Genomic DNA, 230,686 nt, shown 5'->3' with positions numbered 1-230,686 from the left:
TATTGAATTCTAATGAAGCTAACCGCAAGAGCTCCGAGTCACTGGCTGCCATGCAGGAGTATGCGAAAGGACAAGGGTACAACTGGTATTATGCAGAAGATAAAAACAATGAGCTGGCCGATGCATTTGGAGCCACCCGTACACCTGAGTGTTTTCTGTTCGATAAAAATGGAAAGCTGGTATATCATGGCGCTATTGATGACAGTCCATCCGATGCAGCCGGAGTTACCCGGGTACATTTAAAAGAAGCAATGAATGAAGTAGTGAGCGGAAAAGAAGTATCTGTTAAACAATCCAGATCGGTTGGTTGTAGTATTAAGAGAATTTCATAACACCAATAAGTCCCGTTTTTAAAATCTGTACAATCCCGCCACTGGCGGGATTTTTTATGCAGAACGCAAAACGCTGAACGCTTAACGCAAAACGCAAATGCAAAATGCAAAACGCTCCAACCTAAGACCTCCACTTCAGACCTCCGACTTCAGACTTCAGACTTCCGACCTCCGGCTTCAGGCCTCCGACTTCAGTCTTCCATTATCAATGTTGTACTCGCTTAAGCACCACAATTTACCTGTTGAATTTACTCCCCAGTGCTGGCAATGTGTTCACTTCACCCCTTCATATTATGACGTTTACAATGCTACAATGTGGCAAGGCATAAAATATGCTGCTCATACATCAACCTCTACAATCCGCTGCCGCTAAACTTTTAAAAACACCAAAAAATAGTTCAAATGAAAACAACAATTTTTTATTCTTTCGCAGTGTGCGCGATGACCACGATGTTTGCCTGCCAAAGTCCGACAAATAACGATGGTACAAACGCAGATTCAACAGGCGCTATAAGATCAGCGCCAACTAACACCGGTGTAGACCGGGATATGGACCGCGATATGGCTGGTGATTCTGCGCGGGCAGGAGTTGGCACCACAGGAGAAACTGGAGTGGGTACTACTGGAGAAGCAAACCGCGGAGCGCTAGATGATCGCACGCAGAAATTCATGAATGAAGCTGCCATGGGCGGGATGGCTGAAGTTCAGTTAGGTAAACTCGCCCAGGAAAGAGCAACCAATGCACGCGTAAAGAACTTTGCTGAAATGATGGTGCGTGAACATTCAGAAGCTAACAATGAGCTACAGTCGATCGCACAACGGAAAAATTTAAATTTACGTAAAGAACTGGAGGGAGAACATAAAGACCATTACGAAGACCTGAGCAAAAAGAAAGGTGCAGATTTTGACCGGGCTTATATGAAGATGATGGTTGATGACCACCAGGATGATATCAATGCATTTGAAAAAGCAGCTGAAAATGGTACTGACCCTGACATAAAAACTTTTGCATCGCAAAAGCTGCCTACACTCAGGAAACACCTTGATTCAGCAAAAGCTATTCAGAAAAGTCTGAAACAGTAGGGTTTATTTTTCGTACTAAACATGCACATTGAGTAACAAACGCCGAACGCTTAACGCAAAACGCTTAACGCCGAACGCAAAACGCTCAATGTGCATTTTTTTATCCTGCGTATGCCCTCTTCCCTTACGTTTCTGCACATCGAGGCACATTGCATCATCACAACCTGTCCCGGATTTTAGTCGGGATTATCACATCATCACATTATCACATTATTTTTTCACTCCCGTAAGTTTACTTACCTCCAATTCAATCTGCCTGTCGGTCATAGGCCGCCCATAAAATTGCCGGTAAACGGTTTTGTTATTTATGAATACAGTTGAAGGCAATGTACCATCCCATTTGGGATCTATCTTCGGACAAAAATAATCGGCATTGGTTTCGTTAAGCCAGAAGAAAGTAGCATCGAATTGCTTCTTATTTATCAACTCCTGTATCTTGGATGGATATGATGTAGCAAAGTCGATACTGATCAGCAACAGCTCTACTTTCTGATCGCTGTACTTTTTTACGGTCTCCATAAAATAAGGAATTTCCTCCACACAGGGAGCGCACCAGGTAGCCCAGCAATTAACCACCAGCGGATGGTCGCTGTTCTTTATGTACTCTTCCACTTCAGTGATCTTTACCTTTTTAATGGTTTGGGAAAACACTGTTACCGTAATCAGTAACAAACAAATTGATATCATTAAACCTTTCATCCAATAAGTTTTAAGTTTTAAGTTTAAGTATTAAGCTAACTCGAACCAATTAGCCTAACAACTTAATAACTGAACAACTGAATAACTAAAGAACTAAAGAACTATGAACTATGAATTTTGAACTGTGAACTTTGAACTTTGAACTGTGAACTGTGAACTTTGAACTATGGTTCTTCAAATCCCCATTTATCGAGCAGCTCATTCAACTGAGGTTGTGGTAAACGGCAGCTATCGTAATGTCCTGCCAGTTTCTTTTGCCGTTGCGCTTCATACAGCGTAACCGCACACGCCACAGAGATGTTCAGCGATTTTATAATGCCTACCTGCGGAATAATGAAATTACCATCAGCCAGGGCCCTGATCTCATCACTAACACCCGAATGCTCATTACCAAACACCAGCGCAATACGCCCGGTAAAATCAATATCGTATAAATTAACGGCATCACTGCTAAGGTGGGTAGTTAAAATCCTGTCATATTTCTGCCGCAAGGCAGCAAAGCATTCTTCGGCATTGGTGAACTGATGAACGGAAAGCCATTTGGCGGCACTGCTGCTGCTTTTCGCCCCCCATTTTTTATGGCGTGGGATCCTGGTGTTCAGCACATATACTTCCTGCACGCCTACTGCATCACAGGTACGCATTACAGCTGAAATATTATGCGGGTCAAATACATTCTCAAGCACTACTGTTAAATCACTTTGCCGCTTATTCAGTACTGCCAGCAGGCGGGCACGTCTTTCGGGAGTCATGTTCTAATTAATTGATATATTTAAACAGTGAACGTATCATGATCTATTAAATTGACCTCTAATTAAATAATAATTAAACTCTAATTAGAGAATTGAATTACTTAAACTATCTTCACATAACAGATAATTGCAAGTAAACCAATTACCTATGCTTAAAAAAATCGCCAAGATCACCGGCATTTCACTGGCCGTCCTGATCGTTATCCTGTTCGTGGCCCCTTTCATTTTCAAAGGCAAGATCATTGCCATCGCCAAAGAGCAGATCAACAGGAATATAAACGCCAATGTTAATTTCAGCGACCTTAACCTCTCCTTCTTCCGCCACTTTCCCCGGGTATCCGTAGCGCTTGAAGACCTGCAGGTAGTTGGCACCGATGTTTTTGCCAAGGACACGCTCATCAGCGCCAAAGAAATTGATGTAGCTGTTAACCTGTTCAGCGTAATCGGCGGCAAGAATATGAAAATTTATTCGGTTAATATAGACGAACCGCGGATTCATGCCATTGTTACCAAAGAAGGCAAAGCCAACTGGGACATAGCCAAACCCGACACCGCCACCACCACGCCAACAGATACCAGTTCATCGGCCTTCCAGATGAACCTGCAGCATTATGCCATCAATAATGCATACATCAAATACGATGATGCCAGTACCGGCATGCATACAGAGCTGGTTAACCTTACCCACGAGGGCAGCGGCGATTTCACCAGCGACCTGTTTACGCTTAAAACCAACACGAAGGCCGACGGGGTTACCTTTGTTTATGGTGGTATTCCCTACCTCAGGCATACCAAAACCGGCATTGACCTGGATATTGAGGTAGATGCCAAAAACAGCAAATACACCTGGAATACAGACGAAATAGCGCTGAACGATCTGAAACTGGCGACAGCAGGCTTTTTTCAGCTGGTGAACGACAGCACTTACAATATGGATCTAAGCTTTAAAGCGCCTTCAACCGACTTTAAAAGCATTCTGTCATTGATCCCGGCCGTTTACCAGACAGACTTCGAAAAGATTAAAACAAGCGGGAAAGCCCTTTTTAACGGTACGGTAAAAGGTACCTACAGCGGCAACCAGCTGCCTGCCTTCAATGTTACACTGGATATACAGAATGGCTTCTTCCAGTACCCCGATCTGCCCAAGCCGGTTAAAAATGTAAACATCCAGCTGAACGCATTTAATAAAGACGGCGCAATTGATAACACCGTTATAAACATACTGAAAGGCCATATTGAATTTGGCAACGATCCTTTCGATTTTCATGTACTGTTCCAAAAGCCTATGACGACCCAGTATATCGATGCGGCTGCGAAAGGCCACCTCGACCTGGCCGGCATTACCCAGTTCATAAAGCTGCCCGGCACAAAACTGGCGGGCACCGTTGACGCGGATGTCCAGGCTAAGGGCAGCCTGGCCGTTGTACAAAAACAACAACCGGGAGAATTCACTGCCAAAGGCTTTGTTAACATCAACAAGCTGTATTATGCATCGAAGGATTTTCCGCAACCGATCCAGAATACCAGCGCCCGGATCAATTTTGAAAGTCCCGATGGTGTGGCAGACCATGCGGTAATACAAATTCCCGCCGCACACGCAGAGATCGGAAAAGATGTGATCGATCTTACGCTGTTGCTCAGGACATTGGCTTCTGACCCTTATTTTGATGGTACCGTCAAAGGAAGTTTTAACCTGGCCAACGTTGCGCAGTTCTATACATTTGAACCGGGCACCTCGCTGGCAGGTAACCTGCAGGCCAATGTAGCGGTTAAAGGCAAAAAATCATTTATCGATAAGAGCCAGTATGATGCCATACAAACAGCAGGCACCGTACAGGTTACCAACGTAAGTTACAGATCAAAGGACTATCCCGACGGTGTTAACCTCAAAAACACCCTGCTCACATTTAATCCAAAGAATGTAACGGTGAACGATGTAACCGGCAGCTTTCAGGGAACCAATTTTAACGCCAACGGCAGCTTTGATAACCTCATCGGGTATGCGTTGAAAGACGAAACGCTGGCCGGTGTATTGAATGTTTCCGCCGATAAAGTAGACCTGAACAAATTAATGGGTACCACCAGCGCTTCAACTACAGCGCCTGCCCCCGCAGCAAAGGATACCGCAGCAACCACGCCAACGGCGGCTGCGGGCGAACCGTTTGCTGTTCCCAAAAACATTAACCTTACGCTCAATGCGAAAGCAGGCAGCGTAAAATACGACAAGGTAGATTACAACAATATTGCGGGTACGCTGGCGATAAAAGATGAGACCGTGAGCATGAAAGATGTGAAAATGCAGGCGCTCGACGGAAACATTGCCCTTGGCGGCACCTACTCTACCAAACTAAGCAAAAAGAAGCCAGCCATTTCGCTTACCTATGACATTCAGAACCTGGACATTCAAAAATCCTTTTTTGCCTTCAACACATTCCAGAAACTGATGCCGATCGGACAGTTCATTTCGGGCAAATTATCTTCCAAGCTCACCATGAACGGCAAACTGGGCGAAACCATGATGCCCGACCTTACGACGCTTACCGGCAATGGCTCGCTCCTGTTGCTGGAAGGTATGCTGAATAAATTTCCACCGCTCGAAAAACTGGCCAATACCTTTGACATCAACAGCCTGAAAGCAATTAACTTAAAGGATGTGAAAAGCTATTTTGATATAGCCGACGGAAAAGTGTTTGTAAAACCTTTCCACGTAAAAGTGCAGGATATGGATATGGAGATCGGCGGTAAACATGGGCTCGATCAGTCGATCGATTATGTGATCAACATGAAAGTACCGCGGGAAAAGCTGGGCAGCAAGGCCAATGCCCTGGCCAATAGCCTGGCAACACAGGCCAGCAACAAAGGCATTCCCATTAAGCTCAGCGAGATGATCAGTTTTAAAGTAAACGTGGGCGGTTCCATCAATAACCCCAGCATCAAAACCGACCTGGCCGGTTCGGGTAACAGCCTGGCCGACGAAATGAAAGACCAGGCCCAGGAACTGTTGGCGGCAAAAAAAGCTGCTGCCGACAGCGCCATGGCCGCCGCCAAAAGCGCCGCTAAGGACACCATGCAATCGGTAAAGAACGAGGCCAAGCAGGCGGCGAAGGATTATATCGCCAAACAGGTATTTGGCCAGAAGGATACAGCCGCCACCAAAGACAGTGCAAAGAAAGACATTAAACAAAGCGCGGAAGACAAAGTGAAAGGTTTGTTGAAAGGACTGAAGAAGAAAAATTAGCTAATGTGATAATTTGATAATGTGATAATTGGAATACAATAATTTAGTCTGCTTTTCTTATACAGAGCTCGCGCAAGGGACCAGTTAAATTGGTAAAACCAGCGCGAGTTTTTACTTTTTTGTGGTCATGTAATGGGGAAGGCATTATCACATTTGCTAATTATCATATTATCACATTGAGCGGAATTCGCTGAAAGCCAGAACTGTTTTCGTTTTTAGGGCGTTTTCCCCTATTTTTGTTTACTTCAAAAAAATCTAGCGATTACGAAATCAAAACTATGGACAAACTGTTCTATCTAGTGCCCATCATGGGTATCATCGGCTTGCTGTATACTTTCATCAAATTTAACTGGGTTTCCAAACAAGAAGCGGGCTCCGACCGCATGAAAGAAATCAGCACATACATAGCACAAGGCGCAATGGCCTTTTTACGGGCAGAATGGAAAATTCTGGGCTACTTCGTTGTAATTGTAGCCCTGTTGCTTGGCGTTATGGCCAGCGCAAATCCCAATTCACACTGGGCAATAGCCATCGCTTTTGTCATTGGGGCGGTATTCAGCGCTACTGCCGGTTATATCGGTATGCGCGTTGCCACCAAAGCCAATGTTCGCACGGCACATGCAGCCCGCACCAGCTTAAGCAAAGCCCTGGCCGTATCCTTTACCGGCGGCTCTGTTATGGGTTTGGGTGTTGCCGGTTTGGCCGTGTTGGGTTTAAGCGGTTTGTTTATCATCCTGAAAGTACTCTTTGCTCCCGAAGCAGCCGTGAACTCAGAGGAGATGATCAGAACCATTGAAGTGCTTACCGGCTTTTCACTGGGAGCTGAATCAATAGCCCTGTTTGCCCGTGTAGGCGGCGGTATTTATACCAAAGCTGCCGACGTGGGTGCTGACCTGGTAGGTAAAGTGGAAGCAGGTATTCCTGAAGATGATCCCCGTAACCCGGCTACCATTGCCGATAACGTGGGCGATAACGTTGGTGACGTGGCCGGTATGGGCGCCGACCTGTTCGGTTCTTATGTGGCCACTGTCTTAGCCACCATGGTACTGGGCCAGGAAGCAGTAGTGGAGGACCAGTTCGGTGGTTACTCGCTAATCTTACTGCCTATGCTCATCGCCGGTGTAGGTATCTTATTTTCCATTGTAGGAACCCTGTTTGTACGCATCAGCGAATCTGCCGGCGTTAATACCAACACCGTGCAAAAAGCGCTGAACATGGGTAACTGGGGCTCCATCATCCTTACTGCCATTGCCTCCATCGCGCTGGTGTTCTGGATCCTGCCTGCCGGTGAATTTCACCTGGTACGTGACACCGTTAACGGTTCACTTATAGAAGGCGCCAAAACATTCACCCGCGAAGGCATCCTAGGCGCCATTGTAGTGGGCCTGGTAGTAGGAACATTAATGAGCATTATTACCGAATATTATACAGCCATGGGTAAACGCCCGGTGTTAAGCATCGTGCGGCAATCAGGTACCGGTCATGCTACCAACGTGATCGGTGGTCTGGCGGTAGGTATGGAATCTACCCTCTTACCTATCCTGGTACTGGCGGGCGGCATCTGGGGTTCTTACCAATGCGCCGGTTTATACGGCGTTGGCATCGCTGCCGCTGGTATGATGGCCACCACAGCCATGCAATTGGCGATCGATGCGTTTGGACCTATTGCCGATAACGCCGGTGGTATTGCGGAAATGAGCGAATTACCCGGTGAAGTGCGAGAGAAGACCGACGTACTGGATGCGGTTGGTAACACAACGGCAGCTACCGGTAAAGGTTTTGCGATCGCTTCTGCAGCCCTCACGGCGCTGGCCCTGTTTGCCGCATTTGTTGGTGTTGCCAGGATCCCGGGCATCAATATCTATAAAGCCGATGTACTGGCTGCCCTGTTTGTAGGGGGCATGATACCGTTTATCTTCTCAGCCCTGGCTATTCGCGCTGTTGGACAGGCAGCCATGGCGATGGTAGAAGAAGTACGCCGCCAGTTCAAAACCATTCCTGGTATCATGGAAGGAAAAGGCAAACCGGAGTATGATAAATGCGTTGCGATCTCTACCGACGCTTCTATCAAAAAAATGATGTTGCCGGGCGCTATCGCTATTGTGTCTCCGCTCATCATAGGTTTCTTACTGGGCCCCGAAGCATTGGGTGGATTCCTGGCCGGTGCTACCGTTAGTGGCGTACTGATGGGTATGTTCCAGAACAATGCCGGTGGCGCATGGGATAACGCCAAGAAATCTTTTGAGAAAGGTGTTGATATCAATGGCCAGATCTACTACAAAAAAAGTGAGCCGCATAAAGCATCTGTAACCGGTGATACCGTTGGTGATCCTTTTAAAGATACATCAGGTCCATCAATGAATATCCTGATCAAACTGATGTCTATTGTTTCGCTGGTTATCGCGCCCAGCCTGGCTCAGATCTATAGTAACGGTGATACGCATACTGTACATACAGAAAAGAAAACCGTAATACCTGACCATAACCGTGATATAACAAACACTTATACAATAGAAAAAAAGATTAATTGAGAATTCCAAAAAAAATTCTCAAAATATTCAAACAACGCCATTATCTTTGTTAGTAACAACTTAAGGCACTATATCATACCAAATACCAACGTCCCCATGTTTCTACATCGGGGACCCTTTTTTTTACCCCAATACTACCCCCTAAAGGGGGAATGCTCCTTACCCACACCATTCATTGTATTTCCATTATCAAATTATCACATCATCACATTATCACATCATCACAACTTGTCCCGCTCTGCGGGATCATCACATTTGTCATTACCGTAACAATGCAAACCACGGCGGTTGAACAAACGATCCTGTAAAGCGAACACGCAGGTTACTGTGAACCGTAACCGTTATATTATTTACATCGTATAAAGTACGGGGGAACCAGGTAAACCGCGCTTCGATCGTACCAAAGATCAGGTTCTCGTTCCGGGTACGAATACCGCCACCAACAGCCGGGAAAAAGCCACCTCTGAATACGCCGGTTTCTTTAGGCGTCATTAACGCAGCCCTGCCAAAAGCAAAAAATCCTATTCTGAAACCCAGCACACGCCACCGCGTATACAAACTGGTTTCCGTACCTGCCGACACCCGCTGGGTAGCGCGTACACTGTCGGTACTGAATCGGTTAAGACCAAACTCATTGTTTATATACAATGGTTCATATACCTTATGATTATAGATCGCTGAATAACTTATATTGGAAAATTGCCTGAGCTTGAACTTACCAAAATCAAATAGGCGGCTGTACCAGGAAAAATTCAAAAAGGCACTGTTGTCCTGCCATTCTTTTTTATACAAATTAGTGCCAAGCGCCAGCGTATAGCTCCAGTAATTCTGCCGCTTATCAACCAGCCAGTGATCGTACTCCCACCCTATATATAATCGATGCAGGCTGTCGACCCGGGCCGGACCAACAGTTACCTTACGCATCATCCCAACCGGAATATCTTCCGTTCTTCCAAACCCGTATATATAATTCGTACGGTAGAAATTTATCTTATACCAGGTGAATTGTCCCAACACGTAACGTTTGTCAACATAACGGGTGTCGAACGAATCCAGCTTCGGTGGTTGAATAAATCGCTGATCGAAATACCGCGCTGACACAAAACGGCGCCGACGGCTGTCCTCCCCGCTTTTCTTTTGCTTATATATGCCGATGTTGTAACCCAGCCACGCATCACCTAACTGGTATTTATATTCGCTGAATTGATCGGTAGTTTTTTGATACACGTTGGTACTCTGGTTCCAGCTTAATTCAAGTCCCCCGGCAAAACGGGCGTTGGGGGTATATAAAGGCCGGTCGAGCTTAATGTAATATGCCCTTTCATTTTCGAAACCTAATGAAGCACCCCTGTCGATCGTTGTGTACGCAGCATCTACATTAATAAAAGAACCGAAGATGCTGGTTTTCCGGTACATGATCTGCGGACCGATCACCGGCTTGCGTGTTCGGTCATACAGACCGGTCAGTTCAAGCCGTTGGGCCATACCCAGGAAATTGGCGTCATATAGAGAAAGCTGAAAATCTTTTATACCTGACGCTCGTACTTCTGCACCCCAACTAAACACATCGCGCAACCGGACGTGCACATCCACTGAATCTTCGTGGCTTGTTCGCCGAAGAATGATGCGGGCGTCCTTGATAAAATTCTGATCGCGCAAAAAACGTTCATTATCGGCCAGCCGGTAAGGATCTACCAGTTGTCCCTTTTTGATAAACAGCAATTCCCTGATCACCCAATCCTGGGTATTGGTTTGCAGCCGGTCGGCCGTTCTTGTGAGCGCGCTGATAATGGAATGAGCCGTATCGTTCACATTTTCGCCAAATGACAAATTGCGGATGACGATCCGCCGGATGACCTTACCAGTGAATGGCCGGAAGCTTTCTTCACTTTTTTGAAAGAAAGTGGAATCCTGGCTTGTATTGTCTGTTACCAGAAAGTTGCGGTAAACTTCTCGGGCCAGCGAGCCAACCGACCTCTTCCGCTTTGTACTGTCCTGCCCATACACCCCCGACATAATACCGGTGAAACAACAACAATATATAATATATCTGAGCGATACAGGCATAATTCAAATTGGCTGGTAAAGGGACTGTAATGACTATTAACACTTTATAGGCACTCAGTGTTTATTTACCGCATTTATACCAGCAATGTACCAAAGTACAGCCCATTACCGTTCGGTTCATGTAGAAAAAATCTACTTTTGTTTCTGAATTGCTCCATTAAACTGCTTGCCTATGGCCCCGGAGATCCTGTATTTTGCAATACCCGGCTTTGTGGTTCTGTTGCTGCTGGAAGCATGGTATTCCTGGAAGGAACAAAAGGAATATTATGAGATTAAAGATACGTTCAGCAGTCTGGCCATGGGCATCGGCAATGTTGTTTCGGGCCTGCTGGCAAAACTGGTGGTTCTGGCCGCCTTTATGCTGGTGTATAAGGTCCGCCTGTTTACCCTGCCTTTCACGTGGTGGATGTGGGTGCTGGCCTTTTTTGCCGACGATCTCTCCTACTACTGGTTTCATTATACGTCTCACAACATGCGCTGGTTCTGGGCTTCCCATGTAGTACACCATTCTTCCCAACGATATAACCTGTCGACCGCGCTGCGGCAAACCTGGACGGGCAACCTCACGGGCAGTTTTATTTTCTGGATGTGGATGCCCCTGGTAGGCTTTCATCCTTTTGTCGTGCTGTTGATGCAGCAGGTCAGCCTGATCTACCAGTTCTGGATCCATACCGAGGCGATCAATCTGTTGCCCCGGCCCATTGAATTTATTTTCAATACCCCCTCCCACCACCGTGTGCACCATGGCAGTAACCTCAAATACCTCGATAAGAATCACGGCGGTGTGCTCATTATCTGGGACCGGCTATTCGGCACTTTTCAGCAGGAAGAAGAACGGCCCGTTTATGGGCTCACCAAAAACATCAATACGTTCAATCCCGTACAGATCGCCTTCAGGGAATGGAGCGATATGTTCTGCCAGGCCCGGCGATCGGGGTCTTTGCGGAACGCGATCAATTACCTGCTGCGCCCACCCGGCTGGAGCCATAACGGAACCAGTAAAACAGCCAGGCAAATGAAGGAAGAGCTTAAAAGAAAATGAATTGACACGACGCCCATCTGACACAGTTTATTCTATAGAAACCGCTTTTACTTTGAAAGTCATAGTCTTATAACTTTCGCCCGCTTTTTCACCGACCTCAACGAAATTCTGCGCCGGTCAGCAGTCATTACTCATCATTCCCTGCAACCACCCATCGGAATTAGCATCCACGAAAAAATTCGTTTATTTAAATTGTCTTAACAAAACCTTACGAAATTTGTCGTATTTTTAGTCAAATGTTGTTCTAATATGGCTACTACAAAAACTATAAAACCCACAGAAAGCGAGTTGGAGATCCTGCAGATCCTATGGAAAAAAGGGAACGCCAGTGTACGGGAAGTGCATGAAGAATTGTTGCAAACCAAAGAGGCTGGATACACCACGACCCTGAAACTAATGCAGATCATGCATGAAAAAGGACTGGTAAAACGTGATGATTCCATCAAGACGCACATTTACCAGGCCGCAGTAACCAAAGAAAAAACCCAAAAGCATCTTTTAAACAAGATGATCGATACCCTGTTTGGCGGTTCGCCCGGAGAACTGGTTATGCAGGCCCTGGGTAATCACAAAGCATCGGCCGAAGAGCTGGAGGAGATCCAGAAAGTTCTTGACAATCTTAAAAAACAATAACCGTGGGGCTGACCTGTAAGGTGCATCTTTTCAGCTTGTGTTTGCCAGCCAGGCCAATTGCACCTGACAGGTCTGATAAACGGATGACCTGCCAGGAGGACCTTACAGGTCATCGCCTCCCGTCTTGCCCCTTTGACCGGGGCGGGCATCTTGCCAAAAATGATAAAATATTTACAGATGAATCTGTTGTACCAATCGGCTTTCCTTAAAGCATTGGGATGGGCATTACTGAACAGCTTATGGCAAATGGCTTTGTTATGGCTGGTGTACATGGCGCTTACCAGGAATGGTAGAAAATTGCTATCCCGTCAGCGACATACACTTGCACTTTTAACCCTGGCCGGCGGTTCGCTCTGGTTCCTGATCACGCTGGTGATGAACCTTTACGAAGCTGCCAACGGTCCGCAGGTGATCACCTTGTATGTAACAGAAAACGATCCGGCCACGGCAGGCAATACCTTGCCCGGCGTGATCTCTCATTGGTTCGAACCGGCCCTGCCCTTTTTATCACTGGCCTATCTGCTGGCAGCGGCGTTCCTTTTCATTCGATTTTATTTCCAATACCGCCACACACAGCGACTGTTTACCACGGGTTTGCAAAAAGCACATCCTGAATGGCGAACCTTCCTGCAACAGGCGGTACAACAAATAGGTATCAAAAAGAAAGTGCAGATCTGGCTGTCGAACCTGGTGGATACGCCGGTAACCCTCGGTATTTTCAAGCCGGTGATCTTACTGCCTGTGGCGGCCGTAAATCACCTTACGCTGAAACAGGCGGAAGCCATCATTCTGCATGAGTTGAATCATATCCGCCGCAACGACTACCTTGTAAACCTGCTCATTGCCTGCGTGGATGTGATCCTTTTCTTTAACCCGTTTGCCCGCCTGCTTACCGGTATCATTCGCAAAGAGCGGGAAAACTGCTGCGATGATCTCGTTTTGCAATTCTGCTATGAACCGCAGAGTTATGCCCGTGCCCTGCTGACCCTGGAACAAAACCGGATTGATACCAATGCCCTGGCCCTGGCAGCAACCGGTAAAGACAAATTCTTTTTACTGAACCGGGTAAAACGCATCCTGGGTAATGAACCGGTAATCAATCCATTTAATCAGAAACTGGTAGCCTACCTCCTTTCGACCCTGCTGATCGCCTTTATCGGCTGGTATAATCCAGGCAACGTGATCGTAAAAAAATTGAAACCGGCGCCCGCACAGCCAATGGCATTTGAAGCGGTGCAGGTGTTTACAACACCGCCCGTTCGGGCCGATCAGCCACAAAAAGACGAACCGGTTGTTGTGGCCGTTGAACCTGCGCCCGCTGATGAGGCAGAGAAAAGCAAAAAAGAAACGTGTACCGAACAAAAGGATCCTTATAAAAAGCTGGAGCAACTCATCGAGCTCACCGCCGAAGCGAAACTGGCCGCCCTTTCAAAACAACTGGAAGAGCTGCCCGAAGAGCTGGACGGAATGGCGGCATTTGTAAACAATGCTGAGATCATTGCCTATTCCCTGCCGGAGAATATGCCGGTTCCCCAGCCGCCCGTGCCACAACAGGTGTTTCCCTATGTTCCGGGAAGCAGTTTTTATTTTCAGGCAGTAGAAGATACCTCGCTGCCCAAGAAATACATTATGACCGCTGATGACGTCAGGGCTAAAGTAGCCATGGAAAGATCCATGCAGGCATTACAGCAGGTTGACTGGAAAAAGCTGGAACAGGTGTTTGAAGCGCAGGGCATGACCATCAATATTGCCCAGATCCAACAGGAAATTCAAAAAGCCGTGCAACAGATTGACTGGAAACAGTTGAATACGGCTACTGAAAATGCCCTGGCGGAAGCCAATACTCAGATTCAACAAATGCAGAATGCCTACATCGTTCGGTTGAAGAACTATCAGCACGAACGGGCACTGCAACAGGAAAAAATAAAACAGGCGCAGCAACAGATCTTAATGGACCGGCTGATGCAGCATGAGCAGCTCAGGAAAATGGAACAGCAAAAGAAAAAGGAATGCTCCAAAGCCTGTAAGAAAAAAAGGATTGTCCAGATCTAAAAACATACTATACACGCAATCCCCCGACCAGTCGGGGGATTTTTTTGTCCCATCTTCATCGAGATCAGCCACATATACACATTATCTAAATGTTTAAAAATGCGGCCAGGAAATCCTTTTTAGGATGTCGATTTAATAAATAACTGAAAAATATTCAGTCGAACTTAAATTCAGAAAAAACCTCCGGGGCAGCATATTAAGAATGCTTGAAGAAAAATCGCGGGTCACTACTTGCAAAATCTGCGGGCATCTAGGCTAATTGTTTGCAAAAAACAGACAAACATCCTGCAAGGCCGACCAAAAATATTTGATCATGATCGGCCTATACGAGGCAGGATATGCGGGAATGAATCATGTGCATCGGATAAAGTTGATCGGAGGCGACTGGCTGGAAAGCCACCTTCCAGCTTCCAATCGGATCGGATTAAAGACAACAAAATCACGGGCTAAAGCTACGAACGGAAAACTACTAAGCAAGCCATAAACGCGAATACTTATCCATATTTCGCAAAGGAATTACGAACGAAGCATTTGAAATAAATCGCATATAAAGCCTGCCGCGGAACAATGAATCAACAAGATATATGTAACTGTTGACTGACTAACTGACAGCATTAAAATAAATGCAGTGGGCAAAGAAAGCAGTATCCCGAGGTAAAAATCAGATAGGAGTTTTAAAAACAAAATCCCGCCTTTGGCGGGATTTGTTGTTCGCAGTTGGTATTGGTTACGCAGACATTACCAAAATAGATCGAGGTCTTGTCCTTTTAAACTCTTTATTAAAGCACCCTCCCGGATCATTTCGGGAAGGTTCATCTTCGTCTTTCAATCGGCACGCCAGTGAAAATTAATGGGCTTGTCCACCAGCCGGTCCTGTAAAAACTATAAACAAAGTACAATTGAGAGTACCATTTCAAACGCTGCAGCTAACTATCAATATATATGGTACTATGTGATATTTGCTAGACATCGAAACATCTAAAGTTGCTGCAACAAAATTTTAAAAGAGTAAAACAAAATGGAAAGATGTAAAGAGTAGCCCGCCTTTTATCTGATTATCCCTCTTCGAGCAGGCAATCCATAAACTTGTTTCCCATTTCCTAATTTGGGAAAACCAACTATAAAATACAGCTCACTGGGTTCCGCTCATCAACAGTCGCCCTGCATTTCTGCCTTCACAAAACAACAGATCCAGAATAGACAAATGAGGAATAAACCCTATACGTTCCTCGAAAACCTGGTGGTATTTTACCGCGTTTGGGAAGTCCGTTTGAATCGTTTTGGGGGTCAGTTTATTCCGCCAATCTACCACCTCTATGGCCGGTTGATCACCCGAAACACATTTCAAATAATCTACATGGATGGTCAAACCCAGTTTTCCGGTCACCCACTCAAAACAGGTCTTGTTCCAGTCGCTCAACCGCTCAACCGGCTGCCGGTATAACCTGCTCAACTCTGGTTCAAAGAAATCGAACCAGGGCGACCGGTTATAACACGAGGTAATGGTTTTCCAATGCTGCGATTGCCAGGGCTTCCGGTTATCGACCATCACCTCAACCATTGGTTTCTTTTGTTCTCGGCCCTCCAGCACCGGAATGCTCAAATTAATAGGTCCATTCGAACCAACCACCACACACCGGTTCCGGAAACTCATTTTACGCCAGGGTTCATATAGGTCAAAATTTATATTGGTCAATTCTATCGACTTTTTAAATAAGGTAATTGGCGGAAAATATTGACTTTCAATGATTAACGTCATACACATTGAATTATCCGGATTTTTGTTTAATAATGGTTGAATAAAGATCAAAAACAATCAATTTTTCGAGTTAAAATTTGCAATTTAAATTTTACTTGACACTCGTAAAATGCCTATAACTAATATGTTAATTAAAGTATTCGTTACTAAATGTACTGGCAGCTCCAAAGCAATGATTTAGACAAGCCTAAAATTTGTTGATTCTAAACTTATTAGCAAAGAAAATTTCTAAAAATACAATCCTTTTTTGGCCGGAAAAATTTATCTGGTACATTGTGGCCCAAAAACATTGACATGCGAAAAACCATAGGATGGGTGCTCCTACCCCTGCTGGCAATTGCCTGTGCCAAGCCAACCGGTTTCGATTACCTGGGGGTCAAAAATTTCAAGGTGCTGAAGTTTGGATTGAAAGAGTCGACGGTGGGAGCAGATGTAGAATATTATAATCCGAATAAGTACCCGGTGACCATGAAAGGGGCCGCCGTCGATGTATATGTCAACAACAATTTTTTTGGAAAAACCACCCTTGATTCCACGATTCATATTCCGAGAAAAGACACCTTTTTGTTGCCGGTTGTTTTAAAAGTGAACATGAATAATACCGCCATGGGTGTTATTCAATCGCTGGCAACGGGTACAGATAGTGTGTTTATCAAACTGGACGGAAGTGCAAAAATTGGCCGGAGCGGCATCTTTATTAACTACCCAATCCGGTATGAAGGCATGCAGAAAATCAAATTTTAGCAGCTGATCTTTCCTTTCAAAATACTAAAAGCCGGGTTTCCATTTTTTGGAAACCCGGCTTTTTTTTGCCCGGTTCACAAGCCCGATTCCAGCAACCGGAAAAACCCGAAGCGCTAAAAATCAATGAAAAAAATTTTCGCCCACAGCCCTTTTTTTGGCAGACACACAAAACTTTTGTCGAACCGATGGGGAAATTCCGATGTGTGTCTTCACGACTTCAATCACACCCCACTTGCTGACCTCGTTTTTAAAAAGTGCAACCAACCATCAAAAAATGCCGGTGCCCAACTGCCTGTATCGCTCAGTAATCGACAGCAATTCCCGATAAAGAAATTACCGTCTGCCAGCCGGTGAAAAATGCTAAATGACCATTCAAGCAGGCCGGCGTCTTTTCACCTGGACTTACTTTGTGATCACAAACCGGAATCCCCATCCACAAAACTGCGGCGCCAAGTGTCACGGTTTGAACCAAAACGTATTTTTTCAGGCATCAACTGGCGAAAGCCGGTCCACGAAAGTTCCACTGTTCATGCCAGTTTGTCTTAAAATTTAATAGTTGCGAGATTGTAAAGTCTGGCTGGCGCTGCGCCGTTCCCGGCTGTTTTTATGTATACCGGCGTGTTCTTTATGCCGGCCGGCTGCAATTTCAGGTTCTACATTTATTAATTTTTCAGCCGCAGGCAGTGGTAAAAAATTAACGAAAATGATCCTCCGAAATAATTACATTTGAGAAAACAAGTGGTATGAAGAAAATCGTTTTACTCGTAATTGCCGTTATGGGAATTACCACCTTTGCTTCCTCACAGGTTAAAAAAGGGGTTCAAACAGTAACCATTCAGACCCCCACCGTACAATGCGAAAGTTGCAAAAAACGCATTGAAGATTACCTGAAACGCGAAGAAGGTGTTCAGAAGGCAACTGTTGATTTCAAGAAACATGTTACAAAAGTTACATATGTAACCGAGCGTACTAATGTAGAAAATATCAAGACTGCGATCGCCAATGCCGGTTACGATGCAGATGATGTAAAAGCTGAAGAAGAAGCCTATAAAAAACTGCCCAAATGTTGTAAAAAACCAGAGGACGGCGGGGGTATGTAGCAGTTCAAAAAAACATTTTGTAATAAAAAATCCGCCTCATGGCGGATTTTTTATTGATATGAATAGCTTCCAGTTAACTCCATTGACTGGTTAATTTTTCAAATTATTTACCCGTCCAGTTGGCAGGGTCTTTACGCCAGTTCATCAAAATTTCCTGTTGATCGGCCGACACTATACCCCTTTCAACAGCCAGCTCAATCAGGGAGGAATAGTTGGTAAGGGAAATATATGGAACTCCGGCCTTCTCGAAATTTTCAGCAGCCACCGGGAAACCATAGGTAAAGATCGACACCATACCCATCACTTCCAGTCCGGCCGCTTTTAACACATCAACCACCTGTAAACTGCTTTTACCGGTTGAGATCAGGTCCTCGATAACCACCACTTTCTGTCCGGCGGTATAGTATCCCTCGATCTGGTTGCCCAACCCGTGCTCCTTGGGTTTCGGCCGCACATATATATAAGGCAATTTCAACTGGTCGGCAGCCATTGCCCCCCAGGCAATACCTGCGGTAGCTACCCCCGCCAGCAATTCGGCATCAGGAAAATCCTGGAATACCACATTACACATTTCTGATTTTATGAAATCGCGGATAAAAGGAAATGATAATACCCGCCGGTTATCGCAATAAATGGGACTTTTCCAGCCTGATGCCCAGGTAAAGGGTTGCGTGGCATTTAATTTAATAGCATTACTTTGTAATAACTTTTCGGCTACCGCCTTTTCGTTCGAAGACATATAATTGATTAAGTTATTTGCGGCGAAATTGGTCTTTGCTACCTGAAAACTGAAAATAAGTTATGCACATAAAGATATACTTTAACGAGAAACCATTGTTCCTTACTGATTCCATTACTCCCGAAATTGAGCCTTATGCTCATCACGATGATGCCGTTTTGATAGATGAATTTTCCCATGGGGGCATAAATTCCATGATCCATGAAATGCGCCAGGAGAAAATTCATGCCGGAATTTACCTGCATAACAATCTCGAGGAGCTCAAAAAAGCTTTCTGGAAAAAGTTCATGCTGGTAAAAGCAGCCGGTGGCCTGGTTAAAAACGAAGCCGATGAACTATTGTTCATATTCCGGCGCGGTAAATGGGATCTGCCCAAAGGAAAACTGGATGATGGGGAAACACTGGCGGAATGTGCCGTGCGGGAAACCCAGGAAGAAACCGGTTTACAGGAAATAGAGCTGAAAAAACACCTTGTAACCACCTGGCATACTTATGATGAAAGCGGTCATCATATTTTGAAAGAAACTGCCTGGTATTTACTGGGCGCCTCCAAAGCGCAGCCGCTGACCCCGCAAACCATCGAACAGATCACCCAGATCGAATGGGTACCTGCTGAAAATCTTGAAAAATATATTTCGAACACCTTCCCGGCTATTGTAGATGTGTTGAATGCCGGCGGATATCCGCCAGTTGCGGGTTTGTAGTTTATGGTTTAGAGCTTGTAGTTCCGCTTCCTGTCAAAGGCTGTTTAGTTTCTTTATGCCTTTATGTCTTTTTTAATATGGCGACGGTCAACCGGCTAATACATACCAACTTCTCGCGTTCATCGTGAATTTTGATATCCCACACATGGGTTGAACCACCGATATGTAATGGCCGCGTAATTCCGGTAACCAGTCCTTCCCGTACGCCGCGAACGTGGTTGGCATTGATCTCAAGCCCCACGCAAATGAAGCGCCCCGGGTCGATGACCATGGCGGAAGCCACGCTGCCCAGGGTTTCGGCCAGTACACAGGAAGCGCCGCCATGTAATAATCCATAGGGCTGCCTGGTGCGGGCATCTACCGGCATTTGGGCTTTAAGATAATCGGCGCCCAGTTCGGTGAACGCCAGGCCGATATGTTCCGACATCGTTCCCTTTCCCAATTCGGCTATTTCGTGTATTTGCAGGTCTTTTTTGAACCAGATCATATGGTCAATGTGATAATGGTGATAATTTGCTAATGTGCTAATGGAATACAATCTGTAATGGGTGCTTACGCGTGAGCTTCGCTTTTACAGGACTACGGCCGTTAAAGCATTATCAAATTATCACATTAGCAAATTAGCCAATTGGTATTAAAGGCTTTTCGATACGGCCTCGGGTAAAAATTGCCGGGCATCGCCGCCATTGCGGATCACATCTCTTACCAGGGTAGATGCCACCGACGTAAACTGGGGCAAACAGGTGAGAAAAACAGTTTCAATATCTCTATCGAGACTTCGGTTCATGTCGGCAATAGCCTTTTCATACTCAAAATCATTAACGTACCGGATACCCCGAACAATAAAGTTGGCGCCTACTTTACGGCAACATTCTACGGTCAGCCCTTCATACACCACTACGCCCACAGCCGGGTTATCGCCAAAGATCTCTTTTATCCATTTCATCCGCTGATCTTCGGAGAACATAGCTGTTTTATTTACATTCCGTCCAATCCCGATCACCAGTTTATCAAATAAAGGGAGTGCGCGGTGAATGATATCCAGGTGACCAATGGTAATAGGATCAAAGGTCCCGGGGAATAGGGCGATACGTTCCATGTGTATGAATTGAGTACAAAATAAAAAGTTCGCGTTTTAGAAACGAGTTATGTTTCGGTCGCCAGTTACCAGTCTCCTGTTGCCGGGCAAAAACTTCAGACGCCCGGTTACAGGCAGGCAGTTCGATGTTCGAGACCTGGTAACCGGTAACAGGTAACCGGCAACTAATTCATTTCCCTGCCGCCACTCAACAGGTATAATACAGCCATCCGCACCGCTACCCCATTTTCTACCTGTTGCAGAATAATGCTCTGGTTGCTGTCGGCCGCATCGCTATCCAACTCTACGCCCCTGTTAATGGGTCCTGGGTGCATGATCACAATTTTCTTGTTCAGGCTGTCGAGCAGGCGCTTATTGATACCATACGCCAGGCTGTATTCGCGCAGTGAAGAGAACAGCACCTGGTTCTGGCGTTCTAACTGTATGCGCAACACGTTGGCTACGTCACACCATTCGAGCGCTTTTTTCAGGTTGTATTCTACCCTTATATCAAATGCTTCCTGAATATATTTTGGAATAAGTGTTGGGGGACCGGCCACTGTAACTTCTGCCCCCATCTTCTTCAGCAGGTAAATATTGCTCATGGCCACGCGCGAGTGCATGATATCGCCAATGATGGCTACTTTCAATCCTTCCAGCCTGCCGAGTTTCTCCCGCATGGAGAAAGCATCGAGCAAGCCCTGGGTCGGATGTTCGTTAATGCCATCACCTGCGTTTACGATAGCTGCGGGAATATGTTTTGCCAGAAAATGGGGCGCGCCGCTGGCACTGTGCCGCATAACCACCATATCCACTTTCATCGACAAAATATTATTCACGGTGTCGAGCAAAGTTTCGCCTTTGGCTACTGAAGAAGCGCTTGCCGTAAAATTGATCGTGTCTGCACTCAGGCGTTTTTCAGCCAGTTCGAATGAGATCCTGGTACGGGTTGAATTTTCAAAAAACAAATTCACAATGGTTACATCCCGCAACGATGGAACTTTTTTGATAGGCCGTTGTAAAACTTCCTTGAACTGAGTAGCAGTATCTAAAATAATCTGGATGTCCTGACGGGAGAGATCCCGTATACCGAGCAGATGTTTAACTGAAAGTTGCATTCTAAAACGCGAATTTAGGGGAATCAGGGTTACGAACCAAGATTAAGGTTTGGCGAGTAACAGAAGGCAAAAAGTTACAGGTTCCAGGCTACAAGTTACAGGGGATTCATCGCCCTTTTGTACTTGAAACCTGAAACCTGCAACTTATACTGTTATACAGCAGCCGGTAACCAGTAAACCGCAGCCTTATAATAATACTACTTCTTCCTTTCCATCGCGTTCCTTCCAGAAAACCTTTACTTTCTGCGACACAATGGAATCGATGGAACGGCCGGTATAATCGGGTTGTATAGGTAATTGCCGGCTGAAACGACGGTCGATGAGCACGCACAGCTCCACTTTGGCCGGACGGCCAAAATCGAGCAATGCATCCAGGGCAGCCCTGATGGTGCGGCCAGTATATAATACATCGTCGATCAACACCACATTTTTATCTTCTATACTAAATGGTATATCGGTTTGATTGGGCATATGGATCTGGTTGCGCACATCATCCCGGTAAAAAGTAATATCGAGCTTACCGTACTGCACTTTTCCGGGCGACACCAACTGCCTGATCACCTGTATCATTTGGTCAGATACAAAAATCCCCCTTGGCTGAATACCAATAAAAACTGTATTCTCCAGATCTATATTATTCTCCAGTACCTGGTGACTGAGCCGCCGGATTATAATGGCCAGTTGCTGTTCATTTAAAATCGTCTTCAAGGAAAATATTTTGATAAAAATAAATGCAAACCGGCAAATTAGAAAATTAAGCTGCTCCCCTGCCAAAAACCGCGTATAAGACCGATAAATATAAAATTGCTAAACCAGCATTCCCGCTCTCTTATTATGTAATGCTTTAAATATCTTGTATTCTTTCAAAGCCCATTGCAGCCAAACAATGCCAACCATTGGCAACGCCAAAAACGACATCATATTAAAAGCATAGGCTTCCTCCCAGTTAAAATGAATAAGGTGCATACAGGCCCTGGTTAAACCACAGGCTGGACAATCGCGATCAAGTAATAATTTCGACAGGCAAACAGATTCGCCGCCATCAAAAAAATGTGCAGGTAATAACAACAATAGCACAGGTGTAACTGTAATGATGATCAGTTTGCCAATTGTATAATAGTACCGGAAATTCATGTTATATATATTTAAAAGGTTCCGATGCCAGCATCGAAACCCTGTGATCAATTTAATTAGTTAGAATGTAACATCGTACTCGGCATCTTTTGGCTTCAGGTCGCCGAGTAAGATGCGAATGAAATCGATCAACGCCCAGATGCCACAACCGCCCAGGGTAACGATCTGAACAATTCCCTGCCAGGTATAACCCAGGTAAAAACGGTGAATACCAATTCCACCTAAAAAGAAACAAAGAATGGCAGCAACAATTTGCGACTTCTCACCGGCAGCAGCTGGGTTTGCACTGGCTTTGGATGAGATCTTTTTACCGAATACTTTCAACGCGATCTTTTCTTTCAAGGTAAGTTTACTTCCTTTAAGATCTTCTGCGATCGCTTTTAGTTCATGATAAGATACTTTACCATCAGCAGCAGCTTTGTTGAATGCCTGTTGTGCCTGTTGCGCCTTTATTGGTTTTTCTGCATGGGTACCTGCAGGAATAGCAGCAGTGAACATCACAAAAGAAAAAGCAAGCACAGTAAGAACAGTCAATGTTTTTAAAAAATTTTTCATGATTAACTTTTCAACAAAATAAATTCTGTTGAAGTGCTCAATCGCTGGCAAGTGACATGAATTGAACTTTTTGCCGGATGAAGTGATGGAATAACAATAACAAGATGATATAATCGTTACATTTTACCCAAATACCATCAATAATATAAAGTACAATTGTAGATTCTTAGGAGAGTAATATCGTATCCGGATGATACATGATGTATATATACACCGGAATGTAAGCTTATATTGAAAGCAAACAAGTCATTATGTACGAATAACGCTTATCTTAAAATGTTATTGAGTGCAATCAACAAAAAAAATTTCATGTTTACCACAATAATAAATTAGTGCGTATTACTTAATTTTTAATTTTTTGACATTACTTTTGGGCCCGTTAAAAATCACTATAACACCTGGTAAAAACTAAAACAATGAAAAAGGTTTTATTTGCTGCTTTCTTACTTGTTAGTTCCAACGCAATCTTTGCCCAAGTAAACAAAGGCCAATGGCTGGCTGGGGGCAATATCTCTTTCACTTCAAGTAAACATGGTGACAACGATGACAGCAAGAACACACATTTCGAGATTCGTCCAAACGCAGGTTATTTCTTTATCGACAAACTGGCTGGTGGTTTACGCCTGAGCTATATCAGCGATAAAGACAAAGGAGATGATGAAGCAACAACAGCCTTCACTCTTGCTCCATTTGCCCGCTATTACTTCCTGGACGCAGCTCAAAAAGTAAATGTATTCGCTGATGCGAGCTATGGTTTCGGAAGCGCCGGCGCTGGTGAAAAAGAAAGCCTGAACTATTGGGAAATAATGGCAGGTCCTGCTGTATTCCTGTCTCCCAACACTGCATTGGAATTGGCAGTAGGCTATAAATCTTGGGGTGGCGATATTTATGGCGATGACAGAATGAACCAATTCGGTGTTAACATCGGCTTCCAGGTTCACCTGGGCGGAAAAAAATAATCAATTGGCAATAGCCAATAGACAAAAAAAAAGGCTGTCTTCATGAAGGCAGCCTCTTTTTTTATTATGATATCTTATGTTTCAAATCACGAATAACAGAAGTCGAAATCAAATATCAACCATTATATTGCGAGAAGCAACTACTTGCCTCCAGGGGATGGGGGTAATTATTCTTCCGCCATAAACGGATAACGATAGTCAACCGGTGCATTAAAAGTTTCCTTGATCGTTCTGGCACTCAACCAGCGATACAAATTTAAAATTGAACCGGCTTTATCATTGGTTCCGCTGGCACGGGCTCCACCAAAAGGTTGTTGTCCAACAACAGCGCCGGTAGGTTTGTCATTAATATAAAAATTACCCGCTGCATGCCGCAGTTTGACGGTAGCCTGTGCAACAGCCGCCCTGTCCTGTGCAATAATGGAACCGGTCAGGGCATAGGGTGATGTTTTATTCACCAGCTCCAAAGTGTCTTCAAACTTATCGGCATTGTATACATACACCGTTAATACCGGTCCAAAGATCTCTTCACACATAGTAACATACAAAGGATCTTTGGCCTCGATCACAGTAGGTTGAATAAAATATCCGTTCGTTTTATCGCATTTACCACCCGCCCAGATCACTGCTTTGGGATCGTTCTTTGCTTTTTCGATATACGATTCAATTTTATTGAAACTCTTTTCATCGATCACCGCATTAATGAAGTTGCTGAAATTCTCTACCGTACCCATGCTAAAACTTTCAATACCGGCGATCAGTTTCTTTTTTACCTCTTCTGCCAGGTTGCTGGGGATATAAGCGCGTGATGCGGCTGAACATTTCTGTCCCTGGTATTCAAAAGCGCCGCGTAACAGGGCGGTGACCAGCAGGTCAACATCAGCGCTCTTATGCGCCAGTACAAAATCCTTTCCACCGGTTTCGCCGACAATACGTGGATACGACCTGTAGATATGCATATTCTTACCAATGGTTTCCCACATGGTATTGAATACGCCGGTAGAACCGGTAAAATGCACGCCGGCAAAATCGGGGTGATTGAAACATACATTACCTAACGTAGGTCCGTCAACGTAAATGAGGTTGATAACACCATCTGGTAAACCGGCCTCTTTCAATATCCGCATGAACATCTGGGCCGAATACACCTGGGTATGTGCCGGTTTCCAAACCACTACATTGCCGCACATGGCAGCCGATGTGGGCAGGTTGCCGCCGATAGCGGTAAAGTTGAAAGGGGTAACCGCCAATACGAAACCTTCCAGCGGACGGTACTCCATGCGGTTATGTACGCCGGCAGCGCTTACCGGTTGCTGGCGGTATATTTCACTGAGAAAATGCACGTTGAAGCGTAAGAAATCGATCAATTCGCAGGCGCTGTCTATTTCAGCCTGGTAAGCATTCTTACTCTGGCCCAGCATGGTAGTACCATTCATATAAGGCCGGTACTTGGTGGCAATGAGGTCGGCCGCTTTCAGGAAAATGTGTGCGCGATTTTCCCAGCTCATGTTAGCCCAGCTTTCCCGGGCGGCCAGGGCGGCTTCAATAGCCTGTTTTACGTGTTTTTCTTCGCCGGTATGATAATGTCCCAGCACATGTTTGATCTCATGCGGGGGATGCATTTTTTCCTTTTTGTTGGTGCGCACTTCCAGCCCGCCGATATACATTGGTACATCCGCTTTCTCCTGTTTTAATTGCGCCAGTACTTCCTTGAGCCGCTTCCTCTCGGGCGACCCGGGCGCATATGACAAAACGGGTTCATTGGCCGGCAGTGGATAATGAAAATAGCCGAATTCCATAATACATGTGTTTTTGAGGTTGCGAAGTTACTTAGCTGGTTTATATTAAACAAAACGGGACCTGGGGGTCAAAACCCTGAATAACAAAATATTATAAATTCGGCTGAAAATCAGGCCTGGCTTTTATCCACAGGGTGTGCACATGCCGATTTTTGAATGGACCATTAAGTTAAATTTGAACACATTTACCCTCAAAACGCAACCGTTAATCAGTGATCATTTCCGGAAAATCAAAACTAGCTGATAGTAACAGGTATCATATGCCTGATCTATCGAACATTGTCGTTAAAGACATGCGCGCATACGGCGTTGAGCAGGCCGGTACTTATAAAGGTGGTATAGAAGCCTATAAAGGACTGCTGAACAAAGTGCGCAGTGGCTCCATCCTCAGTGAGCAGGACGCCATGAAATTGCTGCCTAAATCGGAAGAGAACCGCTCCCGCATCCAGAAGCAGATAGACACATTACTCGAAAAATATTATGAGGTCAAGGGCAAGGCCGATGAGATCCATAACAGCCGCGACATCACGAAAGGCCTGGTACCGGTGAAACAGGCCGAGATCAATCTGCTTAAGAATCAATTAGATGAGATCAGTTCTCCGCGTTCGTATGGGCAACAGGTTCAGTATAACAGCTTCAGCTGGGGTACTTTTTTATTTTTATTGTTTCTTTTAGTTGCACTTTCGTTTTACTTGTTATACTTTTACATGAGTGTAGCAGATTTTGCGTTGAACGGTGTAGATCCAATGACCCTTTTCCAGGAAGGAAGGCTAAACATACAATTGTTACCCAGCCTTCGAAGACTGGTCTTTCTTATCATCAATTACCCCCCCCTGATCGTATTCCCCACTATTTTCTTTGCCCTGGGAACATCCATTCACCTGTTCTCGGAAAGAGGCATGAAATACAGAAAAGTTGTGTGGGGATTGCTAAGCCTGGTTTTTATCGGCGACATTTTGCTTGCTCTTCAGGTTCATACCGCTGTGAATGAGATCCTGATCAAGCTTAACCGGGATGAATTTAAAACGCTGATAGTACCGGTATTCGCAGATTCGCGGTTTTACCTGGTATTGTTCCTTGGTTTTGGCGTATTCGCCATCTGGAGCTCTGTATACTACCTTATGCAGATGGAATGGGGCAAACGCAACCAGTTGAAATTACGTTACAAACGTATTCATCGTTTACAGGATGAAATCTTTCAGCTGGAAGAAAAGCGAATGCTTTACGAAACTGAGTTACAGCAAATCACCCAAAGAGCGGACGACCTGAGCAAGGAAAAAGACAGACTGGTTCTGCCCATTGATGCGATTGAAAAGAACATCAATTATTTCAGAGACGGCTGGAACGGTTACCTGGCGACTTTATACGGGCGCGAGAAAGGCGAAGAGCAGATCAAGCTCATCAACGAAAAAACAGATGCCTATATAAAGGAGCTGAAAGAATTTCAGGAATCTTATTTCAAGTAATTTTTTAATAGGTTTCTTTATCCTTGAGTTATGGCACGTTACCTCATCATCACCATCATGTGCGCCTGGATACTTGCAGGCTGCAACGAAATCGAAGAGGCTGTAAAGGATGCAAAAAAAGATGGATCCGCACCGCCTAAAGACAATTATATTGTATTGCTTGATTTGAGCGACCGGATACTGCATAATAACCAGCAGCAGGTTCCGAAAGATATACAGGTCATTCAATCGATCTACGCCGCGTTCAAATCCAGGCTCAATGCAAAAGATCCCACCAGGTTGTATTTTACTGTGAATGATAAACTGAAACTGATGGTAGCGCCCCAACGCACTACCGCAAGCGAAGTTTATGACATGGCCGGCAACCTTCGGCTTACACTGGCCTCAGCACAGCCTGAAGAAAAGGCAAAATTGCTGGAACAAACAGAAAAGAACTTCAACACCTATCTGCCGCAGATCTATAAAAAAGCAGTGATCAGTAATAACAGCACTGCTTACGCCGGCGCCGACATCTGGAAATATTTCAATGAAGACCTGCAGGACGACCTGGAGAAAGATGCACAGAATACCCTCTTCATCATCACCGACGGCTATATGGATTTTGAAAGCCTGCAGGGCCGCACTTCCCGCAATAACCGTTATGCCTCCTGCGCACAGATCATCAATAACCTGAAAAAAGCACCCGACTGGAACAGCCGGTTCAAAGAAGGCGATTATGGTTTGCTGCCCGTTAACAAAAGATTCCCCAACTTAAAAGTGGTAGTACTGGAATTAAATCCAAAGGACGACTGGACCGGTGAGTACAATCTGCTCACTACGATCTGGAGTAAATGGTTTACCGAAATGGGAATAAAGTCGTATGCTTTTATCAAAGACGACAACATTAATGAGATCAATGAGTCGATAGAAAAACTACTAAAAGTAAAATTACCTTCATCTGCGAATATTACGTCGGTTTCATGGACACCTGTAACCGATGTAGACCCGGAAATTACGAAGGCTGCAAGAAGCAAACCGAAAGCAGAAATACAAGTATCTGATCCTGCAACTGTTACTGAAATCGCAAAAGAAACAACACAGAAAAAAGAGAATAGTAAATCTTACACATCGTATAGTTCGTACGCATATTCTGAGCCGGCAGCGACACAAAAAAAGAAAGAAAATGTTAATAAAAGAGAATATATTCGCGAATCTGCCGTTAGAAGTCAGATAGATACTTCAAAAAGTATCCAATTAAGAACCAATCCGAAAAAGCCAATTAGTAAACCAAAAGAGCAGGTCACTTTTGGTCCTGCTTATTAAAAAACCTTTACTCTTATGCTTCGTAGCCTATTAATCATGGTTATTACAGGACTGGCAATGGGATTTGCATCTTGCGGCCCCAGTAAACAAGTCCAAAGCCTGACGAAAACCACACAAGAAACTCTTGAGTTAGTCAAGAAAGAAGCTCAGCGCGCCATCGCGTTGACAGTTGAAAAAGTAAAAAATTATGAGGTGGATCCTGACATTGGTAAGGAGATCATCCGGAACCTTAAAGACGCCGAGAGAAAGATCGATACCCAGCTCGCCGTTGCGGTTCAACTGGAAAAAACCGGTACCAAAGAAGAGATCCTCCAGTTTGCTGAACGTACTAACGTGATCATTCAAAGTGCGTTAACCGATCTGAAATCGTTGAACGATCTTTATGACATTTCAACATTCTCTTCATTCGAAACAGCAACGTTCTTCCCCGCAGGTGGCTATGGTATTCCTCCTGAAAAACAGGATGAGGCCAAGAAATCAATCGAGCCGATCGTACAACGTATCATCAAGTTCTTTGGTGATCACCCAAGACAAAGGTTCGTGGCGGTAATCGTATGTTATGGTTTCTCTGACGAAACGCCGATTGCGAAGGAATCTCCTTTGTATTCTCCGCTGCTCGCCAAGATGAAAACAAACAACCCTACCCGTCAGGAGTTGAACGTGAAATTATCAGAACTTAGAGCAAAATCTATTGCCAACCTTCTGGTTGACCTTATCAAAATAAATGAGGCGCTTATCCCTAATCCGAAACTCATCAACTACGACATCAAGTGGATGGGTAAAGGGGAAGAGTTACCTTACCCTGACAGAGTGAAAGACTATAAGGCTGATGACAAACGTCGCCGTATGGTGTCTTTGATTTGGAACGTATTACCCGGTTCTTTATATGCACAAGGCCTCAGCAACGACACTGCAATGAGGTAATATATATAGAAGTATAAAAACGAGTAATGCCGGATTGGTTTAATTACTCTGGCAATATTAATTGGTGTATTCATTATTTTGCCTGCAGACCATAGTTAACTCTATGAAACTGCAGGCAAAATTACTTGACTGAGTGCTCAGTGAATGAGTTTCTGGGTTCTCAGCGCTGAAGTACACTCAAAAAAAATGCGCCCCCGGGGGCGCATTTTTTTATCAACTCTATCAACATTATCAACTTTGTCAACTCCCCTTCAGGGGCTGAGAGGTATCAACTACTCTCCGCTTCCTTTTCCATCATCAGATAAGCTTTAATAAAACCATCGAGCTCACCATCCATTACGGGCTGCACATTCCCTACTTCAAAATCGGTACGATGATCCTTGATCATTTTATAAGGATGGAAAACATAACTGCGGATCTGGCTTCCCCACTCTATCTTTTTCTTCGACGCATTGGTTGCATTCTTCAATGCTTCGCGCCTGCGCAGCTCTTCTTCGTATAAGCGGCTCTTAAGCATCTGGAGCGCCATTTCGCGGTTTTCTCCCTGCGTACGGGCTTTCTGGCATTCCACCACAATACCGCTGGGATGGTGCTTTAAGCGCACAGCCGTTTCCACTTTGTTTACGTTTTGTCCGCCCTTACCACCGCTGCGGTAGAATTCCCATTCGAGGTCGGCGGGATTTACATCTACCTCAATACTGTCATCAACCAATGGATACACGAAAATGGAAGCAAAGGACGTGTGACGGCGGGCATTGCTGTCGAATGGCGAAATACGAACCAGGCGGTGAACGCCGCTCTCGGCCTTTAAAAAGCCATAGGCGAACGGACCGTCAAACTGCAGGGTAGCGCTTTTAATACCGGCGCCATCTCCTTCCTGCCAGTCGAGCTCGGTTACCTGCCAGCCCTGTTTTTCACCATACATGCGGTACATTCGCGCCAGCATCTCGGCCCAGTCCTGGCTTTCAGTACCACCGGCGCCGCTGTTTATCTGCAATACGCCCGGCAGTTCATCTTCCGGCTGATTGAGGGTGCTTTTAAATTCGGCTTCATCCAGTTGCTGCAGGGCTTTTTCATAAGCCTCTTTCGTTTCCTCTTCGCTGGCTTCGCCTGCTTTCCAGAAATCAAATAATACAACAAAATCCTCTACGGCCGCTTTTGACTGGTCGTACAGTTTGATCCAGAATTCGTTCAGCTTAATGCTTTTGAGTATCTCTGTGGCTCGTTTGTTATCGTCCCAGAAGCCGGGGGAAAGGGAAAGTTGTTTCTCTTCATTGACTTTGTACTGACGGTTGTCTACGTCAAAGAAACCTCCTCAGTCCACCAAGGCGGGACCTCATATCATTTATTTTTTCTTGTGTCATGGAGCAAATATAGTTTAAAAGTTAACAAGGGTACCTAATTTTAGGTCTGAAGTCAGAAGTCAGAAGTTTATCCATAATAACTCTCAATGCGCCAAAACCGTCAACTGACCAACGCCTCTCTTTCGTGTAAGATCAGTTTCTTCAAAGCCTCCAGTTTCTTGCGAACAAGATCGAGCGAAGTGGAATCGGTTAAATTGCCCTTGTCATCGAATTTATTGCCTGCCTGTGCTATTAATACTTCCGGTTTATACACCGGCTTCATATTAAGGTATAAAAAGATGTTTTGAAAAACCAATTGCATGCGAACCGTTCCCCACAAACTGATGGTAGCCCCCATCACAGCAACGGGTTTGCCGATCAGGGGAGAATCTTCACCACGCGAAGCCCAATCGATGGCATTTTTCAACAATCCGGGTATACCGTAATTATATTCGGGCGAACAGATCACCAGTCCATCAGCTTTTGTCATCATATCCCTGAACTCCTGCACCACCGGAGGCCGTTGCGATGCACTGGGCTTGTCAAGATCAGCATTATATAATGGGATATCGCCTAAATAAAAAGTATCCATGGAAACGTCCTGCGGCAACAATTGCGATGCAGCCTTCAACAACGACGTGTTATACGATCCCTTCCTGAGGCTGCCGGATATACCGAGCAATTTGATCTGTGTATTCATTGTATATTGGTTTGTAGTAGAAATGCAATTCTTATTCCGGTCAGTGACCCATTACCCCGTTAACTTTTTAACTGTTCAACTTTATTAACTTTATCAACGCTGTGAACTCATAACCCGGATACTGCATGACTACCGAAAAAGCAATAGCAAATCACTACGCTTGCCCGCATCTCTATGAGTCCATCATGGAAGCCCTGGGCAACGCAGGTATAAAACCGCACCAGGTAACGCGACAAGACCTGTCGCCCATTGATGAGTTCCATGTGCGCGGACAGGAAGTATCGCGGGAACTGGCAGCAGCAGCCGGACTGCAGCCGGGTATGCGCATTTTAGATGCAGGTTGTGGTTTGGGCGGCGCCTGCCGTTTACTGGCAGCCGAATATAATTGTGAAGTTACAGGCATCGATATAACCGGCGACTATATACGTACGGCCCAACAGTTATCAGCGCTGACCGGCCTGCAACACCTGACCCGCTTTGTGGAAGGCAGTGTACTGTCGCTTCCCTTCAATAACAACAGCTTTGACGTCGTATGGACACAGCACGTACAAATGAATATTGCCGATAAACAGGCATTTTATGCAGAAATAGCACGCGTTTTGGTGCCCGGTGGACGGTTCATTTATTATGATATCCTGGGTCGCGATCAGATGCCGGTACTGTTCCCCGTTCCCTGGGCCAGCAATGCCGCCCTGAGTTTCCTGGTAAGCCCGCAACAACTGCAACACCTGCTGCAGCAGGCAGGCCTGCAGCGCATACAGGTTCGGGATGAAACTGCCAAAGGGATCGCTTTTTTCAATACCCTGATGAACCGTATTACCGAAAAAGGCTTACCGGCATTGGGATTGCATTTACTGATGGGACCAACGGCGCCGGATAAATTAAATAATCTCAGAACCAACCTTATCCAGGGAAACATCGTTTTGGAAAGCGGTGTTTATCAGAAGTTAACAAGTTGACCAGTTGATAAGGTTATCCTAATTTCGGGACTTGCGTACATTCCATGAACGCTCCTTGTCAACGATCAGTTTAAACCAAATATCATGAAACACAAATTGCACTTAGTGTATTTATTTATTACAATGGCAACAGTAGCTATTGTATCGTGCAGCGACCAGCCATCTAAACAAACCGAAGAATCAACCGAGACCAAACAACCCGGGGTAAAAGAATTAAACATCAACTATGCGGGTGACAGCATTACCATGAACGGATTTGTTGCCTATGATACCAGCCTCGATACCAAACGCCCGGCCATCCTGATCATTCCCGAATGGTGGGGACTGAACGACTACCCTAAAATGCGTGCCCGTGAACTGGCCAGATTAGGCTACATCGCGATGGCGATGGATATGTACGGGAATGGCCTTACTACCGACTCTCCTTCCACTGCCGGTAAACTGGCAACGCCTTTTTATGCCAATCCGCAAAAGGCAAAAGCACGCATAGATGCGGCCCTGGTAGCGCTGAAAAGTTTTATGCAAACTGATACCGGTAAAATAGCTGCTATCGGTTATTGTTTTGGGGGTGCTATGGTATTGAACGCCGCCAGGCTGGGTGAAGACTTTAAAGGTGTGGTTAGCTTTCATGGCAGCCTTATAGGCACTCCTGCCAACAAAGACCTGTTGAAAGCGAAAATACTGGTATGCCATGGCGCTGATGATCCTTTTGTTCCGCAAAAAGAAGTTGATCAGTTCAAAAAACAAATGGATTCTATAAAGGCCGATTACACATTCAAAGCATATCCCGGCGCCGTACATGCATTTACCAACCCACAGGCCACTGAAGTGGGTAAGAAGTGGAATATTCCCATTGCCTATAATGCCGCTGCAGACAGCGCGTCGTGGAATGACATGAAATCATTCTTTGATAGCATATTTAAATAAAACGGCAATGTGATAATTAGCTGATTCGATAATTTGATAATAGAATACAATTCGCTTAAGCGTGGGCGACGATAGTGTTGAGGTCTGATAAACCCCGTGCAATTATCACATTAGCTAATTATCACATTATCACATTAGCAAATTAGTCTTTCGGTCTTGGTAATGTAACAGTGAAGGTGCTGCCTTTACCTGGCTGGCTTTTTACCGCAATACGGCCGCCATTCTTTTCCAGGAAATCCTTACACAATTTCAGGCCCAGGCCGGTACCTGTTTCTTCATTGGTTCCTTTTGTGCTATAGAACATATCGCCAAACAATTGTTGCTGGCGTTCGGCGCTGATGCCAACACCGTCGTCCTGCACATAGATCTCCACGCTCGAAGCGCTTTCCCGGGCCCCTACCCGCACATGGCCATTCTCCCGGGTGAATTTGATCGCATTCGACAACAGGTTACGCAACACCAGGTTCACCATTTCTTTATCGGCATAACAGTACAACGGCTCCTCGATCTGCGATTCCAGGTGAATGCGTTTATTACTGGCCTGCCAGTGCAATAACAGCAGCACCCGGCTGATCATATTTTCTATATCCAGCACCTCAGGCTGCAGCTCGGCGTTCTCCATTTGCGACTTGGCCCATTGCAACAGGTTTTCCATGAGGTTGGTGGTATAGTTCATTTCATTCACAATACCAGGCAGCAGGGCCTTCATTTCCTTCACGGGCATTTCGTTCAGATGCATATGATTGAACAGGTTGCGCAAAGCATACATGGGTGTTTTCAGGTCATGCGCGATTACAGAGAATAACTTATTTTTCAGCTGGTTCAACTCCGTAAGTTTGGCCGTTTGTTCTTCCAGCAAACTGGCTTTTTGCGCAATTTCCTGCTTCTGCAGTTCTACTTCCATATTACGGCGGCGCAATTCATCCGACTTGCTCAATAAACTGAAATGATATCCTGTATTTTCCTGTTTAATAAAATAAATAGCGTAGAAAATAAAAGAAATGGCCGTAAGGTGATTAAATACGTAAAAATAATAGTTGACCGTTACCAGCCTGAAATAAAAATCATGCGGTATTATACAGGCGATAAAATAACAGGCAACCGATAAGCTGAAAGCAAACAGGATATGGGTGATCTGTTGTAAAAAGAAAACCGACAATACACCATACAATACGAAGAACAGTTCAACGCCTATATCTACTTTACCCAGGTACACCAGGCAGGTAGCTATAGGATATAAGCTGAAGTATACAAGCCGGGCATGTTCGTAATATTTTTCATAATTCAGCCATAGAACAATAACGCTGATGGCCAGTGGAGAGCCGGCAACGAACCAGCCCAGCGGAGGCAGGTGGTCGTTAAAGAAGATACCAATGATAGGGACAACGATGCCTGTAACGATCCCGAGGAAATTAAGCTGGTTAAAAATGCTCATTTTCCTCTTTTCGTACTCTTCCATTTCGGGGGTGACCCCAATGGATTTTATTAATACCCAATAACGCATTAAATCCAGGCGTAAGGCGACCATAGAGCTCTATCGTGTTGTTTCTAAGGAAATTGAATATATCATAACGCAAAAAAGCGTTATTTATTTCTTGATTTCCGGTAAGGTGTTCGTTATTCAAGCATAAAATCAATGTTATCAACTTTTTAACTTACTAACGGACATATACCGGTCACCAGCACGCCTCAAAATTAACCGGTTTACGCTTACAAACCATTTTTATTAACATAATTGGAATTGAATGCGGTTCAATCTTCGATTGGTAAATTAAAATACTGCTCCATCGTTCGCCAGTATTTATCCCGCCTGATGAAGAAAAGGATCTCATACACTGTTTCCTTGCTTTCAACATACCGGTTCAATAAAGCAGCCGTGGTCTTGTATTCGCTGACGTAAAAATATATTATCCGGCAATTGTCGTAGGTTTTGTTGCCGGCCAGTATCGTGCGATCGCCCGGCAGTAATGAAAAGATCTCTTCCTCCAGGGTTTGCAATTCTATCAGTTGTTCCGTAAATGGGAAACCGTTTTCATCACCGGAATAGTTGATGTTCACCTGTAATAACCAGGAATAAGCTGGCTTCTTATCCCAGTACCGGCATTCCATATTAACCGTTAGTAACATTCTTTTCCCGTCCTTGTCTTCTGCTTCCAGCAAATGATAGGTATCCGGCCGTTCAGCGGGAACAGATTCATATTTCTCCACGAATTCCTTTTCGCGCCAGTTCAAGTATTCGTTCAGTTTTGAAATGGGTATTATCTCAATCTGCTCACCGGGGGCGGGTACCGGGCCCGTTTCATAGTTATCGATCTTGGTGGCTGTATTCACTTCCCCCAGCCCATTCTCCAGGTAGATCATACCACCGGCCTGAAACTGATCATCCAGCTCTTTGCTGTATTCGGTATGTGTGATCACGATACTTACTTCATCGGGATAATCTTCCTGAACGATGGGATAAAAGCTGGTAGTGGCAGTGGTGAACTGTAGTCCATAAAGGTCGATGCTGATGCCTTCAAAACCCAGGGCGGGTTTATGCGCTGTGAACACCCAGTTGGGCACTGCCGGTGCTGCGTTTACCAGTTCTTCTACCTTGCTGAATAAGGCAATATCGCCATCGGAAGTAATGATCAGTTCATAATTACCATTGTTATCCGGGCCGGCTAATGCCTTAAGATAAGGATTAAATGGTTGCATCTGCTGGATCAACTCCTCCAAAAACGACAAAGCCTGATCAGAATCATTCTTTTCAAGCTCCCTGAACCGGTATTCATTGTCAATAAACCATTGCCAGAACGTTCTGGCCGCCTGTTCAACAGCTCCTTCCTTTCTATAATATTTGCTTATGCCAGCCATGGTAAATAATTTCTACATTCACAATATAATCATTTCTTAGCCGTGTTCGCCATTTTGCCCTAACTGTGATAGACAACTGCAACCCCACTGTGGCAGCCTTCCTTTCAACCCAATGCCAATCGCTTTTTCATCTTTCCGTATTACAACATTGCCATCAAAACAAACAGGCCGGCCAGCAGTATAACGGGCTTGAATGGACATTGACGGCTATAGCCGAAGCGTGTCCTGACAGCTGCTGATGTATTATCTGGTCTTTTAATTGCATGTAATGCATGAATCTGAATATTTCCTCAGTATATTTGTTTACCAAATTAGATAATATGAAAAAGATCACTACCCGAATTCTGACCTTACTGGTAATGGTATCTGTTTGCACATCACCTGCACTGGCTGCATCTTTACCTTCAGCCGACAATACTGCTAAAACCGAACCAGCTACGGCGACAGTGAATACTGCCGTTGAAGAATTTAAGAGCCTGTCGAAACATGAACGCAAAACACGTATTAAAGAGGCTAAGAAAGTATTGAAGGATTACAAGGCAGACAAACGGGCTGGTCGTGCTGCTGAGACCGATCAGGTGTTACTTGCCATCCTGGCTATTTTGTTGCCGCCACTGGCTGTTTATCTGAAAGAAGAAGAGATCACTGCTAAGTTCTGGATCAGCATTCTCCTTACGCTGCTTTTCTGGATCCCTGGTGTAATATTTGCATTACTGGTGGTTTTTGATGCCATCTAATCCAGAATATAACGTTATTGAAAGAGGCCTCCGACGGAACTGTCGGGGGCTTTTTATTACCGGGCCCCCTGTTAATATTATAAGTAATAAGAACAAAAAGACTGATTTTTGTTCCCTGTATAGCTGAAGTATAACGTTTACATTTATTATGGTACAGGCATATAATTTTTTAGCAAGCTGGCAATTGTTTCCCGAAAAAGGCACCTATGAGTATGGCGACCGGCCACGGTCGGGCATATATAAAATTGAAGCGCTGGACAATGACCGGCTGCTTTCGATTTCCATGAACTGGGTAACGCTCGAAAACCAGGCTTTTGAAAGCCGGTACACGGTTTTACCTGACGCCCGCGAGCACCCGTTCGATAACCCCGAAGTGGCAGAAACGCTAAAAGCGACATTTATCGACGGCATTACATTTGAAGCCGTGTTTTACCGGAACCACGAACAGGTATTGCATATTCTGCATGAAATAATGCCGAATGGCTATTTGAAGATCACTCAAAAAGGGATTACCCGGCAATTACAACCCTACACCAATATTGAGTTCTATCATAAACAACTGAGCGTATTACCCTACTCTGCTTCCGTATCAGGGGCTGTTATAAAGCCAACGGAAGAGGGCGTTATCAGGCACAAGGCGCTTACGGCTATGGAAGAGCAAACCAATATGCAGCTGGAACAGATAAGAAAACAAATAGAGCTGCTGGCATTACAGGCGCAGGAGATACAAAAGCGCAAAGACCTTTCCCTGCTTATTTATGGGGCCAAACTGAATTTTACCCCCGTTATAGGCCATACCTATTATGTATATGAAAAAGGGGATGGCAGTCATTTATTGTCGATGGTAAGTCCGAAAGAATGGGGCGGCGGCGCAGGCCCTTACAAACGGTTTGTAGCCACGGTTAAGCTGCTGGCCGACCATACCTGGATGGAAGTGCAGTAGGAGTATTTTATGAAGTTGGGAATAAAGTAATTGTCCACGCAAAATGCCAGTAAGGTGGATATCTTTTCTTATAACGCTTTTCACAGGCCCCAAAGTATGTGTAAGCGCTATAAAAGAAGACAATATATACAATGCTATGCTAATCATGCGCATACTGGCTCATTAAAGGGTCAACCTGACAATAAGGTAACCGGCTGCCAGACCCCCGATCGTAAAATTCATAAGGTTATATAACAACCATACACAATGGCCGGCCGCATATTTACGTTTACAGCCACGCTATAAATTAGCGTAAGACTTGCAAATGCTAAAAATTATTTACATTTTTAACTCTTATATTCCTAATTAAAAACCAACTAAACTATGACAGTTCTTGTGCTCTTCATTGTTGCCCTCGTTGTTCTCATGGTCGCCAGCATGTGGACCATCTTCACCAAAGCTGGCCAGCCAGGCTGGGCCGCTATCATTCCCATTTACAATATGGTAGTGTTATTAAAGATCGTGGGCAAACCAGTATGGTGGATCCTGTTGTTCCTGATCCCCTTCGTAAACTATGTTTTCATCATCTGGACATACAATATGTTGTCTAAGAGCTTTGGAAAATCAGAAGGTTATACTGTAGGTCTTATCTTATTAGGTGTGGTATTCTTCCCAATGCTTGCCTTTGGCGATGCTAAATACCTGGGACCCTACGGCGATCAGGCTGCATTCCAGGCTGCACAGCAACCGCATTTCGATTTCGATGCGCCCAAACCTGCGTAATTGAAATATACTTTATAAAAAAAGAGTCCCGTTATGCAACGGGACTCTTTTTTTATAAAACTGCTGAAGGCGGAAGGCTAAAGGCGGAATGCTAAAAGCCGAAGGCAAATACAAAACCCATGGCGCGAAGCACCTACACGATAACAAACCTTAAGCGTTCGGCGTTAAGCGTTTTTACGTTAAGCGTATTACGTTATAATTTGATCTCCACTTGACCCTTCGCCCATATTAACAATGCCTTGTTATCACAGGAACCACCGGTGCCAAAATCAACCTGCAGCACGCGGTCGATGATGGTGATGGTCAAACTACCGCTGGTGATCCAGAAACAGGCTACGGGTTTGATCAGCGGTGAATCCGTCTCCTTGGTTACGGTAACGCCATTAGCGTATTTGATCTGCGTACTGCCTTCTATCGAGTACACATCATCTTTACAGGCAAGCGTAGCAGCACCTTCAATCTGGGCTACGGTCTTAGTGCCATCATAGGTGAATCCTCTTCCGTTAGGCCAGGTTATCTTCCCACCTTCGATGTTAACCGAGTACTTAACGGCGCCATCAGCGCTAAGGTTGGTAATGGTTTTCACGCCTTCAATATGAGCGCGGTTCACATAATAATCCTGCAGGGTAATGGTAAGCACAGAGCCGGCTTTGCGCAGTGGGCCTGAAAAGTATAATACTACTTTACCCTTTCTGATCTTTCCATCGCGGCAAAGGCAACCGTCGCCATAATTTATAGTAACTGTTTTAGGGAATGTGGTGTCATTCGGCGTAGCAGTAATAGTAACGCAAGGGCCTAATTTCAATTGCAGGTTAACGAACAGTTCGATGCGGATACGGGCATTCACATCTGTTGTCAACCGGCCGTTCTCTATAGCGCCTGCTTCCAGGTCGGCGCCGGCTGCCAGTCCGAACTCGGTGATATCATCATATTCACTTTCGGCAGCAGCATCTTCCATACTCATGGTTCGTGCTTCTTCATCGCTCACCTGTGCTTGTGAGCTGTTATCCTTTTTACAGCCAACCATTGAGAAAGTCATAAGAAAAAGCAAAGCAATAGCAGCTGAAATTCTACATTTCATGATGATACTTTTAAAGTGTAAAAATTGATTGATTATTGTAAAGTGCGTGTTTTTGAATGACGGTTTTCCTATAAGTTTAATGTCATGTTAAAAAAAAATGTAACGACGTAACAAGTGTTACCGGTTAACCATTGCCCTTGGTTGCGCGTGCAATTCAAGGACTGCCGATTAACGAATATCGATTGACGACTGACGATTCAGGATTGCCGATTGCCGCCCAACAGCGCATTTTTTTCGGTATTTGCTCATTGGTATTTACATTTATAACTCAATAATGAATGAAACTCCATGATAGTTGATCTGAGATCCGATACAGTAACCCAACCAACGTCAGAAATGCTGGACGCCATGTTAAGGGCCCATGCAGGTGATGATGTATTTGGTGAAGACCCAACCGTAAATTTGCTTGAGGCCATGGCTGCAGAACTATTCGGGATGGAAGCCGCTTTGTATTGCCCTACGGGAACCATGAGCAACCAGATTGCCATCAAAGTACATACCCAACCTGGCGATGAAGTCATCTGTGATCAGTCGGCGCACGTGTATCAATACGAAGGAGGTGGTATGGCGTTTAATTCGGGCGTACAATCGCGGCTGTTACCAGGTAACCGGGGTCGTATTACTGCCGAGCAGGTAGCAGCAGCTATCAATCCCGATGATGTACATAAAGCACATACTTCGCTGGTTTGCCTTGAAAATACATCGAACCGGGGCGGCGGCAGCTGTTACGATCTGCAGGAGATACAACATATCCGTACGGTTTGTGACAACAATCAGCTGTCACTTCACCTCGATGGCGCACGCTTGTTCAACGCCATAGTAGCGCGCAATGAATCGCCCAAACAATACGGTGAATTATTCCATAGCATTTCTGTTTGTTTGAATAAAGGATTGGGTTGCCCTATAGGAAGTATCCTTATAGGCAGCCAGGCATTTATCAAAAAAGCCCGCCGGGTTCGTAAGGTATTTGGTGGCGGCATGCGCCAGGCCGGTTTTATGGCCGCCTGCGGCGTATATGCCCTGAAGAATAACATTATCAGGTTGCAGCAGGACCATGACAATGCCAGGGAAATTGCCTCCAATCTTATTAAAACAACTTTTACCGCAGGCATACTACCTGTGGAAACAAACATCATCATCTTTGAGATCCAGGCCCCTTATCATGCTGTACAGGTAGCCGCTGCATTGAAGGAAAAGAACATTTTGACCATCCCCATCTCTCCCACGCACGTAAGGATGGTGCTGCACCTCGATATTACAGCAAACATGGTGGACTATGTTATTGATACGATCCTTAATTTGCAGATCTGATCAACCGATAACCGGCAATCGACAATGACAAACTAATAATTTAAGAATTTAATGACCCAGGAACCAAGAACTGCAAGCTTTGAACTAGGAACTTTGAACTATGAAACAATTACTGATAACAAATTTTTTCCTGATCTTTTCCCTGATCGTATTTTCTCAAAATGATTCTTCCGTATTCGTGGCTGCAAAATGGGAAACACAAACTGTAGCGCCGGGGACTACCTGGAAGCATTATCATTTCAACAACAAGAACCTGTTCAACGCCAATCAAAATATCAATATCCTTGATATTACCCTGAAAAAGAAAAAAGCGATAGCCCTGGCTGGTGAAGCAAAGGACCTGAAACCGGTAAGTGAATTCGGCCGGCAAACCGGTGCTATTGCCGCCATTAACGGCAATTTTTTCGACGTAAAGAATGGCGGTTCTGTCGACTATACCAAAGTGCACGATACTGTGCTTAACCAAAACCGTTTGGGGGCTAAAAGAACGCGGGCTAGGCATCAGCAGTTGGCCCTGGTGATCAAAAAAGGAAAATTGCGTTTTGAAAAATGGGATGGCTCGCCCGATTGGGAATCGAAAATAAAAGCAGGCGATGTAATGCTTACAGGCCCCTTGTTGTTGTGGCAGGGCGAACGGCAGGCCCTCGATACCGGCGTCTTCAACCATGTTCGCCATCCGCGTTCAGCGATTGCCTTGCTGGGCAAAAAACGGGTACTGTTCATTACTGTAGACGGCCGTAATGAACAGGCTGCGGGCATGACACTTCCCGAGCTCGCCAATATCATAAAATGGCTGCAGGCAAAACATGGTGTTAACCTCGACGGCGGCGGCTCCACTACCCTTTGGATCAATAACCAGCCTGGAAACGGCGTAGTGAACTATCCTTCTGACAATAAGAAATGGGACCATGAAGGTGAACGAAAAGTGGCTAATGTTATCTTAGTAAAATAGGGTGGAAGCACGTATGGCCCCATTGAACAACATGCAATTTGATAATGTGATAATGTGATAATGTGATAATGGAATACAATATACAGTTACAAGTTCCAGGTTACAGTTTATTTCCAAGTAACCGGTAACTGGTAACTGGTACCTGAAACCTGTAACCATAGAACCAGGAACCTGGCAGTTAGTACCAAGAATCCTTTAATTTTGAATCTAATTCAAGAAGTATGTTACCAAAGATCAAGCCTCATCAAACCGATGCATGGGATAAACTCGAACGCCATTATAAGAAGATCTCAGAGACACATTTGCGCGAATTGTTTGCCGACAATCCCGACAGGTTCAGGGATTTTTCCATCCAGTTCGAAGACATATTATTCGACTATTCCAAGAACCGCATTTCTGCCAAAACCCTTTCATTGCTGTTCGATCTGGCCAATGAATGTAAGTTGCCCGAAGCCATTGAAGCAATGTTCACCGGCGATGCCATCAACGAAACAGAAGGAAGATCAGTATTACATACGGCACTGCGCAATATGAGCAATGAGCCTGTATTTGCACAAGGCAAGAACGTAATGCCCCAGGTACAGCAGGTTTTGCAGCAAATGAAACATTTCTGCGAACGCATTCACAGCGGCGAGTGGACGGGCTACACCGGTCATAAGATAAAATACATCGTGAACATCGGCATAGGCGGTAGCGATCTTGGTCCGTATATGGTTACTGAGGCATTGAAACCTTACTGGAAAAAAGACATCCAGGTTTTCTTTGTATCGAATATAGACGCCACGCATATTATTGAGACCCTGCGTAAGGTTAATCCGCAGGAGACCCTTTTCCTCATAGCTTCCAAAACATTCACTACCCAGGAAACCATGACCAATGCCCATACGGCGCGGCAATGGTTCCTGGATGCAGCTGGTGATGAAAGCGCTGTTGCCAAACATTTTGTAGCGCTTAGCACCAATGAAAAAGAGGTAGTGAAATTTGGGATCGATAAAGCCAATATGTTCGAGTTCTGGGACTGGGTAGGCGGCCGCTATTCCTTATGGAGCGCCATTGGCTTATCTATAGCGTTGACCGTAGGCTTCGAACATTTTGAATCGCTGTTAAAAGGCGCTCATTCCACCGACCGGCATTTCCGCACTACGCCTTTCGAAAAGAATATCCCGGTTATCATGGCGCTCATAGGCCTGTGGTACACCAATTTCTTCGATAGCCAAACAGAAGCTATTTTACCTTACGATCAATACCTGCACCGCTTTGCAGCCTATTTTCAACAGGGAAATATGGAAAGCAATGGTAAAAGTGTTGACCGCAGAGGAAAAGAGGTACGTTACAACACCGGTCCGGTTATCTGGGGCGAACCAGGCACTAATGGCCAGCATGCATTTTACCAGCTGATCCACCAGGGCACGCTGCTGATCCCCTGCGATTTTATTGCGCCGGCCAACAGCCACAACCCTGTAGGCGATCATCATGCCAAACTGTTGTCAAACTTCTTTGCACAAACGGAAGCATTGATGAATGGTAAAACGGAGGTAGAAGCAGAAGCTGAACTCATTAAAGCAGGTAAATCTGCAGAAGAAATAAAAGCGCTGCTGCCTTTTAAAGTATTTACCGGCAACCGGCCTACCAATTCATTCCTGGTAAAAAAGATCACACCGTATACATTGGGTCAGCTGATCGCCTTATACGAACACAAGATCTTTGTACAGGGTGTGATCTGGAATATCTTCAGCTTTGATCAATGGGGTGTTGAGCTGGGTAAACAGCTTGCCAATAATATTCTGCCCGAACTGCAGGACGATAAGCCTGTGAGCAACCATGATTCTTCTACCAATGGACTTATCAATGCGTGGAAGAGGATGAAGGCTTAATGCCGAGATTTGAAGTCTAAGGTCTGAAGTCCGAGGTCAGAAATTTAAACCCTAATTTCAGACTTCCGACTTCAGACCTCACTATAACAAAAAAGCTCTGCAGGTAACCACAGAGCTTTTTTTATGTAGGGAAGTTACGTCTATAAGATCCTTGTACCGAGATACACCTGGAAGCCCTGGTTCTTCCATTTTTCCCGGTCATCGATGTCGTTGATGTTTGCCAGGCCAACTGTGTAACGGCCGCCTAATTTAAGAGCGCCGAGATTCAATTGTACACCGCCCAGCATGGAGAAATCACCGCTTTTAAAAGCTTCTCTTCCATTCTCAAACAGGCTTTCATCCTGGTTCAGCAAAATTCCAAATTGAGGACCTGCCTGAAAAGAAATGATCTTGGCAGGGCTGAAACTTAAAAGCACAGGAATGCTTAAATAATTCAATTTACCCTCCAGGTCATTTTTACCACCCGGATAAATATCATTAAAGTTATTACCAGTCCTGAAGTTGGTTTGATTCCACATTACTTCAGGTTGGATACCCCATTTTTCAGAGAAATTCAATTCGGCAAATGCACCCAGGTTGTAGCCGAACTTAAATTCATCTTTCATTGATGTACCATCTACTTTGAAAATATTAGCACCGGCTTTCGCACCAATATGAAATCCTTGAGCAAAAGAAAACGTAGTAATTGTAAAAGCAATTGTTAATAACGCCAGGGATTTGAGTTTCATATTTTGTTTTTTATGGTTCACCTATAGAATTTCAACTTATATGCCAAGGTTCAACCATGGCTGTTAATTTCCCTTAACAGCTGCGTGAAGAAATGCTTAAAAATCAATTATTAAAAACTCAATCCTGCTGTGATGCTGTAAACAGAATTCAGCTTTGAACCGCTGTCAAGGTCCTGCAGATAATAGTCGAACAACACCTGTGACTGCAACAGGAACCTGCCCTTTAAATAGCTGCCTCTAACCGCCAGGCAGGCCGATTGTAACGCAAATTGCGTATTGTCCGATACATCATTATTGCTGGGCAGTGAGTTGATGCGCACCGGTGAAAAGTTATAAGAGTAAGAGGTGTTGAATCCGTAGGTTTGCGTACCGGCATTCAACATGGCGATAGGCGTTAACGTTAGGTTGTCAGATTTACTTAATACGTTATACCAGTCAATATCCTTACGTAAAGAAAAAGTAGCAGAAAGATCACTTACCGATTCTACGCTCTTTATGATCACATAATAGCGGTTCTCGCGTTGAAGCAATTGTGCAAGGCGGAAGGCTTCTCTTTTCCGGTATTCTTCATTACTGCCCCAGCCGTAGCTCAGGCTGATCGTTGGCCGCAGCCACCACTTTTTATAAGAAAAATAGGCAAACAGTTCATTTTGGATGGGTGTGGTGTAAAAGTCCAGGGAATCTTTGGTAAAGTACCTGGTATATGCGATGCCGGCCGAAAAACGCTTTTTTATATAATCGAAGGACGGGCTGATAGAGAACTGGTAAAAATTCACGCCCTTATTCATGAGGGCGTATCCTGAGGCAGATATACCCAGGCCCGACCTGTGAAAATACCCGGCCGATGGTGAAAATATGAGCTTCCTTTCGGTATTTACGGTAACCGTATTCTTGTCGTTAAAGCTAAAGAATCCGGTACCAACAGCCGTGTTCACCATAAAAAAGCTTTTACGGCCTGCCAGGCTGTCTAAATAGGTATCAAAATCTTTTAATAATGAATCCAGAATGGCGGTGGTATCGCCTGTGGCAAATAAAGAATCGAGTTTTCCCCCGTTCTGGGAAAAAGCAGGTTGCATAGCAACCGTGAAAACGATCAGAACGAGCAATTTCTTCATACGTTTGCTAATTATCCGGCAAGCGGCATACCCGGTGCATATTGCACAGGATACAGTAGTTGAGATTAAAAAAATAGCGGCCGGTTTAATCATTACTAATTTTTTGCTAACTTATATTACCTTAACTATTACGACCATTACACTATGATAACCTGTTTGATCGTGGACGACAACGACTTGTCGAGGCTTACCTTACATCAACTGGCGCTGCAAACCGGAAGGTTACAGGTCACTGGCGAATGTAAAGATGCTATAGAGGCACACCGCAATATTACGGCCAATCCGCCTGATTTGGTTCTTTTGGATATAGAAATGCCTGGAATGACCGGCCTGGAATTGTTGAAAATATTGCCCAAACAAACTTTGGCCATTCTCACCACCTCCAAGAAGCAGTACGCAGCCGAAGCCTTCGACCTGAATGTGGTGGATTACCTCATAAAACCAGTTAACCTGCCGCGCCTGATGCAGGCCCTTGATAAAGTGCGGGACATTATGATGCGAAGCGATTCCGAAGTGACTTCCGCCGCTGACGACTATCTTTTTATCAGGGATAATAATATTCTTAAAAAATTAAGGCTGGAAGAAATATTATGGATAGAAGCCATGGGTGATTATGTTAAGATCCGTACCGAAACACAATGGCATATCGTACATTCTACGCTTAAGGCGGTCGAAGAAAAGATCAATTCAGGCCGGCTTATGCGCGTTCATCGCAGTTATATCATCTCTCTCGACAAGATCGACTCCATTGAAGATGGCGCCGTCAATATTACCAATACCCCCATACCCGTAGCCGAAAGTTATCGCAGCAAACTTATTCAGAAAATCAAGTTATTGTAAGATTATAATTAAATTGCAGTATCGGAATTTCCGTTCCCAGGTTAAGGTTAGGTTGCTGTGAGGTAGCAGCAGTTACCATGAAGAGACAAATCAAACCTAACAGGCTTATATTTTATAGCATTGCCTTTTCGGTGGCTTTTATAGCAGCAGGCATTATTCTTCAACTCAACACCGAGCGGATCATTAGTAAATCCCGCTCAGCCAGCCGCGATGCCATCGAATCTTTCCATTTACATAACAAGCTCCAGAACATTGTAAAAAACGTCATTCTTACCGAAAGCCTGGTGAGGGGTTTTGTAATTACGGGCGACAGCAACTTTATAGCCGGTGTTGCAGACACACTTAATTTATTGAAACAGGAACTGGCTAGCTTGCAGCAGGCTTCCATGAACCAGTACAACCAGGCCTCCTTTACCCGCCTGGCATCGCTTATTGAAAAAAGGATCCTGATCAATAATGAGATCATCGATGTTTATACGCGCTTTGGAAAAGCCGAAGCAGAAAAAAGGATCTCCAGTAAAGCAGGCACCATTTTGCGCGACAGCATTACCGATCTGTCGATGCAGCTGGAAAAAGAATTGTATGAACAGCTGCAGGCCGGTATAGCACAGAACAGAAAACGCACGGTCATTGTACTGGCCATCAGCCGCCTGCTCACTATACTCGGCCTGTCGGGCATTGTGATCCTAAGTATGCTGGTGATACGTCATTTAATGCGACAGCATCAACTGATCAAAAAGCTGAAACAGGCGAACGACAATGAAACAGAAGCCAGGCAGAACATTGAAAGGATCTCTGCCGAAATCCAGGACCTGTATAACAATGCCCCCTGCGGTTACCATTCACTCGATGGTGACGCACGCATAATCGCCATCAATGATACCGAACTAAAATGGCTTGGTTATACCCGCGACGAAGTGGTAGGTAAGCTGTATATATACGATATCCTTGATGAAGCCACAGCGAGGAGCGTGCGGGAGAACTTCAGCAACTTCAAGCGAACCGGTTCTGTACGGGAACGCCGGTTGACGATGCGCACGAAATCGGGCACCACCTTTCCCGTTGTGTTGAACAGTGTTGCAGTATATGACAGTGAAGGGAATTATGTCTCCAGCCGCTCTACTATTTTTGATATCACCGAACAACAAAAAGCAGAAACGGCTTTAAAAGAAGCCCGGCGGCAGGCCATTGAATCGGCCAATGTGAAGGAGCAGTTTTTGGCCAACATGAGCCATGAAATACGAACGCCTATCAACTCCGTCATCGGATTTACCAACCTGTTACAGAAGACCAGGTTGTCAGAGGAGCAGCAACAATTCGTTAACCTCATCCAATCTGCCAGTGAAAACCTGCTGGCCATTATCAATGATATACTCGATATATCCAAAATAGAAGCCGGCATGTTGCGGATTGAAAAAAATCCGTTCAGTATCCGCGGACTTTGCAGCTCTGTTGAAACGATGTTCTATCATAAAGCCCGGGAAAAGAACCTGTCCTTTTCATTATACATCCAGGAAAATATTCCCGACACCCTTAATGGCGACGCCGTACGGCTTACCCAGATCCTGGTGAACCTCATCAGCAATGCCATCAAGTTTACCCAGAAAGGCGGCATCTTCATCAATATCACTGCCCTTTCGCAGCAGGATGATCTGGTGCGCTTGCAGTTTTCCGTTAAGGACAGCGGCATTGGAATTCCTGCCGATAAACTGGAAACCGTTTTCGAACGGTTTCAGCAGGGGGAAACAGATACCACCCGCAAATATGGCGGCACCGGGCTCGGCCTCTCTATTGTAAAGAACCTCGTGCAGCTCCAGGGAGGACACATAAGGGTGAATAGCGAACCCGGCAAAGGCACAGAATTTATATTTGATATTGAATATTCACTGGTAACCATGGGAGAATCCATACCCCCTGCTGTGACCGAAAGAACGGAGATCAGCAGCGGCGCTTTTCCCGACGCCCGTGTACTGGTAGTAGAGGATAATGCCATGAACCAGCTATTGATAAAATTCACTTTTCAAAGCTGGAAGGTGAATTATGAGCTGGCCGATAACGGCACCAAGGCCATTGAATGGTTGCAGCGCGCTACATTTCACCTGGTGCTGCTGGATATTCAGATGCCGCTGATGGATGGTTATGCCACTGCACAGGCTATACGCAAGGAATTAAAAAGTGATATTCCCATTATTGCCATGACGGCCCATGCGCTGGCAGGGGAACGTGAAAAATGTTTGAGCTATGGTATGAACGATTACATTTCCAAACCGATTCATGAAAAAGAATTGTACTCGCTGCTGACTAAATACCTGGCCAACGACCGAAATACCAATATTGAAATGCTTAAAAACGATCTGCATTATATTGATCTCGACTTTCTGCAGGACATGGTGATGGGCAATGGCGACTTCTTAAAAACCATCATCAAACAATTCCTGAAACAATTCCCCGGCGAAATGGAGGCCCTTAAAAATGCGATCGATCACAAAGATGCGCAACAGGTGGCCGCACTCTCCCATCATATTCAATCAACCGTTTCTATCCTGGGTAAAAACACGCCTTTTTTTCAGCAACTGGAAAAATTGGAAAAACTGGCCAAAAAGAATACGGCGGCCACCCAGCTGTCGACCGAGTACGACAAGCTGAATGATTATAAGCACTTGTTGATACAGGAAGTAAACCAGCTGCTGAACGCCCGGGTATTTTAAAAAACGCTCACCGGACGATTTTAGGCATTCGGCTACATATTTACCCGATTCACCGAATGAACCCGCAGAAGGGGGTTTTCACAACGTATTTTTGTGTGGTCAATACGAAGAAAACCCACTGAAACTAACTGTATAAATACCCCTGATCCCTGACATCGTAGAGCATCCTTGTCCCTTTACCGTAGAAATGCCCCTGGCATAACAAATAACCCTAATGAGTTCGTGGTTAAGGTCTGATTAGTAATCTGAACAAGGAGACTGGCTAAAATGGTTTATGGTGGCCCGTTGCACGTAAACGACTTTTCATGTATAACAACCCAAACTGTAGTAGCAAATAGTATTTTAGCTGGTCTTCCTTTACGCTAACGCAAAAGGCTGACGGCTGAAGGCTTAACGCTTGTTTTGTGCAGGCGCTTTCGCGCCAGGGGTTTTGTATTTGCCTTCGGCCTTGCGCCTTTAGCCTTCGGCCTTGTGCCTTCAGCTTTGTGCCTTGCGCCTTAATTAATTCCGATCCGTAACCTGTACAGCCGTCCGTACCCGGCCTATGTAAGGCCTGACACAGACATACCGTTCGTACTACTTCTGAAGCCCTTCGAAACCTGCTTTTACGTAAAAAGGAGCATCTCCGGTTGGAGATACTCCTTTTTTTTATACAGGTCCGCAATCAGCGTCTGGTTTTTAAATAAGCGGTTGGATCTTTCAATGAACAGGAACTGTTTGTTGAAAGATCGGTTCAATTCGTTTAAAAAATCGTTCTGTTTATGCAACAAACAATATCTGTTCGTGCCATAAAGTGCTCTTTTTTTCAATGTCCTATACCTGTTTGTTCAATAAACTGTTCTTGTTTTGCAACAAACTATTATTGTTTGTTCAATAAATTTGGAGCAAGTAACTCATAATCATTGATAGTTGTATAGGACTTGTCCGCTCTTTTCAGCCAGATACCCCTAACTAAGCTCTATTACAGTGATCTCAGGCAGTATGCCTACCCTTCCCGGATAGCCGATAAAACCATAACCCCGGTTCACATATAATTTCTGGTTGCCTGATTCATACAATCCGGCCCATTGCTTATACATATACTGCACGGGACTCCATCTGAAACCCGGCAGTTCCACCCCAAACTGCATACCATGGGTGTGGCCCGAAAACGTGAGATCGATATCGGAATATTTGGTTCGCACTTCCGCATCCCAATGACTGGGATCGTGGCTCAAAAGGATCTTGAACGGATATTGTTCAGCGCCAGGATAAGCATCTTCCATTTTACCATAGCGGCCGAAATTGCCTTTAGCGCTCCAGTTCTCGATGCCCAGCAGCGCAATACGGTCGGCACCTTTTTCCAATACTACATGCTCATTCATCAGCAGGCGCCAGCCCATTTGTTTATGCACCTGTTTCAGCTGCTCAAGGTTCTGCTTTTTAGCATCATGGCTGTCCCATTTTACATAGTCGCCATAGTCGTGATTGCCCAGCGTTGAGTATACGCCCAACGGCGCATGCAGCTTACTGAACACTTCCATATAATCGTGCATTTCGCTGGCCCGGTCATTCACCAGGTCGCCGGTGAACAGGATCATGTCGGGCTGTTCTTTCAGTATTTTTTTAATGCCTTTTTCAACGGCTTCTTTGTCTGTAAAGCTGCCCGAATGAATGTCGGAAATATGCACAATGCGCATTCCCCTGAAAGCTTCCGGCAGGTTTTTAAAGCTCATCCTCAGGCGGTTCACCTGGTAGCGGTATTTATTGCCGAACCCATATACGAGGGTGCCGAAAACGGTGCCGCCAACAGCCAGTCCGAGCCAGCTTAAGAAAACGGAGCGGGTAATTCCGTCCCCACCCTGGGTACCAGCAGTAGGCCGCTGGCTTATTTTACTGATCACCCAGGTAGCACCCCGCCGGAGGTCGTCTACTGCAAAAAACAGGGCTGCAATAACTTTTGAGATGAAAAGACCAATGATGACGGCGCGGCCATAGGTAACGAGCCATCGCGGCCAGTTATCAAAATTTATATACGGTATTAAAAAGAAGGTCACCAGTGCCGAGATCGAGATCACCCAGTAGCCGATAATGATGGCCAGGCGGGCTCTGGAAGAAGCAGGCAGCACCACCTGCAGGGCCTGGAAAATATAAAAATCCAGTAAAGCCATTAATCCAAGGATAAAAAAGAAAAAACCTGAATTGCGCATTGTTATTATGTTGAATATGTTCGTTTTTTAAGTAAACATGTACCAACCGGAAGGTAATCCGAAACGTAGGTGAGAATTTCTGATTTGAGATTTTGAGATTTCCTGATTCCTCCAGATCATCTTCAAGACAACTCAAATCTCCAAATCCTACATCTCGAAATCCCAAAATCGGAAGTGCATTTTTTCCGGTAGACGAACGAGGTACCTTAAAATTGTAAGAATTCTGAAATTTGCATCTCGATGGCGCGTAAAGTACCGGTGTCGTGAATGTCGCCGGAGCCATGCATCATCTTATCAACCAGGGAAATAGGTAGTTTATTGGGATGCACCACCACGCGCAGGTAATGCAAAATACTTGTTAAATGCTCAAGCCCCCGCAAATTGCCGCCGCGGCCAACGGCTACACCGGTAAGCAGGGCTTTCTTGCCCCACCATACTTTTTTATAGTCCGAGATATCGAACATGAGCTTCAATACACCGGGTATGCTGCCATTGTATTCGGGAGAAATGAAGATGAATTTAGTAGTAGGTATCAGGATTTCCTTCTCCAACTGGGTGAACTCGGGTGTTTTGTCGATGTACTTCCAACCTTCCAACGAAATAAAATGCGGGGTAATATTTTTTGATTTTAAAATCTGTTGGTAATGTCTGGCTACTTTTTCAGTATTACTTCCCGGCCTGTTGGTGCCGGAAACGATGGTATAAATTTCACTCATTGTGTTTATAATAACGTTGAAAACAGTTCACGGTTTACCTTTTATCCGAATTTTTGGTCTTCAGTTAGTTTGTATGTTTGTACCCGGTGCCAGAACCGTAAACACTTATAACTTAGAACTTAAAACTTAGAACTTATAACTTAATAATATGAATTTCACTTATTATGGACATTCCTGTTTTTCAGTTGAGATCAAAGGTACAAAACTGTTGTTCGATCCATTTATTACGCCCAATGAATTGGCTAATAAAGTAGTGAATGCCGATACCATTGAAGCCGACTACATCCTGGTGTCGCATGGCCATGCCGATCATACGGCCGACCTGGTATCCATTGCCAAACGTACCGGCGCCAAAGTGATCTGCAGCTGGGAAATTTACGAATGGCTGGGCAGGCAACAAATAACCAATGTACATCCCATGAATACCGGCGGTAAATGGAATTTTGGCGATTTTACCGTGAAGGTAGTGGTGGCCCATCACTCATCGGGTTTACCGGATGGATCCTACGGTGGTAACCCACTGGGCTTTATCGTAAGCGCTGAAGAAGGCAATTTCTATTACAGCGGTGATACGGCGCTCACACTCGATATGCAGCTCATTCCTACCTGGGCGGAACTGAATTTCGCTGTATTGCCCATTGGCTCCAATTTTACGATGGATGTTGAGGATGCGGTACGATGTGCAGCCATGATCAAGTGCCAGCAGATCATCGGCGTGCATTACGACACGTTTGGCTTTATCAAGATCGATCATGACCAGGCTAAAAAGGCCTTTGCCGATACCAGCTGTGTACTGCATTTGCCGAAGATCGGCGAAACCATTGAAGTGAAATAAGCGCCGGAGAATACATTAGGAAATTAACTAATTGATGCCCGGAATTTTCCGGGTCTTTTTACTAAAACCGGCCAGTATAGCGGGTTTTAAAATATTAAAACATTAAATGCTGATAATAAACCTAATGTAATAATTTTGCGGTGCAATTGGGGCATCCTCCTTTTTTTGGGGGATGCTTTTTATTGTTGAGTTAATACAATTTTATTCACTATCGGGCTGATGAAGGGTAATAAATGCGGTAAATAAGTATATTGTCACCGAATTTTGCCCTTTCTACGGTTTAACCGCCGGAAAAGACGAATTCAATGTGTTGATTTTTCGTGTTTTTACGAAGGCATTGGAACCGATTTAAGTGAACCAAATAAAAAAGATCCAAGGACCTGCCGGGCTGATCATGTAACGTGAAGGCAATGCAGGCAGGAATGTAACTAATCACTATGAGCCGAGTAATTGGAGTAGCCAATCAAAAAGGGGGAGTCGGAAAAACAACTTCCGCCATCAACCTGGCGGCCAGTCTGGCCGTTCTGGAATTCAGAACATTATTGGTAGATGCCGATCCGCAGGCCAATAGTACCAGCGGTGTGGGGTTTGATCTGCACAATATTCAAACGAGCTTGTACGACTGTATGGTTAACAGTACGCCGGGAAGGGATGTGATATTGAAGTCGGAGATCCCCAACCTGGATATCATTCCTTCGCACATTGACCTCGTAGGTGCTGAAATTGAAATGATCAACTATCCCAACCGGGAAAGTGTATTAAAAAGCATACTGGAACCCGTTAAAGAGCAGTATGATTTTATCATCATTGACTGTTCCCCTTCACTGGGTTTGATCACTGTAAATGCCCTTACCGCCGCCGATTCGGTAATGGTGCCGGTACAGGCAGAATTTTTTGCATTGGAAGGTCTTGGCAAATTATTGAACACAATTAAGATTGTGCAAAGCCGTTTAAATCCTGATCTGGTCATCGAAGGCATATTAATGACCATGTACGACGGCCGTTTGCGCCTGTGTAACCAGGTGGTAAATGAGGTGCGCAAACATTTTGATGAAATGGTGTTTGATACAATTATTCACCGCAATGCCCGCATCAGCGAGGCGCCCAGCGTTGGTAAACCGGTGATTTTGTATGATGGTCAAAGTAAAGGGGCTGTCAATTATCTGAACCTGGCCAAGGAGATCCTGCAAAAGAACGATATGACGAAGATCAAGCAGGAAGAGCGGATATTAGAATAATGCGGTGGCGTTTGTCCCGCCATGGCGGGATTGACATGATCCAAAACAATAAACCATATACAATCAATGACCAACCCCAAACAAAATAAAGACGCGCTGGGTAAGGGAATCCGTTCCCTGTTGCAGAATATCGACTCAGATCTGAAAAATGCAGCCGGCAACCTCAAAAAAGATGTTGCTGAAACAGTTGTTTCCATTTCACGTATTCCCATCGATCAAATTGAGCCTAACCCCCGCCAGCCCCGTCATGATTTTGACGAACAGGCTTTGCAGGAACTGGCTGATTCTATAAAACTGCACGACATTGTGCAGCCTGTCACGGTTTCTCAACTAACCGCTGGCAAGTACCGGCTTATTTCTGGTGAACGCCGTTGGCGCGCTTCCAAAATAGCCGGACTGAAAGATGTTCCGGCCTATATTCGCCAGGCCAACGACCAGGAACTGCTGGAGCTGGCCCTGCTCGAAAACCTGCAACGCGAAGATCTGAACGCCGTTGAAATTGCGCTCAGCTACAAACGCATGATGGAAGAATTGAACTACACGCAGGAGCAGGTAGCCGAACGCATGGGTAAGGAAAGAAGTACTGTGGCCAACTATATCCGATTGCTGAAACTGCCGCCGGATATCCAGGTGGCCGTACGTAAGAATGAGATCAGCATGGGTCATGCCCGCGCTTTAATCAACGTAGATACCGTTGACAAGCAGTTATTCATCTATAACGAGATCAGAAGCCGCAGTTTGTCTGTTCGGCAAACAGAAGACCTGGTTCGTAAGATGTATAAGAGCGGAGAAGCCGGTGTTAAAGAATCGGTAAAACCCACCCTGCCCCCAGCCTATAAGAAAATTGAAGATAACTTAGCAACACATTTCAGTACCAAGGTCAGATTAAATCATAATAAAAACGGGCACGGAAATATTTCGATCGAGTATTACTCCATCCAGGAGCTGAATAAGATCCTGGATCAGATCGGTGTCTCGGCATAAGTTCGCCTGCATGAAACAATTGTTTTTTGTTATTGCAATTATCCTTACAGTACCCGTGCTGGCATGGTCTCAGCAAAAAGACAGCCTCGTTGTAACTGATACCAGTGGCAAAGTGGTTGCCAGCACGAAGGTAAAAAAAGGACTATGGCGCGATTCTGCGGGTAACCGGGTATACAGTCCGCGCAAGGCTGCCATCTACTCAGCCGTTTTCCCTGGCCTTGGCCAGATCTACAACAGGAAATACTGGAAAGTTCCCATCGTATATGCCGCCATCGGCATTCCTATTTATACTTTTTTCGACAACCGAACCTGGTATAACCGTACGCGCTATGCGCTCGCCGTAGCAGAAGCCGACCCTAACAGCGCTACGTATCCCGACAGCCTGGCAAATGTGCATTCTTCGTTATCTACATTGGTAAGGCAAAAGCAGACAAACTCCCTCTTGAACTACCGCAATGACTTCCGCAAGAATATGGATTACTCCATTCTGTTCACCCTGCTCTTTTGGGGCCTGAATGTAGTGGATGCCACGGTAGACGCGCACCTGAAAGGTTTCAATGTAAACGAAAACCTCAGCATGCAGGTAAAGCCGGCTGTATTAAGCAACAGGGCCATTGGCCTCAGTCTGGTGTTTAAGTTTGATGATAAGCCGTCAAAATAATACCTTAGCTTTTTTTATTTAATCAGCCTGCCGCAGGCAGCAGGTTATTGAGTTATTAAGTTACAGCATACAGCAACTTATGAACCAAATAACGCAATAACTAATGAACTTAATATTTTAAAAAAGATGAAAATTGCTTTAATCGGATACGGGAAAATGGGTCATGCTATTGAAGAAATTGCGCTGCAACGTGGCCACGAAATAGTTTTGAAAATAGGCATCGAGAACATCCAGGATAATACGATAGAAAATATTCAAAAGGCCGATGTAACCATTGAATTTACCGGTCCGGAGATCGCCTTCGACAATGTGATCAAATGCCTGGAAGCCGGCGTACCTGTGGTAAGTGGCTCTACCGGCTGGTTACAACGGTTTGAAGAAGCAACTATTTACTGTAATAAAAAGAACGGCGCCCTGTTATATGCCAGCAATTTCAGCGTAGGCGTGAACATTTTCTTTGCCATCAATAAAAAGCTGGCCGAGCTGATGGCCCCCCATACTGAATACAATGTATCTATAACAGAACTTCATCATACGCAAAAAAAAGATGCACCCAGCGGCACGGCCATTACCCTGGCTGAGGGCATCCTGCATTCCTTAAGACACAAGAAAAAATGGGTGAACGAGGCTACCAAAAATCCGGAAGAACTGCAGATCATCAGCGAGCGTATCGATCCGGCGCCTGGTACACATACGATCACCTATAGTTCCGAAATTGATGATATTGAAATAAAGCACACAGCTCATAACCGCAAAGGGTTCGCTACCGGCGCTGTACTGGCCGCCGAATTCCTGACCGGCAAAAAAGGCATTTACAGTATGAGCGACGTACTTGGCCTGTAACAAATAAGTAAAATGAATATATCAGTAAATAACCCCGGCACGAGCGGGGTTATTTAGTTTTTACCCGGAAAACTGGCATTTAATCAGGTAATAAGCCCGGAGAATCGCATTTCGCCGCAAATACCATAAAATGTTCATGGTAAAATTTTCCTCCTGCACCCGGCATTTACCGCAGCCTGCCTTATTAACGATTTGATATTACTCAATTTTTATTTGAACTGTAGGTTCCTGTCGCTTAATTCAGTAAATTTTAGAAAGAATTACCAAACTACTGCTACATGAACTGTCTCAAACCGGATCATCCTTGTTACACTTATTCCTTTCCTTCATCCTTGCAAATCGGATTTGGAAAAACGTCATCTGGCCCACCATATATACGTTCTGTTTTAGCCTCTTTTATTCCGTTTTCTTTCTTTTATGGCTTTATTTCCGGCAGATCTGTTCCGGCAGGCCATAAGGGAGAGTATTTTGCGCCATCTGTAACAGGCACTGGCAGAAGTTTTGATACATATAATACTGGCCTCGGCTAACAAGTCTGCGTGTTGGTTTCAAGCTTTAGAATTCAAACTATTATCGGTTGAATGCTTAACCTGCCGAACATGAAACGAAAAAAGATACGCATGGCTATTGCAGAAGATCACCAGACGGTAATCGATGGGTTGCTGTCGCTGTTACACAAACATGAATATTTCAAAGCTGTTATCATTACAACGAACCCACAGGAACTGCTTCGGCAGATGGCCTGCACGCCCGTTGATATTCTATTTGCAGATATCACCATGTTATACAGGAATGGCCATGAGCTGGCGAATAACGTAAAAGAGCTGTTTCCCCGGGTAAAAATGGTGGCCCTGTTCGAAAAAGGGCAGAACAATATTGTGAATACAATGATCGAAGAAGGTACAATAGCAGGCTATGTATTGAAAAGCACGGATAAACAAACCATCACCAAAGCACTGGAAAACATGATTGAGCATATTTACACTAACGATAAAACTCTAAAGGAAATGCCTAATCCTACTGTCCGCCTCAGAAAAGTAGCTCCCGAAACCACCCACCTGACCGACCGGGAGCTGGAGGTAATACGCCTTATCGAGCAGGAATTCAGTAATAAACAGATTGCCGAAAGGCTTTTTATCAGCGAACGTACGGTTGAAACGCACCGTAAGAACATATTCCGCAAAACAAAAACAAACAGTGTCATCGGGCTTATCAAGTATGCCTACGTAAACAAGCTGGTGGCTATACGGTAAAAATGCTGAACGCTAAAGGCTTAACGCCTAACGCTGGTTTCTGCGTTTTGCACCTGCCGCCAGTAGGCAGGCAGGTTTTAATTTCGGACTATTGCGTTTAACGTTCCGCCTTGCGCGTTCGGCGTTCTATCCATCCATTTAAGATGGCGGATGATAAATAAATTATTTTATCTTACGGCCTTATAGCCCTGCATGCTAAGGCGGGGTACTTTTCGCGTTTTAAACTGAAAATACATGCTATCCAAGAAAGCTCAGTATGCCTTTAAGGCTTTGATGTATATGGCTGATAAGAAAGAGAACGAACCTATCCTCATTGCTGAAATCTCCAAAAAGAAAAGGATCCCCCTGAAGTTTCTGGAAAACATATTACTGGAACTGAAAAAAGCCGGGATCCTTGACAGTAAAAAGGGAAAAGGCGGAGGCTATTTCTTCAAGACATCGCCGAAGGACATTCCGCTGGCCAAGATCGTACGCCTCATCGACGGTCCCATCGCCATGCTGCCGTGCGTAAGCCTGTACTTTTATGAACGCTGCAAGAACTGTGATGAAAAGCAGTGTGGCCTGCACGACATGATGGTACTGGTACGGGATGCCAACCTGCGCATCCTCGAAAAGAAAACAGTGGCCGACCTTACGAAGAAAATGATATAATTTAATAAGATACAAAGCTATAAGCTTCCCGGCCGGGAAGCTTTTTTATTAAGTGCACCCCTGTCATATTTTACGGGAGTTTCACACTTAAATTGTAGCTTTGCGACCGAAATAAACATTCAAAAAGATATGTCTACTATCACTAAAAACATTGATTTTTCACTTCCCTATAAGGTTAAAGATATCAGCCTTGCTGAATGGGGTCGTAAGGAGATCCGTCTTGCAGAAGCGGAAATGCCCGGTTTGATGGCGTTACGTGCAGAATATGGCCCGTCAAAACCATTAAAAGGCGCCCGCATTGCCGGCTGCTTGCATATGACCATTCAAACAGCAGTGCTTATTGAAACCCTGGTAGCTTTAGGCGCTGAGGTTAAATGGAGCTCATGCAACATCTTCTCTACCCAGGATCAGGCTGCCGCTGCTATCGCTGCTGCCGGTATCGGGGTATATGCCTGGAAAGGCCAGACCCTGGAAGAAGCCGACTGGTGTATTGAACAAACATTGTTCTTTGGTGGTGCCGACCGCCCGCTGAACATGATCCTCGATGACGGTGGCGACCTTACCAACATGGTATTCGACAAATACCCTGAGCTGGTACAACATATCCGCGGTTTGAGCGAAGAAACTACTACCGGTGTTCACCGCCTGTACGAAAGAATGGCTAAAGGCACTTTGCCCATTCCCGCCATCAACGTAAACGACTCAGTTACCAAATCAAAATTCGATAACAAATACGGTTGTAAAGAGAGCCTCGTGGATGCTATCCGCCGCGCTACCGATGTAATGCTGGCTGGTAAAGTAGCTGTCGTGGGCGGTTATGGCGACGTAGGTAAAGGTTCTGCAGCTTCCCTGGCTGGCTCAGGCTGCCGGGTAATTGTTACAGAAGTAGACCCGATCTGCGCTTTACAGGCTGCTATGGACGGCTTTGAAGTTAAAAAGATGATCGACGCCGTAAAAGAGGCCGATATCATCGTTACCGCTTCCGGTTGCCGCGACCTGATCACTGAGAAGCACTTCCGTGCTATGAAAGATAAAGCTATCGTTTGTAACATTGGCCACTTCGATATTGAAATTGATGTTGCCTGGCTGAACAATAACTTCGGAAATACCAAAGACACCATTAAACCTCAGGTAGACCTGTATAACATCGACGGAAAAGAGATCATCCTGCTGGCTGAAGGCCGCCTGGTGAACCTCGGATGCGCTACAGGCCACCCCAGTTTTGTAATGAGTAATTCATTTACCAACCAAACACTGGCCCAATTAGAATTGTGGACTAACAGTAAGAGCTACGAGAACAAGGTATATGTACTGCCTAAACACCTCGATGAAAAAGTAGCCCGCCTGCACCTGAAGAAAATAGGCGTTGAACTGGATGAGCTCACCGATGAGCAGGCTTCTTACCTGGGCATACCCAAAGAAGGGCCTTTCAAACCAGAGCATTACCGTTATTAATACAGGCGCATGTGATCTTTAACGCACAAGCCTGTGTTTTATAAACTTATAAGGCCCCGCCTCCCTTCAGGCGGGGTCTTATTTTTTTTCATGGTGAACCAAAACGAAAAGCGCCTATATAGGCCTGTCAACTTATAAACCCCATAATAGGCCCATAGACCTATAATGCCTAAATATAGGCCTACAGACCTATAATTTGGAAATATAGGCCTATAGACCTATATTTGAATAAAAGAAAGTATGGCAGTTAACCATCTTGCGGCGGTCATCAGCGGAGATATCGTAGGCTCTTCGCAGCTAAAACCTGCAGCAAGAAAAAAATTGCAGCAGTTGTTCGATAACTTTTTTACCAACGCTGCCGTACAATGGCCTGATATGCAGGCACAACAATATCGCGGCGACAGCCTGCAGGCCATACTTACCGTTAACCGGTTGGCCGCATTACGTATTGTATTGATGTTTCAAAGCTATTTACTGAAGGAAAAATATAAAATACGAATGGCTATCGGCGTAGGTACCATTAACTTCAAAAGCGGGCAGGTGATCACTTCCGACGGATCGGCTTTTCAGGCTTCTGGCCCTTACCTCGATGCGCTGGCTAAAAGTGGCGACCTGATCAGTATTGCCGGCAACAATGACGAATTCACCAGTGAATGGCAGGTGCACAGCGCGTCACTCAATTATTTCATTGAGCACTGGTCGCCCCAACAGGCCGAAGCCATATACCTGCAGTTACAGGATCATACGCAGGCTGCAATAGCCACCATGTTAAATATTAAACAGCCCTCAGTACACCAGCGGCTTCAGGGCGCAGGCTGGCCCGTTGTTAATAAAATTCTCACCCGTTTCGAATCGGTTATACCAATGGTTTAATTTATATTTAAACGCGGAACCTGCCTGCCGGCAGGCAGGCGCGGAACGCAAAACGCAGAACGGAGATGCCCTGGAGAAAGGAACGGATTTTCGGAGAATAGCGTTACGCATTAATCATTAAGCGTTGCGCGCTTAACGTTAAGCATCAAGCATAAAAGTATGGTAACCTTATTTCAATGGATCTTCGCCCATCTGCTGGGAGACTTTATATTGCAATCCCGTGCGATGGTGCGCCACAAACAACGATTGAAGGCCCGGTCGTGGATGCTTTACCTGCATTGCGCCATACATGGCATTCTCGTTTACCTGTTTGCTCCCGGCTGGAATTTATGGATCGCTCCCCTGCTGGTAATGTTGACCCACTACGTTATCGATCTCTGGAAATTGAATCAATCAGACAAGGCCGTATACTTCATCATCGACCAGTGCTTACATATTTTCACCCTCATCCTGTTATGGTGCGTATTTATAGCGCCTGCAGGCTGGCTGCCGAAGAACTGGGTATCTTTAATGCACAGCCAGTCGGCCTGGGCCATCGCCTCAGGTTATTTGCTGGTAACATTTCCATTATCCCTGTTGCTGGCCAGTGCTACCCAACGCTGGCGGCGCGAAGCAGAAGAACAAAATGTACGCACGTCTGTAAGCCTCAGCGAAGCCGGTAAATGGATCGGCATATTTGAACGCCTGCTGGTGTTTACGTTCGTTATAAGCGGTCATTTTGAAGGGATAGGCTTTTTGATCGCCGCGAAATCGATCCTCCGGTTTAACGATATTAAAGGCACTGAGGCACGCAAGGAAGCCGAATACATCCTGATTGGCACCCTGATCAGCTTTTCGTTATCCATTATGGTCGGACTTATTGTTAGAAACTTTATCTGATGGTGGTGAATGGACAGCTTTTAACAAACATTTTGTAGCACCCGGCCGTTCTTTATATAGAACAAAAACGGCGTGTTATATGAATAACATACTCAAATACAGCTTATTTATATGGGTGTTTTTAGCGTTGGCCCTTCCTCAAACAATATCAGCGCAAAAGAAAAAAGATAAAAAAGCTGCTATCACCCAGGCTGTACAAGCCCAGAATTATATCTTTAAAGCACAAACCGCCCTGCCACAGGCTGGCAGCACCAGGCAACTAACAACGGATTTCGACCTGCGGATCTCAAAAGATACCATCGTCAGCGACCTGCCCTATTTCGGCCGTGCTTATACGGCGCCCATGAATCCATCACAGGGCCCGCTGCGGTTTACTTCAACCGATTTCGATTATTCCATAACCGATAGAAAGAAAGGCGGCTGGGATGTGGTGATAACACCGAAAGACACGCAGGATCCCCGGCAATTGACGCTCACCATTTTTGATAATGGCAGCGCCTCGGTTGTCGTCACCAGTTACAACCGGCAACCTATTTCCTTCAACGGGTATGTGATAGCAAAAAGATAATCAGCACCAGCATAACGTAGACATAAAACAATGAAAGCTCCTCCGGGGGCTTTTGTTGTTTGTTGCGGGATGTCATGAAAAGACTGCAAAACTTAATCTTGATCAATTATAAATACGATCTCTGTCATTACCATTGCGTTGTGCGACAATCAACGACAATTGCGTACAGGCAAACCCTTAGCCTCACATACAATTACCCGCAAACAAACGCTGCGTTCTTCTTATAACCGTTCACCGGCCGCTCACAGCTGATCTTATGAGTTAGTTGATCCGGAACAACTTCTTGATGTAATCATCCAGGTACATGATAGAAGTCATAACATTATACAGCATTCCTGCGTTTACTTTACGTGTTCATACTTACCTCGTCCTAAAAGTAATCTTGTTTAAAATCTCAATTTCCCTATGTGTAAACCTAACCGATTTGCTATGGACGTCTACTACAAAAAACCCAATACAACCGTACAATTCCGCCCACCCAAAGTCAGTGCTGATAACAACCGGTTCCTGCTTCAACATGATGTATTGCTCAATCATATCAGCGATGCGGTGATCTTTACCGACATGGACCTGCACATTCTTTTCATAAACAAAAAGGCGGAAGAATTATACGGCATAAACGCCGAAGAAGTGAAAGGCCGTCTTTTCAAAGATATTATTCAATACGACTACATGACCGATTCGCGCGAAGCGGCTTTGCAGATCCTCCAGCAAACCGGTAGCTGGCAGGGAAAAGTGGTATTCACCAGGAAGGATAATCAAAAATTCCATCTCATAGCTACTGTTACTTTTGCGCGCGATGAGAATAAGAAACCTGTGGGATTAGTAGCTACGCTGAAAGATATCACGGCGGAAGAACTGACGATGGAGGCCATGCGGCAAACCAAATTAGCCCAGCAGAAAGTGATCAGCCGGCTGATGATCAAAACACAGGAGAATGAACGGAACGAACTTGGCCGGGAATTGCACGACAACATAAACCAGATACTCGCAGCGGTAAAACTGCAGCTGGAATACAGCCTGGAAAATTATGATAAAGAAAAGAACACTGTAGAGCGCTGTAAGAACAATATTGAAGAGGTGATCCGGGAGATCCGGAACCTGTCGCACCGGCTCGTACTACCCCGGTTTGCAGAAACCAGCCTGCTCTCGGAAATTCAAAAAACCGTCGATAACATTCTGCAACAGCAACCGGTTTGCCTCGACCTGCATGGCATGAACGAAGCCCTCATTCCTGACCATATCAAGGAAACCATTTACCGCATTTTGCAGGAACAGCTGGCGAATATCATCCGCCACGCCAAAGCCAGGAAAGTAATGATAAAACTATCTAACACGGCATCAGAAGTGTTCCTTCAAATTGAAGACGACGGCATCGGTTTTAACACCAGTCAGTGCCGCAACGGCGTAGGCATCACCAATATTCTTAACCGTGTTGAAACCTGTAATGGAACAGCAACCATCATCTCCAAACCGGGTGAAGGGTGCAGACTGGAAGTCACTGTTCCGTTGCTGCTGAAAGCTGAAGGCTAAAAGCCAAAGGCCAAAGGCAAAACGCTGAAGGCTAAAGGCAAAACGCTAAACGCCAAAGGCTGAAGGCAGAAGGCGCAAGGCTGAAAGCTAAAAACAAAATACAAAACCCCTGGCGCGAAGCGCCTACGTGGAAACAGGCGTTAAGCCTTAAGCCTTAAGCACTAAGCGTTAAGCGTTAAGCGTTAAGCGTTAAGCGTTAAGCGTTAAGCGTTAAGCGTTAAGCGTTATTTAAGCCAGGTTGCTTTATAACCTTTATTCGCTTTTTCTTTGATCAGTTTGTCTTTTTCCAGTTGCGCGGTGGTTTCTTTGGCAAACGTTTTCACATGCACCTGCCCTTTCGTTCCTACTCTTCCATAACGCACGATCAGTTTACAGCCGTCCAGGGCCGCTTCCCAGAACCGGCTGGTCTCCCCTTCGGAATTAATAAGCCGGTGAAACGTTAAATGATCATAGGGTGTGGCAGGCGCTTCCGGTTTAGCAGGTGTAATGGCCTCCTCTTCTACCGGCTCTGCTGGTACGGCCTGTTCATCGGTCACTTCCGCTTCCACCACTTTTTCTTCTTCCTGCGCTTCCTGGTGCAGGCGTTTGATGATCTGCTCCAGCACTTTATCGGGCTGGCTCAACCAGTCCTTGGCAAATACGTTGATCGTACGCCAGTTGAAGGTTTGCAGAATGGCCGGCCGCTGATAATACTGCTCCAGCAGATTTTCATTTTTATAATGCCGGTCGTCGTCGAGCAAGATACTCAGGCTATAGGTAGTATCCGTTGGTTTGGCTTTTACGGCCAGCGAACACTTGAAGTCTGACTGCCCTACCTGCTCGGCTACTTCATACCCCTTCTTCTCCAGCTGTTCCTTTATCTGTTGCAGGATGATGCTGTCAGCTTTTAATTTGGATCTGTCTTTTTTATGCAGCACCAGGCTGTCTAATATGGCGCGGGCCGACCGCATATCGCCACAGCTAACCAGCTCGGAATACTGTAAAAAGCGTTTAAAATAGTTGGCGCCTTCATTGTATTCATTGGTGATATGGTGATGGCGGATACTGCTTACGACCGCCATATGCTTTTTAGCGCGGCTGAAGATCACATTCAATCTTTTTTCACCGCCTTTCTTATTGATGGGCCCGAAATTCATGATCATCTTTTTGCGGGAATCGAAGCCATAACATACGCTCATGATGATGATATCCCGTTCATCGCCCTGGACATTCTCGAGGTTCTTTACAAACAGGCCGGTGAACTGGTCTTCTTCCGTGCGGCTCCAGGCATCTTCCAGCGCCTGTTCAAAATCCTTGTCTTTGGCTGCCAGGGTGGTCAAAGCATTTTCAATGGCCTCCTGTTGTTCCTGGCTGAAGGCGACAATACCGATACTCTCCTTAATTTTCCGCTGCAGCAGGGTTTTCACCATAAAGGCGATATAATCTGCCTCATCGGTATTGATACGTTTTTCATATACACTATTGGGCAGGAAGTGGAAACTGATGCTGCGGTCGAACAAGGCATCGGCATGTTTGGCCGCTTCCTGCGGTTTGGTTACCTCGATGGATCTTTTCTCGGTATGATGAATGGTCTTATCGGGAATGGTGAGCAGGTTCGCTTCGTAGAACGCATGGTTACTGAAACTGATCAGCGTTTCAAAGCGGCTTCTATAATGCCAACCCAGCATAACGTTGTTCAGCTTTCTGGCACCCTGCACCAACAGGCTGTCTGCATCACTGCTCAATAATTCATCATCATCATTATCGTTATAAACTTCGAGGTCGTCAGGATCCTCTGTTCGAACGGCAAAGAAATTGGTCGGCGGCATTTGCTTATCATCGCCTACAATAATGGTTTGTTTGGCGCGGTACAGGGCAGGTATCCCTTCTTCCAACGTGATCTGACTGGCTTCATCGAAGATCACCACATCAAAAAAACCAATATCCACCGGTAAGCTGTCGCTCACACTTAACGGGCTCATCAGCCATACCGATTTCAGGTCTTTCAGTACCAGTCCGCTTTCCTTGGCCGACAGCTCGCGGATACTTTTAAACCGGATGCTTTTATTGAATTCATTCTCCAGGATCTTCCGGCCCTCGAGGTAATTCTTTTTAAACTCCCTTTGTTCGGGGCTCAGCTGACTGCTGGCGATATTGCTTAATTCAACATTGTTGAGGAAGCGTTGCCGCACGGCCGCCCTGATATAATCAGCATTTACTTTCAGCAATTGTTTGTAGCAATGTTGTATCTGCCGTACCGCTTTTTCGATCGCATGCATATCGGTATTGGCAAAGGTCTTGTTCTGGTGGTAGATATGCGAAAGGGTTTTATTGGCCATCCCGGCTTCTGCCTGCAGCGGAGTAACCGGCATTTTCCTCAGCACTTCTTTCACTGATCCAGGTAACTCTGAATATTCACGCAAAGCCGGCAACAGGTCGCGGAGGCTCTCGGCATTCATGCTGATGCTTTCCAGCTCATCATAAATATCGCTTACCGGTTTGGTATCATATTCATACAAACATTGCTGTAGCTGGGTCTGCAGTTTTTGCATGCTTTGATTGAGCTTGCTCAGGCGGGTTACCAACTGGTTGGCTTCGGCATGATGCAATAAGTAATCGATCTCCTTATCGCCCTTCCTGGCCCTGATGCGCTCTATGCTCAAAGCGGTAAGATCAACATTGTCTACTTTGTATTGTTGTTCCAGGAAATGCCTTTCCATGGCCACCATATTGGCCGCATCATATTCTTCTTTCAGTTGTTGCAATACCGTTCCATAACCTGGATGCACGGCATGCTGTGAGAAATCATAACATTCATCGATCTTGTTCTTGAGCCGGTTCCATTTACTGTTCAGGAATTTAAAGAATGATTCTTCATACTTCGCCGCCAGGGGGATCGCAGCCAGCATATCCTGTTCACTCAGCTTAACCTTCCAGTTCTTGTTGCGCTCTTTGATCTGTTCATAATGCTGTTGCTGTTGTTTATATAAATGAACGCCTTTGTCGAATTTCCGGGCCGATTCATTTCCTTCATCAACCAGCGACAGGTTATCCGATTCTGCCAGCGGATTCAACACGATGGCTACCTGCACCAGATTCCTGATCTGCTCTAACCGCGTGGTATGTTCGGGCGGAATATTGTTTTCTTTTACAACCGAGGTAATATCGGTCAACAGGCTGCGGCTATGCTGCAACAGGTTTTCCAATACGACCTGCGGATTCTCATTGCTGAACAGCTGCTCGTTTATCTTGCTGAACGGATGTTCTGCAAATGTGGGTTCTGCGCCTGTTTCTTCAAGGGCATTGCTGAGCTGCTGTATAACATTGCCGAACTCCAGCCATTCTTTATAATGAGGTAATGCATCTACATCTTTGACGCTGCGGGTAACCAGGTGATCCTTTAATTCAACCACCCGTTCCAATAATTTCCTGAATTCAATGCCTGCCTGCTCTGGTACGGCCGTATGCGTAGCATGAAACTGTTTTAACAGCTCCAATTGTTCATTGGTTTGCTTCAACAGCGCTTCACGGCTCAACTGGATCCTTTCCAGGTCCATTTTATTTTTGGTGAAGTCTTCATACGTTTCCTTCAGGTTGCGGATAAATTCTTTTTTGTCGCCGAGGCTGTCATGGATATAGCAGCACAATTCATCCAGGCCCTGCTGTTTCAGCCGATGATACACCACATCCAGGGCCGCGCGTTTTTCACAAACGAACAGAATGCTGAGGCCACGGGCCGCAAAGTCGGCAATGAGGTTGGTGATCGTTTGGCTCTTACCGGTTCCCGGAGGTCCCTGGATGATATAACTTTCTTTTTCCCGGCTTTTCAGGATAGCCCTTGTTTGTGTTGGGTCTGCTGTTATAACATGATACCAGTCATCGGTACTGTTCCAGTTCTGTGTAGTTTCACTTGTGGGTTTGGGCTTGCTGCTGAACAGCTGCTCAAACACTTCGTTGGGCACCTGGTTGTCGATAACGTAATTATAATCGCGTACCAGGCTCATCTTCTTATAATTGAAATTGCCCAGCACAATATTGCACATATCAAAATCCCAGCTGTAAGGGTTGCCCTCGCTCTCAGTCAGCTCAAATTGCGGGCGGCGTTTGTCTGCTACGCTTTCTGTTAATTTGGAAGGTACGATACGAGCTTCTTCATCGCTTAACGACTCCAGGAAACCGCGTTTCGGCTCCACGCGTTGTCTGAAGATCTCCAGGCCCAGTGGCTTGTATTGTTCCTGCTGGTAACTGTAACCAACATCTTTGTAGCTGCTCAACTGTTTGCCTGTGCGCTGTAGCCGCTTTTTGAAATTGGTCACCGTTTGTTTGGCTACAGAATGCACCAGCCTGATCCGCGGTTTTTGAATATAATTCAATACGATCCCCTGGTTGGCTGCATCTATCTGGCCTTTCAGCAATTGATAGAACTGTTCGGGCGTCATTTCATCCAGATCAACATAATCGGGCAGCTCGATGCCATACAGCTCTTTCAGGTAGCTTGCCAGCACCGGGTTCACCTCAGCCACATTATCGGTGATCTTTAAGATAAAATGGTCCTCTTTTAATTTCTTGTTCTTTTTCAGTTCGGCCGGAACCAGTAACAGTGGGCTTTGGATACGTTCTTCCGGATCTTCCTTGAGGTTATGCCAGTTCAGGTATACGATAACCAGCTTCAGCTGGCTGAAGCCATACTCCTGGATATCGCGCTGTGCTTCTATGCGTATTTTATCCAGTGAAGAAGGCAGATACAAATGATCTTCAAACCGGAGGTATTTGTTCAGGACGATCTCCTTCATACCGGTAACCCGGTCGGCAATGTCCTTGTTCCAGGTGAACAACAATTCCGGCCGGATGCTTTGGTAATGCAGCACCATCGGCACGCTGCTTACCGTAAGGTTTACAAACCGCATATTCGGTTTGTAATACAATAAACGGTTACGTCTGCTGGTGTCGAATAAACGGTTACGCAGCTTGTTTAAGATAAGCTGGTTCCGGTTGGTTAACGATTTATTGATCCAGCCGGCAATATTGCTCAGGTCGGTTTGCTTTTCCGGATCATAATCCCTGTAATGTTGCAGGCGATTAACGATATCGTACAGGTCCTGTACCCGCTTTTGCCTGCTCAGCTCCGTCATTTCTGCAATGAGCGCGCTGATGGTTGGGTGAATGCGGTGATTATATAAAATAGGATTGCTGCGGTATTTTGCAAACAATGCCAGGTCTTTCTCTTCATACAGGTTCAGGCCCAATGCCATGCTGCCTAATACCAATCCCAGGCAAAATATATCGGTGAGCTCGTCATGGTGACCCAGGTTCATTTCAAAACAACGGTAACCGGGGATATAAGCGGGATAGGTCAGGGTTTCATTTCCATTCAAATGCACCTGGATATTTTCTACCGATACGGCGCTGTCATCTACTTCCAGTTCCTGTTTGGCATTCCCTAACACATCGTAATGCCGGGCTTTATGCCGTTCAAACAGGGAGATCACTTTTCCGATCGCATTCATGGGTTTGTGTGCGGCCCGCTCATCAATATCGAGCCGGTTTTCGGTAATGAACAACGCCTGCTCATTTTCAAATGGCGCTACCAGTCCGGCTTCATGAAAGCCGATCACTTCTTTACACAAAGGCAGCACAAATGCAATTACATCATCTGTTGCATAATCCCCATTATCAAATGCTGTTTTAAGAAACTGACGGAATGCTTGAACCTGTATTGACATAATCAATTAATTGAGATCAGTATGGTATTAATGGTATAAAGTAGCTAACTGCAAGATCTAAAGCGAGGCATCACCTTCGTACACCTGCTCTTTTTCGCCTTCTTTTATTTTATACCAGGCGGCCATTGTCTTTTGTTTGTGTTGCTGCAATTTTTTATCACTCAACTGTAATTCCTTTTTAACAATGGCGTCAAAAGCGCCTGACAGTTGAATGGTTTCGGCAAACTGAAAAAGCCAGCCGAAGGGCACTTGTTCCAGCTCCCCGTCTACCAGTGCAAAATCGAGCATAACATACCCCAGGAAATCTTTGATACTCGCATGCGACTCACTGATGGTTTCCACCAGTTCTTCATTGAGCGTGATGTCATCGTCATAGGAGAAATCGGCAAAATACTGTTTGGCTAAACTGGTTACCAGTGTGCTCCTGAACCAGTTTGGTTTCAGCATCAACTGCATGAATTGCCGGGTTAACTGCAGGAGGTCTTTTTGTTTGAACACATCCAGCTGATCGAGATCGGTCATGCCTTCGATCATAGGGATGATCTCCGCTTCCGCAGCCTCCTTTTTCTCATGCCAGAGCTGAATAGCGCGGGCCCTGATGAAATTCTCAGGATGTGAAACCGTAGCGGCTTTAACTTCGGTAGTAGCGCTGAATATTTCTTCAGCCTGTTTAATATAACTGTCCGCACTTACCTTATCCAAGCCGGTGGCAACTTTAACCAGTGAAGTAATTACCGGTCTTATATCCCCAACCACAGTATAAGCACCGCGGTCGCAAAATATTTCAGTATATAACCTGTATAAACGCGCCGTTTCATAATAGGCCGCTTCACTGTTATAGTTACCTGCAATTGCCATAATGATACGCTCGGCCGTTTCCAGTTCGCCCTGCAACATACCGTACAGTTTTACATGAGTAAGTTCATGAGCGAGTATGGCCAGCAGTTCATCTTCATCCAATAACTGCGTAATGCGGCCACTGAAAACAATATGCGCTTCATTGTTCAGGAAAACAATGCTCGCATTCATCTCATCGGTATATTGCGCCTGGTATACGGTAACGGGCAATTGTTCCAGCCCTAACTTTTCTTTCGCTTTAACAACTTTTTCATAAATCGCTGCATCGGCCGTTTCATCAAATTTGTAAGTATTCTTTAACAATTCTGTTTTGTATTGGGCCAGTTGTTCCTCTTTGGTTTTTACTGCGGCAAAGAAATTCCAGGTGTTTGTTTGCTGCGCAAAATGATCCCGTACTTTCAAATGATATGGAAGCGCTTGTAACATATATTGATATATATAGTATAAAAGAATAAATATCTTGGGAACGACAACTGACGGTTCAGGATATCAGAAAGCGAGGTGGGAACTAATTACTTCTTATTACTTACAACAACTTTCCCGGATTATTCTGCAAAGGCGAACTTGTAATAATTTCAAATACTATGCCCTTTTTACGTAACGCCTCGTTGCCGGATTTAATTGCGCCTGATTATGATTATGAATAAAATGTGGAAAACCGTATTTCATTTGAAGATAAAAACCGGTCTTTCCCCGATAGATTTTCGCATTTCATCTATTTGTCAATTTCAAAACAGCATTCAGCACATACCTTCAGGTTATAAACAACAACATTAAAGCGAAATTAAAGCGGTATTAGGGGGAGCTGCAACTTTTACCAGCAAGTGTGGTCTTTAACGATAATCCATTGGCGGCCCCCCGAATACCGCTGCAAAAAGCCAATAAAGAATGCGTTGAATGTATTTCAACCACCTGTCAGCGTAATAGAAGGCAGGAAATAGTAAAAGTTTAAAACGGGGTAGTTTGTTTCATTTTTTGCAGGCTGGTCTGCAATTCAAGAATAGAACCTGATTTTGATACAAAAGCATGCGCGCCGAGCAGCAGCGCCCTTTCTTCTTCCCGCCTGTTACCCGTAATAGAAAATGCGATCACTTTTATCGCGGGCCATTTTTCGCGAAGCATTTTTATGGTCTCAAAACCGTCCATTACCGGCATATTGAGGTCGGTAATACAAATATCCGGTGCATTGGCTGTTGTTAGGCGGCTGAAAAAGTCTTCTCCATTCACAGCTTCCAGTATAACATCATATCCCCATATTGTAATGATCTCATGAATACTATTCCTGATGACCGAAGAATCATCGATCAATGCTACCTTAATACCTAAACGGCTCATAACTACAAAAATTAAATTGCCAGATTGCAGGCGGCTGTACGCTACTTTAAACCAACAACCAGAGCAATAAAAGAACAATGTTTTTTCAGGCCCGGTTTTAACAGGACGATGGAGGCGAGGATGGGGCAACGGCTAAAGGAAAAAGAACTTTCTACAACAAAGGTAATTTAGTTATCAGGCCAACAAAATATAACGTCATCATAAACCGGCAAACCAATGTTATCACGTTATAAAAATAAAGGTTTTCATTTACCCCATGCGAATAATGTCATACCGACACTTTTTATTGTTCAGTAACAATACACGAGTTACCCACATCTGTTTATTAAAATATGGTTAATTGGAAATTATGGTCTAAACTTGTTGCTGAATCGTTTTCTATGAAAGTGTAATCATGATGTATGGTCAATTGGCCATCATCAGCCCTTTTATGCAAATGGAGAACGAGTACTACAACCAACCGATCGGTCAATTGCTTATAGAGTTAATCAGTGAAGCTGCGATAATCACTGATACCAGTTTCATTATTACTGCCTGTAATAAAGCCGCCACTGAATTATTCCGTTACACACAACAGGAACTTACCGGTTCAAACATATCCATCCTGCCTTTAAACGCTGATGTAACCACCATTGAATGCACAGAAGGCATTACCGCCTGTATTAAACACACCGACGAAACAGTAGCTGTTCATATTGTCAGGCACGGAATTGCCCCTTCTTTTGATAACGGTAATTACTTATTTATTTACAAACGGGTTGATGCAGATCAGGAATTTGCCAAAACCACCGCACATTTGCGCGAACTTTCAGATCACCTGCTGAATATCCGGGAAGCAGAACGCACTAACATTGCCCGCGAGATCCATGATGAGCTCGGGCAGCAGCTCACCATTCTTAAAATGGATGTTTCCTGGCTTCATCAGAAACTGCAGAAGTATGAGGATGCCGCTTTGACCCAAAGAACCGGCGATACGCTTCAACTGCTGAATGAAACCATCAAAACCGTGCGACGTATAGCCACTGAACTACGGCCGAGTATGCTCGATGATCTGGGACTTGTTGAAGCCCTTGAATGGCAGAGCAAGGAATTTGAGAAAAGATCTGGCATTACCATATCTTTTAAATCAACCGTTTCACATTTGCCTGTTTCCAATTCAGTAGCTACTTCGCTATTCAGGATTTATCAGGAAGCATTGACCAATATTGCCCGGCATGCACAGGCAAAAAATGTCTTTAGCCAATTAAAACTGGAGCAGGATAAAATTATCTTAAGCATCAGAGATGATGGCACCGGTTTCGACATGAAGACATTGGGAATAAAAAAGACTTTGGGATTGCTGGGTATGAAAGAACGTGCGTTGATGATGGGCGGCGGCTTTGAAGTAAACAGTAAACCGGGAGAAGGCACTTCTATTAAAGTGACCATCACCCTGGAACCGGACGATGGTCCGAAATCGCAAAACGATCAATAAAACAGCTGATAATCCGTTAAGATATATTCTAAACAGATTCCCGAACAGTAAAAATTATTTAACCGCCTGAAAATGAACGGGCGGGCCAATAAATATAGAAAAATCAGACCCCAACCATGAAAGTACTGGTGGCCGACGATCATGCCATAGTTCGCAAAGGACTAAAACAGATCTTACTGGATGAATATCCATTTGGCGTAATAGAAGAATGCGCCAATGCTGAAGAGTTGTTACAAAAAGCCAATAATGGCCAATGGGATGTTGTTATAAGTGATATTTCAATGCCCGGACGCAGCGGCCTGGAGGCATTACACCAGATCCGCCTCTCGCACCCCCGCCTGCCAGTGCTTATATTGAGCATGCACCCTGAAGAACAATATGCCATCCGCGCATTAAAAGCAGGTGCTTCGGGTTATTGCAGTAAAGACCTCGCCCATGAAGAACTGGTTAATGCCGTGCGCAGAGTATTGACCGGTAAAAAATATATTACCCCATCTCTTGCAGAAACACTGGCCACCCAACTCGATGAAGAAAGCCAGCCGGAACCGTATAAGCGTCTTTCCGACAGGGAATTTGACGTGTTCAAGTTACTGGCTACAGGAAAGTCGGTTTCGGAAATAGCTGAAATCCTTTCTTTAAGTGCTACCACCATCAGTACCTACCGGGCCCGTGTTCTTGCCAAAATGAGTTTAAAAACAAATGCAGATCTGACGCGATATGCGCTTGAAAAAAAACTTATTTAGTGCATGGCCTGGATGAAGTTCAATAAATCGATGATAATCATTGAATATAACAGTACAAACAACGCTTAACATAGACAATCGTTTGCACAATTGTCGAATTAATACTACAAAACGGCAAGTGTAATAATTACAAAATAAACATATCCTGCACTATCATTAGAGGCAACTTCATATGTTAAATTTGACGTAAAGTAGAGTACATGGTTGGTAGAAGATTCACCGTACTTGTTGTAGACGATTCTGCCTTGTTCAGACAACGGGTCACCCGCATACTCCATGATCGAAACCTTCATCCTGTTCTACAAGCATGCAATTATGAAGAAGCTGTCAACTGGCTTCTGCAAACAAGGATCGATCTGACATTACTCGATATCAGTATGCCAGGCAAAAGCGGTATTGAATTATTGAAACTGATAAAGAACCGCTATCCCGGCACCAAAGTTTGGATCATCAGTAATCACGCCGATGAACATTATAAAGAATATTGTTTGTCAACCGGCGCCGATTGCTTTTTTGATAAATCACTTGATTTTGAGGAAATGGAAAACAGGACAGCAATGTTTTGTAATGACTTTCAAAAATCTGAACCAGCTGAATAACCATTTATTGGTTATCAGAAGAAAAATTTAACCCGACGCCCGTATGATTGAAGAAGCCAGGACTACGATTGCCAATTCCTATGAAACCCAATATTTCGCCGTGATCGATGAGCATGGCGTAATTCAATATGCCAACGATCATCTGACCAGCTGCATTCATATTGAAAACAGCGTTACTGCCAGAAACCTTTTCTATAATTATATATCGCCTTTAGGTACGCAACAATTAAAAGAGGCCCTGCAAACTGCCGGCTTTGCCGCCAATCCGTCCTATTTAAAGATGAACCTTTTAAATAGTTCCATACATAAAGCGGCCTGGCATATTACGCGGTTGAAAACTACCGGTAACAAGGCTGGATTATTTGTTTGCATTGGCTACAAAACGGATCTTGAAAAACCAACACATACACTTACCCAGGGCATGCTGGTGCTCGATAGCCACGGTTTGGTGATCGATGCGAACGACAGAGCTGCCACCCTATTGGATACAAACATTGAAAGCCTGTTGAACAAGGCTCTGTTGACAGACCTCTGTGCCCCATTGAAACTATTCGCAGATCCGGTATCATCTGATGATGATCCGCCCATGAAGACCTTACTGGCAGGCAAAGCATATGAACAGGTAATTGAACTGAATACAGGCAGCCACACCAGTAAATGGTTACACTTTACATGCTATCCACTCTTTGATGACACCCGTTCCGTACCCTTTTCTTTTGTTACCCTTATCAATGAACTGCCCTGGCAGAAAGCATCCAGACAAGCCGAAAAAAATTTGTTCCAGCAGGAATTCCTGAACATTACGTCGGCCATGACCTGGCTCATCGACGACCAGGAGCAACTGATATTTGCCAACCCGGCTTTTCTCCGCTTTCTGGGCATGCATGAAAGTGACCTGCATAAAAAAGCGGTTGAGGTAATACCCCCCTACTTTACAGACATCTTCGAAAAAGTACACCGCAACGTACTGGCCACCGGTATTCCGCACAAAAAGATCTATAAGCATCCACTGGCCGATGGCACCACCAGTTACTTTCTGGTACATATTTTCCCGGTGCCGCATCCTTCCAACAAACGCCTGCTCGGCGGTGAGGCGATGGACATTACCTTCGGTTACAATGTTCATGAAGAAATTGCCCGGGCCAATGAAAGGCTCATCAGGTTAACCCAGGTTTCTTCAGATGCCATCTGGGAATGGGACCTGCAAACCAACCAGGTATTCCGCAGCAAACCGTTGCTGGAGCTCATTGGTTCTACTGAAAAGGAAACAGTAAGCCATGCCTGGTGGTATAACCGCATTCACCCGGATGATAAAACCCGCGTAGAATTTGATGTAAATAATCTGTTGCATAACAAATTACCCGGCTGGCAATGGGAATACCGCTTCCGGCACGTCGATGGTTCCTATAGAACGATGCGCGACCGGGGCATCGTGGTGTTTGAAAATGACAAACCGGTAAAACTCATCGGTTCACTGCTTGACCTTACGGAAGTAAAAGAACTGGAAAACCAGTTGCTGCAGGAGAAGATCAAACACCAGAAAGAAATTGCCAAGAGCATTATCGATACCCAGGAAAAAGAGCGTACACGTATTGGGCAGGAGCTGCACGACAACATCAACCAGCTTTTACTGGTGGCCAAGCTGTACATGGGTCTGTTAAAACCAACAGAAGCAAGCAACCGGGAAATTGCCCGGAAAGTAGTTGAGTCGCTTGACATGGCCATTAGCGATATTCAAACGATATCCAGGGAAATGGTGTTGCCAAAGCTCAAAGAGAAAACCCTGGTCGAAAGCATTCATGAACTGGTAAAAGATGTGAAGGTCACCTGCCGCTTCCGCATCAGATTCGTGTACGACAAACAACAGAAAGAAAACATTTCTGAAGGCAAGAAAATTGCCCTGTATCGCATTGTGCAGGAACAATTAAAAAATACCATTCAATACAGCAAGGCTGCCAATGTAATTATCCGGTTAAGATACTGTGAGCATACAGTTTGCCTCATAGTGGAAGATGATGGCGTTGGCTTTGATCCCCTGAAAAAAACAAAAGGCATTGGCCTGCGCAATATTTACGACAGAACCGTATTGTACAATGGCACGGTAGACCTGCAATCATCGCCTGGCAATGGTTGTCGGTTAATGGTAAATATTCCTGTATGTAAATAGCTGCAGCAGGTAATGGACAGTGGGCAGAAGCGGAATCAGCCATCCACCTCCGCCCGCTGAACCATATACCATTGCGTAACTTTTTATGAAACTGGTTGCTTCTCCACGAATTCTTTGAGGAAAGTACCAATGAGGTCTGTCCAGCCCGCCATAAAATTCTTTTTGGCAAAATCTGCGTTATTCGCCGGGAATGTCTCCAGGCCTTCATGTGTTAGTTTAACCCTTGTCTTATTGCCTTCGGCGAACAATTCAAACGTTACAAAAGAGTTTCCCTCATAACCTTCATACCGCCAGCTGTACTGTAATTTTTTACCGGCCACCACTTCGGTTACACGGCATTTGTGCAGGTATTTTCTGTCATCCGGGCCACCTTCAAACTCGAATTCGAAACCAGGTTCTGCCCTGAAATCGGCCAGATCGAAATACCATTTGCGCATCTGGTCTTTGTTGGTAATGGCCTCCCATACCCTGTCGGCCGGCGCATCGTAAGTGCGCTCTATGATCAATGGTTCGTTATTCATCTGTAATTAATTTAATGTTTAATCAGATGGATCCTTCAATAACCGGTTATGTAACCATCCGGTTGCAAATATATGTAACCCGGCGGTTACACAAAACTATTTTTTGAACGATCCCGGCTATCTGTCGGTTATAGTGAAAAAACAGGCAATCAAAGAATGCCTGCCCATTTTCGATGGGAAGCGTTGTAGATTTGCACACCTGAAATCCGGCATGTATGGACCTCTTTCTTCCTTCTCCAGTTCTGCAACCATATATTAAACATTTCCTGTTCATTGAATATGAACAGGGCATGATAAACCGGATCTTACCTGATACATCCATTGTCATTGCGTTCAGGCTTCGGGGACATGTCAGCTATTCCGACAATGGCATCATGCACGAATTTCCGTCATCAGTGATCAGCGGCATCCGGGAGGCAAGCCGCCTCGTAGATTATGCACAACATTCTGCCAACCTGCTGGTAATATTCAAAGAAGGCGGCGCTGCTGCTTTTTTTAAACAACCCATGCATGAGATCGGCAGTATCAGTGTATCGCTCGATAATTTAATTCACCGTTCGAAAGTGAATGCCCTGGAAGAAACGCTGGCGGCAGCTGAAAATAACCAGCAACGTATTGAACTGGTTGAACGGTTCTTATTGTCCGAATTAAAAAAAACAGCACCTGATGTACTGGTGAGCGAAGCCATTCACCAGATCAAATTATCGAAGGGAAATATTAAAATAAAAGAGCTTTTGTTGGCGCTGCCCATCAGCCGCGATCCCTTCGAAAAAAGGTTCAGAAAGATCACGGGCACTTCCCCTAAACATTTTGCCGCTATCATCCGGTTAAAGAACCTGATCGAAAATTATTCTTCTAACGTAAACCTTACCGATGCTGCCTATTCGGCAGGTTATTACGACCAGGCGCATTTTATAAAGGATTTCAGGTCATTTACCGGACAAACACCGCATGATTTTTTTAAAACACCCCCACTGTGGTAAGCCCGAAACCGTAATCATATTTATTGATCGGTGAAGTGTCAAATTTCATGCTGCTGCAACGTTACCTTGTTTTTTGTAGTCAATGACCTATGCATATGAGATTTTTCTGGCTGCTGATACTGATGTTCATGTGTAGCCGCCTTTTGGCCCAGAACTGCACAACCCTTGGTCAAACGCCATCCACTGCTTTTCCTGTATGCGGTCTGAATACTTTCGCGCAATCAAATGTGCCCATTTGTTCTTCCCACAATCTTACTGTTCCCGGTTGTACCGGCGATGGCGCTGCATATGCTGATAAAAATCCTTTCTGGTATCGCTTTACCTGTTACCAGACCGGCACCCTGGGTTTCCTGGTAACACCCAACAACGCCAACGACGATTACGACTGGATGTTATATGACATTACCGGCCGCAATGCGAACGATGTATTTACCGATCCCTCATTAATAATCACTGGCAACTGGGCCGGTACCTATGGTGTTACCGGCGCTTCGGGATCGGGTGTGAATTTCATACAATGTGCTTCCAATCCCGCGGATAATCTCAATTCGTTCAGCACCATGCCCACGATCATCCAGGGCCACACCTACCTGTTACTGGTGAGTCATTTTTCGGATAACCAGTTCGGCTATAAACTTTCGTTTGGCGGTGGAACTGCCGTGATCAACGACCCACAAGTGCCGAAGATGGCCAAAAGCATAGCAGGTTGCGGAGGCGTAACGGTCACCGTCATCATGAACAAAAAGATCAAGTGCAGCAGCCTGGCCACCAACGGCAGCGATTTTGTATTATCGCCGGCCGCTGCCACTATTGTATCGGCCCGGGGCCTTGGCTGCAGCAACAGTTTTGATATGGATACAGTGGTGCTTACCATGAGCAATGCATTGCCGCCCGGGAATTACACTGTCAGCATTAAGAACGGATCCGATGGCAACACCCTGCTCGACAATTGCGACAACAGCGTACCGGTAGGTGATCACTTTGCAGTGACGGTTGATCCTGTACAGCCTACTCCCATGGATAATATTAAACCGGTGGCCTGTGCTCCCGACAAGCTGGAACTTGTTTTCCGCCGGCCCATTAACTGCAATTCCATTGCTGCGAATGGCAGTGATTTTCGGGTTACCGGTTCAACGCCGGTCAGTGTTACCGGCGCTTCCGGTAATTGCGTAAATGGCGTTACCACTTCCATATTCGTACAATTATCGGCCCCCATACTAACCGCCGGCAATTATCAGGTGCATTTACAACCTGGCAACGATGGCAATACCATCATCGACGAATGTGGCCAGCAAACCCCTGCAGGGGCTGCCGTGCCTTTCACTACCAGCGATACGGTGAATGCCGATTTCACTTATGAGATCCTGTATGGTTGTAAAGCAGACACCGTGAATTTTCAGCACAACACCAACAATGGAGTTAACGAATGGAAATGGAATTTTAATAATGAAGGCAGCAGTACTTTACAGGATCCCCAGCATATCTTCAACAGGTTTGGCCCCAAACAGGTTACTCTTGCTGTATCCAACGGCGTATGTAAAGACACGACGGTATCAACCGTAATGCTCGATAATTTCCTCGATGCCCATTTTTTGTTCCCGGAAATTTTGTGTCCACAGGAAAAAGCCGTCTTTACCGATAGCAGCATCGGCAATATTATTTCCTGGAACTGGGATTTCGGTAACGGCAACGGCAGTTCATTGCAAAATCCGTTTCCAGAAAGCTACCCGACGGTTGCCATTGGCTCGAAGATCTATAACATCCGCCTTATTGTAGAGAATAATATCCATTGCTTCGATACGGCTGTGCATCAGATGAAAGTGGTGAACAGTTGTATTATCGATGTACCTAATGCGTTTACCCCCAATGGCGATGGCAAGAACGACTACCTGTACCCGCTTAATGCCTGGAAGGCCAGGGATCTGAAATTTAATATCTATAACCGCTACGGCCAGCTGGTGTTCAGCACCAATAACTGGACGAAAAAATGGGATGGCCGCATTAATGGGGCGCTGCAATCGACTGGCGTCTTTGTCTGGATGCTTCAATATACGTTGATCGATACCGGTGAAAAGATTAACAAACGGGGAACTACGGTACTTCTGCGGTAAAAGAAATTCACATTTTCCATGTTAGGGAAAAATGATGCGCATCTCTTAAAAAAACGACTTGAAATTTATTGTGTTGCCGCATAAAAAAAATTTTCACAGGGCTGTTTGGTGCAGAATTGCAAATGGCAACGCATTCTGATCGCATAAAAACAAAAGGTTGGTGCAGGTTCTTGCACGTATGCTGTCAAGTTATTATCTTCATTGGCAAAATTTAGTTAATAAGTGCAATTACCCGGCTCTGTTGAGCGTTATCCTAATTATCCTATGACAGATAAGCGCCAGGAACCGTACAAACCAAAATCATGAACAAAATTAGATTCCTATTCCTATTTCCTATTGGTTTATCGCTATCCGTACAAGCCCAAAAAACTGACTCGCTGGTTGGTAAGTGGAAATATTACGACATCTACAACAAACAGATCTACGATACAAACACCTTAAAATTAGCTAAAGAATATTTCAGTGGAATGACATTTTACTTCAAAGCCAACAATCATTATAAGGCTTTGGTGATGAATAACCCTGACGAAGGTGTATGGAGCCTGAACGAATCTACCAGCAAAGTGCGGTTGACTTCTTACAAAGGCAGTTCGAATGAATCAAAGATCCTGGCCCTGAACAATGACAAGCTGATCCTGTCAATAGGCGAAGGTGCTTTCATCATGACCCGCACCAATCCCACTGAATCCGACAATATTGAACAACCCCTTCCGCAGATCAAGACCGTGGCTGCCACTAAAAGCCAGATCAGCAAAAAATGGTTTTTACAACGCCGCGAAGTACCCGGAAGATCAGAAGCACAGTTAAAAATGGCCAGTAAGCTCATCAAAGGTGCTTATGCGCATTTTAAACAGAACGGTGAATATGAGGCGCAGTCATTAAAAGTTACAGAAAGCGGCAGATGGGTATTCGGCCCCGATAACAAATCGATCATTGTGACCATTGAGAACCAGCAACGTATCTGGAATATCAAATCCATCAGCGCCACGCAGCTGGTGCTGATCAGTGGATATACAGAAGAACTCTGGAAATTCACCACCAAGTTATTATAAACCCCAAACAAACCGGCAACGGATTAAAAAGGTCCTGCTTTCACCAGCAGGACCTTTTTTTGCCCGCGCCAATAGCGGTGTAATCTTACTATCTTAGCCGCGCATCAACAATCACATCATGAACAGCCAAAACGCCGAAAATGCAGCTATCATAAGTAATTGTGTAGCTTTCTTACACAGGATTGGCATCCCTACCCTTTTCAAAAAAATTGAAACGGATAGTTTTTTGCCCGGCTTAAGCATTGAAAACGGACATGTTGTTATCGATACAGATGCGTTGCTGTATCCCGGAGATATCCTGCATGAAGCCGGACATATAGCTGTGGTTGCACCTGCCAGCCGTTTAACCCTTAACCAGCACGATATTAACAACAGCCCTATGCGCGAAGCAGAAGAAATGATGGCCATCGCCTGGTCATATGCCGCCTGTTTACACCTGCAGTTCGATCCGCACCTGGTATTCCATGATGCCGGTTATCAGGCAGGCGGAAGTAATATCGTAGAAAACTTCAGGGAAGGCCGCTATTTTGGCACTCCTATGCTACAATATTATAAAATGACCATTGAACCAGCCCATGCCCAGCCCGGCGACCCGGTTTACCCGCATATGCTGCAATGGCTTAGAGAAGCCTAGGGTGATTCCACTTAACGCCATCATGGGCGCGACTTATTGGGTAAAAAGCGCCTACCATATTTTGATCGGACATTCAACCTTCTCTAAACTTTCGGCCAGCCGCTTCCATAAACCAGTATAGGATAACGACAACTCAAAACCGCCCCTGAACTGCGAAGCAGTGGTAAGCTTACTGATGTTAACATCATAACTAAGCCCGATGCCTAATTGATGCGTATATAGTTTAATAATTGGCACAAAAGCATCTTTCCAGCGCAAAGTGCCTCCTACCCCCACCGACAGGGCCGCTTCATCCCCATTCTCATCAAAGCAATGGGTGAACAAACCGCCGCCCTGGATCAAACGGTTGCCGCCCTGCGCAAAACAATCGGCATACACAACGATCTTATCCATCTTGTTGATCCATGCCGACAATCCCGCATTAACGCCATATTTCCGGTTCAACCGCACGTCGTATTCTTTCGTAAAAGCCGCGTGTGGCTCTGCCAGATGGAAAACACTGCCTCCTACGTACAGGTTGGTATTGTTGCCAAGACTTGTTTTAAAACTTATACCTGCAGAAACATCCCAGTATGTAAACCTTGTGGACCCAATTTGCTGCCGGGTTGGGTTTGAAACACTATAGGCGCCGTTCATATACTGATCGTCGAACCGGAGTTTGGAAGCATCGAAATGTTCATTAACAGCACCTCCCATAAAAGCCAGGGAAATAAAAGTGGTTCTGTCTTCATTCAACAACTTGTGGTAATTGATCACCGGCAGCACCTGGATACGCTGCAGCTTTGAATCACCGGCCACATCATTGGTAAGCTGAAAGCCGGTCGTTATAAAATCACCGGTTGTAAAGCCGCGTAATAATTTACATTCACCGCTGATGGCCATGGTTCTGTAAGGTACGGTAACACTTTGCCATTGGTTGCGGTAAGCGCCGGTTAACCGGAAATTACCGGAGAAAATGCCTGCGAGCGCCGGGTTACGCAATAAGGGAAATTCATAGAATTGCGAAAAATGAATATCCTGGCCTTGTAACTGCCGTGCAGGAAAAAGAGAACAGAATAGTATATAGAGTAAACATTGGCGCATGATGATAACTTTAAGATCACAAACCAAATCACAAGACCAAACTCCAAGAACCAAAAAAAGACAACTAAAATCCCAATACCAAAAGAACCATTTCTGATTTGAGATTTATTGGGATGTTGCGATTTGAAATTTCTGTTATTATTATTTGGTTCTTGCGATTTGAGGTTTGTGATTTTTTATTTGGTTCTTGCGATTTGAGGTTTGTGATTTCTTATTTGGTTCTTGCGATTTGAAATTTGTGATTTCTTATTTGGTTCTTGCGATTTGAAATTTGTTATTTCTTATTTGGTTCTTGCGATTTGAGGTTTGTGATTTCTTATTTGGTTCTTGCGATTTGAGGTTTGTGATTTATTCCAGCTATTTTAACAATGTTACGTTTCCCTTATACGTATTAATGAGATCATTCTCACAAACCACATCGGCCGTATACACATATACTTCCGGCGGACCTGCTTTTCCTCTTACCCTTCCGTCCCAGCCGAAGGCCGGATCATTCGGCAGGAAATTCGTTCTCTCAAAAACCAGTTCGCCCCAGCGCGAAAAGATACGGAACGAACGTACCTGTCCGATACCTTTGCCGCGTACCATAAATACGTCATTCACCCCATCCCCATCAGGTGAAAATGCATTGGGTATAAATACCTGGGTGTTCAAACAAAAAGTTCTTATCTGCATGGAATCAGTGGCTACACAACCGTGTTCATTGGTCACCGTAGCATAATAGGTCACATTCTTTTTAACAGCGGCTACCGGCGTTGCACAATTGGTGCAGCTGAGGTCATTCCCAGGCGACCACTGCCAGTTGACAATAGGCCCATTTGCGGTCACAGGTGAAAACGTGTAGCTAGTGCCGGTAGCCTGCACAATATCGGGACCTACATTTACCCTTGGTTTCTGATTCACCAGCACTTTAATGAACCCGGTATCGGTAAAACACTGGTGGCCATCGAAGCCCACCACGCGGTAAGTAGTGGTTTGTTGCGGTATTGCTATTGGATCGCGGATATTGGCGTTACTTAAACCCTGGGCCGGCGACCACAGATATTCCACCGCGGTTCCTGTTACATGCAGGTTTACCGACTGGCCTTCACAAATTGTTTCATCAGGTGAAACACCAATAGCGATCGGTTGAAAAACAGTAATGTTCATCGTGTCTTTATCAATACAACCGCTTTCTGCATTGGTGACTGTTAGCTCATAGGCGACCGGACCGGGCGGCGTACCAACCGGCTGGGCAACGAGCGGATCGGATAAGTTGATGGCTGGTGACCACGCGTAGGTAAACCCGCTGGCACCCGGCGTTCCCAATGACACCGGTTTGCCCGGACAAATAAGCGTATCCGGCCCGGCATCGGCCAGCGGCAGCATGGGATAGATTGAAGCCTGCAACGTATCGCTGCAGCCAAAGCCATTAAAGGGTATGACCACTACATTCACATTATTGATCTTCGGCGCAGGATTAAGCACCAACGTTTCGCCGGTACCCAGCACCGTGCTGAAATTGTTATCGTACCATTTATATTCCTGAAATCCGGGCGGGCCTGTAAAGCTGGCAATGTTGGGATTACATTCATACAGTGCCGATGCGGTAACGTTACAATCCCCCACATCAACATAAGCGTAACCCCAGTGCGCACCACGCGTGCAGTCGGCTGTAGTGAACTCCAGCTGCAGGCGTTTACCGGCGTACGCCCCCAGGTTCAGGAATACCGATGACCATGATTTATATTTCACAGACTTATCAACCGGTGATGTTTGAAAGCCAGGCAATGCAGCTGTAGCAATATATTCGTTGGAGGCGCAGGGCAGGTAGGCGTTGGTGGCCACATCGAGCATGCGGGCAATGAACCTGGGTTGTTCATTTGGGTTATGGCCGGGATCCTGGAATACGACTGCATAGCGGTATGTGAAAGAAGCATCATTGGCATTGGTGGGAACGGTGAACTCGTAGGAGATGCGCTCTGCTTCTGACCCATTGATATTATTGCCTAACCGAACCGCATATCCGCTGCCATCGGGTGCATTCACCGGAAACCTGCCATAGGGATCGAGGTCGGTAGCTGCACCTTTGGTATATAGGGTATGCCTGCCTGTAATGGGCATGGAAGTACTGACAGTAATGGCGTTGTCATTATTCGCAACGCTGGTTTTCCCGGTAAAACATTTCCAATGTAAAAGTGAGCCTGCCTCAAAGTCAATATTGGCGGGACATTGGCTGCCTGGTGAGGACTGCCCCCCAGCGTAATAACTAAGTACAATAAATAGAATGAGTGTACAGTTCCCCTTCATAGGTCATAGGTTAACGAATTAGCGGATACCAGGGCTATCAGACCGGTAGGTGGGGTCCTTTAACTGCGCTCAGCATGTTATAATATAATAAGGAGAAGGGTTGGCGGGTTGAGCAGTGTTATAAAATCTGGTCCTGGTTGTCCTAATTGGTGTTTTTCATAAATATCTTATAAGGACTGCTTCGTTATACTTTACAAATACTGTGCAATAATTATAGAGCGCACCAAACCTTTATTAACATCAATTTAATTTTTCATACATCGATAACCGTAATGGTTTAATCCATTACTTTTATCTGCTATAAACACCATACAAATAATTATGGACACCCGCAGAGAATTCCTCAAAAAAGCAACGGTGCTCACCGGCGGCGCAGGGCTGATGCAAATGCTTCCTGCTTCCATTGCCAAAGCACTTGCCATTAACCCCGATGCAGGCACCACCTGGAAAGATGCAGAACATATTGTTTTTCTGATGCAGGAGAACCGTTCCTTCGATCACGCCTACGGTACGCTGCAAGGCGTACGGGGCTTCAATGATCCGCGGGCGATCCGGTTACCGAACAAGAACCTCGTGTGGCTGCAAACCAATAAACAAGGTGAAACCTATGCGCCCTTCCGCCTTGACATTCACAATACCAAAGCCACCTGGATGAGCTCCCTCCCCCATGGCTGGACGGACCAGGTAGATGCCCGCAACAATGGACGCTATGACAAATGGCTCGAAGCCAAACAGAGTGGCCACAAGGAATACAGCGGCATGCCACTGACCATGGGTTATCATACCCGGGAGGACATTCCTTTTTATTACGGAATGGCCGATGCCTTCACCGTGTGCGATCACAACTTCTGTTCTTCCCTTACGGGCACCACGCCCAACCGCCTGTATTTCTGGACCGGCACCATTCGCGAAAAACCCGATGCCAATGCACAGGCCAATGTATGGAATGGCGATGCCGATCATGACAGCAACGTTGCCTGGACCACCTTCCCTGAAAGGTTGGAAGAAAATGGGATATCGTGGAAAGTGTACCAGAACGAATTGAGTGTAGGGGTTGGTTTTACCGGTGAAGAAGACGCCTGGCTGGGCAATTTCGGCGATAATCCGCTCGAATATTTTAAGCAATACCAGGTGAAATTTCATCCGGCGTATATCGCCAACCTGCCAAAAGCAATAGCGGCTACAGAAGAAGCCATCAAAAAGCACGAACAGGCTTTGCATACAATGGCAACAGGCTCATCAGGCGGGGAACAAGCCGCCAGGCAACTGACATCGCTGAAAAAACAACTGGAAGTGCTGCGGGCCGATCAGCAAAAATATACTCCTGACAACTACGAACGCCTTTCTGCCCGGGAAAAAGCCCTGCATGAGAAAGCGTTCAGCACCAATAGTAAAGCCGCCGACTATCATGACCTCACGGATCTGACCTATAAAGATGGGGATACAGAGCGGCAAATGAAAGCGCCTAAAGGCGATGTATTGCATACATTCCGGGAAGATGTAAAGAACGGGAAACTACCCACTGTATCATGGCTGGTGGCGCCGGAAAATTTTTCAGATCATCCCACCACGGCCTGGTTCGGCATCTGGTACATCAGCGAAGTGCTGGATATCCTTACACAAAACCCCGAGGTATGGAAGAAAACGATCTTCATCCTGACCTATGATGAAAATGATGGCTATTATGATCATATGCCGCCCTTTGTGGCGCCGGAGCCGCAAAAAGCGTCTACCGGATCGGTCTCGGCCGGCATCGATACCAGTCTGGAATTTGTGGCCAATGAACAGCAACAGTCCGGCAAGGGAGAAAATGCTCGGGCAAGCACCATCGGACTGGGATATCGGGTGCCCATGGTAGTGGCATCGCCCTGGAGCCGCGGAGGGTGGGTGAATTCAGAAGTGTTTGACCACACTTCTTCCCTGCAATTCCTTGAAGCATTCTTATCACATAAAACCGGTAAGAAGATTGAAGAACCCAATATCTCGCAATGGCGGCGTACAGTGTGCGGTGATCTCACCAGTGTGTTCAGACCCTACAACGGCGAAAAGATCACCCTGCCTTCATTCCTGGAAAGAGATGAGTATATTGAAGGCATACACAAAGCCAGGTTCAAACAACTGCCATCCAACTTTAAACAGTTAACAGCAGCAGAAATAGCAGCTATCAATAAAGCGCCCCGCACATCGCCCCTCATGGCACACCAGGAAAAAGGCATCCGCAATGCCTGTGCCCTGCCCTATGAGTTGTATGCCGATTGCACCCTTACTGCTGATAAAAAAATGGTAGAGATAACGCTGAAAGCAGGCAACATCTTTAAAGAAAAGGCGGCCGGTTCACCCTTCCATATTTATCTGCCCGGTAAATACCAGCAAGAGGAATTGCATAACCGGTCCTATGCGGTTAAAGCCGGACAGGGTTTAAAAGATAAATGGTTATTGAGCGATTTCGAGAACAATACGTATCATTTGCAGGTATATGGGCCAAATGGATTCTTCCGGGCATTTACCGGCAACATTGATGATCCGCAGGTAGAAATAGAATATCTGTATGAAACAGATGCAAAGCGGCAGGATGTGCTCACCGGAAATCTTTATATCAATTTCACCAACCATGGTTCGCAACCGCTTGTGTTTGAGATCACTGACAATGCGTATAGATCACCGGTAAAAAGCATTGCTGTACCGGCATCACAAGTAACGAAGTCAATCATCATTAACACCAGTAAGAGCTTTGGCTGGTACGACGTTTCAGTAAAACTCAAAGGCAATCAGGTATTTGAAAAAAGATATGCAGGCCACGTAGAGACCGGCCAGCCCAGCAAAACCGATCCATTTATGGGCAACATATTGTAGGCGGCCACATCAATTACTGGCTGGCCCTGACGTTTTAAGCACGCCATCTGCCTTTTAGGGCAGATGGCTTTTTATTTATTAATGCCCCTATGACGACCGTCATCCTTCCACACAAAAATATGTTGGTTGATTTATCATGGTTAATATTAACTTTATAGTCTGCCAATAATTTTACTCACTTCTAAATACTGCTATTTATGGAAGAAACGATTGCTCCTGCCATGGGATCTGCGAACCATGTGAATATAGTGGCGGCAGACAGCGAAAAGTTGAATAACAGCATTACTATCGATAGCAAGATCTCCTTCCGGCCATTCGTCAATTATTTAAAAGAAAAACTACAGGGCGGTTCTGATACAAGGACAAGAATATACAGCTACCTGATAGAAAGATTCGAGGAAGTCCCGGCCCTGCTGGAGCCGGTGACAGATGCACATGTTCTGGAAGAACACCAGGACCTGCTCGATATGCTGGGTACTACCCTTTTTCCTGTTGTAAGCGAACAGGAAAAAAATATGTTCACGATGAGTGTTCCCTATGAGTTTTCCGTTTTTAACTATTCAACACCTTTCAGGAAATTATTTATCGATGAAACGGAAGAACATTTTCTGTTACCCGACGGCACTACTGCCGAAAGCCTGAAAATGGCGCAATGTGCGCTTATCTATGAACACATCCTGGAAAAATTTTACAACATAAAACTCAATGAAGATCCACACCTGGTTTATCCGGTAGAAGATAAAAAAACCGGGATGAAACGTTATTACAAATTAAGGTACGACCGGCGCTTTATTGATATTATGCCTAAAGGCTCATTACCGCAAATACAGGATTGCGGAGTTTGCTTAAATTCTTTGCGCATCCTCGACCTTGACCGGCAACTGGAAAAAATGCCGCTCGATCTGTTTGAGGCCGAAGGATTCGGCGTATGGATCGCAGAGGACTTCACCATTCAGGAATCACTGGATGCCATCAAGAAAGTATTGCTGCACCAGGAGGCTTGTGATACCAGCATCATCAATGATCTGAAAAAGAATATCCAGGCACTGGTAGGGTATAATGAAGTGGAAGTAGGGTTAACGCCGTTCGTAAAACTCAATAACCGGTTTGTACTGGATGAAACCTGCGCGAAACATGGTCTTGTCAGCAAGAACTGGAAATCAGGTGATGCAGAAAGCGTGGCCACCTATAATATGTGTGTGGGATTTTTCAGTGAGCATCCCGAACCAATGCCGCTCTCTATACTGGACGAAAAAGTGGTGGAAGTGGCGCCATTCACCAAAGTGCTGTTGGACCAGGGTTTCAGAAGCTATATCATTTATCCCATTCAAAATAACGATGGCTTACTGGGCTTGCTGGAACTGGCATCGCCCGTTTCGAACCAATTAGACCAGGAAGTAATGAACCGGGTTGAAAAAGCCATGCCGTTGTTGTCATTAGCCCTGTTGAAGAACCGGGATACCTTTGGCAACCGCATTGAAAAGATCATCAAGGAAAAATTTACGCCCCTGCAACCGGCTGTTGAATGGAAGTTTGCCGAAGTGGCCTGGGAATACATGCACAAACAACATACAGAGGAAGCGGCCGTAATTACAGGCAACGTTGTTTTCGATAATGTATATCCGTTATATGGCGCCATTGATATCAGGAACTCTTCTGTTGAGCGCAGCCGCTCGATCCAGAAAGACCTGAAGACCCATATTCAGCTGGTAGATGATACGCTCGACAAACTGCAAACCAGCCTGCACCTGCCTTTGCTGGAAGGTTTAAAGTTCAAGAACTTTACCTTCAGCCAGGCCATCGATAACGGACTGCCCGCTGAAGATGAAGTGCGCATCAATGAATTTTTTGAAAAGGAAGTTGACCCTGTGCTGGAGCATTTGCGCAGCAGCCATCCGCAAACGCAGGAGCTCATCGATAATTATTTCAACCTGAAGAATGATTACGAAGGGTATTTATACCGGCACCGGAATGCTTATGAAACATCGCTGGCCACCATTAACAACACGGTGCTCCAGAACTTCGAAAAGCAGGAAGAGATCATGCAGCAATCGTACCCCCATTATTTTGAGAAGTACAAGACCGATGGCGTTGAATATACCATTTACATAGGACAGTCCATTGCGCCCAATAACCCGTTCAACATGTTGTTCTTAAAGAACATCAGGTTGTGGCAATTAAGCACCATGGCCGATATTGCGCGCATTACCCATGCCCTGATACCTACCCTTCCGGTACCATTACAAACCACCCAGTTAATTTTAATACACAGTCAGCCTCTCAGCATCAGCTTCCGTAAAGATGAGCGGCGTTTTGATGTGGAAGGTTCTTATAATATCAGGTATGAGATCATGAAGAAACGGCTCGATAAGGTAAATATTCGCGACACCAATGAACGGCTCACACAACCGGGCAAGATCGCGATGGTATATAGTAATCCGAAAGAAGCGCAGGAATACCAGGAATACATTTTATTCCTGCAAAGCAAGAATATGCTGAAGCCGGGCATGGAAATGCTGGAACTCGAAGAATTGCAGGGTGTAAGCGGATTGAAGGCGATACGAGTGGACATAAACCTCGACAACCAATAAAACATAATAACTATAATGGACAATTCTCATGGTAGTTCACCAGTTCTATGGGTGTTCTTTCCATGGCAAAGCCCTCATAACGTTTGGCAATATCATCGAGCACGGCATAAATAGCTTCCGGCTCGGTGAGTGTTACCAGTTGTGCCCGGAAATCTTTAATGCCCGGTAAACCTTTGAGGTACTGAAAATATTGTTTGCGCATACTATAAACACCCGCCTGCGGACCTTTCCATTGCAATGACTTGCTGAGTTGCTGCTTGCATGCATCGATCCTTTCAACTACTGTTGGTGCAGGCAGCAGCTCACCTGTTTGCAGGTAATGCCGCACTTCGCGGAAGATCCATGGATAACCAATGGCTGCCCGGCCGATCATAATACCATCGACACCATAGCGATTTTTATACTCTAAAGCCTTTTGCGGACTATTAATATCACCATTCCCGAATACAGGAATATGTATCCGTGGGTTGTTCTTTACTTTGGCAATAAGGCTCCAGTCTGCTTCGCCTTTGTACAACTGGCACCGGGTGCGGCCATGAATGGTAAGCGCTTTCACGCCTACATCCTGTAAACGCTCAGCCACTTCTTCAATATTTTTGCTCGCATCATCCCAACCCAGGCGCGTTTTCACCGTTACAGGCAAATTGGTTGACCTAACGCAGGCTTCGGTAAGTTTTACCATCAACGGCACATCGCGTAACACTCCCGCCCCGGCGCCCCGCGCCACGATCCCCTTTACCGGGCAACCAAAATTAATATCCAGCAGTTCGGGCCGGGTAACATCTACAATTCTGGCGGCCAGCGCAAGTCTTCCTTCGTCGCCGCCAAACAACTGAATGCCTGTGGGGCGTTCCTCCTCAAAAATGTCGAGCTTTCTGCGGCAACGGATGGCGTCGCGTATAAGTCCTTCACTGGAAATGAATTCGGTAAAAACCAGGTCGGCGCCATTGGCTTTGCACACCACGCGGAAAGGCGGGTCGCTCACGTCTTCCATAGGCGCCAGTAATAATGGGAAATCGGGCAGTTGTATGTTATCTATCCGCAACATCGGGGTGCAAAATTGCGATAAAAAGGCGGGGTGACCAAGTTCTGTATTTCCAGGGCTATTTTATGCATAAAAACAGGTGTGACTGACGCTGATGCCCGCTGTTGACAATGACAGGCAATAAAAAAACAGCCGGCGGCACCGGTACAATAACGTTAGCGTTTATTTTTGCAGGCGTAATTGACGCTATACGTTCACCAACAGGGCAAATTATGGAATACACGAGACTTGGCAATACCGGCCTGATCGTTTCGAAACCTGCTTTTGTCGCCATGACCTTTGGCGATGATTGTAATAGCCAACAATCCGGCACTGCCGGGCGATAACCCGGCTCTTTGCCGGTTTGTGGAAATCAGTTAATTTACATGGCCCAGGAAAGATGCCAGAGTGGTTGAATGGGACGGTCTCGAAAACCGTTTACCGGCTTGTTCGGTACGAGGGTTCGAATCCCTCTCTTTCCGCAAAACAAAACAAGTGCCCCCAATAGGGGGCATTTTTTATTTGGCAGCGTACCGGGCTTGCCCGGTAAAGCGAACAAATGAAAAATGTCAGGGCGCTAAAGCGCCGGCACTTGTTTTGTTTTAAGCCTCCGCCTAAGGGATCAGCGTAGCTAATCCCTCTCTTTCCGCAAAACAAAACAAGTGTCCCTACAGGGGCATTTTTTATTTGGAAGCGTACCGGGCACAACGCATACATATCACTGTTTCATCATTCATGCACTCCCATCATTGCGTACATCTACGCATACACATGTCAGGTAATTTAGATAACTTTAAACAAAGGCGTACACTTCATTCCGGAATTATCCATCCTTTTAATCCGGCTCTCTATTAATTATTCCATATTGATCTCATTATTCCTTACAGGGAATAAAGGGAGGCACCCGAAAATCCTTAACAGAGTAGGGCGCAAAGCCTGCATGCGTGAATAAAGGCAATTAAACTTTATTTATGAACCGATTAAACCTTATAACAATTGTCTTCGGACTATTAACCATTGCTGCCTGTAACAAAAGTATTTCTACAGATGAAGCATCAACAACATTAACTGAAAGTACAACCAACAACGCCGTGGAAGAATGTCAGCCCCTCATGTATAACCTCGCTGTTGATTCCGCTTCAGGCTTTTCTTATTTGTATAAAGTGGCCGGATCGCCCGGCGCAGGCCCCATCTCGGTAACGCCCTATGTGGTAACAGGCACCAACCAGTTGAGAACCTGCAGCGGCATTCCCATTCTGAACGCCAGTGGGTTGGCTTATGATCCTGCAACCGGTGTCTTCTATGGCACCACCGGCATTAATGGGTCGCCTGTGCCCAATGCCATTTTGAAATTTACCGATCCTAATTGCGTAAGCATAACGGCCGCCTCCAGCGCCTGCGCCATTTCACTCAACCTGAGCGATTTGGAAAGGGATCAAACTACAGGCGCCTATTATGCCATCAACCGGGGTACGGTAGCTCCCAATAACCGTATCGTAAAACTGGGGCTGCCCGCTTCACCAACCGTTAGCTGTCTGCCCAACCCATTGCCCGTGGGGTTGAACGCACGTGGTTTAACCTTTAACTGCAACGGACAGCTATATGTGATGCATACCGCCGGCACATCCGGCACGCTTGTATTCGTGAATAAAACAACAGGTTTGAATGGCGCCACTTACCCGTATCCCGGTGCTATTACGTCGTTTGCAGTAGTTCCTACACCCGAACTGGGATTACACTTCGATTGCGGCTGTATAGGTCGTTTTATCACCGGCAGCTTTAACCCTACTGTTGTTCCGCTCATGACAGATGGGCTGCCTACAGGGCTGGGAGGCCCCATTTACAACGCAGCCCGTGGTGTTTTAAAACCCACTGTGGATTTTGCCAGGCCTTAACAGGCGTGAACGATGGACTGATGATCCCGGATGAACTGCCTTTTAATTTTTGCCCCGTTGCGCATTTTGCGGCGGGGCTTTTTGCTAAACCGAGCCAGCCTGCCGCCGGCCATCCAGGAAGCCATATTAAAAGCATCAAAATTTGTGTTCTTCACAATAAAGCAATAAAAAACAAGGTGTTTTTCCCATAAAATGCAATACTGACCTTGTTTTTCCCTGTCTTTTTTGTAATTTACTCTAAATGATTGTTCACCAAAACATTGCTGTATGAATAAAAAAGTGGCCGATATTCTCCTTCGTAAAGGAAGCCATATTACTACCGTTTCCCCCAACACTACCGTACTGGAAGCCCTGAAGATCATGGCCGGACAAAATATCGGTTCCGTGATGGTATTAGAAGATGGCCACTACCTGGGCATTGTTACTGAACGTGATTATTCACGCAAAGTGGTGCTGAACGGAAAATCATCTACCGATACCATGGTATCGGAGATCATGTCTGCCGACCTGCCACGCGTTACCGCACACGATTCAGTTGACTATTGCATGCAGTTAATGTCCGACAAAAACATTCGCTACCTCCCTGTTTTCAACGAAGCAGAGGTAACCGGTATCATTTCCATTAATGATGTGGTAAAAGAAACGATCCTGTCGCAACAGGAAACAATCACCCAGCTAAAAGACTACCTGCACTCCAGCTTATAAAGCAGGCGAATTCAACAAAAAGCCCCCAACAGTGACTAACTCTTGGGGGCACCTTGTATGTGAACTATAAACTTAAAACTATGAACTTAAAACTTTGAACTTTGAACTATGAACTTTGAACTTTGAACTATGAACTTACTCTTCATTCTGCTTTTCAGTAACAACCACCAGATCGTCGACATTAACGGTAATCGGCATCAACCCCAACTGGACTACCGCTTTCTTACCACGTAATTCTCTAACCTCCCCTACCTGGTGATTCTTTTTCATCAACACCTTATCGCCTACCTGCACTTCGCCACCAACTTCATCATATTTTGAATTGATCTTTTTCTTCACCTTCTCTGTTGCCTGCTTCTGGTGCTGCTTGAACAACAAAGCATGCATCTGCCTGATAAGGTCTTTTTTATCTTCCTGTTCTTCCGCTTTCTTCCAGTCGAACACCAGCTGCTTCAGTTTACGCTCCATGTCTTTCAGGTATGCAATACGGTCTTCCGTGATCTTGTTCTGGTGTTTCAACAACTCAACCTGCTGCTGGTGCCTTTCCTTGTTTATTACCTGCTGCATTTCTTTGTTCAGCTTTTCATTTTCCCTGATCAGCCGCGACAGCTCCTTTTCCTTCTTTTCAATCTCGCGCACATCCTGCTCGGCGCGGTTCAGCAGTTTATCTAGCCGGAAATGACCTTCATCTACCAGGCTGCGCGCCCTGTTGATCAATTTCGCATCGAGCCCGATTCGTTCTGCAATGGAGAACGTATAAGAGCTACCGGGTTTACCTATAGTAAGTTTATATAAAGGCAACAGGCTTTTTTCATCAAAAGCCATGGCGCCGTTAATGATTCCGGGTGTTTTGTTGGCCATTACCTTCAGGTTCAGGTAATGGGTGGTAACAATACCCATGGCATGTTTATGGCCCAGCTCTTCCATGATCACCTCGGCAAAAGCACCCCCTAAATTGGGATCGCTACCGCTTCCCAGCTCATCGATGAAGAACAGGGTTTTGCCATTGGCATTTTCAATAAAATGCTTCATATGCAACAGGTGCGAACTGTAAGTACTTAACTCAAACTCGATGCTTTGCGTATCGCCAATATGTATCATTATTTGTTTGAAGATACCAAACACCGAATTCGGATGTACCGGTACGAGCAAACCGCTTTGGATCATCAGTTGGGTGAGCCCTACCGTTTTCATGGTAACGGTTTTACCACCGGCGTTTGGACCAGAGATCACCAGGATGCGGTTCTTTTCATCCAGCGTTACATCAACCGGAATAGTGGCTTTTTTCGATTTCTGGTTGTACAGGTATAGCAGGGGATGATAGGCCTGCACCAGATGCACATGCGCTTTGTCGTTCAACTGGGGAAAACTGCCGTTCATATCCAGTCCCAACTTTGCCTTGGCCTGAATAAAGTCATATTCACCCAACACCCGGTGCCAGGTCTTCAGCAAAGGAGCGTACATGGCCAGGCGGGCTGTCAGTTGCTGCAGGATGCGGTACACTTCCCGCCGCTCTTCATTTTCCAGGGAAAATATTTCGTTGTTCAGCTCGATGGTCTCTTCCGGCTCAATAAAGGAAGTACGGCGGGTATCGCTTTCGCCGTGTAAAATCCCTTTTACCTGCCGCTTTTGCTCTGCCACAATAGCCACTACCCGGCGGCCATTGAGGAACGCTTCGTCAATATCAGCTGTATAACCGGCTTTGCTGAGCTTTTGTACGATCTTATCGAACAGGCGGCGCAATTCGGTACGGCGCCTGTACAGGGTGCTGCGAATGCGGGCCAGCTCTTCTGATGCATTGTCTTTAACCTCGCCATTTTCAAGCAATACATCATCGATCAGTTCCATGATCACCTTTTCATAATAGGTGTCTTCAATCACTTTTACCAGCGCAGGATAGGCCAGCCGTCGGTCACTATCGAACCAGCGGAAAATATTCTGCATGCTTTCGGCCAGTTTACGCACCTGTATAAACTGTTCACCGGTCAATACGCCGCCGGGAATGCCGAGCAATCGCAACTCTTTGGCCAGGTTCAGCACGTAATCATTGGGGAAATACATGCTGTGCTCTATCAGTAATTTGTATTCGTGGCTTTGTTGTAACTCCAGTTCAATAAATTCCTTACGGGTATGAATGCGCAACTCCTGCGACCTGGTTTTCGCATACTCTGTCTTACAATGCTCTTCCAGCAAGGTCTTTACTTTATCAAACTCCAGTTGTGATAACGCCGATTCAGGAAAAAACTTCATATAAATAACTCCTCTCGAACCGGCAAAGGTAGGATAGTTTTTTGGTAGTGGGTAATGTGCTGCCCCGGAACATAGTCATACATTGCACACTAGCGTTGGACCGCCCGCTTTTTCAAAAGTTGAACAGCAAAATATGTCAGAAAAATAACCTGAACTGCCAGCAGGCACCAGGCGGCCACCACTCTCAACTTATTACGGAAGATCAACGCATCGAGGTCAGCGTTGGAAAACCCTGCTCCATTGGAGGCGCCATTTACCAGCCCAAGCAGCAGGAATACGCAAAAAAACAACAATGTGAGTGTAGTATAAGTAAGCGTAATCAATGGAGATACATAATGGTGCCTCCGCCTTACTACCTTAAACAGCAAAAAAATAATGAGCAGCCATACAGCAAACCAGCCTCCTATATATGCACTGTTGATCACATAAAAAGTATCATGAAAATGCACATCTATTGAAGCATCACCATACTTCGATGCACTATAGAACAATATTATCAGCACAATGATGATCAGTAAATTCTCGAGCTTCCTCATAGTAAAACCATATAGCAGGTCGTAATAATACAACAGGTAATTCGAACCTGCAATTCCATTCCAATATATTTTAGAAATTAATATGCATTTTTTACCCTTTTACCCCGGTTAAACCTTTCTTTTAATATTCCGTCTGATCTCGCAAATCAATTGCACATGAAGCATCTTTTACCCGGAGTGCTTATTTTCCTCACTGCAAGCACTTTACAAGCCCAAACCCAACACCCGGTAGCAGATTCGGCCCGTGTACCCGGCGATAACTTCAGCCTCCAGGGCGCCCTCGAACTGTTTAAAAAAGCGGGTTCACCTGAAGATTTTGAAAAACTCCTCAATACTGAAGATAGCAAAGTAAATAACCTCGACCTTAACGAAGATGGCAACACCGATTATATCCGCGTCGTGAACAAACGTGAAAATGACGTGCAGATCTTTGTGTTACAAGCCCTGATCGCTGACAATGAAAGCCAGGACATTGCCGTGATAGAGCTGGAAAAAACCGGTTCGGAAAATGCCGTGATCGACATCGTTGGCGATGAGGACATTTTTGGCGAAGAAACCATTGTTGAGCCGGATGACAGTCGCGCCAATGCTTATAGCGACGGCTATTCCGGGCTGACTGGCGGTCCCAATACAGAAAATGCCAACCTCGGTATCGTGGTGAATGTATGGGCATGGCCCTGTGTTCGGTTTGTGTACGCCCCTTCTTATGTAGTTTGGGTTTCGCCCTTTACCTGGCGGGCCCGGCCGGTTTGGTACCGCCCCTGGCGTCCGCTGGCCTGGCACGTGTACCGGCCCATGCGCTACCGTTACCGCCCGCATTATGCAGTAGTAACTACCCGGCGGGTTGTAGTGGCGCACAGCATATACAAACCCATGCGCGTTACCTCGGTTTCGGTGAGAACCCGCCACCAGGTTGCCGTGAACAATTACCGCGTTACCCGTAAAACCACTACCGTTCATGGCCCCAGGGGCAGACATTATTCTAAAACCACAACCACGGTGAGAAGACGAAGAAGATAATCTTCAGGATGATACATCGCGACTTTAAACCACTCGTACTTTTTGTATGAAGTAAGAGGTAAGAAGCAGGACGTAAAAAGAACCCGTATTTTTTAGATTACCGCCTGCTTCTTGCTTTTTACTTCGTTCTCTTACTTCTTACTTGCTGCCTCTTTCTTCCTCATCATATTTGATCGCACACCCCGGGTCTCTATTCAAAACCGCGAATACTGTACTTTTGTAAATTGTTAACATCTGCCACAGCACACCCGGCGTATATGATGTGTTTATAACAAAACGATGATCTATCTGTTAAATCAATATGGTATGAAGCTACTCTTCACCGGTGCGCTGGTAACCCTGGCAACCCTGTTTTCCTGTGCCCAAAAGCAACAAGCAAAAAAGAATATAAGTAAGGATATGACTACAACTACCAATAATGTTACAAACACAGCTACCGATACCGCTACTTTTGGTAACGGTTGCTTCTGGTGTACCGAAGCCATCTTTCAACAGTTGGATGGCGTTATCTCTGCTACTTCCGGCTATAGTGGCGGACATGTTGACAACCCATCTTACAAAGAAGTTTGTACCGGCAATACCGGTCATGCAGAAGTTTTACAAATAGTGTATGATCCCAAAAAGATCAGCTTTGATGAATTGCTGGAAGTATTCTGGCAAACGCATGACCCTACCACACTCAACCGGCAGGGAAATGATGTTGGTACGCAATACCGGAGTGTTATCTTCTATCACAATAATGAACAAAAAGAGAAAGCCGAAAAATATAAGGTGGAACTCGATAAAAGCGGTGCGTTCAATAACCCCATTGTAACCGAGATCTCCCCCTTTACAAAATTCTATAGAGCCGAGAATTACCACCAGGATTACTATAATCAGAACGGCTCACAACCTTACTGTAATATCGTTATCAGGCCGAAGGTGGAAAAGTTTAAGAAGGTTTTTAAGAGTAAGCTAAAACAATAAATGGTTGGTGGTTTGTGGTTTGTAGTTTATGGTTTGTGGTTCCTTAACTTTTAAGCTCACAATAATCGGCAACACGCCGGTAACCACAAACAACAAACCACAAACAACAAACTTTTAACCAGGAACAAAAAACAACAATCTACCACAAACCATAAACCAAAAACCATACACTATAAACTATTTAAGGTTCGTTCGCCTCAACTCCAGCAAATTCAACCCGTTCGCATGAAAGCCCTTCACGTGAGGGTGCACTAATCTTATCACCTCATCATACCACAACGGCACCACCGGCGCATCATCGATGACCAGTTGATCCATTTGCTGATATAATTTATATCGCAGGCTATCGTTTTCCGTTATCATGGCCTGTTCGTATAATGCATCAAACTGCGGATTGTGATAACGGGTATAATTAGGCGGCGCTGGATTTTTACTATAAAACACACTCAGGTAATTTTCCGCTTCCGGAAAATCGGCGATCCAGCTGCCACGAAAGAACAGCGCCACTGATTTGGCCGTATGCTCCAGTAACAGGCTTTTGGGGATCACTTCTACCTGTATCCTAATACCGATCTCTTCCAGCTGGCGGGCAATAAAACTGGCAATGTCGCTGTAGGTGGCAATGGTAAGCAGTTTTATGGCAGGCAGGCCTTCTCCATCGGGGAAACCGGCTTCCTGCAGCAGAGCACGGGCTTTGGCCGGATCGTATGTATATCCTTTCACCGCTTCAGCATCAAATGACGGCAGCCCGGCCGGAATAAATCCGCTTTCTGCGGGCATGCCTTTCGAATTATACAGGTACATGATCATCTTCCGCCGGTCGAACCCATAATTTATAGCCTGGCGAACCTGTTTGAAACGCAATGGCGACTGCTTCACAAGGGGATTGTCCTTTTCCATCAAAATGCCCAAGTATTCGGTATTCAGGTAAGAATGTTTTGATAAGATGATCTTACCCTGCCATTCTTTGCGCAGTTCTCCTTTTTTGGTAAGTATTTCATCCTTGAACGAAGGATCAATATCATTGATAAAATCCAGCTCCCCCTGCCTGAACAAAAGGAACTCGGTGGCCTTGCTGTCAAAGAAGGTGATCTTGATACCATCGAGGTAAGGCAGAGATGCCCCGGTGCTGTCGCGTTCGAAATACTTTTCATTCTTCTGCAGGATCATGGCCTGCCCTTCTTCCCAGGCTTTGAATTTGAACGGACCGGTACCACAGGGATGGCTGCGGAAATCGGGTCCATATTTAGTCACTACCTCTTTGGGCACAATGGAGCAATATTGCATACTCAATAAACCCAGGATAGGCGCAAAGGGCGATTTCAGGGTCAGCTGAAAGGTAGAATCATCCAGCGCCTTAAAACCCTGTTTGCCGGCCACCCGGTCATTGAATATCCAGGCGCCGCTGCTGGCCGTGGCGGGGTCTATAATGCGGCTGAAGCTGTATTCAACATCAAAAGCGGTTAATTTACGCCCTTTCCCCTGCGGAAAAGCATCGCTGTCATGAAAGAAAACATGGGGCCGTAAATGAAAGGTATAAACCTTGCGGTCAGCCGATACGTCCCAACTATAGGCCAGCGAAGGAACGATCTCCAGGGCGTCGTTGGTTTCCACCAGTGTGTTGTATAACTGGTGAACGGCCCAGATGATCGACTGGTTCTTGGCAAAGGCAGGGTCTAACGTGGCTATACCGGTAGCCTCATTGTAGTGGAACACCTGTTTATTGCCGCCTGTACGACTGCCGCATGCATTAAACAAAATGGCGCCGGAAAAGACTGCAAAAAATATAACTTTACGATTCATATATGTTCGAATTAGCAACAGCCTCTCCGTATTTGCGGGAACGCGATTTGCTAATTTGCTAATTTAAAATATATCAAGTGATTCAGATAAAACAAACCCGTTCATCGAATACTTTTTTATTTTTAATCCTTCATTGCACCCTGTTCCTTTTCATTACTGCTTCCTGCGACGCACAACCGTTAAACCATAAAAAGCAGTATACCCGGCAGGATACCCTGCGGGGCACCATTACCCCCGAACGGGCCTGGTGGAACGTTTTACGCTATGACATCCAGGTTACCCCTGATTATGTCACCAAAACCATCCAGGGAAAGAACCGCCTTACCATTCGTGTATCAGGAGCAGGCAATAAACTGCAGCTCGACCTGCAGGAACCCATGATCATCGACAGTATCTTTTTAGCCGCATATAGCGGCAATAGCCCGGTTGCCATAAATGATGCATTGGAAAGTAAAACAAGACTCGCCTTTCAGCAGGAAGGCAATGCCTGGTTTGTGACCATGCCGAACCTGGCTATTAATTCAACGCAGGTCATTGAAGTACGATTTCATGGCCAGCCCCGGGAAGCAGTCAGGGCCCCCTGGGATGGCGGCTGGGTATGGAGCAAGGATAAACAGGGCCGTCCCTGGATGACCGTTGCCTGCCAGGGCCTTGGCGCCAGTGTATGGTATCCCTGCAAGGATCACCAAAGCGATGAACCCGACAGCGGCGCCAGTGTAAGTATCACTGTACCCGATACGTTGGTAGCTGTAGCCAATGGCCGCCTGCAGGCAAAAACAGCCAATAACAACGGCACCACTTCTTATACATGGCAGGTAACCAATCCTATCAATAATTATAACATCGTTCCCTATATAGGCAAATACGTAACCTGGCATGAAGACTTTGCGGGGGATAAAGGAAAGCTCGACTGCGATTACTGGGTACTGGATTATGATCTTGAGAAAGCCAGAAAGCAGTTTAAACAGGTGCCGCGGATGTTGAAATGTTTTGAGTACTGGTTTGGCCCCTATCCTTTTTATGAAGACGGGTACAAGCTGGTAGAAGCACCACACCTCGGCATGGAACACCAAAGCGCAGTGGCGTATGGCAACGAGTTCAAAAATGGTTACCTGGGCCGCGACCTGTCGGCCAGTGGCTGGGGCGAGAAATGGGATTTCATCATTATACATGAAAGCGGGCATGAATGGTTTGCCAACAACATTACCAGCAACGACATTGCCGATATGTGGGTGCATGAAGGGTTTACCAATTATTCCGAAACCCTGTTCACTACCTGCGAATATGGGGTTGAAGCCGGTAATGAGTATTGTGTAGGTACGCGAAAACTGATCCAGAACGACATTCCCGTCATTGGTCCCTATGGTGTGAACCAGGAAGGCAGCGGTGATATGTACTACAAGGGGGGCAACCTGTTGCATACCATCCGGCAGATCATTAACAATGATTCCACCTTCCGCACCATTTTACGCGGACTGAACAAAACTTTTTATCACAAAACAGTTACCACCCGGGAGGTGGAAAACTATATAAGCCGTCAGGCGGGCATTGATCTTTCAAAGGTGTTTGATCAATATCTTCGCACCACCAGGATCCCGACGCTGGAATACACGATAAAAGGAAAAGAGCTGCGGTTCCGGTTCACCAATTGCGTTAAAGGATTTACCATGCCGGTAAAGGTCAAATGGGGCAATGAGGAAAAATGGATCCGCCCCCAGGAAGAATGGACCATCGTTACCGGCAATGCAAATGCTTCACATTTCAGTGTTGACAGAAATTTTTATGTTAACACTAAAAAGCTGAATGCGGAACGCTAAAGGCTCAAAGCTGAAGGCTAAAAGCCGAATGCTTGTTTTGTTTTTAAAAGCAGACCTGGGGAATTAAGTAGCTCAGTGGTGCGTTTTGCCTTAAGCCTTCAGCTCTAAGCCTTAAGCCCTCAGCCCTAGGAAGCGGAAAGTCGTGAATTAATAAAATTAATGATTAAAGAATGAGTATTCGGCGGCAAAGTATCATTTCTTCTTTTTTGGTGTATATAGGATTTGCGATCGGTCTGCTGAATACTTACCTGTATGCAAAAGGATTTGAAGAGGTAGAGTATGGTCTTATTGGGTCCTTCATGGCTTTTGGCACCATCATGCTGGCGTTCTCAAACGTTGGAATAACCTACTACATTTATAAGTTTTATCCCTATTACAATGATAACCTGCCGCCGCAGAAGAATGACATGATCACCATTGCCCTGGTGACCAGCTTGTCAGCTTTTGCATTTGTTATGATCAGCGGCTTTGTGTTCAAGGACTTCGTGGTACGCAAATATGCCGAACACTCACCCGAGCTCATTTATTATTATTACTGGCTTTTCCCGTTCGGCCTCGGCCTTTCGGTATATACCATCCTGGAGGCCTATGCCTGGCAATTGCGCAAATCGGTGTTGACCAATTTTCTTAAGGAAATATTGTGGCGGTTGTTTGCCACCATTCTCATTGTGCTCATGTTTTTTGGGGTGATCAGGGACTTTGACCTGTTCATTAAAATTTATGCTTTTACCTATATAGGGATTGCTTTGGTGTTGCTTGTTTTTCTGGTGTACAAAAAGCATTTGCATATAACATTTACGTTCAGCCGCGTTACCAAAAAGTTCTCTAAAAAAATAGTGAGGCTGGGACTGTTTGTCTGGCTCAGTTCACTGGTGCTTAATATTTCCACTGTATTTGATACGCTGGTGATAGCTGCTGTAGTAACCAGTGGTATGGCCAACGTTGGGGTGTATACACTGGCGCAAAATATCTCAAGCCTGGTACAGGCGCCGCAAAGAGCCATCACCGCAGCCTCCATTCCTGCCCTGGCGCAGGCCTGGAAAGACAAAGATTATGGCCGCATCCGCCTCATCTATCAGCGGAGCAGTATCAATCAGCTCATCTTTTCCATTGCCATGTTTTTGTTAATATGGCTGAATTTCACCGATGGGGTGCATACGTTCCAGTTAAAACAGGGCTACCTGGATGCACGAATCGTTTTCTTCTTTATAGGGCTCCAAAAGATAGTGGATATGGGCACGGGGGTAAATTCCCAGATCATAGGTACCAGCAGTTACTGGAAAGTCGAGTTGATCAGTGGAATTATATTGGTGGCAATCACATTACCGCTCAATTATTTTCTTACCCTGCAACTCCAGGAGGTGGGCCCCGCTATTGCTAACCTTTTTGCAATGATCGTGTACAATGCCATCCGGTTCGTTTTTTTATGGAGGAAATTCAACATGCAGCCTTTCACCATAAAAACCCTCTATGCCATCTTACTGGGCGTTGCGTGTTATTTACCCTGCTATTTTTTGTTTAGCAACTCGCAGGGTTTAGTCTCCATCATAGTACGCAGCGGTTTGTTCATATTGTTATTTGGCACTGGTGTATTGTATCTGCAACTTTCGCCCGATGTAATGCCCGTTTGGCAAACGATCAGGAAACGATTGAGGCTGGGAGGAAAGGAAACAGGGAGTAAGCAATAGTTTCACCAATTCACTCACATTTGCATTTTCTTAACGTTAATTGTCAAACTAACGTTGATAAGTGTAAAAATCTCACTTATTGCAAAATTTGGCTGTAACTAATTGCACGAAAAAACACATCAATTTTACAGGAAAACCTTTAGTGCATTTTTATGCTTTAGATTATTTTTTTATAGAACAATAGCTTGTTTGATGCTTTCGCCTCATTCGCGTCGTTACTTTGACTCAGCAACACAATGCTGGAGTTCTTGAACAGGTCCCTGATGAAATATAGCTGATCCGTACTTTGATGAATGCAGCTGATCCGTAGCGTATAATTTCCGTTTTTAGTTCGTATCCCTTTGAGACTTTTATTTCGCCATAAATAAAATATCTTTTATGAAAAGCTTGTCAGTTCCTCAATTTGCCACAACAACGTTTACTCAAACTACCACAGCTGCTTCTGTACCCCTGCATCAACTGGTCGACCGCCTGCTGAACAGCTTCGTTCCACTGGCCGTAAACCAGAAGAGTTTCATTATAAATGATGTAGATGAATCTTTTCAACTGAATGCCGATGAGCAGGTGCTGGCTTTTATTGTTGGCAATCTGTTAAACAATGCCATCGCCGGTTCGCATGGCGCATGCATTCGCGTTGAAGCCGTTAAAAAGCCTGAAGGCGTGCAGATCCGCGTAAAGAATAATGGCGCCAATTTCCATAGCACCGTAGCCCATGGTTTTTCCCAGGTAGTAGCCGCAGCCCGCAAAATGGGTGGAAATATCAATATTTACAATCAACGCCACGAAGGAACGGTTATCACGCTCTCAGTGGCAGCGTAACAGAATGTGATGATGTGATGATGTGATAATGGAAAACCCGAAATAAGTTAATTCAATATACTCTTTGGAAAACATTCTCCTGAACTATGTTAATTCCAATATCCTGTGGGAAATCAGCACCAATGGGCGAAAGACATTGGTTATTACCCGTTTATACACCTACTCTCTGAATATATCTTAGCAAAATTTACCTGGAATCAATAAGCAATTGGCAAAAAGCATCTTTGTTTTTTGCCAATTGTTTTTGTCTATTGCCTATTGTCTATTTCACTATTCTCCCTGCGCCGGCATACCTCGCTTTGTAATATTCCTCATCCAGATCGCTGATAATCACTCCGCTGCTCGTAGAAGCATGTACAAATTTATTATTGCACAGGAAGATCCCCACATGGTTAATGCCGCCTCTTGAGCCATTGGTCTTAAAGAACACCAGGTCGCCCTGGATCAACTTTTTCTTTTTCACTTTGGTAGTACATTGCTTGTACTGGTCCTGCGACCTCCTGGTAAGCTCAACATTGTAATAGGAGCTCATAAAAGCTTTTGCAAATCCGCTGCAATCAACACCTTCACGGGTATCTCCCCCATATTTATATTTTGTGCCATACCAGCTGTCGATCAATTCCAGCAGTTTGCTGTCATTGATCATTTCCACCGGCATATCCAGTAAAATGGCGTATTTAAACTGTAACGGCGCAATTAGCTCAATACCAATGGCTTTTCGGTTCTTGTTCTTCAGATCGGAGATCATGTTCTCCTCTTCGGGCGTTAAGGCTGCCAGCTTTTCGGTAGGACTGGTAACTCTTCTTGATCTTGTGGATGTAGTGCTGCTTTTGGAAGATTTGTCAGCACCTTTCTTTTTTGATTTCCCGTCCTGGTCAGCTTCATTGCCGCCTGCAACAATATCTTCAATAAATTCAGGATCATTAACGGGATAAACAGAAGTGTCAGCCGCCAGCTTCCCGGGGAAGAACGGATGATGTGCTGCCGCCGGAGCGGTATACATCAACAGGACGGATATAATAATAATCAGATACTTCACAGGTTGGACATTTTAAGTTGCAAGACACCCGACATGGCGGGACAGGGCTCAAAAATAGCAAATACATTGCCAAATGCCTAAATAAAACGCTTAACGCTGAACGCTTAACGCTTAGCGCCCCCTCTCGGCATTCGGGCAGCCTGTCGACATTCATCTTGCCTCGCCCGCCGTAGCGTTAGGACAGGCGGGCCTTCAGCCTTCCGCCTTTAGCCTTGAGCCTTCAGCCTTGTGCCTTTAGCCTTGTGCCTTCAGCCTTGTGCCTTTAGCCTTGTGCCTTTAGCCTTGTGCCTTTAGCCTTGTGCCCCATTCGAGCATAAATAACTTATTCAGGCCGTGTGGATAGAATTTCTTCCCGTTCACTATTGATTAAAGAACTTTATACCACAATTTCGTGTTTTATTTTAGCTAATTCATTGTTGATAATGAGTCAATTGAATGTAAGTCAAACCAAAGAATAAGAAGTCCGGAATAAGAAGTATGATGCCTGCCGGCAGGCAGGTCTGAGGTTACAGCAGAATTATGAAGTTAAAAGTCAGCTAAATTCCTACTTCTTACTTCCAACGTCTTACTTCACCAGAAAAGAGCCGGCAACTAAAAACTTAGAACAGACAAACCGAAGAACAACAAATGTGTAAGTTTTCTCATCTTCATGTTCATACCCAATTTTCGTTGTTGGATGGTGCAGCGTCGATACAGGCATTGTATAAAAAGGCCATCAAAGACAATATGCCCGCCATTGCCATTACCGACCACGGCAATATGTTCGGGGCCTTTGAATTTGTTTCCGAAGCTTATAAACATAAAAATGAAGATGGCAGCCTGAAAGTAAAACCGATCGTGGGCTGTGAATTTTACGTAGTGGAAGACCGGCACCGGAAAGTATTCTCCAAAGAAGTAAAAGACGAACGGTACCACCAGGTACTGCTGGCAAAGAATAAGACCGGTTACCAGAACCTCGTTAAATTGACCAGTCTGGGTTATATAGAGGGCATGTACAGCAAGTATCCCCGTATTGATAAAGGTCTCATTGAAAAATACAAAGAAGGCCTCATTGCCACCACCTGCTGTATAGGGGCCTATGTGCCGCAAACCATCCTGCATGATGGGGAAGAAAAAGCCGAGCAGGAATTCAAATGGTGGCTCGATATGTTCGGCGAAGATTATTTTATAGAAATACAACGGCACAACCTGAAAGAGCAGGAGATCATTAACCAGGTATTGCTGAAGTTCTCGAAAAAATATAATGTACCTGTTATTGCCACCAACGACAGTCATTATACGGATCAGGACGATTACAATGCCCACGACATCCTGCTTTGTATCAACACCGGTGAAAAGAAAAGTACACCCGGCTTCGATGATTTTGTAAACGACGATACCAACATAAAAGACCGCCGCTTCAAATTTCCCAATGACCAGTTTTACTTCAAAACACAGGAGGAAATGAAGAAGCTGTTCAGCGATATTCCCGAGTCGATCGATAATACCAATATGATCGTTGACCGCGTGGAACTGCTGAACCTGAAAAAGGATATCCTGTTGCCGGCGTTCCCGTTGCCAAAAGAGTTCCAGGTGCATGAAGACAATAACCTGAACCAATGGGAATTCCTGAAACACCTTACTTACCAGGGCGCCAAAGAGCGCTATGGCGATATTACGCCCGAGATCCAGGAGCGGCTCGATTTTGAGCTGTTCACCATTAAGACCATGGGTTTTGCAGGTTACTTCCTGATCGTGAGTGACTTTATCAAAGCCGGCCGTGAACGGGGCGTGTTCATTGGTCCGGGCCGTGGTTCAGCGGCGGGTAGTGCGGTGGCTTATTGTATCGGCATTACCAATATAGATCCCATTAAATACAACCTGCTGTTCGAGCGCTTTCTGAACCCGGATCGTAAGTCGATGCCGGATATTGATACGGACTTCGACGATGAAGGCCGCCAGAAAGTGATTGACTATGTAGTAGAAAAATATGGCACTAACCAGGTAGCACAGATCATTACCTATGGTACCATGGCTGCCAAGAGTAGTATCAAGGACGTAGCCCGGGTGCTCGATCTGCCCCTGGCAGAATCAAACGCCCTGGCTAAAATGGTGCCTGAAAAGCCGGGTATTGAATTAGGCCGTGTACTGCATGCCCCCCTCACTGCCAAAGACGGCGAAAAATCGCTGGAAGAAAAAGAAGGTATAGGTCCCGATGAAATTGAAGTAATTAAAAAGCTGCGTGAAATCTACAACGGGCAGGGCCTTACCGCTACCGTATTACATGAAGCAGAAAGGCTGGAAGGATCTGTGCGGAACACGGGCATTCACGCAGCAGGTATCATCATTGCTCCTAAAGACCTTACAGACCTTATTCCGGTTAGTACCGCCAAGGACTCCAGTTTGTGGGTTACCCAGTTTGAAGGCAGTATCATTGAAGACGCCGGCGTGATCAAGATGGACTTCCTGGGTCTGAAAACCCTTACCATTATCAAGAATGCGCTGCGCATGATCAGGGAGAACCATGGGGTAGACCTTGACATTGAAACAATACCGCTCGACGATCCTAAAACATTTGAACTGTACCAGAAAGCGGAAACCGTTGGCACATTCCAGTTCGAAAGTCCCGGGATGCAAAAATACCTGCGCGACCTGAAGGCCGACCAGTTTGCCGACCTCATTGCGATGAACGCGCTGTACCGGCCCGGTCCGCTCGCATACATTCCCAACTTCATCGATCGCAAACACGGCCGGGAGCCCATCACCTATGACCTTCCTGAAATGGAAGAATACCTGAAGGAGTCGTACGGCATCACGGTATACCAGGAGCAGGTGATGTTGCTGGCGCAGAAGCTGGCCGGTTTCAGTAAAGGGGACGCCGACGTACTGCGTAAGGCAATGGGTAAAAAGCAGAAAGCGGTGCTTGATAAAATGAAGGCCCAGTTCGTGAAAGGCGCTTCTGAAAAAGGTCATCCGGTTGAAAAGCTGGAAAAGATCTGGACCGACTGGGAAGCATTCGCCCAATATGCTTTTAACAAATCGCACTCTACCTGTTATGCCTATGTGGCGTACCAGACAGCATACCTGAAAGCCCACTACCCTTCCGAATATATGGCGGCGGTATTGAACAACGCCGGCAACATAGAAAAAATCACCTTCTTTATGGAAGAGTGTAAGCGGATGGGCATAAACTGTCTGGGCCCCGATATCAACGAATCGAAGAAAGGTTTCTCGGTTAATAAGAACGGCGATATCCGCTTTGGTCTTGGCGGACTGAAAGGCGTTGGTGAAGCCGCTGTGGAAAGTCTGATCGACGAACGTGAGAAGAATGGACCTTATCAGTCGGTCTTCGATATGATAAAACGCGTGAACCAGCGTACCGTGAATAAGAAAACACTGGAAAGTCTCGTATATGCCGGGGCGTTCGATTGTTTTACCGAGCTGCACCGTGCCCAGTATTTCTTTACGCCGCCGAACGATACCAGCACAGGCCTCGAAAAGATCGTACGGTTTGGTAACGTATACCAGGCGCAGCACGTAAATACCAGCAATACCCTTTTTGGCGGGCTTACAGAGGTGATGGAAATAGCGCCACCCAAAATTCCGCCATGCGAACAATGGTCGCTGACAGAATTACTCAATTACGAAAAAGAGGTTACGGGCATGTTCATGAGTGGTCACCCGCTCGATCATTTCCGCTTCGAAATAAAACATTACGGCATCACTACCATGGCCGAGTTCAATGAAATAAAAGAAACCCTGGCCTTGCAAAGCAACCCGGGCCGCGTCTTCAGGCTGGCCGGACTGGTAACGGATGCCCAGCACCGGGTTACCCGCACCGGGCGTCAGTTCGGTTCTTTTATCATTGAAGATTACTCAGGTAAAAGCGAGTTCATGCTCTGGAGCGATGATTATATGCGCTTCACCAACTACCTCGAAAAAGGCAAGAATCTGTTCCTGACCGGTCAGTTCAAACCCCGGTTCAATAAAACGGAGTTTGAGTTCAAGATCGATAAAATCAGTTTGTTGGAGAGCATTAAACAAAACCTTACCAAACAGGTTATAATAGATGTTGAAGCACGGTACATTACGGAAGAACTGATCCGTTTCTTTGAAAAGAACCTGAAGCGCTTCCCCGGGCGTTCAGGATTGAAATTCAATGTAAAAGACATGAAGTCTTTCTGCAGGGTAAGCCTCGCGACCGTGGAGAATGGATTTGAGATGAATGACGAAATGGCTGCTTTTCTCCAGAGCCGGCCCGAGCTGGATGTGCAGGTTGTCACGGCATAAAAAAGCTTAAAAGCAATGTGATCAATGTTTTACCAATGAAACAGCTTTTTAACACCTGACAGGAATGGTAAGGCAACGGCATGGCACAGAATTCGACGATCTAAGTTCAAAGTTCTAGGTTGCTGGTTGTGAATTTTTGAGGATGACTATTACTTATGAGGCTCAAAGCGTTGAACTTTAAACTGTAAACTTTAAACTTTGAACTTTTAAAAACTTTGGAAAACGTTTAAGAATTTATTTATAAACTTACACTTTAAAATATATACTTTATGGCTTTAGAATTCACAGACACAAACTTCCAGGACAAGGTCCTCGACTCTGATAAATTAACGGTGGTTGATTTTTGGGCTGAGTGGTGTGGTCCGTGCCGCGCTATCGGGCCGGTAATTGAAGAATTATCGAAAGAATACGATGGTAAAGTGAACGTGGGAAAAGTGAACGTTGACCATAACCCACAGTTATCTATTAACTATGGTGTTACTTCCATCCCTGCTATCCTTTTCATCAAAGGTGGTAAAGTGGTAGATAAACTGGTTGGCGCACAACCTAAAAGCAACTTTGTAAAAAAGATCGAACAGCATATTTAAGCACGTTGCGAACAACGTCTTTACAAGACCCCGCCGGCAGCGGGGTTTTTATGTAACATAATAAAGCCGGTCATCATTTGAAACCGTGACCGGCTTTATTATCTTTATGCATTATTCAATGAATGTCGTACATGAAATCACCGTTTTTCTTTTCGCTTTTAACTCCGGTTATTACCCTGTTGATGCTGGCAGATCACAAGATGGCCCAAAATACAACTCCCGAAAACAGTCTTACTGTAAACAATAACATTGCGGGCGGCGGTGCGGTGGAATTTACCGACGCCAACTTTCAGCAAAAAGTACTTTCCTCCAATAAATTGACGCTGGTAGATTTTTGGGCCGCCTGGTGCGGTCCGTGCAGGCAAATAGGACCGGTGGTAGAAAGCCTGGCAAAATCATACAGCGGTAAAGTGAATATCGGCAAACTGAATGTAGATCATAACCCGAATGTATGTATGAAGTATAACATCACGAGCATTCCCACCATCCTGTTTATAAAGAACGGGAAAGTGGTAGATAAAGTGGTAGGTTCAGTGCCCAGAAGCACCCTGGAGAAGAAGATCAAAGCGCATATGTAAGCTCCCATACGATATTCAAACTATTGTAGCGATCCTGTTCGGGGATCGCTTTTTTGTTGCTGCAGGCCCCGCTCCCCTTTTACGGTAATAATTACAGCAGCCTATTGGGAATTAAAATTTATCCGTTATATTGCTACGTCATACCCTTTATGCTGGCCATGGTTCGCGTCTATTCTGCCGAAGCGGGATAAACACGAACCATTGTAAATTTTATACTGAAAATACCAGGAAACCGTGTCACGGTTAAAACCGGCGCGGTTCACATTAACACACCAAAATAGCATTATGACCCCTGTAATTGAAAACATTGCCCGCGGCGCATTAGGGATGTTCTTCCTGATCTTCGTGTGTTTCCTGCTGAGCAATAACCGAAGGGCCATTAACTGGAAACTGGTAGGCATTGGTGTGGTAGCCCAGGTGTGCTTTGCCTTAGGTGTATTGAAGGTAAATTTTATCAAAATCATTTTTGGCTGGGTATCAGATAAATTCGTTGACCTGATCAATATCGGTCATAAGGGTATTGAGTTCATTTTTGGCAACCTGGCCAATGCCAATGGAAGCTGGGCTTATATTTTTGCCGTACAGGTTCTGCCCAATATTATATTCTTTGCAGCCCTCTCTGCGATGTTGTATTACCTGGGTGTTCTGCAAAAAGTAGTGTATGTATTTGCCTGGATGCTGAAAAAGCTGGGCATCTCAGGCCCTGAAAGCGTATCCACCGCCGCCAATATATTCCTTGGACAAACAGAAGCGCCGCTGATGATCAGGCCCTTCCTCGATAAAATGAACCGCAGTGAAATGCTGTGTATCATGGTGGGTGGTATGGCCAATACGGCCGGCAGTGTGCTGGCTGCCTATGTTGGCTTCTTAGGCGGAAATGACGTTGTACAGCAAAAGTACTTTGCCCTGCACATGTTAAGCCAGAGCATCATGAGCGCCCCTGCTGCCATCGTGGTGTCGAAAGTGTTGTTCCCCCAGAATGAGACCATCATCAAGGAACTGAAGGTGCCGAAGGAAAAGATCGGTGATAATTTTTTGGATGCGATCTCACTGGGTACTACCGATGGATTGAAACTGGCCGTCAACGTAGGCGCCATGCTCATCGTATTCACCGCCCTCATGTACCTGTGCAACTGGATCCTGGGTTCCGTTGGCCACTGGTTCAGCATAAACGACGATATCGCCCGTTTAACGAATGGCCGTTATGATTCCTTATCGTTACAAATGCTGCTCGGGTATATCTTCTCGCCGGTAGCCTGGCTTATTGGCGTGAACAGCCATGAAATGATCCAGGTGGGCCAGTTGCTGGGTGAGAAAACCATCCTGAACGAGTTTGTTGCTTATGTTTCTTTTGGCAGCATGAAATCATCGGGGCAGATCGCTGATCCAAAATCCATCCTCATTACCACGTATGCTCTTTGCGGTTTTGCCAATTTTGCTTCTATCGGCATCCAGATCGGCGGTATCAGTCAGCTGGCGCCCAACCAGCGCCGCAACCTTACTGAACTGGGCGTAAAAGCCCTTATAGGCGGTACCATTGCGTGTTTGATGTGCGGAACGATTGCGGGGGCATTAATGTAACCCCCGGCCCCTAAAGGGGAGAAGTTACCAGTCGCCGGTTACCAGTTACCGGGGCTTAAATTAATGGCAGATGATCACAGGCGGGCAGTACGAGTTAAGGGCCTGGCAACCGGTAACCGGTAACTCCCCCATTCATCATTGACCATTCGCCTTTCACGATTTCCCCTAACTTTGTGCCCGTTTATTGTTACACATACATAGCGAAAATCCCAGATCAATGAGTACTAACATTCAGCAGGTTATTGCAGCAGAACAAAATCCGGCCCTCCGCACTATTGCCGAAAAAATTGTTAACCGGCAACGTATTTCCCCCGAAGACGGATTATTATTATTTGAACAGGCAGGTTTGCCATTCGTAGGCGCCCTGGCCAATTTTGTGCGCGAACGCCTGCATGGTGACACTACTTATTTCAATCGCAATTTTCATATTGAGCCAACCAATGTGTGTGTATTTGCCTGTTCTTTCTGCTCCTACTCTCGTTTGTACGCACACCGCGAAGAAGGCTGGGAACTCACCACCGATCAGATGCTGAACATTGTAAAAAGCTACGATGGCAAACCGGTAACTGAAGTGCATATCGTGGGTGGCGTTCATCCCAAACTGAACCTGGAATTCTTTGCCGGTCTGTTACGGAAAATAAAGGCACACCGGCCTGAACTGCATATCAAAGGTTTTACACCGGTAGAGCTGGATTATATGTTCCGCAAAGCCAAAATGACTGTAGAAGAAGGCATGAAATACCTGCATGAAGCCGGCCTGGATTCATTACCAGGCGGAGGTGCAGAGATCTTCCATCCCGAGGTAAGGGAAAAGATCTGTGCCGACAAAGTGGATGCGGAGGGCTGGTTGCGCATTCATGAAGCCGCCCATAAGCTGGGCATGCACAGCAATGCGACCATGCTGTATGGCCATATCGAGGAGTTCCGTCACCGCATCGATCATATGGAAAGGCTGCGCCAGCTGCAGGATAAAACCGGAGGTTTCAATACATTTATTCCGCTGAAATTCCGCAATAAAGAGAACGACATGAGCAATGTGGCAGAATCGAGCGTAATTGAAGATATGCGCATGTATGCCATTGCCCGGTTATATATGGATAATTTCCCGCACCTGAAAGCGTACTGGCCTATGCTCGGCCGTCATAATGCCCAACTCACTTTGCAATTTGGTGTAAATGATATCGACGGCACCATCGACGATTCTACCAAAATATACGCTATGGCCGGTTCTGAAGAACAAAACCCGGCCATGAGCACCGCGCAACTGGTGACCCTGATCAAACAGGCGAAAAGAAAGCCGGTGGAAAGGGATACGCTGTATAACGTATTACATGATTATTCCGACATGGATATTAGTCAGATTGAAGTGAATGCGCAGATGAACTAATGGAAGCTAATGAGTTAACAAGTTGACTAGTTAACTCGTTAACTAGTCAACTGTTTATCTCAGCATTCCGGCAAACTTAACGGTATATGCACTGCCAGTCCACCCTCGGCTGTCTCTTTATACTTATGGCTCATATCGATGGCGGTATCCCACATGGTCCTGATGACCGTATCGAGCGATACCTTGGCAAAATCTGGCGTGCTTTGCAGCGCCAGCTGGGAAGCTGTAATGGCTTTAATAGCGCCCATGGTATTCCTTTCAATACAGGGAATTTGAACCAGCCCGCCAATAGGATCGCAGGTCAATCCAAGGTGGTGTTCCATGGCGATTTCAGCGGCCATCATCGTCTGGCGCTGGCTGCCACCCAGGACTTCCGTTAAAGCCGCAGCCGCCATGGCAGAAGATACACCGATCTCGGCCTGGCAGCCGCCCATGGCTGCAGAAATGGTAGCCCCTTTTTTAAATATGCTGCCGATCTCGGACGCGGTGAGCATAAACTGCAGGATCCTGTCATCGTTGTGACCATCGCAGAACACCACGAAATAATGTAATACGGCAGGTATTACCCCGGCAGCGCCATTGGTAGGGGCCGTAACCACACGGCCAAACGAAGCATTCTCTTCGTTAATGGCCAGGGCAAAGCAACTTACCCAGTCCAGAATGTATTTAAAATTGTTACCGCCGGCGCGGATCGCTTTCAGCCATGAATCATAATCTTCGTAGGATCTGCCCTGCAAAAGCTTTTTATTGAGGTCAGCGGCCCTGCGCTTAACCTGCAAGCCACCGGGCAGCATACCCTGGCTATGGCAGCCCCGGTACATGCACTCTTTCATCACCTGCCATATCTGTAAAACACCTTTGCGGGTAGCTTCCTCAGGCCGCCAGCTGTGTTCATTTTCCATAACCACTTCGCTGATGCTTAGTCCGGTTTTACGGCACCAGTGCAGGAGGTCATCTGCCGTATCGATGGGAAATGGCAGTTGTACAGCAGTAGCGGCTGCTTTCTTCTCATTTTCCTGCTGAACAAATCCACCCCCTACCGAATAATAAGTAGAAGCGAGCTGATCACCATTGTGCAGGGTGATCATAAACGTTAATGCATTGGGATGATAGGGCAGTGATTCGGTGAACAGGAAATCAATATCATTGGCAGGATCAAAATCAATGGCATGCCTGCCCTGCAACAACAGCTTCTTTGTGGTGCGGATCCGTTGAACTTTTTCATTGATCAACTCAACGTCGCAGGTAACAGGGTCTTCCCCACTCAGGCCCATCAGAACAGCTATATCGGTACCGTGCCCCCTGCCGGTTTTGGCAAGTGATCCATACAGCAATACTTTTAATGATTGTACCTGTAACAACTGCTGCTGTTGCTCCAATGATTGCAAAAACAGTTGGGCAGCACGCCAGGGACCTAATGTATGGGAGCTGGATGGACCTACACCGATCTTGAAAATATCAAATACTGAAATGGCTTCGTGTGGCAAAGAGTTTACATTTTGCGCAAATGTAGTAAAAAGAAGTTAACAGTTGTTAGTTACCCGAAGCCGGTTGCATCGCTGGCGGTCAATAGAACGCGGTCAGTTGAATATCGAAGATCAGGATGGAATTGGCGGGAATGATCACTTTGCCGGCATCGTCTTTGACCTCTCTGGAACCATAGGCAAGTGTAGGTGGAATGTACAGTTTGATGCGACCGCCTTTACTGATGATGGGAATGCCTTTTCTTAGTCCCTCGATGGAGGAGCCCAGGGTAAAGGCCGCGTTTTTCTGCTCGAACACATTTCCGCTGGTGAGTTTGCCGGTGTATGAAAGTTCTATTTGTGAACAAAGGTTGGGACTATCCCCTTCGCCATCTTGTAATACTTCGTAATAAAAACCGCTGGAATCCTTGGAAGCCGCATATACGTTAATGGAAGTAAGGTAATCTTTTACCAATTGCTGTTCGCTTAGCGGCGCTACAATATTATGCTCGTTGTATCCGCACCCCGACTCCTTTTTACAGCCATAAAAGAGAATTAAGCACAAAAAACCCCAGACAAGATTTTTCATCGAGATTGTTTTGATTAGTGACCAGGTTAAAGACAATGGTATAAAGATGATAGCTGCTTTTTACGGTTGCAGGTTGCAGGTTACAGGTTTCAGGTTGCAAGGCCACATATTACAAGCTCCCTGCAACCTGTATCCTGTAACCTGTAACAGCTCTTTTATTATTCCTGCTCCTCATTCTTCTCTCTCGCTTTTAATTCAAGGTAATGCTGCTCACGCTGATCCCACTGATGCCTTTTGTAAAAGATAGCCACGAAAACAGCAATACATATTACAGCAATCATCAGGATGATTGGACTGCTCTGGCTATTTGCTTCCATATTGGCGCGCTGATACCAGAATTTGCCGGAAAATAATAAAATAAGTACGGGGATCGCAAATAACAACCCGATGGGAAGGCCAAGCAACAGCTGTTTGTTTATCTTTTTTTCCCGTAAACGATTCGCCTCCCAGTATTCCAAAAACCGCTTTTCTGATTCGGTAAGCATGCGTAATAAATTAATCCACAACGAATAAAACTTCCTGCAAAAATAATAACTTCCCCCCACCTGTTTGTGGCACAGGTAAATAATACTTAACTTACACCAAAAATCCTTAATCTCTTGAAAATTTCGGTATTAGTAGCACAGTATTTTTACCAGCACAAGGTACTGAACTTACCAGGTATAGGCAGTTTTTACCTTGATGATGCAGTAGACGTACAACATGCGGATAAAAATGCCCGCGACCTTATCGAACACATCCATTTTGCCCAGAAAACAATTACCCGGCCTGATGAGGAACTGATCGATTTTATCCGCAAACATACCGGCAAGATCAGACCATTGGCGGAATCGGATCTCGAAACCTTTGTAGCCGATGGCAAGCTGATGCTCAATATTGGCAAACCTTTTCACGTTGAAGGCATCGGCACTTTACAGAAGAACAAAGACGGCGTTTATGAGTTTGTACCCGGTCAACCGGTTGTACAACGCCTTGAATCGCCCCCGCCGCTTACCACGCATGAGCATGAACCCGTTAAAAAGAAATCGGTTTTTGACGAGGATCCCAATGAGGCACGCAATGCGTCCATTCGTAAAATGGCCATCGGTTTGGGCCTGGTAGTAGGCATAGGTATCATTCTGTGGGGCGGTTACAGCTTGTTCTCCTCCAAAGTAAAAACAGATACCAATACAGTTACCGCAGCAGCCAGCGGTGACGATACCGCGGAGGGACAAACATCCTCCTATCTGCAAAATATAAACGATCCCAAAAAGGCGCTGGACGATGTAATGAAAAAAGACAGCGCAATTATTACGGCAACAGAAGCCGATTCCGGCCGGCCATCACAACCCACAGCAGCCACTGCCGCCCCTGTTGCTCCTGGAGCGTCAAAAACGTATAAATACGTTTTGCAAACCACGAAATTCAGGAATACCGCAGTGAACATGTATAACAAATTAAAGCCCCGGGTTCAACTGGAAGCAGCCGCTGATTCGAGCCTTTTTAAAATAGTCATTAATGTACCAGGTACACCGGCAGATACCACCCGCATCAAGGACTCCTTACGATTTTGGTATTGGGGGCCGCGGCAGGATAAGCAGGTTACTATAGAACAATAAAACGCGAAACGCTTAACGCGAAACGCTGAACGCTTAACGCGAAACGCTGAACGCTTAACGCGAAACGCGGAACCTGCCTGCCGGCAGGCAGGCGCGGAACGCTGAAAGCAAAAGGTAAAGCGTGAAGCACCTGTTGAGAAGAAGCGCTTAGCCTTTGTGTTGAGCGTTAAGCATTAAAGTATGAGTAAACGAACAGCCGAATATTGGATCAACCGGTTACAACTGGCAACGCATATTGAAGGCGGGGCTTTCAGGGAAATATACCGGTCACCGCTTTTGGCGCCTTTGGCGGCATTACCATCTGCATTTACAGGCGCCCGTTCTTATTGTACCAGCATTTATTTTCTACTGCAGCAGGATCAGTTCTCTGCGTTCCATAAGATCAAAAGCGATGAGGTATGGCATTTCTATTATGGCGATGCGCTGATCGTATATGAGATCGATGCGAAGGGGCAACTCATTGAGCACCGGCTTGGCAGCGATCCGGATAACAACGAATCCTTTCAATGTGTAATAGCAGCAGGCAACTGGTTTGCCGCCCGCGTGGCGCCCGGCGGGGATTATGCCCTGGTAGGTTGTACCGTTTCACCCGGCTTCGATTTTGCCGATTTTGAACTCGCCGGCCAGGCAACGCTGGCGGCAGCCTATCCCCAACATGCAGACCTGATCAGGAAACTGACGATCGGGTAATCCGGCCATAAATTCCCTCAATCGGCAACCGACAATCGGCGATCGGCAAACGTGAAACGGCAGACGGCAAACGGCAAAGCCAATCGTGAATCGACAATCGACTATCGACAATCTAATCTTCAAAACTCACTAATATCCGATACCTAATAATTAACTGAATAACTGAACAACTAAATAACTGAAGAACTGAATAACTGAACAACTATAAACTTTGAACTTTGAACTTTGAACTATAAACTTTGAACTTTGAACTATAAACTTTGAACATGAAACAAATATGGTTCTTTTTCGGATTGCTCCTGATAACAGGTAGTCTGGCAGCTCAAAAGAAAAGATCGCTTTTCAACGGTAAAGACCTTACCGGCTGGACGATCCACGGCACAGAAAAATGGTATGTAGACAACGGAGAACTGGTATGTGAAAGCGGTCCCGACAAAGAATACGGTTACCTGAGTACTAATGAAAAATATAAAAACTTTGAATTAACACTGCAGTTCAGGCAGGAGGCCAACGGCAACAGCGGGGTATTTTTTCGTTCGAGCATCGAAGGCGTAAAGATCAGCGGCTGGCAGGTAGAAGTGGCCCCTTTGAATAAGTTTACCGGGGGTATTTATGAATCGTATGGCCGCGGCTGGATCATTAAACCAAAACCTGAAGATGAGCAGTGGCTGAAACCCGGCGAGTGGAATACATTAAAAATTAAAGTTATTAATGACGAAGTAACCACCTGGCTGAATGGCCACCAGATGGTTTACCTGAAAGATGAAAAAATAGGCCAGGGTGAAGGTTTTATTGCGTTACAGATCCATTCAGGAGGAGGTATTAAGGTGAGGTGGAAGAATATCAGGATCCGATTGATAAATTGACGGGTCTTCAATAACCTGTTAATTGTCAACCCGTCCGCCAGCCATGCTTTTATCTTCATCAAATTATCGGCATCCATACAACGCCCGTAGACAAATTGCCGTCTTGATATGGTTACCCGTTCCCTTTTTAGCCCGTTTTATACCCGTAACTGATCTTTGAGACTCAGGGCTCAAAGTATGAATGTTCCTTTAACCCGTTTTAGATCCGTTAAGGGTAATCTTTGAGACCACAGGCTCAAAATTACTTAATAAGGGTGGGTCCGCCGGCTGGTGGAACCCAGCCTTTTTTATTTGCACAAACCATCTGTTCATCAGCGCATTTTCAGGGGTGTCAACCGAAATTTTGTGCTGTCCGTTTGCATTTATTATATAAATTTGAAATCTGCAAGTATCACACCGGATCATCATTTTCCTGCGCTCCTTTGTTTCCTGGAAGGGATCATTTTTAATTTTAAAAGTGTATCACTATGTCCCTTTTCAACAAACACGAGCGCCGCAACATCAGGGAAAGTCGTTTTCTCAGAGACCATGAAATGGAAGAACAATATTATGTTGTTACCAATTTTTACCCGGCCCAGCAGCTTACTATCACGCTTAAAGAAGATGACGTAAAGGAATTCATGAACTGCGACTGGTCAACTGCCTCCGAACTTTTAAAAAAAGTAGGAAAGAAAATAGGGAAAGACACTTTCTTCCACAAGGTTAGAACGTCGGAGTTTTGTGATCACCTGGGAATTGAAGCTACACTTGTTCATCTGTTTCTTGCATCCCTTAAAGAAGATGGCCCGTTACCGCCGGTAAGAACGATCAACAAACCGGTCATTACCGACCGGCCATGGAAAATTAGCGAGGTCGTTGACGACTTACGGCAGGGAATAATGGAAAGCAGTGAAACCCTGGCACTGCGGGCAAAGTTTTGGGACGAGGCAAATCCATGGGGTGAGGCCATGTTCAAAAGGAAGAAATGGGTGCAAATGGTCATCCGGGCTTTCGAGGTGGCGCAAATCTATGGATGCCACATAAGTACCGCCCAGCAAATGTTGAGGGAAGTCAGGGACAAAGACCGAGAGAACGGCGACGATCCGGATAAAAAACAAAGAAGGTATGTCTCCATCAAAAAGTTTTGTGCAGTTCATAATGAGGACGAAGAAGATCTAAGGAAACACCTGGCTGACTTGCATGGGGATGATGAGGAGGAGGAAGATGATTAAACTGCGTTCTTCGTATATACATTGATTTTGAGATTTCGGGATTTCGAGATTTCGAGATTTCGAGATTTCGAGATTTCGAGATTTGTTAGATTGCTGAACTTATAGAAATCTCAAAATCATAAATCTCAAAATCAGCAATTGCTATTTAGTGGTCATCATAAAATTGGTGATCACTTTTTTTTGCGCTTACACTGCGGGACAGCCGTTATACTTCCCTTAGGTTGTGGTATGGTTGCGGTTTGGTTGTGGTTTGGTTAGGTTAACCTTTTGTTTACCCCTTAGGTACAAAAAAGGTAATGAAAAAGAAAAGGTAATATAACGCGAACAAAAAGGTAATCAAAAGAAAAGGAAACGAACAGGCAGGCAGTGGTAATAAACAGGAGAAAAAGAGGTAAAGAAAAGGTAAAGAAAACCTAGTGAATACCTAAGCAGGAGGTAACCAGGAGGTAAACAAAGGGTAAAGAAATAGAAATTGACTTGTTGCAAGTCAGCTAATTGCGAAATACAGAGGTAACCAGGAGGTAAACAAAAGGTAAAAGCCTTATAGCTCATCTGTAATATGAGTACTGTCTCAGCATAAATGCTGTAACAGCTGTATAAAACTTCAAAAACGCGACATAAACGTCAGAAAGGGACATAAGTTGGTCTAAGTTGATTTAAGTTGGTCTAAGTTGGTAAACCGGAATCGCCTCTTTCCGGGCTCCGTATGTTTGCTGTGGAAATCGGAACCACTGGAAATACCGGTTACACCAGGGGCCGTTTCCGTTAGTAAACCCAATTGTTCACCTTTTAACTTCACGTATTATGGCACAAGTAAAACAAGGACCTCTCGGTAACGTTTCGGGAAAAATCGGGAACATCAGTTTCTCGTCCTGGAAAGAAAAAACCGTTGTAAAAGGGCGTCCATCAAAATCAAAAAAGCCCGCTACACAGAAACAGCTGGAGCAAAGGCTTAAAATGGCAGTAGCCAATCAGTTCATGCGTACCATCAAAGAAGTGGTAACCCTGGGTTACCGCGACTTAACGGTCAAAATGACCGGGTACAATGCATCGGTAAGAAACCTGCTTAAAAATGCGCTCAGCGGCAATCATCCGGACTATACCATTGACTATAGCCTGGTAGAAATATGCCGCGGTGAGATCAGGCAGCTCTTTAAAGCCGATGCTTCATCTGCAAAAACTGATACAGTTACATTTACCTGGACCACCAAAAGTGGTGTGGGTCGATCCAGGCCCGGCGACAAAGCCATCCTCGTGGCGTATTGCGAAGCCATGAAGGTAAGCGCATATACAGTAGAAGGCCCTCCGCGTAGTGCAGGCACTGCAGACCTGGAACTGCCAGGTTTTAGCGGCCAGACCGTGCACACCTGGGTTGCCTTTATATCGGAAGACCGATCAGATGTTTCCGATAGCGTATATGCTGGTAAGGTAACGCTCGCCTGATGATCAGAAACCGTTTATCCTTACACGACAGGTGCCTGCCAAACAAAATAAGGGCTATACACATTTTATGTTGCGCCCGGTGTAACCCAGACAGATCAGGGATCAGGCCGGAACCTGTTAATTAAAGCATTCCTCACCGCGGGAGGAATGCTTAATTATTTATTACTGGTTTATTGTGCTGCCAATAGCTCATTATATTTTTTCACCACCAGTACGTAATCTTCGGGCGAATGCATTTTGAGTTGCCGGCTGGTTATAAACCGGGCTACAGGCTCTTTTTTATCTGCAAAGGCAGCAGGCAGTTCATTCCGGTTGGCCGGCAGTTGGTGCAGCTGACCATTCGTGAACAGGTAATAATATTCCGCTTCTTCCAGGCGGCGGTTCATGCGGCCGCTAACAGCAACCAGTTGCTTTTCTTCTATGATGTTGCGGGTAACCAGGCGAAGCAGAGATACCTGATCCTGCAGCAACACATTGAAAAAAGTTTGTTCTGTAGTCTTATCCGTAGCAGGATATCCGCGGCGAAAGAGAATGGAGTCTTTATTCCTGGGATACATTACAAATTCCTGCACTTTACTTTCGGTGGCAAAGGCACTGCCGTTGAACTGAAGCAACAGCATATTCTTTAAACAATCGAATTTCAGCTTGAACTGGGTCACTGTACGACCGCTTGTAAAACGCACTACGCCATCACACCATTCTTTTAGTAAATAAGGATTTCCCGTAACTGTATTCTGATCATCTTCTTTGTTTTGACCAAGGGCGCACTGGCACAGCAGGAGCAAACACCAGGCAATATGTTTCATGGCTGCAATTTTGATTGCGTATAAGTTACGAAATAAAAGCGTGAAACGGGAAAAGCAGCCGTGAAAGCTCACAGGTAAGCAAAAAAGCCCCCCGGTATTCCGGAGGGCCTGTTATTTTCCAACTCACCCCCTTTAGGGGGCCGGGGGATATTAATAATCCATGCCACCCATACCAGGAGCGCCACCGCCATGTACATGGGGTTCTTCTTTCTTCGGTTTGTCGGCAATTACGCACTCAGTAGTGAGCACCATACCGGCAATTGAAGCGGCGTTTTCCAGTGCAATACGGGTAACTTTAGTAGGATCAATTACACCGGCGCGGAGCAGGTTCTCATATTTCTCAGCGCGTGCATTGAAACCATAATCATTTTCACCTTCTTTTACTTTTTGTACAACGATGCTGCCTTCGATACCGCAGTTGGCAACGATCTGGCGCAGCGGCTCTTCAATAGCGCGTTTTACAATGGCAATACCGGTGTTCTCATCTTCGTTGATACCTTTCAGTTTATTCAAACCGGCGATAGCACGGATGTAAGCAACACCACCGCCGGGAACGATACCTTCTTCAACAGCAGCGCGGGTAGCGTGCAGGGCATCATCAACGCGGTCTTTCTTTTCTTTCATTTCAACTTCGGTAGCAGCACCTACGTACAATACAGCAACACCACCGCTTAATTTAGCCAGGCGTTCCTGTAATTTCTCTTTATCGTAGTCAGAAGTAGTTACTTCGATCTGAGCTTTGATCTGGTTGATGCGGGCGTTGATATCATCTTTTTTGCCTTTACCACCTACGATAGTAGTGTTGTCTTTATCGATAGTGACAGAAGCAGCCTGGCCTAAGTAAGTCAGGTCGGCACCTTCCAGTTTGTAACCCTGCTCTTCGCTGATAACGATACCTTTGGTAAGGATAGCGATATCCTGCAGCATTTCTTTACGACGGTCGCCGAAACCAGGAGCTTTAACAGCAGCTACTTTCAGGGTGCCACGTAATTTGTTAACTACGAGAGTAGCCAGTGCTTCGCCTTCCAGTTCTTCTGCAATGATCAGTAAAGGACGGCCGCTTTGAGCTACCTTTTCGAGAATGTGCAGAATATCTTTCATAGCGCTGATCTTCTTGTCGTAGATCAGGATGTATGGGTTCTCCAGTTCAGCCTGCATTTTTTCGCTGTTGGTAACGAAATAAGCAGATGTATAACCACGGTCGAACTGCATACCTTCAACTACTTCTACAGTAGTATCGGTACCTTTAGCTTCTTCTACAGTGATAACACCTTCTTTACCTACTTTGGAGAAAGCTTCAGCGATCAGTTTACCAATGTTTTCGTCGTTGTTAGCAGAGATAGAAGCAACTTGTTGGATCTTTTTGCTGTCGATACCAACAGGCTGTGATTGACCTTGCAGGTTTTCGATAACTGTTTCAACAGCTTTATCGATACCGCGTTTCAGGTCCATTGGGTTAGCACCAGCAGCTACGTTTTTCAAACCTTCGCTGATGATAGCTTGTGCGAGAACGGTAGCAGTAGTGGTTCCGTCACCGGCGATGTCGGCGGTCTTAGAAGCTACTTCTTTTACCATTTGAGCACCCATATTTTCAATGGGATCTTCCAGTTCAATTTCTTTAGCTACGGTTACACCATCTTTTGTTACAGCAGGAGCACCGAATTTTTTCTCCAGAACCACATTACGGCCTTTGGGACCTAAGGTCACTTTTACAGCATTGGCCAGGGTATCGACACCTTTTTTCATTTTATTACGGGCGTCGATGTCGAAGAAAAGTTGTTTTGCCATATCTCGTTAATTTATTAATTTGATAATTTGATAATTCGATAATGTGATAATTGAATACAGGCTTTACGGAATGCTTACGCCTGAGCCTTACTTTCAAGAGGAACTGCTCGACCTTGGAGCATTATCAACTTATCACATTATCCCATTAGCTAATTGACTATACGATTGCTAAGATGTCGCTTTCACGCATGATCAACAGGTCATCGCCTTCGATCTGGATCTCAGTTCCTGCATATTTGCCATACAGAACTACGTCACCAACTTTTACAGTAACCGGCTCATCTTTTTTTCCAGGACCGGCAGCTACTACTGTACCACGCTGAGGCTTTTCCTTAGCAGTATCCGGGATGATGATACCACCGGCGGTTTTCTCTTCCGCTTTAGCTGGTTTAACAATTACCCTGTCATGCAGTGGGGTAACGTTTATAGCTTCTACTTTCTTAGCCATAGTGTATTAATTTTTGATTTTAGATGATGTAATAGAGGATATGATTTTCCCAAAAACTGGGTGGCCCTGCCAAAAAGCCGGGCGGCAAAAGTAAACGAATTTTATACCAATCCTTTCCTAAAGGTCATTTTTTCAGCGTTTTTGGTTAAGTATGGCAGAAACCGGGAACAATTCATGGACCTGATTGTTTTTCGGTATGCCATTTTTGCAGCGATCCAACCGGTTCTGCTCCAATATATTGTCGTTGAACAAGAAATAGGGAATATTCTAAAGTTCATGAACACGATTTTGGGGGTACCCGGTAAATCGCATAGCTTTGTGCCCTCAAAAACAAGTTCTTGCAAGATGATCAGTAGAAGAAATATTCGTGTGAAAGTTATGCAAACCATCTATTCTGTAGAAAGTCAGTTTGCAGAGTCAGGCGGAGAAATGCCCACTAAGCCTGTTGATACCGTGAAAGTTTTACAGAAGCACTTTGATCAAACCCGGCAGCTTTTTATTTATTTGATCCATTTTCTCACCGAAGTGGCCCGTTATGCGGAAACCGATGCCCGCAACCGCGCTTCGAAACACTTGCCAACGAAAGAAGACCTGAACGTTAATATCAAATTAGCCGGCAATGAATTGTTATGGAAGATCCTCGATCATCCTTCTTACAAACAAGCTGTAAAAGAGGATAAACCCGAGCAACTGGTAAATGCAGAATTGCTGCGCAAAATTTACCTGGAGCTCGTTGATTCGGAGAAATACCAGCAGTACATTGCCATCCAGGGCCGTGATAAAAAAGATGAAAAGGAGATCCTGGAATACATCTTCGACACCCTGTTACTGCCCAATGAAACGTTTACCAGTTATATTGAAGAATATTTCTCCAACTGGGACGATGATGCGGAAATGCTGATAGTGCTGATGCAGAACTTCCTGAGCAAACCGGCCGCTTACAATTTCCAGGAATTGCTGAGCAAAGAGAAATGGCAGTTTGCGAAGAATCTGCTGCAAACCACCCTCGAGAAAAAAGACCTCGCGCTTCAATATATTAAACCCAAACTCAAGAACTGGGATCCTGACCGTATTGCATCACTGGATATGATCTTAATGCGCATGGGCGTATGCGAGTTCCTGTTCTTTGAGACCATTCCCCCGAAAGTTACCATTAACGAGTACATCGACCTGGCCAAGGAATACAGCACCCAGCAAAGCGGTCAGTTTGTAAATGGTATCCTGGATAATATACATAAGGACCTGGTACGGGATAATCAAATGCATAAGGTGGCTTTTTCACCCAATGCAACACAATCACCCTCATCAGTGAATAAACCTTCCTGATTGGGCGGCAATGATTAGATTTGCAAAAATTAGTTCCCAGATGAAATACTTTTTGGCCTTAGTTGTAGCAGCCTCCGTCATTGGCTGTGATTATGCCGACAAAGCGCCACATGGCGCGGCTGCGGTTCCCAAAGAGGCGCTCGACAGCAGCAAATTCACGACCATAGAATGGATCGATTCAACCAGGGATTATGGCAAGATCAATGAAGGGCAAAAACTGGATGTTTCTTTCCGTTTCCGGAATACAGGCGATAAACCCCTGATCATCCTGGCCGTTCGGCCTGGTTGCGGCTGTACAGCCGCCGAGCCACCCAAAGAGCCCATTGCACCGGGTGCTGAAGGTGTGATCAAAGCTTCTTTCAACAGCGATGGCCGGGAAGGACATAACAGCAAGGACATCTTTGTAGACGCCAACACGAAAGGCACACAGAACCATAAGGTGCATTTTGATGTTGAAGTGGTGAAACCTAAAACCTGATTAGCTAATGTGATAATGTGATAATATGATAATTAGATAATGCATTAAATTCATGGGGCCGATATTTTGCAGGCTTTTCATATAAGGCCATTATCACATCATCAAATTATCGAATTATCACATTTCGTACGTACTTTAGTTGCTTAGCTTAAATTTTTAAATATTCAAATTCACATAACAATGACTCTTTTAGTTTATTTATTGCAGGCTCAGGGTGGCGGCGCCGGGTACATGCAGTTGATCCTTTTAGTAGGTATGATCCTCGTATTCTGGTTATTTATGATCCGTCCGCAGGCTAAAAAAGCAAAGCAGGCCAAATCATTCCAGGAGAATTTACAGGAAGGTGATAAAATCGTTACTATTGCCGGTATCCATGGCCGCGTAAAAAAACTGAATATCGATGGAACCATTGATCTGGAAACCAGCCCCGGCAGCTATATGAAAGTGGAAAAAAGCGCCATCTCTATGGAGATGACTGCCAACGTAAATAAAACAGCAGCTGCTACTCCAGCCAAGTGATTTCATCCCACGCCCTAAAAGGGAGATAAAACTCCCGGCTCTTAAGGACAGCGGATAAATATATAGCAAGCCCTTCCGCCCATTGCGGGGGGCTTTTTTGTGCCTGAAACGGCAGACGGCAACCGGTAACCGGCAACCGGTAACTGGCAACCGATACTGGTAACCGGCGGTAACCGGTAACTGGTAACCGGTAACTGGTAACCGGTAACTGGTAACCGGCAACCGGTAACTGGCAACCGGCAACTTGTAACCTGTAACCAGTAACTTGCAACCTGTAACCTGTAACTTGCAACCTGTAACTTGCAACCGGTAACCGGCAACCGGCAACCTGTAACCGGCAACTTGTAACCTGTAACCTGTAACTTGCAATCCCAAACCTGCATCTATGACCCTACGTATTGGACTAACCGGTGGTATCGGCAGTGGCAAAAGCACAGTGGCCAAAGTATTTGAAGTGCTGGGTATACCGGTATACTATGCCGACGAGGCCGCCAAACGCATCATGAATGATGATGAGCTGTTACAGCAACAGATCATCCGGCATTTCGGTCCGGCGGCCTACAAGAACAACCAGCTCGACCGGCCTTATATCGCCAGCCAGGTGTTCAATGATAAAGAAAAGCTTGAACTGCTGAACTCTCTGGTTCACCCGGCCACGATACGGGATGCCGAACAATGGATGCATAAACAAACCACCCCTTATGCCATAAAGGAAGCGGCCCTGATCTTTGAAAGCGGCTCCCAGGATCAGCTGGATTATATAATCGGGGTTTCTGCCCCTACTCCATTGCGTATTCTACGTGCTATGAGACGGGATGGTTCTACCCGCGACCAGGTACTCGCCCGCATGGGTAAACAAATTCAGGAAGTGATCAAAATGCGGCTATGCGATTTTGTTGTATATAACGATGAGCAACAGGCGGTGATACCGCAGGTAATAACGTTGCATGAAACATTAATAGGGCTTGCTGCTAAAATTAAAGCGAACGAAAATTAGCTGATGTGATGATGTGATGATGTGATAATGTGATAATGCCTTAATACGAAAAGCCCGCAAAATATCGGACCTCACGATTTTAAAGCATTATCGAATTATCAAATTATCAAATTATCAAATTGAATTTGCTTTCCTGCTTTTATAAACATACCACGCCGTTAATGCCAGCACTGCTACTCCAGCAGCTACTGCAACCCCGGGCGCTACCTTGCTCACCGGCTTGGGAATATAGGTTACGCCGCCTTCATCGGCAACGGCCGCTTCTCTGGTATAACGGCCATGTGCAGGAACCGCTATTTCCTTGAAATTATTTGCCAGATTGTGGAGCATTTTCCGCATTTCTTCCCCCTTCATTGGCTGCCCGTGACCTGTCGCCACTATATCCGGCTCCAGGGCTGCAAGCGTTTTAACCGATTTAGCGGCTGCCTTCCAGTCGCTGGTGAAATATCGCGGCGGGCCTGTGATCTTTTTAGTTTGCATCATCACCGACCAAACCGATTCCTGCCGGGTAGTTACAAATGCATCACCCGCCAGTAATACCCGGTCACGGCGTCTGAACAGGCTGATATGCCCGGGTGAATGCCCCGGCGTATGAATATACCTCCAGTCTGGCAGGTAGGGCAGACTTCCATCTTCGGGTAATAACTGAATATGATCGCTGATATTGATCGGTCCTTTCGGGAATACAGGTGACATTACTGTCATTAAGCCACCGCCGGCCCAGGGATCGGGCGGTGGGTAAGACGACAGCCCCGACAAATACGGCAGTTCCATCAAATGGGCAAACACCGGAACTTCCCATTCCTTGGCGAGTTCCAGCACAGAACCTACATGATCGAAATGTCCATGCGTTAAAATAATGGCAGCCGGTGTTGACTCGGGCCAGAAGAGGTATTCAGCCAGTTCCTTGATCTTGGAGGCTGACCGCTTTAGTCCGGCATCAACCAGCACCCATTTTTTATCAACAGCATTATGAATGAAATACATGTTTACAAAAGCATCGCGCAATCCCCATATGCCAGGTGCTACCATAAACCAGTTTACGTCGATCACTGACTTTATCGTTCCGCTTTTCATTGATGATTTTTTTTAGAGTGGAAGAAACGGATAAGGTATTACATAGCAGATAAATAAAATCTATGCCAATGGTAAGCTGGTTACAAATAGCAAGTGGCGAGCAGGAAACCGCTCGTGGAAATAGCGAGTAACAAGTAACTAGTGACGGGTAGGAAATACAGGCCGGCGGCACGCAGCAATATGCCATCTGTAATGGCTGCAAGAGGATCAAAGGTGAGTTGCGAATTTGAGCCCTGCCAGCTACTAGCCACTTACCACTAGCCAAATTCCACTAACCACTTAAATGAATTTACTTACCCTTTATAACCGGATGATCATCCATCGAAATAATATCGATAGCCCTGATCTTCTCAGGAAACCAAACCATCATCTCCCCTTTGCCGCGGTTAGCCCAGGCATAATAAGGAATGGCTGTAATCTTTTTTCGGGTGGTAGACACCGTTTGTGCGTTTTCATCTACCGTGATCACGGGTGCTACGGTCTGCAATACTTCCACTCCGTTCAACAGATCCGGTTTGAATGACGTTTGAAAGCTGGCATCAGCAGGTATCAGGATATTAGCCGCTTTGCCATCGTTATCGGCCCATTCGGCGCAATAGATCAGCGGACCGCGCTGTAAGGCCACTTTACCCAGATCGTCTTTTACTTTTTCATTGGCCACCACGCGGCGAACTTCCATCGGCAGGTCTACCTTCAGCACATCGCCTTTTTTCCAGGTACGTTTGATTACAGCATAGCCTTTTTCGAGGGTATAGTCTACCGGTTGTCCGTTTATGGTAATAGCCGGCCTGGTTGACTGATCCCCTCTGAAACTGTACAGGTCAGATGGGATGGCCTCGTTGCGGGCCCAGCCCGGAATACGCACCAGCAGGCTGAACGCATCGCTTTTTGCAGGAGAAACAGTAAACTGGAGGTCACCATTCCATGGGTAATTGTTCTGTTGTACAATATTCACCGGTTTACCATGCACCTGCAGGGTTGCTTTGCCCGATACAAACAGGTTTACATACACGGCATCGCCTTTCTGTGCATATACATAACCCGGGATGGAGGGGATCAGGCGGGTGAGGTTGGTGGGGCAGCACGAACATTCAAACCAGCCTGAGCGGGCCGGTTCCATGCTGTGGTGCGAATAATGGTTCCTGATCTGCATGGCATTGGTATAAAAGAACGATTTACCATCGAGCCCTACGCCGCTGATCAGGCCGTTGTACAACATTTTTTCCAGCACATCCATATATTTTGAATCGCCATGCAGCAGGAACATGCGGTAGTTCCAGTATACGCCGGCAATGGCCGCACAGGTTTCGTTATAAGCCGTGGCATTGGGCAGCTCATAATTCTCACCAAACCGTTCACCGGAGGGAATGGCCCCCAGCCCGCCCTGCACATAGATCTTTTTGGCAACGACGTTCTGCCAGATGGAATCAATGGCCAGCAGCAGTTTTTCATCACCCGTTAAAGCAGCCACATCGGCCACCGCAGCATACAGGTAAGCAGCCCGCACCGCATGGCCTACAGCCTCCCGCTGATCTGCCACCGGCAGATGATCCTGCCAGTAAGACCCATTCTTCCACGGATCTTTATTTTTGGCATCGTATCCGTTATAATGTCCGCGTTCTTCAATAAAGAATTTGGCGGTTTGCAGGTATTCGGGCTTACCGGTGATGCGGTACAGCTTCACGAGTCCCATTTCAACTATTTCATGACCAGGCGCAACGCGCTTTTTGTTTGGCCCGAACACAGCACACACGAGATCTGCATTTTTAAGGGCAATATTCAGCAGGTTCTTTTTACCGGTAGCATAATAATGCGCATAGGCGGCTTCGTATAAATGGCCGGAATTATACAGTTCATGGCTGAGCTCCCTTTCTTTCACCCATCTTTCTGCACCGGCCCAGGCATGCGGCGCCTGCGGGTTAATGGTACGGGCGGTGTACAGATAGCCATCGGGCTCCTGTGCTTTGGCCACCTTATCGATCAGGGAGTCAATGTAGGCTTCGAGCTTTTTATCGGGGAACAGGCTTAGCGAAAAAGAAGCGCCTTCTATGGTTTTGTAAATATCGGTATCATCGAAAGGAAACGTAGTACAGAACTTTCCGCTTTTGGCAGCGGCCATTTCAAAGTTCTTAATACGGCCGGTACTTTCGCAACGGGCAAAAGAAGCAGGAATGGTCACGGTGTGATTGATCTTCATCCGCGGCAGCCAGAAATTATCGGTAAACTGAACCGCCGTAAAATTCACGCCCTGTACGGGATAATCTTTGGGTTGGGCAAAAGAGAGATTAGCAGCAAAAACAGCCAGCCCAAACAAGGTTTGTTTCATCATGGAAGCGTTCGTTTTAAGCTACTAAATATACGGCAAAAACGAATACTATGGCTTGAAATGTCGTCGTGACACAAATGACCAGAGTTAACTGATATAATTCTGCCCCTCTTTCAGCTTTTGGGTAATAAAATCCATATGTCGTCTTGCTTCGGTTTGTACGAAATCATTTATTTCCTTTTCGGTTAGCTGTTCTCCATATAAGTATTCAATTCTTCTCTTTGGAACACTTACTACATAATTCCCATATTTGAACTCAAATACAATATTGCTTGTATAATTAAAATATCCAAAACCAGAACGATTAAAGCCCTCATAACCATAATGAAATATTACTGAATTTGTGTCTTTCTTTAGAAAAGCATTTACATTAGCAAGTTGATCGGTCTTTATATCAGAATGCTCATCATTATTAATAACCGAAATATTATATTCTGTCGTTGAGTAAAACCTGTCAAATTTGCTACAAGTTTCAATAAAAGCTTTATATAGCTTCTTAATTGAATTTTCAAATACATCGATAATTGCTTCACGTGTTTTTTCGAGCTCTAACTTTTTCCCAACCCCCTTTAACTTTTGCTCCAGCAAAGCTATCTCCTTATCCAGATCATCCGGTTCCTCAATAATTTCTCCTCTTGCACCCGCAATCATAATCTCTAGTGAACGCACCAGATTTTTAGCGATGTAATCAAAAAATGGTTCATAACTCCCGCTATCTGCTTGTTGCAAGGCGGAAAAGTAATTACTCTTGTCATCTGTTTTAATAATCGCCGGCGGAAATCCATACTGCATTAAAATGAAATTCATTAATATGCGAGCTACTCTACCATTGCCATCATCGAAGGGATGAATGAGAATAAATTTGTAATGAAATTCGGCGGCAAGTATAACCGGGTTAGTATCCCGCGCGTCTTTTTTTTGCCGGTACCATTGAATCAATTCCTGCATCTTAGCAGGTGTCTCTTCTGGTGTAGCAAACCGGAATATTTCACCAGTTCTCGTTAAAACGTGATTGGGCACCGACTTGTATTTGCCTATTTCAATTCTCTTCGTAGTTTCCTTTCCATCAGCAGTAACCGCTTTCCGCTCATACGGTTCTTTCAAAAGTAATTTATGAAGCTCCCGAATAAACACTTCTGTTATCGGATAATCATCCTTTACAATTTCTGTTACCCACTTTATGGCTTCGTCATGACCGGTTATTTCCAGATGGTCATGTAAAGGTTTACCCTGCGCAGTAATACCAAACAAAATAAGCGCCTTTGTTTCACCATAGGTCAGGGAATTTCCTTCCAAGTGATTGGAATGGTAATCCCAATCTAGCCGAAGCTTTTGCATAATGATGGCTTCACGCTCCTCGTCTATGGGACGCAGTTTATCCAACTCTATTTTGAGTTGTAATGCTTTAGCTATTTGTTCCATATAAATTTATAGTCCCCTGACAGTTAAAAATACGTATGATTTATAACATATTGGAAAACAAAAAAACCCCGGCAACGTTTGAACCGTTACCGGGGTGATATTACCTTGTAATCTACTTATCACTATTTCAGCTTCGCCAAAGCAGCAGTGATGCGCTTCCAGGCTTCTTCGATCTTTTCCATGCTGTTGGCAAAAGAGATCCGGATAGCGGTAGGCTCACCAAAAGCGCGACCGGTAACGGTACTTACATGCGCTTTGTTCAGCAGGTACATACACAGGTCATCCGCATCTTTGATAGTTTCCTCGCCGTCGCTCTTGCCAAAGTAAGAGCTTACAGTGGGGAATACATAGAACGCACCATCCGGCTCAGCGAAAGTCAAACCAGGAATAGCGCTCATCAGTTCAATAACGCGTTTTTTACGACGCTCGAACTCTTTGGTCATATCCATGGAAGGTTTCAGATCGGTAGTTAAAGCCGTGATAGCGGCACGCTGGGTGATACTGTTGGTACCGCTGGTGAACTGACCCTGTAATTTCTCACAGGCTTTGATCACATCAGGATGAGCGGCCAGGTAACCTAACCGGTAACCGGTCATGGCAAAACCTTTACTTAAACCATTCAGAACGATAACGCGGTCTTTCAGTTCTTCGAACTGCGCGATGCTCTCGTGTTTGCCTACGAAATTGATGTATTCATAAATTTCGTCAGACAGGATATAACAGTTGGGATATTTTTTGAATACATTGGCCAGGCCTTCCAGCTCGGCTTTGCTGTACACGCTTCCACTCGGGTTACAGGGTGAAGAGAAAATGAACAGCCTTGTTTTATCGCTGATGGCAGCTTCCAGCTCAGCAGGAGTGATCTTGTACTTGTTCTTCAAAGAAGTAGGCACCAGTTTCACAACGCCTTCGCCCAGTTTCACGATCTCGGAGTAAGTAACCCAGTAAGGCGTAGGGATGATCACTTCATCGCCTTTGCTCACCGTAGCAAATACCGCATTGGCCAGGCTGTGTTTGGCGCCGGTGGAAGCAATAATATTTTCAGGCTTATAGTTCAGGTTATTATCACGCTTCAGCTTGGTACAAACCGCTTCACGCAATTCAGGATAACCGGCTACCGGTGTATAGTGGCTCCAGTTGTCATCAATTGCCTTCTTGGCAGCTTCCTTAATATGCGCAGGGGTATCAAAATCTGGTTCGCCCAGGCTCAGGTCGATCACATCAATTCCTTTGGCGCGCAATTCACGGCCCAACTTAGCCATCTTCAAGGTTTCCGGCTCGTTGAATAACTGTAAACGGGATGATAGTTGCATACTAAAATTAGGTTGGTAATTTTTTTGTGCCGCAAAAGTACTGCAAATGTGCTAATGTACTTATCTGAAAATGTGCCGCCCTGAAATATTAGAAAATTGAAAAATGCGCGGGCTGTTACGGGTTGCAGGTTTCAGGTTACAGGGCCTTCATGGCCAAAAACTTATAAGAATTGCAAAATTCCTCACCAACCGGCCCCGAACAACTGAACAACTCCGCTTTTCCGAAATAGTGCAGATCCTTCCGTAAGTGAAAATTTTAGCCCGACACGCATATTTCTCACTAAAACTCGTTTTTAGTTCCAAAATACCCCGTTTAAAGCCTGAATCCCCCGTGAAACCTGTAACTTGTAACCTGTAACCCTATTGTTTCCTGACCGAAAACACTATCTTTGCCAACTCTAAAAAAATAAATGACACAATCCAATGAGAGCACTGGTTAGCATTTTTGCAGGTCTGTTGATCCTGATCTCTTTATACCAGCTTTCGTTTACCTGGTTTGTTAACCAGCACGAAAAAGAAATGGGTAAAAAAGCAGATGCCTATGTAAAACGGACCTATCCCCTTACTCCTGCCCAAAAGTACCCCACCAACACCGAAGCCCGGGCTTTATACAAAGACACCGTGGACAATGCACGCGACGCTTATCTCGACAGCTTGCTGACTGCTTCAAGAGACAAAAAAATTACCTGGTGGGGACAAACCTACCAGAAAGCTAAAGAAAGCGAACTGTTGCTGGGTCTTGACCTGCAAGGTGGTATCAACGTAACGATGGATGTAGCCCTCGACGGTCTCATTAAAGGCCTGGCTAACAACCCCAAAGATCCACAGTTACTGAAAGCGATCGCTGAAGCCCAAAGAAGAAAATTAACCAGCGATCAAAACTTTATCGATCTGTTTGCCAACGCCTACCGCGAGCAGAACGCAGGCGGCAAACTGGCCCCCCTGTTCGCCAACGCCAACAACAAACTGAGCCCTACAGCTTCCGATAACCGGGTGTTAGACTACATCTACGAGCAGGCGAAAGCCGCTATGAGCCAGACCTTCCAGGTGCTGCGCAAACGTATTGACAAGTTCGGTGTAGCGCAACCTAACATCAGCCTTGATGAGAACAAAGGTATTATCACTGTAGAACTGGCCGGCGCCAGCGATCCGGAAAGGGTTCGTAAATACCTGCAATCGACCGCCAACCTGCAATTCTGGGAGGTTTATACCCTCGAAGAGCTTTCAAATTCTGTGATGAACGCGTCTAAAGCGCTCGATGACTACCTGTCATACACAAAACTTGATTCAACCGGCGCCATCGATTCTACCAAAAAAGACACATCTGCCGCCAGCCGTAACATCCTGGCCAGCAAAATAAAATTCATTCCACCGCAACAGGATCCGCAAACCGGCAAGGTGAGCTATTCTCCTTCACTGGGTCTGGCCCTGTTGTCTGATACCGGCGCGGTGAACAGGTACCTGAACATCCCTGCTGTTCGCAACGCCTTCCCTTCGAACATTAAGTTCCTGTGGGGCAAACAAGACCGCGACGACGATGGCAAATTGAGCAATTTCCTCAGGCTGTACGCCATCAAGACCGTTCCCGGCAGAGACCGCGCAGAACTGGAAGGTGATGCGATCGTAGACGCCCGCCAGGAATTTGACCAGGTTACCAACGAGGTGGCAGTTGCCATGGAAATGAATGCCAGCGGCGCCAAGAACTGGGCCCGCATGACCGAAAAGAACGTAGGCAAACCCATCGCTATCGTGCTCGATGATATCGTTTACAGCGCTCCCAACGTAATTCAAAAGATCGAAGGCGGTAACTCCCGCATTACGATGGGTTCAGGCGGCAAGAACCAGCAACTGGTGATAGAAGAAGCCAATGACCTGGCCAACATCCTGAAAGCCGGGAAACTGGAAGCTCCTGCCGTCATTGTACAGGAGCAGGTGGTTGGTCCCACCCTCGGTGAGCAGGCCGTAAACGGCGGTATCATGGCCTTCGCTATTTCATTCCTGGTAATATTCATTCTGATGCTGGTTTATTACAATACCGGTGGTATTGTGGCCAACATCGCCCTTATATTGAACCTGTTGTTTACCATCGGCGTACTGAGCGCCCTGAATGCCACCTTAACTGCCCCCGGTATTGCCGGTCTGGTGTTAACCATTGGTATGGCGGTAGACACGAACGTGATCATCTTTGAACGTATCAAGGAAGAACTGTCAAAAGGCAGCACATACGCCCAGGCAGTTAAAGCCGGTTACCTGCGTTCTTTGCCTCCGGTTCTCGATGGTCACATCACTACCCTGTTAACAGCTATCATTCTGTTCATCTATGGTTTGGGCCCGGTATTAGGTTTTGCCACCACCCAGATCCTGGGTATTCTGTTATCGCTGTTCTGCGGTATCCTGGTATCCCGCCTGATCACCGATTTCTATACCAAAAAGAACAGGCACTTCCAGTACTTTACCGCTTTATCAAAACGCATCTTCAAACATGCCGCTTATAAATTCATTCAATACCGGAAGATCGCTTACACCATTTCTGCTGTAGTACTGCTGCTGGGTGTGGCTTCTTTCTTCCATGGTTTCAGGTATGGTGTTGAATTTCGCGGTGGTAGAAGCTATGTAGTGAACTTTGGTAAAGAAGTGAATGCGGAAGAAGTACGGAATGCGCTGGAAAAAACGTTTGGAAGCACGCCTGTGATTAAGACCTATGGCGGCGAGAACAAATTGAATATCACAACCGATTACCGTATAGCAGAAACCGGATTAACGGTTGATTCTGCCGTGCAAAGCACCCTGTACACCGGACTGAAACCTTTCCTGCCGGAAGCAACCACCCAGCAGGATTTCAATACCCGTTTACTGGAAGGCAGCAACAAGGTAAACCCCACTATTTCCGATGACCTGAAAGCAGGTGCACAGTGGGCAACTTTCTGGTCACTGCTGATCATTGCTCTTTATATCTTCATCCGTTTCCGGGACTGGCGATATTCTGTTGGAACCATCGTTGCCTTGCTGCACGACGTACTGGTTACATTGGCCGTGTTCTCGTTCCTGAAAGATGTGGTGCCATTCCCGCTTGAAATTGACCAGCACTTCATTGCAGCGATACTGACCGTGATCGGTTTCTCGATGAACGATACCGTGATCGTGTACGACCGTATTCGCGAATACAGTCATACCATGCACGGCGCCGATAAAACGACCATTATTAACAAAGCGATCAACGAAACACTGAGCCGTACCATCATGACGTCGCTCACCGTGTTCCTCACCATCCTGATCCTGTTCCTGGTAGGCGGCGAGGTAACCAAAGGTTTCGCATTCGCGATGTTGATAGGTGTTGTTACCGGTAGTTATTCATCTATCTTTGTGGCAGCGCCGATCCTGATCGACTTTGCCAAAGATAAACCTCTGGGTGAGCCTGCTCCAGAACCCAAAGCAGGAACTGCCGCTCAGAAACCGGCACTGGCTAAGAAAGCATAGAAATACAGAAATTCGTAAATAAGAAAAGCCTCTCGATACATCGAGGGGCTTTTTGCTTGTATAGGCAGTGAATTGGCAATTGGTACAGTGAATCGCTTCATGCCGGTACCAATCAGCCATTTGTAGACGGCGGTGGCAATAAAAAAACGGAATGCTTTATCACTCCCCCTTTAGGGGCTGGGGAGCGGGGCTGGGATGAGGTAAAAAAACGCCGCCCACCCGGAGCGACGTTTAAACCCTAAAGAAACCGACCTACTTAAATGTTTTTATTGAATGGATGATGGTGTGTGGTAAACCTCTGTGCTTTTTTGCTTTTTGCCTTGTGCCTCTATGCCTTGTAGCCTCCGATAATGTGAAAGTATTCAAATGCATTACCCGGGAAAAATTTTACGGCCTGCTTAACCGGCGATTAACAATCCCCCTTGCCTTGACCAGCTGTTACCATCTTCGTAACTTTCCTTAACAAGCAGTTAACCAGATAGAAAAAATTCTGTGCATAATGGGTAGCAAATTTGCCTACGGGAGTTTATCAGATAATATGCGTTCATCAACACTCAGGTGGCTGGTATTGCTGGCCAGCATTTTAATAATGCTGATCATAACAGTGCAGTTATTCTGGCTTAACAAAGTGTATTCGTTCGAACAAAAAACGTTTAATACCAACGTTGTCAAAAGCATCCGCGGCCTGTATGAAGACCTGAACCTGGTTAATAGCCGCGCGCACCTGCAGGACCTCATCGAACATCCCAGTATCGATTATTTTCTGATGCGCGTCGATAACTTTCACTCAAAGGACTCCATCGCCTACCACCTGCAACATGAGCTCAACGAATTCGATGTATTGACCGATGCATACATTGCTTACTATGACGCCGGGCATACCCGCTATAAAGACACATCCTATATTACCGCAGCAGCTTCGCGTTATCCGCCCAGCACCATCAACCTCTCTGTTTACAATCGTCCCTTCAGCTATATCTTGCTGTATTTTCCGCACCGCAATAAATATGTGCTGCAACAAATGAATTTCTGGTTTATCAGCAGCGCCATTGTTTTCCTCGTGCTTATCGGACTGGCCATGATCCTGTTCTTCTTCTACCGGCAGCGGTTCCTCGCAGAGATCCAGAAAGATTTCGTGAACAATTTCACCCACGAATTCAAAACACCGCTGGCCGTAATGAAAATATCAGCAGAAGTATTGTTACAGGAAAAGATAACCGCACAACCGGATCGCTTACGTAAATATGCCACCATCATCGCAAATCAAACGCAGCACCTGCAGGACCAGGTGGAAAGACTGTTGCAGATCGCGCGGTCAGACAGGAAAGACCTGACCATCGAGAAAAAACAGGTGCCGTTGAAAGACCTCATTGAACAGGCCGTTGCCAAAATGCAACCCCTGATCGATGAGAAAAAAGCAGAAGTAAAGATCCAGGTCGATGAAGAACAGTATAACATGGAGTTGTCTGCCGACCGGGCGCACCTGGAACTGGCCATCGTTAACCTGTTGGAAAATGCCCTCAAGTTTTCGGCAAAACCGTACATCATTGTTTCCATTGGCCAAGAAGAGGGCAATATTTACATTTCAGTTAAAGACAACGGCATTGGCATTGACAAGAAATACCAGAAGCGCCTGTTCAATAAATTTTACCGCGTGCCCACCGGCGACGTGCATAATGTAAAAGGGTTTGGACTGGGATTAAACTTTGTAAAACGGATCATCGATGCCCATCATGGCACTATTAAAATAAACAGCCTGCCCGGTATTGGAACCGAGTTCAGGCTTATTCTTCCAGCAACTGTAAACAGCTGATCATGCTAACAAAAAAAGCTAAAGTACTATTGGCCGAAGACGACCTGTCATTAGGATATGTAATAAAAGACAACCTGCAGGACGCAGGTTATGAAGTGGTTTTATGTGCCGACGGACAAACCGCCATTGAGAAATTCGATAAAACACAATACGATATTTGTCTGCTCGACGTAATGATGCCCAATAAGGATGGATTCACGGTAGCGCGAAAGATCCGCCAGCAAAGCGACATGGTCCCTATTTTGTTCCTCACCGCCAAGTCAATGGAAGAAGACAAAATCAAAGGCTTTCTTACCGGCGCCGATGATTATATTACCAAACCTTTCAGCATGCAGGAACTGTTACTGCGCATGGAGGTATTCATCCGTCGCTCACGTAAACTGCGGGCCGATAGTATTCAGGAATTCAGCATCGGCAATATGAGGTTCTCCCATACCGATCTGAAACTGCACACACCGGCAGAAACCTTTACGCTAACACAAAAGGAAGCCGACCTGCTGAAGTTCCTGTGCGAACATGCGAACCACATTTTAAAACGCGATGAAGTATTACTGAACGTGTGGGGTAAAGATGATTATTTCCTGGGAAGAAGTATGGATGTATTCATGACCAAGCTGCGTAAATACTTTAAAGCCGATCCCAATATAATGCTTGAAACCATCCATGGTGTGGGTTTCCGGTTCAACGCAACCGTAAGCTAGATGGCGGACGCCGGTTACCGGTTCTTTATTTCATTATAGGCAGTAGTAAGAATATCTTTCAATATTGTTTTTCGTATTTTCTTCAGATCTACGAATGTCCAGCCCTGCTTGCCCCATTTATTCTCAACCGGGTAAATGACGGTTTTATCAATAGCGCAAAAAACCGATTGATCCACTTCAGACAGCTTTACACAGATCAGGTGGCTGCCGGGAGCATGCGTAGCAAAGATCTTTTTCTTCACCCTGAAAGAGGTCTTTTCAAAGTGAGGTTGTTCTTCCACGCCCTCGAACGAAAGCGCCAGTTCTTTGAATGTTGCGGGATCAACCATCGGATAGCTGCCTATACTGCAAACGAAGTTCCACAGCCGCAGGTTTTGCTGGCATTGGGATTATTAAATGTGAATCCACGTGCGTTCAACCCATCGGCCCAGTCGATTTGCATTCCCATCAGGTATATGCCGTGTGACCTGTTCATGATAAAGGTCTGCCCCTCGAATTCAAACACCTCATCATCGGCTTGTTTGTCGTCAAAACCCAGGATATAAGAAAGGCCCGAACAGCCACCGCCCTTTACACCAACCCGTAAGAATTTGGTAGTGTCAAAGTCCGGAGCGGTCATCAGGCGACGGATCTCAGCCAGGGCGCCGGCAGTAAAGCTCACAGGAACGGCCATTGTCATTTCCATACTTGAATCATTTATATTGCAAAATTACGATAAAACGGGTTACAGGCTGCCAGTTAACCGGTCACCGGTTCTAAGAGCATACCTGCCTTTGAAATGATTTAACAGAACATGTTGCAATGCCCCAAAACCGGCACACGGAACCGGTAACCGGGAACTTTTGTTTTATATACTGTAACTACTACCTTTTCGTTTAAATAACTTATTACTAATAACTTAAAACTAAGAACTATTTTTGTTCACCTAAAACCTATTGAATGCAACTAACTACCACCCAAATGGTAATTTCTGTGTTGATTGCCCTTACGCTGGGCGGTTTTCTGGCCTATGCGCTTTGGAAGCAACGCAAAGAAGCCAAAGAACTGATGGAAAAGCACGAGAAGCAAAAGGCTGCTGCACCCTCTGCCCAACCGCTTCAATTGCAGGCTTATGAACGTTTAATGTTACTGGTAGACAGGATTGCATTACCCAATATCATCAGCCGTACCAGCCAGGCCGGCCTGAGCGCCCGTGACATGCAGGCATTGCTGGTTCAACAGATCCGCCAGGAGTTTGAATATAATGTTACACAGCAGATCTATGTGTCGCAGGAATCGTGGGAAGCAGTACGTAACCTGAAAGATCAGAATATATTGATTATTAATCAGATCGCTTCATTTTTACCGGCAGACGCCACTGGCCAGGACCTCAGTCGCAGCATCCTCGAAATGCTGATGCAATCGCCCAAGGCCTCTTTGCACAACGTAGTGGCCGATGTCCTGAGTTTTGAAGCGAAAAAACTAATGAGCTAAGACGAAATCTGAAGTCAGAGGTCGGAAGTCGGAAATACAAGCTCTTCAGACTTCAGACGTCAGACCTCAGACCTCTAAAGAATGATATGCCAGAAAAAAAACTATATACCGATAGCGCCATTGAAATAAAACAGGTGTACACTGCCGATGATGTACCTGCTTCCAGTCAGGCTGAAAAACCGGGACAGTTTCCCTTTACCCGGGGCGTGCAGGAAGATATGTATCGCGGTAAACTGTGGACCATGCGCCAGTATGCCGGGTTCAGCACTGCCGAAGAAAGCAATAAACGGTATCACTATTTGCTGTCACAGGGCGTAATGGGACTGAGTGTAGCATTCGACCTGCCCACCCAGATCGGGTACGACAGCGATCATCCGCTGGCAGAAGGAGAAGTTGGAAAAGTAGGCGTAGCCATCGACAGCATTGAAGACATGCAAACGCTGTTCAAAGGCATTAGGCTCGAAGAGGTGTCCACCTCCATGACCATCAATGCCACGGCTTATATCCTGCTCTCATTGTATGTAGCACTGGCCAAACAGCAGGGCGCCGATCTGAAAAAGATCTCCGGCACCATTCAAAACGATATTCTGAAAGAATATGCCGCCCGCGGTACCTACATCTATCCACCGCAACCTTCCATGCGCATCATCACTGATATTTTCGAATGGTGCAGCAGGGAACTGCCTAAATGGAACACCATTTCCATTTCTGGTTATCATATCCGGGAAGCCGGCAGCACGGCCGTTCAGGAAATTGCCTTTACGCTGAGCAATGGTAAAGCCTATGTGAAGGCGGCACTGGCAAAAGGGCTCGACATCAATGTATTCGGCCGCCGCCTGTCGTTCTTTTTCAATGCGCACAATAACCTGTTCGAAGAAATAGCCAAGTTCAGAGCTGCCCGGCGCATGTGGGCCAATATCATGAAGGAATTGGGCGCTACCGATCCCAAAGCCATGATGCTGCGTTTTCATACCCAGACCGGCGGCAGCACCTTAACGGCCCAACAACCGCAAAACAATATCAGCCGCGTCACGGTACAAACGCTCGCCGCTGTCCTGGGCGGAACCCAATCGCTGCATACCAACGGCTATGACGAAGCCTTAAGCCTGCCTACCGAAGAAGCGGCCCGCATAGCTTTACGTACACAGCAGATCGTTGCTTTTGAAAGCGGCGCTGCAGATACAGTTGACCCGTTGGCCGGTTCTTATTACGTAGAAGCGCTCACCAGCGAAATAGAACAAAAAGCCTATGAACTTATAGCTACCATCGATGCCATGGGAGGCAGCGTATCGGCTATTGAAGAGGGATTCATCCAGGAGGCTATTGCCCGCAGCTCGTATGAATATCAACGCAGGATCGAAAATGGAGAAAAGATCATTGTAGGCGTTAATAAGTTCCAGTCAACCGAAAAAGATACTACCCCTGTCTTCCGGGTAGACGACTCCATTCGCCAGGTACAAAGTCAAAAACTGGCCAGACTGCGTAACGACCGCGATCCCGCCAAATGCGACCAGGTGTTACAATATCTTTCAGACAAAGCTACTTCCGGTGAAAACATAATGCCCACTGTTATTGAAGCCGTTGAGCAAAAATGTACATTGGGAGAAATTGCTGACACGTTACGGGAAGTGTACGGTGAATATAAATGAGTTCAAAGTTTTAAGTTCTAAGTTTTAAGTTCCTTTAAACCGCAAACTGTATACTATAAACTGGGAACTTTGAACCGCGCGAACTATGAACTTTAAACTTTGAACTGTGAACTGTAAACTGTAAACTGTAAACTGTAAACTATTACCAAACAATCTTCTTACCGGTCATTATTCCGTTGCCGGTTAACCGAATTAGATAGGTACCGCGTGATAAAGATGGCAGCGGCAATGTAACCCCGTGCACACCCGCTTCCAGCTCAATCCTTTTCAGTTTCAACACTGCGCCATTCATAGCTACTACCGAAATGGTGTAGCATCCTGTTTCCGGCGTCTGCAGCGAAGTGTAAAGTAGCTCCCCCTGTATGCTGGCATGATTTATCACTGCCTGTGTTGCCGTTTCCTTACTTACCCTAACTATGGGCGACAAAAACGTTCTTCCATCCGGTGTTTGGCCCTGTACCCGGTAATATAATTTGGAATAAACAGCCGGCACATTTACATCGGAATAATTATAAGAATACGTTGCTTTAAACTCTTTTTCGGTATAGGTGTTGATGGTGGTATAATCGATGCCGTTTGTTGAACGCTGCACCTTGAAAACAGTTCCCTCCTGAACCTGGCTCATCTGCCATTTTACATTAATACCGTTCGCATTGCTGCGTATTGCCTGTATGCCGGTTATGTGTACAGGTAATACAGCGCCTATCCCCTGGATGCTGATATTGTCCAATACAAGCCGGCTAAGACCTCCACTGTTGATACTTACATTATAGCCATATAACCGGAATGTAACTGTTGAATAAACCTGCAAAAAGGCACTGCCCAGGGGAACTGTATAATTGGTGTACGTATGTACCAGGCTGTTGGAAGCGATATCTGTGGTAAATCCATCGAGGCTTGACCGCAGGCTCCATGCAGTTGGACCAGAACCGGCTGGTGACCCCGTATTGCTGCGCCGGATGCGCAGAACGATACTGGAAAGATCGAGTTGATACCCGGTATTCGGACTGATGCTGAACTGCAGATAAGAACCGGTATTAACGGCCCCGGCCGGCCAGCCATCCTCACCATAATATTCTCCGCTGCCATTAAAGACTTTTGAAGGTATGCTTCCGCTAAAGTCGGCGTTCGCAACCGAATTATAGGTACCACCAGTGCCAGCCAGGGTATTGTTGAACGTCCAGTTGCCGATCGTTTGTGACAGACAGGGGAAGGTAAACAAAGTCAGTAGTAACATACCGACCATGGTCTTATCAGGAGATAAGAACCATTTGGGCCTGCCATGGGGTATGGCAGTTGTCATTGGGAGCACGGGCATCTCGGAAGGGGTTTTCGGGATTAAAACACTTATTAAACGATAAATATATTTCCTTATTATAGCTATGGCCGTCAATCAATTATAAAAAACATAAGTACCATATAAAGTAGATTAAAAATCATATGTTTAACCGGGATGGCAACTCACATTTTTTTTCTACATTCAGAAAAATAATCCCGCATGCAGCCAAAACAGTCAATCCCGTGGATCCTGCAACTGCTCCTGCTCCTGTTTACAATTACTGTTCAGGCCCAACCAGGACTGAATACGATGATCGACAACGAGGTCAGTTCCATCAAATCGAAAGTGATCGAATGGCGCCGCTACCTGCACCAACATCCCGAGCTTTCGAACCGCGAATACAAGACCGCTGAATATATTGCTGCTCATTTGAAGAAACTGGGTCTCGAAGTGCAAACCGGTGTTGCCAAAACAGGCATCGTGGCTATGCTGCGTGGCGGCAAGCCCGGGCCGGTGGTGGCTTTACGGGCCGACATGGATGCTTTACCGGTGAAGGAACGGGTGGATATTCCTTTTAAATCTACCGTACAGGCCGAATACATGGGCGATACGGTACCGGTCATGCATGCCTGCGGACACGACAGCCACGTAGCCATGCTGATGGGCGCTGCCGAGGTATTATCAAAGTTCAAAAAGGAAGTACCGGGTACGGTCAAGTTCTTCTTTCAACCGGCAGAAGAAGGTCCGCCCGGTGACGAAGAAGGCGGCGCGCCCCTGATGGTCAAAGAAGGTTGTATGGATAATCCGAAAGTAGATGCGGTTTTCGGAATGCATATTGAATCGGATATAGAAGCAGGCAATTTTGAATATAAGTCCGGCGCATTCATGGCATCGTCCGACTGGTTCACCATTCACATAAAAGGCAAACAAAGCCATGGTTCACAGCCCTGGAAAGGTGTTGATCCGATAGTAGTGGGCACTGAAATTGTAAACGCGCTGCAGACCATTGTGAGCCGGCAATCGGAGCTCACCAGGGCGCCGGTGGTGATTACCGTAGGCAAATTTCACAGCGGGGTTCGACCCAATATTATTCCGGAGGAAGCAATATTACAGGGCACCATCCGGGCGCTGGATAGCAAAATGCAACAGGAAACACATGAACGCATTCGTAAAATAGCCACAGCCATAGCATCCGCCATGGACGCCACGGCAGAAGTTTCGATCGATACCAAAACACTTGTAACGTATAACGATCCTGCCCTGGTTAAGATGATGTTACCCACCTTTGAAAGAACGGCGGGAAAGGAAAATGTAAAGGAACGGGCATGGGTAACGGGCTCTGAGGACTTTTCTTATTATGGTGAGAAAGCGCCGGTATTCTTTATTTACTTCGGAGGTATGCCCAGGGGAACCGATAGATCGAAAGCTCCACCGCATCATACCCCGGATTTTTACATAGATGACAGCCGGCTCGATGTGGGCGTGAAGGCATTCTGCAATCTTGTCTTCGATTATGCGAAACAAACGCAAAACATTAAACGATGAACGCCTAATGCGGAACGCTAATACAAAAAATGCAGAATGCCGGATGAATGTAACATCCGGCATTCTGATTTATACACGAAGCGTTATGTTTTTTGATCCGCCTTTGACGGTTGTGGCGTTGAGCGTTATGCGTTCAGCGTTAAGCCTTTTTCTGCTCCTTCGCCCAGGTATCCTTCAACGTCACCGTTCGGTTGAACACCATCTTCTCTTCAGAGGTATCTTTATCCAAACAGAAATACCCTTTCCGCAGGAACTGGCAGCGGTCGCTGAAGCGGATGTTCATCAAAGAAGGTTCTGCATAGGCGGAACTGATCACCTGCAATGAATTGGGATTGATATACTCCTTGAAATCGCCTTCTTCGCTGGTGGGGTCTTCTACCCTGAACAACCGGTCGTACAGCCGAACTTCCACATTAATGGCCTGGGCTACGCTCACCCAATGCAAAGTACCTTTTACATGAATACCTGATGTATCGGAACCACTTTTACTTTCAGGCAGGTAGGTGCAATGCAATTCGGTTATTTTACCATTGCTGTCTTTAATTACTTCATCACACCTGATGATATAAGCGCTTTTCAGTCGAACCATTTGTCCGGGCGCCAGGCGGAAGAATTTCTTGGGGGGATTCTCCATGAAGTCTTCCCGTTCAATAAAAATTTCACGGCTGAAGGGAATTTCCCGGTGCGTTGTATTCGGATCTTCCGGATTGTCTTCACTTTTCACCATTTCAAAAGAACCATCGGCCGGGTAGTTGGTAAGCACCACCTTCAACGGATCAAATACCACCATGCGGCGCAGGGCGATCTTGTTCAGGTGCTCACGAACGCAAAACTCCAACAGCGACACATCGATCATGTTCTCCCGTTTGGCAATGCCTATGCGATCGCAAAATTCGCGAATGCTTTCCGGCGTATAACCGGCCCGGCGTAAGCCCGAGATGGTTGGCATACGGGGATCATCCCAGCCGCTAACAAATTTTTCGTTCACCAGTTGCAGCAGTTTTCTTTTGCTGGTAACGGTGTAGTTCATATTGCGGCGGGCAAACTCATATTGATGAGAAGGATATATTTCCAGTTTTTCGATCAACCAGTCGTACAACTCACGATGTGGCACAAACTCCAGCGTACAAATGGAATGGGTAACATTTTCAATTGAATCGCTTTGACCATGCGCCATATCATACATGGGGTAAATACACCATTTATCGCCTGTGCGGTGATGATGCGCGTGTTTAATGCGGTATAGGACCGGGTCGCGCATCAACATGTTGGGATGCGTCATATCAATTTTAGCACGCAGGGTACGGGAGCCATCGGGGAACTCGCCGTTCTTCATGCGGGCAAACAGGTCCAGGTTTTCTTCCACAGAGCGGGTACGAAAAGGGCTGTCTTTACCGGGTTCGGTAGGCGTACCTTTCATGGCAGCTATTTGCTCAGAGGTAGAGTCATCCACATACGCCAATCCATTTTTTATAAGTTTTACGGCGTATTCATACAACCTGTCGAAATAATCGGAAGCATACAACTCGTTCTTCCACGTAAAACCCAGCCACCGGATATCGTCCTTAATGCTTTCCACATACTCCGTTTCTTCGGTAACGGGATTGGTATCATCAAAACGGAGGTTGGTGTATCCGGGGTATTTTTGGGTGAGCCCGAAATTTAAACAGATGCTTGAAGCATGACCAATATGCAGGTAGCCATTCGGCTCGGGTGGAAAACGGGTAACGATAGATTTATATTTTCCCGATTTCAGATCCTCTTCAATGATCTCTTCTATAAAATTCAGACTTTTTTCTTCCGGTGTGGTGATCTCTGCCATAACTCAATAAATTGAATTTGGCAAATTTACGTAATTCCGGCGTCTTAGTTGGGGTACAGGCGATCGTTCTCGCCGGGATGGGAATATTTTTTAGGGCCGGTTGCTCCCCCTTCGGTGAGTTTCATTCCGATTGACCGGAATGAAACTTAAGGGCAGCTATGACAAAACAAATTCGTGTTCAAATAAGATCTTCAAAAGTAGCCATACTGCGCAAAAGCGTCAGTTACTACATTCTTTTTACATAGATCTGTTGAACCATTTTTGATTCGGTAGCCAGCTCAAACTTGTGGCTTGTCTTGTTATTGCTGTCACGGATGATGATCACCAGTTTACCATTTTCAACCGGCGCTCTGAACACTTTACTGAAGTTCTTGCCAGTGAAAGTAGCACGGTACAGGTTATCGCCATTAACGTCATTAACCAGTACATCGAAACGGCCACCATCAGCGTTTTCGAACTTTACATTAAAGTAAACCTGGCCTTCTTCCATTTTGAGGCAGGATACAGTAGCGTTTTCATCATCGATCGTAGAATCAGCAACTTTCGCTGTTGCAGATGTGAGGGTCATAATAACCGCCATTAGTAATAAAGCTGTTTTCTTTCCTGAAGAAAAAGCATTAAGCATGATTGATTTCATATTCGTTTTGTTTTAATACAAAAAATGTTAATATGAAAGCAAATCGTTTATATTATAGGGGCAAGCTGGCAAGCGGTTGATTAACAAGTGAAGACAAGCAGCGTTGAATAGATGGAGTTAAAAAGAACGATTAATCTGTTGCAAATTTATACAAAAAACGGGAAAAGGTAACCCTATCGTATAGATTGTGACTAAAATAATATTTTGGTAATATCATCGCCGCAACAGGCGGTTCTGTATCAATTGCTGTAATACCGCTTCTTTTTCGGTGCGGCTGATAGGTATATGATGCCCGCCAATGGTTATATCATTGCCTTCAATACTTTCCACTTTTGCCGCAGCTACAATGTATGATTTATGCGTGCGTATAAAGCGGCCGGCCGGTAAATGACTTTCAATGCTGTGAAAAGTGAGATAAGTTATGTACCTCTTCGCGGTGGTATATACGGCTACATAGTTCTGTAATGCTTCTACAAACAAGATATCTTCATATAGAATCTTCACCAGCTTGTTTTCACACTTTATAAAAAAGTAACCGGGTTCTTCGGCCGGTGCAGCCACAGGTTGCGTGATGGCTTCCTGCATAGTTCGCGCTTTGGATACCGCCTTCCAGAAACGCTCAAACGAAAATGGTTTCAACAGGTAATCAATGGCATTCCACTCAAACCCTTCCACCGCATATTGCGGATAAGCAGTCGTGAAGATCACCATGGGCGGGTATGTCAGGGTCTTTAAAAATGCAAGGCCGGTCATTTTGGGCATTTGTATATCCAGGAACAACAGGTCTATCTTTTCTTTCATCAACAGTTCCGCTGCTTTTAATGGATTATCGAACTCCCCGGCCAACTGCAGGAATGAAACATCCTGGATGTATTCCCTTAACCCTTTGCGGGCGATTGGTTCGTCATCTATGATTACACAGCGGAGTGTCATGTTAATAGCAGGTTGAGTTCAATTTTAAAGGTATGGGCGTTGTTCGAGATCTGTAAAGTATGTTTGCCGGGATATAATAACTCCAGTCTGCGTTTTACATTCGCTAGTCCAATGCCGCCTGGAGGTTCTGTGCTGCGCTGCTGATCGTCTTTCGAGTTCTCTACGATAAAAGTAAGGGTTCCGTTTTGCCGCTGCAGACTAACCCGGATATAATTTTTTTGATGGCTATCATGTGAAATATGCTTGAACGCATTTTCAACGAAAGGTATCAGCAACAGGGGTGTTATCCGGAACCCTTTCACCTGCTCCCCTACTTCAATGCCTACTTCATATTGATTGTCTTTTCGCAGTTCCTGCAATCGGATATAATCCTGCAGGTAATGCACTTCTTTTTCTATTTCAATGGTATCGCTGTTGCAATCATACAACTGGTAACGCAACAGGCCTGCCATTTGCAATAAGGTGGTACGGGCTTCCGCATTCTGCTTATCGATCAAAAAATAAATTGTGTTCAGCGAATTGAATAAAAAGTGCGGATTGATCTGTGATTTCAAAAAATTCAATTCCGTTTCAGCCTTTTCCCTGGCCATTTCACCGAGGCGCCGCTGGGCGCGCGCATGATCTGTTAACAGTTTAATGGCAGCACCGGTGCTTACCAGCAAAAAATGCGGGATCACATTATCGTACACCCGAACTTTAAACCGGTCCCAGATATCAAAGGAAGTTTGCAGCAGGGCTGCTTCTACATACATTTTGCCAATGCTAAATGTAAACACAAGCGTTATGAAAAAGAGCGCAAACAGGAAATATCTTTTCTTATACAGCAGCCGCGGAATAAGCAGGTAGTTGGTGAGGTACACCATCAGGGCCAGATCAGCCACTTTTATGAAGGTTATATACCATCCCTTACCGGCGGGGTAATCCTGGTAACGGAAAAAATGCCAGCCGAAGAACAGCAATGCCCAGCCCAGCAGATGATGCAGGTAATAACGTTGTATAAAACCAGCCGTTTTCATACATGCAATTAAATATACAAAATTGAAAGGGGATAAAATGTTACAGGTATAGTAGCATTTGCTTGATGAACTGCCTTTTGCCCCCTTTAGGGGGATGGGGGGTATAAAAGAAAAAAGAGCTGTAGAAACAGCCCTTTACCATTAATCAATAACCTATGAAAAACACTATTTAATTATGTAAGTCAAAGATAAACAGTGTAATGCCCGGGTCATAATCAATTCGATGTTTGCATATAAAACCCCGATGAATTAACTGGAAAAACCGATAAGCTATTACAGGCGGGCGCCAAATAACAGGCTTCCGATGCGCACCAGGTTACTGCCCTCCTCTATAGCCAGTTGGTAATCACTGCTCATGCCCATTGATAACGTATCAAATTGGGTATTCCAGGGAAGGCCGGCGCAATGATCGAACAGTAATTTGAGGTATTTGAATTCTTTACTAACCTGCTCCATATCGTCGGTAAAGGAAGCCATGCCCATTAAACCTCTTACTTCCACGTTCCTGAGCTCGTTTAAGAGTTTATACTTATGAATAGCATCCATCACCTCCATCAGCTCCAGCTCATTAAAACCGAATTTGGTTTCTTCCTGGGCTACATGTACCTGTAACAGGCAATGGATCACGCGATCGAATTTGCGGGCCTGCTTGTCAATTTCGAGTAATAGTTTATAGCTGTCTACACCATGTATAAGATGTACAAAAGGAGCAATGTATTTCACCTTGTTCGATTGCAGGTGGCCGATGAAATGCCAGCGGATATCGTTCGGCAGCACCACCTGTTTTTCGGCCAGCTCCTGCACATAGTTCTCGCCAAAATCGCGATGACCCTGATCATATAATTCCTGAATATCTGCAACCGGTTTGGTTTTAGAAACAGCAACCAGGGTTACATTTTTCGCCTTTAATTGTGCATTAATTTCCAGATAAGCTTCTGTATTAACCGCCATTAATAGTTCTGTTTAGTCTATGATATAAACAATACCTTACTAACTGGCGCAAAGGTACAAGGAAAAGCTATTAAAGCTTTTCGATCAAATGAATGGCAGAAAAATAGAAGGGAAAGAGAAAAACTTCATAAGGGACGTTTCTCTCAGTTTAATCTGTATTCCATTATCACATCAGCTAATTATCACATTAGCTAATTATTTCAATATAGAGCGGCTGATCACAATGCGCTGTACTTCGCTGGTGCCTTCGTAGATCTGAGTGATCTTGGCATCGCGCATGAGGCGTTCTACGTGGTACTCTTTAACATATCCGTAACCACCATGTACCTGCACCGCTTCCACGGTTACCCACATGGCAGTTTCACTGGCATACACTTTGGCCATGGATGAACTTAATGTATAATCAAGATGCTGGTCTTTTTCCCAGGCGGCCTTCAAACATAGTAAACGGGCGCATTCGATGCGGGTAGCCATGTCGGCCAGCTTGAACTGAATGGCCTGGTGATGCATGATCTCTTTACCGAATGCTTTTCTTTCTTTGGAATATTTCAATGACAACTCATAAGCGCCACTGGCAATACCCAATGCCTGTGATGCAATACCGATACGGCCCCCGGCCAGGGTCTTCATGGCAAACGTAAAACCAAAGCCGTCGCCTCCTATCCTGTTCTCTTTGGGCACTTTTACGTCGGTAAATGTTATGCTGTGGGTATCGCTGCCGCGAATGCCGAGTTTATTTTCCTTGGCGCCCACCGCTACGCCTGGCCAGTTCTTTTCTACTATAAATACATTGATGCCTTTGCTTCCTTTCGAAACATCTGACTGGGCCATTACCAGGTATACAGATGCAGAGCTTCCGTTGGTGATCCAGTTCTTTGTGCCGTTCAACAGGTAATGATCGCCTTTGTCTTCAGCAAAAGTGCGTTGCGAAGTAGCATCGCTGCCGGCCTCCGGTTCACTTAACAGGAAGGCGCCTATGTACAAATCGCCGTTTTTACGGCCCTGTGCCAGCGGCACCAGGTATTTTTGTTTTTGTTCTTCAGAACCAAATTTTTCCAGTCCCCAGCAAACCAGGCTATTGTTTACGCTCATACATACACTTACGCTGGCATCTATCTTACTGATCTCTTCCATGGCCAGTACATAACTGATGGTATCCATACCGGCGCCGCCGTAATCCGGACTAACCATCATGCCCATAAAACCCAGTTCAGCCAGTTTCAGGATTTGTTCACGCGGGAACTTCTGGTGCTCATCGCGTTCTATAACCCCCGGCAGGCAATCGTACTGGGCAAAATCGCGGGCAGCTTTCTGGATCATTAAGTGTTCCTCGGTAAGTTGAAATTGCATATCACGAATTTAATACTTGGCCGCAAAAATAATGGAATTCATTACAAAACTAACATTTGTTCGTATTAATTTTAGGGTGTTGGAACGGATTTGCTATATTTGGTACCCCCTGCTTTTACTTATATAAGTAGCTATCAATCAGAATAAAAATTGAAATATCTATGTCCCATAAAGAAAAAAAAGTGGTTCAGGTTACTTCGGAGATCGGCCGCCTGCGACGATTGTTAGTACATAGCCCGGATAGTGGTTTGGGTAAGGTAGTGCCATCCAAAGCCCAGGACTGGTTATTTGAAGACATTGTGCACCTGGAAACCATGCGTAAAAAAGAGTATGATTACTATACCAAGGTATTATTGTATTTCCTGGATCCGAAAAAGATCAGGGGCCGCCTGCACCAGATAGATGCTCCTGAGAACAGCCGCGATTTTTATAAACCGGGGAAACCCGATTTCTACAGATCGGAAAAAGTAGTGGAGCTGGAATGGCTGCTGGCCGACATCCTGGAGGACCAGGAAATAAAGTTGAAACTGGTAGCTTCGGTATGCGCCGTGGAAGGTTGTTCCTATGCTACGCAGAACGAATTGCTGGCCCTGTCACCCACCACGTTGTCGAAAACGATCATCAGCGGCACTATCAATGAACACCGGTTGATCTTTCCGCCCATCCCCAATTTCATATTTACCCGCGATATTGGCATCGTGATCAATGACTATGTGCTGCTGAACAAGCCGGCCAAGACAGCCCGCCTGCGCGAGGCCCTGCTGGCCAAATACATTTTCTTTAACCATCCGCTGTTTGAAACTTATCGCGATAATATTTTAGAGATCCCCGACACAGCCCACCATTTTCTGCTGCCCCGTGATGGCGATGAAAAGAAAGTTACCCTCGAAGGCGGGGATGTAATGGTAGTACATAAAGACCACTTACTGATCGGGATAAGTGAACGTACCACGATGGAAGCGGCCCGCCAGGTAGTGAACATGCTGTTCGCCCGCAACATTGTGAAAAAGATCACGGTGATCAAAATTCCGCGCCGGCGCGATTACATGCACATCGATACCATCTTCACGCAGGTAAAACGCAATGTTTGGGTAATGCTGGGCGCCTTCAGCAAAAAAGTGATGAAACATGAAGGAGCCGATCCGGTTGAACGCATCCTGGAAGGCCCTAAAAAAGAAGATAAGATCAGGATCATTCAATTCAGGAAAAAAGACCCCGAGAATCCGGTATACTTCGATAACCTGGAAGAACTATTGACAAATATCAGCGAAAATGACCTCGAGTGCAATTCGAAAGTAAAGTTTATTTACTCCGGTAATAACCAGTTTCCCTTCGACACCCGTGAACAATGGACCGACAGTTGCAATCTGCTGGCGTTGAAAGAAGGCGTAGTGCTGGGTTATGACCGCAATGATAAAACAGTAGAAGCATTCCGCGAAGCGGGTTTCAATATCGTGCATGTAAAAGACCTGCTCGATCAATTCGAAAAGGAAGAAGTGCAGCCCGATGACCTGGAAGACACCCTTATACTTATTCCGTCGGCCGAGCTATCACGCGCCCGCGGTGGATTTCATTGTATGAGTATGCCATTACTCAGGGAAGATATAAATTAATGCATGTATGCAAACAACAGCCCATTTATTGATGATAAGACCGGTGAATTTCGGCTTTAATGCCCAAACAGCGGTGAACAATGCCTTCCAGGTTGCAGGCGCTGATGCGGCAGCCCAGGAAAAGGCCCAGGTGGAATTTGATGATTTTGTAAACCTGCTAAAGCAAAATGGGGTAAATGTCACCGTTATCGACGATACTCCCGAACCTCACACACCGGATTCTATTTTTCCCAATAACTGGATCTCCTTTCATGAACCTGATACCATTTGCCTGTATCCCATGTTTGCGGAGAACCGGCGGCAGGAACGCAAACCACCGGTGATAAAACAACTTCAACAACAATTTGCCATTCACAATACTTTGGATTTTACCGGTTACGAGAACGAGCAACAGTACCTGGAAGGCACGGGTAGTATGGTGCTTGACCGCGAGCATAAAATAGCTTATGCCTGCCTGTCGCCCCGCACGCATCAGGCGGTGTTGGATGATTTTTGTAAAAAGCTGGGGTACCGGCCGGTATTATTCACTTCGGTAGATGGCCAGGGCAAGGCCATTTATCATACCAATGTAATGATGTGCGTGGCAGACCGGTATGTGGTCATTTGCCTTGAATCGCTGCCGAACCATGCAGAGTATCAAATGGTGCAGGGAATTATTGGCAAAACCGGTAAGGAGCTGTTCAATATCAGCTTTGACCAAATGAATCATTTTGCCGGCAATATGTTGCAGGTGCAGAACCAGGAGGGTGAAAAATTACTGGTGATGTCGACCCAGGCCTATCAGTCTTTACGTCCTGAGCAGGTAAAAAAACTGGAAACGTATAACCGCATCCTGCATGCGCCATTAACGACCATTGAGACCAATGGCGGTGGCAGCGCAAGGTGTATGCTGGCGGAGATCTTTTTAAAACCAATTAGCTGATTTGATAATGTGATAATTTGATAATGAAATACAAGCCTACTGCTGACGCAGGGCTGTTTATCGGCTGACATCACGTGAGGCCACAAAAAATAGGACTGCTGCACCTAAAGAATTATCACATCATCAAACTATCACATTATCACATTAGCGCTAAGCCTTCATCAAACGACATTGGCTCATACCCCAATTCTTTCCTGGCCTTTTCAATTACAAACCCTGTCTTTAATGGCCGGCGGCCGGGTTGTGTAAAGGTAGATGCATCTACTTTTACGATCCTGCTGGCATCCAGATTAAACTTGTTGGCTGTCCTGATAGCGATATCGTACGGCGTTAACCAGTCTTTACCGGAAATGTGAAAGATCCCGGTTGCTTTTTTTTCAATGATCAGGGCAATGCCTTTTGCCAGGTCTTCCACATACGTGGGCGTGCGCAGCTGATCACTTACTACCTGAATGGTCTTGCCCGCTTCAAGACTTTCTTTAACCCAGCTTACAATATTACTGCGCGTACCTTTCAGCAGATTGCCATACACCAAACAGGTACGCACAATGGCAAATGGGATCTCACAGGTTTGCACCATACTTTCGGCCTGGAGTTTTGAAAACCCATACAAGCTGATCGGTCTGGGATCATCCTCTTCTGCATAATTTCCCTTCTCGCCGTCAAAAACAAAATCGGTAGAAATATAAATAAAGTGACTGCTAAAAGTTTCAGCATCCGTGAGTATTTGAGATGTGCCCTGCACATTGATGCGTTCGCATTGCTGCGGGCGCAGCTCGCATTCATCAACCTGGGTCATTGCAGCGGCATGTACCACTACATCGGGCTTTTCAAGGCTCATGACTGCAGCTGTTTGAAAGCCATCGGCAACATCCATGGAATGGTATGTATAATTACCGGATGGCTCAAAGGGCAATCTCGATTCGCCGCGGCTGGTGGCTACGACCTGATAATTTTTACTGAGTAATAATTTGGTTAAATGCTGCCCCAACAATCCATTCGCTCCGGTGATCAATATTTTCATCTGATTATTATTATTATTCGCTTTGACCAGATTGAACCTTGTCATCCTGTTTACACGGGGATGACCGTTTCATATCATTATTTAGTATTTCGTTTTCTTTCATTCAACACACGAATCGTATTATGCATACGGTTGTTCAATTTATTAATCATTTCTTTCTAACACATTTATTATCTTGAACCTTGTAAGCCATTAACGGGCAACTAATGTTAGCTAAACCCGTTTCCTTAATAAAACCGCAATAATGGTTAAAAAAAATAGTGTTTCGTAAAAAAAATATCGATTTATAAAACAATTTTAGTGTTTTTTTGAGTCAGCGTGTACTTAATACGTGTATCAAAACAAAACCTTATTTTTGGGCCGCCTTTCAAAAAAGTAGACAGCCTTTATCGATTTCCTTTGCAGATTCGAAGATTTATAAATAAAACAGATTTTATTCATGGCAAAAAAGGTGACTAAAATCGGTGTCCTTACCTCAGGGGGTGATTCTCCGGGTATGAACGCCGCCATACGGGCAGTTGTGAGAACCGGGAATTATTATGGACTGGAGGTGTTTGGTATTATGCGCGGTTATAGCGGTATTATTGAAAATGATATAGTACCCATGCATTCGCGCAGTGTAGCCAATATCATTCAACGGGGTGGAACGATCTTGAAAACAGCCCGCTGCAAAGAATTCTTTCAACCCGAAGGACGTCAGAAAGCTTATCAAAACCTTAAAAAACTGGGTATCGACGGCCTGGTGGTCATTGGCGGTGATGGTTCATTCCGCGGCGCCGACATCTTCAGCCGCGAATTCGACATCCCCTGCATTGGTTTACCCGGTACCATCGACAAAGACATTGCCGGAACCGATTTTACCATTGGTTTCGATACTGCTGTAAATACTGCTGTTGAAGCTATTGATAAAATTCGCGATACAGCCGATGCTCACGACCGTTTGTTCATTATAGAAGTAATGGGCCGGGATGCTGGCTATATTGCCCTGCACAGTGGAATTGCCACAGGTGCGGAACATATTTTGATACCAGAACGTAAGACGGATATTGAGGAACTGATAGCCTCGCTTCAGGAAAAAGAACGCCGCAAAAAACTCGTGAACATGGTGGTAGTGGCCGAAGGTGATGAATTTGGCGGCGCCAATGAAGTGGCTAAAGTGGTAAAAGAACGCCTGCCGTTCGCAGATACCAGGGTTTGTATCCTGGGGCATATTCAACGGGGTGGTTCGCCAACCTGTCTCGACCGCCTTATTGCCAGCCGCATGGGATACGCTGCCGTGGAATCCCTGCTCGAAGGCCGGCACAATGTAATGGTGGGCATATTGAATAACCGGATGCACTATACCCTGTTGGAAAGAGCGGTGAAATCGAAACAGAAGATCAGCGAAGAATGGATCAAGATCGTGAAGATCCTGGCCAGCTAATCAATTTATTAGATACCATAACCTGCATCGAATAAACCAGAATTTTAGAATCAAGAAAAAAATACAATGGCACGAGATATTACCAAGTACCTGCACAATGAAATGGACAAGGAAGCAGGCATTCAACATAGTACACATAGAACCAAAATTGTAGCTACCGTAGGGCCTGCCTGTGACACTTACGAAAAATTGCTGGAGCTGGTAAAAGCAGGGGTTAATATTTTCCGCCTGAATTTTTCTCACGGAACCCATGAAAACAAGGCACAGATCATCGAACACATCCGTGCCATCAACTCAAAAGAACCGTACAACATTTCCATACTGGCCGATTTACAGGGCCCCAAGTTACGCGTTGGTGAAATTGAGAACGGCGCCCTGCTCATTGAACCGGGCGACATCCTCACCTTCACCTCCAAAGAAAAAGTAGTAGGCACCAAGGAAAAGATCTATGTCTCCTACCCCAACCTGCATGAAGATGTGGAAGTAGGGAACAAGATCATGATCGACGATGGTAAACTGGAAGTGGTAGTAGTTGATGTTACCAAAGCAGGCGATGTAAAAGTACAGGTAACCTACGGCGGTATGTTACTGCCCAAGAAAGGGGTTAACCTGCCAGATACAAAGATCTCGCTTCCTGCATTAACCGAAAAAGACCTTGTAGACCTGGATTTCATCATTGATCAGAAAGTTGACTGGGTTGCATTGTCGTTCGTGCGGAAAGTTGATGACATAATCGACCTGAAGAAAAGATTGCAGGACCGCAACAGCAAATCGAAAGTCATTGCCAAAATAGAAATGCCTTCTGCCCTGGTTGACCTGCGCAATATCATTCTTGAATCAGACGGCGTAATGGTGGCCCGCGGCGACCTGGGTGTTGAACTGCCGGTTGAAAAAGTTCCTTTAGCGCAACGCGATATCATTCGTAAATGTATCCACCGCGCAAAACCGGTTATCGTGGCTACCCAGATGATGGAAAGCATGATCGACCGCGTAAAACCTAACCGCAGCGAGATCACCGATGTGGCCAACGCTGTGCTGGAGGGCGCCGATGCAGTGATGCTGAGCGGCGAAACGGCTACCGGTAAACACCCCGCCCTGGTGGTGGAAACCATGCGCAAGATCATCCTGGAAGTGGAACGCACCGAATACCGTTATAACCGCGAAGAGGACCTGAAACCGCTGCCGCACTCACCTTCTTTCCTGAGCGACGCCATTTGTTACAATGGTTGTAAACTCGCTAAGGATACCAAGGCCGATGCGCTGATCGGTATGACGCAAAGTGGTTATACTGCTTTTGTGCTCAGCAGCTACCGTCCCTATTCGCCCTTGTACATTTTTACCAAGGAAAGAACGCTGGTAAACCAGTTGAGCTTAAGCTGGGGTGTTCGCGCCTTCTTTTATGATGAAGAGGAAAGCCTGGATGATATCATGTTCGACCAGATCAGGATCCTGAAAGAAAGAGGTTTCCTGAAAACCGGCGATGTAGTGGTGAATACAGGTAGTACACCGGTGCACCTGCACATTCCTACGAACGTATTGAAGATCACGAAAGTGGACTAAAATAAAAGCATTTTAAATGGCGGGTGGCGAGTAGGAGTTCCTACTCGCCACTCGCATTTTAAAGAGATGTGCCACACTTTAAAAGTGTGGCACATCTGTGCAGCAAATATGTTAATTACACTATTGGTATTGAATATAGATCGGCTGTGGCTTCAATTTCAACACTTCTGCCGGCTGTAACACATGGCTGTTGGCCTCGCGCAGGTCGTTCTTGTAAAAGATCTTGAAACCGGTGAACTGTACAGGCTCTTTATAAACGAACTGTTTGTAGGTATTGAACTTACGGGCCTGGTGTCCCCATCCATCCATATCCATGACGATCTGAACTTCAGGCTGTAGTTTGATCTGTTTATAATTAGTGACCATACCTTGAGTGAAGCGGTGCACCACCAGGATCTTGGGCGGCAGATTATGGGCCTTCACCAGTTTGGCCAGGTAGTCAGTAGTATAATTGATGTCGGCGGCATCCATGGAGCCGATCACTGAGCCGGGCTTTTTGCCGGTCTTCATCGAAAACTCCGGATCGATACCCAGGTGCACATTGGGCAGTTTCAGGTATTTTTCCAGCTGGGGCACTTCCTCCTGCAGGGTACTTAAGGCAATTTGAATATCCAGGAAAACCAGGGCATTCATTTTCCTGGCCATATTGATCGCTCTTTCAATATGGGAAGCAGGCATGCGCAACCGGTATTTTCCCGTTTCGCCGGGACTGCCCTGTGCTGTAACTGCGATATAATGAATAGCGGGGATCACTTCCACAGAGGTGTCGGCCGCCTGCCATTTTTTTACTTCTCCATTTAATTTGTCGATGACCACATCCTCGGCATATTCGCCCAGAATACCCATCTTTTTAGAATAGAAATTACCATAATAGGCTATAACCCGTTTAAAAGGGAAAATGGCGCCAGGTTTTGGATAAGCGCCTTTTACCGGCCATTTGCCGCTTGAGTCGCCATTGGCGTTCTTTTGCAGTTTAGCGAGAAATAACGCAGTATCCAGTGGTGGTAATGAAGGCTTTACAACCTCGGTATCATTTTTCACAACCTCTTTGCCGGTATCCGCCGCACCTGGTTGTCCTTTGGCATCGCCAGGTTTACACATACTGAAAGATAAAGCGGAAACGGAGAGTACGAATAGTGCGCCTGTCCATATACGGGCAGATTTCTTCATGGTAATTGATTTTTTAACGGAAGGCCGCCTGGCCTCATTTTGATGAATCATAAGTTGCTCTACAGGAAGGGATAAAGATCGGGTAATTTGTTAACAACGCATTATATGTGAATATATTTTGGCACCTGACTGATTTAGCAGGGCTTTCACATTTCAAATTTATTACAGGCACTGGTCTATAATAAAAATTTCAAGTGTAACTTTATAGTACGTTAACAGTTAACGGGTTCACCCGGTTATTTTGTTAGCGGGTTTTACCCATTAGCCATTAGCATTTTACAAATCATAAAATGTCCTGCCATGGGTACGCTTCAACAAATTCATCAGTGGAGCCTTACACACCATCCCCGTTGGCTGGTAGTGCTGCGGGTAGCTTTAGGGATCTGTCTCTTCTTAAAAGGCATCTTTTTCCTGGTAAACACGGCTACGTTGGAAGAACTGGTTAAAGGCAGTCTGGTTGCCAACCGCTCCGACTGGCTGGTCATCTTTATCACCTGGTCGCACCTGCTGGGCGGTTTCCTGATAATCATTGGATTGCTTACCCGCTGGGCTGCCTTGCTGAACATACCCATCTTAATGGGCGCCATTATTTTCATCAATACGCAGCGGGAGGCATTTGGCAATTTTGAATTACCGTTTGCATTGATCGTCTTGTTGTTGCTGATACTCTTCCTGGTTGAAGGAGGCGGCCCTATTTCGCTGGATAACTTTTTCAGCAAACACGAAGCCTGATTTTGATTGCGGGATTTCGGGATTGCGGGATTTCTGGATTTGACAATCTCTCGATTTCCGGATCTCGAGATTTACAGAGTTAGCGATTTTAAGACCGTTCAGTCCGCAGCAAATCTCAAAATCCCGAAATCAGAAATTACGTCTCTACTTTAGTATGAGAAACATAAATCAAATTACTCTCCTTCATAAATGACCCCGGATGTGGGCGTCTCATGCAGTTCAATGCGATGCATGGCGGGCAGTGCAGGTTTCAGCTGGTCCCAGATCCATACGGCTATCAGCTCGCAGGTTGGGTTTTCAAGCCCCGCAATATCATTCATGAGCTTGTGATCGAGCTGAGCTACTACTGGTTTGATGATCGTTTTCAACTCAGCAAAATCAATGATCCAACCCAGCCTGGGGTCTGGTTTGCCTTTCAGCCACACACGTAAACGATAGGTATGGCCATGAATATTCTTGCACTTATGACCATCGGGCACATTGGGCAGAAAATGGGCTGAATCAAATGTAAATTCTTTATAAAGCAGCATAAGACCCGCAAAGGTAGTGAAGAAAAATGTGCTAATGTGCTAATGAGATAATTTGCTAATGGGAATACAGGTTGCAGGCTACCAGTTACCGGGCACCAGTTACCAGGGACCGGAGGCTTAAATCTTTGCCCGGTGACCGGAACCCCCCGGTAACAGCATCATCCCCCCTCACTCTCCTTCAACCTTCACGACTCACCATTCACCACTCCCAATAAAAAACCCCGGCAATCGGAGCTGCCAGGGTTTGTGTTGCTTTTTGCTTGTATTATTTGTGAAGGGTAATGGTGCCAAGGTCTGTTTCCCTGCCGATAGCCACCGATATATTATTGATCGTTGTATCCTGGTAGCCATTGCCGGCATTTATGTAAACAGAATATGAACCGGCATCTAATCCGCGCACCTTATACCGGCCATCGCGCCAGGGGAATGCATAAGCGGTATCAGTAGCGTTGTAAATGGAAATGATCGGATAGGCATCAGCAGGTTTAACAATACCTTTCACCGAACCGGATTCTTTAATGATGAAGGCACGGATAAACGGGGCCAGGTAAAATTCATTATTGCGCAGGCGAACAATGGAACGGCCGCAATCAAAATCAAGCCACAGGCGGTAGCGGCCATTGGAGAAATTGTCCCACTCATGACCATACAGCCTGATCGTGATGGAAGTCTGCTTATTGACCAGGTTAAGCGGATAGGAAACGCTATCCTTTACGATCGAGTTGTTGGTGCCAAGGGTTATAACAATTTTGCGGATGGTGCCATCGCTTACCATGCCACTGCCCAGCAGGGTATCAACACCATTACGTAAGGTCAACAGATCATATACGCCCGGGGCAATGTTCAGGGAATCCCAGATGTTACATTTTTTGGTACTGTCCCAATCATCGCGACGGCGGCGGCTTTTATCGCAGGTATCAACCAGCACTTTTACTGATTTAATATCGATCAACACCTTGTCGAAATAATCAGTAGGACCATCAGTAAGATAAAGGCTTAACTCCTGCTTACCCGGAGGCACAGTTGAACTATTATCTGATTTGTCTTTGGAACAAGCATAAAAAATGATTGCTCCTGTTGCTACAATCATTACATACTTAAACAGGTTTCTCATTGATTTCATTTTCGATTGGTTTGTTTTGAATCAAAAACATTTCAAGAGAGCTTAACAATTTCCATGCCTTTGTAATAAAAAACGGTTACTATAAATGTTTGCACGTACCCAACCTTATACTACCTGTAACCTACACCGCCTGAGCGGAAAAAAACAGCCTGTTATGACACTATTTATACCACAAGAATTAAACCTTCTGAAAAATAGATAGTCTAAATTCTGCCTCCTCGAAATTCTATTTGTATATTTTTTTAGTCCACCTATTTTGTAGACTTAATTAATTGATGTATCATTGTGGTGAAATCGACACCACCATGCGACTTTATTATTCAAAAGAACGATGTTGATAATATTACCGGGAGGTATATATAGTCTATCATCATTTAAAAATATTGACGCATGAATCGCATACATCGCAATAGCTGGCTGATTGCGTTGCCGGCTGTTATTTTCAATACATCAGAAATTTTTCCGGCCAAACCATATACCATAGAAGGTGCGGTAAAGAACAGTGCTACAGGTAAATACATTGAGAACGCTTATATCTATATAATATCAGGTGAGGAGGAAGCGCTTTCGAATAACAAAGGCGCCTTTACTATTTCCACCTGGCAGGAACTACCAGTTATTTTATCGATAGAGCATCCTGTATATAATAAAAAGAAGATCCGCGTAACAGATGCATCGCAGTATCAACTTATAAAACTGGATCCGAAACAATAAAGCAAATATCCGCATCAATCTTTACCGGTTATGAAATTGAACCTGCTGGCACTGGCAGTGCCCTTTTTTGTTGTTTTCATGGCCCTGGAATTTTTTATAGCCCGGCAAAAAAAGAAGCCTTTTTTTAATCTGCACCATTCCATTGCTAATATCAGCGTAGGGATTGCAGAGCGGCTGCTGGATGTGTGGGTTACCGGTTTGTTCTTTTTTATATATGATCATTTGCAGAAAAAATTCGGTTTGTTCAATATTCAACCAGGCATCCTGTTGTGGATCGTACTCCTGTTATGCACCGATTTTCTGTGGTACTGGTATCACCGGCTGGCGCATGAGATCAATCTGTTCTGGGCAGTGCATGTAGTACATCATCAAAGCGAAGATTTTAACTATACGGTATCGGCGCGAATAACCGTGTTTCAGGCTTTTGTGCGAACGGGTTTCTGGGCAGTGCTGCCGATACTGGGCTTCCCGGCTTCCATGATCACCAGCATTTTGCTGGTGCATGGGTTGTACCCTTTCTTTATCCATACCCAACTGATCAGGAAACTGGGAATACTTGAATATGTGCTGGTTACTCCTTCACACCACCGGGTACACCATGCAAGCAATGAACAGTACCTCGACAAGAACTACGGAGATGTATTCATCATCTGGGATAAGTTGTTCGGTACTTTTCAAAAAGAAGAAGATGGTGTGGCTATTCAATATGGTTTAACACATCCGCTTAAAAGTTATAGTTTTTTGTGGCAGCATTTTCACTTCATTGCTGAATTGTTATTAGCAGCCCGTAAAACAAAAGGGGTTATCAATAAGATGAAACTGCTTTTTGGTAAACCTGATTTAATTGATCATCGGTTCCGCGAGCACGCCGAAGCAAAACTGTTGGTTCAAAAGAAGGATGTACCGGTAGATAAACCGCTTAACAGGTATGTTGTATGGCAGATCGTCTTAAGCATTGTCCTGTTGTTCGTATTCATACTTTTTGAAGGATACCTGCCCCTGCATCAACAGCTACTGATCACCATTGCCTTATTGCTTACGCTGATCAATTGCGGAGCTATTATGGAACAGAAACAGTGGGTGGTACACCTGGAATTCCTTCGATTGCTAACTGTTACCATCGGGGTTATGATCGCTTACTCAACGGGATGGTACAGTTTATGGTTGATCCCGGCTGCTGCGGTTGTATTCACTTACTATTTCGAAGATATCCGCAACTGGTATGTACGATGGGTGTATAATGAGCGGGTAATAAATGGCGAGTAGTAAAATGGCAAGTGGCCAGTGGGGCCGCCAGGCAGGTTCAGCGTTTTGCGTTTAAAATGAGTTACGTGGCCGAGGGGGAAGGCAGAGGCTAGCAAACCCTCTTACGGTGGTTCGAATCCACCCGTAACTGCAGTTTTTCATATGGCAAGCAATCATTCATTCATTCAGGGCGGTGTTTCTACACTGCCTTTTTTAGTATGGGCATAAAAAAAGCTCCCGGAACCGGGAGCGTGTATGAACAGGCAATCGTTATAATTTCAATGATTAACCAAAGTTTCTTTTTTCCCGGCAATCAAACAAGTGTTAGTAAAAAATTTGTCCTTACAGCAGGTCTGCAGACATAATATTAAACAAAATAAAATGTGGCACTTTCGGAACCTAAAATTTATTTTCACCACATTTATAAATAAAAATCATTCATCCTATACCCTTCCTATAGCTGCCTTTTCAACAAACCACGTGAATTTGTTAGTTTTTCGTGACTCAGCATAAAACCATTTAAGCCGAAAAAAAATTTTAATTTTTTTTTAAAATCCGCCCTGAAATGGATGTTTTTGGTAAGATCCGGGACTAAAAAGCAAAAGGTGTTGTTTTCACAACACCTTTTTTACTTAGACTTCATAAAGATCACCCTTCATCCAACACTAAACTCTTCTTATTCTGCAATTCTTTCTGTTTTCACTAGCGATCCACGCTAGGCTCTCTTACGCTTAACTGTGTGACATTCTTCCTCAATGGCCCGCGCTAATTCTGGCTGACTAAGCCGGCCATGATACAGGCGATCGTTAATAAACAGCGTTGGTACGCTGCGAACGCCCTTATTTAATCCTTCCAGCAGGTCGGTCCGCACGGTCCAACCGTATTTGCTTTCTACCAGGTCGGGCAAAAAGTTCTTACTGGTTACCCCCACTTCCCGGGCGTATTCCCGTAAACTGATGGTACCCAGGCGGCGATGGTGTGCATATAACAGGTTATGCATTTCCCAGAATTTGCCTTCCTGGGCAGCTGCCACCGCCGCTTCAGCCGCTTTATGCGCATGCTGATGTATCTGGGTCATCGGAAAATGCCGGTAATTGAATCTGATCTTCTTTCCATGCGAATCGAGCAACTTTAGAATCACCTTATGTACCTTGGCACATTCTTCACTTTCATAGTCACCATATAAAACCAGACTCACCGGCGCATCCGGCTCTCCAGCCCATAGCCCTTTAGTTGAAATGATATCCTTGTTTTTATCATTTTTTACAGGCATATATCGCTCCTCATTGTTTTGTTACGCTTTTTATGAATGGATTAAAAAAGGCCACTCTACTTTTAGCAGAGTGGCCTGGTCCAATTAACTAATAATTCCTCAAATTACCCGTTCATACAAAACCTGTCAGGTCCTCCCCAAAATCTGTTACCTCGTAAATGGACCTGACAGGTTTTTGATCACAGGCTTTCTCTCTCACTCACTTTAAATAACATCGGCTCGTTCATTTGGTTTTGTGCTGCCGGCAATTCCCATTTCTTTAACGATTCATTAAAATTTCAATTAACTGATCCTGTCATTTATATATTCAGCACTTTGCTTATCTCACTTTTTCCGGCGCCTCATTTCTGAAGACCACTACTCCATCAAATACGTCAACCATCACCGGTTTGGATTTGTCGATGTCGGCGGCCAGGATCTTTTTGCTCAGCGGATTAACGATCTCCTTCTGGATCAGCCGTTTCAACGGCCGGGCGCCAAATTGCATATCGAAACCCTGCTCGGCCAGGTATTCAAGGGCGTAATCGCTGAACCGCAGATCGATGCCATTTTCGGCTACCTGCTTTTTCAGGTGATTCAGCTGGATCTGCACAATGCCAAAGATCTCTTTCTTCAGCAATGGCTGGAACATGATGATCTCATCCACCCTGTTCAGGAATTCGGGCCTGATGGTTTGCCGCAGCAAATTCATCACTTCCACTTTGGCCCGTTCTGTAGCTTCTTCCACAGCGCTTTCTTTTACATCTTCGAACGCTTCCTGTATGAGGTGGCTTCCGATATTGCTCGTCATAATGATGATGGTGTTCTTGAAATTCACCACCCGGCCTTTGGCATCTGTCAGCCGCCCATCGTCCAGCACCTGCAATAACACGTTCCACACATCGGGATGTGCTTTTTCGATTTCATCGAGCAGCACCACACTATATGGTTTACGACGAACAGCCTCGGTTAGTTGCCCACCTTCTTCATATCCTACATAACCCGGAGGTGCGCCTACCAAACGGCTTACCGTATGCTTCTCCTGGTATTCGCTCATATCGATGCGGGTCATCATGCTTTCATCATCGAACAGGTAATCGGCCAGGGCCTTGGCCAACTCGGTTTTACCAACACCGGTAGTTCCCAGAAAAATAAATGACCCTATCGGCTTTTTGGGATCATGCAATCCCGCCCTGCTTCTGCGAATAGCATCGGCTACCGCGGTAATCGCTTCGTCCTGCCCTACTACCCGCTCGTGCAGTTTTTCTTCCAGCTGCAACAATTTCTCCTTATCGCTCTGCAACATACGGGTCACCGGTATGCCGGTAGCTTTAGCTATTGTTTCAGCAATATCTTCTGCGTCCACTTCTTCTTTCATCAACCGCTTGTTCTCACTAATGGCATTCAATTGGTTTGAATACTCATTGATCAGGCGCTCCTGCTCTTTTATTTTACCGTAACGGATCTCGGCCACCATTCCGTAATCGCCATTTCTTTCTGCCTGTTCAGCCTGCTGCTTCAACTGTTCCACTTTTGACTTGGCGTCCTGCACTTTATCAACCAGCTCTTTTTCTTCCTGCCATTTGGCTTTTACGGTATCCCGTTCAACACTCAGGTTGGCTATTTCGGTATTCAGCGATTTTAGCTTGTCCTCATCGTTCTCGCGTTTAATAGCCTCGCGTTCAATCTCCAGCTGACGTATTTGTCGTATCAAATGATCCAGCTCTTCGGGCATGGAATTCATTTCGAGCCGCAATTTGGCCGCTGCTTCATCGATGAGGTCGATCGCCTTGTCGGGAAGGAACCGGTCGGTAATATACCGGGCCGATAATTCCACTGCCGAAATAATGGCTTCGTCTTTAATGCGCACATGGTGGTGCGTTTCGTAACGGTCTTTCAATCCACGCAGAATGGAGATGGCATCCTCAACCGATGGTTCATCTATCATTACTTTCTGGAACCTGCGTTCAAGGGCTTTATCTTTTTCAAAAAATTTCTGGTATTCATTCAGGGTAGTGGCGCCTATGGCCCGCAGCTCGCCCCGCGCCAGGGCGGGCTTTAAAATATTCGCTGCGTCCATAGCGCCTTCACCGCCGCCGGCGCCCACGAGGGTATGTATTTCATCAATGAACAGAATGATCTCGCCATTGCTATCGCTTACTTCTTTCACTACACCTTTCAGCCTTTCCTCAAACTCCCCTTTATATTTGGCGCCGGCGATCAGTTGTCCCATATCCAGCGCATAAATAACTTTGGTTTTCAGGTTCTCCGGTACGTCGCCATTTACCACCCGGTGGGCTATTCCTTCTGCAATCGCGGTTTTACCCACACCGGGTTCACCTACGAGGATCGGATTATTCTTGGTACGGCGCGACAAAATGTGCAAGGTCCTGCGGATCTCTTCGTCCCGGCCAATAACCGGGTCTAACTTGCCGCGGCGTGCCAGATCGTTTAAATTACGCGCATATTTATTCAGCGCATTGAATTGGGTTTCCTGCGTTTGAGAGCTAACCGTTGCGCCCTTGCGTAATTCTTTAATAGCGGTTACAAGACCTTTCTCGCTTAGTCCGGCCTCTTTTAACAAACGGGCAGTAGAATCGTTGCCCTGCACGATGGCCAGCAACAAATGTTCGGGCGTGATGAATTCATCGCCGAATTCCTTCAAAGCCGCACCGGCCCGCAGTACCACATTGTTCGTTTCGCGGCTAACCATTTGTGCCGCATCACCACTTGTTTTGGGTAATTTACCGATCGACTCCTGCAATTTGTTTTCGAGCAGGTTAACGGTAACATTGTTCTTCTTCAAAAGGTATTCAACCGGAGAATCCTCCTGGTCGAGTAAGGCCTTTAACAGATGTTCCGTTTCTATATTCGGACTCTGCGAATTAAAAGCTACCTGCTGTGCCTGTTGAAAAGCCTCCGCTGCCTTTATGGTAAAATTTCCTAAGTTCATATAGCTAAAGTGATAATTTGATTATGTGATAATTTGCTAATTGAATACAAGCCAGCTATTTCAACCTGCTGGTCTTCCAACCGTTTACCCATACTCAACGTACAAATAAACAATCGGTTCAAACCCGAGCTTTGATATTCAATTAAGCTGTACATTACCTGCAAATCACAATCCAGGCCAAAAATTTATGCATTTATGTCATTAAAAATGAGACCCATCTGCCTCAGTTGCAGTATTTTAACCGTATACCTGTTAATCTTTCAGTTTTCGTTCGCCCAACCGGACTTCAGCAATGTGGACGCCCTGTTAAATAAGAACCAGAAACTCCTGGGCAACGACCTTGTTGCCATGGTGTATAAAGACGGCAGGGTGATTTACACCAAAGAGCTCGGAACTGATTTCAATGCCAAAACAGCCGCCCCGATTGCCAGCGCCAGTAAATGGCTGACCGCTGCCCTGGTGATGATCTTTGTAGATGAAGGGAAACTCGACCTCGATGACCCGGTAAATAAGTACCTCCCCGTTTTTGACAAATACATGAAAAGCCATGTCACCATCCGCCAGTGCCTGACGCATACGACCGGCATTGAAAAAGATAAAGGCAACCTGCTAAAGATCGTACAACGCCGCAAATTCATGAACCTGGAAGAAGAAGTGAATGCTTTTGCCGCTAAAGAAATTTCAAACAATGCAGGCACTGAATTCCATTATGGCACCATTGGCCTGAATGTGGCCGGCCGCGTACTGGAAGTGATCTCGAAGAAACCGTTCGACCGGCTGATACAGGAAAAGTTATTACGCCCGTTGAAGATGAGGGCCACCTCCTTTATGAATGAAAACGGGTATGCCCCCAATCCTTCCGGCGGCGCGCGCAGTACTGCCAATGACTATATGAACTTTTTATCGATGATATTGAACAAGGGCATGTTTGAGGGCAAAAGGATACTCAGTGAAAAAGCCATTGAAGAAATGCAGAAACCGCAATTCACCAACCTACCGGTAAAACATACCCCAAAAGTGGCAGAAGGCTTTCACTACGGTTTGGGTCAATGGATCCAGGAAGAAGATGCCAACGGCAACAGTACGGTAGTAAGCAGTCCCGGTTTGTTCGGCACCTGGCCGTATATTGACAAGTGCCGTAATTATGCCGCTATCATATTCGTGAAGTCGTTATTGAACGAACAGAAAAAAGATTTCGCATTACAGTTCAAGGCCGCTGTAGATGAGGCCGTTGGCGGAAACTGTAAGTAAGCAATGTGATGATGTGATAATTCGATAATGTGATAATGCTTCTGTGATGCAGCCGGATTTTCCGAAGCTTTACTTTTGCTCCGGATGCCGACACACAGCGCTCATACAATCTGTATTTCCATTATCAAATTATCACATTATCATATTATCACATTAACAAAAAGGGCATCCCGGCATCCCGGAACACCCTGTGTTCATCATCAGTCCTAATAAGTTATGAGCAGATCAGATCATTCCTGCTGTTAGAACCGAAAAATAATTACTATTTAACGCCGCCACGGTGTTATGGACATTACAAATATTCCAAATACACAAAATCACTTAAAACAGCTAGTAATAATCAATGAGATGATGTGATGATGTGATAATGTTCCTGGTTCGGCAGTCTGATCTTCCGGGTGTGTACTTATGGCAAGAGCCTAATGCATAGCACTCACCTAAACTGCATTTCCATTAGCACATCATCACATCATCACATCATCACATTATCACATTATCAAATTATCACATTAGCTAATTAACTCACCCGGCCCGGTTCTTGCTTAACTTTTATGTAACCAACCTTCTTACTTATGAAAACGTTCACCATCCTATCCATCCTTTCCATTCCCCTGTTACCCCACTGTACTACACTTAGCCCCGATCATATCAAAAGCCACCAGTGGCTCTATGGCAAGGGATACCGCATCGGCGACAAATTGCAGTTCGACAACAAGAACTTCAGCGTTCGCGGCGATACCATATTGAAAAGTGATTTGCCCGTAGCAGTTGTAGTGATGACCTCGGGCGACCTGATAGGCAATAATAACATCATTACCATTCAGTCCCTGGCTACCGGTGAAGAAGGGTTGTATCATGAACAATAGACAATTGACAACAGACAATTGGCAAACACGCCAGCAAAGTTCCATTGTTAATTTCGTATGCCGCGAGTGATTCACCATTCATCACGCACCATTGACCTCGTAGCTGGTTACCGTAACCATTAACTACCTGTATTGTTAAATCCATGTTCTCCCCATGCCGGCCTATTGCAAAACCGGCCGGATATGCTTATATTTAATTAATCAGTTATATTTTCCAAAACCAGACCGTACTTCTTATGAAAGCAATCTCTTACATGGTACCAGTGGTGATGTTACTATTGTCGTTTCTTTACAATAACAATCCCTTTATAGTTAAAGAGGAAGCGCAACAGGCTTTTCAATTATTGAACGCCATTCGCAATAACCCCCAGAAATATTATAAAGAATTACACCTGAATGCCAAACTGCCCATAACCAGGACACCCTTACGCTGGAACGACACGCTGGCCAGAGTAGCCGAGGCAAAGGCCATGGATATGGCCAAACGCAATTATTTCGACCACGTTGATCCCGACGGTTATGGCATCAATTATTTTATCAACCAAAGTGGTTATACGTTGAATCCGGACTGGCTAAAGGATAAAAAGGAGAATTTTTTTGAATCGATCGGATCGGGGCATGATTCGGGTGTAGAAGCTATAAAATCCCTGATCATAGATGCCGAAGATGCCACAAAGGGCCACCGCGATCACTTACTGGGCATAGGTAAATGGGATGCCTCCCTGGTTGATGTAGGTATTGGCTTTGTAAAATGCGATGGCGGTAAGTATCAATCCTACATCTGTATCATTATCGCCAAACACAACTGGTAGCAAAAAGAAAGTAGGCAGCAGGCAGCGTCTACTGCCCACTGCCTACTGCGCAGTGCCTTTTATTTAGCAACGCCTAAAGGCGAGAAGTACATAAAGGCGGCAACGATGAACAACAATACGATCACCGTTAATATCACATCTTTCTGGTTCCAGCTTGCGCGGGAAGCGGCTTTATCTTCAGCTACGGTAGTAGCAAACGTCAAGCCTTTTATTTGTTTTTCGTTCGGTGGCGGCGAAGCCAGGCTTACGGCGATCATCAACACGATCGAAAACACAAACAACGCAATACAGAAGTATAAAAAGTTCATGGTGGCAAAATCGTACAGGATGCCAGACAGGCTGCCTTTCATCAGTTCGAACACCAGCTTTAAAATACCAATGATAAAACCTGCTACCATAGCCGTGTAGGCTCCTTTTGCATTGATACGTTTTGAAAATACACCCAGCAGGAAGGCGGCCGCAATAGGCGGCGCCAGGTACGATTGCACGCTTTGCAGATAGCCGTACAATCCTTTGGATATATTCTTCATCAACGGGATCCAGATCATCCCCAGCAATACCACAATACCGGTTGCAATCCGGCCTACCCGCACCAGTTCATGACTGTTGGCATGTGGCTTCATTTTCTGGTAAATATCCATCGTAAACAGCGTTGAACAGGCATTGTAAACCGAAGCCAGCGAACTCATTAACGCGGCCAGCAGACCTCCGGCCAATAATCCTCTAAGCCCCACGGGCATGATCTCCTTCACCAGGGTGGGAAAAGCTGTATCGGTCTCTGACATGTTCAATTTCCCCTGTTGATGTAACACATAAGCGATCAGGCCGGGGATCATGAAGATAAAGAAGGGAAGCAGTTTTAAATAAGCGGCGAAAATGGTTCCGCGTCTTGCCTCTTTTTCATTGCGCGCTGCCAGGCAGCGTTGCACAATATGCTGGTCGGTACACCAGTACCATATACCAACAATGGGCGAGGCAAACAATATTCCTGCCCACGGGAAATCAGGATCTGATAATGGCGGGAACATATTTACTTTTTCTTTGGGCAGTGAACTGATCAGCACATCCCAGCCGCCGACCTTATTCAATCCCATAAACAACAGCACGGCGGAACCTACCAACAACACGATGGCCTGGATGGCTTCCGTGTACATTACGGCATGCAATCCGCCGAAGATGGTATATACCCCGGTAACTACTACGAGAATGATGGCGCCCGTCCAGAAGTCGACCCCCAGCAGCGAATTAAATACCAGGGCCCCTGCGTAAATGGTTACAGCCGCCTTCGCGATCACATAGCTGATCAGCTGAATGATCGACAACAGCCATCTTGCTTTGGCATTGAAACGTCTTTCGAGGAACTCAGGCATCGTGTACACCATACTGCGCATATAGAAAGGTACAAATACCCAGCCCAGCGTCAGGATGATCCAGGAGTGCAATTCGTAATGCCCCATCACTACCCCGCTATTGGCGGCGGTACCGGCCAACCCTACAATGTGTTCCGAACCTACGTTGGAAGCCAGGATGGAGGCACCGATCACAAACCACCCGAGGTTCCGGTTGGCCAGGAAGTAATCAGACGGTGAGTCTTTTGCTTTTCTAATCGACCAGATGGAGATCGCTGCTATCACAACCATGTACAGGCCTATGAACAGCCAATCGATTGGACCAAGAAATTGCATACGGCAAGTATTTAGTTTAAGACAATCGTTATTAATGGTTTGCTTTGTGATAATGGCATGCTTCGCAAACCAGAGGAAATTTCTGATTTCGAGATTTCGAGATTTTGAGATTTGCTTCTGTTCTACATTCCGACAAATCTCTAAATTTCTAAATCTTCAAATGCATAAATCTCAAAATCCCTAAATCTCAAAATCCCTAAATCCCCTAAATCGGAAATCTCGAAATCAGAAATCCTAAATGTATTGATTGATGATGTTCTCCAGCCACTCCTGTTTACCACTGATCTGTTTGGGCTCGCCGTTCGCCAAGGCGTACTCACGCAGGTCTTCCAGCTTCAGGAGGCCGGTCTCAAATTCTTTTCCTTTGCCGCTGTCGAATGAAGCATAACGGTCTTTACGGAATTTCAGGTAAGGCGATTTCTGCAGTACCCGGTCAGCAATTGTCAGGGCACGGGCAAATGCATCCATTCCACCGATATGCGCAATAAAGATATCTTCCAGGTCAGTAGAATTCCGGCGTGTTTTGGCATCGAAGTTCACACCGCCACCCGCAAAGCCGCCGGCTTCCAGGATGATGAGCATGCTTTCTACCAGCTCATTCAGGTCGATCGGGAACTGATCGGTATCCCAGCCGTTCTGATCATCACCGCGGTTGGCATCGATGCTACCCAGCATACCGGCATCGGCAGCCACCTGTAACTCGTGCTGGAAGGTATGTCCGGCCAGGGTAGCGTGGTTCACCTCGATATTTATTTTAAAGTCTTTATCAAGTCCGTAATGGCGGAGGAAGCCTACCACAGTAGCGCAGTCAAAATCGTATTGGTGTTTGGTAGGTTCGCAAGGTTTGGGTTCAATAAAGAATACGCCTTTGAAGCCCTGTTTGCGGGCATAGTCGCGCGCCATGGTCAGAAAACGGGCCAGGTGATCCAGCTCCCGCTTCATATTGGTGTTCAGCAGGCTCATATAACCTTCACGGCCACCCCAGAACACATAGTTCTCACCGCCCAGTGCTATGGTAGCATCCAGTGCATTTTTTACCTGCGTACCGGCATAAGCTACAGCAGCAAAATCAGGATTGGTGGAAGCTCCGTTCATATAACGGGGATTCGAAAACACATTTGCCGTTCCCCACAACAATTTCACGCCGCTGGCCTGTTGTTTTTGTTTTGCATAGTCTACAATGGTTTGTAAACGGCTTTCATATTCCTTTAAGTTCGCGCCTTCATCAACCAGGTCGATATCGTGGAAGCAATAATATGGAACCCCCAGTTTAGTGATGAACTCAAACGCCGCATCCATTTTATCTTTTGCGCGCTGATTGGCATCGCCGGCTGCATCCCAGGCGAAATGTTTTGTACCCGGACCAAACGGATCGGCGCCGGTGTTACAGAAGGTGTGCCAGTAACATACCGCAAAGCGTAAATGCTCTTTCATGGTTTTGCCGGCTATTACCTTATTTTCATCATACCATTTAAAGGCCAGTGGGTTGTCGCTCTCCACGCCTTCATACTTAATGGAACCAATACCTTTAAAGAATTCCTTGTCGCCAGTAATTATTTTCATATACCTTATGTTATTTATTTACTTGAAAGATTTTCTAATTAATCAGGTTCCCGGTAACTGTCGGGAAGTGAATGGTGAATGGTCAATCCGCCTATGCGAAGGCTTCGGCGGAGAAGTACGGCAAACGGCAAATGCTCAAATTTAAAATTTATCCTTTTTCAGGTTACCGGCTCGCCAACTGGTAACCGCAACTATATTCATTTGCCCAGCCTGTCCCGACTTTAGTCGGGACCTTCAAATTTTCACGTTTGCTAATTAATCAAGCACATTATCCAGCAATTCCTTCCATTCCTCATACACGGCCTTATACTCCTTTTTCTTCGCAGGTTCTATGACGGTCAACGGCTTTATCTGCGTAAATGCCTCTTTTGGCGTTTTATATTCGCCCACCCCAATTCCGGCGCCAATAGCAGCGCCCACACTGCCGTCGCAATTGTACAGTTCAACCGGCACGTGCGTGGTGTTTACAAATGCTTCTACAAACAGGTCACTGAGGAACAAATTGGCTTTACCTGCCCTGATCACCTGTGGGTTCATGCCATTTTCACGCATGATGTCCAGTCCATACCTAAAGGCACAGGCAATACCCTCCTGCGCTGCACGGAACAAATGCGCCTGCGAGTGCAGGTTCAGGTCAATATGATGGAAGTGCACGCCGATGATCTGGTTCTTCAGCATGCGCTCGGCGCCATTCCCAAAGGGCAGCACGCGCAGGCCATCGGCGCCTACCGGCACTTTTGATGCTTCGCTGTTCATTTGCGAATAGCTGATGGCCGGCGTGAAAATATTCTTGACCCAGCGGTTTAAAATTCCGGTGCCATTGATACATAACAACACGCCTAACCGCTTTTTTTCATTGGTATAATTCACGTGTGCAAAAGTATTCACCCGCGATTCAGGATCATAGGTAAGCTCATCACTTACGCCATAAATTACGCCGGAAGTACCAGCTGTTGCAGCTACTTCCCCGGGTTCCAGCACGTTTAACGACAATGCATTATTGGGTTGATCGCCGGCTTTATAGGTAACCGGGATGCCGGTTCGTAATGATAACGCTGAGGCCACATTCGCCGATAACCGGCCATGGTCAGAAAATACGTTTTGCACCTCCGGTATCAGTTTGTCGTTAAAACCAAAATGATCCATCACATCGCGGCTGATGCGGTCTTTCCTGAAATCCCAGAAAATACCTTCCGATAATGCGGACACACTGGTGGTGATATTACCTGTCATTTTCATGGCAATAAAATCACCGGGCAGCATGATCCTGACGGCTTTCTTATACGTATCCGGCTCTGTTTCTTTTACCCAGGCCAGTTTCGAAGCAGTAAAATTACCGGGCGAGTTCAGCAGGTGTGAAAGGCTTGTCTTCTTACCGATGGCATTAAAGGCTTTATCGCCTATTTCAACAGCCCGGCTATCGCACCAGATGATCGAATTGCGCAGCGCCTGCTGCTGCTCATCAACCATTACCAGTCCATGCATTTGATAAGAAATGCCTATGGCGCCAATATCAGCCGGATTATACGCATTGGAGGTATTTGCTTTTTTAATAGCCTGCTGCACATGTTCCCACCACATATCGGGCGATTGTTCGGCCCAGCCGGGTTGCGGTGAAATAATGGGAGATTCTGATTCGGGGTACTGGGCAGATGCTTTTACAGTTTGCGTTTGGGCATCTACAACAGAAACTTTGATAGAGGATGTGCCTACATCAATTCCAAGCAATAGCATATGGCAGAGTTAAAATTCCAGGAACCAAAAACCAAGAGCCAAAAAATAAATACCAATGATCAAAATCAAATCCCAAATTGCAACCATTTGTGATTTAAGATTTGTGATTTATTTCTGGATCTTGAGATTTAAAATCTTTGCTTTATTATTTGGTTCTTGTGATTTGTGATTTGAGATTTAAAAGAAAAGGCAGCAAGCTCGAGATAGTTCTGATTCTACGCCCTACACCTGCTGCCCTGTTAACCAAAAACCTTTATCGAAGAATCGAAATTATCAGATATTAATAAATTGGCCTTCCACTTTATTTTCGAAAACATAAACTATTTTAATATAACTGATATCCAATATGTTTATTTTTGCTTAAAATAGTGTAACGGAGGGGCTAAGGCATGAAACCTTTAGTTGAAAAATTACCACTTTCCCAGAACACCTCATTTGTGGCGCGCACCTACCGTACGCCCCATTTTGAAGTACCCTGGCACCAGCATATTGAGTATGAACTGATCCTGTTCATCGAAGGCGAAGGCACTGCCTTTATTGGCAATTATATTGGCGAATTCAAGACCGACGACGTTTTTTTCCTGGGCAGCAACCTGCCCCATACATTTCAAAAAGCCCATAAAGACCTGGTTACCGCAGCAGTCGTTGTGCAGTTCACCGACGATTTCTGGGGTCCCGGCTTCATGCAATTACCTGAAAGCAAAAGCATCCTGAAACTGTTTGCCATAGCTTCCCAGGGACTGAAGATCCGGGGCGCCAGCCGGCAGCAATTAAAAACCTTGTTAATTGAACTCGAACATTTAGAAGGATTTGCCCGCATCATCCGGCTCTGCGAATGTTTACAGGTAATAGCCGCCGCTCATGAATATGAAACGGTGTCTACACAGGAGGTGAAAACCTTTCAGGCCAAAAACAAGGACCGTATCGACCGCATTTACCAGTTCACCATCGATAATTTCCAGGAACCGATTGCCCTTTGTGATGTGGCGTCCACCGCTGGCATGAGCATTCCGGCCTTTTGCAGTTATTTTAAAAAAAGCACCAAGAAGACCTATGTCGATTTTTTGAACGAAGTACGCATCGGCCATGCCTGCAAACTGTTGATCGATACACAGAAGACCGTTCTCGAGATCAGTATCGAAAGCGGCTTCAATACGCTGGCTAATTTCAACAAACAATTCCTGAAGCTGAAACAGCTTACCCCATCGGGCTTCCGCAAAAAATTCCGCATTCAGGAACAGGAAGAATACTTACAAGACGAATTCAGAACGCTTAATGCTTAACGCACAACGCAGCCTTCCGAAATGCAGTCATAAAATTGCAAACCGATAATGCAGGTACAAACTTCCAAACAACTTAAAACTTTGAACCTAAAACTTTGAACCTAAAACTTTGAACTATAAACTTGAACATACCCAGCAAATAAGATCATTCGTGCGCGAACTGGGTTTCGACTTTTGCGGGATTGCCCGGGCCCAACGGCTGGACGATGATGCCCGGCGGCTGGAGCAATGGCTGAACAAAGGCTTGCATGGCAACATGCAGTACATGGAAAATTATTTCGATCTGCGCATCGACCCCACCAAACTGGTGCCTGGCGCCAGATCGGTGATCACAGTATTACTGAATTACTTTCCGCAGCAGCAGCAAACAACGGGCACGCCGCATATTTCGAAATATGCATTTGGGGCTGACTATCATGAAGTGATCAAAAAGAAGCTGCATGCCCTGCTGGCGCTCATTAATGAACACATCGGAGAAGTACAGGGTAGAGGGTTCGTTGATTCCGCGCCGGTACTCGAACGAAGCTGGGCGCACCGCAGCGGATTGGGCTGGATAGGTAAAAACGGCAACCTCATTACCAAACAACAGGGCTCTTTTTTCTTCATTGCCACGCTCATCGTTGATCTTGAGCTGGAATACGACGATCCCATTGCCAAAGATTATTGCGGCAGCTGCCGCCGTTGTATCGATGCGTGCCCCACCGGCGCTATTTCGGAAGGCAAAGTGATCAATGGCAGCCAGTGCATTTCCTATTATACGATTGAATTAAAAGATCTGTTATTGCCCGATGATAAAAAAGGTCAGTTCGCCGACTGGATGTTTGGCTGCGATGTATGCCAGGATGTTTGTCCGTGGAACCGCTTTGCCCAGCCAACCCGGGAAACGGAGTTTACTCCTATCCCGGAAATACTCAACTTCACTACCAAAGAATGGGAATCGCTGACCGAAGAAGCGTTCAAACAGATCTTCAGGCACTCGCCCTTAAAGCGCGCCAAATTCCAGGGCATCCAGCGTAATGTGAAATTTCTGAAGGGTTAAGACTGTGCCACAGTTTCTGCTCTTTAAATGGCTAAATCCGTCTGCCGACAGGCAGGTGCACAGCGCATCTATTAAAACTGCAGACCCAGTTTCAACGACAACCGGTGCAGATAATTCCTGTAAGTTTCAAACGTTTCATAGCAACGGTTGGTAGGACAATCAACACTGGATTTAAAGTCGCGGGTAATGTTCTTGTAGCTATAGCCGGTGCTTATCAACCAGCGGCCTTTGCCCTGGAAACCAAATTTCATTCCGATGCCGGCATCGGCATACCACCCACTCTTATACCGGTTATAATGCCATTGGCTCACCTGTTCTTTTTTTTGGGCTATAAGGTGAACACCGCCGTCAACATACAGGAAGGGCGTGGTTGGTTTATCAAACAAATACTTCCTTACATCCAGGAATACCGGGAAACCCAGGCGGTAGTAATGATCGAGCCCCAGGCCTATACCGGCAAACCAGGCTTTATATTTAACACCATTGATCGTCTGGAACTGGAAATACTGGCCGCGGCTGCCGTGTAACACACCACCCTGGTTTATGGAACTGAAGGAACAGGAACAGCCTTTAGTGGCCGGCTGTTCCTGTTTGGCTTCCTGTGCAGTGGATATGAGACCATACCCGCTAAGAACAACTAATAAAAAGATCTTTATTCGCATATCCGGGAATTAGTTCAGGCTTATTTTACTGAGTAACCGGATCTGGTTTACATTGGAATAATCAAACTGGTACAAACCATCTTTCGCTACTACCAATGCTTTTTTATTCCAGGCTATTACATCATAGGTTTCCATACCACTAATCTGTTTTATCAACTTGAGATCGGCCGGCTGAGCTGCATCATACACTTTAACGCCGTCCTTGCCATCACAGATGAACAACACATTGCCATCTTTACCCAAACCGAATGGATTGGTCATGCTATACGTCTTTATAAGCGTAGGTCTGAAAATATCGGTGATATTGATCGCTTCCAGCTGGTTTATGTTACCACCGCAAAAAGTACCGGAACGCAGGGTAACATAAGCGGTATTGTCATCGGCGATAACCGGGTCACAACTACGGGCATGGGTGAACTGGGCTTGTTTAACCGGGTTGCCAGGCGTTGATACATCATAGATGAACATGCCCTGCGTAGAACCTATAAATAATTTGTTCTTGAACGGATAGATGGTTTCTATCAGCTGGTTATCGATGAATGATTTTTTAACGAATTGAGGATCCTGCGGAGTAGAAATATCAAAAGCATATAACTCACGGTCGGTTACTGTATACAGGTAGTTATTCAACAGGGTGAACCGGGCCATCGATCCGCCAATACCGCTTTTACCCGGAGCACTTGATGCAAAGCTGCTGCTGGCTATATAATCGAGACCGAGAAGACTGCGCGGATACTGGTCAGCAGGAAGTGTTGTATCGTGTCTTATCCAGCTTACAGGAATTTTAATCGAATCAGGATTCCTGCTGTTATAATTGCTGTAATAGTATATGCGATTGGGGAACGCGTCGCTTGTAAACTTTTTTACCACTACGGCCTGGGGATTGCTGATATCAAATGTCACCAGGTCACTATATGAATCGGCATATAAGGTGTTGCCATTAACAGCGAGATCAACATTGCCGGGAATCGGAATAAACGAAATCCTTTTGGGTGCTGCCGGCTGCGTGTTATCAATGATATGAATGCCTTCATTCTGTTCATTGAGGAATATGTAGTTCCCGTAGATATAGATCTTACCCGGATGTTTCAGCGCCTGGGCCGGACCGCTTTTCATCCCGGCCCGTACTTCGGTCAATGTTTTGTAAACAGGCTCGTACCAGGTGTATGTGCGGGTGGCCTTTTCTTTATCGCAGTTAGAAAAAAAACCGATCAGTATTACAGTCACCATTAACTGTAAAACCAGCATGGGATGCCGTTTCATAAGTTTTAGCTTTTTTATAACTGACAAACTGCATGAAACAAGCGTTGCAATAACCTGTAAATTTTACAGGACTGTTTTTACAACCTTCCCAGCATCATCTTTACGCTAAGCCCGGTTGACCAAAGGTATTGGCCGGAGGACACGTCTTTTTTAACCAACCCATTGAGTGCATATCGCAGGTTGGGGCCTATCCATACAGGATGTTTGCTGTGTTGAAACAAACCAACATTCAGGCCGGTGACAAAATTCAATTGCGTTTTATTCAAAAGACTGTTGTCTTCGTAATACACGCCTTTTACTCCTTCAAAATGTAGTGCCTGAGCAGATATGAGCTGACCGATAGATATACCACCTTCAAAGGCAACAGGCGGTAGCTTTCTTCCTTTATTTATTTGCCAGTTCAGCAGTAAAGGAATTTCTATGTAATGAAAGCGGTACCGTTGCTTCTGACTGTAATACACTTTATTCTGGTCAACGGTCTGGAAATTCGCATACATACCGCCCCTTGCCGTATCTATATAACCCGGGGTGCCATAAAAATGGTCAACCACTTTCAGATTGTTCGAACCGATATTAACGTCGATGGCAGAGTCGAACCATTTACCTACCTGCGTATTTACGCTCATATAGGCATATTCCAGTCCGATTGATATCTTAAGCCGCGGTGATAAGGTACGTTGCACAAACAAACCGGCTGAAAATGAAAAATCAGGTTGTATGGCCGATGCACTTCTCACCGGGAACGTATTGGAAGTAAAATTGAGCTGTTGATTGCCGCTGCCGCTTGGGGCCACATTAGCCGAACTGCGGGCCGACAGATCTTCGGCCAGGTATTTTTCCTGTCCCAATAAACCACGTAACTGGAACAGTTTACTTTCAGCAATGCGCGAATAACCGGCGTCGGCAACTACACCCCAATGCCATAAAGATGCTTTCCGGCGGGGAATTGCCGCTGCATGGGCAGTGCTGATGCCGGACGAATCAGGCATCAATAAAGGGAACTGGCTGTTGAAAGGCGCCGGTGCCGCTTTCTGGGTAGCAATTGCATTATCTGGACCTACTACCAGGGCAGGCATTCTACCATTAAGAACATGTTCATCAGCTTCCGTTGTTTGTACGGCATCATTGAATGTCATCAATTCCTGTTGAACCGGTTTTTGCCGCACAATGGCTTCACGCGTTCCTTTCTTCTTTCTGTACCGCGGTTTATCGGTGGTTACAGCCGCCAGCTGGCTTCCAGCGGGCCTGCTGTTCTTATTGGTGATGGAATTATTTGCCGGGTTATTTTCAATAGCTGCAGGAGCCGGCGGTATTTCATTCGGATTGCCGGTTTCATAGGCTGTTCCTGCTGACGTTACCGGTGCCCCGGTGGCCGGTTCGGCAGCACCGGTCTGTGGTGTGGCAGCGTTTGGTGTATTGTCACCGGTGGGTTGATTGTTCTCACCGGCCGGTTGTGAAGCAGTATTATTTTTATTCGGCGTATTAAGAGTAGAATTGGTCGATCCGGTAGTTTTTTGGGTGGAAGATTGTTTTGAAGCAGCCTCGGCCACATTTGTTGTAGCATCATTTTGCCAGGCATACCGATAAAGGATGTAACCGCTGGTGGTTACACCTACAAAAAGGGCGGCTACCCACAGCCACGCAAAGCGGCGGCGGCGTTTGCCGTGACGGATATTTTTTTCCACCTCCATCCATACGGAATCAGAAGGCCGAAGCTTAAGCTCCTGCATCTTCTGATGTACCTGTTTCTCAAATTCGTGGTCGGACATACGTTTCCTTTTTTGTTTCTACGGTCGTTTTTTTTAACCAGGTGATCAATAATGCGCGTGCACGGGCATATTGTGACCGGGAAGTTCCCTCGTTAATTCCAAGCATTTTGCCTATTTCAACATGAGAAAAACCTTCAACTGCATGCAGGTTGAATACAGTTTGATAACCGGCCGGTAACTGGCGGATCAACTCGGCCAGGTCCTTTGCCTGCAGTGCCACTTCGGGGTTGTCATCTGACACCGGGTGCAGGCTGGTTTCAGGAAAGGATAGATCGGTTTGATAGCGGCTGTTCTTTTTGAGATAATTTAAAGCCGTATTCACCATGATCCGGCGGACCCAGCCGCCCAGCTCTCCCTCAAATTTGAACTGGTGCAGGTTGCGGAATATTTTAATAAACCCTTCCTGCAAAACGTCCTCTGCATCGGCAACAGACTTGGTATAGCGATAGCACACACCCAACATACTCTCAGCAAAATGCTCGTAGAGCTGTCGTTGGGCCTCCGGCAGCCCCTTCAAACAATCTTTTACCAGCCTGTTATAATCCATTTCTTGTTATGTGGTTGACAATAACCGATGCCATTCCGTTGCACAAACAAAGTAAATCAATTATGGTTGATTGGAATATATTATAAATCAATCATATGAATAGCCGTTACAGGTTTCAGTTTCCAGGTTTCAGGGCCTTGGATTTATGCCACTAAAACTGTTATTCAGCATACTGTGATTGAAACCCTGGTAACTTGTAACCTGTAACAAGCAACCGCCTCATGGAATTGAAAATTTGAAATTTAAATTTGAACCGACTAGAAACAGAGAACTACCTTTGCTCCCTTTAAAATTATGGCAACACTTAGCGAAAGAGATCAAAAAGTAGTGTGGCATCCGTATACGCCGCAGAAGTCGATGCCCGCGACCATCCCTATTGTAAAAGGAGAAGGTGTTTATATTATAGACGCCCATGGAAAAGCCTACATCGACGCCATCAGCAGCTGGTGGGTCACCATTCACGGGCACGCCAATAGCTATATTGCCGAAAAAATCTATGAACAGGCAAAAACCCTGGAACAGGTAATATTTGCCGGCTTCACCCACGAACCGGCGGTTCGCCTGGCCGAACGGCTGCTGGAAATACTGCCCGGCGACTTTGCTAAGATCTTCTATTCTGATAATGGTTCTACCGCGGTGGAAGTGGGCATTAAGATGGCCCTGCAATACTGGTGGAACCAGGGTAATACCAAACGTAACAAGATCCTGGCGCTGAATCACAGCTATCATGGCGATACGTTTGGCACCATGAGCCTCAGTGAACGTGGGGTATTCAATATGGCTTTTCATGACAAACTATTCGAGGTCATTTTTATTGATCCACCCGTCGGGGGCAGGCCGGCTTACCCTGGCCCCTGGGATGAAATAGCCTGTATTATTTATGAACCGTTGTTACAGGGCGCTGGCGGTATGAATATGTATGAAGCAACGGCGTTGAACGAGTTACTGAAACAATGCCATGCGCATGATGTACTTTGTATAGCCGATGAGGTGATGACGGGTTTTGGCAGAACCGGCCGGCTCTTCGCCAGCCAGTATGTGGAAGAAAGGCCGGACATAATTTGTCTGTCAAAAGGATTGACCGGCGGCACCATGGCCTTAGGTGTTACAGCCTGCACCGCTAAGATCCATAATGCGTATGTGGACGATGACCGGCGCAAGACGTTTTTCCATGGGCATTCATTTACCGCCAATCCCCTCGCCTGCGCCGCCGCCCTGGCGAGTATGGACCTGTTACTGCAAGCCGACTGCCAGGCAAACAGGGAAAGGATCACCCGGCAGCATAATCAGTTCGTTCAACAATTAAGTACCGATGCGCGGTTCGCTGATCGAATTAAAAACGTGCGTTCGCTGGGTACTATTATGGCCTTTGAAATGGTTGCCGGTGCTGATGGTTATTTAAATACGATTGGACTCGAGATTACCCGCAAATCGCTTGAACAGGGGGTGTATTTGCGTCCTTTAGGCAATACCGTGTATGTTATGCCACCGTACTGCATTACGCAGCAGGAACTGGAAAAAGTGTATGAAGTGATAGTGAATATTTTGGGAAGCTAAGCTCCCCAATCATCTGCCGATAATTCGAACCTGATCTCGCCATTGGGCATTTTCCCGGTTTCAGCAAAGCCAAAGCTCCGGTAAAATTCAGCGGCCCGGGTATCGGGGGCGGTGCTAAGCCAGATCGTTTCGCGGGTTTGACTGTAATACCAGTCGAGCAACGTGATCAACAGTTCACGGCCCACTCCCTGTTCCTCATATTCTGGCAGCACAAACAGGGCCCACAAATTGTGCCTGTTAAGATCGCCGATGGCAAAACCTACCACCCGGTTATCCATTTCACACACCCAGCCTTTTCCCCCCGCTGATAAATGATCAGCATAATCCTGTTGCGTTACCTCACCGGAACCGGTTAAAGCATTTTCTTTTACGGCCAGTCGCACCTCGTTCATTTGCGGTATATCGGTCAAAAGGGCTTCTCTTACATTCATATAATAATTTTATCTCCGGCGTTTTTTGGCGGAACTGATCTTCATAAAAAATATGATACCCGATAAAGTAGCCGTGATGCCGTTGGCCAGCATTAATGGCGTATCGTGAATATACAACCCATAAACGAACCAGAGTATAGTTCCAACAAAAAGCATGGAAAAAGTAACAATTGAAAGATCTTTGGTCGATCTTGTTTTGATGGTCTTATACGCCTGCGGAATATAAGCCGCTGTTGTAAGCAGGGCAGCGATCATCCCTATAGTGGAAATTGTCATAGGGTAACAAAACTACAGAATCATACTCCGTCAGCTCAAATTACACTGTTATTTTTACCTCGACATCCTCAAATATATACATGTATTCAACAATAATTCCTTAGAATTCCATTAATTGATATCCATCAACACCAAAAGAAAACCCTGCCGTAAATACGGCAGGGTCACTTCTTAAACGAAACTGTATGAATTACAAATTTTAAAAAACCGGATCGGTAGGCGTATTTGGATTATTATCATGCTCCTGGAACGGATAAGGCAAAAAGCTGCGCTTACGTTCGGTAACCGGCCGGTTGAACCGGCGGTTGTCTACCAGCCGCAAACCCGACATATATAATTCTATTGCGCGTTGCCGGTAGATCTCTTCCAGCAGCGCCGTCTGTGTAATGGCGCCAGCATAAGGCGACAGGCCGGCTCCTACGCCAAACGGATCGTTTGCCGGTTGCTTGGTGAGCACCTTATTTAACTCAACCACCGCATCGGGCAGGTTCGACAGCCGGGCATGTGCTTCTGCTTTCGTGAGGATCATTTCACCCGGTAAATAAATGGGAATGGCAATAGTGGAGGTAGCGCCAAACCCATTGATGCGGTAACGGGGCGATGAAGCGGCAATACCTATATAAAACGGCACGCGTTTGTCGGCCAGATTCGGCTCCAACGACTGTGGTAAACCCATTGTAGAATCGATCGGCTGGTACACATTGTTGGTGGAAGTAGCCGTTTCAAAGATCGGGTTCAGCGTAACCAGATCAAAATTTAAGGTCGATTTCTTGGTGAGATCAACTGCGTTGGCTGCCGCTAACGCCTGCGCGTAGTTGCCGGTATACAAACTGTAACGCGCTTTTAATGCCTGCAGCGTATTCACGATATCGATGCCGGCAGGAATATTCGACAGGAATGATGCACTGATCGGGTTGGCGCTCACGGTAGCCAGCGCATTATTTACCACGCCCAATGCTCTGTTGAATCCTTCTGTATTGGGAATAAAATTTACCTGCAGGCCAATGCCGGTGGTATCAGGCACCTGTTCCCAGAACATCGACATATTGGCGATCGCCAGCGCTTTAAAGATGCTGGCATAGGCAATTAACCCGCTGGCATAATTCTTATCGCCCAGTTCCGGTGCATATGTCAACACGATATTGGCATCATATATTACTTTGTTGCTGTTGGTCCAGAACGACAGCACCATGGTATTGGTAGGATCTACCCGGTCGCCGCCCAAAAAGAACTGATATTCGGCGGTATTACCCTGGTTGATGATGTTCAACTGCCTGGTAAGAAAACCATCGGTGGTTATCAGGTTGTATACAGAACTGGCGCGGCCGGCCGAGTACGCTCGCTGCACCCCTATGGCAACACCCGTTAAACCGGTAGCTGAAGTGATTCTGTCAACAGCTGCATTATTGGGGTCGGTAAATTCTTTTTTACAGCCCACGGTAGTCAAGAACACTGCTGCCAGGGCAATACCCGTTGTATATCTTATCGTATTTAGCTTCATAAAATCAAATTTGCGTGTTAGAATTTAGCGGCTATATTAAAACTGAACGTGCGCGGAATAGGCACGGTACCGAAATCAACGGCTCTTAACAGAGTGCTTTGTCCGCCGGCATTTGTTTCCGGATCATATCCTTTATAATCATCCCAGGAAACGAGGTTACGGCCGCTTACACTTACCGTAAGATCATTAAAGAGCCTGGTTTTACCGAAACGATAGCTCAGGTTTATTTCCCGCAGCTTGACGAATGATCCGTCATCAACCCGCCATTCTTCTATCTGGTATACACTATTCACATAGCCGCGGGGCAACTCGCCCAGGTGTTCCTGTTCTGCTACTTTTCCATTACCAACGCCCTGCCTGGTCCTGAAATCGGCATTCCATACATCAAACCCCTGTACCGCATCGAACTGCACGCGTAAACCGAATTTTTTAAAGCTTACTTCATTCACCAGTGAGCCGGTCCAGTCAGGATTGGGGTCGCCGATTATTTTCCGCAACACAGCGCCTGATGGTAACCCGTTGTTATCGCGTTGAGCCGTGTAAGAAGTAAAACCATTCTGCGTTCCTCTTTCTGTGAGCGGAAAGCCGGATGCATTTTTTACTTCGTTGCCACTGCCATCCTTCGCGAAGAAGGTGCCATAGAAAACGCCTACAGGCGCATCTTCTATTAAATAGATCGGAGCGCCAGCATTGGTGCTGAAGGCGGCCGCCTGGCCAATACCTACTGCCTTGTTCCGGTTACGGTTGAAGATAGCTGTAATGTCCCAGTTCCAGTCTTTATTGCGAACCGGAGTACCGGTTAATACAAACTCAAACCCTTTGTTTTCCAATGTGCCATAATTATCCAGCAGGCTCGAATAGCCATTGGTAGGCGCAATATTGCGCTCTAACAGCAAAGCCTCTACTTCTTTATTATAATAATTAAACTGCAGGTTCAGGCGGTTGGTCAAAAAAGACAGGTCAGTACCTATTTCCAGTTCCCGTTGCTTCTCCGGTCCCACATTCACATTCGACAACCTCGAAATGGAATACAAAGCAGATCTTCCTAAAAATGTACTGCTTCTGTAGGAATTGAAACGATCATACGCGCCAATACCTGTCATGTTCCCTGATTCGCCATAGGCTACGCGCAGCTTGGCCACATTCCACCATTTGGATATTGCCAAACCGGCCCACCAATTGGTTTCCGATAACAGGTAGCTGCCACTGGCTTTAACATAGATCTGGTTACGCTCTTCTTCACCAAATACCGAAGAACCATCAGCCCGGATAGCTCCGGTAATAAACAACTGGTTCTTGAATTTAAAGTTTTGCTGCAGATAGGCGCCTGAAACTGATAACTCGCTACGGCTGTCGGTACCCTGTAGCGCCGTGCTGGCACTGGTCACCGATTCAATGAAGGGCGTCATGCCCCTGCCCTGCAAGATGCTCAGGTGCGATTTCTCGTACTGTACCGCATAACCTACCTGGGTGGTTGACGCCCAATCTTCACTGATATTGGCCTGGTAAGTACCATTTATTTCATGGTTGATCTGGAAGAAATTATTCGCCCCGGTACTGGCATAACCATTCAATGCAGGATCGAGGTTGGCGCCACCGCCCCAAAAAGCAGTGTTGACATTATAAGTAAAAGGCGGCATAAATGTATTACCCCGCTGCCCATAGTTATCTACGCCTATTGTGTAATCGAATGTGAGTCCTTTCGCCGGTTTTAACTTCAATTTGGCGTTGGCGATCAGGCGGTTGGTTTCCTGCCGTTGTTTGAAGTCCTCTATAACCGATACAGGGTTCACGCGGCCGCGTTCGCCCACTGCCTTTAAATTACCCAACGCATCGCGCTCCCAGATGTTATGGAAATTACCAATGATGGTCACAGAGTTCATAGGTGAAAAGAACGAATTACCATCGGGCTTTTCATCGGCAGCACTGTTGATGTAGTTGAGGCCAACGCCCATGCTCGCCCAACTGGCCAGCTCCTGGTCGAGGTTCACCCTGAAACTGAATCGTCTGAAATCGGTATTCTTTATAATGCCCTCGTTAAAGAAATAAGAGGCCGATGCAAAATACTTGGTTTTATCCCTGCCACCGCTCACCGATACGTTGTTGTCGGTACCCAGGCCCGTGCGGAAAATATAATCCTGGTAATCGTAGCGCGTAACCGGACTGGTAGTGGTAGGCAGGGCGGAAGGGGTTCCTACCGCCGTAATAAGATCCTGGGTCAATGCACCCGTGCCGTCGGCCGGACCGCCGAATTTAACTGGCGCCTGGTTCACTTCGAGCTTTTTGCGCAGTTCGCTCATCATAACACCGGTTGAAAAACTAACCACCGGCGCACCAGTGCTGCCGCGTTTTGTAAAGATCTGGATAACCCCGTTATTAGCCCTTGAACCATAAATAGCCGACGCCGCTGCCCCGTTCAATACTTCAATGCGCTCGATATCGGCCGGGTTGATATCCACCATCCGGTTTTGGCCGACGCTGCCAATAAAGTTGGTGCCATCATAACCACTCTGGGTATTGGTAACCCGCGTGGTAGCGTTATTCACTATTACACCATCAACTATATATAACGGATCTGATCCACTATTGATGGAACTGATACCCCGCAATCGAACCGACATACCACCGGCAGGATCACCTGAGTTCTGAACGATCTGGGCGCCTGCTGTTTTACCCTGCAGTGCGGCCAGCACATTGCCCGTAGCGCCTTTGGTAAGTGCATCGCCTTTAACGGTGCTGATATAACTTCCCACCTGTTTACGGGTAGTTCCTTCTGAAGTACCGGTTACCACCACTTCATCCAACCCCAATGCATCCTCTACCAGCGTAAGACTTACCGTATAACTCTCGGCACTGCCTACCTGCACCTGCTGCGTGGTGGTCTTAAAACCAACGCCGGAGAACTCAAGCGTATAGTTGCCGGGCTTCAATGGAGCCGATAAGGTGTAATTACCCGATGGGTCAGTAGCGGTTCCATAATTGGTATTCCTGATCGTTACTGAAATACCGGTTAGCGGCTGGTTGGCCGCTCCGGAGATCTTGCCACTGATTCGAACCTGGGCAATGGTCAGGCTCACTATCAACTGGCAGAACAGTAATAAGCCAACTGCTTTTACTGGCCGGCTAATCATTGATGAAAAATGGGTCATAATCCTTTTTTTCGAATTAATAATTAAATACCATGAATTTGGACTAAGGACAGGTTTATATAATCTTTTCGGATAGTAGTTACAGTTGGGTAGCGGAAACCAACGGATGCTAGTGCCTCGTTGCAGGCATCAAATAATTTGTGGTGACAGTTGAATTAATTAATGTGTAGGTATGCCCGGTAGTGTTTACAGGATGATCATATTTTCCTGACCGGTGGTAAAATCCCAGCATTTGGATTGCCTGGCTGAAGGTGTAAAGCATGGCACAACAGTTAGTTAACACCAAATTCAGCATAAAAACGCAAATTACCAAAACAAAAAGCACAGCACTGCGGCTTCTTGCAGGTTTAGGATTAAACTAATTAGTAATACCACCTGTTCCGGCTAAAGCATGCAGAAAATGGCCAGTAGGCAGGGGCAGTTAGCAATTGGCAGAAGGCAGTTTGTGATTCTGGGTTAAGCCATTATAAACCTGTTTCAGGTTGCAGGATGCAGGTTGCAGGGAAATACGAAATGCAAGGCGCTGAAACTTTTAGAAACTTGCAACGCTTACTCGCCCTTCAGGGGGTTGGGATAAAAAAAAAGCCATCCCCCGCTAACGCTCAGGACAGCTTTTCCTTACTTTACTCTTATATACGTGAAACCTATTGTACGTTGAAAGCTACTTGCTCATTTCCCCATAACAACGCTACCTTACCATCTTTATCAACGGTGAATGTCATACGTTCAGTAAATTGCGAGGCTTTGGTTGGCTTTACATTTACGCGTACGACATCATCTGCCTCCACATATTTGTATGCGCCCCATTGGTTCGGCGTTTTATTGAAGATGACTACCCACTCATCCTTATTGGGTATCGTGAACAAACCATATTTACCAGCCGGCAGGGATTTGCCTTCTACCTTTACGTCCTTGCTTACTTCAAAGGTTGTAGCTTCATTGGCGCCGGTTCTCCATACTTTGCCATAAGGAGCAATGTCCTTCCCGATTTCCCGGCCTTTCACGGCAGGCTGGCTATAATCGATGGTAATAACAGCACCGCTGTTAATTGTTTCTGTTACCTTGGCTGGCGGACTGGGCCTTTTTGATTTGTCGTCCTGAGCCTGTACACCCAACGCAACCCATGTTATGGCAGACAAAAGCAATAATTTTTTCATCTGAAATGTTTTTTTATTGTTTTTTAAAAGTCAGAGATTTATTAGTCCCAGGATGGTCACTGAACAAATTATCTTGCCCGGTGTACACAACCTGATCTGATAAATGAAAAATAAGCCTTTATGGATTGTTCTCCAGCAACTTTTTCAGGTTACCGAGCGATTTCTCCATAGACGGCCCCAATTGCTTATCAAAAACTATGCTACCAAATTTTTCCCATGGGTACCAGCGCAATTTTATATCAAAATACCATTGTAGTACCAGCTGGCCGTCCTCACCCAGCCACACAAACCCACTGGAAAGCATGCGCGCATTTTTTTGCTGCCAGTCGGTAAGCAGGCTATCGCCCACCAGCGACTTTTTCGTCACGGTGAGCTGATCACTCGAAAAGGCCTGATCGGTATATTGCTTATTGGTAAGATCCTGGCTATTCACCAGCTCATTCCAGGATTTCCATTGCTGCAGATCGGAAACAGCGGCGCGCAAACTGTCTTTAGGCGCTGAAATATTAATAGCCCGGGAAACCCGCACCTGCGATGGAATGATCAGCGAAAAAAGATAAGTGATCACAAATAACACGATCGCACTGATAATGGCCAGTTTTATAAAACGCATACTAAATGATTTCTGATTTTGAGATTTCGAGATTTCCTGATTTGAAATTCCCTTATTTTGGGATTCCTGATTTGATTTAGGGATTTTGAGATTTCGGGATTTTGAGATTTCGGGATTTTGAGATTTCGGGACCTTCGGCCCTGTGTACGTCCGTTGTGTGTCTGTCTTCTGTCTTCCGATCTTGGCTTTCGTGTTGTGTTACTTCCGACTTCCGCTGCCGGCAGGCAGGTTTTGAAATTTCAGCATTTCGGAATTTAGTGATTTAGAGATCTGTCGCGAGGACTGCCTATGAAGAAATCCCGCAATCAAGAAATCAGAAATCGAGCTTTCACTCCCATCTGAATATCCTGATCAACACACTATAGGCCAGCAAACACCACACAATAAGAATAGTGATCTCCTTCCCTACCCCCAGCAAATGCATGCCTTCAAACGACACTTTGCGCATCGCATCGTTCAGCGCAGTCAGCGGCAGATAATTGATGACTGCCTGCAGGCTGTCGGGCAGTAAACCCTTGGGGAAAAAGGTTCCGGATAAAAAATACTGCGGGAACATGAACAGGTTGGCATAGATGGGTATCACATGCTGGTTTTTGGCCAGACTACTAATAATAAAACCAAATCCCATAAACACGGTAATGCCCAGAAAGCTCAGCACCAGCAGTTCGAGGAAGGTGATAAAGCCATGTGCCAGTGTAAAATGATAAAAGAAGGTGCCGAATAATATCAATACAATGGAAGTAGTGAGCTGGAACAGCACCCGCGCAAGGCTTTCGCCCAACACAATAAAGGTTTTTTTTACCGGGGTGGCAAACATGCGTTTCAGTACCAGCGTTTCGCGCAGGGTAAAGAAAACAAAAGCTACCCCAAACACCGCCGAACCAATGAGGGAGAAACCCAGCATGCCCGGTAAATAAAAGTCGATCATCCGGTACTGCCGGCCAGGGATCTCTTCCACGGCTATGGTGGCTACCTGGTATTCATTTCCATTAGCTGTTACGCGGGCAATGATGCTTTCCAGCACTTCACGCACCGCCGGCAGCTCGCGCTGACCGGCTGAGGTGGTTTTCAACCGGATCTCGTATTGAGGTAAACTATGATCAGACAGTTTATGCACATCGATCATGGCGGTAATGCGTCCTTTTTTCAGGCGGTCGAGCAGTTCTTCCTCGCTGCCCTCGTTTATATCGAAAAGGGCATTACTCTTTATCCAGTAATAAAGTGGGCTCAGGGTATCGCTTTTGGCGTCAAAGGCAATATCATAGGCTTTTCCCCCGCCCCCGGCCAGGGCGCCAAATACCATTATCAGCACGATGGGAAAGAAAAGGCTGAAGAAAATGGCCTGGGGACTTTTAAAAATGGCGCGCATGGTAGCTTTGCATATCGCCCACATGGCGGTCCATTGGTTATACTGACCAGACATAGATTGCTCAAAAATTAGGCGGCAAAGCTATCGATAAAAGCTGAAGGCGCAAGGCTAAAGGCTAAAGGCTAAAGGCTGAAGGCTAAAGGCTGAAGGCGCAAGGTGCAAGGCTGAAGGCTAAAGGCTGAAGGCACAAGGCACAAGGCGCAAGGCTGAAGGCTCAAGGCTGAAGGTGCAAGGCTGAAGGCACAAGGCATAAGTCAACGCCCTGAAACCGCCTCGGGGCAACTGGAAACTCATAACAGCTCCCCCTTCAGGGGGCCGGGGCCTATTCTATACTAAACTCGAATGGAAGGCGGGCCTGCGTAATCCCAACCATCGCTTTTACCCGTTTAAGGGTCTGGAAAGTTTTTATACCCTCTTCCCCCAGTTCTTTCTGCAGGGCCGATTGGGTAGCTTCTTCATTGTAGCCTCCGAAGATCAATTCCAGCACATTGTGTGGCTCAGGATATTCGCGCAGCCGGTAATCAGTTGTTTTTGCCATCCGGGCTGCACAGGCAATGGCATCGTCCAAACCGCCCAGGCGGTCAACCAGGCCCAGTTGCAGGGCGCGCGAACCGCTCCATACCCTGCCCTGCCCGATGCTGTCTACATAACCGAGATCTTTTTTACGGCCTTCGGCCACTCTTTTCTTAAAGGTAAAATAAATAGAGTCGACACTATTTTGCAGGTAGGTTCGCTGGGCGGGCGTCAATGGCTTGGTGGCCGTTAACATGTCGGCCTGGGGCGCCGTTTTAACGCCATCGAAAGTGATGCCCAGTTTATCGTTAAAGAATTTCTGCATGTTCGGCAACAGGGTGAACACCCCGATCGATCCGGTAATGGTATTTGTTTGCGCAAAAATGCTGTCGGCGTTGCACGATAAATAATAGGCGCCGGAAGCGGCTACATCGCCAAAGCTTACCACTACAGGTTTTACTTTACGGGCTAAAGTAAGTTCGCGCCAGATATTCTCACTGGCCAGGGCGCTGCCACCACCGGAATTAATGCGAAGCACGATGGCTTTGGTCCTGTCGTCAAGGCGGGCTTTGCGCACCAGGTCGCGGTAGGTTATACTGCCTATGCGGTCACGGTCGCCCTTGCCATCAACGATATCACCCTGCGCATAAATAACCGCGATCTTGTCTGTACCATCGGGTTTATAATCTACTGCTTTGGCATATTTCTGTACGTTCACAAAATTGAGCTTGTCGAGCTTTACCCCACCTAATTTGGCGGCTATTTCAGTTTTTACCTCATCATCGTATTTCAATCCGTCAATGAGTCCGTATTTCACGGCGTCTGCTGCAAACTGGATGCGGTACTCATTTGCATACTGATGTAAGGTGGCGGTATCCAGCTTACGCGCTTCGGCAGTTTGTTGTAAAAAGCGGCCATACATATCGCCCAGCATAACCGATAACTGCAGGCGGTTAGCTTCCGTCATAGATGTTTCGCGAAAAGGTTCTGTTGCGCTTTTGAACTTGCCGGCGTAAAAGATCTGTGGTTCTATTTCCAGTTTTTGCAGCAGTCCTTTTACATAGGCCAGCTCGATGGCATATCCCCGCCAGTCGACCCCACCCTCGGGATTACAATATATTCTGTTGGCCACATTGCCCACCGAGTAACCAGCCTGGGTAATTACATCGCCATAAGCATAGATGAATTTGCCGGAAGACTTAAAGTCATACAAAGCATTGCGGATCTCCTGGCTGGCGCCCATGCCATTCGCATTGTTGCTGCATTTGAGGTAAATACCTTTTACCGCCGAATCGGACTTTGCATGTTTTATCAGGCGTATTACATCGTATAACGAGGGCATATCACCGTCTTCCTTACCGGAAAAACGCGCCAGCGGATTCTCTACACCAATTTCCGGGTAAGTTCGGGCCAGGTCTATCTCCAGTACCGCTTTGGCGCCCGTTCTTACCTTTTCCTTCGATGCTATATTGGTCACAAAACCGATAAAAATGAAAAAGATAATTACGCATACCACGAAAAAGGCCAGGAGAGATGCCAGGAATATTTTAAAAAAGCTCTTCATTAACAAATTTATTTTAAACGAAATTCAAAGATATTTGACCCTTCGAGGGAATGCAATATATGAATAAAGTCTTTTTACTGATAGGCGGCAATATGGGCAACCGGTTGCAAAACCTGCACCAGGCTGTAAGCCTGTTATCGGCTGCCTGTGGACCCGTCATCCAACAATCGGCCGTGTACGAAACTGCTGCCTGGGGGAAAACGGATCAGGCCGCTTTTATGAACCAGGCGCTCTTATTAACCACTTCGTTAAGCGCCCGGGAACTTATCACCACCATCTTATCAGTTGAAGAAAAAATGGGCCGGCGCCGGCTGGAAAGATTCGGGCCCCGCCTGATAGATATCGACATAATATTTTACAACGATGACATCATTGATGAACCAAACCTCACCGTTCCACACCCCGAATTGCAGAACCGCCGTTTTGTGCTGGAGCCTCTCAATGAAATAGCGCCCTCATTTGTACATCCGGTTCTTCATAAGACCGTTGCTGAATTGCTGCTGGAATGTAAAGATGAACTGGAAGTGAAGAAAGTTCAAAGTTCAAAGTTTTAAGTTCAAAGTTTTAAGTTATTCAGCCGGTACATTGACCATTGACTATTGACCATTCACCATTGACCATTGACTATTGACCATTCACCAAATATGAAGTATCATTTTATTACAATAGAAGGGAACATCGGTGCCGGTAAAACGACGCTGGCGCATCTGCTGGCCAAACATTTTAATGCCCGTTTAATACTGGAAGAATTTGCCGACAATCCTTTTCTGTCGAAGTTCTATGAAAACCCGCAGCAATATGCGTTCCCGGTGGAACTGTTCTTTATGGCTGAACGTTATAAGCAATTGAAGGAACTCATCCACACCAAGGATCTTTTCCAGCGTGTTACCATAACCGATTACCTGTTCACCAAATGTCTTCTGTTTGCCAAGATCAACCTGCCCGAAGAAGAATTCAGGTTATATCAAAAACTGTTTGAGATCATTCACCAGCAACTGGTTCAGCCCGACCTGCTGATTTACCTGCATGCACCGGTAAGCCGCCTGCAGCAGAACATTAAAAAGCGCAACCGCTCTTATGAACAAAATATCCCTGATGATTACCTGCTGAACATTCAACAAACCTATACGCACTATATCAGGCAACACAATATTAAAACGCTGTTCATCGATGCCGGCAATGCCGATTTCCTCAGTAATCCAAAACATTTACAGGTCATCATCGATGCGCTTGACCAGGAGTATGAACAGGGGCAGCATTATTTTACGTTACCTGAATCATAAGTTATTCAGTTCTTAAGTTATTCTGTTCGTAAGTTATTCAGTTCATAAGTTATTTAGTTTATAGGTTTTTGAGTTTAAAACAAATCGCGAGACCGAATAATTGAACAACTACAAACCACAAACCACAAACTATAGACTAAAAACTTTGTTAGTATTCAAATTTTCTAAGTGTTGGGGCTTTAAACCACATAATAACTACCACCAGCAAGGTCATGGCACCGCCAAAAACGACAGAAGGCACCTTACCCATGAAATGTGCGGCCACACCGCTTTCAAATGCACCGATCTCGTTTGATGAGTTGATGAACATGGAATTTACAGCAGACACACGGCCCCGCATTTCATCGGGTGTTTTCAGTTGCAGAATGGTTCCCCGTATGACCACACTGATGCCATCGAGCGCACCGCTTAACATTAATGCCACGAAGGAAAGCCAGTAAACGGTGGAGATCCCAAAAGTAATGATGCTTAATCCAAAACCAGCCACTACAAACAATAACAACGTGCCCTGCTTTCGCCGCAGCGGATAGAAGGTAAGCGTTAGTATAACGATCATGGAACCGATATCAGCCGCTGCATTCAGCCAGCCAAAGCCAATGGCGCCTACGTGTAAGATTTCCCCGGCAAAGAATGGGATCATTGCAGTAGTGCCGCCAAACAATACAGCCAGCATATCGAGCGATAAAGCGCCTAATAGTTCTTTTGTGCCGAAAACATACCGCAGCCCTTCCTTCACACTTTCCCAGGTAGCCTGGCCCTTATTCGAATGTACAATGGGTTTTCGTTCTATCTGGAACAGCGCCAAACCAGCAATGGCCACATAGCCCATGATCAATATAAAAGTGCCGGTATAACCCGTATAGGCAACCAGGAAACCGGCAGAAGCATGGCCGATCACAGATGCTGTTAACCAGGTGCTTGAGCTCCAGGTGACCGCATTGGGTAAAACAATTTTGGGCACCAGTTGCGCTAATATAGAGCTGGTGGCCGGGCCCGAAAAAGATCGTAGCACCCCTGTGCAGAACATAACCGCATAAATGGCAAACTGAACGAATCTCTTACCCAGGCTCAATTCAGTTTGCTGGAATGTGATAAACAGGAACGCACTGCAGCAGAGGAAATACAACACAAGCATTTTGAAAAGCAGGGTGCGTTTGTCGCTTTTGTCAACTACATGCCCCGAATACAAAGCCAGCGAAATAGCAGGAATGGCTTCTGATAAACCTACAAATGCAATGGCGAGCGGACTTTTAGTGATCTCGTACATTTTCCAGCCTATTACGGTGGCAATCATACGCATGGCCATAATGAAAAAGAACCGTTGAATAATAAACAGGCGAAATTCTTTTATCCGAATTGATGCGAAAGGACTTGATGGATTATCCGTACCGGGATCAGCAGCCATTCTGTAACGATTTGATGGTCAACAAAAGCGAAAATCGATTGCAAAAGTAGCAGTTATTGCTTATATGTGCAGACCACAATGGTTAAGCGGAGGTAAAGACATTGTAAAAACTCTTTTAAACCACTGCATTAAAAATGAAAAAAATTATGATCGGCTTATTGAACCAAAATGTTTCCAGAATTGTATAGGCAGTAATTCAAATATATAATGTTCAGGGCGCATTACACCTTGTTAAGAACATGTATAGGTACGGCACCTTTACATTAGAATGAAATTAGCGGAACATGATAATCTATCGTAGTGGTAGAATAAATTATACCATCCGCACCAATCAGAAATATAAAAGTGGTAATTTCAATCTTCTGTTTAAATTATTACAATGGCAAGCATTATAGACCTGGTAGGCAACACCCCAATGGTAGAGATCAAACAGCTCAATCCCAATCCGAATGTGACCATATACGCAAAGCTGGAAGGAAACAATCCGGGCGGCAGCGTTAAGGACCGGCCCGCACTGAACATGATCAGGTCTGCACTGGAGCGGGGTGAAATAAAACCGGGTTCAAAATTGATTGAGGCCACCAGTGGCAACACCGGCATAGCGCTGGCAATGGTAGCACGCCTGTTCAATCTGGATATTGAACTGGTGATGCCTTCTACTTCAACGCGTGAAAGAACCCTGACGATGGAAGCCTATGGCGCTAAGGTGACCTTGCTCGAAAGCATTGAGAAATGCCGTGATTATGCAGAAGAAAAAGCAGCTACCGGTGAATTCATCATCCTGAACCAGTTTTCCAATCCCGATAATTACAAAGCCCATTATAAAACAACAGGTCCCGAGATCTGGCGCGACACCAATCAGACGATCACCCACTTTGTGAGCTCCATGGGCACTACCGGCACCATCATGGGCTGCTCTATGTTCTTTAAGGAAAAAGATCCAGGTATCCAGATCGTAGGTTGCCAGCCAACCGAAGAATCTTCAATTCCCGGTATCCGCCGGTGGCCGAAGGAATACCTGCCCAGGATCTTCGATCCCAGCCGGGTCGACCGCATCATCGATGTATCGCAGGAGGAAGCGACCCTTACAGCCCGGCAGCTGGCCAAAGTAGAAGGCGTTTTTGCCGGCATGAGCAGTGGCGGCGCAGCTTCAGCAGCTTTCCGGCTGGCTAAAGAGATCAAATCAGGCGTAATTGTGTTTATCGTTTGCGACCGGGGCGACCGCTACCTGAGCAGCGATCTGTTTGGGTAATAATCGCACGATTTTTGTATATTTAGTCTAAGCCTGATTACCTATGCAAAAATTTAAGCCGTTACTCATTGAACTCATTTGGTTGGGTCTTATCCTGAATGTAACCGTTCTGGTAACCATCTTCGTTTTTGGCTGGACCTTCCTGAGCAACCATTTCGACATTCGCCTGCACGAAACGTATTTTACCATCTCCTCCTGGAAAATTGTATTACCGTTATTTATCTTCTTCGCCTTTTTTATTTTCCTGGTAAAAGAGATCAGGTACCAATTCAGCCGGAAAGCATCGAATGTTATCATGCTCATTGCAGGTTCCATCCTCATACTGCTGATAGCTACCATCAACAAGCAGGTCATCATTTCAGAAATGATCTATTTCGGCGATGTTACTGTCTATCCGCCTCTCTCGGCCATGAATGAGTCACAGATGAAAAAGGCTATCAGTCCGGCCGTGCATGTGGTTTCTAACTCGCTTACGGTAATACAGTTTATCGTAACCCTGAGTTTGTTATATGTAGCCTTTAAAATGGGCAGGAATCATGTGGCGCCTGCTCCGGACAAAATCACTCATGTGCTGAATCATACAAACAATACGGCGAAGCCCAGGGCTAATCCACTAACCCAGGTAAAAAAAGAGGAGAAAGCCAGTAATAAGTAATCAGTTATTCAGTTATTCAAACCTCGCGACTGTATTTAACTTAATAACTTATGAACTTAAGAACTTAGGAACTCAAGAACTTAGGAACTCAAGAACTTAGAACTTAGAACTGCGTATTAAACTTCGGCCGTCGTAGGATCCATAATAGTTCGAACCCGGCTTATCTTATCGGCTGGAAATCCGGCATCCGCTGCATGTTTTTTGATCGCTTCTTCATCAGGCGCATTATAAACACAGTAAATTTTGTCATCTGTTACATAGCTTTGTACCCATTGGATCGAGGGACCCATCTCCATTAAAACACCGCAGGAGGTTTGGGCCGCCTGTTGAAGTTGCTCTTGCGAAAGATTACCAACATTGGGCATTTCTCTTTCAATGACATATTTTGGCATAGCAGTTAGTTTAATTATAAAGTTAACTGTAATCAGATGGCCAAAAAACTGACTTTGGATAGATTTTTTGCCAGGTTACCGGTTGCCAGTTTCCGGAACTGTATTTCATTTGCACAACCTGTCCCGACTTCAGCCGGGATTATCAAATTATCATTATCAAATTATCACATCATCACAATCATCAAATTGCATTAGCATATTAGCACATCAGCACATTGGTTTTTATTGTCTGATCCCCGCTTCCTTTAACTCCTCTATTTTTTTGCGGTCGCCCACGATCCAGATAATATCGTCCCATTCAAAAACAGTGGTGGAATCAGGGTTCAAAATACGCTTACCATTGCGCTCGATACCAACAACCACGCCATTGGTAATTTCGCGAATGCCCGAGGCGCGAATGGTCTTACCCCGCAACGCAGTATGATTATCAACGATCAATTTATTTAGGATGATCTCTGCCTGACCATTCTGAGAAGGCAGAATGGCTGACTCTAAAATGGTTCGGAACTGTTCCAACTGCACATCCGTACCGATCACCGCGATCTTGTCAAAAGGATACAACACATCTGTGCGGGCCGGCGCCGTAATGGTGATAGAACCCCGCTCAACATAGGCGATGTTGATGCCGTATTTTTCCCGCCAGGCCAGTTCCATCAGGGTTTTGCCTACAACCGTCGATTCGGCGGGCATGGTAAAAAAGGCCATGTGGGCATCCCAGGGCGAAAGGTCGCTGGTTCCCGAAGGCTGCTGCTCGCGTTGGTTCAAATTCATCAGGAAGCGGTTTTCAATACGGGCATAGAATGAATTCAACCGTCTCGCGAATACCAGCAATACAACGACGATAACCGGTAATATGGCCACCAGCGCTACAAGGGTATTGAACAGCTGGTTCACCATAAAACCAACCAGCACGACCATCAATACATTTCGGACCACCTCTAACATCACCAGCGGACCATGATTATATTTCTTATCGAGCCACAAATTGGTGTACGACAACGAGTGCAACCGGCGAATGGCCAATCCCCAAAAGAACGGAGCGGTTGCAATGAGGGTAATGGCACAGGTTAATATGGCAGGCAATTGCTGGCCGGCGATATTGTTTTTTAAAACCGGTAACAGATAAGTAGCAGACAATAATATGATGGCAATAATGATCACCGAATTGGAAGCCATCACCGTGAGGTAAGATCTCAATACCACGCGCCAGTCGCTTTCCGCCTGAATGGTTTGCGCACCGGTACTGTACTGGTTAATGGCCATACGCCATTTTAATGGCAGTTTGGGTGCAAACCAGTTAAAGAAAGGATCGGCCAGTTTGATCATATACGGCGTAGTGAAGGTGGTGATCACCGACACACCCACCGCTATCGGATATAAATAATCACCGGTCACATGCAGCGATAAACCCAGCGTGGCAATAATAAAAGAGAACTCCCCGATCTGTGCCAGGCTAAAGCCCGCCTGTATCGATTGCCGTAAGGGCTGACCCGATAACAGCGCCCCCAAAGTAACATTCACCGTTTTGCCCAGGATCACCACGCCTGAAATGATCAGCACCGGTCCAATATATTTGATCAGCATTTCAGGGTCTATCAGCAAACCCACCGATACAAAAAATATGGCGCCGAACAGGTTTTTTACCGGTTGCACGATGTGCTCTATTTTTTCGGCCTGGGTGGTTTCCGCCAGCACAGAACCCATAATAAAGGCGCCTAACGGTGCTGAGAAACCGGCGTAGGTAGCCAGCACGACCATCACCAGACACAAGCCCAACGAAATTACCAGCATGGTTTCATCATTCATCAGCTTGCGGCCCCATTTAAAAAAGCCCGGCAGCAGGAAGATACCCGAGAGAAACCAAAGACATAAAAAGAAAATGAGCTTTAAAGCCGATTGCAACATCTCAATACCCGCAAACTCACGGCTGACGGCCACCGTCGACAGCAACACCATCATCAATACAGCCATAAGGTCTTCAACGATCAGAACCCCCATTACAATGCCGGCAAACTTTCTCGTTTTTACCCCCAGTTCATCAAAAGCCCGGATGATGATCGTAGTAGATGAAATAGCAATGATGCCACCCAGGAAAATGCAATCCATCGTTGGCCAGCCCAGCAGCCACCCGGTTAAATAACCTAACGCCACCATACACATGATCTCGAATACACCCGTTACACCGGAAGTGCCGCCGATCTTCACCAGCTTCTTAAAACTGAACTCGAGGCCCAGACTGAACAACAGGAATATAACCCCGATGTCAGCCCATACTTTTACGCCATCAAGATCAGATATGGAAGGCAATAAAGTAAAGTTGGGACCAACCAGCAAGCCGGCCAGGATATATCCCAGCACCACCGGTTGTTTTAATTTTTTAAATAAGAGGGTGGTTACACTGGCAATGGCCAGTATTAAGGCTAGATCCTGTATGAGCGTTGGTAAATGGGACATGAAAAGCCAATGTGATAATTTGCTAATGACAATATGCTAATGTGCTAATGTGATAATTTGATAATTAAATACAGCTAACAAAAAATGGTGCTACGCAGGCAGACGGCAATCGTCAATCCGCAGTCGGAAATCACTATCAACTTTATCAACCAGTCAACTTTGTCAACTTTATCAACTCGTCAACTCGTCAACTCGTCAACTAATCAACAACTCCCCAACAACCTCTCCATCACATGATATACTGCGGGACAAAAACTGGCATTCTTCAAGGTAAGCTGCGGCCGCTTCAGGATCACATCTTCATCGGTGTATGGGAACCGCTCGCAATCAGACGGACGAACTTCATAAATACTGCAATAATTATCTGCCCCCAAAAACGCACACGGCGTTTGTTTCACAACGTAATCCCCCTCCTCATCTAACCGTAAATAGGTTTCAATGAAAGCGCTTTCCTTCATTTTAAGATGTTTACTGATACGTTTAATATCAGGCGTCTTAAACCTGGGAGAATAGTTTTTACAACAGGCCGCACATTGCAGGCAATCGACCTTTGAAAATGCTTCTTCATGCAGTTCGGGCAATTTTTTCAACACTTTGTTCTTGTCTGCCCGTTTTAACAAATTTTTGTACTGCTTCTGATGCTCGGCGCTTTTCTTCTGCCAGTTGCCTTCTCCTATCCCTGCAACAGGTTCATTATTATCGCGATGTACTGCCATTTATTTTATAAAATACATTTTTTTCTTTAACCACCTGGGCCATTTAATGCCCACAAAGGCCTCAATATCCCGCCAGACAACTGTCACCACTCGCAGGGGCCGCTTGGGCTTTGGCCTTCGGCTTGTACCTTGGTGGCAGTAACCTGCAGATGCAAAAAGAAGCTCGTGTTTCCATTGGGCAAATGCAGCTTTTCCGGCCTCTGCAAGTTACTTTATCCCTGACATTCATGGTTTGGTTTTTGATTTTTAATTCACATGAGAGCATTATACGATCAGATCATACTGCTTTTATCAACGCCGCTAGCTGTCCTGGTTATTGGAGCCGAACTCCTGATCTGTCATTTGGAAGGTGTAAAATCTTATACCTGGAAAGATACGATTCATAATTTCGTCCTGAGCTTATTGACCGGTGTCGCCGACCTCGTGATGCGGGGTATTAGTTTAATAGTGCTCACCTGGTTTTTCACCCTTGGTTCTTTTTCCTGGTCACATTCCGTTCTGTATTGGATAATACTTTTACTGTTCACCGATATGATGCATTACTGGCTGCACCGGCTGGGCCATCAATGCCGTTTTTTCTGGGCGGTGCATGTGAATCACCATACCTCCACTCATTTCAATTTCAGTGTGGGTTTCCGCAGCGGGGTGCTGGAGCCTTTTTACAGCTTTCTTTTTTTTATTCCGATTACACTGGCCGGCTTTGCGCCTGTAGATATCTTCTTCATGTATTCGGTTTGCCAGGTTTGGGCGATCTTAACCCATACCGAAAAAGTACGTAAACTCGGTTGGCTCGAATACATTTTTGTGACACCCTCCCATCACCGCGTTCACCATGCTTCCAATCCCAAATACCTCGATAAGAACATGGGCACCGTGTTCATCTTCTGGGATAAACTCTTTGGCACTTTCCAGGAAGAGTTACCACCGCAGCAGTACAAACCCATTAATTATGGCATTACCCATCCGCTCGAGGATGATTCTTTACCCAACATTATCTTTCATGAGTGGGGCGCTATTATGAAAGACATGCGCCGCAAAGACATCGACTTCAAAAAGAAACTGAAATATCTCTTCGGTCCACCCGGCTGGAGTCATGACGGCAGCCGCCTTACCAGCGAAGAAATGAGGGTTAAAGAACAACAAAGTTCTAAGTTCTAAGTTTTAAGTTCTAAGTTTTAAGTTCTAAGTTCAAGTTGTTAATTCTTAGCACGTTAGATACTTGGTTTAGTTTTTTAAAGCGCTACGGCAGCCTATTTAACTGCCTAATAACCCGGTAATCAATTAATTTTCAATCATTAATGTGTATTTTCATTAGCGCATCAGCTAATTATCACATTAGCTAATTGTTGTTCTTATCCCCATTCAATTCACGCCTGACGCCAAACAGGTGTTAGTCTCCCGGTTTAATATTAACTTTGCGGCCTTATACCTTAAAATAACCATTGCAGCAGGAGAAGAAACAATAAACTACAAACATAAACGGGATTATGAATCTTTTTGAACAACAGAATACTGAATTCATCCGTCGCCACATTGGACCCACTGAATCTGAAACCCGCCAGATGCTTAAAGCTATCGGCGAAAGCAGCCTCGACACGCTGATCGATAAGACAGTACCGGCCGGTATCCGTATGGAGGGAGACCTGAACATTCCGCCTTCCATCAGCGAATACGAGTACCTGCAACTGATCAAGGACATTTCCCTAAAGAATAAAGTATATAAGAACTATATCGGACAGGGCTATTACGATACCATTACGCCCAGTGTAATTCTGCGTAACGTATTCGAGAATCCAGGCTGGTATACCCAATACACTCCTTACCAGGCTGAAATTTCACAGGGCCGTTTGGAAAGCCTGCTGAACTTTCAAACCATGGTCAGCGACCTTACCGCCTTACCGCTTACCAACGCTTCCCTGCTCGATGAAGCTACCGCAGCCGCCGAAGCCATGACCATGTTCTTCAACACCCTGAACAAGGACCATGAGCACATCACACGGCCAAAATTCTTTATCGACATCGATACATTCCCGCAAACAAAAGATGTAGTGGTTACCCGCGCCGAACCCGTGGGTATTGAAATAGTGTTTGGCGATTACCGCACGGCCGACATCGATCAGCAGTACTTCGGCGCGCTGGTACAATACCCGAACGACAAAGGCGCCATTGAAGACTATCGTGACTTCATCCATAAAGTTCATCAGGCAGGCGCCTATGTAGCCATGGGCACCGACCTGCTGGCCCTCACCCTGCTCACCCCGCCCGGCGAACTGGGCGCCGACGTAGCCTTCGGTTCCGCTCAACGTTTTGGCGTTCCTTTGGGTTTCGGCGGTCCGCACGCCGCCTTCTTTGCCGCCAAAGATGAGTTCAAGCGCAGTATCCCCGGCCGCATAATCGGTGTGAGCATCGATGCGCAGAATAACCGCGCCCTGCGAATGGCCCTGCAAACCCGCGAACAGCATATCAAACGGGAAAAAGCTACCAGCAACATTTGTACGGCCCAGGCCCTGCTGGCGAACATGGCCGCCATGTACGCGGTGTATCACGGTCCCGACGGGCTGAAGACCATAGCTAAAAGAGTAACGGTACTTACCAATGCCCTGGCCGAAGAACTGGAGGCAGAAGGATATGAACTGGTGCATAAGAACTTCTTCGATACCATCGTGTTTAAGGCGAAGAACGCCAGCACCATTCGCAAAAAAGCAGAAGCAGCCCAGATCAACTTCCGCTATTACGGCAATAACGAGGTAGGTATCTCGCTTGATGAAACCACCACCCTCAGCGATGTGCTGGATATTCTGTTACTCCTGGATCATCCGAATGATCAGAATGTAGCCACTTTCAGCGTTAGCGAAGATGCAGTGCTGTATAATATTCCCAATACGCTTACCCGCACCAGTCACTTTTTGACACACCCGGTGTTCAATACCCACCGCAGTGAAACAGAAATGATGCGGTACATCAAGCAGCTCGAAAATAAAGACCTGTCGCTGAATACATCCATGATCTCACTCGGCAGCTGTACCATGAAATTGAATGCCGCCAGTGAAATGATCCCGTTAAGCTGGCAGCACTGGAGCAAAATACATCCCTTTGCACCAGCCGATCAAACAGAAGGTTATAAACAGATCACCGATGAACTGAGCCAGTACCTGTGCGACATTACCGCCTTTGACGCCTGCAGCCTGCAGCCGAACAGCGGCGCCCAGGGAGAATATGCCGGTCTGCTCGTGATCCGCGCTTACCATGAAAGCCGCAATGAAGCACACCGCAATGTGATGCTTATCCCCATTTCAGCCCACGGTACCAACCCCGCGAGCGCTGTGATGGCAGGAATGAAGGTAGTGGTAGTGAAAGCGCTGGAAAACGGGTATATCGATGTAGAAGACCTCAAGGCCAAAGCGGAACAACACAGCAAGAACCTGTCAGGCATCATGATCACATACCCCAGTACCTATGGCGTGTATGAAGAAACCGTAAAAGAAATTACGCAGATCGTTCACCAGCACGGCGGACAGGTATATATGGATGGCGCCAACATGAATGCCCAGGTGGGCTTAACCGCCCCGGGTCTAATTGGCGCGGACGTTTGTCACCTGAACCTGCATAAAACATTCGCCATTCCCCATGGAGGCGGTGGTCCCGGCATGGGCCCTATTTGCGTTAAGCAACACCTGGCTAAATTCCTGCCCGGTAACCTGCAAACAGAACATATTACGATAGAAAGCAGCCGTGGACATAACAAGTCCACCAGCCTGACCACCATCAATTCGGTAAGTGCAGCGCCTTATGGTTCAGCTTCTATCCTGCTGATCAGTTACGCCTATATCAGGATGCTGGGCGCCGAAGGCGTTCGCAAGGCCAGTGAATATGCCATTCTGAATGCGAATTATATGCGCGCCCGGCTGGAAGGACAATACGAGATCCTGTATACCAATCATAATGGCGAATGTGCGCATGAATTCATTGTTGACCTGCGCCCCTTCAAGAAAAGCGCTGAAATTGAGGCGGAAGATGTAGCCAAACGTTTGATGGATTACGGCTTCCACGCGCCTACCATGAGCTTCCCGGTACCAGGCACTATCATGATAGAACCTACAGAAAGTGAAGACAAATCGGAACTGGATCGTTTCTGTGATGCCCTGTTAAGTATCCGGGAAGAGATCCGCGCTATTGAAGAAGGCAGGGCCGATAAAAAAGACAATGCCCTGAAGAATGCGCCGCATACACAACATGTTGTTATCAGTTCAGAATGGTCACATGCTTATACCCGTGAACAGGCAGCATTCCCATTGCCTTATGTTCGTGAGAATAAATTCTGGCCGAGTGTAGGAAGAGTGAACAATACGTATGGCGACCGCAACCTGATCTGTACCTGCGAACCGGTTAGTTCGTATGTTGAAGCAGAAGCTTAAATAGGCTTAATGCTGAACGCTAATGCTTAAGGCTGGTTCCCGCAATGCATTATTTCCGATAAAATATAAAAGAGGCAGTTTTCGAGTAAAAACTGCCTTTTTTATTTTAATGCTTTGCATTTATGTGAATCTTCGAAAAAGTAAGACTATCAGCCTAACAGCAACTGGCGTTCAGCCTTAGGCATTCAGCCCTTAGCCTTTAGCATTTGGCGTTAAGCGTTTCAGTCATTCTGCGCCTGGTCAAGCGCGCTGCGCAGGTCCTTAATATCGTCTATCAGCCATTTTCCATCCTGTTTGGAGAGCCTGTACTTCAATCGTCCCGCGGTAGGCAAACCAACCGTAATGGAGCCTTTATCGTCTGCAACACTCACATATTCCACGGTAGTTTTTTCAATACGAGCCAGGTCTTCCTCATACTCTTTCGCCAGCATTACCAGGTCAAAATCGAGCCCCTGTACCGGAGCTTCGGTTTGCGGCGCTTTGTGCAGGTTGTCGTTGCATTTTGTGAAATACGCACGCCAGTTGGTAATGTACGTATCACTCACAAAGCCGCTTCGCTTCAATGCGTCAAGGTATTGTTCCGTACCTGCATCATTCATCACATAATACCGCGAAGAATCGGGGTGGCTTGAATGTTTCACCATTTCAATCTTTTTCAACTGCTTTACATTAGACCGGTACCATTTTAAAAAATCGAGGATCGTTCCTGCGGGCTGCCTGTTAAAGGCTTCGTCAGCGGTTTCTGGCGCGTTTACGGCAACCTTGTCGCCGATGGGTGGCATCCTGGACTTATCGGCTGATGAGCAGGCTGCCAATAAGGCCCATATGCATACGGTGAGGTGTTTTTGGAGTTTCATATGGTAGGGGGTTTTAAGCAATGTTGTAGGTGAATATAACAATCTAAAAATGGAATTGCAAACACGACCCACGGCTTATTTTAGTATGCGGCGGCGCCGGTTTTCCTGATCAAGATCATAAATCGCTCTTTCCAAACAGGTTACATTACAAATTTTTTGACCAACTGTAGCATTATCCCTACATTAGCAGCTACCTCTTCCTTTTAATCCCGCTCCAGGCTCTACGCAACAGGTCCTAACCATTTTATAACCATAAACAATTGATTTATGAGAAATATCTTTGTAGGAACGATGTTCCTGATGATGGCCGTAGCCTGCCAGAATGAAGCAGAAAAAGCCACCGAACCGGTAGTCGCCGGCGAATCAACTAAAAATCCGCCCCCTGTAGAATTTGCCGATCAGAAGTACATCGATATGGGCAAAAAAGCCTGGTCCCAGTTTGCCAGTGGAGATATCGACGGCTGGGCCACCAATTTTGCCGACAATGCCATTTACCGCTGGTCGTCGGGCGACAGCCTTGCGGGCAAGGCAGCCATTTTAAAGTACTGGAAAGACCGCCGGATGAAAGTCATCGATTCGCTGGTCTTCACCGACGACATCTGGCTTCCCGTTACCGTGAATCAGCCACAAGGCCGTGAAAATAAGGGCACCTGGTTATTGCACTGGCAAAAGGTCAATGCAACCTATAAAAATAAGGCGCGGCTGACATTCTGGGTGCACACCGATATGCACTTTAATAATGAGAATCAGATAGATGAGATCATACAATATATCGACCGGGCACCCATCAATGCCGCATTGGGCAGGAAATAAAACAATTTTCGATTTCGGGATTTCGAGATTTCGGGATTTCGAGATTTCGGGATTTAGAAATACACAGATTTCCGGATTTCGAGATTTCGAGATTTCGAGATTCCGAGATTCCGAGATTTCGAGATTTTGCAATTTCTCAGTTGGCTGAACACAAGAAAATCGCTAAATCTCAAAATCTCGAAATCAGAAATCAGTTTTTCGTTTTTGTTATTGAAACGTTATACTTATTTGGTCCCTTTAACCTTTGCGTACTTTTTGACGTCTTACAGATGTAACATAAAAAATTTGTAAGATGAAAACGGTATCATTAATAGCAATTTTTGCATTGGGTATCACGCTGCATGCAGCGGCCCAAAAGGTGATACGCCCTGTACCCCGGTTTTATCCACGAACACATGTAGCGGTAGGAGTTGGACTGGGTGGCTGGGGGCCTTATTCTCCTTTCTGGTATAATCCATGGTATGCTTATCCTCCGGGATATTATTATCATTCACGGCCCAGTAAACTGGATCTGGAAATACAGGATATTCAGATGGATTATAAAGACAGGATCTGGTCGGTGCGGCATGATGAAAGCCTGACAAGGAAAGAAAGACGCAAACAGGTACATGCGCTGAAGATCGAACGTGACAGAGAGATCCTGCAGGCGAAGAAAGACTACTACAATAGTCGCCGTCGATAGTGGTGGGCGCTTTATAGAAATTTAGAGAAGTAGGGATTTTGAGATTTGTCGGAAAGTAAACCGGGAGCAAATCTCAAAATCCCGAAATCTCAAAATCAGAAATTAAATAGCCGGGTCGGGTAAGATCTTAGGTTCCATTATACTGCGGGTATCTACCGGCGTTATATTCAACCGGCTGCACCATTGGGTAAAGCTGTCATAAATGCCCTTCAATACATCCTTCTGCGCCGGCGTCAGCTCCTGCACGTACGCCCGGCTGATGGTACGAACCGGTAAACCTCGCAATTGCAGGAAATATTTGGCGCTCATCGGATAAGCCTGGTGAATGAGCGGATCAACCCTCGTAAGCTCAGATTGCAGCCATTGTACGTCCGCCTGTTTGGCCGGATCATTGGCGTTATTACACATCCACACCAATACTTCGGGATAAAAATTACCACTGATAGAAGACATACCTCTTGCACCCATTTGCAAACTGTGCATCGCATTTGGCGTATGAGCATCGAAAAAGTCGAAGCCCGGTACATTTGCTATCTGCAGTTTCTCTTTTACTTTGTCGAGGTCAATGCTCGTGTCTTTATGGTATTTCAATCTGCCGGTCGACAGCAGCGTCTTAAACACATCGGCCGATAAAATACGCTTGTAAGGCGCGGGGCATTCGTAAGTTCCCATCGGTATGTCCGGCGTTAAAGAAAACATTTTATCGAACCGCTTCAACAGCACATCGTCGCCATCATCCACATTGGCATAATGGCCGGTGATCAGCACTACCGCATCGATACCGGTATCATAGATCTTTTTACTGAATTCGGCTTTATCTTCAATGGTCAATCCAAATGACCCGGTAGCCACCACCGGTACGCGGCCATTCACATAACGCACAATATGAGCGGTTAATTCCAGGCGCTCATCTTCACTGATGCTGTACATTTCACTGCTGAGGCAATTGGCAAAAAAACCACTTACACCGGCTGCCAGGTAAAAATCAATCAGCCGTTCCACCATATCGAAATCGATCTTTGCCTTCAGGTTGAACGGTGTGATCATTACCGGAACAAATCTTTTTTCCATCCGACTTATTTTGATTTTGTTGTTTAAAATGTCAGGCCTTTCCGCCCATTAAAATTAAAAAGGAAATATTGTTTTTCAGACAATTATCGCGGAAAATCCATTGATTTAATATCGTGTTTCCAATAGGGTTTTGAAGTCCGTTGAAAATGAGGATTTAATGACTGTTTTTCTGTGCCGGCTTGCCCGGAGCATCCTGGGCGGAGCCGAACAACCGCAAACCTGCCAGGAACTTGCCGGTTAAAAAGATGGTCAGCGTTCCAATGACGATGGTCATGTTTGCATGCAGGTTGGTGCGCAACCAGGCATAGCTATCGGGTAATTGGCGCGAAAAAGTGATCCAGATGATCACCAGCACGCCGATAATGACCGCAATGGCCGCCTCGATGTTCCTGGCTTTCCTGGCGAGCAATCCCAATAAAAACAATCCCAGGATGCCACCTGAAAAGATACCCGCCAGTTTCCACCAGGCATCGAGCAAACTTTTTACGCCGATCATGCCAATGCCGAAACTGATGGCCAGTACACCCATAACCGCTGTAGCCACATACAACACCCGCATTTGTACTTTTGAAGAGGCATCCTTGTTGAAATACCGCAGGTAGATATCTTTTAAAAAGACGGTGGCCGAACTGTTCATGCCACTGCTCATGGTGCTCATGGCGGCAGATAAAATGGCGGCAATGATCAGTCCCAATAAACCACGCGGCACTTCGTTGCGCATGAAATAAGGCAGTACCCGGTCGCCATAATCAGCCGGCGTCAGGTTGCCCAGGGCAATGTTCTTTTCTGCCGACACCTGTTGCTGTAATGGCAGAATAAGATCGGGATGCTGTTGATAATAAGCATATAAAGCAGTACCGATAAAAAAGAACAACATGCTCACCGGAACATAAAACCACACACACATCCAGATACTGCGGCTGGCGTCGCGGGTGTTGCGGGCGGTGTGATACCGCTGGATGTAATTCTGATCGATACCGAAATTATTCAGGTTTATAAAGAAGCCGTAGAGAAAGATGACCCAGAAAGTTGACATCGAAAATTCCGAGACTTTAAAACTTCCCAGACTGAATTTATCGTGGGCCTTCCCCGTTTCGATGATATAATCAACACCACCATCGAGCCGGGAAACGATCAGGTAAAGGATCAATAAAGCTCCCAGGGTTTTAATCACGGCCTGCACCACTTCTGTCCAGATCACCGCCTTCATCCCACCCATCATGGTATATACAATAATACAAATGCCGGTGGTGATCATGATGGCCGGCATGGAATAGCCGGTGAGTGCTTTCAGGGTAAGGGCAATGGAATAGAAAATGGTTCCCATGCGGGCCAGCTGTATCAATACAAAACAGATCATGGCGTAGGTGCGGGCCCATGGACCGAACCGTTCTTCCAGGTGCGTATACGCGCTGATGGCTTCGCTGTTGCGGTAAAACGGAACAAAGAACCGGGAAGCAATGAATGCTGCAAACGGCATCGACAGGCTGAATACAAATGAATTCCAGTTGGCGCCAAATGATTTGCCCGGATCGCCCAGAAAAGTAATGGCGCTTAAAAAAGTAGCGTAGAACGACATTCCCAATGCCCATCCCGGTATGGCGCCGGAAGCTACGGTGTACTGTTCTGATCCTTTATTCCTGCCGCTCAAAAATATTCCCACGGCGATCATGGCCGCAAAGTAGATGAGAATAATTGTTAAATCTACAGTTGGTAAATGATTCATAATACAAGCAATCTATCCCTTCTGGTAAATGTATAAATAAATCAGCAATAACCAATCGGCAAAAGTCAATTGGCAATAGACTATCGACAATTGGCAATGGGTACAACATTCATACAAATGTAAAATAGACAGTTACAGATGTAAATATGACGATAGTGGTTGCCTGGGCAACAAAAAAAAAACAATTTAAAATGCCATTAAAAAAGCTGGTCAAAGATATCGGCCCCCGGCAATTGGTCAATGGTGAATGGTCAATGGTGAATAGCAACTGGTAACCATGAACTATGAACTTTAAACTGTAAAGTGTAAAGTGTAAATATGAAGTGTGGTAATCGGAACAATCTCCTTTCCTGTCTATTATTTATGGGCATTGATAGATTATAACGATTACCATGAATGCCGGCTAAATACATTTGGGCTTAGCATTATTCTATCAAAACATCCTGTTACATGAAAAAGCCCTTTATCGGATTCCGTATTATGATGAAATATACATTGGTATGCGCCGCCTTGCTGCTTGCATCTACTGCAGATGCACAGCGATTTCATTTTGGTCCCAAGCTCGATGCCAGTTATGGCGCTCTTAAAGGAAATGGCGTGCAGAACAAATATTCTGCCGGCTTCCAGGTGGGTGGTTTTGTTGAGATCAATATCGCTAAACACTGGGCCATTCAACCCGAGTTATTATATAGCTGGTCGCAATATAAAAAAGCCGGCGATTTTATGACCTATTACAATAATTACGGACGAAGCGCCGCGAATGAAAAGATCAATCTGGGTGCAGTAAGTTTACCGCTACTGGTGCGATATAATTTCAACAAAACGTTCAGCATCTTGGCCGGACCACAATACAGTTATATGATCTTTGAAGATGAAAACCTGTTAAAGAACGGCCGGGACGCATTGAAAAAAAGTGAGATCAGCGCCAATATCGGGGCGCAGGTGAATGTAGGAAGTGTAGGCTTTTATGCCCGCTACAATAAAGGATTATCTGACGTTAACGACATTGATGACCGTTATGAATGGAAATCAAATCACATCCAGGTGGGAATAGCAGTAAGAATAATGTGATGATTTGCTAATTTGCTAATGTGCTAATATGCTAATTGATCTCCATTTCAAGCATTCCTCAATTATTCAAACATTATAATGTTCACTGAATTATTTTCATTAGCACATCAGCACATTAGCTAATCAGCTGATCGGTTTTTCATTATCACATCATCACATTATCGAATTATTAAATCAACAATAGTTGCCAGGCAAAGGTGGGTCGTCAAGAGTACTGACGCCCACCCCTTGCACTGGCGTTGGGTACGAATCACAATGTGATAATGTGATAATTCGATGATTCGATAATTAATTTCATTTTTGCGGATTTTCTATTTATCCCTAAACATGTTGATTATTGTAATTTTCCTGTATTTCATTATCACATTATCACATCATCAAATTATCACATTAGCTAATTAGCTAATTGACTATTACTGAGTACCACATCACTTATATATCCTGAACAGATCCCTTTGATGGTGATCTTTTCACCGGGCTTTACCGTTACAGGATGTTCTTTTTCCAGTCTGCACGAGATAGTGCATACCGGATCGCCGGTATACAATACAACGATGCTGCCAGCATACGGTGTATTCTTAATAGTTAGTACCTGTCCGCTAACCTGCAATACCTTATTCAAATAGGCCTGGTTAGCCTGACATTGATCTGAAGTGAATTGACTATATAATTCAGTCGCAGTAATGGGAATACCGGTCTCTGATGTCAGGTTTCTGGGTTTACTGTAGAAATAAATTAAAAGACCGGCCAGAAATGCTACAAAAGCGCATCCAAGGGTGAATACGATGTTCCTCATAAGGCGAATTTTACGGTTACAAATAGGCCCTACGGTCGGTTAAGGGGAATTATAGGAATACTGGTAAAAGCGGTTACTTATAGCCGTTCAATAACAGCCACACTGTAAGGATAAGGTAATAGTTAGATGTTCAGACTTATCAAAGGTGAAAGCACGTTACGATGTGCGTATTGGAAGTGTGAGGAAAAATTCAAAAATAATGCCCATTTTTTTTTACCGAAAGGAAAGGAAATGCTACAACTGTTATTATCAACCAGTAAGACATTACGAATTGGGGATAAATGCGAATATGAAGTAAGAAGTAGGATGTAAGAAGTACGAAGCCTGCCTGACGGCATGCAGGTTTGAGGATAAAGTGATGTTCAAAGATCAAAAAAGTAATATCCTGGTTCATACTTCCTGTTTCTTACTTCGCAATCCTGGGGCAACCAGAATTACTTTTTGCCAGGAACGTCGCTATATAGGGAAGCATTATAAAAAAGAAACTACAAACCTGTAAGCCGGATTCTGTATTATCCGCCGAAGCTTCACCGGCGGATTCCGCCCGGAAGCAACAACGAATAAGGCTATCATTTATCTTGTCCAGCCATTACTGACTGGATCATTCTGCCTACCCACCCAACGTTCCTCCCCGGTTACCCGGAAAGGATCGGACGAGCCGCCCTTCAACGCTGGTATACATGGCATTTCAGCATGCAAGGTTTACCCCTCCCGGCAGTCACCTGCCGGAACCGTGGGCTCTTACCCCACATTTTCACCATCACCCTTCCGGCTCAAGAGGTTTCCCTCTTTGCCGGAACAAACCCACCTCCGCCAAAGCTTTGGCGGGCGAAGGCTGTAATTTTCTGTGGCACTGTCTGTTCCCATCCCGATTTTATCGGGACAAGACCCGGCTGTTCACCGGTACATTGCCCTATGCTGTCCAGACTTTCCTCCCCGATAAATCGAGGCGATAGCCCGGTTTGTAGTTGATGGCAAAGTTACGAAATAGTTAAGGGATAGGCGAAAGGCGGAAGGCTAAAGGCTGAAGGCGGAAGGCTGAAGGCTGAAGGCTAAAGGCTGAAGGCGGAAGGCGGAAGGCGGAAGGCTGAAGGCTAAAGGCATTGAATATTTGGAGGTGTAAGATCCATTATTGGGTTTAAATTTCGCGAGCCATTCACCATTGACCATTCACCATTCACCTTCAACAAAAACTTAACCTGCAATAAAGCAGGAGCTCATTTACCGCTAGCGCAAACGTCTTCCCCTCAGGGTGCCGGGGGATCAATACTGAAAATAGATCTCCGTGGCGCCATACCCGTATGCTGGATGATAACGGTTGGCGAAGCTCTTCACCTCTTTCCGTAGCCGCAAAACCTCGTGGATCTCATCGCGGAGTTTGCCACTGCCCACCCCGTGGATCACGATCAACCAGGGCTGGTGATGCGCGATGGCCAGATCAAAATATTTTTCGAAGGTCTTCAACTGTAAGGCCAAAATTTCCAGGTTGCTCATCGACTCCCAGGCCGGCGTAAGCTTTTCTATATGCAGGTCGAGCTCCTGCCTGGCAGGCTCCAGGTTTTGCCGCACTTTGGAGGCATCGTATATTTTAAACCCGGCTTTCGAGAGGCTCGACAGATCAAGCCCTGCGGGCTTATCTTCGTACGGCCTGGGCGGATACTCATCAAACAGCTTATAGGAAAAAGTGGCCTCCCCCTTCTTCCGAACTTCTTCAATACGGTTAAAGACCTGCTTCGGTTTTAACTTGACCGTAGCCTCGTAATAGTCGGCCTTATGTTTATCAGGGGTAACCAGTGAAAACTCAAACCCAAAGACCGGACTGTCGTTCAGGTTCTCAAACGGAACGTCATGCAGGTAAAAATCTTCAAATGCATGGATCTGGTTTACCAGTTCAAAGTCTGCATTGCCGAAATAGGTCAGTTTGTACGTGAATTTATAGCCCTGTTCCGTCCGGTTAACCAAATGCACCTTTAGTTCGGTCACAATATCGTCGCCAAACTCATCATTTACGGTTACGGGAATGAACGTGATCCAGACGCCATCAACCACCCGCTGGGTGATCTTTTTCTTTTCCCGCGGCAGATCATCGATGAACTTTTTCTCTTTTTTGGGTGGAAAAAGCTTCTTTTCCGTAAAACGCTTGAAATATGGGAAATCCAGCTGATCGACGTAGGCGGGAAATTTCACGCCCCGCACGTCTATCATAACCATTTTATTATTAATAATATCAATCACTTCGCCTTCTTCATTGGTCTGAATGACCACTACCTTATCGCCTACCTCAAACTTCATGGATAATTATTTGATTGCTAAATCACAGCATATAGCTGTTTTTATTTTTTTCAGCTGCAAAGGTACGGCTGAAAAAGGGATGTCCGAAGCACCGGTCAGGCACCTTTTTTGACGCTTTAACAATCTCCTACCCCCTAAAGCTCCCTGCTTCTCATTTTCATTTATGAGGATAATCGCTTAAAACCGTATGCAACAAGGCCGGAAAGGCCTTTTTAGCTCAAACCGGTTGATTTTCGTTCTTTTTACTGCATTCTTCGCCTTTTTTGCTACTTCTTTATTGCCCTGGCGCCAGGGCTCGGCCGGGTCTTTGCCTGGTCAGGTCCGGGGATGTCTCGTACATATCCCGTACATGTCTCGTATATGTGTCGTACATAAGCCGTTCCTTTAAAGGAACGAGACATGTACGAGACACTTACAGATCACCTGGCTGAAACGGGCGAAAGGTTCCCGAACCAGACCCGGCGCAAGGGTTGATCTGGGCAAAACAAGTTCTAAGTTTTAAGTTCTAACTTCTAAGTGCCTCGCGCTTCAGCTCAATGGCTTAGAAACCCGGAAAGCTATCAACTTCGAATTGTGAACTGTAAACTTTGAACTGTGAACTATATACTATTAATCATAGCTAGCTCACGGTTTAAGTTCGCCCTCGCCTTCGCCTCATACTGCTCGCGGAAGATAGCCGTTTGAAAAATATGCTCCGTTTGCAGGCAGTGCTGCAGGAAATGCTTCCGGCCGGGATAATACAACTTATCGGGATAAATGCGGTATTCCCGCCGAACCTGGCGGGTATAGAGTTCATAGTCGTCCCAGTCGGCGCCGAGGATCGACATGTCGAAATCGAGGAATAACTGCAGATCGGTGAGATGTGTAACAGCTGCGGTAACCGCATGCGTTTGGGTAGCTTCTATATATATTTTAACCTGCTCTATTTTGGATGGCGGCAGTTTGAGCGCCTGCAACCGCCTTTCGGCCAGCCGGGCACTCCTTGGCTCATTATCCTTGCGCAGTACATTGTAAATGATATCGTGGTAAAAGATGGAGAATACTACCACCTCCCGGTCCTGCAGATGGCCGGCATACCGTTCACTGTACTGTAATAAAGCATGAATGTGCTGCAGGTTGTGATAATGCCGCCGCGATGTCGTGTATTTTCTCAGGATCTCCTGAAAGAAACGGTCCCCCAATTCACTATCCTTACCGTATTGGGCAGTTAACTGGTCCCACACTGTGCGAACCTTATCCTGCAGCTGTTGATTGCGTTCAGGACCTTGCGAGTTTACTTTTTTTGTAACCATAAAAGAAATAAATGACCAGGCCCAATAACAACCAGCCCAGGAACCAGGCCCAGTTGCTTTTTGTCATACCGGTTAACAGGTATAAACAGGTAGTTACACCCATCAGGGGGATTAACGAGTACTTTTTAACCAGGGCCAGGATGCTTAAGCTGATACAGGCGATCCAGAAAACGATCCCTGAAATTTTGGGCGTGGCCAGATCCATAAAACTTACGGCGTTTGATGTATAATCGGGATCGGCTGAAAAATCAAAATTCAACATGTCTGAAAAATAACCCGGCGCCCATACCGTCAAAACGGTCAACGAGATGAGGATCAATAACGGGTAAATAAACTGGGCATTGATATAGGGCATATTAAACCGGCCGGCTACTTTCTCTTTACGGGGTATCAACAACACACCACCACAAACAAGCACAAACGCAAACAGGGTAGCGATGCTGGTAAAGTCGAGCACAAATGATTTGTCGGTAAATAAAATAGGCAATCCAACCACCATACCGGTAAGAATGGTAGAGAAAGAAGGGGTCTTGTATTTCTTATGAATGCGTTGAAATACGGGCGGCAACAAGCCGTCGCGGCTCATGCTCATCCAGATGCGGGGTTGTCCCATTTGAAAGACCAGTAATACGCTGGTCATGGCTATTACGGCGCTTACAGATACCAGCAATTGCATCCAGCCTACATTTTTTACTTCGAATATCTTCGCCAGCGGATCGCCTACGTTTTGAAACTGCTTGTAGTGTACCACGCCGGTCAATACCAGGGCGAGCAGAATGTATACAATGGTACAAATGACCAGCGAATAGGTCATACCCTTTGGCAGATCGCGCTGTGGATTTTTGCTTTCTTCGGCAAGCACACTGACCGCATCAAAACCAATATAGGCAAAGAAAACGCCCGACACGGCAGCCATCACCCCGCCAAAGCCATTCGGCATAAATGATTTAGTACCCGCGTCGTTAACCGGTAACCAGTTAGCAGGATCAATATAATAGGCGCCTACAATGATCACCAGGGCTACCACGGCCAGTTTCAGCACCACCATGGCGTTGCTGAAATTCCGTGATTCTTTTATTCCAATATATACCAGGGTGGTTATGAGAATATTGATGATCAGGGCCGGCAGGTCGAAGATAATTTTCAGCGATCCCATTACCGGACTGTTATTCCAGGCATTCAATAATTCGGCATTGGACTGGTTCTTCACAAATTCAAGCTGGTCAGCCGGCGTTTGGGCAGCGTAGTGAAGGAATGTCTTTTTCGCCTCCTGGTAACTACAGGTGAGGTAATCGGGTATATGTACATTTATTTTATGCAGAAAAGAGGTAAAGTAATCGCTCCAGGAAAAAGCCACATATATGTTGCCGATGGAATATTCCATGATCAGGGCCCAGCCAATGATCCAGGCAAACAACTCACCGAAGGAAGCATATGCATAGGTATAAGCGCTGCCCGCTACAGGAATACGGCTCGCGAACTCTGAATAACAAAAGGCAGTAAACGCACAGGCAATACCGCACATGATAAACAGGACCACAACGCCCGGACCGCCCTTGAAACACGCATCGCCCAGGCTGCTGAAGCTGCCGGCGCCAATGATAGCCGCAATCCCGAAAAAGGTAAGATCCCGCACATTCAACACCCGCTTCAACCCGCCAGCTCCATGTCCCTCATCACTTCCTTCTTTTAAGATAGATTCTATTTTTTTTGTGCGAAACAGCGAGTTTGGCATGTTGACGGGGTTTTAAGCGGGGAAAATTATGGAAATTCTCTTTAATTACCGAATCCCCCAATTTGATTTCGAGATTTCGAGATTTTGAGATTTCGAGATTTTGAGATTTTGAGATTTTGAGATTCCGGGATTTATCGGAATGTTGAACGTATAGAAATCTCAAAATCGTAAATCTCAAAATCAGCAATCGCTTTTTGTTAGTGCTCTCTTTGTACTAGGAAGTGGGCAAGTTGTCTTAATGGTTCCTTACGTACTGATACGACTGCAATTTCTTCCAGGTGTTCGAAAGCTTCGCTGACGTATTTTTCTTTCAGGTCAGCCGCCCATTTATTCACCCCACAATCATCAAAAACCGATAGTACGCGGGCCACTTTGTCGTCAGGATTCTCCTGCATCAGGCGCTTTAATTCCTTTAACTGTGCGGGGTTGGCCGACTCCATGGCCTTGATCATTAAGAAGGTTTTTTTATTCGCCATAATATCACCGCCGGGTTGTTTCCCGAACTTCGCCGGATCGCCATAGGCATCAAGGTAATCGTCCTGGATCTGGAAGGCAATGCCCAGGTTACGGCCAAAAGCGTACAGGTGTTCCTGGTTGCTTTGGCCGGCCCCGCCTAAAATAGCACCGAGCCGCAAACTCGCCGCCAGCAGGACGGAGGTCTTCAGTTCTATCATCCGGATATACTCATCCATTTTCACCTGTTCCTGTTTCTCAAAATCCATATCGAGCTGCTGGCCTTCACAAACTTCTTTGGCAGTGCGGTTGAACAGGCTGATCACTTTATGCAGGTAATCGGTGCTGATCTTATTGAGGTAATCATAAGCCACAATGAGCATTACATCGCCTGAAAGCAAAGCAGTGGACTCGCCATACCTGGCGTGTACCGTAGGCTGGTTACGGCGCAAAGGCGCCTTGTCCATAATATCGTCGTGAATGAGGGTAAAGTTGTGGAACAATTCTATGGCGGCAGCTACCGGCCAGGCATCTTTATTGATCTCATCGAATAATTCATTGCCCATTAAACACATCACCGGCCGCACGCGTTTTCCGCCGAGGCTTAGGAAATATTCATCGGCATCGTACAAGCTGGCGGGTTCTTTCGGAAAATGCCGGACGTTGAAATATTCAGTGAACTGTTTTGATAGATCTTGAAAGCTTTGCATATAGTTAATAGAATACGGCTTTGATTTTGGGATTTCCGGGATTTAGAGATTTAGAGATTTCTTGATTTTGGGATTTAGAAATACAGAGATTTTGCGAATTATCAGTTGGCTGAACATAAAAAAATCTAAAAACCTGCCTGCCGGCCGGCAGGTCTCAAAATCTCAAAATCTCGAAATCAGAAATCAGAAATCACTTTTTGCTTCCTTTCTTTTTAGCAGGAACATTTTTCCTGGCACCGGATCTTTTAGCGGCGCCGGTCTCTTCCTTCAAACTCGAGGTGATCACCCACTCATAATCCAGCTGGCGCTTGGTAAGGTTGGCTGCCACTACTTTTATGCGCACTTTATCGCCCATCGCAAATTTGCGGCCGCTGCGTAAACCTACCAGACTGTAATCGCTTTCTACATGGCGGAAATCATCGTATTCGAGCAGGCTGTTAATGCTTACCAAACCTTCACATTTATGCTCTATGGTCTCAACCCAGAAACCAAAAGAAGCCACGCCGCTGATCACACCTTCAAATTCTTCACCCAGGAATTCTTTCATGTATTCTACCTGCTTGTATTTATTGGCAGCGCGTTCCGCTTCCATAGCGGCGCGTTCCTTCTCACTGCAGTGTTTACATTTCGATTCCAGCTTCTTCTGCGGCTCCGGATCGCCATCTATCACTTCCTGCAAAATGCGATGCACCATTACATCGGGATAACGGCGAATGGGTGAGGTAAAATGACAATAGTGCTTAAAGCCTAATCCATAGTGACCGATATTCTCTGTAGTATAAATGGCTTTGGCCATGGTGCGGATGCCCAGTTGTTCCAGCACATGCTGTTCGGGTTTACCCTGTACATCCTGCAGCATCAGGTTGAAGGAAGCCGCAATGCCTTCCGGGGTCTTGGTATCGAATGTATGACCGTATTTCTTTGCAAATTCAACAAAGGGCAACAGTTTCATTTCGTCGGGAGTATCATGCACACGGTATGGGAAAGGCAGGTCTTTTTTATTGACCTTTACCTTACCTACATTCTCTGCTACTACGCGATTCGCCAGCAGCATGAATTCTTCGATCAGCTGATGCGCCTCTTTGCTTTCCTTGACCATAATGCCAATAGGCTTTCCTGATTCATCGAGCTTAAAGCGCACTTCCTGTGATGAGAAATTGATGGCTCCCTTTTTAAAGCGCTTTGCGCGGAAGCCCTGTGCGAGTTTATTCAACAGCAATATTTCATCGAGGTATAAGCCCTCTCCTTTTTCGATGATCTCCTGCACTTCTTCGTACGTGAAGCGGTGATTGGAATGGATCACTGTGCGGCCCAGCCAGTATTGCTTTACTTCACCGGTATCGGTTATTTGAAAGATCGCTGAAAAGGTAAGCTTGTCTTCCCGCGGCCGCAGTGAGCACAGTTCATTCGAAATGCGTTCGGGCAGCATGGGCGCTACGCGGTCGGGAAGGTATACCGATGTGGCGCGGTCATAAGCTTCTTTATCAAGGGCCGAATCCGGCTCTACGTAATGACTTACATCGGCTATATGCACCCCTATTTCATACATACCGTTCTTCAGTAACCGAATGCTTAAGGCATCATCAAAATCCTTGGCGTCTACCGGGTCGATGGTGAATGTCAACACATCGCGGCAATCTCTTCTTTTTTTGATCTCGTCCTGTGAAATGGTATCGGGTATACGTTCCGCTTCTTCCAATACATTTTCCGGGAAAAATAAGGGGAAGCCATTTTCCATCAGGATCTCCTTCATGGCCATATCGCCTTCGTTACCTGGCTCCATTACCTGGATAACCGTGCCAACCGGCTTCTTCTGTTTCTCCCACTCAGTAATGCGTACAATTACGCGATCACCGTCTTTAGCGCCATTCAATGCCGATTCGGGAATGAAAATATCGGGCATGGGCTTTTCGGTATCTGCAGTAAAGAAAGCGGCAGTTTTGCCTATTTCCAGTTTTCCCAGAAATTCCATTTGTTTACGCTGCAGTACATCAACGATCTGGCCCTGTTGCCGGCCGCTTTTTTTGGCGGAGCCGCCCAATACGCGAACCCGCACGGTATCGCCATGCAGGGCGGTATTGAAATCAGCGGGCCGCACGAGAATATCATTGGGAAGATTTTCAACAATTACATACCCGATGCCTGACCGGGTAATATCTAAAACACCTTTCAGTGTGTGTGGCTCAGCTGCTCCTTTTTTCTTTTTCTTCTTTGCTTGTTTTCTGCTCATTCAATCATTTTAATTCGTGATACTGAATTCAGTAATGAATTTACTGATAATATCAGTAAACTGATGCCCCTCATTAAAAAGGAATTGGATCTCAATGGGAATTACATATAAGGGGTAATCTTGCAAGGTCTGTCCAAATTTTACCAGACGAACGGCATCTTTTTCAGTAGTAAGTATAATTTTATTTTGGGTGGGGATGTTCTTAAACCGGTTCACGATATCCTTCCAGTCGTCGATGGAAAAGATATGATGATCGCCATACAATATTTCATAGTACGTTTTTGTAGCATCCTGTAAATATTTTTTTAACGGCAGCGGATTTGCAATGCCGCTTACCAGTAAAACTTCGGTGGTTGTGCTCAGCGAAATCTCTTTTTTACTGATAATGTGGTAAGGATATCCATACTGTATGGAAGAGAAGAAAACCTGCTGGTGAGGCAGTGGTTTTATTTCCTGTTTAATGGCCTCTTTTTCTTCTACCGATAAATTAACCGGGCATTTGGTTACCACTATGACATCTGCCCGTTTATACGAACTCCGCTCATCGCGCAGATCGCCTGTAGGCATCATCCAGTCGCGGGTAAAGAGGTTATCATAATTCGACAATACGATGTTCAACCCCGCTTTGATCGACCGGTGTTGAAATGCATCATCGAGGATGATGACCTTTGTTTCGGGCCGGTCGTGCAATAACTGGGGAACGGCGACGATCCTTTCCTCCCCAACTGCTACGGCAACACCGGGAAATTTAATATGGAACTGCATAGGCTCATCTCCTATATCCAGGGCAGTGGTATTTTCACCAGCGAGTGCATACCCCTTGGTCCGGCGTTTATACCCGCGGCTTAATACAGCCACCTGCATTTCATTATGCAAGTATTTTACCAGCCATTCTACCATGGGAGATTTACCAGTACCTCCTACCGACAGGTTCCCGATGCAGATGATCGGCAGGTTAAACCCGGTTGATCTAAGGATGCCTTTGTCATACAATCGGTTACGTATCCAGATCGCTGCGCCATATAACAGGGAAAAAGGGAACAACAATATGCGGAAAGGCCGCAGCAACGGAGCATTAAAATTCATAAATACGATGCGGTGTAATGCAAAAGTTTAAAGGTACATCAAATTCGTCGATGTCCTCAATGTATTCTATTGCATCGAAAAACGAGAACCCGATCTTGATAGCGGCCGGGCGGCATTGTGACAGGTAACGATCGTAATATCCCTTGCCATACCCAACCCGGTATCCACGTTCATCAAATGCTACCAGGGGTACAAAAACGACATCGAGCTGTTGGGGCGGAATTATGGCCCCGCCGATGGGTTCCAGGATATTATACCGGTTCTTGATAAACAAGCCGTCTTTTTCAACCTGTACAGCTTCCATATCGTGCAAGTCGATATGGACCTTTGGCCATGCCACGCGCAAGAGCAGATTCTGCTCTTTCAATATGTCTTCACAAATGGAAACGTCGAACTCATGCCGGCTTGCCAGCGGGTAATAAGACAACAGAAAATTTACGGGGGGAAGTGTCAGTTTCCGGAAGTTAGCGGCAATTAATGCAGTTTGTTGTTGCAGCTCCTCTTCCGGCATGTTCATCCTGCGTTGCAAAAACTCTTTTCTAACGGTATTTTTTATCATAGTAATTCTTTCAGTTGCGCTCTTATAGCAGCTGCCTGAGTGTTGATAAATGTCCCGTTTATGTTTTCAGAATAGGGAATTGATGCTATCCTGGGAAAGTTGCTCCATTGTACGATCTCTTCTTCATAATCGAGATACTGGTCATTGAACACCCATCCGATCACCGGTAATTGCATTTCCCGGCACACACGTGCCGTTAATAAAGAATGATTGATGCTTCCCAGGTAATTACGACTGACCAGAATGACCTTTGCGCCGATCGCTTTGATCAGGTCAGCCACGAATGCCGAATTGTTCAATGGAACCAATAATCCCCCTGCGCCTTCAATGAGTAAGGTACGATTATTTATGGGAATATGCTTAATAATATTTTTTATATCGATCGTAATGCCTTCCTCCCGGGCAGCAATATGTGGTGATGCGGGTTTCGCCAACCGGTAAACTTCCGGATGCACAACCGAACCCGTGTCTTTCAGCCATTGCGCTACCCATTCGCTATCGGTACCATCGGCAAAACCTGCCTGTACCGGTTTCCAGTAATCGGCGTCCAGTGCCCTGGTCAATATCGCTGAAACGATCGTTTTTCCTATGCCGGTTCCTATACCTGTTACAAATATTCGCTCCACCCTTTGATGATTTTGGGATTTTGGGATTTTGAGATTTAGAGACCTGCCTGCCGGCAGGCAGGTCTCTAACGAAATCAGAGATTTTTATTTACGAAGATGCTGAAGATAGTAGTTCCATAATTACGTGAAGTTGCAAACAACGGATATGTTTCGTAATTGTTCCTGGGCGTATGTTCCAGCACAAACCAGCCTCCGGGTTGCAGCAATTGCTTTTCTGCAATCAACCTGGGCAATTCGTCAATGGTGCCCAGTGCATAAGGCGGCCCTGCAAAAATAAAATTGTATTTGTTGGTGCACTGGTTGATGAATTTGAAAACGTCCATCTTCACCACGTTGAAGTTCTCCAGGTGCAGGGAGGCTGCTGTTTTCCTGATGAATTCATACATCGCAGGATCCTTCTCTACAATGGTGCAGGCTGCTGCGCCGCGCGATTTAAGCTCATAGCTGATGCTGCCCGTACCGCCAAACAGATCGAGGGTATGTAAGGCAGTTATATCAAGGTTATTCTCGATGATATTAAATAGTCCTTCCTTGGCAATATCCGTGGTAGGCCGGGTATGTGGCATCTTACCCGGCGGATTGATCTTTCTTCCTCCTAACTCACCTCCTATTATACGCATAATGCCATTTTCAAAAGCGGTGAAAAGTAATGCGAGGGAAAGGTATCGAACGAAGCGTCCAGTTTGACCGAATCTGGCAAACGATCCCATTGCACCTGCAAGAAATATTTCAGCAGTTCCTGGTACAGGCGCGATTGTTCATCGAGCAATCCGGAAACGATCAGGGTAACCTTGTCCTGGCTTATGTTAAAGCGGTTGCAGATCGACAGCAGGTAGTATGATACATCATCCGGCGTTTGATACGAATAGGATTGTACCAGCTGAATGGTGGAACCCTTATATACAGCCACCAGGAACTGATCGGCGCGCATGACCATTTTTATTACCTGTTCGTCGCCGGAAGGCTGCACCTCGTTATCATACAGCAACAGCGTATAATAATGCCAGTAGTTGCCGGAAGAGAATTTCCGTTGCAGCAGGGCATGTATTTCGCGGGGAACACGGTAGATATTGTACATTTTCCAGCCGATCACTTTCTCACTCAGCAACAATCCCTTTTTGGCGTTGCCATAAACCACCTCGGTAACGGGCTGCGTCAGTTCAATATGGAATACTTTTTCCGGTAAAAAGTTGCTGTCGGTATAATTGTAGATGATAAATGCCTCTTTGAACTGCGTTTGCAAAACTTCATCGTTGGTAATAATGTCCAGCAGGTTTTCCAGCATGGTTTTACCAGGCGTATAATCGAGATTGTATTGCCGAAGTCCGATAAAGCGACGCTGCTCTTTATGGTAAATGACAAAGCTGAATGTTTTTTCCCCTACTTCGATGAGCAGTTGACTGTTCCGAAGCTCTTCGGAATCCCTCATTTCAGGAACAATATCAAAATTAGCCTTAAGCATAATGTTATCAAAAGCTGCAATGTTACGAAATAAGTTACAAGTTACAGGTTACAAGTTACAGGTTTCAGGCAAATCAGTTACCGGTTACCGGTTACCAGTTACCGGTTCCCAGTTACCAGTTACCAGTTACCGGGAAATACAGTTACCGGTTACCAGGTGCCGGTTACCAGTTACCAGTTACTGGTTACCAGTTACCAGTTACCGGGAAATACAGTTGCCGGTTACAGGTTTCAGGTCAGGGCTTGAAAATCGGCAATCTTGCAATCATTTCACAGACCGCAATTTGTGCCTTGTAACTTGTAACATGGAACCTGTAACTTACCTTTGCTCCCCTTTATGACCGCCTTATCTAAAAATACAGGATTTCAGGTAGAACTGTCGAACCGCCAGATCATCAAAATGGCTGCGCCTATCAGCTTTGCCATTTTGATACCACAAATCAATTTTGTTACCAATAATATTTTTTTAGGGCATTACAGCAAACAGGCACTGGCCATTGCCGGCCTTACCGGCGTATATTATCTTATTTTTTCAGCCATCGGCTATGGCCTGAACAATGGTCTGCAGGCACTGATCGCACGGCGCGCCGGCGAGAACCGCCCCGAAGAAATTGGTAAACTATTCAGCCAGGCGGTGTTTATCGGCCTTTCCATTTCCCTGCTGGGCATATTGATCACTTATACGATCACTCCTCATTTGTTCGGCTATTTTATCAACGATGCCGAGCGTTTACAACAGGCTGTTTCTTTTTGCAAGATCCGCATCTGGGGACTTCCCTTTTTGTTTGTTTACCAAATGCGCAATGCACTGCTGGTAGGCACCAATCAAAGCAAGTACCTGGTGGGCGGCGCGCTTGCAGAGGCGGTGACCAATATCCTGCTCGATTACCTGCTGATCTTTGGTAAAGCCGGTTTCCCGGAAATGGGATTGAACGGGGCTGCAGTTTCCTCGATCATTGCCGAGATCACCGGACTGCTGGTGATCTACCTGGTGATCATGAACAAAGGTATCGGCAAACAATTGCATTTGTTCAAAAACTTCCGGTGGGACGCCTACAATTCACGGCTCATATTTGCCATGTCGGCCCCGCTGGTATTTCAGCACGGCATCAGCATTGTAAGCTGGGAGTATTTTTTCCTGCTCATCGATGCGCACGGTGAAATAGCGCTGGGCGTTTCCAACACGATGCGTAATATCCTTGGCCTGTCGGGCATTGTAACCTGGGCATTTGGCTCTACTACCAATGCCATGGTGAGTAATATCATTGGCCAGGGCCGGCAGGACCAGGTTTGGGTGCTGATTCGAAAAATGATCAAACTGAGCCTGGGATCGGCCATCGTAATCGCCATTTTGCTCAACCTGTTCCCCGATCTGTTGTTTTCCCTCTATGGCCAGTCGGGCGAATTTGTGGCAGCGGCTGTTCCCGTGGTGCGGGTAATGTCTATCGCGATCATTATCATGTCGTTCTCGGTTGTATTCCTGAATGCAGTTACAGGCTC

Annotated in this window: 188 protein-coding genes, 2 tRNA genes and 1 other RNA gene (2 of these 191 cut by a window edge); 100 read left to right on the top strand and 91 right to left on the bottom strand. The window is 45.7% G+C overall.

The features are described from left to right. Both JUB15_RS03285 and JUB15_RS03280 read left to right on the top strand, forming a co-directional pair. Positions 1–332, top strand: the 3' portion of a protein-coding gene (locus JUB15_RS03285; protein WP_207510886.1) for a thioredoxin family protein. The gene continues 274 nt to the left of window position 1, outside the view; the window shows 332 of its 606 coding nt (coding positions 275–606); its start codon lies beyond the left edge, outside the window; it ends in the stop codon at positions 330–332. Positions 333–734: 402 nt separating this feature from the next. Next, positions 735–1,415 (top strand): DUF4142 domain-containing protein, encoded by a 681-nt coding sequence (locus JUB15_RS03280; RefSeq protein ID WP_207510885.1) that lies wholly within the window; start codon positions 735–737, stop codon positions 1,413–1,415. Positions 1,416–1,625: 210 nt separating this feature from the next. On the opposite strand, the gene JUB15_RS03275 is transcribed toward JUB15_RS03280, so the two are convergent. Together JUB15_RS03275 and JUB15_RS03270 are read right to left on the bottom strand one after the other, a co-directional pair. Then, entirely contained in the window at positions 1,626–2,087 is a 462-nt protein-coding gene (locus JUB15_RS03275; protein WP_207510884.1) for a TlpA disulfide reductase family protein, read from the bottom strand. Positions 2,088–2,278: 191 nt separating this feature from the next. Next, on the bottom strand, positions 2,279–2,866 hold the full coding sequence (locus JUB15_RS03270) for a TrmH family RNA methyltransferase (protein ID WP_207510883.1): 588 nt from the start codon (positions 2,864–2,866) through the stop codon (positions 2,279–2,281). Positions 2,867–3,014: 148 nt separating this feature from the next. On the opposite strand from JUB15_RS03270, the gene JUB15_RS03265 reads away from it, so the two are divergent. Together JUB15_RS03265 and JUB15_RS03260 are read left to right on the top strand one after the other, a co-directional pair. Further along, positions 3,015–6,104: an AsmA-like C-terminal region-containing protein gene (locus tag JUB15_RS03265; protein ID WP_207510882.1), complete on the top strand. Its 3,090-nt coding sequence runs from the start codon at positions 3,015–3,017 to the stop codon at positions 6,102–6,104. 278 nt (positions 6,105–6,382) lie between these two features. Continuing rightward, positions 6,383–8,635 carry a sodium-translocating pyrophosphatase gene (locus tag JUB15_RS03260; protein WP_207510881.1) on the top strand — a complete coding sequence of 751 codons (2,253 nt, stop codon included), beginning with the start codon at positions 6,383–6,385 and terminating at the stop codon, positions 8,633–8,635. A gap of 261 nt (positions 8,636–8,896) precedes the next feature. On the opposite strand, the gene JUB15_RS03255 is transcribed toward JUB15_RS03260, so the two are convergent. Then, positions 8,897–10,651: a BamA/TamA family outer membrane protein gene (locus JUB15_RS03255; protein WP_207510880.1), complete on the bottom strand. Its 1,755-nt coding sequence runs from the start codon at positions 10,649–10,651 to the stop codon at positions 8,897–8,899. Between the two features lie 223 nt (positions 10,652–10,874). On the opposite strand from JUB15_RS03255, the gene JUB15_RS03250 reads away from it, so the two are divergent. From JUB15_RS03250 to JUB15_RS03240, 3 genes are all read left to right on the top strand, one after another. Continuing rightward, the gene (locus JUB15_RS03250) at positions 10,875–11,744 is read left to right on the top strand and encodes a sterol desaturase family protein (protein ID WP_207510879.1); all 870 of its coding nucleotides are present in this window, start codon (positions 10,875–10,877) and stop codon (positions 11,742–11,744) included. Positions 11,745–11,993: 249 nt separating this feature from the next. Beyond that, positions 11,994–12,377, top strand: a complete 384-nt coding sequence (locus tag JUB15_RS03245) for a BlaI/MecI/CopY family transcriptional regulator (RefSeq protein ID WP_207510878.1) — start codon at positions 11,994–11,996, stop codon at positions 12,375–12,377. A gap of 177 nt (positions 12,378–12,554) precedes the next feature. Then, a complete protein-coding gene (locus tag JUB15_RS03240) occupies positions 12,555–14,429 on the top strand; it encodes a M56 family metallopeptidase (protein ID WP_207510877.1) in 1,875 nt (624 codons plus the stop codon). A gap of 1,132 nt (positions 14,430–15,561) precedes the next feature. Here the strand turns inward: JUB15_RS03240 and JUB15_RS03235 are convergent. Continuing rightward, a complete protein-coding gene (locus JUB15_RS03235) occupies positions 15,562–16,188 on the bottom strand; it encodes a WbqC family protein (RefSeq protein WP_207510876.1) in 627 nt (208 codons plus the stop codon). 294 nt (positions 16,189–16,482) lie between these two features. Between JUB15_RS03235 and JUB15_RS03230 the strand changes: the two genes are divergently transcribed. Both JUB15_RS03230 and JUB15_RS03225 read left to right on the top strand, forming a co-directional pair. Then, positions 16,483–16,932: an LEA/WHy family protein gene (locus JUB15_RS03230; RefSeq protein ID WP_207510875.1), complete on the top strand. Its 450-nt coding sequence runs from the start codon at positions 16,483–16,485 to the stop codon at positions 16,930–16,932. 743 nt (positions 16,933–17,675) lie between these two features. Beyond that, positions 17,676–18,032 (top strand): heavy-metal-associated domain-containing protein, encoded by a 357-nt coding sequence (locus tag JUB15_RS03225; protein ID WP_207510874.1) that lies wholly within the window; start codon positions 17,676–17,678, stop codon positions 18,030–18,032. Between the two features lie 103 nt (positions 18,033–18,135). Here the strand turns inward: JUB15_RS03225 and pyrE are convergent, their stop codons facing one another. Then, positions 18,136–18,771 (bottom strand): orotate phosphoribosyltransferase, encoded by a 636-nt coding sequence (gene pyrE, locus JUB15_RS03220; protein WP_207510873.1) that lies wholly within the window; start codon positions 18,769–18,771, stop codon positions 18,136–18,138. Between the two features lie 62 nt (positions 18,772–18,833). Here pyrE and JUB15_RS03215 point away from each other — a divergent pair, with 62 nt between their 5' ends. Further along, positions 18,834–19,475 (top strand): NUDIX hydrolase, encoded by a 642-nt coding sequence (locus tag JUB15_RS03215; protein WP_207510872.1) that lies wholly within the window; start codon positions 18,834–18,836, stop codon positions 19,473–19,475. Between the two features lie 61 nt (positions 19,476–19,536). Here JUB15_RS03215 and JUB15_RS03210 read toward each other — a convergent pair whose 3' ends face one another. From JUB15_RS03210 to JUB15_RS03185, 6 genes are all read right to left on the bottom strand, one after another. Then, a complete protein-coding gene (locus JUB15_RS03210; RefSeq protein ID WP_207510871.1) occupies positions 19,537–19,962 on the bottom strand; it encodes a hotdog fold thioesterase in 426 nt (141 codons plus the stop codon). Positions 19,963–20,109: 147 nt separating this feature from the next. Further along, the gene (gene coaD, locus JUB15_RS03205) at positions 20,110–20,574 is read right to left on the bottom strand and encodes a pantetheine-phosphate adenylyltransferase (RefSeq protein WP_207510870.1); all 465 of its coding nucleotides are present in this window, start codon (positions 20,572–20,574) and stop codon (positions 20,110–20,112) included. Positions 20,575–20,738: 164 nt separating this feature from the next. After that, positions 20,739–21,671 carry an aspartate carbamoyltransferase catalytic subunit gene (locus JUB15_RS03200; RefSeq protein WP_207510869.1) on the bottom strand — a complete coding sequence of 311 codons (933 nt, stop codon included), beginning with the start codon at positions 21,669–21,671 and terminating at the stop codon, positions 20,739–20,741. Positions 21,672–21,857: 186 nt separating this feature from the next. Beyond that, positions 21,858–22,379: a bifunctional pyr operon transcriptional regulator/uracil phosphoribosyltransferase PyrR gene (gene pyrR / locus JUB15_RS03195; RefSeq protein WP_207510868.1), complete on the bottom strand. Its 522-nt coding sequence runs from the start codon at positions 22,377–22,379 to the stop codon at positions 21,858–21,860. A 99-nt stretch (positions 22,380–22,478) separates the two neighbouring features. Beyond that, on the bottom strand, positions 22,479–22,805 hold the full coding sequence (locus JUB15_RS03190) for a DUF2752 domain-containing protein (RefSeq protein WP_207510867.1): 327 nt from the start codon (positions 22,803–22,805) through the stop codon (positions 22,479–22,481). A gap of 60 nt (positions 22,806–22,865) precedes the next feature. Beyond that, entirely contained in the window at positions 22,866–23,360 is a 495-nt protein-coding gene (locus JUB15_RS03185) for a TM2 domain-containing protein (RefSeq protein ID WP_207510866.1), read from the bottom strand. Positions 23,361–23,776: 416 nt separating this feature from the next. Between JUB15_RS03185 and JUB15_RS03180 the strand changes: the two genes are divergently transcribed. Continuing rightward, the gene (locus JUB15_RS03180; protein ID WP_207510865.1) at positions 23,777–24,319 is read left to right on the top strand and encodes an outer membrane beta-barrel protein; all 543 of its coding nucleotides are present in this window, start codon (positions 23,777–23,779) and stop codon (positions 24,317–24,319) included. Between the two features lie 167 nt (positions 24,320–24,486). Here the strand turns inward: JUB15_RS03180 and pruA are convergent, their stop codons facing one another. Continuing rightward, positions 24,487–26,118: an L-glutamate gamma-semialdehyde dehydrogenase gene (pruA, locus tag JUB15_RS03175; RefSeq protein ID WP_207510864.1), complete on the bottom strand. Its 1,632-nt coding sequence runs from the start codon at positions 26,116–26,118 to the stop codon at positions 24,487–24,489. Positions 26,119–26,378: 260 nt separating this feature from the next. Between pruA and JUB15_RS03170 the strand changes: the two genes are divergently transcribed. The 3 genes from JUB15_RS03170 to JUB15_RS03160 are packed head-to-tail and all read left to right on the top strand — an operon-like array spanning position 26,379 to position 29,810. Further along, positions 26,379–27,584 (top strand): hypothetical protein, encoded by a 1,206-nt coding sequence (locus JUB15_RS03170; RefSeq protein WP_207510863.1) that lies wholly within the window; start codon positions 26,379–26,381, stop codon positions 27,582–27,584. A gap of 30 nt (positions 27,585–27,614) precedes the next feature. Further along, positions 27,615–28,886 carry a hypothetical protein gene (locus tag JUB15_RS03165; RefSeq protein WP_207510862.1) on the top strand — a complete coding sequence of 424 codons (1,272 nt, stop codon included), beginning with the start codon at positions 27,615–27,617 and terminating at the stop codon, positions 28,884–28,886. 15 nt (positions 28,887–28,901) lie between these two features. Then, positions 28,902–29,810, top strand: a complete 909-nt coding sequence (locus tag JUB15_RS03160) for an OmpA family protein (RefSeq protein ID WP_207510861.1) — start codon at positions 28,902–28,904, stop codon at positions 29,808–29,810. 268 nt (positions 29,811–30,078) lie between these two features. On the opposite strand, the gene prfB is transcribed toward JUB15_RS03160, so the two are convergent. Both prfB and JUB15_RS03150 read right to left on the bottom strand, forming a co-directional pair. Further along, positions 30,079–31,174, bottom strand: a protein-coding gene (prfB, locus tag JUB15_RS03155) for a peptide chain release factor 2 (protein ID WP_439650990.1) whose coding sequence is annotated in 2 segments (ribosomal slippage) — positions 30,079–31,113 and positions 31,115–31,174 — 1,095 coding nt in all. Because the reading frame shifts where the segments join, the coding sequence is not laid out codon by codon here. Between the two features lie 100 nt (positions 31,175–31,274). Next, complete coding sequence (locus JUB15_RS03150; RefSeq protein ID WP_207510859.1) at positions 31,275–31,853, bottom strand: NADPH-dependent FMN reductase; 579 nt, start codon at positions 31,851–31,853, stop codon at positions 31,275–31,277. Between the two features lie 125 nt (positions 31,854–31,978). Here JUB15_RS03150 and JUB15_RS03145 point away from each other — a divergent pair, with 125 nt between their 5' ends. Both JUB15_RS03145 and JUB15_RS03140 read left to right on the top strand, forming a co-directional pair. Continuing rightward, positions 31,979–32,812, top strand: a complete 834-nt coding sequence (locus JUB15_RS03145; protein WP_207510858.1) for a class I SAM-dependent methyltransferase — start codon at positions 31,979–31,981, stop codon at positions 32,810–32,812. Between the two features lie 84 nt (positions 32,813–32,896). Continuing rightward, positions 32,897–33,739 carry a dienelactone hydrolase family protein gene (locus tag JUB15_RS03140; RefSeq protein WP_207510857.1) on the top strand — a complete coding sequence of 281 codons (843 nt, stop codon included), beginning with the start codon at positions 32,897–32,899 and terminating at the stop codon, positions 33,737–33,739. Positions 33,740–33,881: 142 nt separating this feature from the next. On the opposite strand, the gene JUB15_RS03135 is transcribed toward JUB15_RS03140, so the two are convergent. Together JUB15_RS03135 and JUB15_RS03130 are read right to left on the bottom strand one after the other, a co-directional pair. Beyond that, the gene (locus JUB15_RS03135; protein WP_207510856.1) at positions 33,882–35,267 is read right to left on the bottom strand and encodes a sensor histidine kinase; all 1,386 of its coding nucleotides are present in this window, start codon (positions 35,265–35,267) and stop codon (positions 33,882–33,884) included. Between the two features lie 224 nt (positions 35,268–35,491). Continuing rightward, entirely contained in the window at positions 35,492–36,595 is a 1,104-nt protein-coding gene (locus JUB15_RS03130; RefSeq protein ID WP_207510855.1) for a DUF695 domain-containing protein, read from the bottom strand. A gap of 320 nt (positions 36,596–36,915) precedes the next feature. On the opposite strand from JUB15_RS03130, the gene JUB15_RS03125 reads away from it, so the two are divergent. The 3 genes from JUB15_RS03125 to JUB15_RS03115 all read left to right on the top strand — a co-directional run bounded on the left by JUB15_RS03125 (position 36,916) and on the right by JUB15_RS03115 (position 39,037). Further along, entirely contained in the window at positions 36,916–37,332 is a 417-nt protein-coding gene (locus JUB15_RS03125; protein ID WP_207510854.1) for a YqaE/Pmp3 family membrane protein, read from the top strand. 148 nt (positions 37,333–37,480) lie between these two features. Continuing rightward, entirely contained in the window at positions 37,481–38,275 is a 795-nt protein-coding gene (locus JUB15_RS03120) for a DUF2452 domain-containing protein (RefSeq protein WP_207510853.1), read from the top strand. 363 nt (positions 38,276–38,638) lie between these two features. Beyond that, the gene (locus JUB15_RS03115) at positions 38,639–39,037 is read left to right on the top strand and encodes a DUF5684 domain-containing protein (protein ID WP_207510852.1); all 399 of its coding nucleotides are present in this window, start codon (positions 38,639–38,641) and stop codon (positions 39,035–39,037) included. 193 nt (positions 39,038–39,230) lie between these two features. On the opposite strand, the gene JUB15_RS03110 is transcribed toward JUB15_RS03115, so the two are convergent. Next, positions 39,231–40,118, bottom strand: a complete 888-nt coding sequence (locus JUB15_RS03110) for a hypothetical protein (protein ID WP_207510851.1) — start codon at positions 40,116–40,118, stop codon at positions 39,231–39,233. Positions 40,119–40,406: 288 nt separating this feature from the next. On the opposite strand from JUB15_RS03110, the gene ltaE reads away from it, so the two are divergent. The 3 genes from ltaE (at position 40,407) to pgi (ending at position 44,255) form a co-directional block, all read left to right on the top strand. Next, positions 40,407–41,429 carry a low-specificity L-threonine aldolase gene (ltaE, locus tag JUB15_RS03105; protein WP_207510850.1) on the top strand — a complete coding sequence of 341 codons (1,023 nt, stop codon included), beginning with the start codon at positions 40,407–40,409 and terminating at the stop codon, positions 41,427–41,429. 100 nt (positions 41,430–41,529) lie between these two features. Further along, on the top strand, positions 41,530–42,381 hold the full coding sequence (locus JUB15_RS03100) for a phosphodiester glycosidase family protein (RefSeq protein WP_207510849.1): 852 nt from the start codon (positions 41,530–41,532) through the stop codon (positions 42,379–42,381). Between the two features lie 221 nt (positions 42,382–42,602). Next, positions 42,603–44,255: a glucose-6-phosphate isomerase gene (gene pgi, locus JUB15_RS03095; protein WP_207510848.1), complete on the top strand. Its 1,653-nt coding sequence runs from the start codon at positions 42,603–42,605 to the stop codon at positions 44,253–44,255. Positions 44,256–44,395: 140 nt separating this feature from the next. Here the strand turns inward: pgi and JUB15_RS03090 are convergent, their stop codons facing one another. Then, entirely contained in the window at positions 44,396–44,983 is a 588-nt protein-coding gene (locus tag JUB15_RS03090) for a porin family protein (protein ID WP_207510847.1), read from the bottom strand. A 110-nt stretch (positions 44,984–45,093) separates the two neighbouring features. Further along, on the bottom strand, positions 45,094–46,098 hold the full coding sequence (locus JUB15_RS03085; protein WP_207510846.1) for a hypothetical protein: 1,005 nt from the start codon (positions 46,096–46,098) through the stop codon (positions 45,094–45,096). A gap of 162 nt (positions 46,099–46,260) precedes the next feature. Between JUB15_RS03085 and JUB15_RS03080 the strand changes: the two genes are divergently transcribed. Together JUB15_RS03080 and JUB15_RS03075 are read left to right on the top strand one after the other, a co-directional pair. Beyond that, a complete protein-coding gene (locus JUB15_RS03080; RefSeq protein ID WP_369411485.1) occupies positions 46,261–46,938 on the top strand; it encodes a LytR/AlgR family response regulator transcription factor in 678 nt (225 codons plus the stop codon). 77 nt (positions 46,939–47,015) lie between these two features. After that, positions 47,016–49,646, top strand: coding sequence for a hybrid sensor histidine kinase/response regulator (locus tag JUB15_RS03075; protein ID WP_207510845.1), 2,631 nt, complete (start codon positions 47,016–47,018; stop codon positions 49,644–49,646). 947 nt (positions 49,647–50,593) lie between these two features. On the opposite strand, the gene JUB15_RS03070 is transcribed toward JUB15_RS03075, so the two are convergent. Both JUB15_RS03070 and JUB15_RS03065 read right to left on the bottom strand, forming a co-directional pair. Continuing rightward, positions 50,594–51,835 carry a metallophosphoesterase gene (locus JUB15_RS03070; RefSeq protein ID WP_207510844.1) on the bottom strand — a complete coding sequence of 414 codons (1,242 nt, stop codon included), beginning with the start codon at positions 51,833–51,835 and terminating at the stop codon, positions 50,594–50,596. A gap of 206 nt (positions 51,836–52,041) precedes the next feature. Beyond that, a complete protein-coding gene (locus tag JUB15_RS03065) occupies positions 52,042–52,551 on the bottom strand; it encodes an NADPH-dependent FMN reductase (RefSeq protein ID WP_207510843.1) in 510 nt (169 codons plus the stop codon). Between the two features lie 148 nt (positions 52,552–52,699). Between JUB15_RS03065 and JUB15_RS03060 the strand changes: the two genes are divergently transcribed. The 12 genes from JUB15_RS03060 (at position 52,700) to JUB15_RS03005 (ending at position 64,324) form a co-directional block, all read left to right on the top strand. Further along, complete coding sequence (locus JUB15_RS03060) at positions 52,700–53,386, top strand: metal-dependent hydrolase (RefSeq protein WP_207510842.1); 687 nt, start codon at positions 52,700–52,702, stop codon at positions 53,384–53,386. 437 nt (positions 53,387–53,823) lie between these two features. Beyond that, a complete protein-coding gene (locus tag JUB15_RS03055; protein WP_207510841.1) occupies positions 53,824–54,624 on the top strand; it encodes a ParA family protein in 801 nt (266 codons plus the stop codon). Positions 54,625–54,690: 66 nt separating this feature from the next. Beyond that, positions 54,691–55,608, top strand: coding sequence for a ParB/RepB/Spo0J family partition protein (locus JUB15_RS03050; RefSeq protein ID WP_207510840.1), 918 nt, complete (start codon positions 54,691–54,693; stop codon positions 55,606–55,608). A 10-nt stretch (positions 55,609–55,618) separates the two neighbouring features. Next, positions 55,619–56,269: a DUF5683 domain-containing protein gene (locus JUB15_RS03045; RefSeq protein WP_207510839.1), complete on the top strand. Its 651-nt coding sequence runs from the start codon at positions 55,619–55,621 to the stop codon at positions 56,267–56,269. Positions 56,270–56,395: 126 nt separating this feature from the next. Next, positions 56,396–57,112 carry a 4-hydroxy-tetrahydrodipicolinate reductase gene (gene dapB / locus JUB15_RS03040; RefSeq protein ID WP_207510838.1) on the top strand — a complete coding sequence of 239 codons (717 nt, stop codon included), beginning with the start codon at positions 56,396–56,398 and terminating at the stop codon, positions 57,110–57,112. Positions 57,113–57,711: 599 nt separating this feature from the next. Continuing rightward, complete coding sequence (locus JUB15_RS03035; protein WP_207510837.1) at positions 57,712–58,365, top strand: response regulator transcription factor; 654 nt, start codon at positions 57,712–57,714, stop codon at positions 58,363–58,365. Positions 58,366–58,599: 234 nt separating this feature from the next. Then, the gene (locus JUB15_RS03030) at positions 58,600–59,016 is read left to right on the top strand and encodes an RrF2 family transcriptional regulator (protein ID WP_205510873.1); all 417 of its coding nucleotides are present in this window, start codon (positions 58,600–58,602) and stop codon (positions 59,014–59,016) included. Positions 59,017–59,145: 129 nt separating this feature from the next. After that, on the top strand, positions 59,146–60,471 hold the full coding sequence (gene ahcY, locus JUB15_RS03025; RefSeq protein WP_207510836.1) for an adenosylhomocysteinase: 1,326 nt from the start codon (positions 59,146–59,148) through the stop codon (positions 60,469–60,471). A gap of 240 nt (positions 60,472–60,711) precedes the next feature. Beyond that, on the top strand, positions 60,712–61,344 hold the full coding sequence (locus tag JUB15_RS03020; RefSeq protein WP_207510835.1) for an RNA polymerase sigma factor sigma-70 region 4 domain-containing protein: 633 nt from the start codon (positions 60,712–60,714) through the stop codon (positions 61,342–61,344). Between the two features lie 159 nt (positions 61,345–61,503). Next, positions 61,504–62,223: a DUF3307 domain-containing protein gene (locus JUB15_RS03015; protein ID WP_207510834.1), complete on the top strand. Its 720-nt coding sequence runs from the start codon at positions 61,504–61,506 to the stop codon at positions 62,221–62,223. A 79-nt stretch (positions 62,224–62,302) separates the two neighbouring features. After that, a complete protein-coding gene (locus JUB15_RS03010) occupies positions 62,303–62,791 on the top strand; it encodes a DUF4251 domain-containing protein (protein WP_207510833.1) in 489 nt (162 codons plus the stop codon). 429 nt (positions 62,792–63,220) lie between these two features. Continuing rightward, positions 63,221–64,324 (top strand): PAS domain-containing sensor histidine kinase, encoded by a 1,104-nt coding sequence (locus tag JUB15_RS03005; RefSeq protein ID WP_207510832.1) that lies wholly within the window; start codon positions 63,221–63,223, stop codon positions 64,322–64,324. A gap of 224 nt (positions 64,325–64,548) precedes the next feature. On the opposite strand, the gene JUB15_RS03000 is transcribed toward JUB15_RS03005, so the two are convergent. From JUB15_RS03000 to JUB15_RS02990, 3 genes are all read right to left on the bottom strand, one after another. After that, positions 64,549–70,026 (bottom strand): AAA domain-containing protein, encoded by a 5,478-nt coding sequence (locus JUB15_RS03000; RefSeq protein WP_207510831.1) that lies wholly within the window; start codon positions 70,024–70,026, stop codon positions 64,549–64,551. A gap of 57 nt (positions 70,027–70,083) precedes the next feature. Next, on the bottom strand, positions 70,084–71,310 hold the full coding sequence (locus JUB15_RS02995; RefSeq protein WP_207510830.1) for a M48 family metalloprotease: 1,227 nt from the start codon (positions 71,308–71,310) through the stop codon (positions 70,084–70,086). A gap of 522 nt (positions 71,311–71,832) precedes the next feature. Next, entirely contained in the window at positions 71,833–72,219 is a 387-nt protein-coding gene (locus tag JUB15_RS02990) for a response regulator (RefSeq protein ID WP_207510829.1), read from the bottom strand. A 394-nt stretch (positions 72,220–72,613) separates the two neighbouring features. On the opposite strand from JUB15_RS02990, the gene JUB15_RS02985 reads away from it, so the two are divergent. The 4 genes from JUB15_RS02985 to JUB15_RS02970 all read left to right on the top strand — a co-directional run bounded on the left by JUB15_RS02985 (position 72,614) and on the right by JUB15_RS02970 (position 77,202). Then, a complete protein-coding gene (locus JUB15_RS02985; protein WP_207510828.1) occupies positions 72,614–73,693 on the top strand; it encodes a sensor histidine kinase in 1,080 nt (359 codons plus the stop codon). Positions 73,694–73,809: 116 nt separating this feature from the next. Continuing rightward, entirely contained in the window at positions 73,810–74,436 is a 627-nt protein-coding gene (locus tag JUB15_RS02980; protein ID WP_207510827.1) for a response regulator, read from the top strand. A gap of 200 nt (positions 74,437–74,636) precedes the next feature. Next, positions 74,637–75,035, top strand: coding sequence for a response regulator (locus JUB15_RS02975; RefSeq protein ID WP_207510826.1), 399 nt, complete (start codon positions 74,637–74,639; stop codon positions 75,033–75,035). Positions 75,036–75,078: 43 nt separating this feature from the next. Continuing rightward, positions 75,079–77,202, top strand: a complete 2,124-nt coding sequence (locus tag JUB15_RS02970; protein WP_207510825.1) for a PAS domain-containing sensor histidine kinase — start codon at positions 75,079–75,081, stop codon at positions 77,200–77,202. Between the two features lie 83 nt (positions 77,203–77,285). Here the strand turns inward: JUB15_RS02970 and JUB15_RS02965 are convergent, their stop codons facing one another. Continuing rightward, a complete protein-coding gene (locus tag JUB15_RS02965) occupies positions 77,286–77,723 on the bottom strand; it encodes an SRPBCC family protein (protein WP_207510824.1) in 438 nt (145 codons plus the stop codon). Between the two features lie 215 nt (positions 77,724–77,938). Between JUB15_RS02965 and JUB15_RS02960 the strand changes: the two genes are divergently transcribed. The 4 genes from JUB15_RS02960 (at position 77,939) to JUB15_RS02945 (ending at position 82,503) form a co-directional block, all read left to right on the top strand. Beyond that, positions 77,939–78,706 (top strand): helix-turn-helix domain-containing protein, encoded by a 768-nt coding sequence (locus tag JUB15_RS02960; protein WP_207510823.1) that lies wholly within the window; start codon positions 77,939–77,941, stop codon positions 78,704–78,706. A 95-nt stretch (positions 78,707–78,801) separates the two neighbouring features. Further along, positions 78,802–80,817, top strand: coding sequence for a T9SS type B sorting domain-containing protein (locus JUB15_RS02955; protein ID WP_242696170.1), 2,016 nt, complete (start codon positions 78,802–78,804; stop codon positions 80,815–80,817). 302 nt (positions 80,818–81,119) lie between these two features. Beyond that, positions 81,120–81,869 carry a lipocalin family protein gene (locus JUB15_RS02950; RefSeq protein WP_207510821.1) on the top strand — a complete coding sequence of 250 codons (750 nt, stop codon included), beginning with the start codon at positions 81,120–81,122 and terminating at the stop codon, positions 81,867–81,869. A gap of 118 nt (positions 81,870–81,987) precedes the next feature. Beyond that, positions 81,988–82,503 carry a hypothetical protein gene (locus JUB15_RS02945; protein ID WP_207510820.1) on the top strand — a complete coding sequence of 172 codons (516 nt, stop codon included), beginning with the start codon at positions 81,988–81,990 and terminating at the stop codon, positions 82,501–82,503. 51 nt (positions 82,504–82,554) lie between these two features. On the opposite strand, the gene JUB15_RS02940 is transcribed toward JUB15_RS02945, so the two are convergent. Beyond that, entirely contained in the window at positions 82,555–83,586 is a 1,032-nt protein-coding gene (locus JUB15_RS02940; RefSeq protein ID WP_207510819.1) for a PorP/SprF family type IX secretion system membrane protein, read from the bottom strand. A gap of 357 nt (positions 83,587–83,943) precedes the next feature. Next, entirely contained in the window at positions 83,944–85,875 is a 1,932-nt protein-coding gene (locus tag JUB15_RS02935; RefSeq protein ID WP_207510818.1) for a T9SS type B sorting domain-containing protein, read from the bottom strand. A 321-nt stretch (positions 85,876–86,196) separates the two neighbouring features. On the opposite strand from JUB15_RS02935, the gene JUB15_RS02930 reads away from it, so the two are divergent. After that, positions 86,197–88,728 carry a phosphocholine-specific phospholipase C gene (locus JUB15_RS02930; protein WP_207510817.1) on the top strand — a complete coding sequence of 844 codons (2,532 nt, stop codon included), beginning with the start codon at positions 86,197–86,199 and terminating at the stop codon, positions 88,726–88,728. Positions 88,729–88,925: 197 nt separating this feature from the next. Next, complete coding sequence (locus JUB15_RS02925) at positions 88,926–91,319, top strand: hypothetical protein (RefSeq protein WP_207510816.1); 2,394 nt, start codon at positions 88,926–88,928, stop codon at positions 91,317–91,319. 10 nt (positions 91,320–91,329) lie between these two features. On the opposite strand, the gene dusB is transcribed toward JUB15_RS02925, so the two are convergent. Beyond that, a complete protein-coding gene (gene dusB, locus JUB15_RS02920; RefSeq protein ID WP_207510815.1) occupies positions 91,330–92,367 on the bottom strand; it encodes a tRNA dihydrouridine synthase DusB in 1,038 nt (345 codons plus the stop codon). Positions 92,368–92,737: 370 nt separating this feature from the next. Here dusB and JUB15_RS02915 point away from each other — a divergent pair. The 4 genes from JUB15_RS02915 to JUB15_RS02900 all read left to right on the top strand — a co-directional run bounded on the left by JUB15_RS02915 (position 92,738) and on the right by JUB15_RS02900 (position 94,943). Further along, positions 92,738–92,825: transfer RNA gene (locus JUB15_RS02915), tRNA-Ser, on the top strand. Between the two features lie 489 nt (positions 92,826–93,314). After that, positions 93,315–94,238, top strand: a complete 924-nt coding sequence (locus JUB15_RS02910; RefSeq protein ID WP_207510814.1) for a hypothetical protein — start codon at positions 93,315–93,317, stop codon at positions 94,236–94,238. Between the two features lie 5 nt (positions 94,239–94,243). Next, positions 94,244–94,429 (top strand): hypothetical protein, encoded by a 186-nt coding sequence (locus JUB15_RS02905; protein ID WP_207510813.1) that lies wholly within the window; start codon positions 94,244–94,246, stop codon positions 94,427–94,429. A 76-nt stretch (positions 94,430–94,505) separates the two neighbouring features. Then, on the top strand, positions 94,506–94,943 hold the full coding sequence (locus tag JUB15_RS02900) for a CBS domain-containing protein (RefSeq protein ID WP_207510812.1): 438 nt from the start codon (positions 94,506–94,508) through the stop codon (positions 94,941–94,943). Between the two features lie 135 nt (positions 94,944–95,078). Here the strand turns inward: JUB15_RS02900 and JUB15_RS02895 are convergent, their stop codons facing one another. Continuing rightward, the gene (locus JUB15_RS02895) at positions 95,079–97,193 is read right to left on the bottom strand and encodes an endonuclease MutS2 (RefSeq protein ID WP_207510811.1); all 2,115 of its coding nucleotides are present in this window, start codon (positions 97,191–97,193) and stop codon (positions 95,079–95,081) included. Between the two features lie 89 nt (positions 97,194–97,282). Continuing rightward, positions 97,283–97,729, bottom strand: coding sequence for a hypothetical protein (locus JUB15_RS02890; RefSeq protein ID WP_207510810.1), 447 nt, complete (start codon positions 97,727–97,729; stop codon positions 97,283–97,285). 156 nt (positions 97,730–97,885) lie between these two features. On the opposite strand from JUB15_RS02890, the gene JUB15_RS02885 reads away from it, so the two are divergent. Beyond that, positions 97,886–98,749 carry a hypothetical protein gene (locus JUB15_RS02885; RefSeq protein ID WP_207510809.1) on the top strand — a complete coding sequence of 288 codons (864 nt, stop codon included), beginning with the start codon at positions 97,886–97,888 and terminating at the stop codon, positions 98,747–98,749. A 306-nt stretch (positions 98,750–99,055) separates the two neighbouring features. Beyond that, entirely contained in the window at positions 99,056–99,715 is a 660-nt protein-coding gene (gene msrA, locus JUB15_RS02880; protein ID WP_207510808.1) for a peptide-methionine (S)-S-oxide reductase MsrA, read from the top strand. Between the two features lie 177 nt (positions 99,716–99,892). Here msrA and JUB15_RS02875 read toward each other — a convergent pair whose 3' ends face one another. After that, positions 99,893–101,518, bottom strand: coding sequence for an ABC transporter substrate-binding protein (locus JUB15_RS02875; protein ID WP_207510807.1), 1,626 nt, complete (start codon positions 101,516–101,518; stop codon positions 99,893–99,895). Positions 101,519–101,595: 77 nt separating this feature from the next. On the opposite strand from JUB15_RS02875, the gene JUB15_RS02870 reads away from it, so the two are divergent. The 3 genes from JUB15_RS02870 to JUB15_RS02860 all read left to right on the top strand — a co-directional run bounded on the left by JUB15_RS02870 (position 101,596) and on the right by JUB15_RS02860 (position 105,842). Continuing rightward, positions 101,596–103,335: a M1 family metallopeptidase gene (locus tag JUB15_RS02870; RefSeq protein ID WP_369411484.1), complete on the top strand. Its 1,740-nt coding sequence runs from the start codon at positions 101,596–101,598 to the stop codon at positions 103,333–103,335. A gap of 170 nt (positions 103,336–103,505) precedes the next feature. Beyond that, on the top strand, positions 103,506–105,023 hold the full coding sequence (locus JUB15_RS02865; protein ID WP_207510806.1) for a lipopolysaccharide biosynthesis protein: 1,518 nt from the start codon (positions 103,506–103,508) through the stop codon (positions 105,021–105,023). Positions 105,024–105,401: 378 nt separating this feature from the next. Continuing rightward, entirely contained in the window at positions 105,402–105,842 is a 441-nt protein-coding gene (locus JUB15_RS02860) for a sensor histidine kinase (RefSeq protein ID WP_207510805.1), read from the top strand. Positions 105,843–106,104: 262 nt separating this feature from the next. Here JUB15_RS02860 and JUB15_RS02855 read toward each other — a convergent pair whose 3' ends face one another. After that, positions 106,105–106,881 carry a C40 family peptidase gene (locus JUB15_RS02855; protein WP_207510804.1) on the bottom strand — a complete coding sequence of 259 codons (777 nt, stop codon included), beginning with the start codon at positions 106,879–106,881 and terminating at the stop codon, positions 106,105–106,107. Positions 106,882–107,508: 627 nt separating this feature from the next. Between JUB15_RS02855 and dnaE the strand changes: the two genes are divergently transcribed. The 5 genes from dnaE (at position 107,509) to mqnE (ending at position 115,283) form a co-directional block, all read left to right on the top strand. Then, on the top strand, positions 107,509–111,150 hold the full coding sequence (gene dnaE, locus JUB15_RS02850; RefSeq protein ID WP_207510803.1) for a DNA polymerase III subunit alpha: 3,642 nt from the start codon (positions 107,509–107,511) through the stop codon (positions 111,148–111,150). A gap of 269 nt (positions 111,151–111,419) precedes the next feature. Then, on the top strand, positions 111,420–111,737 hold the full coding sequence (gene trxA, locus JUB15_RS02845) for a thioredoxin (RefSeq protein ID WP_205513397.1): 318 nt from the start codon (positions 111,420–111,422) through the stop codon (positions 111,735–111,737). Between the two features lie 131 nt (positions 111,738–111,868). Then, positions 111,869–112,315 (top strand): thioredoxin, encoded by a 447-nt coding sequence (gene trxA, locus JUB15_RS02840; protein ID WP_242696169.1) that lies wholly within the window; start codon positions 111,869–111,871, stop codon positions 112,313–112,315. 285 nt (positions 112,316–112,600) lie between these two features. Next, on the top strand, positions 112,601–113,896 hold the full coding sequence (locus JUB15_RS02835) for a NupC/NupG family nucleoside CNT transporter (protein WP_207510802.1): 1,296 nt from the start codon (positions 112,601–112,603) through the stop codon (positions 113,894–113,896). Between the two features lie 217 nt (positions 113,897–114,113). Beyond that, positions 114,114–115,283: an aminofutalosine synthase MqnE gene (mqnE, locus tag JUB15_RS02830; protein WP_207510801.1), complete on the top strand. Its 1,170-nt coding sequence runs from the start codon at positions 114,114–114,116 to the stop codon at positions 115,281–115,283. Positions 115,284–115,342: 59 nt separating this feature from the next. On the opposite strand, the gene JUB15_RS02825 is transcribed toward mqnE, so the two are convergent. From JUB15_RS02825 to JUB15_RS02815, 3 genes are all read right to left on the bottom strand, one after another. After that, on the bottom strand, positions 115,343–116,770 hold the full coding sequence (locus tag JUB15_RS02825; RefSeq protein WP_207510800.1) for an L-serine ammonia-lyase: 1,428 nt from the start codon (positions 116,768–116,770) through the stop codon (positions 115,343–115,345). A gap of 79 nt (positions 116,771–116,849) precedes the next feature. Further along, positions 116,850–117,335, bottom strand: a complete 486-nt coding sequence (locus tag JUB15_RS02820) for an FKBP-type peptidyl-prolyl cis-trans isomerase (RefSeq protein ID WP_207510799.1) — start codon at positions 117,333–117,335, stop codon at positions 116,850–116,852. 158 nt (positions 117,336–117,493) lie between these two features. After that, positions 117,494–117,793, bottom strand: a complete 300-nt coding sequence (locus JUB15_RS02815; RefSeq protein ID WP_500778629.1) for a hypothetical protein — start codon at positions 117,791–117,793, stop codon at positions 117,494–117,496. Here JUB15_RS02815 and JUB15_RS28895 point away from each other — a divergent pair. The 6 genes from JUB15_RS28895 (at position 117,747) to JUB15_RS02790 (ending at position 123,143) form a co-directional block, all read left to right on the top strand. Further along, positions 117,747–117,848 (top strand): hypothetical protein, encoded by a 102-nt coding sequence (locus JUB15_RS28895; protein ID WP_500778628.1) that lies wholly within the window; start codon positions 117,747–117,749, stop codon positions 117,846–117,848. The two genes, JUB15_RS02815 and JUB15_RS28895, sit on opposite strands and share 47 nt — an antisense overlap. An 86-nt stretch (positions 117,849–117,934) precedes the next feature. After that, positions 117,935–118,933 carry a hypothetical protein gene (locus JUB15_RS02810; RefSeq protein ID WP_207510797.1) on the top strand — a complete coding sequence of 333 codons (999 nt, stop codon included), beginning with the start codon at positions 117,935–117,937 and terminating at the stop codon, positions 118,931–118,933. A 180-nt stretch (positions 118,934–119,113) separates the two neighbouring features. Then, a complete protein-coding gene (locus JUB15_RS02805) occupies positions 119,114–119,623 on the top strand; it encodes a cupin domain-containing protein (RefSeq protein WP_207510796.1) in 510 nt (169 codons plus the stop codon). Positions 119,624–119,889: 266 nt separating this feature from the next. Beyond that, the gene (locus tag JUB15_RS02800; protein WP_207510795.1) at positions 119,890–120,489 is read left to right on the top strand and encodes a 3-keto-disaccharide hydrolase; all 600 of its coding nucleotides are present in this window, start codon (positions 119,890–119,892) and stop codon (positions 120,487–120,489) included. 467 nt (positions 120,490–120,956) lie between these two features. Beyond that, positions 120,957–121,700, top strand: coding sequence for a hypothetical protein (locus tag JUB15_RS02795; protein WP_207510794.1), 744 nt, complete (start codon positions 120,957–120,959; stop codon positions 121,698–121,700). An 804-nt stretch (positions 121,701–122,504) separates the two neighbouring features. Further along, complete coding sequence (locus tag JUB15_RS02790; RefSeq protein ID WP_207510793.1) at positions 122,505–123,143, top strand: DUF6266 family protein; 639 nt, start codon at positions 122,505–122,507, stop codon at positions 123,141–123,143. 170 nt (positions 123,144–123,313) lie between these two features. On the opposite strand, the gene JUB15_RS02785 is transcribed toward JUB15_RS02790, so the two are convergent. The 3 genes from JUB15_RS02785 to JUB15_RS02775 all read right to left on the bottom strand — a co-directional run bounded on the left by JUB15_RS02785 (position 123,314) and on the right by JUB15_RS02775 (position 126,185). Further along, positions 123,314–123,949, bottom strand: a complete 636-nt coding sequence (locus JUB15_RS02785) for a hypothetical protein (RefSeq protein ID WP_207510792.1) — start codon at positions 123,947–123,949, stop codon at positions 123,314–123,316. A 150-nt stretch (positions 123,950–124,099) separates the two neighbouring features. After that, the gene (gene groL / locus JUB15_RS02780) at positions 124,100–125,737 is read right to left on the bottom strand and encodes a chaperonin GroEL (RefSeq protein ID WP_207510791.1); all 1,638 of its coding nucleotides are present in this window, start codon (positions 125,735–125,737) and stop codon (positions 124,100–124,102) included. Positions 125,738–125,894: 157 nt separating this feature from the next. Then, entirely contained in the window at positions 125,895–126,185 is a 291-nt protein-coding gene (locus JUB15_RS02775; RefSeq protein ID WP_205513384.1) for a co-chaperone GroES, read from the bottom strand. Positions 126,186–126,530: 345 nt separating this feature from the next. On the opposite strand from JUB15_RS02775, the gene nusB reads away from it, so the two are divergent. From nusB to coaE, 4 genes are all read left to right on the top strand, one after another. Next, positions 126,531–127,511, top strand: a complete 981-nt coding sequence (gene nusB, locus JUB15_RS02770; RefSeq protein WP_207510790.1) for a transcription antitermination factor NusB — start codon at positions 126,531–126,533, stop codon at positions 127,509–127,511. A gap of 40 nt (positions 127,512–127,551) precedes the next feature. Beyond that, positions 127,552–127,989 (top strand): DUF1573 domain-containing protein, encoded by a 438-nt coding sequence (locus JUB15_RS02765; RefSeq protein ID WP_207510789.1) that lies wholly within the window; start codon positions 127,552–127,554, stop codon positions 127,987–127,989. A gap of 180 nt (positions 127,990–128,169) precedes the next feature. Next, entirely contained in the window at positions 128,170–128,508 is a 339-nt protein-coding gene (gene yajC, locus JUB15_RS02760) for a preprotein translocase subunit YajC (protein ID WP_207510788.1), read from the top strand. 385 nt (positions 128,509–128,893) lie between these two features. Beyond that, positions 128,894–129,505 carry a dephospho-CoA kinase gene (gene coaE / locus JUB15_RS02755; protein ID WP_207510787.1) on the top strand — a complete coding sequence of 204 codons (612 nt, stop codon included), beginning with the start codon at positions 128,894–128,896 and terminating at the stop codon, positions 129,503–129,505. 114 nt (positions 129,506–129,619) lie between these two features. Here the strand turns inward: coaE and JUB15_RS02750 are convergent, their stop codons facing one another. The 4 genes from JUB15_RS02750 to JUB15_RS02735 form a co-directional block, all read right to left on the bottom strand. After that, positions 129,620–130,582, bottom strand: a complete 963-nt coding sequence (locus JUB15_RS02750; RefSeq protein ID WP_207510786.1) for an MBL fold metallo-hydrolase — start codon at positions 130,580–130,582, stop codon at positions 129,620–129,622. A gap of 289 nt (positions 130,583–130,871) precedes the next feature. Further along, positions 130,872–132,911, bottom strand: a complete 2,040-nt coding sequence (locus tag JUB15_RS02745) for a glycoside hydrolase family 127 protein (RefSeq protein ID WP_207510785.1) — start codon at positions 132,909–132,911, stop codon at positions 130,872–130,874. Between the two features lie 84 nt (positions 132,912–132,995). Then, positions 132,996–134,330 carry a Fic family protein gene (locus JUB15_RS02740; RefSeq protein WP_207510784.1) on the bottom strand — a complete coding sequence of 445 codons (1,335 nt, stop codon included), beginning with the start codon at positions 134,328–134,330 and terminating at the stop codon, positions 132,996–132,998. A 122-nt stretch (positions 134,331–134,452) separates the two neighbouring features. Then, on the bottom strand, positions 134,453–135,643 hold the full coding sequence (locus tag JUB15_RS02735; protein WP_207510783.1) for a pyridoxal phosphate-dependent aminotransferase: 1,191 nt from the start codon (positions 135,641–135,643) through the stop codon (positions 134,453–134,455). A 423-nt stretch (positions 135,644–136,066) separates the two neighbouring features. Between JUB15_RS02735 and secDF the strand changes: the two genes are divergently transcribed. The 3 genes from secDF (at position 136,067) to JUB15_RS02720 (ending at position 141,634) form a co-directional block, all read left to right on the top strand. After that, positions 136,067–139,120 (top strand): protein translocase subunit SecDF, encoded by a 3,054-nt coding sequence (gene secDF, locus JUB15_RS02730; protein ID WP_207510782.1) that lies wholly within the window; start codon positions 136,067–136,069, stop codon positions 139,118–139,120. 499 nt (positions 139,121–139,619) lie between these two features. Beyond that, positions 139,620–140,933, top strand: a complete 1,314-nt coding sequence (locus tag JUB15_RS02725; RefSeq protein ID WP_207510781.1) for a sensor histidine kinase — start codon at positions 139,620–139,622, stop codon at positions 140,931–140,933. Between the two features lie 2 nt (positions 140,934–140,935). After that, a complete protein-coding gene (locus tag JUB15_RS02720) occupies positions 140,936–141,634 on the top strand; it encodes a response regulator transcription factor (protein WP_207510780.1) in 699 nt (232 codons plus the stop codon). A gap of 14 nt (positions 141,635–141,648) precedes the next feature. Here the strand turns inward: JUB15_RS02720 and JUB15_RS02715 are convergent, their stop codons facing one another. Further along, the gene (locus JUB15_RS02715; RefSeq protein WP_207510779.1) at positions 141,649–141,963 is read right to left on the bottom strand and encodes an MmcQ/YjbR family DNA-binding protein; all 315 of its coding nucleotides are present in this window, start codon (positions 141,961–141,963) and stop codon (positions 141,649–141,651) included. Positions 141,964–141,974: 11 nt separating this feature from the next. Beyond that, the gene (locus JUB15_RS02710; RefSeq protein ID WP_207510778.1) at positions 141,975–142,319 is read right to left on the bottom strand and encodes a HesB/IscA family protein; all 345 of its coding nucleotides are present in this window, start codon (positions 142,317–142,319) and stop codon (positions 141,975–141,977) included. Positions 142,320–142,573: 254 nt separating this feature from the next. Here JUB15_RS02710 and JUB15_RS02705 point away from each other — a divergent pair, with 254 nt between their 5' ends. Beyond that, the gene (locus JUB15_RS02705; RefSeq protein ID WP_207510777.1) at positions 142,574–143,107 is read left to right on the top strand and encodes a DUF7935 family protein; all 534 of its coding nucleotides are present in this window, start codon (positions 142,574–142,576) and stop codon (positions 143,105–143,107) included. Positions 143,108–143,193: 86 nt separating this feature from the next. After that, complete coding sequence (locus tag JUB15_RS02700) at positions 143,194–144,756, top strand: acyl-CoA mutase large subunit family protein (RefSeq protein WP_207510776.1); 1,563 nt, start codon at positions 143,194–143,196, stop codon at positions 144,754–144,756. 142 nt (positions 144,757–144,898) lie between these two features. On the opposite strand, the gene JUB15_RS02695 is transcribed toward JUB15_RS02700, so the two are convergent. Next, positions 144,899–145,993, bottom strand: a complete 1,095-nt coding sequence (locus JUB15_RS02695; protein ID WP_207510775.1) for a hypothetical protein — start codon at positions 145,991–145,993, stop codon at positions 144,899–144,901. A 261-nt stretch (positions 145,994–146,254) separates the two neighbouring features. Here JUB15_RS02695 and JUB15_RS02690 point away from each other — a divergent pair, with 261 nt between their 5' ends. Continuing rightward, entirely contained in the window at positions 146,255–147,580 is a 1,326-nt protein-coding gene (locus tag JUB15_RS02690; protein WP_207510774.1) for an amidohydrolase, read from the top strand. A gap of 139 nt (positions 147,581–147,719) precedes the next feature. Here JUB15_RS02690 and JUB15_RS02685 read toward each other — a convergent pair whose 3' ends face one another. The 6 genes from JUB15_RS02685 to JUB15_RS02660 form a co-directional block, all read right to left on the bottom strand. Further along, the gene (locus JUB15_RS02685; protein WP_207510773.1) at positions 147,720–149,402 is read right to left on the bottom strand and encodes a glutamine--tRNA ligase/YqeY domain fusion protein; all 1,683 of its coding nucleotides are present in this window, start codon (positions 149,400–149,402) and stop codon (positions 147,720–147,722) included. 226 nt (positions 149,403–149,628) lie between these two features. Then, positions 149,629–150,039: a hypothetical protein gene (locus tag JUB15_RS02680; protein ID WP_207510772.1), complete on the bottom strand. Its 411-nt coding sequence runs from the start codon at positions 150,037–150,039 to the stop codon at positions 149,629–149,631. 213 nt (positions 150,040–150,252) lie between these two features. Then, entirely contained in the window at positions 150,253–150,972 is a 720-nt protein-coding gene (locus JUB15_RS02675) for a LytR/AlgR family response regulator transcription factor (RefSeq protein WP_207510771.1), read from the bottom strand. Beyond that, on the bottom strand, positions 150,969–151,988 hold the full coding sequence (locus JUB15_RS02670; RefSeq protein ID WP_207510770.1) for a sensor histidine kinase: 1,020 nt from the start codon (positions 151,986–151,988) through the stop codon (positions 150,969–150,971). The genes JUB15_RS02675 and JUB15_RS02670 overlap by 4 nt, the downstream gene beginning before the upstream one ends. Positions 151,989–152,261: 273 nt before the next feature. Then, positions 152,262–152,939, bottom strand: a complete 678-nt coding sequence (locus tag JUB15_RS02665; protein WP_207510769.1) for a YggS family pyridoxal phosphate-dependent enzyme — start codon at positions 152,937–152,939, stop codon at positions 152,262–152,264. Between the two features lie 195 nt (positions 152,940–153,134). Next, positions 153,135–154,289, bottom strand: coding sequence for an acyl-CoA dehydrogenase family protein (locus JUB15_RS02660; RefSeq protein ID WP_207510768.1), 1,155 nt, complete (start codon positions 154,287–154,289; stop codon positions 153,135–153,137). A 161-nt stretch (positions 154,290–154,450) separates the two neighbouring features. Here JUB15_RS02660 and JUB15_RS02655 point away from each other — a divergent pair, with 161 nt between their 5' ends. Together JUB15_RS02655 and ctlX are read left to right on the top strand one after the other, a co-directional pair. Beyond that, entirely contained in the window at positions 154,451–155,902 is a 1,452-nt protein-coding gene (locus JUB15_RS02655; RefSeq protein ID WP_207510767.1) for an arginine deiminase family protein, read from the top strand. Positions 155,903–155,909: 7 nt separating this feature from the next. Continuing rightward, entirely contained in the window at positions 155,910–156,824 is a 915-nt protein-coding gene (ctlX, locus tag JUB15_RS02650) for a citrulline utilization hydrolase CtlX (RefSeq protein ID WP_207510766.1), read from the top strand. A gap of 139 nt (positions 156,825–156,963) precedes the next feature. Here ctlX and JUB15_RS02645 read toward each other — a convergent pair whose 3' ends face one another. Further along, on the bottom strand, positions 156,964–157,848 hold the full coding sequence (locus tag JUB15_RS02645) for an SDR family oxidoreductase (RefSeq protein ID WP_207510765.1): 885 nt from the start codon (positions 157,846–157,848) through the stop codon (positions 156,964–156,966). Between the two features lie 439 nt (positions 157,849–158,287). On the opposite strand from JUB15_RS02645, the gene pfkA reads away from it, so the two are divergent. Together pfkA and pyk are read left to right on the top strand one after the other, a co-directional pair. After that, positions 158,288–159,271, top strand: a complete 984-nt coding sequence (gene pfkA / locus JUB15_RS02640) for a 6-phosphofructokinase (RefSeq protein ID WP_207510764.1) — start codon at positions 158,288–158,290, stop codon at positions 159,269–159,271. A 66-nt stretch (positions 159,272–159,337) separates the two neighbouring features. Next, entirely contained in the window at positions 159,338–160,831 is a 1,494-nt protein-coding gene (gene pyk / locus JUB15_RS02635; RefSeq protein WP_207510763.1) for a pyruvate kinase, read from the top strand. Between the two features lie 120 nt (positions 160,832–160,951). Here the strand turns inward: pyk and JUB15_RS02630 are convergent, their stop codons facing one another. Beyond that, positions 160,952–162,001 carry a hypothetical protein gene (locus JUB15_RS02630; protein ID WP_207510762.1) on the bottom strand — a complete coding sequence of 350 codons (1,050 nt, stop codon included), beginning with the start codon at positions 161,999–162,001 and terminating at the stop codon, positions 160,952–160,954. A gap of 300 nt (positions 162,002–162,301) precedes the next feature. On the opposite strand from JUB15_RS02630, the gene JUB15_RS02625 reads away from it, so the two are divergent. Next, a complete protein-coding gene (locus JUB15_RS02625; protein WP_207510761.1) occupies positions 162,302–162,733 on the top strand; it encodes a DoxX family protein in 432 nt (143 codons plus the stop codon). A gap of 173 nt (positions 162,734–162,906) precedes the next feature. On the opposite strand, the gene queD is transcribed toward JUB15_RS02625, so the two are convergent. Then, complete coding sequence (gene queD, locus JUB15_RS02620; protein ID WP_207510760.1) at positions 162,907–163,263, bottom strand: 6-carboxytetrahydropterin synthase QueD; 357 nt, start codon at positions 163,261–163,263, stop codon at positions 162,907–162,909. 265 nt (positions 163,264–163,528) lie between these two features. Continuing rightward, positions 163,529–164,377: a DUF4382 domain-containing protein gene (locus JUB15_RS02615; protein WP_207510759.1), complete on the bottom strand. Its 849-nt coding sequence runs from the start codon at positions 164,375–164,377 to the stop codon at positions 163,529–163,531. Positions 164,378–164,776: 399 nt separating this feature from the next. Between JUB15_RS02615 and JUB15_RS02610 the strand changes: the two genes are divergently transcribed. From JUB15_RS02610 to JUB15_RS02600, 3 genes are all read left to right on the top strand, one after another. After that, positions 164,777–165,100, top strand: a complete 324-nt coding sequence (locus tag JUB15_RS02610) for a hypothetical protein (RefSeq protein ID WP_207510758.1) — start codon at positions 164,777–164,779, stop codon at positions 165,098–165,100. Between the two features lie 30 nt (positions 165,101–165,130). Beyond that, a complete protein-coding gene (locus JUB15_RS02605; protein WP_207510757.1) occupies positions 165,131–166,366 on the top strand; it encodes a sterol desaturase family protein in 1,236 nt (411 codons plus the stop codon). Between the two features lie 59 nt (positions 166,367–166,425). Further along, positions 166,426–166,496: transfer RNA gene (locus tag JUB15_RS02600), tRNA-Cys, on the top strand. 564 nt (positions 166,497–167,060) lie between these two features. Here JUB15_RS02600 and JUB15_RS02595 read toward each other — a convergent pair. After that, positions 167,061–167,618, bottom strand: a complete 558-nt coding sequence (locus JUB15_RS02595) for a DsbA family protein (protein ID WP_207510756.1) — start codon at positions 167,616–167,618, stop codon at positions 167,061–167,063. 319 nt (positions 167,619–167,937) lie between these two features. After that, positions 167,938–170,550, bottom strand: coding sequence for an ATP-dependent chaperone ClpB (gene clpB, locus JUB15_RS02590; protein WP_207510755.1), 2,613 nt, complete (start codon positions 170,548–170,550; stop codon positions 167,938–167,940). A 195-nt stretch (positions 170,551–170,745) separates the two neighbouring features. Here clpB and JUB15_RS02585 point away from each other — a divergent pair, with 195 nt between their 5' ends. From JUB15_RS02585 to JUB15_RS02575, 3 genes are all read left to right on the top strand, one after another. Further along, the gene (locus JUB15_RS02585; RefSeq protein WP_207510754.1) at positions 170,746–171,801 is read left to right on the top strand and encodes a serine hydrolase domain-containing protein; all 1,056 of its coding nucleotides are present in this window, start codon (positions 170,746–170,748) and stop codon (positions 171,799–171,801) included. Positions 171,802–172,373: 572 nt separating this feature from the next. Beyond that, positions 172,374–172,667, top strand: coding sequence for a hypothetical protein (locus tag JUB15_RS02580; protein ID WP_207510753.1), 294 nt, complete (start codon positions 172,374–172,376; stop codon positions 172,665–172,667). A 236-nt stretch (positions 172,668–172,903) separates the two neighbouring features. Continuing rightward, positions 172,904–173,479: a CAP domain-containing protein gene (locus JUB15_RS02575; RefSeq protein ID WP_207510752.1), complete on the top strand. Its 576-nt coding sequence runs from the start codon at positions 172,904–172,906 to the stop codon at positions 173,477–173,479. A 59-nt stretch (positions 173,480–173,538) separates the two neighbouring features. Here the strand turns inward: JUB15_RS02575 and JUB15_RS02570 are convergent, their stop codons facing one another. The 3 genes from JUB15_RS02570 to JUB15_RS02560 form a co-directional block, all read right to left on the bottom strand. After that, complete coding sequence (locus JUB15_RS02570; protein ID WP_207510751.1) at positions 173,539–175,164, bottom strand: sodium:solute symporter; 1,626 nt, start codon at positions 175,162–175,164, stop codon at positions 173,539–173,541. 234 nt (positions 175,165–175,398) lie between these two features. After that, the gene (xylA, locus tag JUB15_RS02565; protein ID WP_207510750.1) at positions 175,399–176,727 is read right to left on the bottom strand and encodes a xylose isomerase; all 1,329 of its coding nucleotides are present in this window, start codon (positions 176,725–176,727) and stop codon (positions 175,399–175,401) included. Positions 176,728–176,982: 255 nt separating this feature from the next. Then, the gene (locus JUB15_RS02560; protein ID WP_207510749.1) at positions 176,983–178,461 is read right to left on the bottom strand and encodes a xylulokinase; all 1,479 of its coding nucleotides are present in this window, start codon (positions 178,459–178,461) and stop codon (positions 176,983–176,985) included. A 389-nt stretch (positions 178,462–178,850) separates the two neighbouring features. Between JUB15_RS02560 and JUB15_RS02555 the strand changes: the two genes are divergently transcribed. Then, on the top strand, positions 178,851–179,744 hold the full coding sequence (locus tag JUB15_RS02555) for an AraC family transcriptional regulator (RefSeq protein ID WP_207510748.1): 894 nt from the start codon (positions 178,851–178,853) through the stop codon (positions 179,742–179,744). 109 nt (positions 179,745–179,853) lie between these two features. Next, positions 179,854–180,783, top strand: coding sequence for a tRNA epoxyqueuosine(34) reductase QueG (gene queG / locus JUB15_RS02550; protein ID WP_207510747.1), 930 nt, complete (start codon positions 179,854–179,856; stop codon positions 180,781–180,783). 71 nt (positions 180,784–180,854) lie between these two features. Here queG and JUB15_RS02545 read toward each other — a convergent pair whose 3' ends face one another. The 4 genes from JUB15_RS02545 to JUB15_RS02530 form a co-directional block, all read right to left on the bottom strand. Continuing rightward, the gene (locus JUB15_RS02545; RefSeq protein ID WP_207510746.1) at positions 180,855–181,445 is read right to left on the bottom strand and encodes a hypothetical protein; all 591 of its coding nucleotides are present in this window, start codon (positions 181,443–181,445) and stop codon (positions 180,855–180,857) included. 9 nt (positions 181,446–181,454) lie between these two features. Next, on the bottom strand, positions 181,455–182,708 hold the full coding sequence (locus tag JUB15_RS02540; protein WP_207510745.1) for an LVIVD repeat-containing protein: 1,254 nt from the start codon (positions 182,706–182,708) through the stop codon (positions 181,455–181,457). A gap of 77 nt (positions 182,709–182,785) precedes the next feature. Continuing rightward, positions 182,786–184,477 (bottom strand): outer membrane beta-barrel protein, encoded by a 1,692-nt coding sequence (locus JUB15_RS02535; protein ID WP_207510744.1) that lies wholly within the window; start codon positions 184,475–184,477, stop codon positions 182,786–182,788. Further along, positions 184,458–185,024: an RNA polymerase sigma factor gene (locus JUB15_RS02530; protein WP_207510743.1), complete on the bottom strand. Its 567-nt coding sequence runs from the start codon at positions 185,022–185,024 to the stop codon at positions 184,458–184,460. Before JUB15_RS02530 ends, JUB15_RS02535 begins: the two co-directional genes overlap by 20 nt. Before the next feature lie 294 nt (positions 185,025–185,318). On the opposite strand from JUB15_RS02530, the gene bioA reads away from it, so the two are divergent. Then, positions 185,319–186,581, top strand: a complete 1,263-nt coding sequence (gene bioA, locus JUB15_RS02525; protein WP_207510742.1) for an adenosylmethionine--8-amino-7-oxononanoate transaminase — start codon at positions 185,319–185,321, stop codon at positions 186,579–186,581. Here the strand turns inward: bioA and JUB15_RS02520 are convergent. The 8 genes from JUB15_RS02520 to sppA form a co-directional block, all read right to left on the bottom strand. Continuing rightward, positions 186,578–187,012 (bottom strand): GNAT family N-acetyltransferase, encoded by a 435-nt coding sequence (locus tag JUB15_RS02520; protein WP_207510741.1) that lies wholly within the window; start codon positions 187,010–187,012, stop codon positions 186,578–186,580. The genes bioA and JUB15_RS02520 overlap by 4 nt on opposite strands. A gap of 9 nt (positions 187,013–187,021) precedes the next feature. Then, the gene (locus JUB15_RS02515; RefSeq protein WP_207510740.1) at positions 187,022–187,288 is read right to left on the bottom strand and encodes a SemiSWEET family sugar transporter; all 267 of its coding nucleotides are present in this window, start codon (positions 187,286–187,288) and stop codon (positions 187,022–187,024) included. A 199-nt stretch (positions 187,289–187,487) separates the two neighbouring features. Beyond that, entirely contained in the window at positions 187,488–188,789 is a 1,302-nt protein-coding gene (locus tag JUB15_RS02510; protein WP_207510739.1) for a RagB/SusD family nutrient uptake outer membrane protein, read from the bottom strand. Positions 188,790–188,806: 17 nt separating this feature from the next. Continuing rightward, on the bottom strand, positions 188,807–191,938 hold the full coding sequence (locus JUB15_RS02505; protein ID WP_207510738.1) for a SusC/RagA family TonB-linked outer membrane protein: 3,132 nt from the start codon (positions 191,936–191,938) through the stop codon (positions 188,807–188,809). A 644-nt stretch (positions 191,939–192,582) separates the two neighbouring features. Continuing rightward, positions 192,583–193,095 carry a DUF2911 domain-containing protein gene (locus JUB15_RS02500; protein ID WP_207510737.1) on the bottom strand — a complete coding sequence of 171 codons (513 nt, stop codon included), beginning with the start codon at positions 193,093–193,095 and terminating at the stop codon, positions 192,583–192,585. Between the two features lie 118 nt (positions 193,096–193,213). Then, positions 193,214–193,708 carry an SRPBCC family protein gene (locus JUB15_RS02495; RefSeq protein ID WP_207510736.1) on the bottom strand — a complete coding sequence of 165 codons (495 nt, stop codon included), beginning with the start codon at positions 193,706–193,708 and terminating at the stop codon, positions 193,214–193,216. Between the two features lie 328 nt (positions 193,709–194,036). Further along, positions 194,037–195,131, bottom strand: coding sequence for an ABC transporter permease (locus tag JUB15_RS02490; RefSeq protein WP_207510735.1), 1,095 nt, complete (start codon positions 195,129–195,131; stop codon positions 194,037–194,039). Between the two features lie 268 nt (positions 195,132–195,399). Continuing rightward, positions 195,400–197,154 carry a signal peptide peptidase SppA gene (sppA, locus tag JUB15_RS02485; protein ID WP_207510734.1) on the bottom strand — a complete coding sequence of 585 codons (1,755 nt, stop codon included), beginning with the start codon at positions 197,152–197,154 and terminating at the stop codon, positions 195,400–195,402. A gap of 59 nt (positions 197,155–197,213) precedes the next feature. Between sppA and folK the strand changes: the two genes are divergently transcribed. After that, a complete protein-coding gene (gene folK / locus JUB15_RS02480) occupies positions 197,214–197,708 on the top strand; it encodes a 2-amino-4-hydroxy-6-hydroxymethyldihydropteridine diphosphokinase (RefSeq protein ID WP_242696168.1) in 495 nt (164 codons plus the stop codon). 90 nt (positions 197,709–197,798) lie between these two features. Further along, on the top strand, positions 197,799–198,437 hold the full coding sequence (locus tag JUB15_RS02475) for a deoxynucleoside kinase (protein WP_207510732.1): 639 nt from the start codon (positions 197,799–197,801) through the stop codon (positions 198,435–198,437). Between the two features lie 148 nt (positions 198,438–198,585). Here the strand turns inward: JUB15_RS02475 and JUB15_RS02470 are convergent, their stop codons facing one another. Then, complete coding sequence (locus tag JUB15_RS02470; RefSeq protein WP_207510731.1) at positions 198,586–199,842, bottom strand: MFS transporter; 1,257 nt, start codon at positions 199,840–199,842, stop codon at positions 198,586–198,588. Between the two features lie 379 nt (positions 199,843–200,221). On the opposite strand from JUB15_RS02470, the gene cysM reads away from it, so the two are divergent. Then, positions 200,222–201,094 (top strand): cysteine synthase CysM, encoded by an 873-nt coding sequence (gene cysM, locus JUB15_RS02465; RefSeq protein WP_242696167.1) that lies wholly within the window; start codon positions 200,222–200,224, stop codon positions 201,092–201,094. A 43-nt stretch (positions 201,095–201,137) separates the two neighbouring features. Next, on the top strand, positions 201,138–201,749 hold the full coding sequence (locus JUB15_RS02460) for a hypothetical protein (RefSeq protein WP_207510730.1): 612 nt from the start codon (positions 201,138–201,140) through the stop codon (positions 201,747–201,749). A gap of 116 nt (positions 201,750–201,865) precedes the next feature. Here JUB15_RS02460 and JUB15_RS02455 read toward each other — a convergent pair whose 3' ends face one another. The 3 genes from JUB15_RS02455 to JUB15_RS02445 all read right to left on the bottom strand — a co-directional run bounded on the left by JUB15_RS02455 (position 201,866) and on the right by JUB15_RS02445 (position 205,311). Beyond that, positions 201,866–202,141, bottom strand: coding sequence for a DUF4242 domain-containing protein (locus tag JUB15_RS02455; protein WP_207510729.1), 276 nt, complete (start codon positions 202,139–202,141; stop codon positions 201,866–201,868). 222 nt (positions 202,142–202,363) lie between these two features. Then, positions 202,364–204,595, bottom strand: a complete 2,232-nt coding sequence (locus tag JUB15_RS02450) for a monovalent cation:proton antiporter family protein (protein ID WP_207510728.1) — start codon at positions 204,593–204,595, stop codon at positions 202,364–202,366. 203 nt (positions 204,596–204,798) lie between these two features. Further along, a complete protein-coding gene (locus JUB15_RS02445) occupies positions 204,799–205,311 on the bottom strand; it encodes a YkgJ family cysteine cluster protein (protein ID WP_207510727.1) in 513 nt (170 codons plus the stop codon). A gap of 255 nt (positions 205,312–205,566) precedes the next feature. Between JUB15_RS02445 and JUB15_RS02440 the strand changes: the two genes are divergently transcribed. Continuing rightward, a complete protein-coding gene (locus JUB15_RS02440; RefSeq protein ID WP_207510726.1) occupies positions 205,567–206,469 on the top strand; it encodes a sterol desaturase family protein in 903 nt (300 codons plus the stop codon). Between the two features lie 329 nt (positions 206,470–206,798). Beyond that, positions 206,799–209,726: an aminomethyl-transferring glycine dehydrogenase gene (gene gcvP, locus JUB15_RS02435; RefSeq protein ID WP_207510725.1), complete on the top strand. Its 2,928-nt coding sequence runs from the start codon at positions 206,799–206,801 to the stop codon at positions 209,724–209,726. A gap of 221 nt (positions 209,727–209,947) precedes the next feature. Here the strand turns inward: gcvP and JUB15_RS02430 are convergent, their stop codons facing one another. Continuing rightward, entirely contained in the window at positions 209,948–210,583 is a 636-nt protein-coding gene (locus JUB15_RS02430) for a hypothetical protein (RefSeq protein ID WP_207510724.1), read from the bottom strand. Between the two features lie 267 nt (positions 210,584–210,850). Here JUB15_RS02430 and JUB15_RS02425 point away from each other — a divergent pair, with 267 nt between their 5' ends. Both JUB15_RS02425 and JUB15_RS02420 read left to right on the top strand, forming a co-directional pair. After that, positions 210,851–211,396 (top strand): nuclear transport factor 2-like protein, encoded by a 546-nt coding sequence (locus tag JUB15_RS02425; RefSeq protein ID WP_207510723.1) that lies wholly within the window; start codon positions 210,851–210,853, stop codon positions 211,394–211,396. A 292-nt stretch (positions 211,397–211,688) separates the two neighbouring features. Beyond that, positions 211,689–212,078, top strand: a complete 390-nt coding sequence (locus JUB15_RS02420; RefSeq protein WP_207510722.1) for a hypothetical protein — start codon at positions 211,689–211,691, stop codon at positions 212,076–212,078. A gap of 102 nt (positions 212,079–212,180) precedes the next feature. Here JUB15_RS02420 and JUB15_RS02415 read toward each other — a convergent pair whose 3' ends face one another. Beyond that, positions 212,181–213,149: a dihydrodipicolinate synthase family protein gene (locus tag JUB15_RS02415; protein ID WP_207510721.1), complete on the bottom strand. Its 969-nt coding sequence runs from the start codon at positions 213,147–213,149 to the stop codon at positions 212,181–212,183. Between the two features lie 154 nt (positions 213,150–213,303). Then, positions 213,304–214,875: a sodium:solute symporter family protein gene (locus JUB15_RS02410; RefSeq protein WP_207510720.1), complete on the bottom strand. Its 1,572-nt coding sequence runs from the start codon at positions 214,873–214,875 to the stop codon at positions 213,304–213,306. A gap of 450 nt (positions 214,876–215,325) precedes the next feature. On the opposite strand from JUB15_RS02410, the gene JUB15_RS02405 reads away from it, so the two are divergent. Next, positions 215,326–215,946, top strand: coding sequence for a porin family protein (locus tag JUB15_RS02405; RefSeq protein ID WP_207510719.1), 621 nt, complete (start codon positions 215,326–215,328; stop codon positions 215,944–215,946). A 394-nt stretch (positions 215,947–216,340) separates the two neighbouring features. On the opposite strand, the gene JUB15_RS02400 is transcribed toward JUB15_RS02405, so the two are convergent. From JUB15_RS02400 to JUB15_RS02345, 12 genes are all read right to left on the bottom strand, one after another. Further along, a complete protein-coding gene (locus JUB15_RS02400; protein ID WP_207510718.1) occupies positions 216,341–216,742 on the bottom strand; it encodes an OB-fold protein in 402 nt (133 codons plus the stop codon). Between the two features lie 480 nt (positions 216,743–217,222). Beyond that, positions 217,223–217,711, bottom strand: an RNA gene (gene rnpB, locus JUB15_RS02395) — RNase P RNA component class A. 294 nt (positions 217,712–218,005) lie between these two features. Further along, complete coding sequence (locus JUB15_RS02390) at positions 218,006–219,034, bottom strand: Smr/MutS family protein (RefSeq protein WP_207510717.1); 1,029 nt, start codon at positions 219,032–219,034, stop codon at positions 218,006–218,008. A 599-nt stretch (positions 219,035–219,633) separates the two neighbouring features. Then, positions 219,634–220,326, bottom strand: a complete 693-nt coding sequence (locus tag JUB15_RS02385; protein ID WP_207510716.1) for an HD domain-containing protein — start codon at positions 220,324–220,326, stop codon at positions 219,634–219,636. Beyond that, positions 220,292–222,061 carry an APC family permease gene (locus tag JUB15_RS02380; protein ID WP_207510715.1) on the bottom strand — a complete coding sequence of 590 codons (1,770 nt, stop codon included), beginning with the start codon at positions 222,059–222,061 and terminating at the stop codon, positions 220,292–220,294. Before JUB15_RS02380 ends, JUB15_RS02385 begins: the two co-directional genes overlap by 35 nt. A gap of 197 nt (positions 222,062–222,258) precedes the next feature. Beyond that, positions 222,259–223,224 (bottom strand): polyprenyl synthetase family protein, encoded by a 966-nt coding sequence (locus JUB15_RS02375; RefSeq protein ID WP_207510714.1) that lies wholly within the window; start codon positions 223,222–223,224, stop codon positions 222,259–222,261. A gap of 190 nt (positions 223,225–223,414) precedes the next feature. After that, the gene (gene rnr, locus JUB15_RS02370) at positions 223,415–225,454 is read right to left on the bottom strand and encodes a ribonuclease R (RefSeq protein WP_207510713.1); all 2,040 of its coding nucleotides are present in this window, start codon (positions 225,452–225,454) and stop codon (positions 223,415–223,417) included. Between the two features lie 9 nt (positions 225,455–225,463). Next, positions 225,464–226,540 (bottom strand): tetraacyldisaccharide 4'-kinase, encoded by a 1,077-nt coding sequence (gene lpxK / locus JUB15_RS02365; protein WP_207510712.1) that lies wholly within the window; start codon positions 226,538–226,540, stop codon positions 225,464–225,466. Beyond that, positions 226,530–227,099: a 5-formyltetrahydrofolate cyclo-ligase gene (locus JUB15_RS02360; protein WP_207510711.1), complete on the bottom strand. Its 570-nt coding sequence runs from the start codon at positions 227,097–227,099 to the stop codon at positions 226,530–226,532. The genes lpxK and JUB15_RS02360 overlap by 11 nt, the downstream gene beginning before the upstream one ends. After that, on the bottom strand, positions 227,096–227,725 hold the full coding sequence (gene bioD / locus JUB15_RS02355; protein WP_207510710.1) for a dethiobiotin synthase: 630 nt from the start codon (positions 227,723–227,725) through the stop codon (positions 227,096–227,098). The genes JUB15_RS02360 and bioD overlap by 4 nt, the downstream gene beginning before the upstream one ends. A gap of 74 nt (positions 227,726–227,799) precedes the next feature. Continuing rightward, a complete protein-coding gene (locus JUB15_RS02350) occupies positions 227,800–228,345 on the bottom strand; it encodes an RsmD family RNA methyltransferase (RefSeq protein ID WP_207510709.1) in 546 nt (181 codons plus the stop codon). Then, entirely contained in the window at positions 228,336–229,187 is an 852-nt protein-coding gene (locus JUB15_RS02345; protein WP_207510708.1) for a DUF3822 family protein, read from the bottom strand. Before JUB15_RS02345 ends, JUB15_RS02350 begins: the two co-directional genes overlap by 10 nt. Positions 229,188–229,523: 336 nt before the next feature. Between JUB15_RS02345 and JUB15_RS02340 the strand changes: the two genes are divergently transcribed. Continuing rightward, on the top strand, positions 229,524–230,686 hold the 5' portion of the coding sequence (locus tag JUB15_RS02340; protein ID WP_207510707.1) for an MATE family efflux transporter. 196 nt of this gene lie beyond the right edge of the window; only the first 1,163 of its 1,359 coding nucleotides appear in the window; the start codon lies at positions 229,524–229,526; the stop codon falls past the right edge of the window.

Source organism: Longitalea luteola (genome assembly GCF_017356035.1).
In the GTDB taxonomy this organism is placed as follows: domain Bacteria; phylum Bacteroidota; class Bacteroidia; order Chitinophagales; family Chitinophagaceae; genus Niastella; species Niastella luteola.
The sequence above is the reverse complement of the archived record's forward strand: the minus strand, read 5'-3'. Positions and strand labels throughout refer to the sequence as shown.

What these genes read in the sequence shown, in the direction of transcription:
- JUB15_RS03280 (WP_207510885.1), top strand. Translation starts at nt 735, where the DNA reads ATGAAAACAACAATTTTTTATTCTTTCGCAGTGTGCGCGATGACCACG.
- JUB15_RS03270 (WP_207510883.1), bottom strand. Translation starts at nt 2,866, where the DNA reads ATGACTCCCGAAAGACGTGCCCGCCTGCTGGCAGTACTGAATAAGCGG.
- JUB15_RS03265 (WP_207510882.1), top strand. Translation starts at nt 3,015, where the DNA reads ATGCTTAAAAAAATCGCCAAGATCACCGGCATTTCACTGGCCGTCCTG.
- JUB15_RS03260 (WP_207510881.1), top strand. Translation starts at nt 6,383, where the DNA reads ATGGACAAACTGTTCTATCTAGTGCCCATCATGGGTATCATCGGCTTG.
- JUB15_RS03255 (WP_207510880.1), bottom strand. Translation starts at nt 10,651, where the DNA reads ATGTCGGGGGTGTATGGGCAGGACAGTACAAAGCGGAAGAGGTCGGTT.
- JUB15_RS03250 (WP_207510879.1), top strand. Translation starts at nt 10,875, where the DNA reads ATGGCCCCGGAGATCCTGTATTTTGCAATACCCGGCTTTGTGGTTCTG.
- JUB15_RS03245 (WP_207510878.1), top strand. Translation starts at nt 11,994, where the DNA reads ATGGCTACTACAAAAACTATAAAACCCACAGAAAGCGAGTTGGAGATC.
- JUB15_RS03240 (WP_207510877.1), top strand. Translation starts at nt 12,555, where the DNA reads ATGAATCTGTTGTACCAATCGGCTTTCCTTAAAGCATTGGGATGGGCA.
- JUB15_RS03235 (WP_207510876.1), bottom strand. Translation starts at nt 16,188, where the DNA reads ATGACGTTAATCATTGAAAGTCAATATTTTCCGCCAATTACCTTATTT.
- JUB15_RS03230 (WP_207510875.1), top strand. Translation starts at nt 16,483, where the DNA reads ATGCGAAAAACCATAGGATGGGTGCTCCTACCCCTGCTGGCAATTGCC.
- JUB15_RS03225 (WP_207510874.1), top strand. Translation starts at nt 17,676, where the DNA reads ATGAAGAAAATCGTTTTACTCGTAATTGCCGTTATGGGAATTACCACC.
- pyrE (WP_207510873.1), bottom strand. Translation starts at nt 18,771, where the DNA reads ATGTCTTCGAACGAAAAGGCGGTAGCCGAAAAGTTATTACAAAGTAAT.
- JUB15_RS03215 (WP_207510872.1), top strand. Translation starts at nt 18,834, where the DNA reads ATGCACATAAAGATATACTTTAACGAGAAACCATTGTTCCTTACTGAT.
- JUB15_RS03210 (WP_207510871.1), bottom strand. Translation starts at nt 19,962, where the DNA reads ATGATCTGGTTCAAAAAAGACCTGCAAATACACGAAATAGCCGAATTG.
- coaD (WP_207510870.1), bottom strand. Translation starts at nt 20,574, where the DNA reads ATGGAACGTATCGCCCTATTCCCCGGGACCTTTGATCCTATTACCATT.
- JUB15_RS03200 (WP_207510869.1), bottom strand. Translation starts at nt 21,671, where the DNA reads ATGCAACTTTCAGTTAAACATCTGCTCGGTATACGGGATCTCTCCCGT.
- JUB15_RS03190 (WP_207510867.1), bottom strand. Translation starts at nt 22,805, where the DNA reads ATGAATTTCCGGTACTATTATACAATTGGCAAACTGATCATCATTACA.
- JUB15_RS03185 (WP_207510866.1), bottom strand. Translation starts at nt 23,360, where the DNA reads ATGAAAAATTTTTTAAAAACATTGACTGTTCTTACTGTGCTTGCTTTT.
- JUB15_RS03180 (WP_207510865.1), top strand. Translation starts at nt 23,777, where the DNA reads ATGAAAAAGGTTTTATTTGCTGCTTTCTTACTTGTTAGTTCCAACGCA.
- pruA (WP_207510864.1), bottom strand. Translation starts at nt 26,118, where the DNA reads ATGGAATTCGGCTATTTTCATTATCCACTGCCGGCCAATGAACCCGTT.
- JUB15_RS03170 (WP_207510863.1), top strand. Translation starts at nt 26,379, where the DNA reads ATGCCTGATCTATCGAACATTGTCGTTAAAGACATGCGCGCATACGGC.
- JUB15_RS03165 (WP_207510862.1), top strand. Translation starts at nt 27,615, where the DNA reads ATGGCACGTTACCTCATCATCACCATCATGTGCGCCTGGATACTTGCA.
- JUB15_RS03160 (WP_207510861.1), top strand. Translation starts at nt 28,902, where the DNA reads ATGCTTCGTAGCCTATTAATCATGGTTATTACAGGACTGGCAATGGGA.
- JUB15_RS03150 (WP_207510859.1), bottom strand. Translation starts at nt 31,853, where the DNA reads ATGAATACACAGATCAAATTGCTCGGTATATCCGGCAGCCTCAGGAAG.
- JUB15_RS03145 (WP_207510858.1), top strand. Translation starts at nt 31,979, where the DNA reads ATGACTACCGAAAAAGCAATAGCAAATCACTACGCTTGCCCGCATCTC.
- JUB15_RS03140 (WP_207510857.1), top strand. Translation starts at nt 32,897, where the DNA reads ATGAAACACAAATTGCACTTAGTGTATTTATTTATTACAATGGCAACA.
- JUB15_RS03135 (WP_207510856.1), bottom strand. Translation starts at nt 35,267, where the DNA reads ATGGTCGCCTTACGCCTGGATTTAATGCGTTATTGGGTATTAATAAAA.
- JUB15_RS03130 (WP_207510855.1), bottom strand. Translation starts at nt 36,595, where the DNA reads ATGGCTGGCATAAGCAAATATTATAGAAAGGAAGGAGCTGTTGAACAG.
- JUB15_RS03125 (WP_207510854.1), top strand. Translation starts at nt 36,916, where the DNA reads ATGAAAAAGATCACTACCCGAATTCTGACCTTACTGGTAATGGTATCT.
- JUB15_RS03120 (WP_207510853.1), top strand. Translation starts at nt 37,481, where the DNA reads ATGGTACAGGCATATAATTTTTTAGCAAGCTGGCAATTGTTTCCCGAA.
- JUB15_RS03115 (WP_207510852.1), top strand. Translation starts at nt 38,639, where the DNA reads ATGACAGTTCTTGTGCTCTTCATTGTTGCCCTCGTTGTTCTCATGGTC.
- JUB15_RS03110 (WP_207510851.1), bottom strand. Translation starts at nt 40,118, where the DNA reads ATGAAATGTAGAATTTCAGCTGCTATTGCTTTGCTTTTTCTTATGACT.
- ltaE (WP_207510850.1), top strand. Translation starts at nt 40,407, where the DNA reads ATGATAGTTGATCTGAGATCCGATACAGTAACCCAACCAACGTCAGAA.
- JUB15_RS03100 (WP_207510849.1), top strand. Translation starts at nt 41,530, where the DNA reads ATGAAACAATTACTGATAACAAATTTTTTCCTGATCTTTTCCCTGATC.
- pgi (WP_207510848.1), top strand. Translation starts at nt 42,603, where the DNA reads ATGTTACCAAAGATCAAGCCTCATCAAACCGATGCATGGGATAAACTC.
- JUB15_RS03090 (WP_207510847.1), bottom strand. Translation starts at nt 44,983, where the DNA reads ATGAAACTCAAATCCCTGGCGTTATTAACAATTGCTTTTACAATTACT.
- JUB15_RS03085 (WP_207510846.1), bottom strand. Translation starts at nt 46,098, where the DNA reads ATGAAGAAATTGCTCGTTCTGATCGTTTTCACGGTTGCTATGCAACCT.
- JUB15_RS03075 (WP_207510845.1), top strand. Translation starts at nt 47,016, where the DNA reads ATGAAGAGACAAATCAAACCTAACAGGCTTATATTTTATAGCATTGCC.
- JUB15_RS03070 (WP_207510844.1), bottom strand. Translation starts at nt 51,835, where the DNA reads ATGCGCAATTCAGGTTTTTTCTTTTTTATCCTTGGATTAATGGCTTTA.
- JUB15_RS03065 (WP_207510843.1), bottom strand. Translation starts at nt 52,551, where the DNA reads ATGAGTGAAATTTATACCATCGTTTCCGGCACCAACAGGCCGGGAAGT.
- JUB15_RS03060 (WP_207510842.1), top strand. Translation starts at nt 52,700, where the DNA reads ATGAATTTCACTTATTATGGACATTCCTGTTTTTCAGTTGAGATCAAA.
- JUB15_RS03055 (WP_207510841.1), top strand. Translation starts at nt 53,824, where the DNA reads ATGAGCCGAGTAATTGGAGTAGCCAATCAAAAAGGGGGAGTCGGAAAA.
- JUB15_RS03050 (WP_207510840.1), top strand. Translation starts at nt 54,691, where the DNA reads ATGACCAACCCCAAACAAAATAAAGACGCGCTGGGTAAGGGAATCCGT.
- JUB15_RS03045 (WP_207510839.1), top strand. Translation starts at nt 55,619, where the DNA reads ATGAAACAATTGTTTTTTGTTATTGCAATTATCCTTACAGTACCCGTG.
- dapB (WP_207510838.1), top strand. Translation starts at nt 56,396, where the DNA reads ATGAAAATTGCTTTAATCGGATACGGGAAAATGGGTCATGCTATTGAA.
- JUB15_RS03035 (WP_207510837.1), top strand. Translation starts at nt 57,712, where the DNA reads ATGAAACGAAAAAAGATACGCATGGCTATTGCAGAAGATCACCAGACG.
- JUB15_RS03030 (WP_205510873.1), top strand. Translation starts at nt 58,600, where the DNA reads ATGCTATCCAAGAAAGCTCAGTATGCCTTTAAGGCTTTGATGTATATG.
- ahcY (WP_207510836.1), top strand. Translation starts at nt 59,146, where the DNA reads ATGTCTACTATCACTAAAAACATTGATTTTTCACTTCCCTATAAGGTT.
- JUB15_RS03020 (WP_207510835.1), top strand. Translation starts at nt 60,712, where the DNA reads ATGGCAGTTAACCATCTTGCGGCGGTCATCAGCGGAGATATCGTAGGC.
- JUB15_RS03015 (WP_207510834.1), top strand. Translation starts at nt 61,504, where the DNA reads ATGGTAACCTTATTTCAATGGATCTTCGCCCATCTGCTGGGAGACTTT.
- JUB15_RS03010 (WP_207510833.1), top strand. Translation starts at nt 62,303, where the DNA reads ATGAATAACATACTCAAATACAGCTTATTTATATGGGTGTTTTTAGCG.
- JUB15_RS03005 (WP_207510832.1), top strand. Translation starts at nt 63,221, where the DNA reads ATGGACGTCTACTACAAAAAACCCAATACAACCGTACAATTCCGCCCA.
- JUB15_RS03000 (WP_207510831.1), bottom strand. Translation starts at nt 70,026, where the DNA reads ATGTCAATACAGGTTCAAGCATTCCGTCAGTTTCTTAAAACAGCATTT.
- JUB15_RS02995 (WP_207510830.1), bottom strand. Translation starts at nt 71,310, where the DNA reads ATGTTACAAGCGCTTCCATATCATTTGAAAGTACGGGATCATTTTGCG.
- JUB15_RS02990 (WP_207510829.1), bottom strand. Translation starts at nt 72,219, where the DNA reads ATGAGCCGTTTAGGTATTAAGGTAGCATTGATCGATGATTCTTCGGTC.
- JUB15_RS02985 (WP_207510828.1), top strand. Translation starts at nt 72,614, where the DNA reads ATGATGTATGGTCAATTGGCCATCATCAGCCCTTTTATGCAAATGGAG.
- JUB15_RS02980 (WP_207510827.1), top strand. Translation starts at nt 73,810, where the DNA reads ATGAAAGTACTGGTGGCCGACGATCATGCCATAGTTCGCAAAGGACTA.
- JUB15_RS02975 (WP_207510826.1), top strand. Translation starts at nt 74,637, where the DNA reads ATGGTTGGTAGAAGATTCACCGTACTTGTTGTAGACGATTCTGCCTTG.
- JUB15_RS02970 (WP_207510825.1), top strand. Translation starts at nt 75,079, where the DNA reads ATGATTGAAGAAGCCAGGACTACGATTGCCAATTCCTATGAAACCCAA.
- JUB15_RS02965 (WP_207510824.1), bottom strand. Translation starts at nt 77,723, where the DNA reads ATGAATAACGAACCATTGATCATAGAGCGCACTTACGATGCGCCGGCC.
- JUB15_RS02960 (WP_207510823.1), top strand. Translation starts at nt 77,939, where the DNA reads ATGGACCTCTTTCTTCCTTCTCCAGTTCTGCAACCATATATTAAACAT.
- JUB15_RS02955 (WP_242696170.1), top strand. Translation starts at nt 78,802, where the DNA reads ATGAGATTTTTCTGGCTGCTGATACTGATGTTCATGTGTAGCCGCCTT.
- JUB15_RS02950 (WP_207510821.1), top strand. Translation starts at nt 81,120, where the DNA reads ATGAACAAAATTAGATTCCTATTCCTATTTCCTATTGGTTTATCGCTA.
- JUB15_RS02945 (WP_207510820.1), top strand. Translation starts at nt 81,988, where the DNA reads ATGAACAGCCAAAACGCCGAAAATGCAGCTATCATAAGTAATTGTGTA.
- JUB15_RS02940 (WP_207510819.1), bottom strand. Translation starts at nt 83,586, where the DNA reads ATGCGCCAATGTTTACTCTATATACTATTCTGTTCTCTTTTTCCTGCA.
- JUB15_RS02935 (WP_207510818.1), bottom strand. Translation starts at nt 85,875, where the DNA reads ATGAAGGGGAACTGTACACTCATTCTATTTATTGTACTTAGTTATTAC.
- JUB15_RS02930 (WP_207510817.1), top strand. Translation starts at nt 86,197, where the DNA reads ATGGACACCCGCAGAGAATTCCTCAAAAAAGCAACGGTGCTCACCGGC.
- JUB15_RS02925 (WP_207510816.1), top strand. Translation starts at nt 88,926, where the DNA reads ATGGAAGAAACGATTGCTCCTGCCATGGGATCTGCGAACCATGTGAAT.
- dusB (WP_207510815.1), bottom strand. Translation starts at nt 92,367, where the DNA reads ATGTTGCGGATAGATAACATACAACTGCCCGATTTCCCATTATTACTG.
- JUB15_RS02910 (WP_207510814.1), top strand. Translation starts at nt 93,315, where the DNA reads ATGAACCGATTAAACCTTATAACAATTGTCTTCGGACTATTAACCATT.
- JUB15_RS02900 (WP_207510812.1), top strand. Translation starts at nt 94,506, where the DNA reads ATGAATAAAAAAGTGGCCGATATTCTCCTTCGTAAAGGAAGCCATATT.
- JUB15_RS02895 (WP_207510811.1), bottom strand. Translation starts at nt 97,193, where the DNA reads ATGAAGTTTTTTCCTGAATCGGCGTTATCACAACTGGAGTTTGATAAA.
- JUB15_RS02890 (WP_207510810.1), bottom strand. Translation starts at nt 97,729, where the DNA reads ATGAGGAAGCTCGAGAATTTACTGATCATCATTGTGCTGATAATATTG.
- JUB15_RS02885 (WP_207510809.1), top strand. Translation starts at nt 97,886, where the DNA reads ATGAAGCATCTTTTACCCGGAGTGCTTATTTTCCTCACTGCAAGCACT.
- msrA (WP_207510808.1), top strand. Translation starts at nt 99,056, where the DNA reads ATGAAGCTACTCTTCACCGGTGCGCTGGTAACCCTGGCAACCCTGTTT.
- JUB15_RS02875 (WP_207510807.1), bottom strand. Translation starts at nt 101,518, where the DNA reads ATGAATCGTAAAGTTATATTTTTTGCAGTCTTTTCCGGCGCCATTTTG.
- JUB15_RS02865 (WP_207510806.1), top strand. Translation starts at nt 103,506, where the DNA reads ATGAGTATTCGGCGGCAAAGTATCATTTCTTCTTTTTTGGTGTATATA.
- JUB15_RS02860 (WP_207510805.1), top strand. Translation starts at nt 105,402, where the DNA reads ATGAAAAGCTTGTCAGTTCCTCAATTTGCCACAACAACGTTTACTCAA.
- dnaE (WP_207510803.1), top strand. Translation starts at nt 107,509, where the DNA reads ATGTGTAAGTTTTCTCATCTTCATGTTCATACCCAATTTTCGTTGTTG.
- trxA (WP_205513397.1), top strand. Translation starts at nt 111,420, where the DNA reads ATGGCTTTAGAATTCACAGACACAAACTTCCAGGACAAGGTCCTCGAC.
- trxA (WP_242696169.1), top strand. Translation starts at nt 111,869, where the DNA reads ATGAAATCACCGTTTTTCTTTTCGCTTTTAACTCCGGTTATTACCCTG.
- JUB15_RS02835 (WP_207510802.1), top strand. Translation starts at nt 112,601, where the DNA reads ATGACCCCTGTAATTGAAAACATTGCCCGCGGCGCATTAGGGATGTTC.
- mqnE (WP_207510801.1), top strand. Translation starts at nt 114,114, where the DNA reads ATGAGTACTAACATTCAGCAGGTTATTGCAGCAGAACAAAATCCGGCC.
- JUB15_RS02820 (WP_207510799.1), bottom strand. Translation starts at nt 117,335, where the DNA reads ATGAAAAATCTTGTCTGGGGTTTTTTGTGCTTAATTCTCTTTTATGGC.
- JUB15_RS02805 (WP_207510796.1), top strand. Translation starts at nt 119,114, where the DNA reads ATGAGTAAACGAACAGCCGAATATTGGATCAACCGGTTACAACTGGCA.
- JUB15_RS02800 (WP_207510795.1), top strand. Translation starts at nt 119,890, where the DNA reads ATGAAACAAATATGGTTCTTTTTCGGATTGCTCCTGATAACAGGTAGT.
- JUB15_RS02795 (WP_207510794.1), top strand. Translation starts at nt 120,957, where the DNA reads ATGTCCCTTTTCAACAAACACGAGCGCCGCAACATCAGGGAAAGTCGT.
- JUB15_RS02790 (WP_207510793.1), top strand. Translation starts at nt 122,505, where the DNA reads ATGGCACAAGTAAAACAAGGACCTCTCGGTAACGTTTCGGGAAAAATC.
- JUB15_RS02785 (WP_207510792.1), bottom strand. Translation starts at nt 123,949, where the DNA reads ATGAAACATATTGCCTGGTGTTTGCTCCTGCTGTGCCAGTGCGCCCTT.
- groL (WP_207510791.1), bottom strand. Translation starts at nt 125,737, where the DNA reads ATGGCAAAACAACTTTTCTTCGACATCGACGCCCGTAATAAAATGAAA.
- JUB15_RS02775 (WP_205513384.1), bottom strand. Translation starts at nt 126,185, where the DNA reads ATGGCTAAGAAAGTAGAAGCTATAAACGTTACCCCACTGCATGACAGG.
- nusB (WP_207510790.1), top strand. Translation starts at nt 126,531, where the DNA reads ATGATCAGTAGAAGAAATATTCGTGTGAAAGTTATGCAAACCATCTAT.
- JUB15_RS02765 (WP_207510789.1), top strand. Translation starts at nt 127,552, where the DNA reads ATGAAATACTTTTTGGCCTTAGTTGTAGCAGCCTCCGTCATTGGCTGT.
- yajC (WP_207510788.1), top strand. Translation starts at nt 128,170, where the DNA reads ATGACTCTTTTAGTTTATTTATTGCAGGCTCAGGGTGGCGGCGCCGGG.
- coaE (WP_207510787.1), top strand. Translation starts at nt 128,894, where the DNA reads ATGACCCTACGTATTGGACTAACCGGTGGTATCGGCAGTGGCAAAAGC.
- JUB15_RS02750 (WP_207510786.1), bottom strand. Translation starts at nt 130,582, where the DNA reads ATGAAAAGCGGAACGATAAAGTCAGTGATCGACGTAAACTGGTTTATG.
- JUB15_RS02745 (WP_207510785.1), bottom strand. Translation starts at nt 132,911, where the DNA reads ATGATGAAACAAACCTTGTTTGGGCTGGCTGTTTTTGCTGCTAATCTC.
- JUB15_RS02740 (WP_207510784.1), bottom strand. Translation starts at nt 134,330, where the DNA reads ATGGAACAAATAGCTAAAGCATTACAACTCAAAATAGAGTTGGATAAA.
- JUB15_RS02735 (WP_207510783.1), bottom strand. Translation starts at nt 135,643, where the DNA reads ATGCAACTATCATCCCGTTTACAGTTATTCAACGAGCCGGAAACCTTG.
- secDF (WP_207510782.1), top strand. Translation starts at nt 136,067, where the DNA reads ATGAGAGCACTGGTTAGCATTTTTGCAGGTCTGTTGATCCTGATCTCT.
- JUB15_RS02725 (WP_207510781.1), top strand. Translation starts at nt 139,620, where the DNA reads ATGGGTAGCAAATTTGCCTACGGGAGTTTATCAGATAATATGCGTTCA.
- JUB15_RS02720 (WP_207510780.1), top strand. Translation starts at nt 140,936, where the DNA reads ATGCTAACAAAAAAAGCTAAAGTACTATTGGCCGAAGACGACCTGTCA.
- JUB15_RS02715 (WP_207510779.1), bottom strand. Translation starts at nt 141,963, where the DNA reads ATGGTTGATCCCGCAACATTCAAAGAACTGGCGCTTTCGTTCGAGGGC.
- JUB15_RS02710 (WP_207510778.1), bottom strand. Translation starts at nt 142,319, where the DNA reads ATGGAAATGACAATGGCCGTTCCTGTGAGCTTTACTGCCGGCGCCCTG.
- JUB15_RS02705 (WP_207510777.1), top strand. Translation starts at nt 142,574, where the DNA reads ATGCAACTAACTACCACCCAAATGGTAATTTCTGTGTTGATTGCCCTT.
- JUB15_RS02700 (WP_207510776.1), top strand. Translation starts at nt 143,194, where the DNA reads ATGCCAGAAAAAAAACTATATACCGATAGCGCCATTGAAATAAAACAG.
- JUB15_RS02695 (WP_207510775.1), bottom strand. Translation starts at nt 145,993, where the DNA reads ATGTTACTACTGACTTTGTTTACCTTCCCCTGTCTGTCACAAACGATC.
- JUB15_RS02690 (WP_207510774.1), top strand. Translation starts at nt 146,255, where the DNA reads ATGCAGCCAAAACAGTCAATCCCGTGGATCCTGCAACTGCTCCTGCTC.
- JUB15_RS02685 (WP_207510773.1), bottom strand. Translation starts at nt 149,402, where the DNA reads ATGGCAGAGATCACCACACCGGAAGAAAAAAGTCTGAATTTTATAGAA.
- JUB15_RS02680 (WP_207510772.1), bottom strand. Translation starts at nt 150,039, where the DNA reads ATGAAATCAATCATGCTTAATGCTTTTTCTTCAGGAAAGAAAACAGCT.
- JUB15_RS02675 (WP_207510771.1), bottom strand. Translation starts at nt 150,972, where the DNA reads ATGACACTCCGCTGTGTAATCATAGATGACGAACCAATCGCCCGCAAA.
- JUB15_RS02670 (WP_207510770.1), bottom strand. Translation starts at nt 151,988, where the DNA reads ATGAAAACGGCTGGTTTTATACAACGTTATTACCTGCATCATCTGCTG.
- JUB15_RS02665 (WP_207510769.1), bottom strand. Translation starts at nt 152,939, where the DNA reads ATGGCGGTTAATACAGAAGCTTATCTGGAAATTAATGCACAATTAAAG.
- JUB15_RS02660 (WP_207510768.1), bottom strand. Translation starts at nt 154,289, where the DNA reads ATGCAATTTCAACTTACCGAGGAACACTTAATGATCCAGAAAGCTGCC.
- JUB15_RS02655 (WP_207510767.1), top strand. Translation starts at nt 154,451, where the DNA reads ATGTCCCATAAAGAAAAAAAAGTGGTTCAGGTTACTTCGGAGATCGGC.
- ctlX (WP_207510766.1), top strand. Translation starts at nt 155,910, where the DNA reads ATGCAAACAACAGCCCATTTATTGATGATAAGACCGGTGAATTTCGGC.
- JUB15_RS02645 (WP_207510765.1), bottom strand. Translation starts at nt 157,848, where the DNA reads ATGAAAATATTGATCACCGGAGCGAATGGATTGTTGGGGCAGCATTTA.
- pfkA (WP_207510764.1), top strand. Translation starts at nt 158,288, where the DNA reads ATGGCAAAAAAGGTGACTAAAATCGGTGTCCTTACCTCAGGGGGTGAT.
- pyk (WP_207510763.1), top strand. Translation starts at nt 159,338, where the DNA reads ATGGCACGAGATATTACCAAGTACCTGCACAATGAAATGGACAAGGAA.
- JUB15_RS02630 (WP_207510762.1), bottom strand. Translation starts at nt 162,001, where the DNA reads ATGAAGAAATCTGCCCGTATATGGACAGGCGCACTATTCGTACTCTCC.
- JUB15_RS02625 (WP_207510761.1), top strand. Translation starts at nt 162,302, where the DNA reads ATGGGTACGCTTCAACAAATTCATCAGTGGAGCCTTACACACCATCCC.
- queD (WP_207510760.1), bottom strand. Translation starts at nt 163,263, where the DNA reads ATGCTGCTTTATAAAGAATTTACATTTGATTCAGCCCATTTTCTGCCC.
- JUB15_RS02615 (WP_207510759.1), bottom strand. Translation starts at nt 164,377, where the DNA reads ATGAGAAACCTGTTTAAGTATGTAATGATTGTAGCAACAGGAGCAATC.
- JUB15_RS02610 (WP_207510758.1), top strand. Translation starts at nt 164,777, where the DNA reads ATGAATCGCATACATCGCAATAGCTGGCTGATTGCGTTGCCGGCTGTT.
- JUB15_RS02605 (WP_207510757.1), top strand. Translation starts at nt 165,131, where the DNA reads ATGAAATTGAACCTGCTGGCACTGGCAGTGCCCTTTTTTGTTGTTTTC.
- JUB15_RS02595 (WP_207510756.1), bottom strand. Translation starts at nt 167,618, where the DNA reads ATGCCTGTAAAAAATGATAAAAACAAGGATATCATTTCAACTAAAGGG.
- clpB (WP_207510755.1), bottom strand. Translation starts at nt 170,550, where the DNA reads ATGAACTTAGGAAATTTTACCATAAAGGCAGCGGAGGCTTTTCAACAG.
- JUB15_RS02585 (WP_207510754.1), top strand. Translation starts at nt 170,746, where the DNA reads ATGTCATTAAAAATGAGACCCATCTGCCTCAGTTGCAGTATTTTAACC.
- JUB15_RS02580 (WP_207510753.1), top strand. Translation starts at nt 172,374, where the DNA reads ATGAAAACGTTCACCATCCTATCCATCCTTTCCATTCCCCTGTTACCC.
- JUB15_RS02575 (WP_207510752.1), top strand. Translation starts at nt 172,904, where the DNA reads ATGAAAGCAATCTCTTACATGGTACCAGTGGTGATGTTACTATTGTCG.
- JUB15_RS02570 (WP_207510751.1), bottom strand. Translation starts at nt 175,164, where the DNA reads ATGCAATTTCTTGGTCCAATCGATTGGCTGTTCATAGGCCTGTACATG.
- xylA (WP_207510750.1), bottom strand. Translation starts at nt 176,727, where the DNA reads ATGAAAATAATTACTGGCGACAAGGAATTCTTTAAAGGTATTGGTTCC.
- JUB15_RS02560 (WP_207510749.1), bottom strand. Translation starts at nt 178,461, where the DNA reads ATGCTATTGCTTGGAATTGATGTAGGCACATCCTCTATCAAAGTTTCT.
- JUB15_RS02555 (WP_207510748.1), top strand. Translation starts at nt 178,851, where the DNA reads ATGAAACCTTTAGTTGAAAAATTACCACTTTCCCAGAACACCTCATTT.
- JUB15_RS02545 (WP_207510746.1), bottom strand. Translation starts at nt 181,445, where the DNA reads ATGCGAATAAAGATCTTTTTATTAGTTGTTCTTAGCGGGTATGGTCTC.
- JUB15_RS02540 (WP_207510745.1), bottom strand. Translation starts at nt 182,708, where the DNA reads ATGAAACGGCATCCCATGCTGGTTTTACAGTTAATGGTGACTGTAATA.
- JUB15_RS02535 (WP_207510744.1), bottom strand. Translation starts at nt 184,477, where the DNA reads ATGTCCGACCACGAATTTGAGAAACAGGTACATCAGAAGATGCAGGAG.
- JUB15_RS02530 (WP_207510743.1), bottom strand. Translation starts at nt 185,024, where the DNA reads ATGGATTATAACAGGCTGGTAAAAGATTGTTTGAAGGGGCTGCCGGAG.
- bioA (WP_207510742.1), top strand. Translation starts at nt 185,319, where the DNA reads ATGGCAACACTTAGCGAAAGAGATCAAAAAGTAGTGTGGCATCCGTAT.
- JUB15_RS02520 (WP_207510741.1), bottom strand. Translation starts at nt 187,012, where the DNA reads ATGAATGTAAGAGAAGCCCTTTTGACCGATATACCGCAAATGAACGAG.
- JUB15_RS02515 (WP_207510740.1), bottom strand. Translation starts at nt 187,288, where the DNA reads ATGACAATTTCCACTATAGGGATGATCGCTGCCCTGCTTACAACAGCG.
- JUB15_RS02510 (WP_207510739.1), bottom strand. Translation starts at nt 188,789, where the DNA reads ATGAAGCTAAATACGATAAGATATACAACGGGTATTGCCCTGGCAGCA.
- JUB15_RS02505 (WP_207510738.1), bottom strand. Translation starts at nt 191,938, where the DNA reads ATGACCCATTTTTCATCAATGATTAGCCGGCCAGTAAAAGCAGTTGGC.
- JUB15_RS02500 (WP_207510737.1), bottom strand. Translation starts at nt 193,095, where the DNA reads ATGAAAAAATTATTGCTTTTGTCTGCCATAACATGGGTTGCGTTGGGT.
- JUB15_RS02495 (WP_207510736.1), bottom strand. Translation starts at nt 193,708, where the DNA reads ATGCGTTTTATAAAACTGGCCATTATCAGTGCGATCGTGTTATTTGTG.
- JUB15_RS02490 (WP_207510735.1), bottom strand. Translation starts at nt 195,131, where the DNA reads ATGTCTGGTCAGTATAACCAATGGACCGCCATGTGGGCGATATGCAAA.
- sppA (WP_207510734.1), bottom strand. Translation starts at nt 197,154, where the DNA reads ATGAAGAGCTTTTTTAAAATATTCCTGGCATCTCTCCTGGCCTTTTTC.
- folK (WP_242696168.1), top strand. Translation starts at nt 197,214, where the DNA reads ATGAATAAAGTCTTTTTACTGATAGGCGGCAATATGGGCAACCGGTTG.
- JUB15_RS02475 (WP_207510732.1), top strand. Translation starts at nt 197,799, where the DNA reads ATGAAGTATCATTTTATTACAATAGAAGGGAACATCGGTGCCGGTAAA.
- JUB15_RS02470 (WP_207510731.1), bottom strand. Translation starts at nt 199,842, where the DNA reads ATGGCTGCTGATCCCGGTACGGATAATCCATCAAGTCCTTTCGCATCA.
- cysM (WP_242696167.1), top strand. Translation starts at nt 200,222, where the DNA reads ATGGCAAGCATTATAGACCTGGTAGGCAACACCCCAATGGTAGAGATC.
- JUB15_RS02460 (WP_207510730.1), top strand. Translation starts at nt 201,138, where the DNA reads ATGCAAAAATTTAAGCCGTTACTCATTGAACTCATTTGGTTGGGTCTT.
- JUB15_RS02455 (WP_207510729.1), bottom strand. Translation starts at nt 202,141, where the DNA reads ATGCCAAAATATGTCATTGAAAGAGAAATGCCCAATGTTGGTAATCTT.
- JUB15_RS02450 (WP_207510728.1), bottom strand. Translation starts at nt 204,595, where the DNA reads ATGTCCCATTTACCAACGCTCATACAGGATCTAGCCTTAATACTGGCC.
- JUB15_RS02445 (WP_207510727.1), bottom strand. Translation starts at nt 205,311, where the DNA reads ATGGCAGTACATCGCGATAATAATGAACCTGTTGCAGGGATAGGAGAA.
- JUB15_RS02440 (WP_207510726.1), top strand. Translation starts at nt 205,567, where the DNA reads ATGAGAGCATTATACGATCAGATCATACTGCTTTTATCAACGCCGCTA.
- gcvP (WP_207510725.1), top strand. Translation starts at nt 206,799, where the DNA reads ATGAATCTTTTTGAACAACAGAATACTGAATTCATCCGTCGCCACATT.
- JUB15_RS02430 (WP_207510724.1), bottom strand. Translation starts at nt 210,583, where the DNA reads ATGAAACTCCAAAAACACCTCACCGTATGCATATGGGCCTTATTGGCA.
- JUB15_RS02425 (WP_207510723.1), top strand. Translation starts at nt 210,851, where the DNA reads ATGAGAAATATCTTTGTAGGAACGATGTTCCTGATGATGGCCGTAGCC.
- JUB15_RS02420 (WP_207510722.1), top strand. Translation starts at nt 211,689, where the DNA reads ATGAAAACGGTATCATTAATAGCAATTTTTGCATTGGGTATCACGCTG.
- JUB15_RS02415 (WP_207510721.1), bottom strand. Translation starts at nt 213,149, where the DNA reads ATGGAAAAAAGATTTGTTCCGGTAATGATCACACCGTTCAACCTGAAG.
- JUB15_RS02410 (WP_207510720.1), bottom strand. Translation starts at nt 214,875, where the DNA reads ATGAATCATTTACCAACTGTAGATTTAACAATTATTCTCATCTACTTT.
- JUB15_RS02405 (WP_207510719.1), top strand. Translation starts at nt 215,326, where the DNA reads ATGAAAAAGCCCTTTATCGGATTCCGTATTATGATGAAATATACATTG.
- JUB15_RS02400 (WP_207510718.1), bottom strand. Translation starts at nt 216,742, where the DNA reads ATGAGGAACATCGTATTCACCCTTGGATGCGCTTTTGTAGCATTTCTG.
- JUB15_RS02390 (WP_207510717.1), bottom strand. Translation starts at nt 219,034, where the DNA reads ATGAAGTTTGAGGTAGGCGATAAGGTAGTGGTCATTCAGACCAATGAA.
- JUB15_RS02385 (WP_207510716.1), bottom strand. Translation starts at nt 220,326, where the DNA reads ATGGTTACAAAAAAAGTAAACTCGCAAGGTCCTGAACGCAATCAACAG.
- JUB15_RS02380 (WP_207510715.1), bottom strand. Translation starts at nt 222,061, where the DNA reads ATGCCAAACTCGCTGTTTCGCACAAAAAAAATAGAATCTATCTTAAAA.
- JUB15_RS02375 (WP_207510714.1), bottom strand. Translation starts at nt 223,224, where the DNA reads ATGCAAAGCTTTCAAGATCTATCAAAACAGTTCACTGAATATTTCAAC.
- rnr (WP_207510713.1), bottom strand. Translation starts at nt 225,454, where the DNA reads ATGAGCAGAAAACAAGCAAAGAAGAAAAAGAAAAAAGGAGCAGCTGAG.
- lpxK (WP_207510712.1), bottom strand. Translation starts at nt 226,540, where the DNA reads ATGAATTTTAATGCTCCGTTGCTGCGGCCTTTCCGCATATTGTTGTTC.
- JUB15_RS02360 (WP_207510711.1), bottom strand. Translation starts at nt 227,099, where the DNA reads ATGATAAAAAATACCGTTAGAAAAGAGTTTTTGCAACGCAGGATGAAC.
- JUB15_RS02350 (WP_207510709.1), bottom strand. Translation starts at nt 228,345, where the DNA reads ATGCGTATAATAGGAGGTGAGTTAGGAGGAAGAAAGATCAATCCGCCG.
- JUB15_RS02345 (WP_207510708.1), bottom strand. Translation starts at nt 229,187, where the DNA reads ATGCTTAAGGCTAATTTTGATATTGTTCCTGAAATGAGGGATTCCGAA.